Origin of the sequence: Pseudomonas sp. FP198, from assembly GCF_030687895.1 — a bacterium.
Taxonomy (GTDB): domain Bacteria; phylum Pseudomonadota; class Gammaproteobacteria; order Pseudomonadales; family Pseudomonadaceae; genus Aquipseudomonas.
This window is the reverse complement of record NZ_CP117452.1, coordinates 5301858-5528107: the sequence shown is the minus strand read 5'-3', so window position 1 is coordinate 5528107 and position 226250 is coordinate 5301858. Positions and strand designations below refer to the sequence as shown.

Below are 226250 nucleotides of genomic sequence, written 5' to 3'. Positions count from 1 at the left end.
CTCACCACTGGCGAGTTCGCCGTGCTCAAGGCCCTGGTGATGAACGCCCGCCAGCCGCTGACCCGGGACAAGCTGATGAACCTGGCCCGTGGCCGCGAGTGGGATGCGCTGGAGCGCTCCATCGACGTGCAGATTTCCCGTCTGCGCCGGATGATCGAACCCGATCCTTCCAAGCCGCGTTATATCCAGACGGTCTGGGGCGTTGGCTACGTGTTCGTGCCGGATGGCGCTGCCGGCAAGTGATCGGCGATTTGTAGGAGCGCGCAGCCTGGCGGGTGAAAATCTTTCCAGGCGACTCGCGGTCCGTCATTGTGCGAGCATCGCTCGCTCCTGCAAGTATGTAGCGGTTACTCATGAAGACCCCCGTCTGGTTCCCCCAGAGCTTTTTCTCCCGCACCCTCTGGCTGGTGCTGATCGTCGTGCTGTTTTCCAAGGCGCTGACGCTGGTTTACCTGCTGATGAACGAAGACGTGCTGGTGGACCGCCAATACAGTCACGGCGTTGCCTTGACCCTGCGCGCCTATTGGGCAGCGGACGAAACCAATCGAGTCAAAATCGCCGAGGCGGCGACTTTGATCCGGGTGGTCGGCGCAGGTGTGCCTGAAGGTGAGCAGCATTGGCCATACAGCGAGATCTACCAGCGGCAGATGCAGGCCGAACTGGGCGCCGACACCGAAGTGCGGCTGCGCATGCATTCGCCGCCGGCCTTGTGGGTGCGTGCCCCGAGCCTTGGCGATGGGTGGCTGAAGGTTCCGCTGTACCCCCATCCGCTGCGGGGCCAGAAAATCTGGAACGTGCTGGGCTGGTTTCTGGCGATCGGCCTTTTGTCGACGGCTTCGGCGTGGATTTTCGTCAGCCAGCTCAACCAGCCACTCAAGCGCCTGGTCTATGCGGCCCGGCAACTGGGCCAGGGCCGCAGCGTGCGGTTGCCCATCAGCGATACGCCCAGCGAGATGACTGAGGTGTACCGCGCCTTCAACCAGATGGCCGAGGATGTCGAACAGGCCGGACGCGAACGTGAGCTGATGCTCGCCGGCGTCTCCCATGACTTGCGCACGCCGCTGACGCGGTTGCGGCTGTCGCTGGAACTGATGGGCGAGCACACCGACCTGACCGACGAAATGGTCCGCGATATCGAAGACATGGACGCGATTCTCGATCAGTTCCTGGCGTTCATTCGCGACGGTCGTGACGAATCGGTAGAGGAGGTGGACCTCAGCGAGCTGGTACGGGAGGTGGCTGCGCCCTATAACCAGAACGAAGAGAAGGTCCACTTGCGCCTGGAGCCCATCCAGCCGTTTCCGCTGCGCCGCGTGTCGATGAAGCGCCTGTTGAACAACCTGATCGGTAACGCCCTCAACCATGCCGGCACGGGCGTTGAAGTCGCCGCCTATGTTTCCGGCGACACCAGCGCGCCTTATGTCGTCCTGAGCGTCATGGACCGCGGCGCCGGCATCGACCCAGCGGAGCTGGAAGCCATTTTCAACCCGTTCACCCGCGGTGATCGGGCTCGGGGAGGGAAGGGCACCGGGCTGGGCCTGGCCATCGTCAAGCGCATCGCCTCGATGCATGGCGGCAACGTCGAATTGCGCAATCGGGCTGGCGGCGGGCTGGAGGCACGGGTGCGATTGCCGTTGGGCTTGATGCTGCCGCGGGATGCGGTGTAGCAATCTCTCCAGGTAAAACTGAGTACCTGTGGGAGCGAGCCTGCTCGCGATTGCGGTCAGTCAGCCGAGTTGATGCTGACTGATACACCGCATCGCGAGCAAGCTCGCTCCCACAGGGCTTTGTGTCGATTCAACCCTTGCCCTTGGTCCGGGTCATGTTCGGCCCGCCATTTTTTTCCAGGTGCTCGATGATGATCCCGGCCACGTTCTTGCTGGTGGTGGTCTCGATTCCTTCCAGGCCTGGCGAAGAATTGACCTCCATCACCAGCGGTCCGTGATTGGAGCGCAGGATATCCACGCCAGCCACCGCCAATCCCATGACCTTGGCCGCGCGCAGGGCAGTCATGCGTTCTTCCGGGGTGATCTTGATCAGGCTCGCGCTGCCACCGCGATGCAGGTTGGAGCGAAACTCACCGGGTTTGGCCTGGCGTTTCATCGAGGCGATCACTTTATCGCCGACCACGAAGCAACGAATGTCCGCGCCACCGGCTTCCTTGATGTATTCCTGGACCATGATGTTCTGCTTGAGGCCCATGAACGCCTCGATCACCGATTCCGCCGCGGTTGCGGTCTCGCACAGCACGACACCGATCCCCTGGGTGCCCTCTAGCACCTTGATCACCAGCGGCGCGCCGTTGACCATCGCGATCAGGTCGGGGATGTCATCGGGAGAGTGGGCGAAACCGGTTACCGGCAAGCCGATGCCGCGTCGGGAGAGCAATTGCAATGAGCGCAGCTTGTCTCGGGAGCGAGCGATAGCGACAGACTCATTGAGCGGGAACACCCCCATCATTTCGAACTGGCGCAGCACTGCGCAGCCATAAAAAGTCACCGATGCGCCGATACGCGGGATCACCGCATCAAAGCCTTCCAGCGGTTTGCCGCGGTAGTGGATCTGCGGCTTGTGGCTGGCGATGTTCATGTAGGCGCGCAGGGTATCGATCACCACCATTTCATGGCCACGTTCGGTCCCTGCTTCAACCAGGCGACGAGTGGAATACAGGCGCGGATTGCGCGACAGCACAGCGATCTTCATGCAACACCTGTGGCAGAGGTAGTGGACACCGGAAATACCGGTTTGTCTTGAACGTATTTGATGCCTGGATTGACGACCAACTGGCCGTCGATCAAGGCTTTTGAACCCAACAACAGGCGATACCGCATGGATTTACGACAGGCCAGGGTGAACTCCACCCGCCAGAACCGATCACCCAGCGCCAGCGTGGTGCTGATCACGTAGCGGACCTGGGCGTGGCCGTTGGAGCTCTTGATGGTCTTGCGCGCCACCAGCGGGGCTTCGCAGCGGCGGTGGCGCAGTTGCACCACCGTTCCCAGGTGAGCGGTGAAACGCACCCACTTCTCGCCGTCGCGCTCGAATGGCTCGATATCGGTGGCGTGCAGGCTGGAGGTGCTGGCGCCGGTGTCGATTTTTGCCCGCAGGCCTGCGACTCCCAGATCCGGGAGCGCCACCCATTCGCGCAGACCGACGACGGTCAGATGGTCAAAAGTCTTCAATAAAAACAACCTGAAATTGGCGCATCGGATAGCGGACTCCGCAATCGCGGTATTCACGCAGAATAATCACAAAATGGCGACAGTTATCTACGTACTTGTTTACAGGTGTAACCGATACCGGCGCATGCCAATGCAAGCGAGCGGTTCGGCGGGCATTCTATCCGTCGGAGCGGATTCGTGCGCCCGACAAAAACGGTAGTACAGTTCTGGCTATTGGTTGAAAAGAGGAATTGCAGTGGCACAAAAAAGCGAAGAGGACGACAAGGTCCGTCTCGATAAATGGTTGTGGGCGGCGCGATTCTATAAGACCCGTGCCCTGGCCAAGGCCGCCATCGAAAGCGGCAAGGTTCACCATCGCGGTGAACGTTGCAAGCCTGGCAAAGAGCCACGTATTGGCGACGAATACGTCATTCGCGCCGGGTTCGATGAAAAAACCGTGGTGGTCGAAGCCCTGTCGATTGTGCGGCGCGGCGCGCCAGAAGCGCAGACACTCTATCGCGAGACCGACGCCAGCATCGCCAAGCGCGAAGCCGCGGCCGCACAACGCAAGGCCGGGGCCCTGGGCGTCAGCACCGATGGCAAGCCGAGCAAGAAGCAGCGTCGCGACCTGTTCAGGTTTCATGGCAGCAATAGCGAATAAAACATCGGCGCACCGGTAACCCGTGGCGAGGGAGCAAGCTCCCTCGCCACGATGTGCCAGGCCTGCAAATCCAGATGAGCCCTTCCGGTCAGGCAAACCCTCACCTTGCTTGGAACCCACCCGGAATGCCCATAAAATGCCCGTCATCATTTGTCATCACCGCAGATACCAGACCCTATGACTGATTTACCGGATACCGACTTCACCCAGCGTTTCATCTTCGATGACAGCGACGCCCGTGGCGAGCTGGTGGCGTTGGAGCGTAGCTATGCCGAAGTCCTTGCCAAGCACCCCTATCCGGAGCCGGTCGCGCAACTGCTTGGCGAACTGATGGCGGCGGCAGCATTGCTGGTGGGCACCTTGAAGTTCGATGGCTTGCTGATTCTCCAGGCGCGCTCCGAAGGTCCAATCCCCTTGCTGATGATCGAATGCTCCAGCGAGCGCGAGATTCGTGGCCTGGCCCGGTACCACGCCGAGCAGATCGGCGCCGACGCGACACTGGCCGACATGATGCCCAACGGCGTGCTGGCCCTGACGGTCGATCCGAGTCATGGCAAGCGTTATCAGGGCATTGTCGATCTTGACGGCGCGACGCTGGCCGAATGCTTCACCAATTACTTCGTCATGTCCCAGCAGACCAACACCCGCTTCTGGCTGTACGCCGACGGGCGGCGCGCCCGTGGCCTGCTGTTGCAGCAATTGCCCGCCGATCGCATTCGCGATTCGGAAGAGCGTGACGCCAGCTGGCAGCACGTCACCGCTCTGGCCAGCACCTTGAGCGCCGACGAGTTGCTGGGCCTGGACAACGAAACCATCTTGCATCGCCTCTATCACGAAGAGCAGGTGCGCCTGTTCGAGGGTCAGCCGTTGCGCTTCCAATGCAGTTGCTCCCGTGAACGATCCGGCAATGCGCTGGTCAGTCTGGGTCTGGAAGATGCGCAGCAACTGGTGATCGAGCATGGCGGCGCCATCGAGATCGATTGCCAGTTTTGCAATGAGCGCTACCTGTTCGACGCGGCGGACATCGCACAATTGTTCGCCGGTGCGGGTGTCGACACACCGTCAGATACTCGTCACTAAAACGGTTCAGCGCAGGTAAATCTCCTGGCAAACGCCGGATTTACGCCGTACTGACGGGAGGGCCCTACTCTTTTTGGGCTTTTCTGGCATAATCCGGCCCACTTTTTTCGGGTAGTAGTGCGCGACTTCCTACTACAAAACGTTTGGAGCACTCGGCCACGGGCCGACGGGGAATCTCATGACGCAAGCCAATAACGCCGTGTATACCGATCTGAGTGTCGATGATCTGGTCAAAGAAGCCCTGAATCGCGGTGAAGGCGAGCTTGCCGATACTGGCGCGCTGGTTGTTCGTACCGGTCATCGTACCGGTCGCTCGCCAGTCGACCGTTTCATCGTGGAAGAGCCGACTACCCAGGACGCCATCGCCTGGGGCCCGATCAACCGCAAGTTCCCGGCCGACAAGTTCGATGCCCTGTGGAACCGCGTCGAGGCCTACCTGGGTGAGCGCGAGCGTTTTGTTTCCCACGTGCATGTAGGTTCCGATCCTGCGCACTACCTGCCGGTCAAGATGACCACCGAGACGGCCTGGCACAACCTGTTCGGTCGTTGCCTGTTCATCAATCCCGAGCAGTACAACGCCGGCGGCAAGGACGAGTGGCAGATCCTCAACGCGCCGAACTTCGTCTGCGAGCCTGAGCGCGACGGCACCAATTCCGACGGCACCGTGATCATCAACTTTGCGGCCAAGAAAGTGCTGATCGCTGGCATGCGCTACGCCGGCGAAATGAAAAAAGCCCTGTTCTCCGTACAGAACTTCTTGCTCCCAGCGGTCGACGTGCTGCCGATGCACTGCGCCGCCAACATGGGCGAAGAAGGCGACGTGACCTTGTTCTTCGGTCTGTCGGGCACTGGCAAGACCACCCTGTCCGCCGACGAAAGCCGTTACCTGATCGGTGACGACGAGCACGGCTGGGGCGTGGGTGTGGTCTTCAACATCGAAGGCGGCTGCTACGCCAAGTGCATCGACCTGTCCGAGAAGAACGAGCCGGTCATCTGGAAAGCCATCCAGCACGGCGCCGTCCTGGAAAACGTGGTCCTGGACCCGGTCACCAAGAAAGCCGACTACGCCGACGACAGCCTGACCCAGAACAGCCGCGCTGCCTATCCGCGTGAGCTGATCGAAAAACGCGCGCCGAAAAACCTCGGGGGCGAGCCAAACGCCGTGATCTTCCTGACCTGCGACCTGACTGGCGTGCTGCCACCGGTGTCGATCCTCAGCGAAGAGCAAGCCGCCTACCACTTCCTGTCCGGCTACACCGCACTGGTGGGTTCGACTGAAATGGGCTCGGGCAGCGGCATCAAGTCGACCTTCTCCACCTGCTTCGGCGCGCCGTTCTTCCCACGTCCGGCCGGTGAATATGCAGAGCTGCTGATCAAGCGTATCCGTGGTTTCGGCTCCAAGGTCTACCTGGTCAACACCGGCTGGACCGGCGGCGGCTACGGCGTCGGCAAGCGCTTCAACATCCCGACCACCCGTGCGGTGATCGCGGCCATCCAGAGCGGCGCGCTGATAGGTGCTGAAACCGAACACCTGGATATCATCAACCTGGACGTGCCGCTGGCTGTCCCAGGCGTCGAGACCGGCCTGCTGAACCCGCGCAACACCTGGGCCGACAAGGCTGCCTACGACGAAGCCGCCAAGGCATTGGCCGGTCTGTTCACCGAGAACTTCAAGAAGTTCGACGTGAGCGATGCGATCAAGGCGGCGGGTCCGCAGCTGTAAGGCTTGGTGATTGAATGAGAAAGCCGCCCTTTGAGGGTGGCTTTTTTGTGGGCGACTATTTTTCCTCCAACTCCCGCGTGTCCCATCGTTGCGCCTTGATCGCCTTGTAGAGCATGCCGATCGTCAGCGGCAGCTTGTTTCCCCGGCCCTTGGCCCTGCGCTTTTGAAATACATCAAAGCCTTCCGGTTGGAAGTAGCGATAGGCGTCGTAGTCGACAAAGTCGATGACGAACCGCTCCTCCAACGCTTCCATCAGGTGCCTGGCATCCGCGCCATCGCAGCCAAGATCGAAATTGACCGCAGTGTCCAGGCGAATGGTCTTGCGTTCCGGCAGGCCGAGTTCTTCGTGGAGCAATTCCATGAGCTGGCGCATGGCGAGATCGTCGGGAAAGTCTGGGGCGAGATGCATGTTGGAGAGTCCGAGGGACAGGTGAGCAGGGCGTGTCAGACCCGGAAAGTTTAGTGCATTAAAAAAGGGAAAGATCCCACTGCGGTTTCGGAAACGTCCTGTACGCGCTGCTTTTTGCTGCCGGGTAAGGTTCGTCGCGCCCTGTCAGTGAGGCAGCGGCGCCCGACAAGGACGAAGCATGACGAAAGGAAAAGCCGGTATCCCGCAGGTCTGGGAGCTTCGCGGTGGCGACAGAGGCTACAGGGTCCTGCGGGACATGACCTCTGCCGAACTGGCGAAAAGAGACGCCGACCTCAAGGCTTACAAAGACATGCTCGCCCGGCAGGAAGCGTATATGAGCCAGCGCCAGGCCCAGGTACGTGAAAGGAAGGTACCGGACATCAAGGGCTGCGTGTTTGCCAAGTCCTGCGATCTGCGCTGCGATCATCGACTACCACAATCCAACCGGCTACATCCCGACGGAAATGCTGAGCGCCTATGGCGCATTTACATTGTTGGGCGGTCGGGAGGGGCTGGGGTTTCGCCAATCTACGTCGTACTTAGTGTTTCTAGAGACCACAAGTATCATAAAGCTCCGGAGGTGATTGCTTTTCCAGATGCCGTACGCACTGATCGTAAAACTCGGGTCAAGGGTGGAGGCGCCCTGAGGAAACGCTGGAAACCCTTAAAGGAGTTATTTTTGAATGGGACTCTCAACACGGAACAGTCGAGATGTATAACAAACGTGGGCAACATCTTGGCGAATACAGCCCGACCACCGGAGAGCAAACTAAACCCGCAGACAAAACCAGGAGCGTCGAGCCATGATTTACATGATTGAAGTCTTTGATAAGGAAACCGGCTTTCTGAAATTTGAGGAAAAAATACCAGAAGGTCAGGCAGAACGTACCAAGCTAATTATGGGGTGGACTAACGAGCAGGAGGGCTGGGAGGGCTATAACCTTACGAGGTCGCAGCTAACCGAGTTCGAAGAAATATTGGGAAAGGAGATTTACCATCCTAGCTGCATTTATCAAATTACATGTAATGACTATTGATACAGCTCCATAGGGAATGCTTGAAGGCTCTTCGTTGGGGCACGACCCTGGATACTTGGTGTCGTCTCGTGAAAAGCCAGAACGCTCTTACGCTGCATGAATTTATGTGAGGGTTCATGGGGTTACAAATACGACTCAGGTGGTTTGATAAAACATCTCAACTATTGATTGGGAAAGAATATTCAAAGGATTTTGCGGATGATTCATCGGTTATGGATGATCTTGATATCCCTTTGGAAAAAAATATCAACAACGGAAACTTTGATGTGAATGCCGACTGGGTTGAAGTCCTCCAACCACATTTTCGACATGCCTTGGATCTGTCGAAGCATGACTATCAGATATCTTTTGATTATCAGAACGCTTGATGGCCTCTGACCAAACAGGTGGATAAAACGAGGGAGGCAGAATCATGAGTTTTGCTGTGTTGGGATTTTATCCGGACAAGGACGAATTGGTAATTGAGCAGAGCATCAGCCTGTCGGTAGAGGACTTGGCGCCCGTGATGGAATGGAAGAGCAGCATCGATCATATCGGCGCGGATTTCAGGCTTTCAGCGAAACAAATTCTTGAAATCCAGCGCTTGGCGTCGCTGGCCTTACGTGAAGATCTTGATCTGTACCTGACATCAGACGAATAACCCGTACCCTGTGAGCTGCATCCATCCGCTGAATGCCCTTCATCACACGAATAAATTTCAAAAATATCCGCCGGCTGACTAAGGTGAACGCTGTCTTTGGGTCACCAACAAGAGAGCAGACATGAGCCAGACATCCTTTGATATCCAGCGCGCCGCGGTGGTCGGGGCGGGCACCATGGGGCGAGGCATCGTGATGTGCCTGGCCAATGCCGGCGTTACGGTGCAGTGGGTCGACAATAATCCGCAAATGCTTGAGCAGGCGCTGGCGGCGGTGGCCGACACCTATGCCCATAACGTGCGCCAGGGACGTATTGACCAAGGCGAAGCCGATGCGCGCATCGCCCGAATAGCTCGGGCGGACGACTACGCGGCAATCCGCAACGCGGATCTGGTCATCGAAGCGGTCTACGAGAACCTGGAACTCAAGCAGAAGATCTTTCGCGAGCTGGACGGCATGCTCAAGCCCGAGGCAATCCTGGCAAGCAACACCTCGGCGCTGGACATCGATGCGATTGCCGCCGCCACGCGCAGGCCGACCCAGGTGCTGGGCCTGCATTTCTTCAGCCCGGCGCACATCATGAAACTGCTCGAAATCGTTCGTGGCGCGCAAACCTCCAGGCCGGCGCTGGATGCCGCCCTGGCGCTGGGCAAGCGCATGGGCAAGGTGAGCGTGGTTTCGGGCAATTGCCACGGGTTTATCGGCAACCGGATGCTTCATCCCTATGTGCTGGAGGCGCGCAAGATGCTGCTGGAGGGAGCGTTTCCCCATCAGGTCGATGCCGCGCTGCAAGGTTTCGGCTTTGCCATGGGGCCGTTCCGCATGTATGACGTGGTTGGGATCGACCTGGAATGGCGCGCGCGCGAGTTGGCGGGTAAAGGTCAGGATGCGCCCGAAGTACAAGTGGACAACCGCCTGTGCGAGATGGGGCGGTTCGGCCAGAAGAGTGGTAACGGGTACTACCACTATGAGCCGGGCAGCCGCCAGGCCGAGCAGGATGTGGAGGTCGATGCGCTGGTGCTGCGGGTCAGTGAGGAGCTGGGTTTTCAGCGCCGCGAAATAGCTGCCGAGGAGATTCTGGAGCGCTGCTTGCTCGCATTGGTCAACGAAGGTGCGAAGATCCTCCAGGAGGGCATTGCCGAGTCTTCCCGCGACATCGACCTGGTTTATCTCAATGGCTATGGCTTTCCGGCGGACAAGGGCGGCCCGATGGCCTGGGCGGATCAGCAGGGCCTCGAAGACATCCACGCACGGTTGCTGGAGCTCGAGACGAAGCAGGGGGACCAATGGAAGCCTGCCCGTCTGATTGGCGAGCTGGCTGCGCAAGGCAAGAGCTTCTCGCAGCGGTAGTATCTGCACCCTGCACAACGCCTCAGATAGCCAGACCAAGGACAAGTGATGCCCCAACGCGCCGAGTATCCGCATTTCCAGCCAGTGACTACACGCTGGCATGACAACGATGTGTACGGTCACGTCAATAACGTCACCTACTACAGCTTTTTCGATACAGCGGTGAATACCTATCTGATCGAGACCGGTGGCCTGGATATCCATGACGGGGAGGTGGTGGGCTTCGTCGTGAGTTCAGCCTGCGATTATTTTGCCTCGATCGCTTTCCCGGACCGGATCGAAATCGGTCTGCGAGTCGGGAAGCTGGGCAACAGTTCGGTGCAATATGAGCTGGCGGTGTTCAAGGCGGGCGAGGACGAGGCCTGTGCGGCGGGGCGTTTCGTGCATGTGTTCGTAGATCGCACGTCGAATCGGCCAGTGACGATTCCGGCTCAGCTACGCGGGGCGTTGGAGCGGTTGGTGGCCTGAAAACGAAAATCGCAGCCTTCGGTCAGTCTCTGCGAGAAGGGCCGAAGGCTGCGATCATTCAACGGTCTGGATCAAGCCAGCCGTCAATCATCGTGATAGCGATGTTTGTGCTTATGCTTGCGATGGCCGTAGGCATGGCCGCGACCCGGATGGCCGTCACGGTAGTAGCGGCGATCACCACGGCGACCTTCATAACGGTCGTCATCGTCGTCCTTGCCCATGTAGTTACCCAGTGCGCCACCGGCGCCACCGCCCGCTGCGGCACCGATCAGGCTACCCGTGCTGCCGCCCACGCTGCGGCCAACCACGTTGCCGCCGGCTGCGCCCAGTGCGCCGCCGATAGCCGCTTCGCCGCGGCTGCGTTTATCGGCACCGACCGCACTGCCACCTGCGCCGCCCAGGGCCGCGCCGATAGTGGAACCGGTGTTGCCGCCCAGGGACTGGCCGACGACCGAACCCAAAACCCCGCCCAATGCGCCGCCTACACCTGCTTCGGCGGTACCGCCGGCAGATGCGACGCCACTGATCAGGCCAAGGGACAACAAGAGAATGGAGGAGAACTTCATAGAGGAGCCTCAAAGGGATGACGGCGCGATCCTGAGGCTGGCTTCGCTTGGTTACAATCGAAATCCGACGAGTAACACGACTTGTGCACAATTCTCTAAGTTGCTGTTTTTTGGGCGGAACTTAACGTTATTTCGCCGGTCTTTAGCTACTTCGGACAGGCCGTTTTTTTTGAAAAACGGCCTTTTTTGTGCCCGTTGGAAAAGTGCCCGAGGGGCCAGAAGCGCCCCTCGGAATTGCTTCAGGCCGACTTGGCCATGATCAACCCGTTCTCGCTTGCGGCTTCCAGGCGGATAGCCACGAACTTCGAGGTCGGGGTGTGGCTGCCGTCGCCGGTACTTTCCAGCGGCACCAGCGGGTTCACTTCAGGGTAGTAGGCGGCAGCCTGTCCGGCCGGGATATCAAAGGCCAGCAGGGTAAAGCCCTTGACCCGGCGCTCGCGGCCATCATCCCAGAGCGAGACGATGTCTGCCTTCTGCCCTGGCTTGAAGCCCAGGCGGATGATGTCCGCTTCGTTGACGAACAACACGTCACGTTGGCCCTTCACGCCACGATAGCGATCATCGAGGCCATAGATCGTGGTGTTGTACTGGTCATGCGAGCGCATGGATTGCAGGATCAGGTCCGGCAACTGGCCTGTAGCCCGGGTGCGTTCGTGGATCAGGTCGGTCGGCAACAGGTTGGGCTTGAAGTTGGCGCGGCCTGAAGGCGTATTCCAGCGACGTGCCCCTGCGCTGTTACCCAGGTAGAAGCCGCCGGGGTTCTTGAGTTTTTCGTTGAAATCCTTGAAGCCTGGGATGGTCTCGGCGATCAGGTCGCGGATGCGGCTGTAATCGGCCACCAGCCAGTTCCAATCCACCGGGCGGCTGCCCAGGGTGGCGGCGGCGATGCCGGCAATGATCCACGGCTCGGAGCGCATCTGGTCAGACAGTGGCTGCAATTGGCCGTTCGAGGCGTGGACCATGCTGAAGGAGTCTTCCACCGTCACCGCCTGCGGGCCATCGGCTTGCAGGTCAATGTCAGTCCGGCCCAGGCATGGCAGGATCAACGCTTCCTTGCCATGGGCCAGGTGGCTGCGGTTGAGCTTGGTGCTGATCTGTACCGTCAGGTCGCAATTGCCCAGGGCCTCGAAGGTCCGGTGGCTGTCTGGCGTAGCCTGGGCGAAGTTGCCGCCCAGAGCGATGAACACCTTGGCCCGACCCTCGGCCATGGCGTGGATCGCCTCGACCACGTTGTGGCCGTTTTCACGCGGCACCTTGAACTGAAAACGCCGTTCCAGAGCGTCGAGGAATGCAACGGGCGGGCGCTCGTTGATTCCCATGGTCCGGTCGCCCTGCACGTTGCTGTGGCCGCGCACCGGGCACAGGCCTGCGCCTGGCTTGCCAATGTTGCCGCGCAGCATCATCAGGTTGGCGATTTCCTGGATCGTCGCCACCGAATGACGGTGTTGGGTGATACCCATCGCCCAGCACATGATCACGTTCTTGGCCTTGGCGTACATGCGCGCCGCTTGTTCGATTTCGGCGAGCGTCAACCCGGATTGCTCGGCGATCTGTTCCCACGGGGTGTCGTCGACCACCGCCAGGTAATCCAGGACGTTGGCGCTGTGCTCGTTGAGGAACGCGTGATCGAATACCGCAGGGGCGCCGTTGTTCTGTGCGTCACGTTCCCATTGCAGCAGGAACTTCGCCATGCCCCGCAGCACGGCCATGTCGCCGCCCAGGGCTGGGCGGAAATACGCGGTGTTGGTGGGTTTGTCGCCGTTGGTGAGCATTTCCAGCGGGTGTTGCGGATGCTGGAAGCGCTCCAGGCCACGCTCTTTCAGCGGGTTGATACACACCACCTGGGCGCCGCGCTTCACGGCTTCGCGCAGCGGTTCGAGCATCCGCGGATGGTTGGTGCCGGGGTTCTGGCCCCAGACGAAAATCGCGTCGGCATGCTCGAAGTCGTCAAAGGTTACCGTGCCTTTGCCCACCCCGACACTTTGGGACAGGGCCACGCCGCTGGCCTCATGGCACATGTTCGAGCAGTCGGGGAAATTGTTGGTGCCATAGGCGCGCACGAACAGCTGGTACAAATAAGCCGCTTCATTGCTCGCGCGGCCCGAGGTGTAGAACTCGGCCTGGCTCGGGCTGGAAAGCCCTTGCAGGTGCTTGCCGATCATCGCGAACGCGGCTTCCCAACTGATGGGCTTGTAGCGGTCGGTTTGCGCGTCGTAGCTCATCGGCTCCGTCAGGCGGCCCTGGTATTCGAGCCAGTAGTCGCTCTGCTCCAGCAACGAGGTCACGCTGTGCTTGGCGAAGAAAGCCGCGTCGACACGACGCTTGGTCGCTTCCCAGTTCACCGCCTTGGCGCCGTTCTCGCAGAACTTGACCATGCCGCTTTCCGGCGAGTCACCCCAGGCGCAGCCAGGGCAGTCGAAACCGCCGTTCTGGTTGGTCTTGAGCATCATGCGGATGTTTTTCAGCGCGTTATCGCTGGTCAGCCAGGCCTGGGCGACGCTGATCAGCGCGCCCCAACCACCGGCCGGGCCCTTGTAAGGCTTGTAGCGCGGTGTGGGTTTCTGGTTGGCTTGTTGATGATTGCTCACGCTTGATTCTCCATCGCAGGGCTGTAGACCCGCGGCGCACTTTTTTGCGGCAGGTGGATGAGGTTGAGGTTGTGTTGGCGAGCCCACTGCACGGCGAGGCCCGTAGGCGACGACAGGCTGACCAGCGTCTGGATGCCCGCACGCAATACTTTTTGAATCAATTCGAGGCTGCAACGGCTGGTGACGATCGCCAGGCCTCCGGCTATCGGGATCTGCTGCCGGATCAGCGCACCGATCAATTTGTCGAGGGCGTTGTGGCGACCAATGTCTTCGCGGCCCAGCAGCAGTTCACCCTGGTCATTCATGAACAGCGCCGCGTGTACCGCGCCGCAGTGCTGGCCCAGGGGTTGGAACTGGCCGATGCGCTGGCGCAGGCCGTCGAGCCATTGCGCCGGTGGCAGCGGTGCGCCCGGCAGCATCTTGAGGTTGGGCAGCGCCTGTTCCACCGCCTCCACCCCGCACAGCCCGCAACCGCTGGTGCCGGCCAGTTGCCGACGTTGTTGCTTGAGGTTCCAGAAGGCGCGGTTGGCAATGGTGACCTGGGCATATTGCGCGGAACCGGCCCCGCTCAGTTGCAGGTCATAGATATCCGCCGGGTCTTCGATGATGCCGCTGCCGAGGCTGAAGCCGACGATAAAATCTTCCAGGTCAGTGGGCGTGACCAACATTACCGCTTGGCTGATGCCGTTATAGGCAATCGCCAACGCCACTTCCTCGGCCAGCGCGGCGCTGTCCGATTGCGAGTGGTCCAGGTTGCAGTAGCGATAGCTCTGGCTGGCGGCTGGCTTGGAGGCTTCCAAGGCAGGCGCAGGACAGACCGGAGGCTTGTCGTTCATGGGCATCACTGAGAGTAGGAATAGTCCTAAGACTAAATGCGGCAATCTGCCACGTCTAATCGCTATTACTGATCCTTCAATAGATGACGTCGATCAAGGAATGGTTACTGATTGCTGATAAAGGGCAAAACAGGCCTCTGCCAATGCCGAGCGTGGGGCACCGCGCCGCATGATCAGCCCCAGCGGGACCAGCGTCTGGGCGCTGTCGATGGGCTGGATTCGCAGGTCTTCGGTGAGCTTCAGCCCGCTTTCCAGCGGTACCACGGCGCAACACAGTCCGCCGTGCACAGCTTGTAACAATTGGTGCACCGCGTCGGTTTGCAGCAGCGGTTGGGGGGTCAGCCCCCGACTGTGGAAGTGATGATCGATGGATTGGCGAAAATGCATGCCGCTGGTGAGCATGCCCAGGGGTAGCTCCACCAGCGCTTCCCAGCTCAGCGGTTCTTCGCCAAAAAAGAAAAAACGTTGGTCGTATAGCAGGCCCATGCGGGTATGGGCGAAGGGCAGGGCTTCGAAACGCTCGTTGTCCAGACGTTCCAGGTAGGAAATGCCCAGGTCGATCCGGTTGTTTGCCAATTGTTCGAGAATGCGTTCAGAGCTCAGGGATGACAATTCGAAACGCAGGCTGGGATGGTCGGTGTGCAGGCGCTGCATCATCGCCAGCGGGTCGAAATCCGACAGTGGAACCACGCCCAGGCGCAGCGTGCCCACCAGGTTGCCACGACAGGCCGCCGCTTCGGCCTGTAGTCCATCGTAGGCCGCCAACACCGTGCGCGCCCAGGCCAGCACTCGCTCACCCGGTGCGGTAAAACCCTCGAAGCGCTGGCCGCGATTGACCAGTGGCAAACCCAGCTCCTCCTCCAGGCTGCGCAGGCGCATCGACAAGGTGGGCTGGGTGATGTGACAGCGGGCGGCAGCCTGGCCGAAGTGGCGGGTTTCTTCGAGCGCGATAAGAAATTTCAGCTGCTTGATGTCCATCTTCGCTCCTGGGCGCGGGAAGATTCGGATTCTAGCGCCTTGACGGTGGCGAGGTCATTGGTCGGCTGGGAAACGGGGTCGGTTGGCTTGGTCTAGTCTTTTGCGTCTGGACACCTGAACCCATGGAGTGAATACGATGAGCCTTTTCAGTTTCTTGAAAGATGCCGGTGAAAAAATCCTCGATGCGCTGACGCCCGACAAGGCCGAAGCCAACAGCGAAGCGTTGACCAAGCATGTACAGGAGGCCCTGACAGGGATCGATACTTCAAAAATTCAGGTCAAGGTCGAAGGTGAGAAAGTCATCGCCACGGGTGAAGCCGCAACTCAGGAAGAGAAGGAAAAGATTCTCCTGGCGCTGGGCAACGTGGCCGGTATCAGCGGTGTCGATGACCAGATCACCGTGACCGGCCCGGTCGCGACGCAGGCCAAATTCGTCACCGTGGAAGAAGGCGACACCTTGAGCGCCATTTCCAAGCGGGTTTATGGCGACCCGAACAAGTACAACAAGATTTTCGAAGCCAACAAACCGATGCTCAAGCACCCGGACAAGATCTACCCAGGGCAGTCACTGCGTATCCCTGAATAGGATTTGAGCCCGGCGGTGTCTTTATCGCGAGCAGGCTCGCTCCCACAGAGATTACCGGTTCGCCGCGAGCCAAGGTGGGAGCGAGCCTGCTCGCGATGAGGACTGTGCGGTTCAAAGCCCGGCAATCAAATCCCGATAATCTCTGACGGCATCGAACTCCCCCGTATCCTTCGGCCCCTTGCGACTGTCCGGCTCGCTGACCGCCAGTAAATGTGCGATGCCAAAATCCCGGGCGCTGCGCAATACCGGCAGGGTATCGTCGATGAACAGGCTGCGGGCCGGGTCGAAGTCCAGGTCGGCTTGCAGGGCGTCCCAGAATTGCGGGCTTTCCTTGGGAAAACCGTAGTCGTGGGAGCTGATCAAACGCTCGAAATACGGAGCCAGTTCGATGCGTTCCAGCTTCAGGGACAACGAGTCGCGGTGGGCGTTGGTGATCATCACGACCCGTTTGCCGGCTTGCTGGATGGCTGCCAGAAACGTATCGGCGTCCGGGCGCAGGGCGATCAGGTGGGCGGTTTCCAGCTTCAGTTCGCGCACCGGCAGCTTCAGCTCGGCACTCCAGAAATCCAGGCAGTACCACTGCAACTGGCCGGCGTTGCGCTCGAACAGCGGCTGCAGTTCCATCTCCGCCATGGCCCGGCTGACGCCATGCAGTTCGGCATAGCGCTGGGGCAGGTGCTCCAGCCAGAAGTGATTGTCGTAATGCAGGTCCAGCAGGGTGCCGTCCATGTCCAGCAGAACCGTATCGATCTCGTGCCAGGGCAACAACGCCATAAAAACTTCTCCAGCGGTAATCAGATATCCGACGCAAACAATCAGGATAGGCCGGGTATAGTAGCCTGCTATCGCCCAGGGAGCCGTTTATGCGCCAGACACCCACCATACTCGACCGACGGATCGTCGCCACCAGCCGCCTGTTTTGCGTGGAAGAACTGAAACTGCGTTTTTCCAACGGTGTGGAACGCACCTACGAACGCCTGGCGGGCAAGGGCGCAGGTTACGGTGCGGTGATGATCGTGGCGATGCTCGACGCCGACCATGCGGTGCTGGTGGAAGAGTATTGCGGCGGTACCGAGGCCTACGAATGGTCCCTGCCCAAGGGCCTGATCGAGCCGGGTGAAGATGTGCTGGCGGCGGCCGAGCGCGAGCTCAAGGAGGAAGCCGGTTTTGGCGCCCGTCAACTGGAACACCTGACCGAGTTGTCATTGTCTCCCGGCTACATGAGTCAGAAGATCCAGGTGGTGCTTGCGACCGATCTGTACGAAGAGCGTCTGGAAGGCGACGAGCCCGAGCCGATGCGTGTGGACAAGGTCAACCTGGGCGAGCTGTCGGCCCTGGCGCAGAACCCTCAATTCACCGAGGGCCGGGCGTTGGCGGCGCTGTACCTGGCCCGCGATCTGCTGACTCAGCGCGGAGCCTACCTGCCATGAATTTTCCGCATCCCCTGATGGCCCCGGTTATCGAGCTCGCGCTCACGGCTGGCGACGCGATCCTGCCCTTCTGGCGGGCCGATGTGGAGGTCGTGCGCAAGGCCGACGAATCGCCGGTGACGGCCGCGGACATGGCAGCTCACCATGTGATCGTGGCCGGGCTCAAAGCCCTGGCGCCGGATATCCCGATCCTTTCCGAAGAGGATGCCGATATTGCGCAAAGCGTCCGCGCCGGCTGGCAGCGCTGGTGGCTGGTGGATCCGCTGGACGGCACCAAGGAATTCATTTCCGGCAGTGAGGAATTTACCGTCAATATCGCCCTGATCGAGGACGGACGAGTGGTGTTTGGTGTGGTGTCGATGCCCACCAACGGTCGTTATTATGCCGGCGGTGCGGGCCTGGGTGCCTGGCGCGGCGACAGGGATGCCGAGCCTGCGGCCATCGCGGTGCGTAACGTGCTGGCGCCCGGTGAAACCTTTACGGTGGTCGCGAGCCGCCGTCATACCAGCCCGGAGCAGGAACGCCTGTTGGCCGGTTTGAGCGAAAGCCTGGGGGCGCTGCAATTGACCAGTATCGGCAGTTCGCTGAAGTTCTGCCTGGTGGCCGAAGGTGCGGCGGATTGCTACCCGCGTCTGGCGCCGACGTCGCAGTGGGACACCGCCGCTGCCCAGGGCGTGCTGGAGGGCGCGGGTGGCGAGGTACTCGACCTGCAGGGCCAGCCGTTCTGCTATCCGGCACGGGAGTCGTTGTTGAATACGTCTTTCCTGGCGCTTCCGGCGAAAGCGCCGTGGCGTGGGAAGTTGCTGGAGCTGGCTCGTTCTTAAAATCTGATCTTTTAGCCAGGAGCTTTTGTGGCGAGGGAGCTTGCTCCCGCTGGGCCGGTCCGACGCTTCGGGCGAAGCGGCCCCAAAGCGTCTGCTGCGCAGCCGAGCGGGAGCAAGCTCCCTCGCCACGGGTCTATGCGCCAATCAGCGATGCAGCACGTACTGCCCTTCAAACTGCACCGCCACGTCCTCGTTGTCCACATTCACCACGTGCGTCTGCAAGGCCAGCCTTGCCCGTCCGTAGCGACGATAAGTGGCCAGGAAACGCGTCCAGGTCTTTTCATCGGGCGCCTCACAGATGACGGTCGCGTCGCGGGTAACCGGTAGCGGATAACTGATCTGCCCTTCCTGGATCACGATGTGCCCGTCTTCTATGCCTTCCTCGCGCAGCGCCAGGTGCAGCCAGCCCCAGCCACCGAGCACGGCGCCGCAATACAGGCTGCCGCCGAACATGGTGCTCTTGTGGTTGACGTTGGCTGCGATCGGCAGGAATAAGCGTAGCTGCCGGGCTTGCCAGCCGAGCACCTTCAGGCCCATGTCCTGCGTCAGCGGGATATCCCGGTGCAGGATCGTTTCCAGGTAGCGGCTGTCGCGGTTCATGCAGACCCTCTTGGCTGAAAGTGAAAGGGTGGAGCTCAATCCGACTCTTCGGTCGGGCCATGGCTGCTGTCGCCGAAGTTCAGCCCGTGTTTGCGCAACTTGTCGTGCAGCGTCTTGCGCGGAATGCCCAAGGCTTCGGCGAGGCTGCGTACGGAGCTGTGGGAGCGGGCCAGTTCGGCAGCGATCAGGGCTTTTTCAAAGTTCTCCACCTGCTCGCTCAGGCCGCCGCTGACCACATCCACCGCAGCGAGGCCGCTGTCCGGCGCGCTGTTGTCCAGCGCCAGTTCCAGGCCCAGGGCAAAACGTTCGGCGGCGTTCTGCAATTCGCGCACGTTACCCGGCCAGCTGTGGCGCAACAGCAGCGCCCGATGGGGCGGCTGTAGTTCGTGCGGCGGCAGGCCATGGCGGGTGCTGGCTTCGTTGGCAAAGTGCTGGAACAGCATCAGCACATCTTCGCCGCGTTCGCGCAACGGCGGAATACGCAGCGGCGCGACGTTCAGGCGGTAATACAGGTCGGCGCGAAAACGGCCCTGATCGGCGGCCTGGCGCAGGTCTTCCTTGGTGGCGGCGATGACGCGGATATCCAGCGGGATCTGTTGGTTGCCCCCCAGCCGTTCCACTACGCGCTCTTGCAGCAGGCGCAGCAGTTTGACCTGGACGTCCAGGCTCATGCTTTCGATTTCATCGAGGAACAATGTGCCCCCATTGGCGAATTCGAACTTGCCGATACGGCGTTTTTGCGCGCCGGTGAAGGCGCCGGGCTCGTGGCCGAACAGTTCGCTTTCCACCACTGACTCAGCCAGGGCGCCGGCGTTGATCGCCACGAACGGCCCGTTGCGCCGGCTTGAGAGGTCGTGCAGTGCGCGAGCGACCACTTCCTTGCCGGCCCCGGTTTCACCGAGGATCAACACGTCCGCGCGGGTCGCCGCCAAGGCGCCGATCTGCTCGCGCAAGCGCAGCATGGGCGTCGATTGGCCAACCAGGCGGGCGCTGAGTTCATGCCGGTCACTAAGGGCCAGGCGCAGGCTGCGGTTGTCCAGAACCAGGCGACGCAAGGCCAGGGCTCGGCGAACGCTGTCGAGCAGATGATCGCTGGCGAAGGGCTTCTCCAGAAAGTCATAGGCCCCGGCGCGCATTGCCTGGACCGCCAGCGGAACATCGCCGTGGCCGGTGATCAACAGGACCGGCAGCTCCGGATCCTGGGCGTGCAGCTGGTTCAGCAGTTCAAGGCCGTCCATGCCGGGCATGCGAATGTCGCTGACAACCACGCCGGGCCAGTCTCGCGGCAATTGCCCCGCCAGGCCATTGGCCTCGCCCAGGGGCAGGATCTTCAGGCCGGCCAGGTCGAGGGTCTGGCTCAAGGCCTGACGCAGGTGGGGATCGTCGTCGATCAGCACCACCTCAATCTGGTTATCGATGGTCATACACTACGGTCCTCGGACGGTTGCAGGCTCACCCCGGGCGCGCCCGCGCGCAGCTTCAGGGTAATCAGGGCGCCACCTTCCTTGTGATTGGCGAACAACAGCTCGCCGCCGAAGGCGCGCATCAGGGTGTCGCAAATCGCCAGCCCCAGGCCAAGGCCCTGGGTGCGGGTCTTGGTGGTATAAAAAGGCTCGCCGGCCCGGCCCAGGGCTTCCATGCAGAACCCCGGGCCGTTATCGCGTATGTACAGGTTGACGCCGGTTTCCGTTGCCTGGGCACTGAGCCAGAGTCTGCGCGGCGGGCCCTTTTCGGTCAGGGCATCAAGAGCGTTTGCCAGCAGGTTGCCCAGCACCTGGCGCAAGCGTGTTTCGCCGGCCTCGACCCACAAGGTGGCGGCCGGCAGGTCACGGATCAGTTCCACTTCCATGCTGCGCCGACGTTTGGCGAGCAGCGCCAAGGCATCGTCCAGCGCCGGTTGCAGGGCGACGCTTTCCGGCGCGTGACGGTCGCGGCGGGCAAAAGCGCGCAAATGGGCGATGATCGAGGCCATGCGCCCGGTCAGTTCGCTGATCAGCTTGAGATTGCCCCGGGCGTCGTCGGTGCGCTGATGGTCGAGCAGGATTCCGGCGTTTTCCGCGTAGCTTCGAATGGCCGCCAGCGGCTGGTTGAGTTCATGGCTGATGCTCGCCGACATGGTGCCAAGGGCCGACAGCTTGCCGGCCTGCACCAGGTCGTCCTGGGCGCGGACCAGCTCCTGCTGGGCCTGCTCGCGCTCCAGCACTTCCTGGCGCAGGCGCCGGTTGAGGCCTTCCAGGTCACTGGTGCGTTCCGCCACCCGACCTTCCAGCTCATGCCGGGCCTTGGCTTCGAAGGCGATCCGTTCCAGGTAATGGCGCCGGCGCTGCATCATCAACCCGAGCAGCAACATCAAGACCAGCAACGCCGCGCCACCAATGACCACCACCGTGCGCACCGGACGATCGATCAGCGTTCGCGGGGCCAGGATGCTCACGTTCCAGCCAGTCTCTTCGATGACCTGGGTCTGGGGCAGCCAGGCATTGGCGTCCAGATGAAGCGGCTTCGGATCGCGGGTCGGGTAGGGTTGGACCGCACTGATTGCCTTGCTCTCTTCGGCGCTCAAAGGGCGGGTTGCGCGAAACCGCCATTCCTGGCGTGAAGTCAGAATGACCACGCCATTATGGTCGGTCACCAGCAATTGCTCAGGGGTCTTGCCCCACAGGCTTTCGGTGTGGTCCAGGTCGACCTTGACCACCAGTACGCCAATGACTTTTTCGCGATCACGTACGGCGGCGGCGAAGAAATAACCGCGCTTGCCCGACGTGGTGCCCAGGCCGAAGAAGCGGCCAAGACGCCCGGCCATGGCTTCGATGTAGTACGGGCGGAAAGCAAAATTGCGCCCGACGAAACTGTCGTGCTTGTCCCAGTTCGATGCCGCCAGGGTCTTGCCAGTGGCGTCCATCAAGTACATGACTTCAGCACCAGTCTGAGCGCTGATGTTCTTCAGCAATCGATTGGCATTGCCCTGGGTAACGCCATCATCTGGCGCCGACAGGACTGCGCGCAGGGGCGGCAGCTCGCCAAGAATCTGCGGCAGCACTTCATAGCGGTGCAGGGTGCCCAACAGGTTGGCGACGTAGAGATCGAGCGTCTGGCGATTCTGCCCGGCCAGCTCGCTGCGGTAGTAACGCTCCGCCAGGTGCTCCAGCGGCCACAGCAAAGGCGCCAGGCACAGGGCCAGCAGTGCCAGGCTGCGCCAACGGGGTCTGCGGGGGAGAGTGGAATTCATGAGCATGATGCGCCTGTGGGGACAGGCGCATTATGCCTAGGACGCACGCCAGCGTCTTCGATCAGGCGAAGACGTCGGCATGCTCCAGGGTCGAAGCCGCCAGGTCCTTGCCGGACAGTTGCGGCTGGATATCCCCCAACTGCCAGTCGATGTCTAGCGCAGGGTCGTTCCACAGCAGGCTGCGTTCGGATGTCGGGTCGTAGTAGTTGGTGGTCTTGTAGAGGAATTCCGCGAATTCACTCAGGACCACAAAGCCGTGGGCGAACCCTGGTGGCACCCAGAGTTGACGGTGATTGTCGGCGCTGAGGCGTACCGCAACCCATTTGCCGAAATTCGGCGAACTGCGGCGGATGTCCACGGCCACATCGAGCACTTCACCGGCGGTGACACGTACGAGTTTGCCCTGGGTGTTCTGCAATTGATAATGCAGGCCACGCAATACGCCTTTCTGCGAGCGGGAATGATTGTCCTGCACGAATTGAGTGTCGATGCCGGTCGCGTCCCTGAATGCCTTGGCGTTGAAGCTTTCATAAAAAAAACCGCGCTCGTCACCAAATACCTTGGGTTCGATGATCAGGACACCGGGCAGGTCGGTGGCGATTACATTCATTGGGTGTCTCCATGAGATGGCAGAAGCAAGGATGCCCATTCTTGCCCAAAGCAGCGAGCTGCGCGAGCCCCGAGTCGAAGAGGGGGTTGCTTATCCATCGACTCGGTGGCGAGATAGGCATCCAGACAAAACCACCTCAGGGGTCGTTGTATGCCACTCGCCACGTTGGTTCACCGTGCCAGTTTGCCAAGCCCACAGATCAGCGCCGAACAGGCACTGGTACTGCTGCGCTCGAATTACGGACTCAGCGGTGACCTGCGACCCCTTGGCAGTCATCAGGACCTCAACTACCGCGTCGACAGCGAACGCGGGCGGTTCGTGCTGAAAATCTGCCACGGCGACTACGCCGTCCAGGAACTCCAGGCCCAACATGCCGCCCTCAAGCAGTTGGCCGGGCATGGAGCGGTGAAGGTGCCACGGGTGATCGAGGCCGCCAATGGCCAGGATCTGCTGACCCTTGAAGTCGACGGCCAAGCGATACACATGCGCCTGCTGGAATACATCGACGGCCAGTCCCTCACTCAGCTCAAGCACCTCACGCCTGACCTGGTGACTGGGCTGGGCCGCCTGTGCGCCGACATGGACCTGGCCCTGGCCACGTTCGACCACCCGGGCCTGGAGCGAACCCTGCAATGGGACGCGCGCCACGCGCCAGCCTTGATCGAACACCTGTTGCCTGTCATCGACGATGACCAACGGCGCCAGTTGATCGCCGAGGTCGCACAGCAGGCCGAACAGCGCTTGCAGCCGCTCAAGGCGAGCCTGCCGATGCAGGCGATCCACATGGACATCACCGATGACAACGTGGTCTGGCAACGCGATGCGCAGCGCCAATGGCAACTGCAGGGCGTCATCGATTTCGGCGACCTGATTCGCACCTGGCGTGTCACCGATCTGTCGGTCACCTGCGCGGCGCTGTTGCATCATGCCGATGCAGATCCGTTTTTCATCCTGCCGGCGATCAAGGCCTATCACGCGGTCAATCCATTGCAGCGCGAAGAGCTCCAGGCGCTTTGGCCGTTGATCGTGGCCCGCGCCGCTGTGCTGGTACTCAGCGGTGAGCAACAAGTCGCTGTCGATCCGGATAATCAATATGCCCGCGACAACCTCAAGCATGAATGGGAAATCTTCGACGTCGCCCATTCCGTGCCGCTTGAGTTGATGGAAGCGGCGATCCTGGCCGCCGTGGGCCATAGCCTGCCGCCCCTTGCCAACGAGGGTTTCGCGCCGCTGTTGCCGACTTTGGTGGGGCGTGACTTCGCCCTTATCGACCTGGGTGTGCTCAGCCCGCATTTCGAGGCGGGCAATTGGGAGCAGCCGGGGATCGATCAGCGCCTGCTGAGCGAAGCCGCCGCCGTGCATGGATTGGCGGCCAGCCGTTACGGGCAGTATCGGTTGTCCCGCACCCGGCCGGACAGTGCCGAAGAGCCCGATACTTATCCGCTCCATGTCGAACTGCACATTCCTCACGGTACGCCGCTGGAGTCACCCTTCGCCGGGGTGTTGCACAGCGATGCTGACGGCTTGCTGCGGCTCGATGGCCCGAAACTGAGCGTGCGTTTGTGGGGCGTTTCCTCGTCGCTGCAACCCGGGGCCGCGCTGGCAAAGGGGCAGGTAGTGGGCGAGGTGGCTGGGCCATTGCTGGTCCAGCTGTGCCGGGGCGCGCATCTGGCCCCGCCATTGTTCTGCACACCGTCCCGGGCGCAGGCCTGGCAAGCGCTCTGCCCATCACCTGCGGTGCTGTTGGGGCTGGCTTGCGATGCCGAGCCGGAAATCGATCCGCAGGCGCTGCTGGCCCGTCGCGATGCCAGTTTTGCCCGCTCGCAGAAGCACTACTACGTCGACCCGCCGCGCATCGAGCGTGGCTGGCGCAACCACCTGATCGACATGCAGGGCCGCTCGTACCTCGACATGCTCAACAATGTCGCAGTGCTGGGCCATGGTCATCCGCGCATGGCGGCGGTCGCGGCCAGGCAGTGGTCGCTGCTTAATACCAACTCGCGTTTCCACTACGCGGCGATCGCCGAATTTTCCGAACGCCTGCTGGCGCTGGCGCCGTCGAACATGGACCGGGTGTTCCTGGTCAACAGCGGCACCGAAGCCAACGACCTGGCGATCCGCCTGGCCTGGGCCTACAGCGGCGGGCGCGACATGCTCAGCGTGCTGGAGGCCTATCACGGCTGGTCGGTGGCGGCCGATGCGGTCTCGACGTCCATCGCCGACAATCCCCAGGCCCTCAGCAGCCGTCCGGACTGGGTGCACCCGGTGACGGCGCCGAACACCTATCGTGGTGAATTCCGCGGTGTCGAAAGTGCGCCGGACTACGTGCGCAGCGTCGAGCACAACCTGGCAAAAATCGCCGAACAGAAACGTCAGCTCGCCGGCTTCATCTGCGAGCCGGTATATGGCAATGCCGGCGGCATCGCGCTGCCACCGGGGTACCTGAAACAGGTCTACGCCTTGGTGCGCGAGCGCGGTGGTGTCTGTATCGCCGACGAGGTGCAAGTCGGCTACGGGCGCATGGGCGAGTTTTTCTGGGGCTTCGAGGAGCAAGGCGTGGTGCCGGACATCATCACCATGGCCAAGGGCATGGGCAACGGCCAGCCGCTGGGAGCCGTCATCACCCGCCGGGAAATCGCCGAGGCGCTGGAAGCCGAGGGATATTTTTTCTCTTCCGCCGGCGGCAGTCCGGTCAGTTGCCAGATCGGCATGGCCGTGCTGGACGTCATGGAGGAAGAAAACCTGTGGGAAAACGCCCGGGTCGTTGGCGGCCATTTCAAGGCCCGCCTGGAAGCGCTGATCGACCAGTATCCATTGGTCGGCGCGGTGCATGGCTCCGGGTTCTACCTGGGCGTGGAGCTGATCCGCAATCGCGACACCCTCGAACCGGCCACCGAGGAAACCACCGCGCTGTGCAATCGCTTGCGGGAATTGGGCATCTTCATGCAGCCGACTGGTGATTACTTGAACATCCTCAAGATCAAGCCACCGATGGTCACCAGTCGCCAGAGCGTGGACTTCTTCGTCGACATGCTGGCGAAAGCGCTGGAGGAGGGGTTGTAGTCTCCCTGGCATGCCTAACGGTGTCCCCCTGTGGGAGCGAGCCTGCTCGCGAAAGCGGTGGATCAATCAACATCAATGTTGAATGTTCCGGCCCTTTCGCGAGCAGGCTCGCTCCCACAGGTTTATTGGAGGTTAATTCGATTTTTGTCGATGTTTTAACGGCTGATTAACAGATTTATGGGTTTTCATGCTTCAAATACCGATTTTTATCGGCTATAAAGGCGCTACTGTCCATCGCCCAGGAGATGATTCATGAGCCGTATCGTTACCGTAGCCGCCACGCAAATGGCCTGTTCCTGGGATCTCGAAGCGAACATCGAGACCGCTGAAAAGCTGGTCCGCCAGGCCGCTGCACAAGGCGCGCAGGTCATCCTCATCCAGGAATTGTTCGAGACGCCGTACTTCTGCCAGAAGCCGAACCCGGATTATTTACAGTTGGCGACTCCGGTTGACGAAAACGTGGCCATCAAGCACTTCCAGAAAATTGCCGAAGAACTGCAGGTCGTGCTGCCGATCAGTTTTTTTGAACGGGCCGGGCGTGCGCGTTTCAACAGCATTGCGATCATCGACGCCGACGGTCGCAACCTGGGCATCTACCGCAAGAGCCACATCCCGGACGGTCCCGGCTACCATGAAAAGTATTATTTCAACCCTGGCGATACCGGCTTCAAGGTGTGGAACACCCGCTATGCGAAAATCGGCGTAGGCATCTGCTGGGACCAGTGGTTTCCGGAGTGCGCCCGTAGCATGGCGTTGCAAGGTGCGGAAATTCTGTTTTACCCGACCGCCATCGGCAGCGAACCGCACGACAAGACCATTTCATCGCGCGGTCATTGGCAGCGTGTACAACAGGGCCATGCCGGCGCCAACCTGATGCCGCTGGTCGCCAGCAATCGCATCGGCAACGAAGAGCAGGATGGCTATGACATCACGTTCTACGGCTCCTCGTTCATCGCCAATCAGTTCGGTGAAAAAGTCCAGGAATTGAACGGGACCGAAGAAGGCGTGCTGGTACACAGCTTCGACCTCGACGAACTGGAACACATTCGCAGTGCCTGGGGCACTTTCCGTGATCGGCGCCCGAACCTGTACGGCGCGATCAAAACCCTCGACGGCTCACTGGAGTCCTGAATCATGACAACTTTGTACAGCACTCCGCGCGCGGACGGTTTTTACATGCCTGCCGAGTGGGCACCCCAGACCCAGGTCTGGATGATCTGGCCCGAGCGCCCGGATAACTGGCGCCTTGGCGGCAAGCCCGCACAGGCCGCCCACGTGGCGGTAGCCAAGGCCATCGCCCGTTTCGAGCCGGTCACCGTGGCGGTGTCCGCCGCCCAATACGAAAACGCCCGGGCGCGACTCGACGTGCCGAATATCCGCTTGGTGGAAATGTCCAGCGACGACGCCTGGGTCCGGGACACAGGCCCGACGTTCGTGATCAACGACAACGGCGAAGTGCGCGGTGTCGATTGGGACTTCAATTCCTGGGGCGGCTTCGAGGGTGGGCTGTATTCCCCATGGAACCGGGATTCGCTGGTGGCCGGCAAGATTCTCGAAATCGAGCGCAGCCCGCGCTACCGCACCGAGGGCTTCGTCCTCGAAGGTGGTTCGATTCATGTCGATGGCGAAGGCACTTTGATCACCACCGAGGAATGCCTGCTCAACCACAATCGCAACCCGCACCTGAACCGCCAGGAAATCGAGGCGGTGCTCAGTGCCCAATTGGCGGTGGACAAGATCATCTGGCTGCCCGATGGCCTGTTCAATGACGAAACCGACGGCCATGTGGATAACTTCTGCTGCTACGTACGCCCTGGTGAAGTGCTGCTGGCCTGGACCGACGACCCGCAGGACCCGAACTATGCCCGCTGCCACGCGGCGATGGATGTGCTGCAAAACAGCACCGACGCCAAGGGCCGCTCGTTCACGGTGCATAAAATGCCGATTCCCGGGCCGCTGTATGCCACCGAAGAAGAATGCGCCGGCGTGGACGTGGTGCAAGGTTCACAGGAGCGCAAACCTGGCGAGCGTCTGGCCGGCTCTTATGTGAACTTCCTGATCGTCAATGGCGGCATCATCGCCCCGAGTTTCGACGATCCGCTGGACAGCACGGCCAGGCAAATCCTGCAGGACCTGTTTCCCCAGCATGAAGTCGTCATGGTGCCTGGGCGAGAGCTGTTACTGGGGGGCGGAAATATCCATTGCCTTACCCAACAGCAACCTGCCGCGCACACAAAATGAGTGGGGATGTAACAGCCCGGTGACATCAATCGCAGCGGCTCTACACCGGTGCTTTTGGATCCATCCTGGCAAGCCCGCGTCCCCATTGGGGCGCGGGCTTTTTTGTGCGCGGTTCGTCGGCGAGCCGATTACCTTGGCATAGCTCTTGTATCGGCATCCTTGCAGTCTCGGGGAGTGGAGCTGCGTTGTTTTGTCATAAACCTTGGATAAATTGGCCGCTCATCAACCAGGAGAGGGCGCTGGAATGAATATGATAAGCGAGCGCACATGCCATCCCTTGGCCGTAAATGGTGAGTCGCTTCAAGCGTTGGCGCAGTGGTTGAAGTCCAATGGAACGCGTCAGATCAGAGAACCTGATCCGCGCCGGATGATCATCGAGCGCTACCCCGTTGGCCTGTTCAGCGAGGCGGAGCTGGAAGCGTTGTGGGATGTCATGCAGGGATAGAATTCGAAGGATTGATAAAAAGCGCTGGCCGAAAGGCTGGCGCTTTTTTATGGGGGTCTGCCGAAGCACGCCCTGATTCAGCAGCAGTTGTGGCCTGGATGGCTTTTAGTACTGTGGTGTTCTTATAGCTTTTTCGCCTGATTACCGAAGATTCACGAAATTGACACGGACTTCAGGGCGCGACTAGGATTCGCCCACGCCTGTGGCCAACAGCCATGACTCTTAAATAATAAAAAGGCCCGACACGCTCATTCCGTGGCCGGGCCTTTTCATTATTTCCAGGAGCAAGAGTCTGAAAAAGAGCGCAAAAAGCGCCATTTCGGTTGCCGGTTACGGTGCGTATCAACCCGTACAAGGAAAATAATCATGTTGAACAAACGCTTTACTTTGCTAGCACTGGGGATTTTGAGCACAACCCACGCCATGGCCAGCGATCAGTCCGAGTCCAAGGGGTTCGTCGAAGACAGCAGCCTGAAAGTCCTGTTGCGCAACGCCTACATCAACCGCGACTACAAGGACGGCAACAAGGACAAGGCCGAATGGGGCCAGGCCGCCATCGGTACATTCTCGTCCGGCTTCACCCAAGGCACCGTGGGCGTAGGCGTGGATGCGTTCGGCTTGTATGCACTGCGTCTGGACGGCGGCAAGGGGCGCACCGGTGCACAAGGCATCGATTTCTTCAAGAAAGGCGACAGCGGCAACGCGGCCGATGACCTCTCCAAATTCGGCGCCGCGGTGAAATTCCGTGTCTCCAACACGGTGCTGGCCTACGGCGACCAGATGCCGGCCCTGCCGGTGTTGAACTACGACAATTCGCGCCTGCTGCCAGAAAGCTACACCGGCACGCTGATCACCTCCAAAGAGATCAAAGGGCTCGAACTGAACGCCGGCCGTTTCACCGCCGAGTCCCGTAAAAGCGCTGAAGGCCGTGACAGTGGTGGCTTGAAATCGATCAACGTATTGGGCGGTAGCTACCAGTTCACCGAGCAATTCAAGGCTTCGCTCTACGCATCCGATGTCGAAGACGTATTGAAGAAGCAATACGTGAACGCCAACTACGTGTTCCCGTTGGCCAAGGACCAGTCCCTGACCCTGGACTTCAACGGCTATCGCACCAAGCTGGACGACAGCTATGTTCGCGAAAACGGCGTCACTGGTGACGACAACAAAATCTGGAGCCTGGCGGCAACTTTCGCCACCGGCCCGCACAGCTTCACGCTCGCCCACCAGCGCAGCACCGGCGACAGCAACCTGGGCTACGCCTACGGCGGCTATCAACGTGATCAGAATCGTGTCGGCGACGGTGGCAACACCATCTATCTGGCGAACTCCTACTGGTCCGACTTCAACGCCGAAGACGAACGCAGTTGGCAGCTGGGCTACGGCCTGGACTTCACCACCTTCGGTGTACCGGGCCTGACCTACAACGTGGCCTATGTGCGGGGCGACAACATCACCACCTCCACCAGCGAAGGCGGCACCGAACGCGAGATCTTCAACCAGTTCAAATACGTGGTCCAGAGCGGCCCGGCCAAGGACCTGAGCGTACGCTTGCGCAGTTCGGTCCTGCGCGTGTCGCAGAAATCCAGTGAGTACAACGTCAGCGGTAATGAGCTGCGGGTGTTTGTGGATTATCCGATCAACGTTTTTTGATGATTCACGCTGTTTGAAACGCGTCTCGACCGGGTTCGGGACGCGCCTCGCCTGATGAAGAATGCCGTTGTCTCCCGGCGAGAGGACGGCTTTCTTCCCATACCCTTTCGACAGCATCAGCCTTGTTCCAGGATAAGGTCCTCGAGCAGCGCATCGCGCAGGTTTTCCGAAAGACCCACCCGGCTGACGAAACGGGAAATTTTCTGCTTCAGATTGTTTTCTGACCAAGCGGCGTGGACACCTGGATGCTCTTCTTCCAGCCATTGCAGCAGACGGTCGACGTGCATGGACCGGTTCTCGTCCGGCAACATGTCGAGCACCTCCTGCGGTATGTCCCACCATGGCCAGTCCCTGACAGCCGGAACTCTTCTTGGACCGATCTGTAAGGCCTTGCCGTTCATCAGGTATCGATCGAACGTCGGCAACACCTGCCCGGCCGCCGCGCCGAGCTTTTCAAGCAACGGATAAATGAACCGCCCATCCCAGAACCGAAAGAACACCGGGTTTCCGTCCGGCATCCGCACTTGGGTCAAGCTGCGCAGATGCGCCAGTACCTCGCCGGGTTCGCAGTGGGACACGGCCAGCCAGCCCCAATCGAGGGCATCGTTCCCAGCGATCCATGTCAGGAACGCTGAGTCGGGCTCAAGCTTGGTGACATAGGGCATCACCGTTTGCCAGGCGGCGTAGGGGGTGTCGCTCCAGATGGGCAGCAATGGATGAGCGGGAACTGAAGTGCGAAGGGCTTGCAACGCATCGGCTTCGCTCGCCGCGCTGATGATCAGGTACAGGTGTTCGTTTTCCTGCAACGGCTGTTGCGCCAGCCATGTCCTGGGATCGAGGGGCGTGAACGCCGATGGCGTCATGAGGCTCTCCTTGCCGAAAGGTAGTGTCGGAACCGGGATTTGTCCCGGGGCCGCACGTCTATCAAGGAATGAGCCAGATAGCTGGGAACGCCTGCGAACCGGCGGGTCCAGAGATTTCCAGGAATGCTTCAGACGGGCTGGGCGGGGTTTTTCACAGAAAAATGCCTAACAGATGGCGTTGTGCTGCGTCGGTTTTTGCGCATTCAGGGCAGCGGCAATGTTTTCACCAGCGCTCGCTTTAAAAACGACCTCTCGAACGTGATCTTCATGGCAAAAAGTCGCACTAATGAAATTTTTTGCACCGTTTCAAGCGCGGCTTGAAATGCCTCAAATACTTTCTCATGGACGGAAATCCTGCACCTAATAGATTAGTCCGCTCATTGCAGTGGAGACCTGATAAAAATGATCGTTCTGAACAGGGAAGTGGGCGAAGCGCTAAGGCGTGACAAATACGTCAACGTCCGCGGTGGTGACTTCAATCTCTACGGTCATTTCGGCGACTTTGTCCGGCTGACCAAAAGCTGGGAAAACATGGAGCCCGACAGTTATTACGGTCAGGCCGAGTCTGGCATGCGTTTTCGTCGTTACAGCGATTTCGAATACAACCCCGCAACCCGTGAGCTCAAGCAACTCGAGCACCGGGCCTACGTCCAGTCCAAGGCCAACAACAGCTATGTCGGCGGGCTGGAGCGGCACTTCCAGGATTTCTCCAACGAAGTGATCAATTCGCCGGTCATGCGCAGCCTGATCGACACGGACTTCGAGGTGTACAAGAACGTCCTCCCGCAGGAATTGCACGATGAGATCTGGCAGTGCCAGATCCACCAGATCCGCATCGAGATCAAGCCGGGCAAGCAACTGGAAATCACCCCCGAGGGCATCCATTGCGATGGGTATCCGTTCAGCGGCGTGCACTTCTGGGGCCGCAACAATGTGGCGGGCGCTGAAAGCCGTCTCTACAGTCCCCAGGAAGAGCAACTGGCGGCGACCACCTACGAGGACATCCTCGACACGACGTTCTTCCTTGATCGCGACATGCGCCATTACGTGACCCCTGCCCGCAACACCCATAGCCACGAAATGGCCTTCAGGCAGATTCTGGCGATTTCTTTCTCGCGGCCCGGGACCGCTTTCGACATTGTTCGCTGAACAGCTCGAACCCATGGATGAGTCGGCGCAGCAGGTCCTGCTGCGCCGGGCCATGGTCAGGGACGCCGAACGACTGGAGCAGTTTTTTCGCGGTTTTGCCGAAGTGTCGTTCTGCGAATGGCAGGATGCCCGGTTCCTGCGCGGGGTGTTGCTGCAGGAAACCACCACTGCCTACCTGGCCTTCGATGCGACGGGTGACGTCGTCGGCGCGGTCATCGGCGGTATGCTTGGCACTCGCGGCACCATCAATCACCTGGCCGTCAGCCCAAGGCATCGCACTCAAGGCCTGGGCCAGCGGCTGGTGGAGGCGGCATCGGCCGACATGAAGCGGGTTGGCGTGCTGCGCATGTTCCTGTTCGTCGACGATGCCAATCTGGCCGGCAAGCGTTTCTGGGCGGCCCAGGGGTTCTGCGAACCCCGGGGTGAAATCACTTTCGAGAGGGATTTATGAACAAGACTTCCAGCCAGCCGCTGGCGGTCGAACCACAAGCCTCGCGAACCTTTGCTGAAGCCAGTCCGGTGGTAGCGGGTTATTTCACGGTTTCGTTTGTGTTCGGTCTGATGGCGGTCAACGCCGGCTTGCCCTTGTGGCTGCCAGTTGCGATGTGCCTGTTCGTGTACGCGGGAGCTTCACAATTCGCCGCGCTGGCGTTGATTTCCAGCGGGGCCTCCTTGACCACCATCGTGCTGACGACATTCCTGATCAATGCCCGTCACATGCTGATGTCTGTCTATATGGCCAAGGCTTTGCGAGCATTGGGGCTTAGCCGCTTCGAGCGCTGGTGCTACGCGTCGGGGCTCACCGACGAGTCGTTCGCTTTCCACAGCGTCAAGCTCGGCAGCGGGGCGCCGGTAAGCGTGCGCTACCTGATCGGTTTCAACCTCTTCTGCCACACGTCCTGGGTGCTGGGCGGTTTGCTGGGTGCTGTCTGTGCGCAATACGCCGCGCACCTGATCAAGTATCAGCTCGATTACGCCCTGACCGCGATGATGCTCTATGTTCTGGTTTCGCTGTGCAACACGCGTAACAAACTGATCGCGGCTCTGGCGGCCGTAGCCTGCATGGGCGCGCTGAGCCTGCTGGGCAGCTCGCCGTTCAACGTATTCATTGCCACGTTTTTTGGCTGCGGGGTGGGCGTATGCCTGACCAAACGTTCCTGATCCTGGTTGTGGTCCTGATGATGGCCGTGACCTTCCTGCCCCGGGCCTTGCCGCTGCAGGTCAACACCGAAAACTGGCCACCCTTCGTTGCCCGTGCACTGGAATACCTGCCGGTGGCGATCGTCGCTGCGATCACCCTGACGCCGTTACTGATCAAGGACCAGCAGATACAGCTCGACCGTCCAGAGTTCTACGCCGCGATTCCGACCCTGCTATGTGCGTATTTCAGCCGCAACCTGTTTCTCAGTGTGGCGGTGGGCACGGCGGCGTATATCGCGCTCGGTTCGTTCCTGTAGCGTCAGGTCCACCACATCATGCAACGCCTGGTCCGAAAGCTCAGGGTTGTTTACCGCCAGGCGTACCTCCAGGAAGTCCTCGAAATCCGGGAAGATAGCCAGGCCGTTGCGCAGCGCCGCGTCCCGGGAGACAAGGCCCAAACCGTCGAGCTGGGTAATCAACGACAGCGTCAGGGTTTCGCTGCAGGAATAGACCATTCGCTGGCTCGGCCCGTATTCACCGAGACCGGCGTCGAGGAAGCGCAGGAAACTGCGCGAATAAGGACATTCCTCTGCCGGACGCACCTGGAACCGGTCACCCAGCAGGCCAAGGGAATCATCTTCCTCGCCACAATGAGCGCCGACCACGCGTACCTGGACATCCGGCATCGCGATGCTGGTAAATCCGCTCGGCTGTCCGACCAGGATCGCCAGGTCAAAATGCTCGTTCTTGAGCTTGCTCAGGTTCTCCATCGATTCGGCGTAGCTGAACTCCAACTGATACTGGGGAAAAACGGCGATCAGGCGTTCGATCATCCGTCGATTGAATTCCGCCGGCAGCGTCGTGTTGAGCGCTACCTTGAGGGTACGTCGCCGGGGCGTCTTGAGCGCCGCGACTTTTTCCTCCAGTTGCCGGGTGGCCGCCAGGACCTGATCCATGAAGGGCGTCAGTTCCGAGCCTTGGCTGGTCAATGCGAGGCCTTTGTTCGAGCGGCGGAACAACCGAAACCCGAATTGTTCCTCGACCTTGTTCAATTGTGCCGCCAATGCCTGCACCGTCAGGCACGACTGCTCCGCCGCAGCCGACAACGAGCCGGTCTGCACGATGCGCATGAGGTTGCGTAAGGTTCTGCTATCCATGAGGTAATGCCCTCTGCTTAAGTGGGCTCGCTGTTATTTGGCACCTGGCCAGGGTCTGGCGGTGCGATGCTGGCTATCATCAAGCACCTTGCCACGGTTGTCGCGGTTTTGTGGCGAAAAGCTCCGGCAGGCGATGATTGGAGCTTATGCGCGATTCTGATTTTTTGCTGGTGCTGTTTATAGGTCGAAACATTTGCGGGTAAATCCAGACTTCCTGGTTCTCAATCTATTCGCTTGCGAATTAAAACTTAATTTTTATCCGTTTATGTATTATTCTTTACGCAACAGTCCGTAATACAGGAGCCCAAACCTCATGGCGACTTCCTCCATCACGCTCAACGCACAGCAACAATTGGATTCCCCGGACGCGGGTCGAATCGCGTTGAAGTTCTTCTTCAATCTCATGGAGTTGTGGGGCTGCAGCGTCGAGCAGCAGCGCACGCTGTTGGGCAAGGTAGGGAACACGACTTTCTACAAGTACAAACAATTACCCGACAACGTAAGGCTGCCGCGCGATACCCTCGAGCGAATCTCCTACCTTATGGGTATTCATAAAGCCCTGAGCATCATCTTCAGCAACAGCCGGGACCGCGTGTATCAATGGGTCAGCAGTCCCAATAACGCGGCGCCATTCAACGGCCAGTCGGCGCTTTCCTACATGCTGAACGGGCGAGTGGTGGACATCGCCGATGTGCGGCGATACCTCGACGGAGTGCGCGGCTGATGATGCCACCACTGGCGGACCCGCAATGGAAACGGGCCTATCGGATCGTCAACAGCAGCTTTCCGCCGATCACGCTGTTCGAAGACGTGCTTGATCCCGAAGACTTGCCCACCGCCTACGCCCTCGAAGCGCTGACCAATGACCGGCTCATGGAAGAGGCCGGCGTGCTGTCCCGGGTACGCCCCGAAGACCGGGTTTCCGGCCCGGGCTCGTCGCCGGTGATGGCGGCATTCACCCACATCGGCAAGCGCAGCCGCTTCAGCGACGGCACGTTCGGCGTCTACTACGCTGCCAGCAGCCAGGAAGCCGCGATTGCCGAGACCTGCTACCACCAGGCACGCTTCCTTGGCGCGACCAACGAGCCGGACCTGGAGTTGACCATGCGCACCTACGTCAACAAGATCGTCAAACCCCTGCACGACATCCGCCACGATTATCCCCATCTGCATAACCCGGACCCTGACGCCTACGGCCCGTCCCAGGTATTTGCCCGGGAGCTGCGTGAAACCTTGTCGTGGGGATTGCTGTACAACAGCGTCCGCTTGCCCGGCCATGAATGCGTGGCCGCGTTTCGTCCGCCGGCGGTGTCGATTCCGGTGCAGGGCAAGCACATTCGTTACGTGTGGAGTGCGCAGAAACGGGAGATTTCGTTTGTGTTTGAGGTCAGCCAGGTGTGAACAAGGAGCTGCCGTGCGCCAGCGGGCAAGCTCCTTTACTCCAATTACATGTGGACGTGGTTGATCAAATCTTGAACTGCTGCACCGAAGCCTGCATCGAGCCCGCGGCATCGTTCAGATGGTCAGCCGTTTTTGTCAGATCGTGAATCGAGCGGGTGTTTTCCCGAGACTGCTCGGCTATTGCTTCTACCCGCTGAGCCATTTCATCACTGGCTTTTGATTGTTCGGCGATGGTCTGGGAGATTTCCTCCACCACTTCGGCAGCATGCCGTGCGCCCGTGCGGATCTCGCTGATCGAGACGCCGGCCTGCTGGGCCAGGTTGACGCCTTCGTCCACGCGACTGACGCAGGCCTGCATGTTCGCCACCGCATCCCGGGCGCTGGACTGGATGCGCTCGATCATCGCGGTGATTTCCTGGGTGGACTGAGTGGTGCGCGCTGCCAGGTTGCGCACCTCATCGGCCACCACCGCAAAACCGCGGCCCGCCTCGCCGGCTCGAGCAGCTTCGATAGCGGCGTTAAGGGCCAGCAGATTGGTCTGTTCGGCAATGCTCTTGATCACCTGGATGATCGAATGGATATCCTCGGAGGACGCGTCCAGGGCGGTGATCTTGCTGGACGATTGGTTGACCACCTCGGCAATCCGGTTCATGCCTTCCACCACCCCCAGGATCACCTGCCCACCGCTGCTCGCCAGTTGTTCGGATTGCGCCGAAATCGTCCGCGCGCTGTCGGCGTGCTGATGGATCTGGCTGATGTTCGCCATCATCTGCTCCATACTCGCCGCCATGCTGGTAGCGCTCTGGGCCTGCTGGTCGGCGCTGGACACAATCTGCCGCGCCGTATCGCCCAGATTGCGTGACGTGCCGTGCAGCTCATCGCTCTGGCCACGGATCGTCGCGATCATCTGCCGCAAGTTGGCCTGCATCTGTTCGATCACGGCTTGCAACTGACCCAATTCATCATCGCCATGAGGGCCCATCGAGCGCTGCAAATCGCCTTGGGAAATTGCCTGGGTATTGATGATGATCTTGTTCAGCGGCGTGAGCACTGCCTTGAGCAGGCTCCACGACAGCAATGCAAGCGCCACGCAGGTGGCCAGCAACGTGATGATCAACCAGCGCTCCGAGGTATGGATGCTGTGGTCCTGATGCTCGCGAGAAACTTGCGCCTGGCTTTCGATCAATTCGCTGACCGCTTCGTTACGCTCTTCCAGCGCCGAAAACGCTTTATCGAACTCGGTACGCAACGCCCGGCCATCCTGAGCCCCACCCAACGCCTTGCCAATCACTTGCTTCGCCGAGGCGATATAGGCCTCGGCCTGAGGCTTCAGCTCGGCAATGGTTTGTGAAATCGTACCCGGCAACTGAGCCTCGGCGTTCTCCGCGATAACCTTGCGCATCCGCTGCGAATGCTCATCGAACGCCTCGGTCACCTCCTTCGCACCCTCGGCATCCCCCGGTGCAACCAGCAAGGCAGCCAACACATCGCCACGAATGGCGTCGTGCATCATGTCCGCCTCCATGTGCTTGCGCATCGCCGAGATACTGGTCTCGTTCTGCGCCAGGGCCTCGGTCATGGCGTGGTAACCCCACAGCCCGATACCGCCCAGCAACAGCGCAAAAAACAGGCTGACCAACCCCGAACCTACAACCTTGGTGCGGATTTTCATCGCTTATTGCTCCTGGAGCGGGGGATTTCGGGCAAGTGTAGATGAGCGCTCGCCGAGCCTTGGAAAGGCATGCTCTTAATTGAGGCTATCGGCGGCGAAAATAAATAGATGAATGCTCCATTCACCCGTGGCGAGGGAGCTTGCTCCCGCTGGGCTGCGAAGCGGCCCCTCTTTGCTACCGACGAAACCCAATGCTGCCCCCGCACAAGGAGCAGCATCGCGTCACTGCGCCCTAAGCAGGATTACTCCCCGGCGCCTCCAGCACCTTCACCACGTCATCGATGACGGCTTTGCTCATCTCCTGCAAATAACACGACGCCCAGGCATAACGATCCGTACCCCGAACCATCGCCGCATCATCGGCCAGACGCATGGCGATGTGGAGAAGATCGGAGGCGTGAGAGAGGGCTTCGCCGATGGGGATGCCGCTGTTGACGCGGAACAGGGGGCGGTCGGAGTGGTAGGAGAAGGGGGTTAGGCCTGGGGTTTTGAGGTCTCGCGGGTTTGGCATGGTCTGGCTCCTTGACTATGAGAGCCGCCTACCGTCCTTTCCTACGGGATGGGGTGGCGGCCGTGCACGGGGTAGGAAAACCGGGAATCAAGGCACCCGGCACACCCGAAGGTGTCCCGCGCACAGCCGCCATAACGCGTATCGCAGACACAAAAAAAGCGCCTGCAATAGTAAGCGGGGCGCAGCTGATGCGCCTTGATTATTTCGGGTTTCCTACGCCCGGTCGCTGAATTGGCAGCGACGATCAGAGAGTATTGGGTGATTGGAAAGCACGCAATCGTGGCGCGATGGTGGCGAGTGATGCTTAGTGTGTCTCCAGCAAACGCAGCAAAGCGGATGAGCCTGAGCACAAAAAATCGTGAACCTTCTCGCGACGGGTTATCAATTCAAGCCAGCGCCAGGCGGTTTAAGATGCCAAAAACTCGCTCGTCATCGAGGCTGTCATGACCGGGATACACGTTGGCGGTGTGTAAGCCGTTGCTTTAGCAGTTCCAATTGCTGTTCTACGCTGAGGGTCGGTTTGTCGTAGGGCCTCATGTAGTTTTTTCCAGGCAAAAAAAACCGCACGATTTGAGCTTGCTGACTGGGTCAACCTAGGCTTGGCGGGTGTGTTGGAGTGCATTATAGGTAGGTGTAAGAGGCCGTCAACGTTGGGCTGACGTGAAATTGCACCGAGTAGGCGAGTGGGCAAGGCTTGGTCTCTCGATGCCGGTAAGGTCGTGCGGGCCCTTATCCAGCTTTAAAAGGTTTAAGCCTTCCAGAAACAACAAAGCCCTCGCATTTCTGCGAGGGCTTTGTTTTGTATGGTGCCGGCACCAGACGAGCGGTATGTTTCTGCGGGGCTAGGTTTTTCGGGCGTCTGGAGTTCGCTGGAAAATTCGGCGTACCCCAACTAGTAACTATAAATAAATCAGCTGGTTATGGCGCTCGATGGAATCGAACTCGGGATTTTTTCGATGTGAGCACATTGTCGGCCTGTAAGTAATTCAGAGCCGCATACGAATGGTAACCCCCCCTGAATTTGAACGTTGTCGATCATCTCTTTCGTAGAGAATAGGAAGGAATCCGCCAAAGCTGCCGTGGCGACAGGCAGCAGACGGCCAGAGGCGGACACTCAAAGATGTCTACGAAACTAGAGCGCTTAACAACTCACGACCGTTGGCAGGGAGTCGGCGGGGCCACACTCAGCTCAGGGCGAGCAACGGGCCATTAGCGCGGTTCCAAGCCGGTCTACCAGGTCTGCAAACTTAAGCGCAGCACTTTCTTTGATGAGTAGCCGTTGTCCGACCTCGTAGGTTGTATCGCCACTACGTGTAACATAGTCGTTATCAACGATACCCTGCTGGTGTGCCAGAAGATGGCGTTGCTGATAGTAGACACGCAGTTGTGTCATAGCAGCGGCCTCCAGTAGCTGAGCGTATGAAACTCCGAGTTCTGTTTCCCACAATGCAGAGCCTGCATCAAGATTCTGGAAGGCATTACGCCGCGGCTCTTTGCCGGTTCGAGCTTCATATAGCTGCTCAGCAAGCCGCTGGAAAGAAGTAACTGTATCTAAAATGGCCTTCTCCAGAAGAGTTCGTGTCATCACCTCGGCCTCGTCGGGCTCGAGCACTCCGCGCAGCGTTCCACCTAGTGCAGCCGACGTTCGGATAGTCGCTAACGTTTGCAGAAAGGTGTGGCTCGCCGAGTTTTTCCCGCAACTCGGACAGAAGTAGGCCGCGCCAACGTAGGAATATCTGCACGCGCAATCATCGCACCTTGTACGTAGGCGCATCGGTTCCGCTGCGGCTATCGGCAAAAGAACAGCATCCTTTCCGCCTTTGACGTCTAAAGTAATGCTGAGGAAAGCGCCCGGTTTTTGCCGTCGTTTAGAGGCTTGGGCGTCTGCTCGCATTGCGCCGTTTAGACCGTTGATCACAGTGCCCAAAGCGTACTCCTTCGCCCCTTCGATCTGTGCGGTTGTGAACCATGATTTGGCTGGAGCAGCGTGCCGGCAGGATGGGCAAAAAACCTCATCGTCCCGCACGATATTTGTCCAATCATCACCGTAGATCTTGAATTGGAACAGGCATGCCTCAGCGGGACATTCCTTGTCGATGTAACCCTCCGCATCACTTTCAATGGGCACAGACACCTGCTGAGTCGCAGCTAGTCGGCGAAGCTCTTTCTGCAAATTATCAAACATGCAACACCGTCCTGTTCATTTCGGCGATGGCAAGTAGATACCATGAGAGGCAGTTTACAGCTAGCTCCGTGAACCTGAGTGGCCGAAAGCAGTTGGTCGGGAACATCCGCTTTCCGACCCGAAGCAGCCCTTCGCTCATAGCTGCTGGTGGCTAAATCTGCCATTCGTACAATCGAAGTATCTCGATTTGAGTCTGAAGAAGCGGTACCTGTCTCATGTAAAACTATTTAAATCGCACTCGAAAGGTTGAGCAATGCGGTTTCAACGTCACGCCAAGATTTTATCCATCCTGGCCTCACACCTAAGTGAAGAAGTGATAGCAAATAGACCTGTTTCATCTGAGGGGCTGCCGGCTCGGGCTTAATCCAAACGTGGTGAGGATTCGGTATTTCTTCGTAGCCAAAAAGCTGCAAGTCACGAGATTTTTCAATATTGATACCATTCATCCACTTTCGTATATTGGAGTCCGCCATCGATAACCCAAGGAAGACCATCTTTGTGGAGTGGGCGTGAAAAAGAAATTGCGACTCTCCCCAAGATGCTCGGCTACTAGCCATATCAAGATATTCTTGCTCTAGAAAGATAAGCCGATCTCTTGAGTCTCTGTGGCGGTGCATCCCTGTGTCTTTGGGAGCAATAGCGCCATGGCAGTGAATGATTGGAATGTTATTTCCTGACTTTATGACAGGTCTCGTGACTTGTACAAAGGGAAATTCTGGATGCCCATATGGGCCAGGGCCAAGGTAGTGCGTCCTGCGAAGATTGAGATTTATATATGTTTCTAACAAAGTATCTGCATTAAATGTCAAAACAGCTTTAGGTGCCGTGCCGCTTTTTTCACACTGGATCAGCGCTCTTCCAGTCTGAAATAACGAGCTGCCAGAGAAAGTGTTTTCCAAGAAATCACAGATCTCAATGACACGATCACGGGGAGCGCTATGTGGATCACTTAAAACTTGAATTAAATAACGACTCAACCCCATGCCGGTGGCTTTCGAACGAATTATAGAATAAATTTGTGACTCGATGAGGCTTTTAAAGTCAGCAGATTCTCTGCCGTCAGCCTGAAATTTGTTCGCGGCAGCTTGAATCCATGAGTCTAATGACCAGCCGGTCTCCGAAACGATCTTTTGAAATTCATCGTCATTAAGGCTTAAATTATATGCACTATTTACAACATGGTGTGCAAGGTTGTGCCAGTCAGGGACGATTCCCTTGGATATTCCAGCTCCTACACAAAGAGTCCATGACTTGGGGGCAAGGTACCCTTTAAATTTTACCGAGTCGCAGTAGACAGCTCGCCATTTTTCTTTTTCTGTCTTCTTTTTTTCTAATGTTTTATTCTGAGCCATCGAAAACTCCATAATTATATCTTCCATGTTGTGCATGGCGTGTGAATTCTACCGGTAAATATCTGTTGGCGCTATAGATTTTCTAAGTTGTCAAGTGGTGGACGCACCGCATGCGGGCTCTAGGGCAATTATTATTTGAAGAAACATTTTCCATTGGTGGATCACCCTCCTGTGTTGGACGCGATGGTGAAGGTGACCATTGGCTCAGATTGCTTGCGCAGCGAAAAGCGACTTCATCTTGGCAGCTTTAGAGCGGGCGGGCGATACTTCGTTGAATTAGAGCCGCCAGTCAAATGGTGTTAGAAACTGCAGGTGTAAGGTGCGCTGATCTCGGTTTCTTGCAGCCAGCGCAACGTAAGGAATTATCCACGAAGCGATCTAGCTATCGCCATGACGCAGCCTTGAGGTAAGGCCCCGGATATGGCAGTTTACTGTCAGCTGCGACAGGCAGAAATCGACCCAAAGCAGATGAATAAGGCCATGCTTGCCCCAGTCATCAATACCTAGACCCTAGGCTGAGGCCGATGTCATTGACCTTCTACCGCTCAGAATTCAGCATAAGTCATCTCACCTTTATCATTGTAGGGAACTGCTGCTTCATTAATCGTATGCGACGGACCCATTAAGTATTGCAAATCATTCATCCGGAGTCCCCTAAATTTAAGATTTTGTAAATCTGTCCCAAGCTCCTCTGTGAAGCAGCTTTCATACGTTCCTGCGTCATATCCTTTAAAAGAATAACCGAGCGCTTTCAATCGTATTAGCGTGCTACTTACTGCGGAAATAAAAACTGGCATCAGATCCAAGTAGACTTGGTGATTTGGGTAACGCTCAGAGTCTGCTTGTGCCCATATCTTCTCAAACGACAGACCCTCCTCGATAAAACGGAATTGGCTTTGAACTTTCTTCATTCTATCAAGCTCGGGAGCATTCCGGCGCGGATCAAGTCGAGAGTAGATATCTTCGAGCTTGATGAAATGATGCATACGTGATGGACCACCTCCTTTAGGAGGGTGATTTGCGAGCAGATATGCGGCTCCAGCCAGTCGCTCTGGCTCATCACACAACCACAAAGTTGAATTTAAACTTTGGAAGAGGGAGTGATTACGGTGATGCAACGCGTTGCGTAAAAATATCAGAAAAGCCGTATCCGGACGATCAAAATAATCGATCTCACCCTGGGTGACATCATATAGCGTATGGAAGGCCTCTAGCTTTGCCTCCCAGGCTCTATCCATATTATTGATAGCCTCTTCTTTATCGATAGCTACCAGTCCCTTATATCGCAGGAAGGTTTCTATATAGATCCGCATCGTATTAGCCAAGCGGCTCATCGCACCTTCGACCGTATCCTTGTTCATAAACACTCCTATTGCTGTGAAGTGGCATTATGCCCTCATCCTTCTATAGCGTCACTCCAAGACCTCCAGGCCTACATATGCAGAAAAAATCGATATCGATGGGCTGCGCATTTACTGCTGCTTAACCCGGGTGCGATTACAACAATGGAGAAATCTGGAGCTGCAGGGCGGTCCGCTTTTGGCCGTCTATCGACATGCAGCGGGCGTACTGAGATGATCGCTGGGTGAGGGATTGTCGGTGCGCTGAGCCCGGCTAACAGAGGTCGTCGGCCGGGGAAAGGACATGTCTGAAGTAACACTGGAGCATTTTCTGCGTGCGGCAGCTGATATCGGAGCGCACGGTGACAACGACACGCTACCTTTCGATGTCGACACGAATTTCGTTTCAGCTAAGCAAAATGAGCTAGCAGAGGTCGCTTTCGGTTTTTCGGAGGAGCTTCGCAAAGACAGTGTGTCCAACAGCAAGAACAAAATCGCAGCATTAACCGTATTCAGCGAGCGCCTTTTGGTCGCAACCGGTGCATCAGGATTCAGGGTGACTACAAAACTCCACCCGTTTTGGAGCATTTATTTCAACGGACTCGGCGTAGCTATTGCCGATCAGTTAGAACCAATACGTGATCAGCGAACCTTCTCATATAGGTTCCAGGCGGAGGGTGGGTCTGAGCTATTCGACCGGGGCTCATCCTGGAGAGTGTTCAGAGAGGCTACGTCGAAAGAGGCTGCGCTCGCTCCCAAGGGGACAGTAGTCGTCCAAACCGACATTTCAAGCTTTTACGAACACATCTCGCATCATTACTTAGAAAACCTCATCGATGACCTGTTCCCGGATGGCAGGGTAGGTAACCAAATCACCGCACTGTTATCAAAATTTTTCAGCGGGGCGTTCCTTCGGATTACCTGTCGGCGGACAGTGCTCGCGGATTCTGGCGGAGCTGTTTTTGAACTCTGTCGACCATCGAATGACGCATGACGGCTTACGTTGGTACCGATATGTTGACGACTATGTGCTCATTGCAGATTCGAATTCCGCCGCTTACGCAGGGCTAGCATTTTTATCACACGCTCTCGCGGACTATGGGATCACGCTGAATAAATCGAAAACTATAATGATGACGGCTAAACATTATGAGGACGTTACCACTCAGCTTGGTGGTGACGATACCAACGCCGGAATCTTGAGACATATCGACCTACATTATGATCCTTACTCTGATAACCCCGAGGGGGATTATGAGTCGCTGAAAATGACTGTCGAAAATCTAGACGTCCAGAAATTGCTCGGCAACGAATTGCAAAAGTCGCTCCCGGATAATTTCTTGATAACCCAGATAGGTAGGACCCTGAAGTTCCATAGCCCAATCGTAGCCCTGCAACTTGCGTCGACGCTACTGGAGCCGAATAACTTGCATGCCTTTCGCGCTTCGTGGTCAACCATAATGCGAGGTGTGGCCAATCTCAGAGCGGGCGCGGGATATGAAGAAATCCACTCCGATCTGGATGCTGTGATAGATAGAGTGGCTGTCCACTCTGCTCATTTGTTGCAAGCTGAAGCCAGCTTGCTGCACTACCTTCGAGTCTTGAAGTTTGCGCAAACGCCAGCTAGAGCTGCTTTTGTCCAAAGTACTTATAAATACAACTCGTCCCACACAGTCAAAAGGGCGTGCATAGACTGCTGGCGTCTATGGAAAGACAGGTCCGGTTTCAGCTCTATCTCAAGCCGATGGAGTGAAATCAACGCTGAATGTCAGCGATTGACATGGCTCGCAGCCGAGTCCTTTGGAGACCAAGGGGATGGTCTACGCCGTCAGATTGGGCCAAGCTTGGAGCAGTCATGGAGGCTAGGAATAGAGCGTCAGGATCGCCCGAACTTCGCCGGTCTCTATCGGAGCTGGTGTGATGATAACTAAAGCTGGCCGTGACCCTAGAACGATTGCTCGAAATATTCCCGGCATATTGAATGCTATTTTCCCAGGGCTAACGCCTGGCATCGTGTCCTTTTATAACAAACTGGCTATCGATTGTGCGGTGATCGTCGTGCCGGCAGAAGCGATTCAGGCAAGTGAACTACAAAAATCTCTGCTATTCGAACTGGCCTTTGCCGTAGGTGAGCAGCTCGTCCTTGGTAACAATCCAACGTGGGGAGAATGCGTTGCTACCGCAACAGACAGGCAAAGCGGGTTCTTCGATGCAATCAGCCCATCGGAAATTTCTGAGAATGATCAACGTATCGCCCTGCGCGTAGCGGACAACCTGGTGACTATGGTCAAGCAGGTAGCTACTGATTGTAACTCGGCTTATGGCGCGGCGCCGGTGATCCCCGGCTTTCGCTGGATCGCCTCAGGAACCGGCGATTTTTTTGCCGGGTCGTCGCTAATCGAAGTGAAATGCATAGCCGGTAATTTCTCCGCTGCCGATTATAGGCAAGTCGCAATGTACTGGCTGTTGAGCTATGCGGCGGCTGTAGAGACGGGCAATTATGAGTGGAGATCGTGCGTCTTAATGAATCCGAGAACGGGCAGGCTCGTGAACATCGATTTTGATGAGTTCATCCACCTCACCGGCGGCGGCCGAAGCAAGGTGGAGATTCTCCAGGCGTTTGCTGCAACCCTCACTGATATCCAGAAATTCTAGTTCTATCGGCCCTTCACTTACCTCCGGCGACACACAACGCCGCCCCGCTGGTTTATATTCCCGCGCGAGCCGGGAGCTGTTTACAATCCGGCAAGCAGTCGGTTCAGTTTGCAGTAGGATGATTGACGCGCTGAGTCTTTAGACAGGCGCTGCCTTACCTATCTACGAAGCAAGACTGTTGGTCATCCCAGCGAGTGGACGTTCAGGGAGTACTTGGCATACGGCCAAATACTCACAAAGGTCGCGAACGGACCTACCACTCCACACTTTTGCCTTGATCGAAAGATACGCAGGGACAGTAGGAGTGGTTAAAGGCGAACGTCCGTATGGCCGATTCTGTTGAAAAAGTCGGTCCTTCTAAGCTACTCGCGTACTGACTGCTGAAAACGCCTTTTTTGCGCGCAGCTACGCGAAATCCGAGCCCGGAATCCTCTGCTAAAAGAAAAGATTCAATCTCAAGCGCGTACTTTTCTGCCGTGGAAACCATGGCCGACTGTTTTCAACAGAACCGACCGTTTTCTGACCTTCGTCTAGCGGTTGAACTGCCAGGTTTTTCCTAAGCTATGAGTGAGTAATTGCATGGTCAGCAAATAGTAATAGCGCGTCGATTCAGTGTGCTGGTTTAGGTGGCGATTCAAAAACCACGCAAGGTGTTTTCTCTGCCAAGTCCATGGATTGTCGCGTTGCCAGCGATCAGCGATTGCTGCTTGGATAGTCTTTGCCTGACGAAGGTGGCGTTGGCGTGTGGTATGCGACCCGGTCAGGACGCCTGACAGGAACAGCTCCATATCGAATGCCATGTTCATGCTCTACCACCAATGTAAGCCGAAACCACGTCGATACGGCCGTGCCCCAGCTCATAGCTGACTTGCGCTCGGGCCTCCTGATCAAGGCGTCGGTCGAGCTGGTAGCAGTTGCCGCCGTAGATGGGCGCAAGATGTCGAGTGATTTGCTCATAGCGTTCGCACGCGTAGGCTGCCCGCAATTCGTGGAAGCCTTTGAAGTTGTGCTGATGGAGGATGTCCCGTGCGGGGCGGACGATTCCCTGCAAGAAATCGAGGTAGCGTTCGTTCTGTGCAAGCAGGTTGCGGCTATCGTCGGGCAAGATCTTTTCGGCAAACCTCAGTGCGTCACGAATATGATCATCTACCGTAATCCAACGAGGTGCTGACTCGCCTGAACGGCCACCTTTGGTGCCGTCCTGGATGTTGATCTTTCCGAATTGCTTGGCTTCACGTTTTAGACGGGGAAGGTTGGCCAAAATCGCCTCGCGCAAGCGCATACCGGTGGCTCGCGCTAACTGAGCGATGGCCGCGACGCGCGGCTGCTGGTTTTCGCAAAGTACCTCTACGATCCGCTTCACCTGTTCGCGGTCTTGGCCTTGCGGCACTGAACGACGAACAGTGGTGCGCCGCATTCCCAACGCCTTACTCGGGCTCGGCACTTTCACATACGGATCACCGCGAAGCGCGGCCATGGTCCGATTCACACTGGATAACCGGTTTTGCGCAGTGGCGATGGCCAGCTCACCTTGTTCAACTTGTTGGCGCAGATGCCCGGCGTAGTCCAGCAAGGTCTGCCGATCAATCTGCCGCGCATCGTTAAACCCAGGTCCATCCTCCGACCGACACCAGCGTACAAACGCCTGCCAGCGATCACTGTGCGCCTTGACCGTCCCGTAATGACCGCTGCCAAACAGATCTTTCAATGCCTGTGGTCCGGCATAGCTCAGTTGCCGGCCATAGCCAAAATTGCGCCCGCCACGTTTACCTACCAGCGCCACGATCGAACTCCTCTGAAGCCAAACCTTTGAAACTTTCCCCACGTCATCCCGCCAAGAAATGCTGAGTGTTATCAGGGATCAAGGCCCCTGCGACCTGTGAGGGTTGTCCACTAACGCGGAACTGACGACTCCTTACGACCGGGAGCTTGGGCATCTCATGATCTGGCCTCCTGAACACTTCCAAAGACGTGGGCGGGTGGAGGCCGCACTGGCTGACGAGACCAGCGCCGCGAGATCCTGAGTCGGGTGAAGGCAGTGAGGCGATGACCGGGGCGTGCCTGACTGTCACTCAGGTGCAGTCCATTCCTTGGACTGCGGCACCATCATCTGCATCGCTGTTGCTGGTGACTTCGATGTTTGTCACGCCGATTGTCACGAGGGGAAATGCCGCAATGCCTTGTACGAGGTGGGCTGCAGCAGTGGTAGGAGCGCCCGTCTCTTTCCGGAAGAAAGAGACGGGCGCAGATTGGCGCAGTGAAATGGCCAAGCGGATAGGTTGCTGCAGGGCAGCTAGGTAGGGGGATGTATTTGCCGCAATGGCAATGATCTGAAGTAGGCATCCATCACTCGGTGAGTGACCGTGCGAGCCACCGGACGCTAGTCGCACTTTGGGAGAACCACCACGGTGTGGCGTAGCCTTAAAGGTTCTGGCTACTTGGGTTGCTGTCAACGACAGCACTTGCCCGATCTTTTCTACGCCTGTGGATAATTTGGGTCAAGGCTCGAATTTTCGGAAGTTCTGCGGCTGTGGATGAAATTATCCACCCGGTGGAAATCAGTGGTTTTCCACAGACAGTTGCGTGGGCTTTAGATTTTTTAAGTGAGGTCCATCCAAGCAGGGCGGCTTTGCAGCCCCGCTTGGATGGACCCGCGTGGAAGGGCGGACTGCGGTGATCTCATTGGCTTACCCGCGTTTGGATGCGCCACGGCTATTTTGTAGGGCGGTGATGTTGTTGCCGACTGGGTGAGCGAATTCGTGGGGTGTCACATGCTCATGGCGGTTGGCGTCGATGTAGTTGCTCCACCACGCCATGATCAGCCTGCGCTGTTCAAGGAATTCGGCCTTGTGGATATAAGCGGCGCGCACGCGGTTGCGTTCCTTGTGGCTCATTTGTCTTTCGATGGCTGCGTCGGTCCATAACCCGGACTCAAGCAGGGCGCTACAGGCCATGGTCCTGAAGCCGTGGCCGCACACGTCCTTGCTGGTGTCATAGCCGACGTTGCGGAGCATGGTGTTCACCGTATTCTCGGACATGGGCTTCCAGTACTTGTGGTCGCCCGGTAGCACCAACTCTGAAAAGCGACTGAGGCTGCGCAGGCGCTCCAGTATTTCGATGACCTGCGGCGATAGCGGAACCATTTGAATGTCGCCGTTCATTTTGGTCCCGCGTGTGGAGTTGCGTACCCCTTCAATCGGTGCGCGCGTATCTGGGATTTCCCACATGGCGCGTTGAAGGTCGAACTCACTCCATCGAGCGAAGCGTAGTTCGCTGGAGCGGACGAATACATGCAACGTCAACAGGACGGCAAGGCGCGTCAGCTCGCGACCTTTGTAGTTGTCGATGCGTTGTAGCAGTTCGGGTAGGCGGTTGAGGGATAGGGCGGGGCGATGGACTGTGCGCGGCGCGTGAATCGAGCCTGCCAGATCCAGTGCAGGATTCATGGTGATCTGCCGAGCCCTTTTGGCCCCGCGCATGATCGTGGATAAGTAGTTCTGTACCCTTAACGCCACATCCATGGTGCCGCGTTCCTTGATGCGCTGAGTGATCTCTAGCAGGTCGTGGGTATCGAGTTCAGCGATGGGGCGTTGGCCGATCAGCGGGAAGACGTGGGTGCGCAGTCGGCTCATTACGGTTTTTGCATGGCCTTCGGTCCAGCGGCGGGACATATCGGCGTGCCACTCCAGGGCAACGGTTTCGAAAAGCAGTGCCGCCCGCTGGGCTACGATCTTGGCCTTCTTCTTTTCTTCCATTGGGTCGAGGTTGTCTAGCAGCAACGCCTTGGCTTCGTCTCGCTTACGTCGTGCGACGGAAAGGGTAACGATGGGGTAATTGCCGATGATGAGCGTGCCTTCCTTGCCGCTGGGCTTGGTGTACTTCAAGCGCCAGGTCTTCACGCCATTGGGTTTGACGAAAAGGTACATGCCGCCGCCATCGAACAGTTTGTAGGCGCGTTCGCGGGTTTTGGCCGTGCGGCATTGCAGGTCGCTGAGGGGGATCGCTAGACGTGGCATAGGGGTACGCGCTCCTGACCGGGAAATCGCAGTACCCCTAACATACCCTCGGGGAAGGGGGATTTTGTTGGATTCCGACAGAGGGTGCTGGAACGAAAAAACCCGCCAAAGGGCGGGTTTTCGGGGCTTCCAGAGCATTCAGTGGAATGCAATGGAGCCTAATGTGGTGCCGGCACCAGGAGTCGAACCCGGGACCTACTGATTACAAGTCAGTTGCTCTACCAACTGAGCTATACCGGCGTGTGGGCGACGATTATAGCGATTGGGCGGGTTCTGTAAACCCCTGAATTCTGACTATTTTTACGCAAGCCGTGGCTCGGCGGGGCGGCGGAGCTTGCGTGCGGGCATCAATCGACGCACGGCCAGCGAAAATGCTGCCCTGAAGGCGTTAAAACCAACCGTTATGTCGGTTTGTTTTGGCGCTTATGCACAATGGGAAGGAAGCGCCGAACGGAATCTTTCCTTTTTGTGACACTTTTCTCGTTTGATCGCAAATCCCTGTTTTCATGGTTTTTTATCCATGTGAACAAAAAATGACCAGCTTACAAATACTCAAAAAATCAGGACCTACTTAGATCCAGGCTTATTTCATCAACAGACTTATCCACAGGCTGTACGGCGGGGACGACGCTCTGCCAAGAGCAACAGATTTCGTGGCGTAAGAGGTGCTTCGCAGAAGATACCGAGGCGTACGTGATAACCGCTCTGGCAGAGGAAAAGTGCCCGGTCCAGCGCCAGCCAAAGCTCCAACGGCCGTCGGAAAAGGCCTCGCACCAGTTCCAGGTTGCGCACCTCGGCCAGGCGTTTATAACCCGCAGCCTCCAATTGCTCCCAATCGGGGGAACCGACTATGGGTAAATTCTTCAGGGCCGCCAGCTCGGTGCAGTATTGGGCGAACGGTTTTTCCAGCCAGGCGCTGGGTAATGACGGTGTGGGCAGGTAGTCGTCGCTGTGGCGGATTTGCCTTTGCAGCAGGTCGAAGGCCAGGCGCCGGGCCATGGATTTGTCCCGTTGCCGTCGGACGCGCGCGCCGGCGGTGACGGTTTCGCTCAGTGGCAGGCCAAGGTCGTCCAGCGACAGTTGCAGGCGGGATTGGCTGGCCGCATCGGACAGCGGTTGATACTGCGCCGTGCTGATGCGGTTGTAGCAGCACGGCGCGATAGCCATTTGTGCGCAGCCGGCGATACTCGCCAGGTGCATGAGCCGCACATGCAGGTCGCCGCAGGCGTGGAGGGCTACCGGGGTGTGTTTCGGTTGGACCGCCTGGGCCGCGTCCGTCGCCATCACGTCTTGCTGCAGGTGCACGGCGGGCAGGTTGTGGCGCTGGCTCAGTTGCTGGCCGGCGGCGACCAGCATGGGGTCGTATTCCAGGCAGGTCAGGTGCTGATCGTCGTGCAATAACCGTCGACCCAGGTGGCCTTTCCCGGCGCACCAGTCGAGCCAGTGGGTCGGTTTGGTGGTGAAGTTCAGGCGGCTGGCGAAGGCCTCGATCTGCTGCCATTTGCGCCCGGGTACGTCGACGTTGAGGCGATGAGTTGACGCTCTCAGCGGGCTGGCGGGCAGCTCGGCGACAGCGCTCAATGCGCGGGCGGTAGCGGCCCATTGCGCAAACGGCGCGGGCGCGTCTTCAATCAACCACGGCTGGTGATGGTCGTTTTCCGCCGCTTGCAGCGAACGCTGGCGTAGCCATTGGGCCAATTCGGGGTGGGAAGTTTCCCAAGGTAGCTGCAGATGAGTGAAGGGGCGGGGCTTCCATAGTGCCTGGTGCTCTGTGAGAAAAGCATCCAGGGCCATGAAACGGGCGAGCAATGCTTCGCCCGTCAGCACCTCGCTCTCAGCGCCCTTGGCAGGCATCGACGCGCAACCAGCGTTCCAGTTGCTTGAAGCCTTGTACCAGGACGAAGGACATCACCAGGTAGAACATGCCGGCCGCGAAGAAGATTTCTACCGGCAGGTAGGTCCGGGCAATGATCGTTCGGGCCATGCCGGTGAGTTCCAGCAGGGTCACGGTGCTCGCCAGGGCGCTGGCCTTGAGCATCAGGATCACTTCGTTGCTGTAGGCCGGCAGGCCGATGCGCGCGGCGCGGGGCAGCATGATGTAAAGCAGCGCCTTGGGGCGAGACATGCCCAGGGCCCGCGCGGCTTCAATCTCGCCACGGGGGATGGCCTGGATCGCGCCGCGCAGGATCTCGGCGATGTAGGCGGCGGTGTGCAGGGTCATGGTGACCGTGGCACACCAGAACGGGTCCCGCAGATAGGGCCACAAGGCGCTGCTGCGCACGGCATCGAACTGCGCCAGGCCGTAATAGACCAGGAACAGCTGAACCAGCAACGGCGTACCGCGGAAAAAGAAGATGTAGGCGTAGGGCAACGCCCGCACGTACCACAGACGCGATGAGCGGGCGATGCCCAGCGGTATTGCCAGCAACAGGCCGGCAATCACAGCGATAGCCACCAGCTCCAGGGTCAACGTCGCGCCCTGGGCCAGTTTCGGCAGCCACTTGATGATGACTTCCCAGTTCATTGGGTGCTCCTGGCAAAGCCACGGGCCGCGCGTCGTTCAAGCAGGTGCATGCCGATCATGGCGAGTACTGTCAGCCCCAGGTACATCAGCGCGGCGACCATATAGAAGGTGAACGGCTGTTTGGAAACGGTTACGCCGATTTGCGCGTGTCGCATGATTTCTTCCAGGCCGATCACCGAGACCAGCGCGGTGTCCTTCATCAGGATCATGAACAGGTTGCCCAGGCCGGGCAGCGCGATGCGCCACATTTGCGGCAGGATCAACCTGATGAAGATCCGCCATTTCGACAGGCCCAAAGCGACGCCGGCTTCACGGTGGCCCTTGGGAATCGCCAGGATCGCGCCGCGAAACACTTCAGTAGCGTAGGCGCCAAAGCACAAGCCGAGTGCGATGACGCCGGCGGCGAAGGCGTTGAGGGCAAGGTCGGGATTGCCGAAATATTCACCCAAGGCGCGCATCAGGTTGACGGTGCCGAAGTAGATCAGCAGCACCCAGAGCAATTCCGGGATGCCGCGCACCAGTGTCGAATAGGTGCCGCCCAGCCATTGCAGCGGCTTGTGCGGCGAGGTCTTGGCCAAGGCGCCGAGCAGGCCGAGCACCAGACCCAGGCACAGGGCACAGAGCGCCAGCTTGACGGTCATCAGCGCGCCGGCGGCAAGCGCCGGGCCGAATCCGTAGAGATCGATCATCATGGGTATGTGTTCATATCGCGGCAGGCTTTGCTAAGGACCGGCGCCGTACAACAGCGGCGCCGGTCAGGCACGTCAGGATCAATAGATGCTGAACGGGAAGTACTTGTCGTTGATCTTTTTATAGGTGCCGTCGGCAACGATCTCTTTTAATGCGGCGTTCAGCTTGTTGCGCAATTCATCGTCACCCTTGCGCACGGCGATAGCGATTTTGTCGCCGTCTACCACCGGGTCACCTTTGAATTCGTAAGCCCGGCCAGCTTCGGTTTTCAGCCAGTCGTAGTTCGCGTATTTGTCTGCCAGGATTCCGTCGAGACGACCGGAGGTGAGGTCCAGATAGGCGTTGTCTTGAGTGTCATACAGTTTCAGCTCGACACCTTCCATGTTGTCTTCCATCCAGGTACCGGCGAGCGTGGAGCGCTGTGTCCCGATGACCTTACCCTGAAGAGACTCTTTATCGATTTTGAAATCGACGTTTTTTGGTGCGATGAATTGCAGTTTGTTGGTGTAGTACGGGTCGGTGAAATCCACCGATTGCTTGCGCTCTTCATTGATCGAAAGCGAAGAAATCAGGAAATCGAACTTCTTGGCCATCAAGGCCGGAATGATCCCGTCCCAGTCTGAAGTGACCACTTCGCACTCGACTTTCATCTTGGCGCACAGCGCGTCGCCGATGTCCTTGTCGAAACCCACGACCTGGCCGCTGGCGTCCTTGTTGTTGAACGGAGGGTAGGCTGCTTCGATGCCCATTTTCAGTTTGCCGTCCGCCATGGCGTTGGCCGAAAGGACCAGGCTGGCCGCAGCGGCCAAGAGAATTTTCCTGTAGGTCTGCATAGGTACTGCTCCGTTAGCGGTTGCTGGACATGAATTGTTTGCAGCGCGCCGAAAGCGGGCTTTCGAAAACCTGCTGTGGCGTTCCTTGTTCTTCGACCAGGCCCTGATGAAGAAATACCACTTCGCTGGAAACCTGGCGGGCAAACCCCATTTCGTGGGTAACCAGCAGCATGGTACGGCCTTCTTCGGCCAGGGCGCGGATCACACTAAGTACTTCCTGGACCATTTCCGGGTCAAGGGCGGAGGTGGGTTCGTCGAACAGAATCACCTTGGGCTGCATCGCCAGCGTGCGGGCAATTGCAGCACGTTGCTGTTGGCCGCCGGACAGTTCGGCCGGGTAGGCGTGGCGCTTGTCGGCGATACCGACCTTGGCCAGCAAGGCTTCGGCGACTTCGACGGCTTCGGCCTTGCTCTGGCCAAGCACCCGGCGCGGGGCCTCGACGATGTTGTCGAGCACGCTCATGTGCGGCCAGAGGTTGAAGTTCTGAAAGACAAAACCGATCTCGCTGCGTATGCGGTTGATCTGTTTGCCGTCGGCCGCTACCAGTTCACCGTTTTTCGCCGCCTTGAGCTTAAGCTCTTCGCCAGCCACCAGGATCTGGCCTTGGTTGGGGTTCTCCAGCAGGTTGATACAACGCAGGAACGTAGACTTGCCGGATCCGGAAGAGCCGAGGATCGAGATCACGTCGCCGTCGCGGGCGGTCAGCGAGACGCCTTTGAGCACCTCCAGCTGGCCGTAGCGTTTGTGCAGGTTGCGGATTTCAAGCGCGGGCGTGGCCTGGGCCATGTGCGTTCCTCATGATATGTGCTCCCTTGCTGTCGGCAGCCTTCCTGGCGAGGCGGCCAAGCTAGCATGCGTCCTGATGGCCGCCAACAGCGCTACGCGCGGTAAACCGGCGACTTGCGACAGGTTGTCGCATCGGCACAGCAGACTGTCGCGCCGTCAACAACCGAACGGCTGTTTGAACCTGCCTGTCAGCGAATTGGCTGGGGAGTCGCGTAAAAAAAGGCGCGATGGTGCCAGCTTTGGGCGGGGGTGGGAAGGGTTTACCGGATGAGCGTTGATGGATTAAAAATCTATTGGGTCATTCGAGGCCGGGCTCGATATGTCCCGATATTCAGAGAGCCTTGAGGCAGACTCGTTTCACGGCTGTGGAGCCAGGGTAGCCCAATCCTCGATGCGTAGCCCGGGGACTCTTTCGAATTCTTTCAGATTGTTAGTGACTACGATCAGGCCGAGGGAACGGGCATGGCCGGCAATCATCTGGTCGTAAGGCCCGATTGGCCTGCCTATTTTTGCCAGCTCCGCCCGGATCATTCCGGTATGTGCTGCTGCTTCAAAACCAAAAGGTAAAACCTCGAGTCGGGCACAAAACCCTTCGATGACCCCAAGATTTTTTTCTGGGGCAGATGATTTTTCCGCGCCGTAGATCAGCTCCATCAGTGTGACGGCGCTAACGCAGAGCTGTCCGTGGTGAAGATTGAATGCTTCTCTAACTGCCTGGGGCTTGTTCTTGATGGTGAAAATACAGATGTTGGTATCGAGCATGAATTTGATCATCAGAACGACTCGCGCTCCTGATCGGCAGGTTGCTCACGCTCTGTCATAAAGTCAGCTGTCGCGCTATCGCCATCGAACCAGCTATCCCACGCTTCGCCGGCCGGCGTGATGATGCGGGCTCTGCCTACCGCAATCACATCCACGCGCTTTACATCGCTTGGCATCGCCACTGCTTTAGGTAGTCGAACTGCTTGGCTGCGGTTGCTCATGAAGAGGGTAGTTTGTTCCACGTAGGGTCCTCCGCTGGATTCAGTTGAAAGAATAGGATAACGACGGGATATGTCAAAGGGATATACGCGGCGCGAAATTATTCCCGTCTTTAATCGATAGTTCCAATCGTTCTAAACCCAAACGCTTGGTCGTGCTCCAAAAGGAAGCGTGCAAGTTGTTTCAGAACCTGGAGTTCTCGCCATGAAGCTTATTCGCTATCTTCTATTGCCCTTCACCGCCTTCGGCGTCCTGCTATTCCCCATCGCCCTCAACGCCACCAACCTCGCGCCCATCGACAACACAGGCGTCCAGATCCAACCCATGCAGCAGAACGGCATTACTTATCTGTCCGGCGGCATCGGCGAAGACGAAGCCCGGGCCATCGGGCAGGCCCAGGGTTACAACTTGCACATGACTTTTGCGATCGGCCCGGAGAACAAATACGTTCCGGATGTGGACGTGAATGTGCTGAACGCATCAGGACAAACATTACTGACGCTCAGCGATGCGGGCCCGCTGGTGTATGTGCAACTGCCGCCGGGCAAGTACAGCGTGGTGGCGACGCGCAATGGGGAGGAGCGCCGCGACACCGCCGACCTAGGCAGCGGAGCCGCGCGCAAGCTGGTATTCCATTGGAACAGCAGCGAGTAGCCAGCCCGCTTATTCGCCGGCGGGCTCTTCCATCGTCTGACGATAACGGTCCAGCGCCTCGCTGAAGTCCTTGATGAACTCCGGCGTGCTGAGCCAGCGCTGGGCCGCCTCGCGGTCCATGTCATCGACCCACATGCGGTAGTCCACCAGCATGTCGGCCGCCAGGTTGGTGGCGGCCATGCTCTCGTTTTCGGCGTTCTTCAGATCCAGCAGGCCCGGACGCTCGATGATCATTTCGCTGACGTTTGCCAGCAATGTGTCGAGCATTTCGCTGCGGCTGACAGCCTCGGCGTCGCGCAGCTTGACGAACAACTCCTGCACGTAGACCGGTGGCTGGGCGGTGGCATGGGCCGGATCGCCATACATCGGGATGGATTTTCGCCCGGTCATGCGGATCTGCTTGGCTTTGTCTTTGGCACGCTTGGCGCGTTTCTGCTGTTTGTTCAGTGAGGCCATTGGGCTTCGGTTTCCAATTCGTTAGGGGGCGGTGCCCGGCTCAGTCGATTTTCGGCACGGTAAAGCGAAATTCGCTGCCCTGGCCTGGCTGGCTTTCGGCGTGCAGTTTACCGCCATGAGCCTGGACAATCCCTTTGGATATATACAGCCCAAGTCCGGTGCCATTCGGGTTGCCTTCCTTGGTCGTCCAGTAGCGGTCAAAAACATGCGGCAACTGTTCGGGGGCAATGCCTTCACCGGTATCGCGGACGCTGAACACGATCTCATCGCCCACCGACATCGCGCTGATGCCGACGGTCCCTTGCTGCGGCGTGAATTTGATGGCATTGCCGATCAGGTTGGACAGCACCTGGAACAGCCGCTCGGGATCTGCATTGATCTTGAGGTTGGGCTCGGCATGGAAAGAAATATCGATTGCCTTGGCGGAGGCCAGCGGCGTGAGCAGCGAACACGCGTCTTCGAATATCTGGCTAACGTCCATCGGCTGAGGGTTGATGGTGTAGCGCCCGGCGTCGATGCGCGAGGTGTCGAGCAGGTCTTCCAGCAGTGCATTCATCCGACTGGCGGCTTGTTGCATGGTGTCGATGGCCGAGGCAATTCGCTTCGAGCTGTGTGAGCCGTCGGAGCTGAAGGCCTTTTGCATCATGCCGCAGAGCATGGAAATGACCGTCATCGGGTTGCGCAAATCATGGGACACGACCGCCACCAGTTCATCGCGTGCTTGCACCGCCTGGCGCTCCTTGCGCACCTGGCGGGCCAGATCATTTTCCAGGGCCGAGCGGCGCAGGTCGTTGGCGGCGAACAAGTCGCCATAGCTCCACTTGGCGCTGATACCGTCCATCTCGACTTTCCAGATTTCAAACGAGGTGCGCGGCCGCAGGCGTAATCCGGCCTCGCTGTCTTCCAGGTCGAGGGGTTTTTGCGGGTCGCCGCTCCAATTGATGGTTTGCTTCACTTCGGGACGGAACCACAGCACGCCGTTTTCCACAGGCTTGGGCAGATGAATCGCCAGCACCCCGCTCGCTACATCCTGAAAAACCTTGGCTGGGGCGAAAACGCTGCCCAGGTTATGGTGAGAAAAAACCGGCTGACCTGTTGCCAATATCCACTTGTGCAATTCACGGATTTGCTCCGGTTCGGGGCACTGACCGTGGCGATGCAGTTTGTTGTCCTCGAAGATCGCAACGCCACTGGCCCCGGTGAGCTCCATCAGACGTTGTGGCTCGCGGCACAGGCCATCGAAGACGTTCTCGCTGGATTCGGCCATGGCGGCGACAAGCGCCTGTAGATCCTCCAGCTTGGCGTCCCGTTGCCGAGTCAGTTCAAGGGTTTCCATGGCGCTGATCTGCAGTGACAGGATCTGGCCGATGGTCTGGCAGGCCATGCGCATTTCGTGGGGCACGAGCAGCGGCTGGCGATTGCCGCAACTGATCAAGCCCCACAGCTGCTCGCCTTTCATCAACGAGATGCTCATCGACGACAGCACGCCCATGTTCTTCATGTATTGACGGTGGATCGGCGAGACGCTGCGCAGCGTCGAAAAGCTCAGGTCCAGCGGCGCCTGGGTATCGGGACGCAGCTCGGGCACCAGGGGTATCGGCGTGTAGTCGGCGTTGGGAATGATGCGCAACCAGTTGGTGCGATACAGTTCACGGGCCTGTTCGGGAATATCCGAGGCAGGAAAAAACAGTCCCTTGTAGAGCTCCATGGATGGCGCGCTGGCTTCGGCGATGACCTGCCCGTGGCCTTCTTCCTCAAAACGATAGATCAGCACGCGGTCGTAGCCGGTCATGGCCTGGATTTCCCGCACGCTGATTTCGTACAGCGTTTGAAGGTCTTTTGCGCTTTGCAGGCGCTGGAGCATGCGGCCTAGGTTGGCCTCGCCGCTGACGCCTTCGGGGCGATAGTCGCTCAGGTGTTGTTCCAGCTCGATGATCAGGGCGCCCTGATGACGATGCACCAAGGCGTCAAAACGCTGCTGGTTCACGACAATGGCTACGGGCGCGTTGTCGCTTCCCGGGGCTGCATGACAGGCAATGAGGATGGCTTGCGCCTGCTCCAGTCCCACCAGTGCATCAAGCGTCTGGTCCAGCAATCTGTTGGGATCTTGTCCCATAAGCTGCAATACGTTGGCGCTGACCTGACGGATCAGGAAGTCGGGCTCGGACAGCATCAGCAGCACGCCATGAGGCTGGATGGCGCCGGGGAAGCGAATCGGTTCGTCTGCGCAATTAGCCAGCAGTTCTTCGAAGGCTTCCTGGTTTTCCGGGTTCATAGCAGTACCTTTTGGCTGTCCAGCCAGTGTTCAAAATGAGTAAACGTCGCCTTGGCGGCGCGTGTGACTTCGAGCGTCTGGGGTTCGCCAAGGTTCCTGTCGTCCAGGTATTGGAGGAAATCCTTCCAGCGGCGGCCGGTGAGTTCACCGTACACGTTGAGAAAGGCAGCGCCACTGGAGGCATCCAGGCCAAGCTGCTCCGCCACCCTGCGTCGCAGAATCTGTCCGCCGAGGGTCGCTCCTTCCAGCACGTAGGAAACCCCGAGGGCGGCCGCGCGGGAGTCGATCTGCGGCAGTTGCTGGCAAACGGGCAGCGCCTCGATAGCGGCTGCATCCATGCCCAGCGCCACGAGATCGGCCCGCAATACCGGAAGCTTGATGCGCAGGGATTGGTCCAGCCCGGACGGAATCAGCGCCAAAACCTGCAGCCGTTGTTCCAATGGCTGGTAAAAACCGTAATAGGCCGCCATCAGGCGCCGGTACAAAGCCAGGTCCAGCCGTTCCGAGAAAAATGGCAGGCGTTTTTCCAAGGCGACATGCAACTCGGCGGTTTCAGTCCGCAATGCCTGGATCAAAGAGGGGTGGGTTGCGGCCGGTGACATGCAGAATGAAGCTCGTTGACTGGAGCGTTGCTGAAAAAAAACGCATCAATGTTACATGGGTTTATTGCTTATGCGCTCCTGGATGTCGGCTTTCATTTCTTCAAGTCGCTGCGTTCGAGGGGCGACTCCTCAAGTCGCGCCCGTTCGCAATCCAGCGCCTTGCGCTTGCTTCCTGCTCTACCGCAGGTCGATCGCGGCTTGCCAGGAGGCGTTCGTAATAGAACGTGCCGATCTGGCGCTCCAAGGCGCGGGTGGACCAATTCTGGGTGGCGGCTTCGTTCATGTACCAATGTCGAGTGTTGTCGTGTCCTACCCGCAGAAGCGTGCGGTAATGGGTCCAGCTCAATTCGGTACGCACTGCGTTCCAAATCGAAAACTTCAGATAAAAATCCCGCATATGCCGCAGGTTACGTTCATCAAACCCTTTCCCAAACCGCGCCGTCAGCACCTTCGCCAACGAGGCTAGCAACCTTGCGCCATAAGCCGCGCGTTCGGCGCCTCCTTGCTCGAACTCGATGATGTGCCGGCCGATCTGCCAGCAGGTCTGTACCTGGAGAGTGTCAACGGCACGCAACACTTTCTGGCGTGCCTGGCGAATCAGCTCGCCCAGTTCATTGATCAAGGGCGCGAGCTGTGGATCGTCTTGGGGCAGTATCGGCTTCATCGAAGTGTCCAGCCATTGGAAGGGGCGGACCAGAAGAATGCGCCAATGAAAGCTTCGTTGATGTCAGACGGAGCTGATTGCCCTGGAGGAAAAATAGCTGATTGATGCAGGACGGGTATGACACCGCCCATGCCGGTGGACCTTGGTCTGTAGGAGCCGTCCCACCAGCGTATGATCCATCGCCAGTCGCTGATTAAATCAGCCTTGGCCTTGCGTCAGCGCCTGGGATGCGGCCACATAGTCAGCCTGGAACTGCTTGCTTTCCACCCAATCCAGGGCAGTCTGCTCATCGACGCCCGTGGTCAGGCGACGGTATTCGATCAAGGCGGTGATGATGAAGTCGGTCGCTTCTTCCTCGCCTTCCTGCTCCAGCACGAGCGCCAGCAATGGATGGCCCAGGAACGCTTCGCACATGGCTTTCTGACTGACCTTCTCGGCGGCGCTCATGATGCGGAACAGGTCCGACAGATCCACGGTTTCCAGGTCGATGCGCTCGTCGTTCGGGTCCAGGAAGTCGTTCGGCGCAGCGGCACGCTGAATGCGATTCTTCTTGGCTTTTTCCTTGGCGCGCTGGCTGCGTTTTTGCTGTTTGTTCGCCGATGACATGGTCGGATTCCTGATGAATAAGGCCATCTATCCTACAGCTTCGACGCGAACGCTTCGAATCTCAATCCACCACGAACAGCGTCGCCCCGGATGGAGTGGAGGAGCGATGAGGCTCGGCCTGGTCGGCCACCTGATAGCTCATGCCGGGCTTGAGCAGGAATTGCCGGCCGTCCTCGAGCTCGGTGTTCAGCTCGCCTTTGAGACAGAGCAGGATATGGCCCTTGGTGCACCAATGGTCGGCCAGGTAGCCGGCCGTGTATTCCACCATCCGTACCCGAACGGTGCCGAAATGCTGCGTGCGCCAGTAAGCGGTTCCGGTAATGCCTTTGTGTTCGGTGGGTTCGATGGTGGACCAGTCAGTGGTGCCGAAGGGGATGCCGGTGATATCCATGTCGACTCGCATGCAGGAGGAGGGAGGCGGACGAATGTAACTGAGTCGACAGGGCACAGGAAGAAATCCCGGCCAATAAAAAACCCCGATCAATTTCTTGATCGAGGTTTTCGGTATTTGGTGCCCAGAGACGGAATCGAACCGCCGACACGGGGATTTTCAATCCCCTGCTCTACCGACTGAGCTATCTGGGCAACGGGGCGCATTAAACGGGTTTTTCAGGGGGGCGTCAAGCAAGTTATCAAAAAATATTTAACTATTACCGTCGCTTACGATTCGCCCCCGCTCCGGGCAGCTTATTCGGAGGGCGGCACGTAGCCCTCGGCCTTGGCGTATTCTTCGCCAGAAAAGAACTTGTCCATCTCCCCTTGAAGATATTTGCGATCTTCGGCATTCATCATGTTCAGGCGTTTTTCGTTGATCAGCAGGGTCTGGTGTTTTTGCCAGTCGGCCCAGGCCTTGGCCGAGACATTGTCGTAGATATCCTGGCCCTTGGCGCCGGGAAACGGTGCGCGCTCCAGGCCTTCCAATTCTTCTTTGTACTTGCGGCACATGATGGTGCGGGTCATTGCAACTCTCCTGCGTTCAATACGGCGGCCGCACGTTCGAGCAACGTCTTGACCGGGGCGGCGAGGCCCAGGCGCGGCGGGGTGGCGAGGTTATACCAGAGCCAGTCGGCCTCGGCCACGTGATGGCCGGTTTCCCGGACCCGGACCAGCCAGGGTTCGATGGCCAGCTGGAAGTGGCTGAATGTGTGTACCAGGCTTGGCATTGCCTGCTGCTGGCCCAGTTCCAGCGAATGTTGCAGGGCCAGGTGTTGCAGGTCATCGAGGTCGTCGAGTTCCGGCAGGCTCCACAGACCGCCCCACAAACCGGTGGATGGGCGGCGGTAAAGCAAGATGGCGCCTTCGCGGTTAGCCAGCATCGGCATCAAGGTGCGTTTCTTGGGCACTTCCTTGCGCGGCTTGGGAATCGGATAACGGGTTTCCAGGCCCAGCATGTGGGCTTCGCAGCCTTTTTCCAGCGGGCAGAGCAGGCAACTGGGTCTGCTGCGGGTACAGAGCGTGGCGCCCAGGTCCATCATCGCCTGGGTGTAGGCGTTGACCCGATCCTGAGGGGTAAAGCGTTCGGCGGTGGCCCAGAGCTGTTTCGCAACCTTGGGCTCGCCCGGGTAGCCTTCCTGGGCAGTAAAGCGCGCCAGCACCCGCTTGACGTTGCCATCGAGAATCGGCGCCCGCAGGCCCATGCTGATGCTGGCAATCGCGCCAGCGGTGGATAGGCCGATTCCCGGCAGTTCGGTGAGCTTTTCCACATCCTGGGGAAACTCGCCGCCGTATTGCTCGACGACGATTTTCGCGGTTTTCTGCAGATTGCGGGCGCGGGTGTAATAGCCCAGCCCGGTCCACAGATGCAGCACTTCATCCTCCGGCGCGGCGGCAAGGGCCTGGACGGAAGGCAGGGCGGCCATGAACCGGTCGAAGTAATTGAGCACGGTGCTGACCTGGGTCTGCTGGAGCATGATCTCCGAGACCCACACCCGATACGGGTTTATGTCTTGCTGCCAGGGCAGGTCATGGCGCCCGTGGCGGTCGAACCAATCCAATACGGCGCTGGAAAACTGCTCGGATGTCATCGCTTGAACAGCCCCTTGAGCGCGTCTTTGAGCTCGGGGCTGACCTTGTCGCCGAGCTTCTCGTCGATCTTGTCGCCGAGGCGGTCGCCGGCCAGCTTCGCCGCGACCTTGCCCAGCCCGTCGTTGTCCAGGCGGCAGGCTTTCGCGCCCAGCTCCAGCGGGCCTCGGCAGCGTAACGGCCACTCGACATCGACATAACGCTCGTTGACCTGGCAGGCCGGGTCGGGCATGTCGCTCTTGTCGCCTTCAACGATGACGCCGACGCGGTAGTCCATGCCCAATACGCGCAGGTCGATGTCACCGTTGCCATTGACCGTCATGCCGGGGATGCGCACTTTCAGGTCCGGGTTGCTGGCCACGCCATTGTGGAAAGTGAGGTTGCCGTCGAGTTGCTGGAACGGCGTGTCCTTGCCGCGCGGTTCACCGTTAAGACTCTTGCGGTTCAGCGTGGCGATGCCTTTGCACAGCTGCTGTTCGAGGTTGGCATTGAGCAGCACGCCGTCGTTGATGACGAACCCGGCATTGCCGTTCAGGCTGTCAATCAGGGCCTTCTGGCTGTTGCCGCTGGCGGTGATGGCGCTGTTGAGCGTCACCAGGCCTTTGACGGGCGGATTTTTGCCCTGGCTTTCGATGATCTTGTCAGCCGGTACCCGGTTGATGCGGGTTTGCAGGCTCAACTGCGGCGTGGGCTGGCGCACGTCCAGCGTGCCCTTGGCTTCGAAGTTGCCGTTATACAAATCGCCCCGCAGGTTTTCCAGCGTCAACAGGCCGCCGAGCCCGGTGGCCTTCAGCGCGGCATTCTGGATGGGCAGCTTGTCGAGGGTCAGCTGGCCGAAGCTCAGGTCGGCATCGACATCGAGCTTGCTCAGGCGCTCCACCGGGAACAATCGATCGTTGCTCCAAGCGCCCTGGGTCGGGGCGCTTGGTAGCGGTGTGCTGCCGGCACCGGCCATGGCGCTGGCCTCGGTGTTGCTGACTTCGGCCTCGCGGGCAGCCTTGGCGCTGTTGGCTTCGGCGGACTTTGGCGGCAGGTAGCGATCAACGTTGAAGGTGTTGGCCTTGAGCTGGGCACGCAGCGACTGCTTGGCGATATCTTCCACGGCGATGCGACCACTGAAATTGCTCTCATCGATTTTCAGGTTGATGTCGTTGAGCTCGACGCTGGTCGGTGTGGCTGCAATGCGGCTCGCCAGCTCGACCTTGCTCAGGCTGCCATCGGCCATCGCCGGCAGTTTCTGGCCGATGCTGTCGATGAAGCTGGCCAGGTCGAATGAAGCAATCGACACGCCGCCATTCAGCTGCGGCGTTTTGTCGAGATCGTTGACCTTCAGCTCGCCGAGGGCGCGAAGCTGGTTCAAGGAAAGCTTGATACCGGTCCATTCGGCAACGTTGGCTGCCTTGTCGAGGAACAGTTGCCCTTGCGCCGCAAAGCTCACGGTCTTGCCTTGCAACGGATCGCCGGTGGCTTCACCGGACAGCTTCAGGTCTTCGAATTTGTAGCGTTGCAGTGCGCGTTCGAAGCGCAGCTCACCAGTCACCTCGGTGCGCACCCGAACAGCCGGCTGGTTGCTGGACAGGAAAGCCGTGAGGGTAACCGGGATATTGGTGGAATCGTGGATCGGGCCGGTGCTCAACTGGATACTTTCAGCGGTAAACAGCTTGCCGGTCTGCTCGTCGCTGTACTCGACCCGGGCGTTGTTCACGGTCAGGCTGTCGATGTCCAGGCGAGTGGGTTGGGCCGGTTTCTCTGTCGGAGCGTTGGCCGGCGGGGCGGACTGTTCGGTTGGCGCCGGCGCCTTCGTTGCGGTCGTGGAGGCGGGCGCCTTGCCGATGTCTTCCCAGTTGCCATGACCGTTCTTGTCGCGGTTGAGCCGCAGGTTCAGGCCTTCGACCCGTACGTCGCTCATCTGCACTTCACGGCGCAACAGCGGCATCACCCGGACTGAAAGCCCAAGCATCTGCAAGTCGGCAAAGGGTTGGGTCGGATTGGCCAGGGTCGCAACGCTGGCTTCGTGCAATTCAAGACCCAGCCATGGAAACAGGCTCCAGCCGATATCGCCATTGAGGGTCAGCTCGATGTGGGCCTTGTCGCGGGCTATCTGGCGGATCTCTTCCTTATAGTCGTTGGGATCGAAGAGGTGGGTCAGGGCAAAGCCCAGGGCCACAATGATCAGCAACAGCCCGAGAAGTACCAGACCCAGGATTTTGCCGAACGCTTTCATGGGCGAATCCTTGTAGGTTGAGTTCAAATTTTACCGGAGAGTATAACGTCCCGGGTTGGTGGAGCGTTGGGTGATCTGTCTTACCGCAGACCTGCCGGACATAGACCTGTGGCGAGGGGATTTATCCCCGTCGGGTTGCGCAGCAACCCTGATGCAAGCAATGCAGATCAGTCGGTAAACCTCGGCGTTTGGTTTTAGGGGCGCTTCGCACCCCAACGGGGATAAATCCCCTCGCCACAAAGGTCAGCAAATATCGAGAGACAACTTCAGCTTCGCCGCCAAGGCCTGCACCTCCAGATGCCCGGCCGGTGCCTCGAGCCGAAGCCCGGCGTCATCATCTCGAGCCATCCTCCTTGCCTCGCTCACCAGGCGCTCGGCTACACCACGGCGGCGGGTAACCTTTCTTACGCACAGGTGAGACAAGTACCAAGCGTCCTGGTGCCGTTGCAGGCGTGCGGCGCCGAGCAGTCGGTCGTTGAACCGTGCCGCAATCAGCGTACCTTCCGTCAGGCAACTGTTGATCAACTGCCCGGCATCGCTGAACGGCTCGAACAGCCAGGCCGGGGCGTCCTGGTAGATTTTCTGCAGGTCCTGATGATCCTGATGAGTGGCTTCATTCAGACGCTCGACGACGATGGGCATGGAGATTCCTGAAAAATAAACGAATAACGCCCTACAGAAAGTGGGAAGAGGCGCGATAAGACGAATGACAGAAAAAAGGTGATAGCACTTTGGTTATTCTGTCACGAGCAAATGGTAACCTTTGTCAGTTCGCCCGTCCCTGTGCGACGTGATGCCGCACCAAAATGGAGCTTCACCGCAAAATACAGTCATGCCTGCGTGCAAATGAAGACTGAGGGTGATGCGTGGCTGGCGAACCTATTCCAATAACTGGGGGATACACAATGAGCACGAGCATTACGGCGGACGGCGTTGCCGACCAGCCTGCGTTCCTCTCCAAGGAACGCATTATCGCCAAGCCTGGCTTCAACCGCTGGCTGGTGCCACCGGCCGCGCTGGCCATTCACCTGTGCATCGGCATGGCCTACGGCTTTTCGGTGTTCTGGTTGCCGCTGTCCAAGGCCTTGGGCATCACCAAGCCGGTAGCCTGCGCGCCGGACATGAGCTTCATCTCGCAAGTCTTTTCGTCCCAATGTGACTGGCCGATCTCGATGCTCGGCTGGATCTACACCCTGTTCTTCATTTTCCTGGGTTGCTCGGCAGCCATCTGGGGCGGCTGGCTGGAACATGCCGGTCCGCGCAAGGCTGGCGTGGTATCGGCCCTGTGCTGGTGTGGTGGCCTGCTGATTTCGGCGCTGGGTATCTATACCCATCAGATCTGGCTGATGTGGGTCGGCTCCGGTGTCATCGGTGGTATCGGCCTGGGCCTGGGCTACATCTCCCCGGTGTCGACGCTGATCAAGTGGTTCCCGGACAAGCGCGGCATGGCGACCGGCATGGCGATCATGGGCTTCGGCGGTGGCGCGATGGTGGGTGCTCCACTGGCAGCAGCGCTGATGAGCCATTTCGCTACGCCAACCGACGTGGGCGTATGGCAGAGCTTCCTGGTGATGGCCGCGATCTACTTCGTGTTCATGATCGGTGGCGCCTTGTCTTATCGCGTTCCGCCGACCGGCTGGAAGCCTGAGGGCTGGAATCCTGCACCGAAAAAAGCCGCGAACGCGATGATCACCCATCGCCACGTTCACGTGAACGTTGCCTGGAAAACCCCGCAGTTCCGTTTGGTCTGGCTGGTGCTGTGCCTGAACGTATCCGCGGGTATCGGCATCCTGGGCATGGCTTCGCCACTGCTGCAGGAGGTGTTCGGCGGCAAACTGCTCGGCAACGACCTGCCGTTCGGTCAGCTGGACGCCGCGCAACTGGGCCAGATCGCTGCCATTGCAGCCGGTTTCACCGGTCTGCTGAGCCTGTTCAACATCGGTGGCCGGTTCTTCTGGGCCTCCTTCTCGGACTACCTGGGTCGCAAAAACACCTACTTCGTGTTCTTTGCCCTGGGTGTGGCCTTGTATGCGCTGATCCCGAGCCTGGGCCACCTGGGCAGCGTCGCGCTGTTCGTGGCGGCGTTCTGCATCATCCTGTCGATGTACGGCGGCGGTTTCGCCACCGTGCCGGCCTACCTGGCGGACCTGTTCGGTACGCAAATGGTCGGTGCGATCCACGGTCGCCTGTTGACCGCCTGGGCGGCAGCCGGCGTACTGGGTCCGGTACTGGTGAACTACCTGCGTGAATATCAACTGAGCATCGGCGTAGAACGCGCCGCGGCCTATGACATCACCCTGTACATCCTCGCCGGCCTGCTGGTGCTGGGCTTCCTGTGCAACCTGCTGGTTCGCCCGGTCGCCGACAAGTACTTCATGACCGACGCCGAACTGGCCGCAGAGCAAGCGCTGGGCCACGACAAGGGCGCCGACAGCACCACTTCGCTGGAATGGAAAGCCGCACCGGGCACCAAGCCCCTGGCGATCGCCGCCTGGCTGGTGGTGGGCATTCCGCTGGCGTGGGGTGTGTGGGTGACCCTGCAGAAGACGGCGGTGTTGTTCCGCTAAGCGACACTCCAAAATAGGCCCGAATCCATTGGAAACGGGCCAACCCTGTGGGAGCGAGCCTGCTCGCGAATGGGGCGTGTCAGTCGACAACAATGTCTTCTGATGCACCGCTTTCGCGAGCAGGCTCGCTCCCACATTTGTTTTCATGAGTCCTGGAAGACTTGTATGGACATGTCTAACGCCGCCGCATCGGTTTCAGCCCGTCAGCGGTGTCACCTCTTTTGTTTCTGTTTGGCGCTCGCGCCCCTATAATGGCTGCCTTTTTCGCCCAATGATTTTGCGGAGCTGGTGATGGCCGAACGTAAGGCGTCTGTCGAGCGCGACACTCTGGAAACCCAGATCAAAGCCTCGATCAACCTGGATGGCACCGGAAAGGCCCGGTTTGATATCGGCGTGCCTTTTCTTGAGCACATGCTCGACCAGATCGCCCGTCACGGGCTGATCGACCTGGACATCGTCAGCAAGGGCGACCTGCATATCGACGATCACCACACCGTGGAGGATGTCGGTATCACGCTGGGCCAGGCTTTCACCAGAGCCATCGGCGACAAGAAGGGTATCCGTCGCTACGGCCATGCCTACGTGCCGCTCGATGAAGCGCTGTCGCGCGTGGTCATCGACTTCTCCGGGCGCCCTGGCCTGCAGATGCATGTGCCGTACACCCGCGCCACCGTCGGCGGCTTCGACGTCGACCTGTTCCAGGAATTCTTCCAGGGCTTCGTCAACCACGCCAACGTGACCCTGCACATCGACAACCTGCGCGGGCACAACACCCACCACCAGATCGAAACCGTGTTCAAGGCGTTCGGCCGCGCGCTGCGCATGGCTGTCGAGCTCGATGACCGCATGGCCGGCCAGATGCCTTCCACCAAAGGCGTCCTGTAATGCAGACGGTTGCGGTTATCGATTACGGCATGGGCAACCTGCACTCGGTGGCCAAGGCCCTCGAGCATGTAGGCGCCGGCAAGGTGCTGATCACGAGCGATGCCGACGTGATTCGCGAAGCCGACCGGGTAGTGTTCCCCGGTGTCGGCGCGATTCGTGATTGCATGGCCGAGATTCGGCGCCTGGGCTTCGACAAGCTGGTGCACGAAGTCAGCCAGGATCGCCCGTTCCTCGGCATCTGCGTGGGCATGCAGGCTTTGCTCGATCGCAGTGAAGAGAACGACGGGGTCGATTGCATCTCGCTGTTCCCGGGCCAGGTGAAATTCTTTGGCAAGGGCCTGCATGAAGACGGCGAGCACTTGAAAGTGCCGCACATGGGCTGGAACGAAGTGCGGCAAACGGTGGACCATCCGCTGTGGCACGATATTCCGGACCTCGCGCGTTTCTACTTCGTGCACAGCTACTACATCGCCGCCGGCAATGCCCGGCAGGTGGTGGGCAGCGGTCACTATGGTGTCGATTTCGCCGCGGCCCTGGCCGATGGCTCGCGCTTCGCCGTGCAGTTTCACCCGGAGAAGAGCCATACCCATGGCCTGCAACTGCTGCAGAACTTCGCGGCGTGGGACGGGCGCTGGTAATGGCCCGCAAGAAACCGCCGATCCTCACTCTCACGCCTGAGCAGGAAAGTGAGGCGAACCGCAAGATCCAGCGGTTCATGGAGGAGCGTTTCGAGCTGGACCTTGGCTCGTTCGAAGCGGCGGAAATTCTTGATCTGTTTACCCGCGAAATTGCTCCGCACTATTACAACAGGGCGATTTTCGATGTGCAGGCGCACCTTAAGGAAAGGTTCGAAAGCATCGAAAGCGACTTGTGGGCGCTCGAGAAAAACTGATTTTCGAGCCAAGCTGAATTTTCGTATTTGAAGGTTTGCCAGATGCTGATTATCCCCGCTATCGATCTCAAGGACGGCGCTTGCGTCCGTCTGCGCCAGGGCCGCATGGAAGACTCCACGGTGTTTTCCGATGACCCGGTGAGCATGGCCGCCAAGTGGGTGGAGGGCGGTTGCCGTCGTCTGCATCTGGTTGACCTGAACGGTGCCTTCGAAGGCCAGCCGGTCAACGGTGAAGTGGTCACGGCCATCGCCAAACGGTACCCGAACCTGCCGATCCAGATCGGTGGCGGCATTCGTTCGCTGGAGACCATCGAGCACTACGTCAAGGCCGGCGTCAGCTACGTGATCATCGGCACCAAGGCCGTCAAGGAACCCGAGTTCGTCGCCGAAGCCTGCCGTGCCTTCCCGGGCAAGGTCATCGTTGGCCTCGACGCCAAGGACGGGTTTGTCGCCACCGACGGCTGGGCTGAAGTGAGTACCGTGCAAGTGATCGACCTGGCCAAGCGTTTCGAAGCCGACGGCGTGTCCGCCATCGTCTACACCGACATTGCCAAGGACGGCATGATGCAGGGCTGCAACGTTCCGTTCACCGCTGCCCTGGCCGCCGCCACGAAGATCCCGGTGATCGCCTCCGGCGGCATCCACAACCTGGGCGACATCAAGGCACTGCTCGACGCCAGGGCGCCGGGCATCATCGGTGCGATCACCGGTCGCGCGATCTATGAAGGTACCCTGGACGTCGCCGAGGCCCAGGCCTTCTGCGATTCCTATAAAGGCTGAGGACTCATCATGGCGCTGGCCAAACGCATCATCCCTTGCCTGGACGTGGATAACGGCCGGGTGGTCAAGGGCGTGAAGTTCGAGAACATCCGTGACGCTGGCGACCCGGTGGAAATCGCCCGTCGTTATGACGAGCAGGGTGCGGACGAGATTACTTTCCTGGATATCACGGCCAGCGTCGACGGCCGTGATACCACGCTGCACACCGTCGAGCGCATGGCCAGCCAGGTGTTCATCCCGCTGACCGTGGGCGGTGGCGTGCGCAGCGTGCAGGACATCCGCAACCTGCTCAATGCCGGCGCGGACAAGGTGTCCATCAACACCGCGGCGGTCTTCAACCCGGAATTCGTCGGCGAGGCGGCCGAGCATTTCGGCTCGCAGTGCATCGTCGTGGCGATCGACGCGAAGAAGGTCTCCGGTCCGGGCGAAACCCCGCGCTGGGAAATCTTCACCCATGGCGGGCGCAAGCCAACCGGGCTGGACGCCGTCGAATGGGCGAAGAAGATGGAGGGCCTGGGCGCCGGAGAAATCCTGCTGACCAGCATGGACCAGGACGGTATGAAGAACGGCTTCGATCTCGGCGTCACCCGTGCTATCAGCGATGCCCTGGGCATCCCGGTCATCGCTTCCGGCGGTGTCGGTAACCTGCAGCACCTGGCCGATGGCATTCTGGAAGGCCATGCCAGTGCAGTGTTGGCAGCGAGCATTTTCCACTTTGGCGAATATACCGTGCCGGAAGCCAAGGCCTACATGGCCCAGCGCGGTATCTGCGTCAGATAAGCCGAGAATCCGGCAGGCGAGCCGAGGGCGAATCAGGGCGAGTGCTGGACGTCCCTGAGCGGGGTAGGGTTCAGGATGTCCATCCTTGGCTCGGATGCTTGTTTGGATATGTCATAGGCAATGGTGCAGAGCTTTCCAGGCAAGTGTGAATTTTCAAGCCACGCATATATATCTTCGCTGGTGTCGTAATCGGATTTGTCTGAGCAGTCTGTCTCCCCTGTCGGGCCGAACTTGTAAGCGTAGGTTCGATGCGGCTGCTCATTCTTCGTTGTCGACACTTGCACGCCAGTAGTGAACATCAGTTCAGGCTGAGCTGTCGGGGCGTTTTCCAGAATTTCGACCGGAAGGGACAACGCATTGTTGGTCAGCCCTTCTTCTGGGCGTTGGTCTGCGGAACCCACGCCCAGGATGCATAAGAAGTACAAACCGGGCTGATCCCCTATTGCAGTGTTTATAAAGGCATTCTTGGCACTTATTGTTTGGCTATAGCCTGGGCCTTGTTGGCAGTCCTTCGCGGTTTGAACGGTTTTATGACGGTAGAAAGGCGTGTCGATGGAGAACTTGTAATTCCAGTTCGGAATATCTGCGCTACCGTTGGCCTTTTTTCCCGCTCTTCTGTACCTTTGCGGGCTGTCCGCTGGGGCACTGACGGAAAAGACCGGATAGAGCGGACAGAAAGAAGTCGCGCCTTGAACGAGGCGGCCCTGTACAAAACAGCCGCTGAGATAGTTCGTCGCATTACCGTATATATTGCCCAGTATGGCCTTGTAGTGTCCGCCGTCGGGCGTGCATGGAGCGTGCTGTTCGCAGGGGTAGGCTTGGGCGGTCAGGTTGCCCGTGCCTATCACGCCGATGATCTGGTTGGTATGGCGATCAAGTAGCGGGCTGCCAGAGCCGCCACCTTTTATATCCTTGCAGCGGGTCATCAGCGTGTTACGCCAGACCCACCGGCCTTCCACAATCTCCTGGGCAGGTTGCAGTGTGCAGGCGGCCAATCGCAGCGTGTCCTGCTCGTGGACTGGTGCGCCTACGATCAGGACATCCGTCCCGTCGACGGGGCGCTCAGTGGCCAGGCCCAGTGGCCGTATCCCTTCCTTGAGCAAAGTTTGCAGGCTGACGTCCAGTTCAATGACTGCAATGTCTACGCCTTGAACGCTCCTCCAGGCAATTTTTTTCAATGGATAAGTAAGATAGGGTGCGGTATCGGCGAAATAGTTGAACTGCATGAAGCCTTGTATTGGCTTGTTGGTAACGATGTTCGCGTTGGTCAACTCGGTGCAATGCCCCGCGGTAAGCACGTAGGCGGGCGTGGGCGGTGACCCCGTAACGTCTTGGGTATCGAGAAGCGCCGCGGTACAACGCCCGTTCATTGTGTACAAGCGTCCGATACCCTGCCAATGGTCATGTGAGCCGTCCTTGTTGTTCAGGATTTTTGAGTCGGTGAAGTTCTGAACCCCTTCGCCATAATCTTTGCCGTGTGCAACGCTCAGTGCGCCAGACAGGCAAAGCAAACCGCCCAGTAACAAGTAGATCGTTTTCATTGAGTCATGCCTTTGATTAATTGGGGCCGGTCTTGGCCGGCTTCGCTAATTAATCAGCCTCGGCGTGATGGAAGGTGGTAACTAATTACCTCCGCCAAGGTTGCGTTTGCGCGCATCCTGTTTGGTTGGGTGTTTGTCGTGAAAAACGACAGTAGACATGCCGGCAGGCCCAAGGCACTCTGGAATACGCCATGGACCCGGACAATCAGATATGTTCAAACGCGCTCTTGTTGTATTTACCAGCACTTTCCTGCTGTTCATGAGCGGGGCGCAGGCCGGGGACGGCCGCGATGCTGGCCTGGTATTGCTGACGGAGAACTTTCCGCCCTACAACATGGCGAAGAACGGCAAGAACTTCGCCCAGGACGAAAACATTCATGGCATTGCGGTGGACATCGTCCGCGAGATATTCAAGCGAGCTGACATTTCCTACAGCCTGACGCTGCGTTTCCCCTGGGAACGAATCTACAAGCTTGCCTTGGAAAAACCCGGTTATGGGGTGTTTGTAACGGCTCGGCTGCCTGAGCGCGAAAAGCTCTTCAAATGGGTTGGCCCCATCGGCCCGGACGATTGGATCATGCTCGCCAAGGCCGACAGCAAGATTGCCCTCGACTCGTTGGAGCAGGCGCGTCAGTACCGGATTGGTGCCTACAAGGGCGATGCAATTGCCGAAACATTGGCCAAACAGGGGCTCAGGCCAATTGTCGTGTTGCGCGATCAGGACAACGCCAGGAAACTCGTCAACGGCCAGATAGACCTATGGGCCACCGGCGACCCGGCAGGGCGTTATCTGGCGCGTCAGGAGGGGGTGAGCGATCTCAAGACCGTACTGCGATTCAACAGTGCCGAGCTCTACCTGGCCTTGAACAAGGACGTGCCGGACGAGGTGGTGAGCCGCCTGCAAAAGGCCCTGGATGAGCTGCGCAAGGAAGGCGAAGTGGACGCGATCATGGCGCGCTATCTCTGAGACGCCAAGCCTAACGATAAACCCCATCCTTCCCATGCCCGGCCATCGCTCGGTTGCTGCGCAGGCTGATCATCGACTTGATGTCGATCCACTCGATGCCCTGGGCCTTGAGCTTGGGCAGTTCGCGCTCGAGTACGGCGAGGGTTTGTGGATAGGGATGGCCGATCATCACGGCCGAGCCCTGCCGCCGAGCCAGTTCGATGGCGACCTGAAGCTGGCCGGCGATAGCCGCTTCGGTGCGTTCGTCATCCAGAAATACATCCCGCGACACGCTGGCGAGGCCGATCTTTTGTGCTTCGGCAGCGGCGACGGTCTGCGCGCTGGTGCGGCTGTCGACGAAAAACTTGTGACGCTGTTGCAGGTTCGCCATCAGCCATGCCATCGCCTGGGGTTGCGCGGTCATGCGGCTGCCCATGTGGTTGTTGATACCGCTGGTGTAGGGCACCGCGGCAAACGCGGCGTCCAGGCGCTTGCCCAATTCTTCGATGGATAATTCCGGGTGCCAGGCGAACGGCCCGGTGGCCGGGTCCATGGGCATGTGCAGCATGACGAGTTTGCCGGCGCGATGAGCCTCGCGGGCGATTTCGGCGGCGTGGGGCGTGTCGGGCATGATTGCCGCGGTGACCGGACCGGACAGGGCCAGGACACGGCGATCCCGGGGCAGATTCTGTCCCAGGTCATCGATGATCAGGCTCAGGTAAGCCTTCTGCGGCGGGGACGCTGTGGCGGGAGCCGCGTCAACGGCTCCCGCCAGCAGGCACAACAGGACGAAGATGAAACGCAGGCCCATCTCAGCGGCCGGACGTAATGTTCAACCCTTTGAGCAGGCTCAAGGCCTGGGCCAACTGATAGTCGTCATCCTGCGGCATCGGCTTGGCCTTGGCGCCGGAGCCGGTCGGTTTGTCCGCGCCGCCGTTGCCGTTGCCCAAGTGACCTTGCAGGTCGGCTTCCTTGAAGTACTCGCTGTCCGCCTCGCTGGTGATCTTGGCCTTGCGTACCTCGATGTCCGGGACAATGCCCTGGGCCTGGATGGAGCGGCCGTTGGGCGTGAAGTACAGCGCGGTGGTGATCTTCAGGGCGCGGTCGTTGTTCAGCGGCAACACGGTTTGCACCGAGCCCTTGCCGAAACTGGTGGTGCCCATGACGACGCCACGCTTCTGGTCTTGCAGAGCACCGGCGACGATCTCCGACGCCGACGCGCTGCCGCCATTGATCAGCACGACCAGTGGCACGGCTTCGCTGAGGTCGTTGCCGGTGGCCGAGAAGCGCAGCTCGGAATTGGCGATGCGGCCCTTGGTGTAGACGATCAGGCCCTTGGTGATGAAATGGTCCACCACTTCCACGGCCGATTGCAGGACGCCGCCGGGGTTGTTGCGCAAGTCCAGGACCAGGCCGTTGAGCTTCTTGCCGTTGTCCTTGCGCATCTTGGCCAGGGCCTTGGCGACTTCCTCGCCGGTCTTGACCTGGAATTGGGTGATGCGGATGTAGCCGTAGCCGGACTCCAGCAGTTGGCTCTTCACGCTCTTGACCTGGATGACCGCCCGGGTCAGGGTCACGTCGAATGGCGTGCCACCGTCGCGCACCAGGGTCAGGGTGATCTTTTCTCCGATCTTGCCGCGCATCTTGTCCACGGCTTCGGTCATGCTCTGGCCACGGGTCGGTTGGCCGTTGATCTTGACGATGAAGTCGCCAGCCTGGATGCCAGCCTTGGAGGCGGGCGTATCGTCGATCGGCGAGACCACCTTGACGAAACCGTCTTCGCTGCCGACTTCGATGCCCAGGCCGCCGAATTCGCCGCTGGTGCTTTCCTGCAGCTCGGCAAAATCCTCAGGGCCGAGGTAGGCCGAATGCGGGTCAAGGTTGCTGAGCATGCCCTTGATGGCATTCTCCAGCAGCATCTTGTCGTCCACCGGTTCCACGTACGCGGCTTTGATCCGGTCCATGACTTCGGCAAAGGTGCGCAATTCATCCAACGGCAGCGGGGCCTTGGTGGTGGCGGCCGTAGCGGCGGTCGTCGCCGGCGCGGGTTGCGCAGCGAAAGCCAGGGGCGCGCCGATCACGAGGGCGATCGTCAGGGCCAGCGAGGTGAGGCGGGACAAATGCAGCATGTCGAACGAACTCCTGAGTTGGATGGGCGCGCTTATCCTTGCGCACGACACCATTGTGCCGGGTCACTGGGGCGACCCTGCTGGCGAATAGCAAAATACAGTGCTGGCGTGTCCTGCCCGCCACTGTTGCCGACCGTGGAGATGGACTCGCCGGCCTTGACCACATCCCCCGCCGATTTGAGCAGCGTCTGGTTGTGGCCGTAAAGGCTCAGGTATCCGTTGCCGTGATCGAGGATCACCAGCAGGCCGGCACCGCGCAGCCAGTCGGCAAACACCACGCGCCCGCCATGTACGGCGTGCACCTGGCTACCGGCGGAAGCGCTGATCATCACGCCGTCCCACTTGGTGCGGGTATCGTCGCCACGGGTTTCACCGAAGCGTGCAAGTAATCGACCATTGACCGGCCATGGAAGTTTGCCCCGGGCTGAAGCAAAAGCACCGCCGAAGGTTTCGCCATCGCTGGAAACCACTGCGCCGGGGCTGGATTTAGCCGGCTTGCGCGGGGCTTCGCCGGCATCGGCGTCGGCCTGGGCTTCACGCAAACGCTTTTTTTCGGCTTCCTGCTGGGCGATCAGCGCTTTCTGCCGCGCTTCTTCCGCCTCCCGAGCCTGGCGAGCCAGGGTTTCCTCGATGGTTTTCAAGACATTTGCCAGTTCGGCCTGGTCCTGTTCGCGGGCCTTGAGCTTGCTGTCGCGAGCCTTCACGTCGTCATTGAGCTTGGCCAGGGCCACCTGGCGCTCCTTGCGAACCTTCTCGAGTTCTTCGCGCTGGGTGTCGAGGCTGCTTTTCTGCACGAGCAACTGGGCTTGCTGCAGCTCGATGTCTTTCTCGACATTGGCCAGCTGGCGCAGGGTTTCATTGAAGCTCTTGAGCTGCTCCAGGCGGGCCTGGCTCAGGTAGTCGTAATAGGTGAGGGTGCGGGCGAATTTCTCGGGATTCTGCTGATTGAGCAGCAGCTTGAGGTATTCCTGGCGACCGTTCTGGTAGGCCGCCCGAGCCTGGATGGCGATCAGCTTTTGCTGTTCAGTGCGCGCGCTCTGGAGTTTTTTTTTCTCTCCATCGAGGCGCTGCAACTCGGATTCGCTTTTCTTCAGCTCTTTCTGCAGGGCGTCGACCTGCTTCTCCAGCTTGCCCATCTCGGTTTCGGTGCCGCGCAGGTCTTTCTGCACGCTGGATTTTTCTTCCTGCAACTTGTTCAGCAGCTTCTTCAGCTCGGCGATGTCCTGGCGCGTGGCTTCCAACTGTTGTTGGGTTTGCGCGCGCTCGTCCGCGAAGGCCGGTTGGAGCAGGCAGGTCAGAGCAAGGGCTATCAGGACGCGGAGCATAGAGGCGGGTGGCACCAGGGAAAGGGACGGCCTAGTATGCCCGCCCCACGCTGCAAAAAAAACGCCCATTTGGGGCTGTGTGATAACTGGCCGAAAAAACACCAGAAACCATTGTGGGAGCGAGCTTGCTGTGGCGAGGGAGCTTGCTCCCGCTGGGCTGCGAAGCAGCCCCTCGACAATAGATCAAGCCAGAAGGCTCTGCGATGGCTGCGCCATCGAACGGGAGCAAGCTCCCTCGCCACACAAACCCCTGCTCAATGCTGCGACGTCAGACCAGGATCGAAGTCCCGGTCATCTCCGCCGGCTGTTCCATGCCCAGAAGCATCAGCATGGTCGGCGCCACGTCGGCCAGCACGCCGCCGTCGCGGACCTTGAAGTCACGCTTGCCGACATAGATGAATGGCACCGGCTCAGTGGTGTGGGCCGTGTGGGCCTGGCCAGTGGACTCGTCGGACATCTGCTCGACGTTACCGTGGTCGGCGGTAATCAGCGCTTCGCCGCCGACTTTTTCCAGCGCCTCGACGATGCGGCCGACGCAGGTGTCCAGGCATTCCACGGCCTTGACCGCTGCGTCGAACACGCCGCTGTGGCCGACCATGTCACCGTTGGCGTAGTTGACCACGATCACGTCATAACGCTGGTTCTCGATGGCGTCGACGATGCGGTCGGTCACTTCCGGCGCGCTCATTTCCGGTTGCAGGTCGTAGGTGGCGACTTTCGGCGACGGGATCAGGATGCGCTCTTCGCCCGGGAAGGGCTCTTCGCGGCCGCCGGAGAAGAAGAACGTCACGTGGGCGTACTTCTCGGTTTCCGCGATGCGCAGTTGGGTCTTGCCGTTTTTCGCCAGGTAATCGCCCAGCACGTTTTCCAGGCTACCGGCAGCGAAGGCCGATGGCGCGGGAATGCTGGCGGCGTATTGAGTCAGCATCACGAAACCGGCCAGTTTCGGCTGGCGGGCGCGCTCGAATTCCTTGAAATCATCTTCGACGAATACGCGAGTCAGTTCGCGGGCACGGTCGGCGCGGAAGTTCATGAACACCACGGCGTCGCCGTCTTCGACTTTTACCGGCTCGCCGAGGGTGGTGGCCTTGACGAACTCGTCGCTTTCACCACGCTCATAGGCAGCTTGCAGGCCTTCTTGCGCGGTGGCGGCGTGGAATTCGGCATTGCCGTCGACGATCAGGTTGTAGGCCTGGGCGACGCGGTCCCAGCGGTTGTCACGGTCCATGGCGAAGTAACGGCCGATCAGGCTGGCGATTCGGCCCTTGCCGAGGGTCTTGAACGTGTCGTCGAGCAATTTGATCGACGATTCGGCGCTCTTCGGCGGCGTGTCGCGGCCATCCAGGAAGGCGTGAAGATAGATGTTGGTAGCACCGCGCCTGGCGGCCAGCTCGGCCATGGCGATCAGGTGGTCCTGATGGCTGTGCACGCCACCGTCGGACAGCAGGCCCATGAAGTGCACGGCCTTGCCGGCAGCTACGGCTTTATCCACGGCGGCGCAGATGGTCGGGTTTTCAAAAAATTCGCCGTCGCGGATCGATTTGGTCACGCGGGTGAAATCCTGATACACCACGCGGCCGGCGCCGAGGTTCATGTGGCCGACTTCGGAGTTGCCCATCTGCCCGTCGGGCAGGCCGACGTCCATGCCGCTGCCGGAGATCAAGCCGTTCGGCACGGTGGCCCACAGGCGATCCAGCACAGGCTTCCTGGCCGCGTAGACGGCGTTGGATTCGTGGCTGTCACTGTGACCGAAGCCGTCCAGAATCATCAGGACCAAAGGTTTAGGCGTGGTAGTCATGGAATCCACTCGTGGCTGGTTAAAAGAAGACGATGGAAAAGGGACGGGCAGTTTAAAGGTAAGTTCCGGTGCCGTCACCGCCGGGCGGGGTTTGGCCGGCCTTGCGTGCTGTGTATACTGGCCGACATTTTAACGCCCTGGAACCTCCTTCGATGGTTGCTCACCTGATTGAATTTGCCACTAACCACTACATTCTCGTCGGTATCTTCGTCGTACTGCTGGCGTTGCTGGTTGCCCACACGATGCAGGGCGGCGGTCGCAGCCTGAGCACCGGCGAGCTGACCGCGCTGGTCAACAAGGACGCCGGCGTAGTGGTCGACATCCGCCCGACCAAGGATTACGCCGCCGGTCACATCGTCGGCGCGCTGAACATTCCTCAGGACAAACTGATCGCTCGTGTGGCCGAACTGGAAAAACACAAGGCCAAGACGCTGATCCTGGTCGACGCCCAAGGCCAGCAGGCCGGTACCCTTGCCCGCGAACTGATGAAGTCCGGCTTCACCGCCGCCAAACTGTCTGGTGGCGTTGCGAGCTGGAAAGCCGACAATCTGCCCCTGGTGAAGTGACATGCCCCACGTAGTTGTCTATTCCAGCGATTACTGCCCCTATTGCTCCCGAGCCAAGATGCTGCTCAAGAACAAGGGCGTAGCCTTCGAAGAGATCAAGGTCGACGGCAAGCCGCAACTGCGCGCCGAAATGACCCAGAAGGCCCGGCGTACCTCCGTGCCGCAGATCTGGATCGGCGACACCCACGTGGGCGGTTGCGACGACCTGTTCGCCTTGGAGCGCGCCGGCAAGCTCGACGCGCTGCTCAAGGCTTGAATTCCCAATTAATAGAACCTGAAAGTAAGAAGGATCTGCGATGACTGACCAACAGAACACAGCTGCCACTGAAGAAGAAGCCGCACCGCAATTCTCCTTGCAGCGTATTTACGTTCGCGACCTGTCCTTCGAAGCCCCGAAAAGCCCGGCGATCTTTCGCCAGCAGTGGGAGCCGAGCGTGGCCCTGGACCTGAATACCCGCCAGAAAGCCCTGGAAGAAGACTTCCACGAAGTGGTGCTGACCCTGTCGGTGACCGTGAAGAATGGCGACGAAGTCGCGTTCATCGCCGAAGTCCAGCAGGCCGGTATCTTCCTGATCAAGAATCTGGATGCCGCTTCGATGAGCCACACGCTGGGCGCGTTCTGCCCGAACATCCTGTTCCCGTACGCCCGCGAAACACTGGACAGCCTGGTGACCCGCGGTTCGTTCCCGGCCCTGATGCTGGCCCCGGTGAACTTCGATGCCCTGTACGCGCAAGAGCTGCAGCGCATGCAACAAGAAGGCGGCGCGACCGTCCAGTAAGCGGCGCTGTCGGCCGAGTATCACACCTGTGGGAGCGAGCCTGCTCGCGAAAGCGCTATATCAGTCAATCAAGTACCGACTGAGCTGACGCTTTCGCGAGCAGGCTCGCTCCCACATTTGTTATGCGATGCTATTGAAAGCCGTTCTGCCGCCACGCCTCATAAACCGCCACCGCCACGGTGTTTGACAGGTTCAGGCTGCGGCAGCCTTCACGCATCGGCAAGCGCAAGCGTTGGTCCGCCGGTAGTGCGTCCAGCACTTCGGCCGGCAGGCCACGGCTTTCCGGGCCGAACAGGAATGCATCGCCGGCGACGAAGCTGGCGTCATGAAACGGCCGCGAGCCCTTGGTGGTGAAGGCGAACAGGCGCGGATGCCCCAGGCTTTCCAGGCAGCTGGCCAAGTCGGCGTGCCGCTGCAAGGTGGCATACTCGTGGTAGTCGAGGCCGGCGCGGCGCAGGCGCTTGTCGTCCATTTCGAAGCCCAGCGGTTCGATCAGGTGCAGGTGGCAGCCGCTGTTGGCGCACAGCCTGATGACGTTGCCGGTATTGGGTGGTATTTCCGGTTGAAAAAGGATGACGTGAAACATGCACGGCTCCGCAGATAAAGATGAGCGGCATTCTACGCCGCAAACCGATCGGCGTTCGAAGCTATTGCCTCGGGTGATGGGCTCTCTGGCGATCGTCGGCATGATGGTCGGGCTGATGATCGGCCGCCTGACGACGCCCGATCCGAGCGAGTTGCAACAGGTCGAGGTCACCCAGGGAGGGCTGGTGGCCTGGTTCAACAACGAACCGGAGCTCCATGGGGAAATCATCGACGGCTCCGTGGCGCTGTTATTTCAGGCGCAAGGTCGGCCGCAGAAAGGCCAGCTCAAGCTCAACGGCAAGGACGTGAACTGGCGGGTGCGGTTGAGTGACAAGGGGCTGTTGCTGACTTTGGTGGCGGCGCGTCCGTTGCGAGGGGAGTGGACCGGCAGCGAGGTCGATGACCGCTGGCGGCTGGAGATCCGTCTCCAGGAGCAATAAAAGAGGGAATCCCCGGCCTGCCTGTACCAAAGGTCCCCAAAACGGGAGGGCTTGCCGTGAAGGCGCAGCCCGGATGTAAAGAAGGGAAACCTTGACCTGCCTGTATCAAGGCCCCCAAAACAGTGGGCTCGATGAGCCCGGTGTAAAAGAGGGGAATCCCCGGCCTGCCTGTACCAAGGTCCCCGAAACTGGGTAGTGATTGGGTTATTGCAGGGGGCGTGCCAGTTTTAAATGGCTTGTCACAAAAAACTGCTGAAGATGCGAAAAAGCCCCGTATTCCGGGGCTTTTGCTTAGGTGTTGAGCGGTTTTTTGAAGCTAGGGCGATCGGTTCTGGCTCGTCGTACATGAGCAATTGCGGTTCGCAGTGCATTGAAGCGGTGCACGAATCTTCTGAAGCTTCGCGAGCAGGCTCGCTCCCACATTGGATGGTATTGGCCTTTGTGGGAGCGAGCTTGCTCGCGATAGGGCCCTCAAATTCAGCGAAGGGTCAAAGGCTGATCAGCCCTCATCCCCCTCATCATCATCCCCTCCATCAACCTTCATCCCCAATTCCTTGATCTTGCGAGTCAAGGTATTGCGGCCCCAGCCCAGCAGCACGGCGGCGTCGCGGCGGCGGCCGGCGGTGTGCTTGAGGGCCGTTTCGATCATGATGCGTTCGAAGGCCGGGACGGCGCTGTCGAGCAGGCTCGATTGACCGCGGGCCAGGGCCTGGTCGGCCCATTGGCGCAGGGCCTGTTCCCAGTTGGTCACCGGCGCCGAATCCTGTGGCAGGCTCAACAGTTCCGGTGGCAAGTCGCTGATGTGCACTTCGCGACCCGACGCCATCACAGTGATCCAGCGGCAGGTGTTCTCCAGTTGGCGCACGTTGCCGGGCCATGGCAGGTTCTTGAGGTATTCCTCGGTCTCGCTCTTGAGCAGCTTGGGCTCCACCGCCAGCTCCTGGGCCGCACGGCCGAGGAAGTGCCGGGCCAGGGTCGGGATGTCCTCGCGACGGTCCGCCAGGCGCGGGATGTGGATGCGGATCACGTTCAGGCGATGGAACAGGTCTTCGCGGAACTTGCCGGCGTGGACCAGGGTTTCCAGGTTCTGGTGGGTCGCGGCGATGATCCGGACATCGACCTTGACCGGCGTATGCCCGCCGACTCGATAGAACTCGCCGTCAGCCAGTACCCGCAGCAGCCGGGTCTGGGTATCGGCCGGCATGTCGCCGATTTCATCCAGGAACAACGTACCGCCATCGGCTTGTTCGAAGCGGCCCCGGCGCAGGTTGGCCGCGCCGGTGAACGCGCCTTTTTCATGGCCGAACAGCTCGGACTCCATCAGGTCCTTGGGAATCGCCGCCATGTTCAGCGCAATGAATGGCGACGCCGCTCGTGGGCTGTGGCGGTGCAGGGCGTGGGCTACCAATTCCTTGCCGGTGCCCGACTCACCGTTGATCAGCACGGTGATGTTGGAATGGCTCAGTCGACCGATGGCGCGAAACACTTCCTGCATCGCCGGCGCTTCGCCGATGATTTCCGGGGTGCGGGCCAGGGCCGGGACTTCTTCCAGGCCTTGTTGTTCCTGGGCGTGCTGGTTGGCGCGCTTGACCAGGGACACGGCTTCGTCGACGTCGAACGGCTTGGGCAGGTATTCGAACGCACCGCCCTGGTAAGACGCCACGGCGCTGTCCAGGTCGGAGTGAGCGGTCATGATGATCACTGGCAGCCGCGGATGTTGCTCGCGAATCCGCGCCAGCAAGTCCAGGCCACTGGCGCCGGGCATGCGGATGTCGGAAATGATGACGTCCGGCTGCTGACGGGCCAGGCGGCTCATCACCCCGTCGGCGCTGTCGAAGCTCTGGGTGGTCATGCCTTCCTGTTGCAAGGCTTTTTCCAGGACCCAGCGGATAGAACGGTCGTCATCGACGATCCACACGGTTTCACTACGGCTCATGTCGATGTGGCTCCTTGTTCCAGTGGCAGGAAGATCGAGAAAGTGGTGTGGCCGGGGTGGCTCTCACATTCGATCAAGCCCTGATGCTGACTGATGATGTTCTGGGTGATGGACAGGCCCAGCCCGGTACCGTCCGGACGGCCGCTGACCATGGGAAAGAAGATGGTTTCCTGCAGTTCCGCAGGGATGCCCGGGCCGTTGTCGATGATTTCGATCTTGGTCACCAGGCGATGGCGCACATGGCCGATGGTGAACTGGCGCATGGCGCGGGTGCGCAGGCTGATGCGACCCATGCGCAGCTCGCTCTGGCTGCTGATGGCCTGCATGGCGTTGCGCACGATGTTCAGCACCGCCTGGATCATCTGCTCGCGGTCGATCAGGACGTCGGGAATGCTCGGGTCGTAGTCGCGCACCAAGCTGATGCAGCCCTGGCTCTCTGCCTCCACCAGGCTGCTGACGCGCTCCAGTACTTCATGAACGTTACACAGCGCCAGCGAGGGCAGCTTGTTCGAGCCGAGCATGCGGTCCACCAGGTTTCGCAGGCGGTCGGCTTCTTCGATGATGACGTTGGTGTAGTCCTTGAGGCTTTCTTCCGGCAGTTCCCGGGCGAGCAACTGCGCCGCGCCACGAATGCCACCCAGCGGATTCTTGATCTCATGGGCCAGGCCGCGCACCAGCATCTTGCTGGTTTCCTGCTTGGACAATTGCGCCTCCTCCTTGGTGATGCGCAGCAGGCGATCACGGGGATGGACTTCCAGAAGCAGGAGGGTGGCATTGTTGTTGAGGATCGGCGTTACCGCGTAGTCGACCGTCAGGGTCTGGCCGGTCAGGGCGGTGAGCATCGCTTCGCGCTTGGTGAACGGGTGGGCCTGTTCGACGGCCTGGCGCAGGGAATTCAGCGCTTCGGCGGATTCGGTAAACAGTTCGCTGATGAACTGCCCATGGCTGCGCTGGCCGCTGACGGCCAGGAGCATCTCTGCCGCCGGGTTCATGTACTCCAGACGCAGTTCGGCGTCGAGCAGGATGGTCGCGGTGGTGAGATTGTCGAGCAGCAAACGGTGTAGTGCGTCGCTAATGGTCATCAGGACCTCTTTTAAAGCGTAGCGATCAAGGGCAAGCCCCCAAATCGCGCGCGCGATTCATGCGCTGATACCAGCAAAATGCAAAAACCAAACCAAGGCTCCGAAAAGAAGCGTTTCAGGCGTCAAATAGCCTTTTCCCGCCCATCTGTGTGGCGTTCTGCCAGTTATCGCGGGTAGTTTCGAACCAAAATGGGTTGGAATCTGGGTAGAGGTGCAGAGCTGTGCACCGACATGGTGCGCCATCCTGGATGGCATTAGAAGAAGGGCAGGATGCTGCTTTTTTCCTCCTCGGGCTTGTCCGCCAGGGGGCATTCGGGGCGTTGGCCGTAGTCGGCGATAGCACAGGGTTTGACGCGGCGCTTTTGCGCCAGGGACATGCGCTGCATGTGGAAGGGCTGGTTGGCGGTGCGTTCGACGATTCGCGCTTGCTCGTCGAGGATCTCCACCGCCAGGTGATGGGTGCCGCGATCAATGTTCTTCAGCGCAAACACTGGGCTGGGTCCCGGTTCGCCAGTCGGCTTGCCGTCCAGCAGCAGGCGGTAGCGATGGCCTTTCTGCAAACCGGGCTCACTGGTGGCGGTGACGATCAGTTCCCCGGCGGTACTGCGTATCGTCGCATCTGGCTCGGGGATCAGCAGCCGGAGCATCTCGTATCGGAACAAGGGCTCGGCGGGTGGCTTTCCGGCGGTCGCCGTCGGCGTAGTACCGGAGGGCGTGGCCGGCATCCGGTTGCCTGGCGGTAGCGGCACTTTCTTCGCGTTGCCGGGGCGTGGCTGGTCGGTGAAGACGCGATTGCCCTGAGCGTCGATGTAGGTGTAGACCTGCGCCAGGCTCGGTAGCGCCACCAGCAGCAGGCCGAGGGCGAGCAGCCAGCGGATCATGGAAGGTGAATCCGCTGGACGGTGAAGGTAACGGTTTCGCTTTGTTGCACGAGGCGTTCCCCGTTGAGGACCTGGACTGCCAGGCTGTGTTCGCCGCGATCGATGTTCACCAGTTGCAGGCGCGGCACGTTACTCGGCTGCCCGTACGGCTGGCCGTCCAGCAATAGCCTGAACAGATGCGGGCTTTGCAGGCGTGGCTGGGCCCGGACGCCAACGGTGAAGGTGCCGTTATTGGCGCGCAGGGCTTCTTCGGTGGGGATGTCGGTCAGTTCCAGGATGTCATAGGCGTTACGCGGCGCGTCGCTGCCTTGCGCGGCCGCAGGTGCTTCGCGGCTGGCCGGTGTCTGGGATTCCACGCTGTTGAGCGGCGGCAATTCCACGGCCTGGGCCGGTACGCCGTCGGGTGGCTGATTGCTGTAGGCGGTGTTGCCGTCGGCGTCGGTGTATTTGTAGATCTGCGCGGTAGCAGGCAATGCCAACAGCGATAAGAGGATGATTGAGTAAACCCGACCCATGGAAAAATCGACCGAAAACGAAAGGTGATGGGTGCAGCATAGGTCAGCGCGGCTGGTTGGCCCAGTTGCTGTGTTGCACGTATTTCCTGTGGGAGCGAGCCTGCTCGCGAAGGCGGCGTGTCAGGCGCTGAAGTGCTGAATGTGCGGGCCTCTTCGCGAGCAGGCTCGCTCCCACAGTGGGAGTTTTGGTGTGTCAGGATTTTGCGGACACGCACAGCCCGGCAGTTGCCCGGATCAAGGCGAGCCTGTGTATTGGGTGTTGTTTGTTGTGGTGGGTGGCGCGGGCCAGCCATTGCGGGCACTGCGGGTCGGTGCGGTAGGGGGCGAAGTCGGCCAGCTGCTGCAACAGGCGTTTTTGCAATCGATCGAGTTTGGGGCGGATCTCGCCCACCAGGTCCGGGCGTGGCAGGTCCGGGGCCTTGCCGTCGAGGGCCCAGTCGGACAGGTTGATGTATTGCACCAGTTTGTTGGCTTCAATCTGGGCGGCGAAAAACGCTTCCACGGTTTCGCCGGTCAGTTTGTAGGCCGGCGCCTGGGCGACGGCGGCGGCAATGACTTCACGCTCACGCTGGCGATCCTCCACCGGTTTGCCGCTGTCCCATTTGCTCAACGCTACCTGATCGGCGATGGCCAGGCGTTCGCCAATGGCGTTCAGCAGCGGAGTGAGGGCTTCGGGGGCGTTGCCCGCTTCGGCGCTGGTGGCCAGCAGTGCGGCGGACAGGGCAAGGCAGAGTTTGAGGCGCGAAGTCATGGGCAGTCTCGTCTTTATCAAGGAGCGACGAGGCATCATGCCTGTAACCGGCGCCCATGAAAAAGGCCTCCCGAAGGAGGCCTCTTTTATTTCACGCCGTGCGTGACCGGCGCTACCGGATCAGCAGCTGTAGTACAGCTCATATTCCAGTGGGTGTACGAAGGTGCGAACCTTGATTTCTTCTTCGCTTTTCAGCGCGATGTAAGCGTCGATGAAGTCATCGCTGAATACGCCGCCCTTGGTCAGGAACGCACGGCCCTTGTCCAGTTCTTCCAGGGCTTCTTTCAGGCTACCGCAAACCTGTGGGATTTCCTTGGCCTCTTCAGGCGGCAGGTCATACAGGTTCTTGTCGGCGGCATCGCCAGGGTGGATCTTGTTCTGGATACCGTCCAGGCCGGCCATCATCAGTGCTGCGAAGGCCAGGTACGGGTTGGCAGCCGGATCCGGGAAGCGCGCTTCAATACGACGAGCCTTAGGGCTGTTCACGTAAGGAATACGGATCGAGGCGGAACGGTTGCGAGCCGAGTAGGCCAGCATGACCGGTGCTTCGAAGCCTGGGACCAGACGCTTGTAGGAGTTGGTCGACGGGTTGGTGAAGCCGTTCAGGGCCTTACCGTGCTTGATGATGCCGCCGATGAAGTACAGGGCGGTGTCCGACAGACCGGCATAACCTTCGCCGGCGAAGGTGTTCTTGCCGTCCTTGGAGATCGACATGTGCACGTGCATGCCCGAACCGTTGTCGCCGTACAGAGGCTTCGGCATGAAGGTCGCGGTGCGGCCGTAGGCGTCGGCAACGTTGTGTACGCAGTACTTCAGGGTCTGGACTTCGTCAGCCTTCTTGACCAGCGTGTTGAACTTCACGCCGATTTCGTTCTGGCCGGCAGTCGCCACTTCGTGGTGGTGAACTTCGACGGTCTGGCCCATTTCTTCCAGCGCGTTGCACATGGAAGTACGGATTTCGTGGTCGAAGTCGAACGGTGGAACCGGGAAGTAGCCGCCTTTGACGCCTGGACGGTGGCCTTTGTTGCCGCCTTCCACGTCCTGGTCGGACATCCACGAACCCTGTTCGGAGAAGATCTTGAACATGGAGCCGGAGATGTCGGATTTGAACTTGACCGAGTCGAAGATGAAGAACTCAGGCTCAGGACCGAAGAAAGCGGTGTCGCCGATACCGGTGGACTTCAGGTATTCCTCGGCGCGGTGGGCGATGGCGCGTGGGTCGCGGTCATAGCCTTGCATGGTCGAAGGTTCGATGATGTCGCAAACCAGGATCAGGGTCGGCTCTTCGGTGAACGGATCGAGGACCGCGGTTTCGTCGTCCGGCATCAGGATCATGTCGGAGGCTTCGATGCCTTTCCAGCCGGAGATGGAGGAACCGTCGAACATCTTGCCGATTTCAAAGAATTCGTCGTCCAGCGCATCACGGGCCGGCATGGTCACGTGATGTTGAGTGCCCTTGGTGTCAGTGAAGCGCAGATCAATCCACTTGACGTCATGATCTTTGATGAGTTGAACCGACTTCGACATATGTCCTCCGGGTGGCTTCGGGCGGTAATGGTGTGCCCTTAGATATGGGTGATGCCGGCGCGAATACTCTGCCAAGGCAACCTGCCTCACAAGGGAGCAATTTGCATGCCAGTGCCCCAGCATGGGTTTTTTGCACCAAATCCTCGCTTTTGAAAGGGCCTGGGCGCGGATTGTCGGACAATTGCGCACCGCAATGTGGCGCCATTTGTGGATTGTGACCTGTTTTGGTGCGCTGAAAACCAAGTGCAGATTAACTGGTTAAACCTTGAGCAATTTCCGCTATAATCCGCGCCCCCCTTTTTCGGCTGGCCGTTCGCGCGCTGTTTTCATGAAACTAATCGTAAAAGTCTTCCCCGAGATCACCATCAAGAGCCGCCCGGTACGGATGCGTTTCATCCGCCAGTTGGCCAAGAACATCCGTGCCGTGCTCCGTGACCTGGACCCGGCCGTGGTGGTGAATGGCGTGTGGGACAACCTCGAACTGGAAACCCGCGTCAGCGAACCCAAGGCCTTGAAGGAAATGACCGAGCGCCTGAGCTGCATGCCAGGCATCGCGCATTTCCTCCAGGTCGACGAATATCCGCTGGGGGACTTCGACGATATCCTCGCCAAGTGCATGCTCCATTATGGTGATGCCCTGGCCGGCAAGATCTTCTCGGTACGCTGCAAGCGCGCCGGCAAGCACCCGTTCAGCTCGATGGACGTCGAACGTTATGTCGGCAGCCAGTTGCGCCGGCAGTGCGGCGCGGCCGGTATCTCCCTGAAAGACCCTGAAGTTGAAGTGCGCATCGAGATTCGCGACCAACGGTTGTTCGTGATCCACAGCCAGCACGACAGCATCGGCGGTTATCCGCTGGGTTCGCTGGAACAGACGCTGGTATTGATGTCCGGTGGTTTCGACTCCACCGTCGCCGCCTACCAGATCATGCGTCGCGGCTTGATGAGCCATTTCTGCTTCTTCAACCTCGGCGGGCGCGCCCACGAACTGGGCGTCATGGAAGTGGCGCACTTCATCTGGAAGAAGTACGGCAGCTCCCAGCGCGTGTTATTTGTGAGCGTGCCGTTCGAGGAAGTCCTGGGCGAGATTCTCGGCAAAGTCGATAACAGTCATATGGGCGTCATTTTGAAGCGTATGATGTTGCGTGCCGCGACGAGCATCGCCGACCGCCTGCACATCGACGCGCTGGTCACCGGCGAGGCGATTTCCCAGGTGTCGAGCCAGACGCTGCCGAACCTGTCGGTGATCGACTGCGTAACCGAGAAACTCGTGCTGCGGCCACTGATCGCCAGCCACAAGCAGGACATCATCGACACGGCCACGGAAATCGGCACCGCCGATTTTGCCCGGCACATGCCGGAGTACTGCGGGGTCATCTCGGTCAATCCGAAGACGGCGGCCAAGCGCGGGCGCGTGGAGCACGAAGAGAAAGAATTCGACATGGCGGTACTCGAACGCGCAATCGAGAACGCCAGGCTGGTGCCGATCGATCGGGTCATCGACGAATTGGGCCAGGACATCCAGATTGAAGAAGTCGGCGAAGCGCTGGCCGGTCAGATCATCATCGACATCCGTCATCCGGACGATGCTGAAGACGACCCGCTGAGCGTTGCCGGCGTCGAGGTACAAACGATGCCGTTCTATGCAGTGAACGCGCGTTTCAAGGAACTGGACCCTACTCGCCAGTACCTGCTGTATTGCGACAAAGGCGTGATGAGTCGCCTGCATGCCCATCATTTGCTCAGTGAGGGGCATGCCAATGTGCGCGTTTATCGACCGAGCTAAGTGCCCGGGGCTGTTTGCCTGTGGCCTGCGTCACCGGCCCCCCGACGCCGCCGACACGCTGTAACTGTCGGACTCTACTGTAAATCGCTGCCACGACCTGTCAGCACACCGAATCCTCTGATCGAGATACACAAGTGATCGAAAATCTACGCAACATCGCCATCATTGCTCACGTTGACCATGGTAAGACCACCCTGGTAGACAAACTCTTGCGTCAATCCGGCACCCTGGAGCGCAACGAGCTCAACGACGAGCGCGTGATGGACTCCAACGACCAGGAAAAAGAGCGCGGTATTACCATCCTGGCGAAAAACACCGCCATCAACTGGAACGGCTACCACATCAACATCGTGGACACCCCGGGCCACGCCGACTTCGGTGGTGAAGTCGAGCGCGTGATGTCGATGGTCGACTCCGTGCTGCTGCTGGTCGACGCCCAGGACGGCCCTATGCCGCAAACCCGTTTCGTGACCAAGAAGGCCTTCGAAGCCGGCCTGCGTCCGATCGTGTGCATCAACAAGGTTGACCGTCCAGGCGCGCGTCCGGACTGGGTTCTGGACCAGATCTTCGACCTGTTCGACAACCTGGGCGCCACCGAAGAACAGCTGGACTTCAAAGTCGTCTACGCCTCGGCCCTGAACGGTATTGCCGGTCTGGACCACACCGAAATGGCTGACGACATGACCCCGCTGTACCAGTCGATCGTCGACAACGTACCCGCGCCGAAAGTCGACCGTGACGGCCCGTTCCAGATGCAGATCTCGGCACTGGACTACAACAGCTTCCTGGGTGTGATCGGTGTTGGCCGTATCGCCCGTGGCCGCGTCAAGCCGAACACCCCGGTCGTGGCTATCGGTGCCGACGGCAAGAAGCGCAACGGTCGTATCCTCAAGCTGATGGGTCACCACGGTCTGCACCGTGTAGACGTTGAAGAAGCAGCTGCCGGCGACATCGTCTGCATCAGCGGCATGGACTCGCTGTTCATCTCCGACACCCTGTGCCACCCGGACACCGTTGAAGCGATGAAGCCGTTGACCGTCGACGAGCCAACCGTTTCCATGACCTTCCAGGTAAACGACTCGCCATTCTGCGGTAAAGAAGGCAAGTTCGTGACTTCCCGTAACATCAAGGAACGTCTGGACAAAGAGCTGCTGTACAACGTTGCACTGCGCGTTGAAGAAGGCGACTCGGCTGACAAGTTCAAGGTCTCGGGCCGTGGCGAACTGCACCTCTCGGTTCTGATCGAAACCATGCGTCGCGAAGGCTTCGAAATGGCTGTAGGCCGTCCGGAAGTGATCATCCGCCTGGTTGACGGCGTGAAGCACGAACCGTTCGAAAACGTCACCATCGACCTGCCGGAAGAATCCCAAGGCAAGGTGATGGAAGAGATGGGCCTGCGTAAGGGCGACCTGACCAACATGGTGCCGGATGGCAAGGGCCGTGTACGTCTGGAATACAACATCCCTGCTCGTGGTCTGATCGGTTTCCGTAACCAGTTCCTGACCCTGACCAACGGCGCTGGCATCCTGACTTCGATCTTCGACCGTTACGACGTGATGAAGTCCGGCGACATGTCCGGCCGTCAGAATGGCGTTCTGGTTTCGGTTGAAACCGGCAAGGCACTGACCTACTCCCTGGAAACCCTCCAGGCGCGTGGCAAGCTGTTCGTTGAACACGGCCAGGAAATCTACGGCGGCCAGATCGTTGGTCTGAACAGCCGTGACAACGACCTGGGCGTGAACCCTACCAAGGGCAAGAAGCTCGACAACATGCGTGCTTCGGGTAAAGACGAAACCATCGCCCTGGTTCCACCTGTTCGCTTCACCCTGGAACAGGCTCTGGAATTCATCCAGGACGACGAGCTGTGTGAAGTGACGCCTAAGTCGATCCGCCTGCGCAAGAAGATCCTGGACGAAAGCGAGCGTACCCGCGCCGCCAAGAAAGCCAAGAACTGATTTAGCCAAGGCTGAATGAAAAACGCCCCCGGTTGTGAAACCGGGGGCGTTTTTTTGTGCCTGGGATTTATGTGGCGCCTGTGAGGGCCTCGCTCCCACAGTGGTTACTTGTCGGACGCAAGATTGTGAACGACATAATGCCCCTGTGGGAGCGAGCCTGCTCGCGAAGACGGTATTGCAGGCGCCGCTAAACCATCAGTTGTTCAAAATCTGTCCAACGTCCGCGGATTACGCTCGCGCTCCACTTCCTTGGGCTTGTAGGCGCAATATCCCGGCCGTGGCCCGACCCGTGGATGATTGCGGCAGGTGTCCGGGCGCTTTTCATAAATGGTGCACAGCCGGCTCTTGCGATCCAGATACAGGCAATCGTTGTTGCTCATGCGCTGGAGCGTGAAGATTTCCGATTTCTGGTTGTAGCGCTCGACGATCCCTTCCTTTTGCAGGCGCTTGGCGATGTTTTTCGGCGGGTCGCCCAGCTCGAATTCATCGACGATGCCGATGCGGATCAGGTCCTTGATCTTGACCTCCACCGGCAGCGTGCAGCAGCTCGACACGCAGGAACCGCACATCGGGGCGGAATACTTGGCCCAGGTATCGAGTCGGTCGATCTCCGCGGCGGCGATCAGGTTGGGCTTCATCATCACGGTTTACCAGCATGCATCAGGGCGCGCGATCATACCGGGACTGGTGAAATTTTTAACGACCATCTGCCGGTTTTTTTTAGCTCGCGGCAAAACCCCGCCTGGACCGGCACGGCCCCTGCATTCACTCGCCTATCTGGCAATTCTCTGGCGGCGATTCTCCGACACCGGGGAAAAACCACCGAACCAAGAGCCCGTACCGTCTGTCAGACCGTCTAGGCTCAGACATTTCCATGCTCGTTCGAGGTCTCATCAATGACTCAAGAACCACTTGTTCGCGAAGCCGAGGTTGCGGCTTTTCGCGACGCCGTGTTGACCAAACTCACTTATGCCGTCGGCAAGGACCCCGATCATGCGTTTGATCACGATTGGTTCGAAGCCATCGCCCTCGCTGCCCGCGACCACATGGTCGAACACTGGATGGACCATACGCGGCAGATCTACCGAAAGGGCCAGAAGCGCGTCTACTACCTCTCCCTGGAGTTTCTCATCGGCCGGCTGCTGTACGACAGCCTGAGCAACCTCGGCTTGCTCGACACCGCCCGCGAAGCCTTGACCGAGCTGGGCGTGGACCTTGAGCGCATCCGTCTGCTGGAGCCTGACGCGGCCTTGGGCAACGGCGGTCTCGGCCGTCTGGCGGCGTGCTTCATGGAAAGCATGTCGACCCTCGGTATCGCCGGCCATGGTTATGGCATTCGTTACGAGCACGGCCTGTTCCGCCAGGCGATTGTCGACGGCTGGCAACAGGAGCAGACCGAGCACTGGCTGGATTTCGGCAACCCGTGGGAATTCGAGCGTCCGGAGGTGGTCTACCCGATCGGCTTCGGCGGCAGCGTCGAGACTGTCACCGATGAAACCGGCAAGACCCGGCAGGTATGGTCCCCGGCCGAGACCGTGCGGGCGATTGCCTATGACACGCCGGTCGTCGGCTGGCGTGGTGCCAGCGTCAATACCCTGCGCCTGTGGCGCGCCCGAGCCGTGGAAGACCTGCACCTGGAGCGCTTCAACGCTGGCGACCACCTCGGCGCCGTAGCGGAAGTGGCCCGGGCCGAGAGTATTTCCCGCGTGTTGTACCCGGCCGACAGCACCGAAGCCGGCCAGGAACTGCGCCTGCGCCAGGAATATTTCTTCGTCGCTGCTTCGCTGCAGGATTTGCTGCGCCGCCATCGCAACATGCACACCTCGGTACTGACCCTGGGCGATCACGCGGCGATCCAGCTCAACGACACCCACCCGTCGATTGCCGTGGCCGAGCTGATGCGCCAATTGGTGGACGTCTACGACGTGGCGTGGGACGCGGCCTGGCAGATCACCCAGGACACGCTCTCCTACACCAACCACACGCTGCTGCCTGAAGCATTGGAAACCTGGCCGGTAGGGCTGATGGAGCGCATGTTGCCGCGGCACATGCAGATCATCTACCTGATCAACGCCCAGCATATCGATTCGCTGCGGGCCAAGGGCGTGCACGATTTCGACGTGTTGCGCTCGGTGTCGCTGATCGAAGAAGACAACGGTCGCCGGGTGCGCATGGGTAACCTCGCGTTCCTCGGTTCCCACAGCGTCAACGGCGTGTCCGGGCTGCACACGCAGTTGATGCGCAGCACCGTATTTTCTGAGCTGCACAAGCTTTATCCGGACCGGATCAACAACAAGACCAACGGCATCACTTTCCGCCGCTGGCTGTTCCAGGCCAACGCCGAACTGACCTCGATGATGGTCGACGCCCTCGGCCCGAGCGTGCTCGACAATCCCGAGGAGCGGCTGATCGAACTGGAGCCGTTCGCCGACAAGCCGGCGTTCCGCAAGCAATTCGCCGAACAGCGCCTGCACAGCAAGAAAGCCTTGGCCTACCTGATCCACGAGCGGCTGGGCATTGCCGTCAACCCGGCGGCGATGTTCGACGTGCAGGTCAAGCGGATCCACGAGTACAAGCGCCAGTTGCTCAACCTGATGCACACCGTGGCGCTGTACCAGGCGATCCGCGCCGAGCCGGAGGTGGATTGGGTGCCGCGGGTGAAGATCTTCGCCGGCAAGGCCGCTGCCAGTTATCACCAGGCCAAGCTGATCATCAAGCTGACCAACGACATCGCGCGGGTGGTCAACAACGACCCGACCGTGCGCGGCTTGCTCAAAGTGGTGTTCCTGCCCAACTACAACGTCAGCCTGGCCGAAAGCATCATCCCCGCGGCGGACCTCTCGGAGCAGATTTCCACGGCCGGTTTCGAAGCCTCGGGTACCAGCAACATGAAGTTCGGTCTCAACGGCGCGCTGACCATCGGCACCATGGACGGCGCCAACGTGGAGATGCATGACCGCGTCGGTGGCGAGCACATGTTCATCTTCGGCCTTACAGCCGAGCAGGTGGAGGCACGCAAGCGCAACGGCGAATTCAGTGCCGCGCCGGACATCGCCGCGTCCCATCGCCTCAATGATGTGCTGCAAGCGATTCGTGGCGGGGTGTTCTCGCCGGACGATCCGATGCGCTACACCGGGCTGGTGGACTCGCTGGTGGATTACGACCGCTTCCTGGTGTGTGCCGATTTCGACGCCTACTGGAACGCCCAGGCCAAAGTCGAGGAGAGGTGGCACGATCCCAAGCAGTGGTGGCGCTCGGCGGTGCTCAACACCGCGCGCATGGGCTGGTTCTCCTCGGACCGGACCATTCGCGAATACGCCACCGACATCTGGAAGGCCCTGGACTGACTGTTGCAAGAAATGTGAGCGAAGCCCAACGGCGGTTGGGCTTCGTCGATATACTAGGCGTCAGTTTCGCCGGGCTGCGTGGCCGGATCAGTACTGGAAGTGCCAGGAATCCAATGTGGGAGCGAGCTTGCTCGCGATAGCGGTGTATCAGGCGACATTCATATTGCCCGATACGCAGCCATCGCGAGCAAGCTCGCTCCCACAGGGTTTCAGGGTTTTCCACTAGACTGAGCCAGACCCCACATCACCCCGGTCATGCCCGCAACGGGCCGCTTAGGGATATCGACCATATGCAATGGATTTTGACACTGTTGGGCCTGGCACTCGGCTGGGTGGTGGAAGAGTCGTTTGCCGACGCGCTGATCGGTGCGCTGGTGGGGCTAGGCATCGCCCAGTCGTTTCGACTGGGACGCCTGGGTATCCAGGCGGCCAAGCAACAGATCCTGCTGCAAGATGCCCAACGCAGCCTGCTCACGTTGGAAGCGCGTCTGGCGGTGCTCGAACGCGGCAACGTGGCCGAGGCGAGTGAACCGGCACCGGCACCGGAAATCGTTGTTGCCCAAGCGGCGAAGCCCGAGGCGCGCACCGAGCCGGAGCTCATCTGGCAGCTGCCACCAGAACTCGAACCGGTCCCCGCGATGGCCACCCAGGCCAGCCAGCCGTTGCCCGATGACGTTTGGACGCCTGCGCCCGAAACATCCAGTCGGCGCGCAACCCGCGACTTTGAACCTCTGCCCCTGGAACCGAGGACTACCGAGCCGGCGGCGCCTCGTGGTCCGAACCTGATCGATCGTGCCTGGACGGGCGCGCGCAACTGGCTGTTCGGCGGCAACACCGTACTGCGGGTCGGCGTGGTGCTGTTGTTCCTCGGCCTGGCCTTCCTGCTGCGCTACGCCACTGAAGGCATGGTAGTGCCGATCGAGTTGCGTTACGCCGGCGTCGCGGCCAGCGCCTTGGGCCTGTTGGGCCTGGGCTGGTGGTTGCGCCACCGCAACAGCAACTATGCGTTGATGTTGCAGGGGACGGGGATTGCGGTGTTGTACCTGACCGTGTTCGCCGCCATGCGCCTGCACCCGCTGCTCGATTCCAAGGCTGCCCTGGGCTTGTTGGTGGCGGTCACGGTGTTTTCCGCGATCCTGGCCGTTACCCAGAATGCCCTGGGGCTGGCGGCAGCTGCCGCACTGGGCGGCTTCGCCGCGCCGATCCTGACCTCCACCGGCAGCGGCAACCATGTCGCGCTGTTCAGCTATTTCATCCTGCTCAATACCGGCATCTTCGCGATTGCCTGGTTCCGCGCCTGGCGCCTGCTCAACCTGATCGGCTTCGTCGGCACCTTCGGCATCGGTTTCGCCTGGGGCCTGCGTTCCTATACACCGGAACTGCTCTGGAGCACTGAGCCGTTCCTCATCGTGTTCTTCCTGATGTACCTGGCGATCGGCTTGTTGTTCACCCGGCGCAAGCTACTGGAAATGAGCGATGCGCCTGAAGATGAAAGTCGTCAAGCGCTGCTGCGCTGGTCGGCGCGCAAGGGCGATTACGTGGACGGCAGCATGCTGTTCGGTCCGCCGCTGGTGGGCTTCGGCTTGCAGTTCGCGTTGGTGCAGCATCTGGAATTCGCCGCCGCCTTCAGCGCCCTGGCCCTGGGCATGATCTACATGGGGCTGGCCCGCGTATTGATGGGCGGGCGCGCTGTATTGCTGGCCGAAACCTGCCTGGCCCTGGGCGTGATTTTCACCAGCCTGGCGATTCCCCTTGGCCTCGACGCCCGTTGGACTGCCGCCGCGTGGGCGGTGGAAGGCGCCGGGATCTTCTGGCTCGGCCTGCGTCAGCAGCGACCTTTTGCGCGCATCTTTGCCCTGTTGCTGCAATTGGGGTCGGCGCTGGCCTTCGTCAGCGAACTGCATAGCGGCGAAGGTAGCCTGCTGGAAGGTTCGTGGCTGGGCGCGTTGATGCTCGGTGGTGCCTTGCTGTTCAGCTTCTACCAACTGCGCAAGGCCGAGCCCGGGCACGCCGCAAGCTGGGAGCTTCGCGGGCAGCCCGTGCTGGCAGTGCTGGGGCTGAGCTTCCTCTACCTGCTGGCTCCATTGTTTTTGTTTACGCATGGCACTGCCATCGCATGGGCGTTGGCCGGGCTGGCGACGCTGGTCGTCGGCCTGCGCCTGCAGTCACGCAGCTTCCTGTTTACCGCGTTTGCCGTGCAACTGCTCGGCGGAGCGCTGTTCCTGTTGCGCCTGCAAGGCGCCGAAGGCGATTCAGCCGCGGTGTTCAATGCTGGTTGGAGCGGTCTGCTCAGCGCCTCGCTGATCGGCCTGGCATTGATCGGCGGCATGTTGCTGGCGGCGCGCGACGACATGGTGCGCAACGATGTGCGCTTGTTGCGCGGCTTGTCGGTGGTGTTGCTGGCCGGATTGGTGCTGATCAATCTCGCGGTACTGTTCGTGCTGCCCTGGCAAACGGCGAGCGGCGTGTGGGCGGCCAGCGGTCTGTTGATCATCTGGCTGAGCCTGTACCTGAAACAGCGCGTGAGCTTTGTCTTTGGCCTGCTGCTGCAAGTGATTGGCGGTGCGGCTTTCCTCATGGCAGGGCCGGCGCTGCTGGGCTCGCTTGATACCGAGGACCTGCGTCCCTTGGCCCACAGCGGATTCTGGACACCGCTGGTGCTGGGGCTGGCTGCGCTGGTGGGCGCATGGCGTCTGCAAAAGGCGCACGCGGCGCGGGAACTCGATGCCTTGAGTTTGCAGCGCCTGTCCGAGCTGCTGCTGATCTGGGGCGCCGGTTGGTGGGCGCTGGCGTGGGTCAGCGAAGTGCTACGCTTTGCCCCGCAAAACCTGCAAGGCAGTTTTTTGTTGATTGTCGCGGCCGCCAGCGTGGCGGTGTGGAGCGTGTTGTCGCTGCGCTTGAAATGGCCGGCGTTGGGGCTGCTGTGCACCTTGTTGATTCCAGCAGCAGGCTGTGTGCTGGTGGCGGTCGGGCACAGCCGTTATCACCCGGCGGCGGATTTCGGCTGGCTGGCCTGGCTGGCGGTATTTGCCGTGCATTTCCTGTCGCTCAAGCGCCTGGCTACGACGCTGCCGGCCCAGGCGCGCAGCACGGCCCATGTGCTCGGTTGCTGGTTGTTGATGGCGGTGCTGATGCTGGAATTGCGTTACGGCCTGCTGTTGCTGTCCGAGCAGTACAATGCCTGGCGGTGGCTGGCCTGGGCGATCCTGCCAGGCCTCTACCTGGTGCTGATGGCGACGCCGCGTGCCTTGCCGTGGCCGGTGTCGGCCCAACCGCGCGAATACCGCGTCTACGCGGCGGCGCCCATGGCACTGTTGATGCTCGGTTGGTTCTGGCTGACCAACACGTTCAGTGATGGCAACTCGGAGCCGCTGCCTTATGTGCCGTTGCTCAATCCGTTGGAACTGGGTCTGCTGTTCGCCTTGTTCGGTATCTATGTGTGGGCCCGCAACGCCGTGGAGCAAACGACGAACCGCTGGAGTCGGATCGGACAGGTCGCTCAGTTGATCGCCGGCGTGTCGCTGTTCGCGTTCTTCACCGCCTTGGTGATGCGCACTGCGCACCAGTGGATGGATGTGCCGTTCGAGCTGGACGCGTTGCTTGAATCCATGTTCGTGCAGGCCGGATTGTCCATTGTCTGGACCCTGATCGCCCTGGGCCTGATGATTGGCGGACACCTGCGGCATCGTCGTGAGGTGTGGCTGATCGGCGCGGCGTTGATTGCAGTGGTGGTGGCCAAGCTGTTCTTTGTCGAATTGAGTAACCGTGGTGGTCTGGCGCGGATCGTGTCGTTTATCGGCGTGGGCGTGTTGCTGCTGGTGGTCGGCTACTTTGCGCCGCTGCCGCCCAAACGCCCGGAGCCGGTCGTGGATGCCGAGCCGCCGATGCCTGTCAGTGAGGGAGTGTCATCTTGAGTCGCAAGTTGAGTCGCAAGTTGAGTCGAATCGGGCTGGGCGTGGTGGGGTTGTGGGTGGCCATGTCTGCCGCGGCACAGGAACAACCGCAAGACTTCGCCCATCAGGTGCCGTTGGCCTTGAGCGGCGAGGGGCCGTGGTATCGCCTGGCGTTGCCGCTGGACGTGCAGTTGCAGGCGCGCCAGACCGACCTGAGCGACTTGCGGGTCTTCAACTCGGCGGGCCAGGCCCAGGCCTACGCATTGGTTCGCGAATCGGCGCAGAGCCGGGAAAGTCGCACGCTCACCGATGTGAAATGGTTCCCGCTATACAACGCCGCCGATGACAGCGAGCGTGCGCCCAGCGTGCGTGTGCAATCGAACGCCAACGGCACGCTGGTGGAAGTCCAGCCGTCCAGTCGGCTCGAGGCGGGCGAGGAAGAGTTGCGCGGCTGGTTGCTGGACGCCAGCGCGATCAAGGCGCCGTTGCAGCAACTGATCCTCGACTGGACCAGCGAGCGCGATGGCTTCCAGCGTTTCACCATCGAAGCCAGCGACGACTTGCAGCACTGGCAGTCGTGGGGCGAAGGCCAGATCGCGCGGCTGACGTTTGCCGATGAGCGGGTCGAGCAGCATGAGGTGAGCTTGCCGGGACAATCGGCGCGCTACTTGCGACTGCTGTGGGATTCGCCGTCCTCGGCGCCGGTGCTGACCTCGGCCCAGCTGCAAAGCGCCAGCCGCGAGAGCCTGCCGCTGCCGTTGGTCTGGTCGCAGCCTCTGGCCGGTGGCACGACCAAGGCCGGCGAATACACCTGGCAGTTACCCATGGGGTTGAACGTCGAACAGGTGCAGATCGAGTTGAGCCAAGCCAACACCCTGGCGCCGGCGACCCTGGCCGGTCGTCGCGAAAGCAGCCAACCCTGGCAGCCGATGGGCAGCGGTCTGCTCTATCGCCTGACCCAGAATGGCCAGGACGTGTTGCAAAACCAGCTGCAACTGTCCGGCCAGACCGTTCAACAACTGAAGCTGACGGTGGACGAGCGCGGCGGTGGCCTGGGCGCCGAGGCCCCGGCCCTGCGCTTTGCCGTGCGCCCGACCCAGGTGGTGTTCCTGGCGCGCGGCGAGGGCCCCTGGCGCCTGGCGCTGGGCAGCTCGACAGTCAAGGCGGCCAGTTTGCCATTGACCACGCTGGTGCCCGACTACAAACCTTCACGGCTGGCGACGTTGGGTACGGCAACGGTGAACGGCACGGCCACGTCGACCCCAAGAGTCGAAACCACGCCTGCGCCCGTCGAGACCAATTGGAAAAAAATCGGCTTGTGGGCGGTCTTGCTGCTGAGTGTGCTGTTCCTCGCGGCGATGGCGTTCAGCCTGTTGCGCAAGCCACCGGTCAAGAACTGAGGTGTGTTCATCGCGAGCAAGCTCGCTCTCACTGGATTGGCGAGCGCTGAAGATCCAATGTGGGAGCGAGCCTGCTCGCGATGACGTCCTGCCAATCAACAGAAATACCCAAGCGAACCGCCACCCCGTGAACTCAATCCTCCATATCCCGTCTCATAGGAGGAATTAACTCCCGACTCGCGCTAAACTGCGCGGGTTTTCCGCCCCCTATTCTCCGGAGCCGTCCATGTCCCGCGTTACCTTGAGTCGCTATTTGATTGAGCAGACCCGCAGCAACAATACCCCTGCCGATCTGCGCTTTTTGATCGAAGTGGTGGCGCGTGCGTGCAAGGAAATCAGCCACGCCGTCTCCAAGGGCGCGCTGGGTGGTGTCCTTGGCAGCATGGGCACCGAGAACGTGCAGGGCGAAGTGCAGAAGAAGCTCGACGTACTGTCCAACGAAATCCTGCTCGAAGCCAACGAGTGGGGCGGTCACCTGGCCGGCATGGCGTCCGAGGAAATGGACAATGCCTACCAGATCCCGGGCAAATACCCCAAGGGTGCCTACCTGCTGGTGTTCGACCCGTTGGACGGCTCGTCGAACATCGACATCAACGCGCCGGTCGGCACCATCTTCTCGGTACTGCGTTGCCCGAACGAGTACCTGAGCCAGAACGAAGCGCTGAACGAGAAGGCCTTCCTGCAGCCAGGCACCGAACAGGTCGCCGCCGGTTATGCCATCTACGGGCCTCAGACCATGCTGGTGCTGACCTTGGGCGACGGCGTGAAAGGCTTCACCCTGGATCGCGAGATGGGCAGTTTTGTCCTGACCCACGAAGACATCACCATTCCTGAGACCACCCAGGAATTTGCCATCAACATGTCCAACCAGCGTCACTGGGAAGCCCCGGTACAACGCTACGTCAGCGAGTTGCTGGCCGGCGAAGAAGGCCCGCTGAAAAAGAACTACAACATGCGCTGGGTCGCCGCGATGGTTGCCGATGTGCACCGCATCCTGACCCGTGGCGGCTTGTTCATGTACCCGCGCGACAGCCGCGAGCCGTCCAAGCCGGGCAAGCTGCGCCTGATGTACGAAGCCAACCCGATGTCGTTCCTGGTAGAACAGGCGGGCGGCGCATCCACCGACGGTCACCAGCGCATTCTCGACATCAAGCCTGAAGGCCTGCACCAGCGCGTGGCCGTGTTCCTCGGCTCGAAAGAAGAAGTGGCCCGCGCCACGGCCTACCACAAGGAATAAATCATGGCCGAGCCCTGGCAGCCGTTGCTCGATTGGTGGTTCGGTTCAGCCGAATCACCCGATGACATCGCGGCTGACAAGGGCAAGCTGTGGTTCGGCAAAGGCCATGATCGCCAGGCGCAAGAGCGCTTCGGCGATCGGGTCGAGCAGGCGCTGGCCGGCGGATTGACCGAATGGGCGCAACGCCCGGAAGGTTGGCTGGCCCTGGTGCTGTTACTCGATCAACTTCCGCGGATGATCTTTCGCGACACCCCCAAAAGCTTTTCCGGCGACCTGCGTGCCCAAGCGCTGGTAGCACAGGGACTGGCGGCGGGTTTCGACCGGCAACTCAAGCCTATCCAGCGCGTATTCATTTATCTGGTACTCGAACACTGCGAAAACCTCGCGGTACAGAACGAAGCCGTGTCGCGGTTCATCGACCTGGTCCGGGAGCAACCGCAGGCGCAGCGGGCGGTGTTTGAAGACAACTTGGATTATGCCGAACGGCATCAGAAGATCATTGCCCGGTTTGGACGCTTCCCTCATCGCAATGCGGTGTTGGGGCGTGAGTCCACGGCTGAGGAACTGGAATTCCTGAAGAGGCCTGGGTCCAGGTTCTGATGTTTCTGTGAGGCTGATGCCTTCTTCGCGAGCAGGCTCGCTCCCACACTGGTTTCGGTTGAGCAGCAAAAGGTGCGTCTGTGGAAGATCAACTGTGGGAGCGAGCCTGCTCGCGAAGGGGCCAGATGCTTCAACCGCGATGCTTGCTGCTCAAGAGCGGGGCAAGTCTGTAAGCTCGCCATGTGCGTTCATTGAAGATCCAACTCATCCAATTCGGCGAATACTTCTTCAATATTCCGATGCTGTGCTTCTTCGATTTGCTGGTTGCCAATCGCCAACAGCGATATCAGCGCCGTTGTATCTTCTGATTTCTTGGTCCCGTTCGCATCCATGGTTATTACCTAAGCTTCGGCGTCTTGCTTGATGATGGAAATTATGGAAACGAGCTATCTTAGCCGGTAGTGCTAGATGTGCCACCGTCTTCGCGAACAAGCCCGCTCCCACAGTAGATCACTGTCTGAGCGGGCTTGAGAGCGCTAGATCCTGAAACTGCCCACCAATTGCTTCAACCGCGCCGCTTGCTGCTCCAGGTCGGAGCAGGCCCGCAACGTGGCTTGCAGGTTTTCCACGCCTTCCTGGTTTAGCGTGTTGATCTCGTTGATGTCGACGTTGATCGATTCCACCACGGCGGTCTGTTCTTCGGTGGCGGTCGCCACGGACTGGTTCATGCCGTCGATTTCGCCGATGCGCTGGGTCACGCTGCCCAGGCGCTCGCCCGCCTGGTTGGCGATGCCGACGCTGCTTTCGCTCTGGCGCTGGCTGTCGGTCATGGTCAGCACCGCTTCCCGCGCGCCGACCTGCAACTCTTCGATCATCTTCTGCACTTGTTGCGCCGAATCCTGGGTACGGTGGGCCAGGTTGCGCACTTCATCGGCGACCACCGCGAAGCCACGACCGGCTTCACCGGCGCGGGCGGCTTCGATGGCGGCGTTGAGGGCGAGCAGGTTGGTCTGCTGGGAAATGCTGGTGATCACTTCCAGGATCTGGCCGATGTTCACCGTGTTGCTGTTCAGGGTTTCGATGTTGCCGCACGAATCGCTGATCTTGGCCGACAGCTGCTGCATGGCGGTGATGGTTTTATCCACCACTTGCTGACCGTCTTCGGCCAGGTTGCGGGCTTCACTGGAATGCTGCGAGGCGAGGGCGGCGTTCTGGGCGATCTCCTGGGCGGCGGCGCCGAGCTGGTTGATGGCCGCGGCCACGCTGCTGGTCCGCGAGGCCTGCTGATCGGAGTTGTACATCGACGAGTTGGACGCGCTGACCACCCGCAGGGCGACTTCGTTGACCTGGCCGGTCGCCGAAGCCACTTCGCGGATCGAAGTATGGATACGCTCGACGAAGCGGTTGAACGAGGTACCCAGCGCACCGAATTCGTCCTGGCCATGAATGGTCAGGCGGCGGGTCAGGTCGCCTTCGCCTTCGGCGATATCGTGCATCGCGCGGCCCATGGTCAGCAGCGGTTGCATCAGCACGCGGATCAGCATGCCCAAGAGGGCGATGATGAACACCACGGCGATGATCATGGCGATCAGCGCCGAGGTGCGAAATTCGCTGAGCATCGCCAGGGCGGTGTCTTTATCGAGTACCAGCGCCACGTACCAGTTGGCTCCGGGCACGCCATTGACCTGGGTAAAGGAGATGAATTGAGTCTTGCCGTCGAGTTCGACTTCCTTCAGGCCCGGGCCGATTTGCGGCGCGCCGTTGGGGTAGGCCTCGGCGAGCGTCTTGAGGACGCGCTTGCTGTCGGGGTGGATCAGGATCTTGCCATCGGCGCTGACGATGAACGCATGGCCATGGCCGCCGAAGTTCAGCGAGTTGATGATGGCGCTGACGCTCGACAGATCGATATCTGCGCCGGCCACGCCGATCATCTGGTTCTGCCGCTGTACCGGCGTGGCAACGGTGATCACCAACTTGCCCGACGAGGCCGCGATGTAGGGCTCGGTGACGATGGTCTGCTGGGCGCTATTGGCGGCCTTGTACCAGCCACGGGCGCGCGGGTCGTAGTCGGCGGCACGATTACCGGCCGGTATCGAGAACATCACGCCGTCGGTACCGCCGAAATAGCTGAGCTGGAAATTACCGGTGTAGGCGGGCAGGCCCACGGCGCGTTTCAGGCTCTCGGCACTGCTTCCGTCAATGGCGATTTGCTGGGCCAGCGATTGCAGCAATTGGATCCGGCCTTCGACCCACGTCTGGATATTGCGGCTGGTCAGGTTGCCGAGTTCCTGCATGGACGTCTCGGTGCTGGTGTTGAGACTTTGTCGTTGACGATAGTCGTTGAACAGGATGAAACAGGCGAATGCGACGGCTACCACAAGGGCGGCAGCCAGCAGGATTTTGTGGCTAAATTTCATGTTTCTGGTCATTAAGAACGCTACCGCGTAGGGACGGGTCAGGAAGGGATGCCAATTTGCCATAGTGCAAGAATTTGCGCTGTTACTTTTTATCGGCGCAGAAGCCCGTCCCATCAGGCGTCAAGGGACCGATCCCGACGAAAGGCACGACCGTGTCACAAACCGGCTGATTTCCGATGAAACACCTCCGCATGGCCAATAAATACTGGGGGGATCAGGGAACCAGATAGGGGTTTTCTCTTCTAAGGATCAGGTTGGCACCCTGCCACCTCCCTTCCGCTCCAGGAGTTACTCATGTCGCTGCGATCCATCGCCCTGCTGTTTGTGTGCGTCGTCTTGACCGCATGCAGCAAGGTCAACCAGGAAAACTATTCGAAGCTGTCGGCTGGCATGCCCAAGGCCGAAGTCGAAACGTTACTGGGGAAACCGACTGATTGTTCGGGCGCGCTCGGCATGTCCAGCTGCACCTGGGGCGACCAGAAAAGCTTTATCAGCGTGCAGTATGCCGGTGACAAAGTGCTGATGTTTTCCGGCCAAGGCCTGAAGTAACCTGAAGTAAACCGGGGCCAAGCGCCCACGGGAGAAAAAAATAATGATGCGGTTAGTTTTTGTGCTTCTGGCTGGCCTTGTATTGGCCGGCTGTGCCTCTTCTGGCGTAGACCCGTTGGCGCCCAAGACAGTCAACAGCGTCAATCTCAAGCGGTACCAAGGGACCTGGTACGAACTGGCCCGCCTGCCGATGTACTTCCAGCGCAACTGCGCGCAATCCGAAGCGCATTACACCCTCAGGCCTGACGGCAACATGGACGTGTTCAACCGCTGCCTGACTTCCGACTGGAAATGGGAAGAGGCCAAGGGCACGGCTTACCCGCAAGTGCCGGGCAAGACCGACAAGCTCTGGGTTGAATTCGATACCTGGTTCTCGCGGATCCTGCCCGGCGTGGCAAAAGGGGAATATTGGGTGTTGTACGTCAGCGATGACTACAAGACCGCCATCGTCGGCGACCCGAGCCGGCGCTACATGTGGTTGCTGTCCCGCACGCCGACGGTGAAGGTGGATGTACGTGAAGAACTGCTGAGCAAGGCCCGCCAGCAAGGCTATGACACGACGCGGTTGGTCTGGCGCGCATCGGACCGGCAGATGGCGAAGACTTCGGACTGACTCCATAACATCTGTGGGAGCGAGCCTGCTCGCGAAGAGGGCTTCATATTCAACACATAAGTTGATTGATGGTCCGCCTTCGCGAGCAGGCTCGCTCCCACATTGTTGTTATGAGGATCAGCCCAGCAGCTCGCGCAACACCTGGGTGAATGCCCGTGCGCTTTCCTCTTCGCCGGCATGGCGCCTATCGCGCACCACCCACTTGCCGCCCACCATCACATCCCGCACCTGGCGATCGCCACCGGCGAACAGCCACCGATTGAGAATACCGTCGCCGTTGGCCGTGGCCAGGTACGGATCGTTGCCATCAAGCACCAGCCAATCGGCGCGTTTGCCGACTGCGAAAGCGCCGATGGGTTGCCCCAGCGCCTGGGCGCCACCGTCCAGCGCGGCGTCATACAGCGTGCGTCCGACCATCGGTTGATCCGTTCGATACAACCGGTTGCGCCGCTGGTCTCGCAAACGCTGGCCGTATTCCAGCCAACGCAACTCTTCCACCACGCTCAACGACACATGGCTGTCGGAGCCGATGCCCATCCGCCCACCTTGGGCGAGGAAGTCCACGGCCGGGAAAATCCCGTCGCCGAGATTGGCTTCAGTGGTCAGGCACAACCCGGCAATCGCCCGGCTCCTGGCCATGAGGCTGACTTCCTGGGGGGTGGCGTGGGTGGCGTGGACCAGGCACCAGCGCTGGTCGACTTCGGTATTTTCGTACAGCCATTGCAGCGGCCGGGCGCCACTCCAGCTCAGGCAATCGTCGACTTCCTTTTGCTGTTCGGCGATGTGGATATGCACCGGGCAATGCGGATCGCTGGCGGCGAGTACGTCCTTGATCTGTCCCGGCGTCACGGCGCGCAAGGAGTGGAAACACAAGCCCAGCGCCTGATTGGCTTGCCCGGCCAGGACGGGTTGCAAGCGCTCCTGAAGCTTCAGGTAGTTTTCGCTGCTGTTGATGAATCGGCGCTGCCCCTCGTTGGGCGCCTGGCCGCCAAAGCCGGAATGGCTGTAGAGCACGGGCAGCAACGTCAGGCCGATGCCGGCGGCGCTGGCGGCGTGGCTGATGCGCAGCGCCAGTTCGGCCGGGTCAGCGTAGGGCGCGCCGTCGACGTCATGGTGCACGTAATGGAATTCGGCGACCGAGGTGTAGCCGGCCTTGAGCATTTCGATGTACAGCTGGCGGGCGATGATGCCGAGTTGCCCGGGGCTGATTTTCCCGACGAGGCGGTACATCAGGTCACGCCATGTCCAGAAGCTGTCGTTGGGGTTGCCGGCCACCTCAGCCAGTCCGGCCATGGCCCGCTGGAAAGCATGGGAATGCAGGTTCGGCATGCCTGGCAAGAGCGGGCCGTCCAGTCGTTCGGCGCCGTCTGCGTGGGCGTCGGCCTGGATGTGGGTCAGGATGCCGTTGGCATCGACCTCAAGACGTACATCATTGGCCCATCCACTAGGCAGCAGCGCGCGCTCGGCAAAGAAGGCGGACATGGTTGACCCTCATCTGTGAAATTTGTATATACATATACAGACGTTTGCCTGGCCGGTAAACTCCGGCAAGCTAGCCACCTAATTTGCAGAACAGGGAACCGCCGTGCCGACTCCGCCTGCCAAACCGCCGCTGGCCGCAACCATGGGTGACAGTCCGGCGCCCTTGTACGCCCGCGTCAAACAGATGATCACCCAGCAGATCGACAGTGGAAACTGGCCGCCGCACTATCGCGTGCCGTCGGAAAGCGAACTGGTCAGCCAGCTGGGCTTCAGCCGCATGACCATCAACCGTGCGCTGCGGGAAATGACCGCCGATGGCCTGTTGGTGCGCATGCAAGGTGTCGGCACGTTCGTCGCCGAGCCGAAGAGCCAGTCGGCGCTGTTCGAAGTGCATAACATCGCCGATGAAATCGCCTCCCGGGGTCATCGCCATACCTGCAAGGTCATTACCCTGGAAGAGGAGGCCGCCGGCTCCGAGCGGGCCCTGGCCCTGGACATGCGCGAAGGCCAGAAGGTCTTTCATTCGCTGATCGTGCATTTCGAGAACGATATCCCCGTGCAGATCGAGGACCGTTTCGTCAATGCGCTGGTGGCGCCCGACTACCTCAAGCAGGACTTCACCCAGCAAACCCCTTACGCCTACCTGAACCAGGTCGCGCCGCTGACCGAGGGGGAGCATGTGGTCGAAGCGATCCTGGCCGAGCCGAGCGAATGCAAGCTGTTGCAGATCGAGCGGGGCGAGCCGTGCCTGCTGATTCGCCGTCGCACCTGGTCCGGGCGCCAGCCGGTGACCGCCGCGCGCCTGATTCATCCGGGCTCCCGTCATAGCCTGGAAGGGCGCTTTCACAAATGAGCCAGCTGAAGGTTTTACGCGCCGCCGACTACCCCCGCATGCCGTGGAAGAACGGCGGAGGCAGCACCGAAGAAATCACCCGCGATGCAGGCACCGGCCTGGAAGGTTTCGGTTGGCGCCTGTCGATCGCCGATATCGCTGAGTCGGGCGGTTTTTCCACCTTCGCCGGTTACGAGCGGGTCATCAGTGTCTTGCAGGGTGACGGCATGACGCTGAATGTCGATGGCCAGGCCACGCGGGCATTGCATCCACTGGACCCGTTTGCGTTCAGCGGCGAAAGCCATGTGCACTGCACCTTGCTGGGCGGGCCGATCCGCGATTTCAACCTGATCTATGCGCCGCAGCGTTACCGCGCGCGGTTGCAGTGGATGGGTGGGCAGCAGCGTTTTCTCAGCGAGGCGGGGACGGTGTTGGTGTTCAGCGCGGCGCCGACGCTGAGGGTCAATATTGACGAGGCGGTCCAGACGCTGGGGCTTTATGACTGCCTGCAACTGAGCGGCAACACCGGACTGCTGGAGATCGCCACCCACGGCCAATGCTGCGTGATCGAGCTGACGGCCCACTAAACTCGGCTACACTCATCTTGTGGCGAGGGGATTTATCCCCGCTGGGTCGCGAAGCGACCCCCTGCGTTTTTCCTGATGTATCGAGTTGTCTGGATCTAGGGCTGCTCCGCAGCCCAGCGGGGATAAATCCCCTCACCACAGCGTGCTCGTTGTTCCTTCTGTGCGCACCAACTTGTTACCGAACGCCCCAGCGTGGCGCAATACCACGCTTTTATGCCCCTTCGCCTGCCCCCTGAAAAATCCTCTACAAAAATTTCATGCAACTCGGCAGCCCTTCAACCACAGGGCTTTCAGCCAATTCATCAGTCGATCCTGAAGACCGCCCTGAACAAGTTGGCCGCCTGATTGCATATGCTTGTACATACAAGTAAAGACGTATGCGTATGAGTCGCCTGCATTCAACGCAACGTTCGCTGAATCACTGCCCACTGCCCGGGCTGGTCTGGATTGATCGCTGAGGAGTTTTTGCTGTGACCGACGCTACCCGCAAACCTGAAAAATACCGTGACGTTGAAATCCGCGCCCCTCGCGGTAACACGCTGACCGCCAAGAGCTGGCTGACTGAAGCGCCGCTGCGGATGTTGATGAACAACCTCGACCCGGAAGTAGCCGAGAACCCGAAGGAGTTGGTGGTCTACGGTGGCATCGGTCGCGCGGCGCGCAACTGGAAGTGCTACGACAAGATCGTCGAAAGCCTCACCAATCTGAATGATGACGAAACCCTGCTGGTGCAATCCGGCAAGCCGGTGGGCGTATTCAAGACCCACAGCAACGCTCCTCGCGTACTGATCGCCAACTCCAACCTGGTGCCGCACTGGGCCAGTTGGGAGCATTTCAACGAACTCGACGCCAAGGGCTTGGCCATGTACGGCCAGATGACCGCCGGCAGCTGGATCTACATCGGCAGCCAGGGCATCGTGCAAGGCACTTATGAAACTTTCGTCGAGGCTGGTCGCCAGCATTACGATTCCAACCTCAAGGGCCGTTGGGTCCTGACCGCCGGCCTGGGTGGCATGGGCGGCGCGCAACCCTTGGCCGCGACCCTGGCCGGTGCGTGCTCGCTGAACATCGAGTGCCAGCAGGTGAGCATCGATTTCCGTCTGAAAACCCGCTACGTCGACGAGCAAGCCAAAGACCTCGACGACGCTCTGGCGCGCATCGAGAAATACACCGCCGAAGGCAAGGCGATTTCCATCGCACTGTGCGGGAACGCCGCCGAAATCCTCCCGGAAATGGTCCGTCGCGGTGTGCGCCCGGACATGGTCACCGACCAGACCAGCGCCCACGACCCGCTCAACGGTTACCTGCCGGCCGGCTGGACCTGGGACGAATACCGCGCCCGCGCCAAGACCGAACCTGCCGCCGTGGTGAAGGCCGCCAAGCAATCGATGGCCGTGCATGTCAAAGCCATGCTGGCCTTTCAGAAAATGGGCGTACCGACCTTCGACTACGGCAACAACATCCGCCAGATGGCCCAGGAAGAGGGCGTCGAGAATGCCTTCGACTTCCCAGGTTTCGTCCCCGCCTATATCCGCCCGCTGTTCTGCCGCGGCATCGGCCCGTTCCGCTGGGCTGCGCTGTCGGGCGACCCGCAGGACATCTACAAGACCGACGCCAAGGTCAAGGAATTGATCCCTGACGACGCTCACCTGCACAACTGGCTGGACATGGCCCGCGAACGCATCAGCTTCCAGGGTTTGCCGGCACGAATCTGCTGGGTTGGCCTGGGCCAGCGCGCCAAGTTGGGCCTGGCCTTCAATGAGATGGTGCGCAGCGGCGAGTTGTCGGCGCCGATCGTGATCGGCCGCGACCACCTGGACTCCGGTTCCGTGGCCAGCCCGAACCGTGAAACCGAATCCATGCAGGACGGCTCCGACGCCGTTTCCGACTGGCCGCTGCTCAATGCCTTGCTCAACACCGCCAGCGGCGCGACCTGGGTGTCGCTGCACCATGGTGGTGGCGTCGGCATGGGTTTCTCCCAGCATTCGGGCATGGTGATCGTCTGCGACGGCACCGACGAAGCGGCCGAACGTATCGCCCGCGTACTGCACAACGATCCGGGCACTGGCGTCATGCGTCATGCCGACGCCGGTTACCAGATCGCCATTGATTGCGCGAAGGAGCAGGGGCTGAACCTGCCGATGATTACCGGTAAGTAATCCCGTGCCCCTGTGGGAGCGAGCTTGCTCGCGATGAGGCCGGCACATTCAGCACATGTGTTGGCTGATAGGCCGCCATCGCGAGCAAGCTCGCTCCCACAGGAACGCGGCGCAAATGAATCCGAGAACAATCCACAGAGGTTGAACCATGGCTGTCACCAGCACACGCGATAGCAGCAAGCCGTTGATCGAGAAACGATCGATCGACTACATTCCGGAAGCGGAGAGACACGGTCGGTTGTTGAGCCAGTTCACCCTCTGGATGGGGGCCAACCTGCAGATCACGGCGATTGTCACCGGCGCGTTGGCGGTGGTGCTTGGCGGTGATGTGTTCTGGTCGTTGATCGGTCTGCTGATCGGCCAGGTGCTCGGCGGTGGCGTCATGGCCTTGCATGCCGCGCAAGGGCCCAAGCTGGGGCTGCCGCAGATGATCTCGAGCCGGGTGCAGTTCGGTGTGTATGGCGCGGCCATCCCGATCGTGCTGGTGTGCCTGATGTACCTGGGTTTCACCGCCACGGGAACCGTGCTTTCCGGTCAGGCGCTGGGCCAGTTGTTTGGTGTCAGCGACAGTCTCGGCATTCTCATTTTCGCCAGCGTCATCGTGCTGGTGACGGTGCTGGGTTACCGGGTGATCCACTTCATTGGCCGGGTCGCCAGCGTCATTGGTGTGATTGCCTTTGTCTACCTGTTCGCTCGGCTGATCAGCCAGACGGACGTTGGCGCACTCCTGCAAATCCGCCATTTCAGCTGGAGCAGCTTCCTGCTGGCGGTGTCGCTCGCGGCCTCCTGGCAGATCGCCTTCGGCCCCTACGTGGCTGACTACTCGCGGTACCTGCCGAGCAAGACGTCCTCGGTGAAAACCTTTTTCGCCGCCGGCGCGGGGTCCGTCATCGGCGCGCAGGTAGCAATGATCCTCGGCGTGTTTGCCGCCGCTTCGGCCAACGGGCAGTTCGCCGGTCACGAAGTGGCCTACATCGTAGGCCTGGGGGGTACCGGCGCCACCGCTGCGCTGCTGTACTTCAGCATCGCCTTCGGCAAGGTCACCATCTCCACGCTGAACTCCTACGGCAGCTTCATGTGCATCGCGACGATCATCAGCGGTTTCCGCGGGCACCTGAACGTAACGCGCTTGCAGCGTCTGGTTTTCGTGCTGGTCATCGTTGGCGCCGCAACCCTGATCGCGCTGCTCGGCCAACACTCGTTCCTCGGCGCGTTCAAGTCTTTCATCCTGTTCTTGCTCGCGTTCTTCACGCCGTGGAGCGCGATCAACCTGGTGGACTACTACTGCATCACGCGCGAGCGCTATGACGTGCCGGCACTGAACGACCCGAACGGTCGCTACGGTCGCTGGAACGCCCTGGGCATCAGCGTCTATGTCTTCGGTGTACTGGTTCAGTTGCCGTTCATCGCCACCAAGTTCTATACCGGCCCGTTGGTGAAAGCCATGGGTGGTGTGGATATCTCGTGGATCATCGGCCTGGTGGTCCCGGCGGCGCTGTATTACCTCATCGCTAGAAAGTGGCACAGCGCAGTACCCGATCAATTGATCCTGCCGGTCGAGCAGGACGCGGTTGACGCACAACCGAGCAGGGCGGGCCGCATCCAAGCGGTCTGATGGGACGTTGACAGGGCTGGAAGCCTCTTGACTGCCGTAAGCCAATCCAACTGATTAGGAGCGTCACATAATGAAGTCGAACAAGACCCTGCTGACCACATTGCTGTCCCTGGGCCTGCTGGCCAGCGCCGGTGCCACGCAAGCGGCCGGCTGGTGCGAGTCGGGCAAACCGGTGAAGTTCGCCGGTCTGAACTGGGAAAGCGGCATGCTGCTGACCGACGTGATGCAAGTGGTGCTGGAAAAAGGCTACGGCTGCAAGACCGACAGCCTGCCGGGCAACTCCATCACCATGGAGAACGCTCTGAGCAGCAACGACATCCAGGTGTTCGCCGAAGAGTGGGTCGGCCGCAGTGAGGTGTGGAACAAGGCCGAGAAGGCCGGCAAGGTGGTGGGCGTCGGTGCACCGGTGGTCGGCGCGATCGAAGGTTGGTACGTGCCGCGCTACGTGATCGAAGGCGATGCCAAGCGCAAGCTCGAAGCCAAGGCCCCGGGCCTGAAGAATATCGCCGACCTGGGCCAGTACGCCGCCGTGTTCAAGGATCAGGAAGAGCCATCCAAGGGCCGCTTCTACAACTGCCCGGCCGGTTGGACCTGCGAGCTGGACAACAGCGAAATGCTGAAAAGCTACGGCCTGGAAAAAACCTACACCAACTTCCGTCCAGGCACCGGTCCGGCGCTGGATGCGGCAGTGCTGTCGAGCTACAAGCGTGGCGAGCCGATCCTGTTCTACTACTGGTCGCCAACGCCGCTGATGGGTCAGGTGGACCTGGTGAAACTCGAAGAGAAACCGGGCGTCGACAAGAGTGTGAGCATCAAGGTCGGCCTGTCCAAGACCTTCCACGACGAGGCTCCGGAACTGGTGGCGGTGCTGGAAAAGGTCAACCTGCCGATCGACATCCTGAACCAGAACCTCGGGCGCATGGCCAAAGAGCGGATCGAGTCGCCGAAACTGGCGAAGATCTTCCTGAAGGAACATCCTGAAGTCTGGCATGCCTGGGTCAGCGAAGACGCTGCCAGGAAAATCGACGCGGCTCTGTAGGTCGAATATTTCCCGGCCAACCGTGGGGCTGGCCGGGACGTTCACCGCATCCACCTGATCGAGAGTCTCTTATGTTTCCCGAAAGCTTTACCTTCTCCATCGCCGACTGGGTCAACGGTTGGGTCGACTCCCTGGTGACCAACTATGGCGATGTGTTCCGGCATATCTCCGACACGTTGCTGTGGGCCATCGTCAACCTTGAAGGTCTGCTGCGCATGGCCCCCTGGTGGCTGATGCTGGCGATCGTCGGCGGTGTCGCCTGGCATGCCACCCGCAAGGTCGTGGCGACAGCGGTAATCGTTGTCCTGCTGTTCCTGGTGGGCGCGGTGGGCCTGTGGGACAAACTGATGCAGACCCTCGCGCTGATGCTGGTAGCGACGCTGATTTCGGTGCTGATCGGGATTCCGCTGGGCATTCTCTCGGCGCGCAGCAATCGCCTGCGTTCGGTGCTGATGCCCCTGCTGGACATCATGCAGACCATGCCAAGCTTCGTGTACCTGATTCCGGTGTTGATGCTGTTCGGCCTGGGCAAGGTCCCGGCGATCTTCGCCACGGTGATCTACGCCGCGCCGCCCTTGATCCGCCTGACCGACCTGGGCATCCGCCAGGTTGACGGCGAAGTCATGGAAGCCATCAACGCCTTTGGCGCCAACCGCTGGCAGCAGCTGTTCGGCGTGCAACTGCCCCTGGCCCTGCCGAGCATCATGGCCGGGATCAACCAGACCACCATGATGGCCCTGTCGATGGTGGTCATCGCCTCGATGATCGGCGCCCGTGGCCTGGGTGAAGACGTACTGGTGGGCATCCAGACCCTCAACGTCGGGCGCGGCCTCGAAGCCGGGCTCGCCATCGTGATTCTCGCCGTGGTCATCGACCGCATTACCCAGGCCTATGGTCGTCCTCGGCATGAGGTGAGCAAATGAGCAACGCAGCCGTCAGCAAGATCGAAGTCAGGAACGTCTTCAAGATTTTCGGTAACCGGTCCAAGGAGGCCCTGGAGCTGATCCGCCAGAACCGGACCAAGGACCAGGTGCTGGCCGAAACCGGCTGCGTGGTCGGCGTGAACGACCTGTCGCTGAGCATCGGCACCGGTGAGATTTTCGTGATCATGGGCCTGTCCGGTTCCGGCAAGTCCACTTTGGTTCGCCACTTCAACCGGTTGATCGACCCTACCAGCGGCGCGATCCTGGTGGACGGCGAGGACATCCTGCAGCTGGACATGGATGCCTTGCGTGAGTTTCGTCGACGCAAGATCAGCATGGTGTTCCAGAGCTTCGGCCTGCTGCCCCACAAGAGCGTGCTGGACAACGTCGCCTACGGCTTGAAAGTGCGCGGCGAAAGCAAACAGGTCTGCGCCGAACGGGCGTTGCACTGGATCAGCACCGTGGGCCTGAAGGGCTACGAGAACAAATACCCGCACCAGCTCTCCGGCGGCATGCGCCAGCGCGTCGGCCTGGCCCGGGCATTGGCGGCGGATACCGACATCATCCTGATGGACGAGGCGTTCAGCGCCCTCGATCCGCTGATCCGCGCGGAAATGCAGGATCAGTTGCTGGAACTGCAAAAGACCCTGCACAAGACCATTGTCTTCATCACCCACGACCTCGACGAGGCCGTGCGCATCGGCAACCGCATCGCGATCCTCAAGGACGGCAAGCTGATCCAGGTCGGCACGCCGCGGGAGATCCTGCACTCGCCGGCTGATGAGTATGTTGACCGGTTTGTGCAGCGCAGGGCGGCGGTGGTTTGAGGTTTATGTGGTGGCTGGCGTGCTTTTGTGGCGAGGGAGCTTGCTCCCGCTCGAGTGCGTAGCGCTCGCAAGATTTTGGGGCCGCTGCGCGGCCCAGCGGGAGCAAGCTCCCTCGCCACAGAGGCTGTGCCTTTAGCCAGGTGTGTTGCTGAAAAGAATTTCCCATGAGGTTGAAGATGTCCCAGGCTGAAAAAATCATCATCACCGACGCCCCGCTGCGCTGGCAGGACGTGGTCGCCGTCGCCCGCTTCGGCGCTGTGCTGGAACTGTCGGCCCAGGCCTGGGCGCGCATCGACAATGCCCAGGCCATCGTCCAGCGCATCGTCGCCAGCGGTGAACGGGCCTATGGCGTCAACACCGGCCTGGGCGCCTTGTGCAATGTCTCGCTCAAGGACGAACAGCTCAGCCAATTGTCGCGCAACACCTTGCTCAGCCATGCCTGTGGCGTCGGCCCGGCGCTATCCGATGAGCAGACCCGGGCGATCCTCTGCGCGGCCATTCTCAACTACAGCCAAGGCAAATCCGGCATCCATCGCCGGGTGGTCGAGGCGTTGCTGGCGCTGCTCAATCGCGGCATCACGCCGCAAGTGCCGTCCCAGGGTTCGGTGGGCTACCTGACCCACATGGCTCACATCAGCATCACGCTGCTGGGCGTCGGCGAGGTCAGCTATCGCGGGCAGGTCGTCCCGGCGCAGCAGGCGCTGGCCGCCGAAGGCCTGCAACCGGTGCAACTGGGGGCCAAGGACGGTCTGTGCCTGGTCAACGGCACGCCGTGCATGACCGGCCTCAGTTGCCTGGCCCTGGCCGATGCGACGCGCCTGGTGCAGTGGGCCGACGTGATCGGTGCCATGAGCTTCGAGGCCCAGCGCGGGCAGATCGCCGCGTTCGATGCCGAGATCATTGCGCTCAAGCCGCACCCCGGCATGCAGCAGGTGGGCAGTAACTTGCGGGCGCTGCTCGATGGCAGCGAAGTCATCGCTTCGAGCCTGGGCATTCGCACCCAGGACGCCTTGAGCATTCGTTCGATTCCGCAAGTGCATGGCGCCGCTCGCGATCAGTTGGAGCATGCCCGGCAACAGATCGAAACCGAACTCAATGCCGCTACCGACAATCCTCTGCTGCTGGGTACGCCGGACAATTTCCGGGTCGTGTCCCAGGCCAACCCTCATGGCCAGTCGGTGGCGCTGGCGGCGGACCTGTTGGCGATCGCCATGGCGGAAATCGGCTCGATCGCCGAGCGTCGCCTCGACCGTTTGATCAACCCGCACGTCAGCGGCCTGCCGGCCTTCCTGGTGGCCAATCCCGGGGTGAATTCGGGGATGATGATCGTGCAATACGTCGCCGCGTCGCTGTGCGCGGAGAACAAGCAACTGGCGCAACCGGCGGTGCTCGACAATTTCGTCACCTCCGGGTTGCAGGAAGACCATTTGAGCATGGGCACCAACGCGGCCCTGAAGCTGCACCGGGCGCTGGAAAACTGTACGCAGATCCTTGCCATCGAATACCTGCTCGCGGCCCAGGCCTTTGAGTTTCTCAAGGCGCAGCGTTTCGGCGCTGGCACCGGCACCGCCTGGAAGCTGCTGCGCGAGCGCGTCCCGGCCTACGACCAGGATCGCTGGCTGGCGCCGGACATCGCCAGCGCCGCCGGGCTGCTCAGGGATCCGAACGTGCTGCACCATGTTCTACCGAATTTGAATTGATCAAAAAAACGCCAGCGTGCCAAGGCACCTCTAGCCCACAAGGCATCGCCCAAAAGGCGAAGGTGACGGATAACGGAACATTCCGGAGCGACTGGCGAGTGAAAACAAAACTCTCAAAAGGAGCAATACATGACTGCCTTGAACCTGATTCCCGGCCAATTGAGCCTGGCTCAATTGCGTGACATCTATCAGCAACCGGTGACGCTCAGCCTCGACGCCAGCGCATCGGCGCAGATCGAAGCCAGTGTCGCCTGCGTGGAGCAGATCCTCGCCGAGAATCGCACCGCCTACGGCATCAACACCGGTTTCGGCCTGTTGGCCTCGACCCGCATCGCCAGCGAAGACCTGGAAAACCTGCAGCGCTCTTTGGTGCTGTCCCATGCCGCCGGGGTCGGCGAGCCGATCAGCGATGCGCTGGTGCGGTTGATCATGGTGCTCAAGGTCAACAGCCTGAGCCGGGGTTTCTCCGGCATTCGCCGGCAGGTGATCGATGCGCTGATCGCACTGATCAACGCCGAGGTCTACCCGCACATTCCGCTGAAAGGTTCGGTGGGCGCATCCGGTGACCTCGCGCCTCTGGCCCACATGTCCCTGGTGCTGCTGGGCGAGGGCAAGGCCCGCTACAAAGGCGAATGGCTGCCGGCTGTCGAGGCCCTGAAAGTCGCTGGCCTCGCGCCGCTGACCCTGGCGGCCAAGGAAGGTCTGGCATTGCTCAATGGCACCCAGGTGTCCACCGCGTTTGCCTTGCGCGGCCTGTTCGAAGGCGAAGACCTGTTTGCCGCTGCCCTGGCCCTGGGCAGCCTCACCGTGGAAGCGGTGCTTGGCTCGCGCTCGCCATTCGATGCACGCATCCATGCCGCTCGCGGCCAGAAAGGCCAGATCGATGCCGCCGCGGCCTATCGCGACCTGTTGGGCGAGCGCAGCGAAGTCTCCGATTCGCACCAGAACTGCGACAAGGTCCAGGACCCGTACTCGCTGCGTTGCCAGCCGCAAGTGATGGGCGCCTGCCTGACCCAGTTCCGCCAGGCCGCCGAGGTGCTGGTGATCGAGGCCAACGCGGTGTCGGATAACCCGCTGGTGTTCGCCGCCGAGGGCGACGTGATTTCCGGCGGTAACTTTCACGCCGAACCGGTGGCGATGGCCGCCGATAACATGGCCCTGGCGATCGCCGAGATCGGCTCCCTGAGCGAGCGGCGCATTTCGTTGATGATGGACAAGCACATGTCGCAACTGCCGCCATTCCTGGTTGCCAATGGCGGGGTCAACTCCGGCTTCATGATCGCCCAGGTTACCGCTGCGGCCCTGGCCAGTGAAAACAAGGCGCTGTCCCATCCTCATTCGGTGGACAGCCTGCCGACCTCGGCGAACCAGGAAGACCACGTCTCCATGGCCCCGGCCGCCGGCAAGCGCTTGTGGGAAATGGCCGAGAACACCCGCGGGATTCTCGCGGTGGAATGGCTGGCGGCGTGCCAGGGGCTGGATTTGCGCGGTGGTTTGAAAACCTCGGCCAAACTGGAACAGGCCCGGGCGTTGCTGCGTGCAGAAGTACCGTTTTACGAGAAGGATCGCTTCTTTGCGCCGGACATCAACGCGGCCAGTGAGCTGTTGGCGAGTCGGTGTCTGAACGAGTTGGTCACGGCGCAGTTGTTGCCGAGCCTTTGATGGCCCCTTCGCGAGCAGGCTCGCTCCCACATGGATGGCGCTCCCTCAGATTCTGCGCGGTTTCTGTGGGAGCGAGCCTGCTCGCGAATCGATTTTGAATGCGACGAGGAAACCGGGATGAAAACCCTCTGGCAAAACTGCCACGCCGCCACCATGGCCCAGGGCGTCTACTCGATCATCGAAGACGCTGCCATTGTCACCCAGGGCGAGCACATTCAATGGATCGGCCCCCGTGCCGAATTGCCGCTGGGCGACTACCCGGCAGTCAACGACCTGAAGGGCGCCTGGGTCACCCCGGGCCTGATCGATTGCCACACCCACGCCGTGTTCGGCGGCAACCGCAGCGGTGAGTTCGAGCAGCGCCTGCAAGGCGTCAGCTACGCCGACATCGCCGCCGCTGGCGGCGGCATCGCCAGCACCGTGCGCGCCACCCGCGCCGCCAGCGAGGACGAGCTGTTCGCCAGCGCCGCAAAACGCCTGAAAAGCCTGATGCGCGACGGCGTGACCACGGTGGAAATCAAATCCGGCTACGGCCTCGACCTGCCCAGCGAACGCAAGATGCTACGGGTCATCCGCCGCCTCGGCGGCGAACTGCCGGTCAGTGTGCGCAGCACCTGCCTGGCGGCCCACGCCTTGCCGCCGGAATACAAGGACCGCGCCGACGACTACATCGAACACATCTGCGCCGAAATGCTCCCGGCGTTGGCCGCCGAGGGGCTGGTGGACGCGGTGGATGCGTTCTGCGAGTACCTGGCGTTTTCTCCCGAGCAGGTCGAACGGGTGTTCTTGACCGCGCAGCGATTGGGCCTGCCGGTGAAGCTGCACGCCGAGCAACTGTCGTCGTTGCATGGTTCCAGCCTGGCGGCGCGGTATCAGGCGCTGTCGGCCGATCACCTGGAATTCATGACCGAGGATGACGCCATGGCCATGGCCGAGTCCGGCACCGTTGCGGTGCTGCTGCCGGGGGCATTTTATTTCCTGCGTGAAACCCGGTTGCCGCCCATGGATGCCCTGCGCAAGCACGGCGTGAAAATCGCCGTCGCCAGTGACCTCAACCCCGGCACCTCGCCGGCGCTGTCGTTGCGCCTGATGCTGAACATGGCCTGCACCTGCCTGCGCCTGACCCCGGAAGAAGCACTGGCGGGAGCAACCATCCATGCCGCCCAGGCCCTGGGCATGGCCCAGACCCACGGCTCGCTGGAAGCCGGCAAGGTGGCGGACTTTGTCGCCTGGCACATCGATCGCCCGGCCGATCTGTCGTACTGGCTCGGCGGTGATCTGGAAAAACGCGTCGTGCGCCACGGCGTGGAAATCGATTGAGGAGAACGGTTGTGGAGAAGGTCCTGAATTTCAAGCAAGGGCGCGTGCCGCTGTTGATCAGCATGCCTCACGCCGGCCTGCGCCTGACGCCGGCGGTAGAGGCCGGGTTGATCCCCGAGGCCCAGAGCCTGCCGGACACCGATTGGCATATTCCCCGGCTGTATGATTTCGCCGATGAGCTGGGCGCCAGCACCCTGGCGGCCGAGTACTCGCGGTTCGTCGTCGACCTGAACCGTCCTTCTGATGACAAACCGATGTACGTCGGCGCCACCACCGGCCTGTACCCGGCAACGCTGTTCGAAGGCGTGCCGTTATTTCGCGAAGGCCTGGTGCCGTCCGCCGAGGAGCGGGCGACGTACCTGCAGCAGATCTGGATGCCCTACCATCGGGCCCTGCAACAGGAACTGGCGCGACTCAAGGCTGAGTTCGGCTATGCCTTGCTGTTCGATGCCCACTCGATCCGTTCGGTGATCCCGCACCTGTTCGACGGCAAGCTGCCGGACTTCAATCTAGGCACGTTCAACGGCGCCAGTTGCGACCCGGCCCTGGCGAGCCAGCTCGAAGCCATCTGCGCCCGCCACGGCCAGTTCACCCATGTGCTCAACGGACGCTTCAAGGGCGGACACATCACCCGGCACTACGGCAACCCGGCCCAGGACATCCACGCGGTGCAACTGGAACTGTGCCAGAGCACCTATATGGAAGAGGTCGAGCCGTTCAACTATCGCCCGGACCTGGCGGCGCCGACCCAGGTGGTGCTCAGGGAGTTGCTGGAGGGTTTCCTGGCGTGGGGGCGGCAGGCTTACCAGAAATAGACCTACCCAGTACACGTGGCGAGGGGATTTATCCCCGCTGGGTCGCGAAGCGACCCCAAAATAGATGATCCACACGGATTCAGAATTTTGGGACTGCTACGCAGTCCAGCGGGAATAAATCCCCTCGCCACAAGTGTATGTGCTCTGATTCGCTGGAATGAGAACTGTCGCCACCGTGCAGAACCGCGTCGCCACAGTTCATCTTCAACCCCTCGACGCTGCGTAATGTTCCAGGCACGGTGCACCAAGACACCGACCTACAACAATCCACTGCCGCACGAGACCCTCGCGATGAAAAGACCGTTCAAACGCTGTCTGTCGATCCTCTGCGGTACCGTCCTGTTGAGCTCCGGCGCGATGGCCGCCGAGGCAACGTCCTGCCAGACCGTGCGCATGGGCGTGGTCAACTGGACCGACGTGATCGCCACCAGTGGCATGGCTGACGTGCTGCTCACCGGCCTGGGCTACGAAAGCAAGCAGACCAGCGCCGTGCAGCAGATCATCTTCGCCGGCATCCGCGACAGGCGGCTCGATATTTTCCTGGGTTACTGGAAACCGGCGATGGACAAGAACATCGCCCCGTTCCTGGCGGCCAATCAAGTGAAAGTACTGGACAAACCAAGCCTGGCCGACGCCCAGGCGACCCTGGCAGTTCCCGACTACGTGGCGGCGGCGGGGCTCAAGACCTTCGCCGACATCGCCCGGTTCAAGGACCCGTTGGGGGCGAAAATCTACGGCATCGAGCCGGGCAGCGGCGCCAATACCACCATCAAGACCATGATCGAGACCAACCACTTCGGTCTCAAGGATTTCAAGCTGATCGAGTCCGGCGAGGCCGGGATGCTGGCGGCGGTACAGCGGGCGGTCAATCGCAAGGAATTCGTGGTCTTCGTCGGCTGGACCCCGCACCCGATGAACATCAACATGAACATCACTTACCTGACCGGCAGCGAAGACGTCTATGGCCCGAACGAAGGCGCCGCGACGGTCTCCATCGTCACCGCGCCGGACTACGCCCAGCGGTGTCCGAACGTGCAGCGGCTGCTGGAGAACCTCACGTTTACCGCTGCCCAGGAAAGCCAGTTGATGGTGCCGATCATGGAGCGCAAGACGCCCCAGGACGTCGCGCGACAATGGTTGCGCGAGCACCCCGAGGACCTGCAGCGCTGGCTCGCCGGCGTGACCAGCTTCGATGGCAAGGATGGCATCGCGGCGGTGCAGGCCAGTCTCAAGAACTGACCCGATCTCGCGGGCACTGATAACCCCCGTGGCGAGGGAGCTTGCTCCCGTTCGGTTGCGCAGCAGCCGCCAGGAAGCGAGGACTGCTGCGCAGCCCAGCGGGAGCAAGCTCCCTCGCCACAAAAGCCTCCTGCCACGTCTTAGTGATCCACGGCGAACCACAATGACCTACCCACTCTCCCAGGCAATGTCCGCCTTCATCGACAAGACCCTGAGCTTCACCAGCCCGGATGACAGCCTCGCCGGTTCGCGCCAGGCCTACGGCCAGATGTGCCGGGCATTCACGCTGCCGTGTCCGCCAACGCTGGCGGTCGAGGATCTGCAACTGGTCGGCGTGGCTGTCCGGGCCTATCACCCGCGTACTTCGCCGCCGCTCGCCGGGTGGCCGTGCATCCTTTACCTGCACGGCGGCGGTTGGGTGGTCGGGGACCTGGATTCCCATGATTTCATTTGCATGGAGCTGGCCGCGGCCCTCGGCGTGCTGGTGGTGGCGGTGAATTACCGGCTCGCCCCCGAGCATCCGTTTCCCGCTGGGTTCGAAGATTGCCTCACCGTGTGGCGCCACCTGGGGGACCTGCCGTTTGCCATCAACCCCCGGCGCCGGGCTGTGGTGGGCGACAGCGCCGGCGGCAACCTCGCTGCTGCGGTGTGCCTGGCCTTGCGCGATGCAGGGCAGCCTCTGCCTCGGTCCCAGGTGCTGATCTACCCGGCGCTTGGTGGTCCCGAGCACTTACCGTCGCGCACCGAATGTTTCGACGCGCCGCTCTTGAGCAGCAGTGACCTGCAACGCTATGACGCGTTGTACCTGCGTGGCACCCAGCCCTCAGCCTACGCCGCGCCATTGCTCGCCGATGATTTCAGCGGCCTGCCCGCGACGCTGGTTGTCGTGGCGCAATGGGATCCGCTGCGCGACGACGGCGTCCTCTATAACGAGCGCCTGAGCGCCGCAGGGGTAGCCTCTGTGTTGTACAGCGGCGAGGGGCTGGTCCACGGTTGCCTGCGCGCGCGGGGCCAGGTGCCGGAGGTCGATCAGCTATACCGCAGGCTACTGGCCTACCTGGCCGACACGCTTTGACTGCCGCGGGGCATGCTCATTAAGGTAATTCGGGTTTATGATGCCGGACGGCAGACTAAATAGAAGTCCCCCACACGGATGACTCGACCCCTTACGGAGCGCGCAATGCAGACTTTGTACCCGCAGATCAAACCCCATGCCCGGCACGATCTGGCTGTCGATGACACCCACACGCTCTATGTCGATGAAAGCGGCTCGCCGGAAGGCCTGCCTGTCGTGTTCATCCACGGTGGCCCGGGGGCGGGTTGCGATGCGCAAAGCCGTCGCTATTTCGATCCGAACCTGTACCGCATCGTTACGTTCGACCAGCGCGGCTGCGGCCGTTCCACGCCTCACGCCAGCCTGGAAAACAACACCACCTGGGACCTCGTCGAAGACCTGGAGCGCATCCGCAAGCACCTGGGCATCGAAAAGTGGGTGCTGTTCGGCGGCTCCTGGGGCTCGACCTTGGCCCTGGCCTACGCCCAGACTCATCCGGAGCGGGTACATGGCCTGATCTTGCGTGGGATCTTTCTCTGCCGTCCGCAGGAAATCGAATGGTTCTACCAGGCCGGGGCCAGTCGCCTGTTTCCCGATTACTGGCAGGACTACATCGCACCGATCCCCCTGGATGAACGCGATGACCTGCTCAGCGCGTTCCACAAACGCCTGACCGGCAACGACCAGATCGCCCAGATGCACGCGGCCAAGGCCTGGTCCACCTGGGAGGGTCGCACCGCAACCCTGCGCCCGAACCCGCTGGTGGTCGATCGTTTCTCCGAGCCGCAGCGAGCGCTGTCGATCGCCCGGATCGAGTGTCACTATTTTCACCAACAATGCCTTTCTCGAACCCAACCAGTTGATTCGCGACATGGGCAAGATCGCCCATTTGCCGGGCGTCATCGTGCATGGTCGCTACGATGTGATCTGCCCGTTGGACAATGCCTGGGAGCTGCACCAGAACTGGCCCAACAGCGAACTGCAGGTGATCCGTGACGCCGGCCATGCCGCTTCGGAGCCAGGGATTACCGACGCGTTGGTCCGCGCCCGCGCAAATGGCCCGCCGCCTGCTCGACCTGCCACCCGAAGAAGCATGAAGGGGTTGCTGCAGCGGGTTCGCGGCGCCCGGGTCGAAGTCGCGGGCGAGATTGTCGGGGCGGTGGACCATGGCTTGCTGGTGCTGGTCGCCGTCGAGCCTGGGGATACCCGGGCCAGTGCCGACAAACTCCTGCACAAGCTGCTTAACTATCGGGTGTTCAGCGATGCCGATGGCAAGATGAACCTGTCCCTGGCGGACGTCGCGGGTGGTTTGCTGCTGGTCTCGCAGTTCACCCTGGCGGCGGACACCAAAAGCGGTCTGCGCCCGAGCTTTTCAACCGCCGCGCCGCCCGCCCTTGGCGAAGAATTGTTCAACTATCTGCTGGCCCAGGCGAAACAGGTGCATGGCACCGTGGCATCAGGTAGATTCGGCGCCGACATGCAAGTGCATCTGGTCAATGATGGCCCGGTAACCTTTCTGTTACAGGCCTGAAAGCGTTTGAAACATCTTTTCGGTCCGGTTTCGAGTCAAAACAGGGAGTTTTCTCGATAAATACTTTGCTAGCCCTGATGCGTTGTCACGCGGCCTACTAGATAATCGCGCGCTACGGGGGATCGGCGTGCGCCGGTCCATTTGACTTAGGTAGAGACTTGTCCTGAACCGTTTGGGGAATCATTTTGTCCCATCGGAGTCGGAACAATGCTCGCCAACTTGGCAAGAGTGGTCCGCAGGAGCGGTTTTTCAGCGCCGTTACCGTGCAGATACTTTATCTGGCCGTTGGTTTTTTGATCTGTTTTCGGCGAGGGTTGCTCGTGATTGTTAGTCCCTGTAATGCACCAAAAATGACTGCCAAACGGTTTAGAAACGCTCTGGTAGCGGGCTCGGCCCTGCTGTGCCTGTTTGGCGCGGGCCAACTGTGGGCATTCAGCCTGGATGATGTATCGGCGAAGGCACAAGAACTGGCCGGGCAGAAATTCGAAGCCCCGCGCAGCAACTTGCCGAACGAATTCCGCGAAATGAAATTCGCCGATTATCAGAAAATCCGCTTCCGCACCGAAAAAGCTGAATGGGCCGACCAGAAGACCCCGTTCCGGCTGTCCTTCTATCACCAGGGCATGCATTTCGACACACCGGTGAAGATCAACGAAATCACCGCGACCACCGTCGAAGAGATCAAATACGACCCGACACGCTTCGATTTCGGTGATGTGAAGTTCGATCCGAAGGCCACCGAACAGTTAGGCTACGCGGGTTTCCGCGTGTTGTACCCGATCAACAAGGCCGACAAGCAAGACGAAATCATGACCATGCTCGGCGCCAGCTACTTCCGCGTCATCGGCAAGGGCCAGGTTTATGGCTTGTCCGCTCGCGGCATGGCGATCGATACCGCATTGCCATCGGGTGAAGAGTTCCCGCGTTTTCGGGAGTTCTGGATCCAGCGTCCGAAGCCGACCGACAAGCACCTGGTGATCTTCGCCTTGCTCGATTCGCCACGAGCCACCGGCGCTTATCGCCTGACCGTGCGCCCGGGCACCGATACCGTCGTTGACGTCAAGTCGCGTGTTTTCCTGCGTGATCGCGTCAACAAGCTGGGCATCGCCCCGTTGACCAGCATGTTCCTGTTCGGCGCGAATCAGCCGTCCAAGGTCCTGAACTACCGTCGCGAACTCCACGACTCCAGCGGCCTGTCCATCCATGCCGGCAACGGCGAGTGGATCTGGCGTCCGCTGAACAACCCGAAACACCTGGCCGTGAGCAACTTCTCGGTAGAAAACCCGCGTGGTTTCGGCCTGCTGCAACGTGGTCGTGACTTCAGCCACTACGAAGACCTGGACGACCGCTACGAAAAACGTCCAAGTGCCTGGATCGAACCGAAAGGCGACTGGGGCAAGGGTACCGTCGACCTCGTCGAGATCCCGACCGCCGATGAAACCAACGACAACATCGTTGCATTCTGGAGCCCGGAAAAACTGCCTGAGCCAGGCCAGCCACTGGACTTCGCCTATCGCCTGCATTGGACACTTGATGAAGCCAGCCTGCACTCGCCAGACAGCGCCTGGGTCAAGCAGACCCTGCGTTCCACGGGTGACGTGAAGCAGTCCAACCTGATTCGCCAGCCGGATGGCAGCGTGGCCTACCTGGTCGATTTCGAAGGCCCGTCCCTGCAAGCCCTGCCTGAAGACGCCGAGGTGCGGAGCCAGGTGAGCGTGGGCGACAACGGCGAGATCGTCGAGAACAGCGTGCGCTACAACCCTGAAACCAAGGGCTGGCGCCTGACGTTGCGCCTGAAGATCAAGGACCCGGGCAAGGCGACCGAGATGCGTGCCGCGTTGGTCCGGCCACTGGTTCCTGTCGAGCTGCCGGCCACCTCGCACTCCGTGACCACGTTGGCCAAGGCCGACAAGGTCGCCAAGCAGCAGAGCGAAAAAGACAAAGCCAACGAGCAAGCCGGCGAGCAACAGGAAGCCAAGGCCGTCAAGGCGTCCACCGCCGCCGCCGAGCCGACCCCAACCCCGCAGGAACCGGAGCAGACTGAACAAGTCCTGACCGAGACCTGGAGCTATCAGTTGCCTGCCGATGAGTAATACTTCCGTACAGCCAGTGTCTCTGAGCGAGTATCTGGCCCATTTGCCGATGACCGACGAGCAACGCGCCGAACTGGCGGGCTGCAAGTCCTTCAGCGAATTGCATGAACGCCTGGCTTCGTCGACGTTCGATGCGCCCGACGAGGCTGCCCAAGCCTCGGTGGGCCGTCGCCTGGCGCTCAGCACTGCCGAGGAACTCGAGGACGCCGAAATGCTGGCCCTCGATTCCAGTGGCCGTGTATGCCTGAAGGCTACTCCGCCGATTCGCCGGACCAAGGTCGTGCCGGAGCCATGGCGCACCAACATCCTGGTACGCGCCTGGCGCCGCCTGACCGGCCGCACCAACCCACCGAAGCCGCCCAAGGACGAGCGCGTCTTGCCGCATGCGCGCTGGCGTACCGTGGGTTCGATCCGTCGCTACATCCTGTTGATCCTGATGCTCGGCCAGACCATCGTGGCCGGCTGGTACATGAAAGGCATCATGCCGTACCAGGGCTGGTCGCTGGTGGACCTGGATGAAGTGCTGCATCAGCCGCTGCTGCAGACGGCTACGCAAGTACTGCCATACGCGCTGCAAACCAGCATCCTGATCCTCTTCGGGATCCTGTTCTGCTGGGTCTCGGCCGGTTTCTGGACCGCGCTGATGGGTTTCCTCGAACTGCTCACCGGGCATGACAAGTACCGTATTTCCGGTGCCAGTGCCGGTAACGAGCCAATTCCCAAGGATGCCCGCACCGCCCTGGTGATGCCGATCTGTAACGAGGACGTGCCACGGGTATTCGCCGGTCTGCGCGCCACGTTCGAGTCGGTCGCGGCCACGGGTGACCTGGACCGCTTCGACTTCTTCGTGCTCAGCGACAGTAACGAAACCGATATCTGCGTCGCCGAGCAGCAGGCCTGGCTGGATGTTTGCCGTGAAACCGGGGGCTTCGGCAAGATCTTCTATCGCCGCCGCCGTCGCCGCGTGAAACGCAAGAGCGGCAACCTCGACGACTTCTGCCGTCGCTGGGGCAGCGACTACAAGTACATGGTCGTGCTCGACGCCGACAGCGTCATGAGCGGCGAATGCCTGACCAGCCTGGTGCGGCTGATGGAAGCCACGCCGGACGCCGGCATCATCCAGACCGCGCCGCGTGCCTCGGGCATGGACACGCTGTATGCACGCATGCAGCAGTTCGCCACACGGGTCTACGGTCCGCTGTTCACCGCCGGCCTGCACTTCTGGCAGCTGGGCGAGTCGCACTACTGGGGCCACAACGCGATCATCCGCATGAAGCCGTTTATCGACCACTGCGCCCTGGCGCCGTTGCCGGGTAAAGGTGCCTTCTCCGGTGCGATCCTCTCCCACGACTTTGTCGAAGCCGCGCTGATGCGCCGTGCCGGCTGGGGCGTGTGGATTGCCTATGACCTGCCGGGCAGCTACGAAGAGCTGCCACCGAACCTGCTGGACGAACTCAAGCGTGACCGTCGCTGGTGCCACGGCAACCTGATGAACTTCCGGCTGTTCCTGGTCAAGGGCATGCACCCGGTGCACCGCGCGGTGTTCCTGACCGGCGTGATGTCCTACCTGTCGGCGCCGCTGTGGTTCTTCTTCCTGGTGCTGTCCACCGCGTTGCTGGCGGTGAACACGCTGATGGAGCCGCAGTACTTCCTCGAGCCGCGGCAGCTGTATCCGCTATGGCCACAATGGCATCCGGAAAAAGCCATCGCGCTGTTCTCGACCACCATCGTGCTGCTGTTCCTGCCCAAGCTCTTGAGCATCGTGCTGATCTGGGCGAAAGGCGCGAAGGAGTTCGGCGGCAAGTTCAAGGTGACGATGTCGATGCTGCTGGAGATGCTGTTCTCCATGCTGCTGGCGCCGGTGCGCATGATCTTCCACACCCGTTTCGTGCTGGCCGCGTTCCTGGGCTGGGCCGCGACCTGGAACTCGCCAAAGCGTGACGATGACTCCACGCCTTGGAGCGAAGCCATCAAGCGCCACGGCCCGCAGACCCTGCTGGGCTTCTTCTGGGCCTTGCTGGTGATCTGGCTGAACCCGAGCTTCCTGTGGTGGCTCGTGCCGATTGTCGGCTCGCTGATGTTGTCGATCCCGGTTTCGGTGATCTCCAGCCGCGTGGGCCTGGGCTTGAAATCCCGTGATGAAAGCCTGTTCCTGATTCCCGAGGAATACGCGCCGCCGCAGGAACCTGCTGTCGACTGACCAGTACACCCATGAAAACCGTTGGCACGCGCTGAACGACGGCTTCATCCGGGCAGTGGTCGATCCGCGACAGAACGCCCTGGCGTACGCATTGGCTACCTCCCGTCACGGCAAGGCCGAGCCGATCGAATGGCTGCGTGTCGAGCGCGTCCGTCATGCCTTGAAGGTAGGCCCGGCCGGGCTCAACAACGCCGAACGATTGGCGCTGCTGAGCGATCCGGTGGCCCTGTCCCGTCTGCATGAGCAGGTCTGGAGCGAGGCGCATCCCGAGTGGCTGGCGGCGTGGCGTGAATCGGTCAAGGCCGATCCACATGCACCGTTGCTGCCGCTTCAACCAGTGGGCGCGCAGCCTCAACTGGCCTGATCCACAAAAAGCCCCGCTTCTGAAAAGAGGCGGGGCTTTTTGTTGGGGCGCATTTTATTGGCGATTCGCTCTTGTGGCGAGGGACCTTGCTCCCGCTGGGGCGGTCCGACGTTTCGGGCACAGCCGGCTCATGTTTTATGGTGAGGTCAGTGCTGCGGATTGACGGTGTCCAACACTCGATTCGCCAACAAACCGCTCAGTTCGATCAGTTGCTGAATGCCAAGGGCAATGTGTCGTCGCGAGCCTTCCAAGTCGAATGCAAGGTCGTTGATCATGGCGTCGGCCGAGGCCAGGGTTTCGCTGAGGTTGGCGAGCAGGCTTTCGGTGTCGATGCCGTCCACGACGGTGAAGAGCTGGCTCGATGGATGGTCGTTGGGGTGGGTTTCTGGTTCTGGTGGGTTCGGTGTGGCTTTGTACATCGTGAGCTCCTTGATTGATGGAGCCGCCAGACATCGCTGCTAAACGAAAAGGGTGGCGGCAGTACGCGGGTTAGCAGACCAGGAATCAAGGAACCCGGCGCACCGAAGTGCCCCACGCACAGCCGCCATAAAACGGACCTGCGTGCCTTGATATTATGCCGAGCTGCTAAACCCGATCGCTGAGCTGTCAGCGACCTGCAAACGTTAGAGCCCAGGGCCAAGGCGCACAAGCCGGCGGATTCTGGCGTAGTTGTAGGCAAAGGCGCAAGACGTCGTAGCCTTGGGATGACGGACTGTGGGAGTTGGGGGTTTTGTGTGTATATCCGTTATTTAGGTAACGGCTGCTTAGGGTTTCGCCCTTACGGCGACTCACTTTTTTTCAGACGCCAAAAAAAGTAAGCAAAAAAGGCTTTGCCCCACCACTCGGCACCTCGCCCAGGCTCGGTGTGCCCTCACTCCGGCATTGCTCCGTGGGCCCGCCGCGAAGGGCCGTCCCTGGCCCAGCGCGGCTATCCCGGCATCCATGCCGGGATGCCCACTCCACAATGCCTGCGTTCGGCCAGCGTGGTTAACGGGGCGCCTCAGATCAAGATCAAGATCAAGGTCTAAAGCGAGGCGGCCTGGCAGCCGACCTTATTCTTGCGGCGGTACGCTGATTCCAATGTGGGAGCGAGCTTGCTCGCGATGGCGGCCTTGCAGCCGGCCAGGGGTTTGTTGGCCGGGTACATATTCTTTGCTGCGGTAACGGCTGCTTAGGGTTTCGCCCCTTACGAGCGGGTCACCTTTTTCAGACGCTAAAAAAGTAACCAGAAGGCTTTGCGGGTATGACTCACCCACATAGGTTACAAATCAGTTCACGCACATAGGTAACAGTTTTTAACTGGCAGGGTCGGTTTTCGGATCTGAGCATGCCATGCCGAGGCGGCCTTATAGCCGACCTGTCTCTTTGGCTTTATTCCAATCCCATTGTGGGAGCGAGCCTGCTCGCGAAGAGGTCAGCGCATTCGGCATCTTCATCAACTGTGGCACCGCCATCGCGAGCAAGCTCGCTCCCACAGGTGTTTTGTGTCGCCTACAGAATAGTGGTTGAACGCAGAGGCATTGTGGGAGCGAGCTTGCTCGCGAAGAGGTCGGCACATTCCATCCCTTCATCGGCTGTGACATTGCTTTCGCGAGCAGGCTCGCTCCCACATGAGAAACGCGGTCCCATCAAGAACCAGGCCGGCTATAAGGCCGCCTCGCGGTGGAGGTTGATTTCGGCGCCCCGTTAACCACGATGGCCGAACGCAGGCATTGCGCAGTGGGCACCTCGGCATGGATGCCGAGGTAGCCGCGCTGGGCCAGGGACGGCCCTTCGCGGCGGGCCCACGGAGCAATGCCGGAGTGAGGGCATGCCGAGCCTAGGCGAGGCACCAAGTGGTGGGGCAAAGGCGCTTTGGTTACTTTCGCGCCTTTCGAAAGTGACTCGCCGTAAGGGCGAAACCATAAGAAGCCGTTAACGAAGAAACGGATATTCATACAACCCTAATACCAACGCTCCAATCAAACCCTGAACCGCCCCACCAACGTCTGCAAATGAACCCCCAGTCGCGCCAGTTCGGCACTGGAGGCGGCAGTCTCTTCACTGGACGACGCCGTCTGCTCTGACACATCCCGCACATTCAGCACGCTACGGTTGATCTCCTCGGCCACCGCACTCTGCTGCTCTGCCGCCGCGGCGATCTGCTGGTTCATCGACTGGATCGCCGACACCGTGCGAGTGATGTTTTCCAGCGAGCCACCGGCGCGGCGGGTCAGTTCGACGCTGCTGTCGGTCAGGCTGCGGCTGTTGTCCATGATGGTCGCGACCTGTTCGGTACCCGCTTGCAGGCCGACGATCAGTTCTTCGATTTCCTCGGTGGACTTCTGGGTGCGCTGGGCCAGGCTGCGGACCTCATCGGCCACCACGGCGAAGCCGCGCCCGGCTTCACCGGCTCGGGCTGCCTCGATGGCCGCGTTGAGGGCCAGCAGGTTGGTTTGCTGGGCCACCGACTTGATCACGTCCAGGACGCTGCCGATCTTGTCGCTTTCGCGCTTCAGGTCGCCCATGGCAGCGGTAGAGTTGCCCACTTCCCGCGCCAAGCGCTCGATCTGGGCGATGGCTTCGCCGACGACCTTGTCGCCTTCGCGGGCCTGTTGGTCGGCGGCGACGGCGGCCTCGGAGGCTTCCTCGGCGTTGCGCGCCACTTCCTGCACGGTGGCGGTCATTTCATGCATGGCGGTGGCGACCTGGTCGGTCTCGATTTTTTGGCTATTGACCCCGGCGCTGGTCTGCTCGGTCACGGCCGAGAGCTGTTCGGCAGCGCTGGCGATCTGGGTAACGCCTTCACCGATGCCGCCGATCAACTGCCGCAAGCCAACGGTCATGCGTTGCATGGCGCGTTGCAATTGACCGAGTTCGTCGCGGCGTTCGGACGTCAGGTTGTGGGTAAGATCGCCCGCGGCGACGCGTTCTGCCACCTTCAGGGTCTCATCCAGCGGGCCGACGATCTGCCGGGTGATGAGCCAGGCGGCGATCACGCCGAACAGCAGCGCCAGTGCGGCGGCTGCGATCAGGACGGTCTTGGCCTGGGCGGTGTCGTGGTCGCGCACGGCCGTCTGGGACGCGGTGAGCTTCTGGCTGGAGTCGATCAGGACTTGGCCTTGCTCGCTCATACGCTGCAGAGCGGCACCGTTATCAAGCTGGGAGTCACGGAACTGGCTGACCGCCGCCCGGTAGATGTTCATCGAGTCGCTGGCCTGCTGGAGCCTGTCGGCGTGTTCCTCAGGCAACTGGGCTGGCAAGCGTGCGAGCAGTTTCAGGACATCGGTAATTGCATCGATGGCCGGCTGTTGGGCCTCGCTTTTGCCGCTGTAGGTGTAACCGCGAACCTGATAGCGTGCCTGTTGGATCGCCTTGCTCAACGTCACCACGCTGTTGAACTGGGTGATGTCGCCGCCCTGCAGCAGCGCTTTCTCCACTTCGGCGACGCGGGCCACGGTGTTATCGGCACTGGCGCCCAGCTTGCTGCGGGCATCTTCGCGGCTGACGGTGGCGCTGGTCATCTGGGCGAAGGCGCTTTTGTATTCGGCAACGGCGGCCAGTTGCTTGTCGATCAGCGCCACGTCGTCAGGCTGTTCGATCATCTCGCGAGCCGTCTTCAACCCGGCTTCGAGCTTGCCGAGCAGGTCGTTGACCTGTTGCGGGCCTTTTTCGCCGCGCGTGGTGTTGTAGTCGATGCTGGCGAGGTCCAGGTCCTTGCTCAGGTCGTTCAGGCTGGCAATGAACCCCAGCTTGTCGCCCCGGCTGATGACATTGCCCAGGCCGGACCAACCGGTGAACGCGATCATCAGGGTGAGGAACAGCACCAGGCCGAAGCCGAAGCCAAGTTTGCGATTAACGCTTACGTTTCCCAGACCCTGGGCAAGCCACCGGAACATGCTGATACTCCCTTGGAGCGTTGAATTGGTTTTATGGGGACTGTATCGGCGGCTTTGGCGGGAGCTGTAGAAAATAGACGCGACGGATCTTTTTCGTGGCGAGGGAGCTTGCTCCCGCTTGGTCGCGAAGCGGCCACCTGCGGCCAGGAATTTACGACTGCTTCGCAGCCGAGCGGGAGCAAGCTCCCTCGCCACGGGAAAGTAACCAGCTCGTCAGAACAACCGCGCAAGCAGGGCCGTGACGGCGGTCTCGACCCGTAGGATCCGTTCGCCGAGCTGCACCGGTTGCAGGCCGGCCTTGCCCAGCAGGTCGATTTCGTAGGGGATCCAGCCGCCTTCCGGGCCGATGGCCAAGGTCACCGGTTCAGTCAGCGCGCGCGGGCAGGGCGGGTGATTGCCAGGGTGGCCGACCAGCCCGAGGGTGCCTTCGACGATGGCGGGCAGGCGATCTTCGACGAAGGGCTTGAAGCGTTTTTCAATGATGATTTCCGGCAGCACGCTGTCCCGGGCCTGCTCCAGACCCAGGATCAGTTGCTCGCGAATCGCCTCGGGCTCCAGGAAGGGCGTCTGCCAGAAGCTTTTTTCCACACGATAACTGTTCACCAGCACCACGCGCGGCACGCCCATGGTGGCGACGGTCTGGAACACCCGCCGGAGCATTTTCGGACGCGGCAATGCCAGCACCAGGGTCAGCGGCAATTTGGCCGGCGGCGGCTGGTCGAGGCTCACTTGCAGTTCGGCTTCGCGAGCTTCCAGGCGCAACACCTGGGCCGTGCCCATCAGGCCGCCGATGCGGCCGACCCGCAGGCTGTCGCCGACGGCGCTGCGGTGGACTTCCTGCATGTGCGTCAGGCGCCGATCGCTCAGGATGACGCGGTCCGGCTCGATGAAATCGGCCTCTTCAAGCAGCAGCAGGTTCACGCTTGGGTCGCTGGCGGCTGGTCGTTGTGGTCGTCGACCGGCTGGTCCTCGGGTTCTTCTTCGCGGCGTTTGCGCACCAGGCCGCCAAACAGGATGCCGATCTCGAACAACAGCCACATCGGCACGGCCAGCAAGGTCTGGGAGAAAATATCCGGCGGCGTGAGGATCATGCCGACCACGAAGCAACCGATGATCACGTACGGGCGGATCTTCTTCAGGTAGGCGACGTCGACCACGCCGATCCACACCAGCAATACCACCGCTACGGGAATCTCGAACGCCACGCCAAAGGCGAAGAACAGCGTCATGACGAAATCCAGGTAGCTGGTAATGTCGGTCATCATTTCCACGCCTGCCGGGGTGGCGGCGGCGAAGAACTTGAAGATCAGCGGGAATACGAAGAAGTAGGCGAAGGCCATGCCGGTGTAGAACAGCAGGATGCTCGACACCAGCAGCGGCACGGCGATGCGTTTTTCATGCTTGTACAGGCCCGGGGCGATGAAGCCCCAGATCTGATGCAGGATCACCGGGATCGCCAGGAACAGCGAGACCATCATCGTCAGTTTCAGCGGCGTCAGGAACGGCGACGACACATCGGTGGCGATCATTGTCGCGCCTACCGGCAGGTACTCGCGCAGCGGCGTGGAGACGAAGGTGTAGATCTGCTGGGTGAAGGCAAACAGCCCGGCAAAGATGATGAACACCGCCGCGACGCAGCGCAGCAGGCGGGTGCGCAACTCGGTGAGGTGCGATACCAGCGGCATCGGCTGGTCGTTTTCAGGGATATCGCTCATGGGGCTCGCGGCGGCAGAGTGGAGTCGTTGGGAATCGGGGGCGTCGCGGTCACCAGATCAACCGGTTTGGCCGGTTCAACCACCACTGGCGCAGCTTCGACCGCCGGGACCTGGGGAGCAATCGTCGGCTCGGCCACGGGCTGGACCGGCGTCGGCTCCTGCTGGGCCGGCGAGAAGATCTTCCGTGCTTCCTGTTCCAGGGACAGGATGTGTTCGTTGTGCAGTTGCCGACGAATGTCGTCGGCACCGATTTCACGTTCAACTTCCTGTTTGATCGCATTGAAGCTGCGCTTCAGGCGCCCGATCCACAGACCGGCGGTGCGCGCAGCGCCCGGCAGGCGTTCGGGCCCCAGTACCAGCAGGGCGACGAGGCCGACGAGCAGCAGTTCAGTGAAGCTGATCCCAAACATTAGTCAGTGCTCACGAGTCTTTGCGGGTTGGCTCTTCGACTTTCTGCGCCTGCACGTCGATGGTGTTCGGCGCATTCACCGGCTGAGTGGCCTGTGGGTGTACCGGTTGGGCCGGTTGTACCGGTTGCGACGGAGTGACCTGTGGGTCGGCCGGTTTCTCGTCATCGTTCATGGCCTTGCGAAAGCCCTTGATCGACTCACCGACATCGGTGCCGAGGTTTTTCAGTTTCTTGGTGCCGAACACCAGCACCACGACCACCAGAATGACGACCCAGTGTTTCCAGTCAAAAATACCCATGTGGCTATTCCTCTCAAAAGTTGATCAGGCGGACGGGCGCGAGGCTTTCTCGACGTGCCCGGACAGACCGAAGCGACGGTCCAGTTCATCCAGTACGGCCTGCGGATGCTGCCCCAGTTGGGCGAGCATCACGAGGCTGTGGAACCACAGGTCAGCGGTCTCGTAGATCACGTCGCTGCAGTCGCCGCTGATGGCGGCGTCCTTGGCGGCAATGATGGTTTCGACCGACTCTTCGCCGACCTTTTCCAGAATCTTGTTCAAACCCTTGTGGTACAGGCTGGCGACATAGGAGCTGTCGGCCGCGGCGCCCTTGCGCTCTTCCAGCACCTGGGCCAGGCGGGTCAGGGTGTCACTCATGGTTGTGTCCTGAATAGATGGCGTGCGGGTCCTTGAGTACCGGGTCGACGGTTTTCCAGTCGCCGTTCTCGAAGACACGATAGAAGCAGCTTTGACGGCCGGTATGGCAGGCGATTTCACCGACCTGTTCGACCATCAGGATAATGACGTCGCCGTCGCAATCCAGGCGCATCTCGTGCAGGTGTTGCACGTGCCCGGACTCTTCACCCTTGCGCCACAGCTTGCCACGGGAACGTGACCAATAGATGGCGCGATTCTCGGCGGCGGTCAGGGCCAGCGCCTCGCGGTTCATCCAGGCCATCATCAGCACACGCCCGGTCTTGTGATCCTGGGCGATCGCCGGCACCAGGCCGTCGGCGTCCCATTTGATCTCGTCCTGCCAGTTTTTCATCTTCGACTCCGACCATGGGCCGCGCACTTCCAGTCGGCGGGCCCAGCGTTGAAACAGTGTGCCAGCGTGAACCGGTGCTGGCTATCGACGAACGACCAGATACAAACCGACGGCCACCATGATCCCGGCGGGCCAATGGCCCAGTTCGCTCAACGGGCCACCGGCGGCCAGCACGGCGCCGCCACCCAGGTGAGCCGCGCCAAGCAGGCGCAGGAACCAATCGTCGCGCCGCTGTTTCCAGGGTGGAGCAGGGTCATGGGCATGGGGCTGGGACATCCGCTCGAGCAGGTCGCGGGTCATGTTGGCCAGGTGCGGAATCTGCTCAAACTGGCTCTGGACGTTGCCCAGCAAGGCTTTGGGGCTGACGCGCTCGCGCATCCAGCGTTCGAGGAAGGGCTGGGCGGTGTTCCACAAGTCTAGGTCCGGGTACAGCTGGCGACCGAGGCCCTCGATGTTCAACAGGGTTTTTTGCAGCAACACCAACTGCGGCTGGACCTCCATGTTGAAGCGGCGCGCAGTCTGGAACAGGCGCATCAGCACCTGGCCGAATGAAATATCTTTTAACGGTTTTTCGAAGATCGGTTCGCACACGGTGCGGATCGCCGCTTCGAATTCGTTGAGCTTGGTCTCGGCCGGCACCCAGCCCGAATCGATGTGCAACTGCGCGACGCGGCGGTAGTCACGCTTGAAGAAGGCGAACAGGTTGCGGGCCAGGTAATCCTGGTCCTCGGGGGTGAGGCTGCCGACGATGCCGCAGTCGATGGCGATGTACTGCGGGCTCCACGGTTGCACGGTGCTGACGAAGATGTTGCCCGGGTGCATGTCGGCGTGGAAGAAACTGTCGCGAAACACCTGGGTGAAGAAAATCTCCACGCCGCGCTCGGCAAGCAGTTTCATGTCGGTGCGCTGGTCGGCAAGGGTTGCCAGGTCGGTCACCTGAATGCCGTAGATGCGCTCCATCACCAGCACTTTCGGCCGGCACCAGTCCCAATAGACTTGCGGCACGTACAGCAGTGGCGAGCCCTCGAAATTGCGTCGCAGCTGGCTGGCGTTGGCGGCCTCGCGCAGCAGGTCGAGCTCATCGAAGATGGTTTTTTCATAGTCCTGGACCACATCCACCGGGTGTAGCAGGCGTGCATCGGCTGACACCCGCTCGGCGGCGCGGGCAAGGATGAACAGCCAGGCCAGGTCTTGGGCAATGATCGGCTTGAGGCCCGGGCGGATCACCTTGACCACCACTTCTTCACCCGTCTTGAGCTGGGCGGCGTGGACCTGGGCGACCGACGCCGAAGCCAGCGGCTCGACGTCGAAACGGCTGAAGACTTCGCTGATCTTCTTGCCCAACTGCGCCTCGATCAGCGCTACCGACAGTTTCGAGTCGAAGGGCGGCACGCGATCCTGCAGCAGCATCAGTTCGTCGGCGATGTCTTCGGGCAATAGGTCGCGACGGGTCGAGAGGATCTGCCCGAACTTGATGAAGATCGGCCCCAGGTCCTGCAAGGCCAGGCGCAGGCGTGCGCCGCGGCTCAAGTCCAGGGTTCGACGGGGGAACCAGCGCCACGGCAGCACAAAGCGCAGTGCCAGGAGAAACCAGGGCAGCGGCAGGGCGAACAGCAGGTCATCGAGGCGGTAGCGGATCACGACGCGCTGGATGCGCAACAGACGGCGGACGGCAAGCAGCTTCATGCGTTATCGCTTGGGTTCAAGGGATCGGGAAAGGCGCTCGAAACGCGCCTCGAGTCGTTCCAGATCGAGCTTGATCTGGTCCAGTTCGGCAAAACGGGCCTGGGCTTCGCGTTGGCCTACGAGCGTACGCGATTCCTCGGCCAGGTATTCACTCAGATTCTGTCCGAGGCTGGCGAAGCCCTGGCGGTACCAGCGGCTGCGACTGCGCAGATGGCCACTGAGCAATTGGGTGGCGACCGGACCGATCCAACGGGACACTTCGTATTCCCAGTCCAGTTCCAGGTCCTGGAGAATCGCCGCCAGCTCCAGCAGCACGCCGCTGTCGCCGTCGAGCTCGACGTCGGGGCTGTGCAGCACCGCGGTCTTGTTCTTGCTCAGCGCTAACTCCAGCAGGCTCGATGCCGGGGCGCGCAGCGTGCAGTCGGCCTCGGCCTCCCAGTGGGTGGCAAGCATCAGGCCTTCGTCGCTGGGCAGGATGAACAGCTGCAACGCCGGGCTGCGGCAGTCGACGGCAATCACCTTGCCGCTCAAATGCGCCAGGCGCATCGGCGCCGTGCTGTCCAGGCGCAGGACCCGGTTGATACCGAGTTCAACACTGGCGAGCAGCCCGGTGAGCAGCATCAGGGCTTGATACCGCGGTGCAGGGCGACGATGCCGGAAGTCATGTTGTGGTAGGTCACCCGATCGAAACCGGCTTCGACCATCATCGACTTCAGCGTTTCCTGGTCGGGGTGCATGCGGATCGATTCGGCCAGGTAGCGATAACTTTCCGCGTCGTTGGTGATCAGCTTGCCCATCAACGGCATGAAGGCAAACGAGTAGGCGTCATAGGCCTTGGACATCAACGCGTTGGTCGGCTTGGAAAACTCCAGTACTAACAGCCGGCCACCGGGCTTGAGCACGCGCAGCATCGAGCGCAGGGCGTCTTCCTTGTGGGTGACGTTACGCAGGCCGAAGGCGATGGTCACGCAATCGAAATGGTTGTCGGGGAACGGCAGCTTCTCGGCGTCGGCCTGGACGAACTCGACGTTGCCGGCCACGCCCAGGTCGAGCAGGCGGTCACGGCCGACCTTGAGCATGGATTCGTTGATGTCGGCGAGCACCACATGGCCGGTGGGGCCGACGATGTGGGAGAACTTTTTAGTCAGGTCACCCGTGCCGCCGGCAATGTCCAGCACGCGGTTGCCGCTGCGCACGCCCGACAGCTCGATCGCGAAACGCTTCCAGAGGCGATGCATGCCGCCCGAGAGCAGGTCGTTCATCAAGTCGTACTTGGCGGCCACCGAGTGGAAAACCTCGGCGACTTTCTCCGCTTTCTGGCTTTCCGGCACGTTCTTGAAGCCGAAGTGTGTGGTGGGTTCGGCATCGCTGCCTTTGCGCTGATCAGTCATATCGCGGTCACCAAAAAAGAATGCGGGACATTCTAATCCCGGTGGAGGGCTTTGTCTTGGCAAGGCTGCAGGTAAGATGAGCCACCGCCCGGACGTTTTGACGCAGGCAGGGTCGCAAACGTTCAGGCAAGTCTCGATCAAGCAGGAGTTAACAGATGGCCCGTATTACTGTTGAGCGTGCCCATGACCTGGGCAAGGAAGCGGCCCGCGAAAAGGCCGACAAGCTGGCCCAGAAACTGTCCGACAGCTATGGCCTGGAACCCAAGTGGGAAGGCGACACGCTGAAGCTCAAGCGTTCCGGGGTCAAGGGTGAAGTGCATGTGGGCGAGGATTCGATCCGCGTCGATGTGGAACTGGGCATGTTGATGTCGGCCATGAGCGGGACAATCAAGACGGAAATCGAAAAGGCGCTGGACAAGGCGTTGGCTTGATTCAAGTGCAGAGGACTGAAGTCCAGCGCCTATCTATCAACTGTGGGAGCGAGCCTGCTCGCGAATGCGATGAATCAGCAACATTGATGTTGAATGACATACCGCTTTCGCGAGCAGGCTCGCTCCCACAGGGAATCATCGCGCCAGGTTTTATGTCAGTTGTTAGGGTGCCCTTTCTAATTATTCTCACTACTTTGTGCCTGAGCCCGACCGTGTGCGGGCAGTTGCTCAAACCTGTCTTCGAGTGAGGTGCACCATGGCCAAAGTTATTCTGAAGAAAAAAACCGACGTTGAATCTTCCACGCTGGGCGACGTGAAAACGTACGCGCGCAAGATCTGGCTGGCGGGCCTGGGCGCTTATATCAAGGTCGGTCAGGAGGGCGGCGAATACTTCAAGGAGCTGGTCAAGGCCGGTGAAGTTATTGAAACCAAAGGCAAAAAGAACATTGCCGGGAAACTTGAAGCGGCGAACAGCGAACTGATCGAAGCCAAGACCGACGTCAATACTTTCAAGGCCCGCGTCGAAGTTCAACTCGACAAAGTCGAGAAGGTATTCGATGCGCGTGTTGCAAGTGCCTTGAATCGTATCGGCATTCCGTCTAAACATGACGTTGAGACACTCTCTGCTAAGCTCGATGAGCTGACGGCATTGCTCGAACGTGTCGCGCGTAAACATTAAGGAGAACGGGATGGCTGGCAAGAAAATCACCGAAAAAGAAGGCAGCTCGTGGGCCGGGAAGATTGAAAAGTACTCCCGCAAAATCTGGCTTGCTGGTTTAGGCGTGTACTCGAAGATCGACACTGACGGCAGCAAACTCTTCGAGTCCCTGGTTAAGGACGGCGAGAAGGCCGAAAAACTCACCAAGACGGCGGTCGGCAAACAAGTCGATGCCGCCAAGGATTCTGCCGAGTCCACCAAGTCGCGCATGGGCGGCGTGAAGGATCGTGCACTGGGCAAGTGGGATGAGCTGGAAGGGGCTTTCGACAAGCGTCTGAACAGTGCAATTTCCCGCCTGGGCGTGCCGAGCCGCAATGAAGTCAAGGAACTGCACAGCAAGGTCGACACCCTGACCAGGCAGATCGAAAAACTCACCGGGGCCAAGGTCACGCCGGTCGCGACCAAGCCCGCTGCAACCAAGACCGCGGCGGCCAAGCCTGCAGCGAAGACGGCGGCCAAGCCACTGGTCAAGGCTGCGGCAAAAACCGTCGCCAAGCCTGCGGCCAAAGCAGCGGCCAAGCCAGTAGCCAAAACCGCAGCGGCCAAGCCTGCAGCCAAGGCGGCGGCCAAACCCGTCGCGGCAAAAACTGCAGCCAAACCTGCCGCCAAGCCAGCTGCCAAGACGGCGGCGGCTAAACCAGCTGCGGCCAAACCGGCTGCCAAGCCAGCGGCAAAAGCCGCAGCCAAACCGGCCGCGGCGAAAAAGCCCGCAGTGAAAAAAGCGGCCGCGCCAAAAGCAGCCGCACCCAAGGCGCCGACTGCGACCGCCAAACCGGCCACCCCGACGAGCACGGCAAACTCCGCCTCGGCTCCAACCCCGGTAGCCACTCAGACTCCCGCGCCGGCTCCGTCGACGCCTACCAGTCAGTCCTGATTTTCCGGGACATGCAAAAACGCCCGGCCTGTGAAGGTCGGGCGTTTTCATGTGCGCTATAGACTAAAACTGTGGGAGTTAATGGGGCTGCCACAGCCGCTGCTATTCATGCTCCTCCAGATACCGCAACGCCATCTGCTCGGTTGCAACCTTGACCGTCGGCGGCAAGTGCGGCGCCACCAGCATCATGACCTGATAGACCACCAGGCGAACCTCGCCCTCGCGATCGAGGATCCGCTGATAGTCCAGCGAGAACAGCAACGTCAGGGTGATCTGCTCCACCAGTTGCCCGAGTGCCTGGGTGTCGCTCACCAGCAGGCCCTGGGCCTTGAGCTGCGCCAGCAATGAGGCCAGGGTCCGTTTCAACGCGTTGAGCAACTGGCGGATCCCCTTGGCCAGTTTCGGCAGGCGCCCCGCCAGGTTCGACAGGTCCTGGAACAGGAACCGGTATTGGGCCAGGCGCTCGACGATCAAATGCAGGAACAGCCAGTAGTCCTCCGGCGCCAGTTGCGCATCGGCGGGCGGATCCAGCAGCGGTGCGAGCTCGGCCTGGAATCGCTCGAACAATCCGAGTATCAGCGGTTCCTTGCCGTGGAAGTGGTAGTAGAGGTTGCCGGGGCTGATGCCCATCTCGTTGGCGACTTCGAGGGTGGAAACATTCGGCTCGCCCTTCTCGTTGAACAATTGCAGGGCACATTCGAGGATTCGGTCGCGGGTTTTCATCCGGTCTTCTTGGTCGGTGAGGTGCATCCACGGCCCGCAGTGCGACCGTGGGATCAGGCGTTCAGCGTACCCGTACGTAATTTCCGGGGGCCGCTTCCAGGGCCGGGTATTTCGCGTTGCCCAGCGTCATCTGCGTTTCGTGCTGGGCGCCGGAGCGCTCCTGGATCCAGCCCAGCCATTGGGTCCACCAACTGCCCTCGATGTGCTTGGCGTCGTAGTACCAGGCTCGGGGGTCGCTGCTCAGTTTCGGATTCTCGATGTAGTTGGCCTTGGGGTTGCCTGGCGGGTTGAGGATGCTCTGGACGTGTCCGCTGTTGGACAGCACGAAACGTCGTTCGCCGCCCAGCAGCAACGTCGAGCGGTACACCGCGTCCCACGGCGTGATGTGGTCGTTGATACCGGCCACGCTGAAGCTGTCCACGGTGACTTTCTGCAAGTCGATAGGCGTGCCGCACACTTCCAGGGCGCCCGGCCGTGTCAGCGGGTTGTGCTTGAAAAAATCCAGCAGGTCGCCGTGATAGGCCGCCGGAAGCCGCGTGCAGTCGTTGTTCCAGTAGAGAATATCGAACGCCGGCGGCTCCTTGCCCAGCAGGTAGTTGTTGACGAAGTAGGTCCAGATCAAATCGTTGGGCCGCATCCAGGCGAAGACCCGGGCCATGTCGCGGCCATCGAGAATGCCTTTCTGGTAGGAGCGGCGCTTGGCGGCTTCGAGGGTCTGTTCGTCGATGAACAGCGTGGCCGGGCTCTCGATCTCGCTGTCCAGCAAGCTCACCAGGTAGGTGGCGCTGGCCACCCGGCGCAGTTGGCGCTTGGCTTGCAGATGGCCCTGCAGGGCGGCGATGGTCATGCCGCCGGCGCAGGCGCCCATGAGGTTGACCTCGCGGGCGCCGGTGATCGCCCGGCAGACGTTCATGGCCTCTTCCGTCGCCTCGACATAACTGGACAGGCCCCATTCCCGATGGCGCACGTCCGGGTTTCGCCAACTGATGATGAACACCTGCAAGCCGTTTTTCAGGGCGTACTGGACGAAGCTGTTGGAAGGGCTCAGGTCGAAGATGTAGAACTTGTTGATCTGCGGCGGCACGATCAGCAGCGGCGTGGCGTATTGTTTTTCGCTCATCGGCTTGTACTGGATCAGTTCCAGCAGCTCGTTGCGAAACACCACTGCGCCGGGTGTGGTCGCCAGAGTCTTGCCGACTTCAAAGGCTTGTGGCGTGACTTGCCGGGGCAAGCCGTCGTTGTGCAGCAAGTCGTCGACCAGATGGCTGATCCCGCGAATCAGGCTGCTGCCTCCGGAATTGAACAGCTCCTTGATCGCCAGCGGATTGAGCAGGGTATTGGACGGCGATACCGCGTCGTTGAGCAGGGAGAAGGCGAAATGCGCACGGGCCTGATCATCCGGGCTCATGCCGCCCTCATCGATCCACTGGCGGACTTCTTTCTGCCAGCTCAGGTAGGCCTGCAGGCTGCGGCGGTAGAACGGGTTGAGCTGCCAGGTGGGGTCGGCGAAGCGTTTGTCGTCGGGGTTGGTCGGGTGCAGGGTGTCCCCCAGCAGGACGCGCCCCAGCTGGCCGCCGAGCCTCAACGCATGTCGGGCACTGTGGACCGGGTTGCGCAGGCCATGGGCGGCAACGTTGCGCAGGGTCGACAGCAGGTCCCTGCCGCGCAGGCCGGTGACCGCACTCTGTGCGTTGATGAAGCTGGCAGGGGCGGGCATGGAACCCTTCGCCGGTTTGTCGCGCATGAGTCAACTCCTTCATCATCAGGCTGAAAACAAACACACCGAACCAGACAACATAGTCGCTGTTTCGGGTAGTTGCGCGATCCGGCGTCCTGCCAGGCGCACTTGGGCGGTGTCAGCCGCCACCCAGCGGCGCGGGATGCGGGTGCATCACCGCGCGCTGCCGTTCTTCCTCGAGGAACTTCATGATGATCGGCGCCACGGCCTCGGCCCGGGTGATCAGGAACAGATGGCCGTCATCAATGATGTGCAACTGCGAATTGGGGATGCGCCAGGCCAGCATGCGCATGTTGATCAGGGGGATCAGCGGGTCGTCATCCCCGGCCAGGATCAAGGTCGGCTGGTGGATCTTGTGCAGCCAATGGATGCTGGTCCAGCCGAGGCCCGCGAACAGTTGCCAGTAATAACCGAGCTTGCCCGCCGAACGCACCTTGGCCGCGTGACGAGCCGCCAGGCTTGGGTCGCGGCGGAACGAGCCGCCGTAGATCAGCGGCGCGATGCGCATCACATGGGACGGCTGCACGTAGCGTCGGGGACTGGCCATCATCCACAGCACCTTCGGCTTGCCCGGCACCATCACCGCGCCAGCGGCCGTGGCGGCGAGCACCAGCTTCTTGCAGCGCTCCGGATAATCATGGGCGAACTGCTGGGCCAGGGCACCGCCCCAGGACACACCGATCACGTTGACCTGCCCATAGTCGAGGTAATCGAGCATCCGCGCGGTAAGCTTGGCCAGGCCCGGAAAACGATACGGCCGGCTCGGCGTCGACGAACCGCCGACCCCGGGCACATCGAAGGCGATCACTTCCAGGTCCGGGTCCAGGGCCTCGATGAACGGGAAGACCAGCTCCAGGTTGGCGCCGATGCCGTTGAAAATCAGCAGCGGCGTCAAGTGAGGCTTGCCGGGACGTACCGCGGTGCGCAAGGTCTGGCCATCCAGGTCGACGGTACGGAAAATGTACGGTTGCGGCATGCTTCAAGCCCTGTGGGTTGGGTCGCGGTCTTTCATTTTTCCCCCGATCCCTTGTGGGAGCGAGCTTGCTCGCGATTGCGGTCTGTCAGCACAGACAAACTTTGACTGTGCCGCCGCCATCGCGAGCAAGCTCGCTCCCACATTGGATCTGCTGTGAACCTAAGTCTGTGTTCACCAACGCTGTGGGCCTTGCATTCAGTGTCGGCTGCCGGGGGGCATTCGTGAGCAAACCCAGTCCTGCAGCGGACGAACAGCATTCTTTACCGCTCATGCACATAAGTGCCCGGCGCCGCTTCCCCGGCCACATACGTCTTGTTGCCCAGCACGGTGGGGGCCTTCTTCAGCTTGCCCGAGCGCTCGGCCTGCCAGGCTTGCCAGTGCAGCCACCAGGAGTCGGTGTGCTTGGTGGAATTCTCCATCCAGTCCTCGGCCTTGGCCGGCATGTCTTCACTGGTCATGTAGCGTGACTTGGGATTGCCCGGCGGGTTGAGAATGCTCTGGATGTGACCGCTGCTCGACAGCACGAATTCAACCTTGCCGCCGAACAGCTGCGCCGATTTGTAGCAGGACTTCCACGGGGTGATGTGGTCGTTGGTGCCGGCCAGGGAAAAGATATCGGCGCTGACCTGCTTGAGGTCGATCGGCGTGCCGCACACTTCCAGTGCGTTGGGGCGGATCAGCGGGTTGTTCTTGAACATCTCGATGAGGTCGCCATGGAACGCCGCCGGGAGTCGCGTGGTGTCGTTGTTCCAGAACAGGATGTCGAACACCGGCGGCTCGTTGCCCAGCAGGTAATTGTTCACCCAGTAGTTCCAGATCAGATCATTGGGCCGCATCCAGGCGAAGACCTTGGCCATGTCGCGGCCTTCCAGCACGCCGGCCTGGTAGGAATGGCGCTTGGCCGTTTCCAGGGTCTGCTCGTCGACGAACAGCGCCACGTCGGTGTCCAGGGTGGTGTCCAACACGCTCACCAGCAGGGTCAGGGCGTTGACCTTTTTCTCCCCCAGCGCGGCGTAATGGCCGAGCAGCGCGGTGCAGGTGATGCCGCCCGAGCAGGCGCCCAGCATGTTCACGTCCTTGCTGCCGGTGATGGCCGTGACCACGTCCACCGCTTCCTTGAGCGCTTCGATGTAGGTCGACAGGCCCCATTCGCGCTGCGCCTTGGTGGGGTTGCGCCAGCTGATGATAAAAGTCTGCACGTTGCTGCGCAGGCAGAAGCGCGCCAGGCTCTTGTCCGGGCTGAGGTCGAAGACATAGAACTTGTTGATTTGCGGCGGCACCACCAGCAACGGTCGCTCATGGACCTGCTCGGTGATGGGGCGGTACTGGATCAGCTCCAGCACGTCATTGCGAAAGACTACCGAACCTTCGGTCACGCCCAGGCTCTTGCCGACTTCGAATGCACCCATGTCCACCTGGCTCGGCATCCCGCCGTTGTGCACCAGGTCCTTGGCCAGGTGGGACAGGCCATCGAGCAGGCTCTTGCCGCCGGTTTCGAAGAAACGCTTGACCGCCGCCGGGTTGGCCGCCGAATTGGTCGGGGCCATGGCTTCGGTCATCAGGTTGATCACGAAGTGCCCGCGGCTGATGTCCTGGGGCGAGAGGCTGCTGTCGTCGATCCAGGCGTGCAGCTCCTTGCGCCACGCCAGATAGGTTTGCAGATAACGTCTGTAGAGCGGGTTCTGGCTCCACGCCGGGTCGTTGAAACGACGGTCATCACTGGCGGGTTGCAACTCGGATTTGCCGAACAGGACTTTCCTCAGTTCCGCGCCGAAATGGGCGACGTGCTTGACGCTGTGCAGCGGTTGTTTGATGGTCTGGGTCAGCACCATCCGGGCAGAGGCCAGCAGGTCTTTCCTGCGCAAGCCGACAACGGGATTCAAGCCCAGGGTATTTTCCGAAGCTTGGTACTTCAACTCATCGTTGTTCTTGTTGCTCATCTACGACGCTCCATTGTCCTTCAGACGAGTACCGGGACCGTGCCAGAAGCCGCAAGGCCAATACCAGGTACGCTGCTCGGGGTGACCATTAATTCCGCATCGAGGGCAATGAGGAAACGTGTGCCAGGAACTCGCCGGTTCCTTTGCAGGGAACTTGCCAGCTCCATTGGTTACCCGAGTTTAATTTTTTTCGCAAGCAGGCCAGTCATTGACGTTGCCGCGCAGGCATTCAAGCAGATGAGTCTAGAAAATTCGCCCTAATGCGCCAGCCCTTGAGCTAGAGCATCAGCTTGACGACGGACGCATTCGGGTCGCGGGTTTTTCCGGCCGCCTTGAGTTCGGCGAGATAATCGTTCCACAGGTCTTCCTGGCGCACCGCCAACTGGTACAGGTAGTCCCAGGTGAACAATCCGCTGTCGTGGCCGTCGTCGAAGGTCAGTTTCAGTGCGTATTGGCCGGCCGGTTCGACCTTGGTCAGGCCGACGCCGAGCTTGCCGTATTGCAGGATGGGTTTGCCGTGGCCCTGGACCTCGGCGGAAGGCGAGTGCACCCGCAGGAATTCCGCGGGCAGGTGATACTCCTCGTCCGGCGCGTACTTGAGCGTCAGGGTCCTGGAGGCTTTGTGCAGGTTGATGGCGGTGGGGAGTTTGGTCATAAAGGCAGCTTACAAGCTACGAGCTACAAGCTACAAGCTACAAGCTGGAGGTGACCCGCTTGCAGCTTGCAGCTAGAAGCTTGCAACTTTAAAGGATATACCGCGACAGGTCTTCGTTCTGCGCCAGCTCGCCCAGGTGGCTGTTGACGTACTCGGCGTCGATGATGATCGGCGCTTCGTTGTGGGCGCTGGCCAGGTCGCCGGCGCTGAACGAGACTTCCTCGAGCAGGCGTTCAAGCAGCGTGTGCAGGCGCCGGGCACCGATGTTCTCGGTCTTCTCGTTGACCTGCCAGGCGATCTGCGCCAGGCGCTTGATGCCTTCCGGCGCGAATTCGATGTTCAGGCCTTCGGTCTTGAGCAGCGCGCAATATTGCTCGGTCAGCGACGCATGGGGCTCGCTCAGGATGCGCTCGAAATCTTCCGGCGACAGCGCCTTGAGTTCGACCCGGATCGGCAAGCGGCCTTGCAGCTCAGGCACCAGGTCGCTCGGCTTGCTCAAGTGGAACGCACCGGAGGCGATGAACAGGATGTGGTCGGTCTTGACCATGCCCAGCTTGGTATTCACCGTGCAGCCTTCGATCAACGGCAGCAGGTCGCGTTGCACGCCTTCACGAGAAACATCGGCGCCGCCGACATTGCCGCGCTTGGCGACCTTGTCGATTTCGTCGATGAACACGATGCCGTGCTGCTCGACCGCTTCCAGGGCCTTGGCCTTCAGTTCCTCTTCGTTGACCAGGCGACTGGCTTCTTCATCGCGCACCAGCTTCAGCGCTTCCTTGACCTTGAGCTTGCGGCTTTTCTTCTTGCCCTTGCCCATGTTGGCGAACAGGCTCTGCAACTGGTTGGTCATTTCTTCCATGCCTGGCGGCGCGGAAATGTCGACACCGGCCATTTCGGCCACCTCGATCTCGATCTCCTTGTCGTCCAGCTGGCCTTCGCGCAGGCGTTTGCGGAACAGCTGGCGGGTGTTGGAATCCTGGGTCGTGGCGGCGTCGGCGTTGAAGCCCATGCGCGCCGGTGGCAGCAGGGCATCGAGGATGCGCTCCTCCGCGGCGTCTTCGGCGCGATGGCGAACCTTGGTGATTTCCTGTTCGCGCAGCAGCTTGATCGCGGCATCGGCCAGGTCACGAATGATCGACTCGACGTCGCGGCCCACGTAGCCGACTTCGGTGAACTTGGTGGCTTCGACCTTGATGAATGGCGCGTTGGCGAGCTTGGCCAGGCGGCGGGCGATCTCGGTCTTGCCGACACCGGTCGGGCCGATCATCAGGATGTTCTTGGGGGTCACTTCGACGCGCAGTTCTTCCGGCAGTTGCATCCGGCGCCAGCGGTTACGCAGGGCGATGGCGACGGCGCGCTTGGCATCGTCCTGGCCGATGATGTGACGATTGAGTTCGTGGACGATTTCGCGGGGAGTCATGGACATAATAATTGGCGGTCCTCAAGCGGGAGTCTGGGCCTGAAAGGGCTTATTCCGCGAGGTCCTGCTCCTCAATGGTCTGGGTGTGGTTGGTGAAAACGCAGATGTCGCCGGCGATGCCCAGGGCAGTCTCGACGATCTCGCGGGCCGACAGGTCGGTCTTTTTCAGCAGGGCGCTGGCGGCGGCCTGGGCGTAGGCGCCACCGGAACCCATGGCGATCAGGCCGTCTTCCGGTTCAACCACGTCGCCGTTGCCGGTAATGATCAAGGAAGCATCCTTGTTGGCCACCGCAAGCATGGCTTCGAGGCGGCTCAGGGAACGGTCGGTGCGCCATTCCTTGGCCAGCTCGACGGCCGCGCGGACCAGGTGACCCTGGTGTTTTTCAAGTTGCCCTTCGAAACGCTCGAACAGGGTGAAGGCGTCGGCGGTGGCCCCGGCGAAACCGGCGATGACCTGGCCGTGATACAGGCGGCGGACTTTCTTCGCGTTGCCTTTCATCACGGTGTTGCCCAATGAAACCTGGCCGTCGCCGCCCATGACGACTTTGCCGTGACGGCGGACTGAAACGATGGTGGTCAAGGGAAGAGTCTCCACGCAGCGGGGCGAAAATGCCCGGATGGAACAGATATGGGGGTGGCGTGGTTTTTTTCAACTGCGGGGCGGGGGAGGGGATGAGTGGTGTGTTGTGAATGTTCCACGATCCTGTGGCGAGGGGATTTATCCCCGCTGGGGCGCGAAGCGGCCCTAAAAGCCTGCCGCTTCGGTGCGTCTGAGTTGACTCCCTCAAGCTTTTGGGGCCGCTTCGCAGCCCAGCGGGGATAAATCCCCTCGCCACGGGGTTTGTGTCAGTGTGCCTAGCGGCTTTGACGTTGTTGTAACAACAGGTTGCTGAAACCGCTGCCAGCCAGTTGTTTCTGGGCCTTGGTCAGCTCCTCGCGATTGCTGAACGGTCCCACTAATACCCGATACCAGGTTTCGTCCTTCACGGTTCCGGACTCCACCGACACCGACTGGCCCAGCAGAATGATCTGCGCCCGGACCTTGTCGGCGTCGGCTTCCTTGCGGAACGAGCCGGCCTGCAGGAAGAATTTGGTCACCGGCGCGGCCTTCTGCACCGGCGGGGCCGGTGGCGGCGTAATGCCGGCCAGGGCGGCTTGGGCGCGGGCGGTGTCGATCTTCGCCGCTTCGGCCGGGGTCACTGGCGTGGTCGGCACCTGCGGCGTCGGCAGGGTCTTCTCCGGCACCGCGTCGGGCGGCACGATGACCTCCGATTCCGGCAGCAAGGTGTAGAAGTCGTATTTCGGCTTCACCGGTTGTGTCGGGCTCGGCGGGGTCTTGTTGGCCTCGGCGATCCGCGTGGCTTTCTGCTGCTCTTGCCGAACACGCTTGACGTCATCGCCCTGGCCCGGTTCGAGCTTCATCAGGAAGACGATGAAGGCGCCGACAGTCAGGCCGATCGCCATCCACAACCAGCCCGGAATCGGCTGTTTGGCCGGGGGCTGGTAACGACTGGCGCCGCGTTTGGGTGCAGGTTTTTTCTTGGCGGCCAAGTTACATGCGCTCCAGCGTTTCCAGGCCCAGCAGCTCCAGGCCTTGCTTGAGCGTGCGCCCGGTCAGCGCGGCGAGGCGCAGGCGGCTCTGCATTTGTGCCGGGGTCTCGGCGTTGAGGATCGGGCAGTTCTCGTAGAAGCTGGAAAACAGCCCGGCGACGTCGTACAGGTAGGCGCACAAGGTGTGCGGCGTGCCCTTGTCGGCGACGTTGTTGAGGACTTCACCGAACTGCGCCAGCCTGGCCGCCAGCTCCTGCTCGTGGGCGGCTTCGAGGACGATCTGGCCCTCGATTTCGTCGAAGCCCTTGCCGAGTTTGCGGAACACGCCCGCCACGCGGGTGTAGGCGTACAGCAGGTACGGTGCGGTGTTGCCTTCGAAGTTGAGCATCAGGTCGAAGTTGAAGCTGTAGTCGCTGGTGCGGTGCTTCGACAGGTCGGCGTATTTCACCGCGTCGATGCCGACCACCTTGGCGATCTTGCGCAGTTCGTCTTCGGCCAGCTCCGGGTTCTTGCCCTTGACCAGGGTGTACGCACGGTCCTGGGCTTCGGTGAGCAGGTCGATCAGCTTCACCGTGCCGCCATCGCGGGTCTTGAACGGGCGGCCATCGGCGCCGTTCATGGTGCCGAACCCCATGTGTTCCATTTCCATCGGGTGGGTCACGAAACCGGCCAGGCGGGCTACTTCGAACACCTGCTGGAAGTGCAGGGCCTGGCGCTGGTCGACGAAATACAGGACCCGGTCGGCCTTCAGCACGCCGTTGCGATAACGCACGGCCGCCAGGTCGGTGGTGGCGTAGAGGTAGCCACCGTCAGCCTTGACGATGATCACCGGCAGCGGCTCGCCATCGGCGGTCTTGAACTGGTCGAGGAACACGCACTGGGCGCCGTTGCTTTCCACCAGCATGCCCTTGGCCCGGAGGTCGTTGACCACGTTGATCAGGTCGTCGTTGTAGGCGCTTTCGCCCATCACGTCGGCCATGCTCAGCTTGACGTTCAGCAGCTCGTAGATCTTCTGGCAGTGGGACAGCGAGATGTCCTTGAACTTTGTCCACAGCGCCAGGCACTCGGCATCGCCGGCCTGCAGCTTGACCACCAGGCCACGGGCGCGGTCGGCGAATTCGGGCGACTCGTCGAAGCGTTGCTTCGCGGCGCGGTAGAAGTTTTCCAGGTCCGACAGCTCGTCGCTGGTGATCGGGTTTTCCTGCAGGTAGGCCATCAGCATGCCGAACTGGGTGCCCCAGTCGCCGACGTGGTTCTGGCGGATCACCGTGTCACCGAGAAACTCCAGGACGCGCGCCACGCCATCGCCAATAATGGTCGAGCGCAGGTGGCCGACGTGCATTTCCTTGGCGAGGTTGGGGGCCGACAGGTCAACCACGGTGCGCTGCAACGGGCCGGCCTTGCGTACGCCGAGGCGCTCGTCGGCCAGGGCCGCGTCCAGCCGCGAGGCCAGCGCCTGGGTGTTCTGGAAGAAGTTGATGAACCCGGGGCCGGCGATTTCGGCCTTGGTGACGTTTTCGTCGGCCGGCAATGCGGCGATGATCTTTTCCGCCAGGTCGCGGGGTTTCATGCCGGCCGGTTTGGCGAGCATCATCGCGATGTTGCTGGCAAAGTCACCGTGGGTCTTGTCGCGGGTGTTCTCGACCTGAATCGCCGGCGACAGGCCTTCTGGCAGCACACCTTCAGTGACGAGTTGGGTGATGGCTTGCTGGATAAGCTGGCGAATGGTGTCTTTCATGGTCTTCTCTTTCAACCGCAGGCGCGGCGGCGCTTCGATGCGCTGGTGGAAAAACTGGGCATTATCCGTGGCGCGGGCGAGCTTGCCAACTGTAGCGGGTCGGGCGGGTATGTGTGGTGACCTTTCGGGCCTCTTCGCGAGCGGGCTCGCTCCCACACTGGAACGCGGTTCCCAGTGGGAGCGAGCCCGCTCGCGAAGGCGGCGCCTCGGTCAATACAAATCCACCGGATCCACATCCAGCGACCAGCGCACCGCCCGCCCGCTGGGCAATTGTTCCAGTATCAGCAACCAGGCGCTCAGCAACCGATGCAGCGGTGCGCGGGCATTGGCCTGTAATAAAAGCTGTGCGCGATAACGTCCCGCCCGCCGTTCCATCGGAGCCGGCACCGGGCCCAATAGTTCGATCCCGCTGAGGCTCTGTTCCGCCAGCAGGCGCTCGGCCTCGCTGCACGCTTCGTCCAGGAAGCCTTCGGCCTGTCCTGGCTTGTGGGCCTCGGCCCGCAGCAACGCCAGATGGGCGAACGGCGGCAGCCCGGCGGCGCGACGTTCGCTCAAGGCCTGCTCGGCGAAGGCGAAGTAGCCCTGCTCGGTCAGCTGGATCAGCAGCGGATGGTCGGCCAGGTGGGTCTGGATAATCACTTTGCCCGGTTCCTCGGCCCGCCCGGCGCGACCCGCGACCTGGACGATCAACTGCGCCATGCGCTCGCTCGCGCGGAAGTCACCGGAAAACAGCCCGCCGTCGGCATCCAGGATCGACACCAGTGTTACCCGCGGGAAATGGTGCCCCTTGGCGAGCATCTGCGTGCCCACCAGGATGCACGGCTGGCCTTTCTGGATCGTGGCGAACAGCTGATTCATCGCATCCTTGCGCGAGGTGCTGTCGCGATCCACCCGCAGTACCGGGTAATCGGGAAACAGGATGCCCAGACGTTCTTCGGCGCGCTCGGTGCCGGCGCCTACCGGGCGCAGGTCCACTTTCCCGCACTGCGGGCAGTGCCTCGGCACCCGCTCGGAGTGCCCGCAATGGTGGCAGCGCAGTTCGCCGTAGCGCTGATGCACGGTCATCCGCGCGTCGCAGCGCTCGCAGCCGGACATCCAGCCGCAGTCATGGCACAACAGGGTCGGGGCGAACCCCCGGCGGTTGAGAAACACCAGCACCTGCTGCCCAGCGGCCAGGGTCTGGCCGATGGCTTGCTGCATCGGTCCGGAAATGCCGCTGTCCAGCGGGCGGCTTTTCACATCCAGGCGCAGGAAGCGCGGCTGCTTGGCGCCGCCGGCCCGCTCGTTGAGGCGCAGCAGGCCGTAGCGACCGGTGTAGGCGTTGTGCAGGCTTTCCAGGGAGGGCGTGGCCGAGCCGAGCACGATCGGGATGTTTTCCTGGCGCGCCCGCACCAGCGCCAGGTCGCGGGCGTGGTAGCGCAGGCCTTCCTGCTGTTTATAGGAGCCGTCGTGTTCTTCATCGATGATGATCAGACCGGGATTTTTCATCGGCGTGAACAGCGCCGAGCGGGTGCCGATGATGATGTCGGCCTCGCCGTCGCGCGCGGCGAGCCAGGCTTCCAGGCGCTCGCGGTCGTTGACCGCCGAATGCACCAGGGCGATGCGCGCGTTGAAGCGCTGTTCGAAGCGCGCCAGGGTCTGTGGGCCCAGGTTGATTTCCGGAATCAGCACCAGGGCCTGCTTGCCGGCTTCAAGGGTCTGGCGGATCAGTTGCAGGTAGACCTCGGTCTTGCCGCTGCCGGTGACGCCCGCCAGCAGAAAGGCGTGATAGCTGTCGAAACCCGCGCGAATCGCCTCGCAAGCGGTCCGCTGTTCGGCATTGAGCGGCAGTTCCGGCTGGGCCAGCCAGTGTTCGTGGCGCGCGTCGGGGGCGTGCCGGCGGACTTCTACCTGGACGAGATTCTTGGCCAGCAGCAGGTCAAGGCTATCCTTGCTGAGCATCAATTTGCTCAACAACTGGTGCGCTACCCCATGGGGATGCTGGGCCAGGGTCGCCAGGGCCTCGCGTTGGCGCGGTGCGCGGGCGATGCGCGGGTCATCCAGCGAAGCGCCCGGCGTCACCGACCAGAATCGCTCCTGGCGTGCCTCGGCCGGTTCGCCCTGGCGCAACAGCACCGGTAGCGCCCAGCTCAGGGTGTCGCCCAGGCTGTGCTGATAATACTGGGCGGTCCACAAGCACAGCTTGAACAGCGCCGCGGGTAGCGGTGGCGTGGCGTCGAGCAGCGCCAGGGCGGGTTTGAGCTTGTCGACCGGCACTTCGCTGTGATCGGTGACTTCCACCAGGATCCCGATCATTTCTCTCCGACCGAACGGCACCCGCAGGCGCATGCCCGGCTGCAACTGGGCGCGTGTTACTCCGGCCGGGGCACGGTAGTCGAACAGACGGCGCAGGGGCGATGGCAGGGCGAGGCGCAGGATGGCGTCGGGCACGCGGGAGGGTCTCGATAGACAAGGAAATTCAGAAAACCTGGCGCGATCCTCGTGGGAGCGAGCCTGCTCGCGAAAGCGGAGTGTCAAGCAATACTCATGCGACGGGTCCACCGCCTTCGCGAGCAGGCTCGCTCCCACAGAGGAGCTTGCGCATGAGGGCGCGAGCCTAGCAGACGGTTGGTACAAGTTGTAGCTTGCGTGATTAATGTTGTCTGGTAGAATCCGCGGCCTAATTACGTGCGGTATTCAACAATAGTGTTGGGTGGCGGCACGCTAGCCTGAGGAAAACACCATGAAAACCGATATCCATCCAGACTATCCAGTTGTGGCCGTAACCTGCAGCTGCGGCAACAAGTTCGAAACGCGTTCGACCTACGGCAAAGCCCTGGCGATCGACGTTTGCAACGAATGCCACCCGTTCTACACCGGTAAGCAAAAGACTCTGGATACCGGCGGCCGCGTTCAGAAGTTCGCCGATCGTTTCGGTGCTTTCGGCAAAGTTACTCCAAAAGCCTGAGGCTGATCGTCTTGGAAAGTCGTTCCGGCTATTCCAGGCTGATGAAAAAGGCGTCCCTAGCGGGCGCCTTTTTTGTGTCTGCGATTTGGCTCTGTGGTGCCCAGGCGGCGTGTCCGTCTCCGGGTGGACTGCCCGAAGTGGCCGTGCAACGGGTGGTGGATGGCGACACCTTGTACCTCAGCGATGGTCGTCGCATCCGCATGATCGGCCTCAACAGTCCTGAACTGGGAAAGCGCGGGCGTGCCGACGAGCCGTTTGCCGTGGCGGCGCGCCAGCGGCTCGAGGCGCTGGTGGCTAGCAGCGCCGGTCGGGTCAGGGTGTTGCCCGGCAAGGACGACCGGGACGACTACGGGCGTACGCTGGCTCATGTCTATGACCAGCAGGGTCGGAACCTGGAAGAGCAATTGATTGCCGAGGGGCTGGGTTACCTGGTCGCGGTTGCGCCGAATGTCGACCTGGTCGAATGCCAGCAGGCGGCGGAGCGCAAGGCGCGGCAAGCCGGCCTGGGGATATGGAAGAAGTCACCCGTGGTGCGCGCGGAGCAGATCAAGGCGCCCGGTTTTGCGCTGGTCAGTGGCCGCGTAGACAGTGTGCAACGCAATCGCGGCGGGATCTGGATCGAGCTGCAAGGCTCGGTTGTCCTGCATATTGCGGCCAATTTGCAGCGAAGCTTTGACGCTTCGATGCTCAAGGGCCTGGAAGGCCGGACCATCGAGGCCCGTGGTTGGGTTGTCGATCGCTCTCGGCGCGGTGCGGCCAAGCCCGGGCAGGCGCGGTGGATGTTGCCTCTGACTGATCCGGCAATGTTGGAGGCAGTGCTCAGGCAGAAATAATTGTAGACATTTCTTGTTGTTATTGTATCCATGAAGCCCTTGTGTTTACTGGCTCTTGGCCCAAAGTCGTAGGGCAGGGCGCTTGACAGGAGTGACTGGTCAGTCTTGTAGGGACTTTGCGAGGCGCGTATCCTCGGCGGTCCGTCTGTCCAACACAGTAAAAAGCGGAATGCCCACATGTCTGATCTGAAAACTGCCGCTCTCGAATATCACGCTAATCCTCGTCCAGGAAAGCTGAGTGTCGAGCTCACCAAGGCCACCGCCACTGCCCGCGACCTGTCGCTGGCCTACAGCCCCGGCGTAGCCGAGCCAGTACGCGAAATCGCTCGCGACCCTGAGCTGGCCTACAAATACACCGGCAAGGGCAACCTGGTTGCAGTCATTTCCGATGGCACCGCGATTCTCGGCCTGGGTAACCTCGGCCCACTGGCCTCCAAGCCGGTCATGGAAGGCAAGGGCGTGCTGTTCAAGCGCTTCGCCGGTATCGACGTGTTCGACATCGAAGTCGATTCCGAAAGCCCGCAAGCCTTCATCGACACCGTCAAACGCATCTCCATCACCTTCGGCGGCATCAACCTGGAAGACATCAAGGCACCTGAGTGCTTCGAGATCGAGCGCGCCCTGATCGAACAGTGCGACATTCCGGTTTTCCACGATGACCAGCACGGCACCGCGATCGTGACCGCAGCCGGCATGATCAACGCCTTGGAAATCGCCGGCAAGACTTTGCCGGAAGCCAAGATCGTCTGCCTGGGCGCGGGCGCCGCGGCCATCTCCTGCATGAAGTTGCTGGTGAGCATGGGCGCCAGGATCGAAAACATTTTCATGGTCGACCGTACCGGCGTGATCCACTCCGGCCGTGATGATCTGAACCAGTACAAGGCCGTGTTCGCCCACGCGACCGACAAGCGCTCCCTGGCGGACGCACTGGACGGCGCCGATGTCTTCGTCGGCCTGTCGGGTCCGAACCTGCTGAGCCCGGAAAACCTGTTGCGCATGGCGCCGAACCCGATCGTGTTCGCCTGCTCGAACCCGGACCCGGAAATCTCCCCGGAACTGGCTCACGCCACCCGCAGCGACGTGATCATGGCTACCGGCCGTTCGGACTATCCGAACCAGGTCAACAACGTACTGGGCTTCCCGTTCATCTTCCGTGGTGCCCTGGACGTTCGCGCCAAGCGCATCAACGAAGAAATGAAAGTCGCCGCCGCCAACGCCCTGCGCGAACTGGCCAAGCTGCCGGTGCCTCAGGAAGTGTGTGACGCCTACGGCGGTATCAAGTTGGAATTCGGTCGTGAGTACATCATTCCCAAGCCAATGGACGTCCGCCTGATCACCCTGATCTCCGACGCCGTGGCCAAGGCCGCGATCGAGACTGGCGTGGCCACCCTGCCGTATCCGAAGAACTACCCGCTCAAGAGCGTGGATGACGTGTTCAACGGCTAAGCCGCGTTGTAGCGTTTCAACAAAAAGCCCCGGCTCGTGTGAGCCGGGGCTTTTTTTTGTCAGTTTGGTTTGGTGTGGGATTCGAGGGCCTCTTCGCGAGCAGGCTCGCTCCCACAGGGATTGCATTCCAATGTGGGAGCGAGCCTGCTCGCGAAGGCGGACGTGCAGTCGATTCAATGTTTCAGAATACCTGATACATCAAAAAGCCCCGCGCTTCTCTCGAAGGCGGGGCTTTTCGGTGGCGTCCGGTCAGAACAGATCGATCGGCGCTGCCTCATCCGCCGGCAGCGGGCTGCCCGGCGCTACGCCGTTGCCCAGCTCATTGACCGACGGCGGCGTGTCTTCGCTCTTGAACAGCTCGAAATACGCGCCAGGCGTGCCTGGAGTGGCGGCGCGACCGCTGACCGGGTCGACCCGCAGGCTGAGAATGCCTTCCGGTTCCGGTTGGGTGTGGGGTGGCCGGTCCTTGAGGGCGGCGCCCATGTAGGTCATCCAGATCGGCAGCGCCACGGTGCCGCCGAATTCACGACGACCCAGGCTCTCGGGCTGGTCGAAACCGGTCCAGACGGTGGTCACGTAATCGCCGTTGTAGCCCGAGAACCATGCATCCTTCGATTCGTTGGTGGTACCGGTCTTGCCGGCCAGGTCGGTGCGACCCAGCGCCAGGGCGCGCCGGCCGGTGCCGAGCTTGATCACATCCTGCAGCATGCTGTTGAGGATGTAGGTGGTACGGCCGTCAACGATGCGTTCGGCGATTGCCGGCGCTTGCGGTACGCCAGGGGCGGTGGTGGCTTCGCCGCCAGTTGCGTTGACCGTGAAGGTCTCGGCGGCGGGGGCGGCGACGCCGTCGCTGGCCTGCTCGCCTGTCGGAACTCGTGGCGGGTTGGCGACAAACAGCGTTTCGCCGTTGCGGCTTTCGATCCTGTCGATGATGTACGGAGTGATCTTGTAGCCGCCGTTGGCAAAGGTGCTCCAGCCGGTGGCGATTTCCATCGGCGTCAGCGTCGCGGTGCCCAGGGCCAGGGACAGGTTGCGCGGCAGGTCCTGCTTGTTGAAGCCGAACTTGCTGATGTAATCGATGGTGCGGTCCACGCCCAGCGCTTGCAACAGGCGGATCGAGACCAGGTTGCGGGACTTGTACAGCGCCTCGCGCAGGCGAATCGGGCCGAGGAAGGTGTTGGTGTCGTTCTTCGGTCGCCAGACCTTGTCGAGGTACTCGTCGACAAACACGATCGGCGCATCGTTGACCAGGCTGGCGGCGGTATAGCCGTTATCCAGCGCGGCGCTGTAGACAAACGGCTTGAAGCTCGAGCCCGGTTGACGCTTGGCCTGCAAGGCGCGGTTGTAATTGCTCTGCTCGAAGGCGAAGCCACCCACCAGCGAGCGGATCGCGCCATTCTGCGGGTCCAGCGATACCAGTGCGCCTTGGGCGGCGGGGATCTGACTGAACTTGAGGGAGTTGTCCGGCTGGCGCTGTACGCGGATCAGGTCGCCGACCTGAGCGACGTCCGATGGCTGCCGCGGGTTGGCGCCCATGCTGTTGGTATTGAGGAACGGACGGGCCCATTTCATGGTGTCCCAGGCCACGTGCTCTTCGGACTCGCCATTGCGGGTCAGGACCTTGATGCCGTCCTTGTCCACCTGAGTGACGATCGCCGGCTCCAGGCTGCTGATGGTGCGCTGCTTGGTCAGCTCCAGGGCCCAGGCTTCCTTGGTCTTGCCTGGCAGGCGCGATTCCGGCCCACGGTAGCCGTGGCGCTGGTCGTAGGTCATCAGGCCTTCGTGGAGCGCGGTATTGGCCATTTCCTGCAGGTTGCTCGGCACCGTGGTGGTGACCCGGAAACCTTCGGTGTAGGCGTCGCTGCCATAGCGCCCGACCATCTCGGCCCGGGCCATTTCGGCGATGTACGGGGCGTTCACTTCCGGAGTCGGTACGTGATAACTGGCGTTGAGCGGCTCATTGATCGCGGCGGTGTACTCGGCTTCGCTGATCTTGCCGAGCTTGTACATGCGTCCCAGGATCCAGTCGCGACGCTCCTTGCTGCGTGCCGGGTTGGCCAACGGGTTGAAGCGCGACGGTGCCTTGGGCAGGCCGGCGATCATCGCCATCTGCGCCAGGCTCACATCGCGGATCGACTTGCCGTAATACACCTGCGCCGCCGCTTCGATGCCGTAGGCGCGGTTGCCCAGGTAAATCTTGTTCACGTACAGCTCGAGGATTTCATCCTTGGTCAGTTGCCGCTCGATCTGCAGTGCCAGGAGGATCTCGGTGGTCTTGCGCGAGAAGCTGCGCTCACTGGTCAGGAAGAAGTTCTTGGCGACCTGCATGGTGATGGTGCTGCCGCCGGACTGGATGTGGCCGCTCTTGACCAATTGGCTGGCGGCGCGCATCAGGCTGCCCGGATCGACGCCATAGTGATTGGCGAAGTTGTCGTCTTCAGCACTTAGTAACGCATTGATGAAATTGGGCGGAATGTCGGCGAAACGGATGGGCGTGCGGCGCATTTCGCCAAATTCGGCGATCAATTTATTGTCGCTGCTGTAGACCCGCAGAGGAATCTGCAACTGAATACTTCTCAGCGCCTCCACGGACGGCAATCCCGGACTAAGGTAAAGAAAGGCACCACTCAGACCCAGGAGCAGTCCGCAGAAAACCGCGACGATGGACCATCCGAAAAATTTCAGCAGACGAATCAAGGCTTTTGGATATCCAGGCAAAGAATGAAAAAGGCGCCAGGTACAGGGAAGGACCCATGCCAGCAACAAAGCGAAAAAAAACGCTGGGCATTATAAGCATTTTTTTTCGTCGGGAACGCCATCCGGACGTCCGTCGGACCGGGGGGATTGAACGCAATTCATATTAGAGAGTCCGTAACTCACGGATAGTCATAGGGAATTGGTAGTGCTACGACTCTTCAATAAAAAAGCCCATGCGCTTCTGGGGATCGACATCAGCTCGACGTCGGTGAAGCTGCTCGAATTGAGCCGTCAGGGTGATCGTCTGCGTGTCGAGTCCTACGCTGTCGAGCCGTTGCCAGCCAATGCCGTGGTGGAAAAGAACATTGCCGAGCTGGAAGGGGTGGGCCAGGCGCTTTCACGAGTGCTGGCCAAGGCCAGGACACCCTTGCGCAACGTGGCGGTGGCCGTGGCGGGGTCGGCGGTCATCACCAAGACCATCGAGATGGACGCCGGGCTGTCCGATGACGATATGGAGAACCAGCTCAAGATCGAGGCCGACCAGTACATTCCTTATCCACTGGACGAAGTGGCGATCGATTTCGAGGTGGTCGGCGTATCGTCTCGCAGCGCCGAGCGCGTCGAGGTGCTGTTGGCGGCGTGTCGCAAAGAGAATGTCGAGGTGCGCGAGGCGGCGCTGGCGCTTGCCGGGCTGACGGCCCGGGTGGTCGATGTGGAAGCGTACGCGCTGGAGCGCGCGTTTGGCCTGCTCGCCACTCAGCTGGCGGCATCCCAGGAGCGCCTGACCGTGGCGGTGATCGACATCGGAGCCACGATGACTACGCTCAGCGTGTTGCACAACGGGCGCATCATCTACACCCGCGAGCAGCTGTTCGGTGGGCGCCAGCTTACCGAGGAAATCCAGCGCCGTTATGGCCTGACGCCGGAGCAGGCCGGCCTGGCAAAAAAGCAGGGCGGCCTGCCGGACGACTATCTCGGCGAAGTGCTGCAACCGTTTCGCGAAGCGCTGGTGCAGCAAGTGTCGCGTTCCCTGCAGTTTTTCTTCGCTTCAGGTCAGTACAGCGCAGTGGACCACATCCTGCTGGCGGGAGGCACGGCCTCGGTCGCGGGCCTCGACCGTTTGATCGAGCAGCGCCTGGGCACACCTACCCAGGTGGCCAACCCGTTTACGAACATGGCCTTGAGCAGCAAGGTCAATGCCGGTGCCCTGGCCAGTGATGCGCCAGCCCTGATGATTGCCTGCGGGCTGGCCCTCAGGAGTTTCGACTGATGGCGCGGATCAACCTGCTTCCCTGGCGCGAAGAACTGCGCGAAGAGCGGCGCAAGCGCTTCTTGCTGGCATTGGTGGGGGCGCTGGTCGGCGCGGTGGGGCTGACGCTGCTGGCGGCACAGTACCTGAGCAACGAGATCGACTTCCAAATGGCGCGCAACGCCCATCTGACCGGGGAAATCGCCGTGCTGGACGAGCGCATCAAGCAGATCAGCGAGCTGAAGGCCCGGCGCCAGCAACTGTTGGAGCGCATGCGGATCATCCAGGACTTGCAAGGCAACCGGCCGGTCAGTGCGCGCATTTTCGATCAGCTGGCGCGGACCCTGCCGGACGGGGTGTATTTCACTGAAGTGAAAATGGAAGAGGGCACGCTCTCCATCAAAGGGGCCGCGGCGTCAAACAACCGGGTCTCGGACCTGATGCGCAACCTCGACTCGTCGGAGCTGTTCGATGCGCCCAGCCTGACGGAGGTCAAGGCCACCACGGCGGGCCAGCTCGACCAGGCCAATGTCTTCCAGCTGACGGTTCGCCAGACCCGTCCGGCCGATGCGGAGGACGCCCAATGAAGCCGGGAGAGTGGTTCGACGCGCTGCGCAAGATCGATCTCAGTGACCTGGACACCAACAACGTCGGTTCATGGCCGACGCCGGTGAAGTGGCTGGCCGGCATCATGCTGGTGATCCTGGTGCTCGGCCTGGGCTACAACTTTGCCCTCAGTGACCTGGAAACCCAGCTGCAGCAGGTCCGTGAAGAGGAGAACACCCTCAAGGCGCAATTTGCCGGCAAGGCGCACATGGCGGCGAACCTGGAGCGCTACACCGAGCAGATGAAGCAGATGGAAACTTCTTTTGGCGTGCTGTTGCGGCAATTGCCCAGTGACACCGAAGTGCCGGGCCTGCTGGAGGACATCACGCGCACCGGCCTGGGCAGCGGCCTGGAGTTCGAGGAGATCAAGTTGCTGCCGGAGGTCACCCAGCCGTTCTACATCGAGTTGCCGATCCAGATCACCGTGACCGGCGGCTACCATGACCTGGCGACCTTCGTCAGTGGCGTAGCCGGGTTGCCCCGGATCGTCACCTTGCACGATTTCGAGATCGCGCCGATGGAGCCGGAGGCGGGGACGAAGCTGCGCATGAACATCCAGGCCAAGACCTACCGGTACAACGAGCAGGAGGCGCAGCCATGACGCCGGTCTGCCGCCTGGGTCTGCTGGTCGGGCTGGTTGCGCTGGCCGGGTGCAACAACGACAACGGTTTCAGTGACCTGGATGCCTACATGAACGAGATGCGCCTGCGCCCGCCCGGCAAGATCGAACCCATGCCGACGTTCAGGCCTCACGAAACCTTTACCTACAGCGCGGCCAACCTGCGCAGCCCTTTTTCCCGGCAGGTTCCAGTCGATCAGGCGGGTCGACAGCAGGGCTCGCGCAACGTCCGCCCCGACCCGAACCGAGTCAAGCAATACCTGGAAGGCTTCAACATCGAGCAATTCGAGATGGTCGGTACGATCTCCAATGCCAGTGGCTCTTTTGCGCTGTTACGTGGCGCGGGTGGGGTACACCGGCTGAAGGTCGGAGATTACCTGGGGCGTAACGACGGGCGGATCATCGCTATCAGCGCCACCCAGGTTGAAGTGGTCGAAATCGTTCCCGATGGCCAGGGCGCCTGGCTGGAGCGGCCGCGGACCATTCCCTTGAAAGAGCACACAATAGTGGAACCCCAACAATGAACAGGTTTTTTTCAGCCCTCGGTATTTCGCTATGGATAGCGTTGTTGTCGCCGGTGGTTCATGGCGCCAGCCTGAAAGCGCTGGATGTGGCGGCGTTACCGGGGGACCGGGTCGAGTTGAAGTTGACCTTCGACGGGCCGCCGCCCAAGCCCCGTGGTTATACCACCGAGCAACCGGCCCGGATTGCGCTTGATCTGCAGGGGGTGACCAGCCAACTGGCCAGCAAGAGCCGTGACCTGGGCAGCGGCAATGCCCGCAGCGCCACCGTGGTCGAGGCGGGGGATCGGACCCGGTTGATCATCGGCCTTACGCAACTGGCGCCCTATGACACGCGCGTAGAGGGCAACAACCTGTTTGTGGTGGTTGGCAAGGGCGCGACCCCGAGGAGCCCAACCCAACCCGCTCGCCCGGCAGCCCCCGTCCCTGCGCCTGCCAGGGCTCGCGCCCCGGCGGGCAAAGCCATTCGCGGGGTGGATTTCCAGCGCGGGACCCAGGGCGAAGGCAATGTGGTGATCGATTTGTCCGATCCGTCGATCGCCCCGGACATCCAGGAGCGCGAAGGCAAGATCATCCTCGATTTCGCCAGGACCCAGTTGCCCGAGCCGCTGAGGGTGCGCCTGGACGTCAAGGATTTCGCCACCCCGGTGCAGTTCATCAATGCCAGCGCCGGCTCCGATCGCGCCACCATCAGCATCGAACCCAGCGGAACCTTTGATTACTCGACCTACCAGACCGACAACAAGCTGACCGTCAGTGTCCGGCCGATGACCGTCGAGGACCTGCAAAAACGCGATACCGATCGAGCCGCCTATAGCGGCGAAAAATTGTCCCTGAACTTCCAGGACATCGAGGTGCGTTCGGTACTGCAGCTGATTGCCGATTTCACCAATCTCAACCTGGTGGCCAGCGATACGGTGCAGGGCGGTATCACCTTGCGGTTGCAGAACGTGCCGTGGGATCAGGCGCTGGACCTTGTGCTCAAGACCAAGGGGCTCGACAAGCGCAAAGTGGGTAACGTGCTGCTGGTGGCGCCGGCCGACGAGATCGCCGCCCGCGAACGCCAGGAGCTGGAATCGCAGAAGCAGATTGCCGACCTCGCCCCGTTGCGCCGCGAACTGCTGCAGGTCAACTACGCGAAGGCGGCGGACATCGCCAAGCTCTTCCAGTCGGTGACCAGTGCCGAGGCCAAGGCCGATGAGCGCGGCACGATCACGGTCGATGAGCGGACCAACAACATCATCGCCTACCAGACCCAGGACCGGCTCGACGAACTGCGGCGGATCGTGGCGCAGCTGGATATCCCGGTGCGCCAGGTGATGATCGAAGCGCGGATCGTCGAGGCCAACGTCGACTACGACAAAAGCCTGGGCGTGCGCTGGGGGGGCTCGATACAGAACAAGGGCAACTGGAACTCTTCCGGGGTGACCACCGGTGATTCCACCACCATTGGTACGCCAGGCAGCACCAGCACCAACCAGCCATTCGTCGACCTCGGCGCCTCTGGCAATACGTCGGGGATCGGTATCGCGTTCATCACCGACAACGTCCTGCTCGACCTTGAGCTGACGGCCATGGAGAAAACCGGCAACGGTGAAATCGTCTCACAGCCCAAGGTGGTGACCTCCGACAAGGAGACGGCAAAAATCCTCAAGGGCACGGAGATTCCCTACCAGGAGGCCAGCTCCAGCGGCGCCACCTCGGTGTCGTTCAAGGAGGCCTCGTTGTCGCTTGAGGTCACGCCGCAGATAACCCCGGACAACCGCATCATCATGGAGGTCAAGGTCACCAAGGATGAGCCGGACTACCTGAACAAGGTCCAGGATGTACCGCCGATCAAGAAAAACGAGGTCAACGCCAAGGTGCTGGTCAATGACGGCGAGACCATTGTGATTGGGGGCGTTTTCTCAAATACTCAGAGCAAGGTTGTAGATAAGGTGCCATTTCTTGGCGATGTGCCGTATCTTGGCCGCCTTTTCCGGCGTGATGTGGTTTCGGAGAAAAAATCCGAGCTGCTGGTATTTCTCACTCCGCGTATCATGAACAACCAGGCGATTGCTGTGAGTCGTTGATTCTGTGCGAAATTTGATTCTTGTTGGACCGATGGGGGCTGGAAAAAGCACCATCGGTCGTTTGCTGGCCAAAGAGCTGCGCCTGCCATTCAAAGATTCCGACAAGGAAATTGAATTGCGCACGGGCGCCAATATCCCATGGATCTTCGATAAGGAAGGCGAACCGGGCTTTCGCGACCGCGAGCAGGCGATGATTGCCGAGCTGTGCGGTTTCGAAGGCGTGGTGCTGGCGACCGGTGGCGGCGCGGTCATGCGCGAGGCCAATCGTCGGGCGCTGCATGCCGGCGGACGGGTGGTCTACCTGCACGCCTCAGTCGAACAGCAGGTGGGTCGCACCGCCCGTGATCGCAACCGGCCGCTGTTGCGCACCGCCGACCCGGCCAAGACGCTACGTGATCTGCTGGAATTGCGTGATCCGCTGTATCGGGAAATCGCCGACCTGGTCATCGAAACCGATGAACGGCCGCCACGGATGGTGGTGCTGGAAATTCTCGATCGCCTTCAGCAACTGCCACCCCGTTAATGCGCCGAGCGAAATGCGCTATCCTCGACGTCCCGTTTTGGCTCGACTGGGTTGTGGCGGATGGCCATTAACTGAGACACCGTGGACTTCGTTAATTGCAGGTAGGGATGCCTGATTTCATCTTCACTGTGGGGACACATGCAGACACTTAAGGTCGACCTGGGCGAGCGCAGCTACCCGATTCATATTGGCGAAGGCTTGCTCGACCAGCCCGAACTGCTGGCGCCGCATATCGCCGGACGGCAAGTCGCGATCATCACCAACGAAACCGTCGCTCCTTTATACCTGGAACGCTTGACTCGCAGCCTGTCAGCTTTTTCCGTCATTTCCGTCGTGTTGCCCGACGGTGAAGCGTTCAAGAACTGGGAAACCCTGCAATTGATCTTCGACGGCCTGCTGACTGCGCGTCATGATCGTCGCACCACCGTAGTCGCCTTGGGCGGCGGCGTGATCGGCGACATGGCCGGGTTCGCTGCGGCGTGCTATCAGCGCGGTGTGGATTTCATCCAGATTCCTACCACGCTGCTATCGCAGGTCGATTCGTCCGTGGGCGGAAAGACCGGCATCAATCATCCGCTGGGCAAGAACATGGTGGGCGCGTTCTATCAGCCCAACGTGGTGCTCATCGACACCGCCTCCCTCAAGACGTTGCCGGCCCGTGAACTGTCCGCAGGCCTGGCTGAAGTGATCAAGTACGGGCTGATCTGCGACGAGCCGTTCCTCGGCTGGCTCGAAGAAAACGTCGACCGCCTGCGTGCGCTGGATCAGCAGGCCCTGACTTACGCGATCGAGCGCTCTTGCGCAGCCAAGGCTGCCGTGGTCGGCGCCGATGAACGCGAATCGGGTGTGCGGGCCACGCTCAACCTCGGCCATACCTTCGGTCATGCCATCGAAACCCATATGGGCTATGGCGTCTGGCTGCACGGTGAGGCCGTTGCCGCAGGGACGGTCATGGCCCTGGAAATGTCCGCGCGCCTGGGTTGGATCAGCCAGCAGGAACGCGATCGTGGTATTCGCCTGTTTCAACGTGCCGGGTTGCCGGTGGTTCCGCCGGAAGAAATGACCGAGGCGGATTTTCTTGAACACATGGCAATCGACAAAAAAGTGATCGACGGTCGTCTGCGTCTGGTGCTGCTGCGCCGCATGGGCGAAGCGGTAGTGACCGACGATTATCCGAAAGAGGTTCTACAGGCCACGCTGGGAGCGGATTACCGCGCCCTGGCTCAGCTTAAAGGTTAATAAGATTCCGATGACTAGTCTGCATGCCGACGAGGCGTTCCTCGGCCATTTCCAATTGAGTCATGACCCTTTCGCTCCGCGGGTCCCGGGCTTCAAGTTTTTCCCTGCCCAACGCAAGCCAGTGCTGGGCCAGTTGCACCATCTGGCCCGCTACAGCCAATTGCTGCTGGTGGTCACCGGCCCCCAGGGCAGTGGCAAGACCTTGCTGCGCCAGGCCCTGGTGGCCAGTACCAACAAGCAGTCGGTGCAAAGCGTGGTGGTATCGGCCCGTGGTGCGGGTGATGCTGCGGGTGTGCTGCGCCAGGTGGCCCAGGCTCTGAATGTCGCCCAGGCGGAAATTGGCGCGATTCTCGATCAGATCGTACAGCTGGCGCTCACCGGGCAGGAAGTCTACCTGTTGGTGGACGATGCCGAACAACTCGACGAATCGGCCCTGGAAGCGCTGCTGGCCCTGGCTGCCGGCGCGCCGGAAGGCCGTCCCCATGTGTTCCTGTTCGGTGAGTCGTCACTGATCGCCGAGCTGGACCAGTTGGAGCTCGAGGAAGAGCGTTTCCACGTTATCGAACTCGCGCCCTACACCGAGGAAGAAACCCGTGAATACCTGGCCCAGCGCCTGGAGGGGGCTGGCCGGGGTATCGAACTTTTCACCGCGGATCAGATCTCTGAGATTCACGAAAGCTCCGACGGCTGGCCTGGCAATATCAACCAGGTGGCCCGAGATGCTCTGATCGAAATCATGATCGCCAGCCGCTCAGCGGTGAAGCGTCCAAGTATGGGGTTCAACATGCCGAAGAAACACGTATTGGCGATTTCCGCCGTTGTCGTGGTTGCGGTGGCCGCCGCCTGGCTGATGCCAGGTCGCAACAAGGCACCGACCACCGGCGCACCTGCCAACGAACAGGCACAGCTGCCTCTCGGCCAGGGCACTCCGCAAGCCAACGGTGGTGCGCCGGCGGTGGAATTTGCCGGCAATACCCAGCCTATGCCGCTGCCGCTGGTCGGCCAATCGCAACCGGTCATGCGCGGTCCCTTGGCAGAAGCCGCGGGAGGCATCACCGAAGGCGACGACGGCGCGCCGCCGCCGATCGATGACAGCAGCGACGTGCCGCCAACCGTGACCACCACCGCGCCACCTGCGGGCGTGCCGGCCGGTCCGGCACCGACGCCGACACCTGCCCCGGCCGCCAAACCGACGCCTGCGCCAACCCAGGTCGCCACCGCCAAGCCGGCCCCGACCCCGGCCGCCCCAGCGGCCAAGCCAGCACCGGCGCCTGCGGCCAAGCCTGCCGCCACCCCGGCCAAAGCCGCGGGCGGTAGCTGGTACGCAGGTCAGGCACCGGGCAACTACGTGGTGCAGATCCTCGGCACCAGCTCCGAAGCCACTGCGCAGAACTTCGTCAAGGAGCAGGGCGGCGAGTACCGTTATTTCAAGAAAGTGCTCAACGGCAAGCCGCTGTATGTCATCACCTACGGCAGCTTTGCCAATCGTGACGCAGCCGTTTCCGCCATCAAGGCCTTGCCAGCGAAGGTTCAGGCTGGTAAACCTTGGCCTCGCACTGTCGCCAGCGTCCAACAGGAACTGGCAGCAACTCGCTGATGATTCGGCGGCCTTACCCTGGCCGCCTCTCCCGGCAACCTCAAAATTTCCGCAAGGGCGGGCGACCTTTCAGGCCGCGCGCCTTGTGGTGTCTGCGTCACAGTAGCGTTTGAGTCGTAGCGGTCGAACCCAAAAAAGTTTTGACTAGCACAGCATATAGCTTTAAACCTTTCACAAATGCGACATGGATTTGCGACAGTTCGTCGTCAAATTTGTGAGCCTCTGTGTCGGTGTGTACAATGACCTCCCTTTTGCCCCCGCAAAGCTGGCGTACGTTCGGCGCGGCACGCAACTGGCTGAATTGAAAAGAAATTTGCCTCGACAAGAGGCAGCCTGGTGAGAAAGTGTCTATGAAAGCAGGTCTGTACCAACCAGATGAATTCAAGGATAACTGCGGTTTCGGCCTGATAGCCCATATGCAGGGCGAGCCCAGTCATACCCTTTTGCAAACGGCCATTGAGGCCCTGACCTGCATGACCCACCGTGGTGGGATCAACGCCGACGGCAAGACCGGCGACGGCTGTGGCTTGCTGATTCAAAAGCCTGACGAGTTCCTGCGGGCCATCGCCCAGGAAACGTTTGGCGTGACCCTGCCCAAGCAGTACGCCGTGGGCATGGTGTTTTTCAACCAGGACCCGGTAAAGGCACAAGCCGCTCGCGAGAACATGAACCGCGAGATCCTCGCCGCCGGCCTGCAACTGGTCGGCTGGCGCAAAGTGCCGATCGACACCAGCGTCCTCGGCCGTCTGGCCCTTGAGCGCCTGCCGTTGATCGAGCAAGTGTTCATTGCCGGCGAAGGTTTGAGCGACCAGGAAATGTCGATCAAGCTGTTCAGCTCCCGTCGTCGTTCGTCCGTGGCCAACGCCGCTGACACCGACCACTACATCTGCAGCTTTTCCCACAAGACCATCATTTACAAAGGCCTGATGATGCCGGCGGACCTCACCGCCTTCTATCCGGACCTGAGCGATGAGCGCCTGAAAACCGCGATCTGCGTATTCCACCAGCGCTTCTCCACCAACACCCTGCCGAAATGGCCGCTGGCCCAGCCCTTCCGTTTCCTCGCCCACAACGGCGAGATCAACACCATCACCGGCAACCGCAACTGGGCCGTGGCCCGTCGCACCAAGTTCGCCAATGACCTGATGCCGGACCTCGAAGAGCTCGGCCCGCTGGTCAACCGCGTGGGCTCTGACTCCTCGAGCATGGACAACATGCTCGAACTGATGGTGACCGGCGGCATCGACCTGTTCCGTGGCGTGCGCATGCTTGTTCCGCCAGCCTGGCAGAACGTCGAAACCATGGACCCGGACTTGCGCGCCTTCTACGAATACAACTCCATGCACATGGAGCCGTGGGACGGCCCGGCCGGTATCGTCATGACCGACGGTCGCTACGCGGTGTGCCTGCTCGACCGTAACGGTCTGCGTCCGGCGCGCTGGGTCACCACCACCAATGGTTTCATCACCCTGGCGTCGGAAATCGGCGTGTGGAACTACCAGCCCGAAGACGTTATCGCCAAAGGCCGCGTGGGCCCTGGGCAGATTTTCGCCGTGGACACCGAGACCGGGCAGATCCTCGACACCGACGCGATCGACAACCGTCTCAAGTCCCGTCATCCGTACAAGCAATGGCTGCGCAAGAATGCCCTGCGCATCCAGGCGACCATGGAAGACAACGACCATGGCTCGGCTTTCTACGACGTCGACCAGCTCAAGCAGTACATGAAGATGTACCAGGTGACGTTCGAAGAACGTGACCAGGTGTTGCGTCCGCTGGGCGAGCAGGGCTACGAAGCGGTCGGCTCCATGGGCGACGACACGCCGATGGCCGTGCTGTCCCAGCGCGTACGCACGCCGTATGACTATTTCCGCCAGCAGTTCGCCCAGGTGACGAACCCACCGATCGACCCGCTGCGCGAAGCTATCGTGATGTCCCTGGAAATCTGCCTCGGTGCCGAGCGCAACATTTTCCAGGAGTCGCCGGAACACGCCTCGCGGGTGATCCTCAGCTCGCCGGTCATCTCTCCGGCCAAGTGGCGTTCGCTGACCAACCTCGATCGCCCCGGCTTCGAACGTCAGGTCATCGACCTGAACTACGACGAAAGCGTCGGTCTGGAAGCGGCGATCCGCAACGTCGCCGATCAGGCTGAAGAGGCCGCGCGTGCCGGTCGCACCCAGATCGTCCTGACCGACCGTCATATCGCGCCCGGCAAGCTGCCGATCCACGCCTCGCTGGCCACCGGTGCGGTGCACCATCGTCTGACCGAAAAGGGCCTGCGCTGCGATTCCAACATCCTCGTCGAAACCGCCACGGCTCGCGATCCGCATCACTTTGCGGTGCTGATCGGCTTTGGCGCCTCGGCGGTGTACCCGTTCCTGGCCTACGAAGTGCTGGGCGACCTGATCCGTACCGGTGAAGTCCTGGGCGACCTCTACGAGGTGTTCAAGAACTACCGCAAAGGCATCACCAAGGGCCTGCTCAAGATCCTTTCGAAGATGGGTATCTCGACTATCGCCTCGTACCGCGGCGCGCAGTTGTTCGAGGCCATCGGCCTGTCCGAAGAAGTCTGCGAGCTGAGCTTCCGTGGTGTCCCGAGTCGCATCAAGGGCGCGCGTTTCGTCGACATCGAAGCCGAGCAGAAAGCCCTGGCCGCCGAAGCCTGGAGCCCGCGCAAGCCGATCCAGCAGGGCGGCCTGCTGAAGTTCGTCCACGGTGGCGAATACCACGCCTACAACCCGGACGTGGTCAACACCCTGCAAGCCGCCGTGCAACAGGGCGACTACGGCAAGTTCAAGGAATACACGGCGCTGGTGGATAACCGCCCGGTGTCGATGATCCGCGACCTGCTCAAGGTCAAGACCCTCGACACGCCGCTGGATATCAGCGAAGTGGAGCCGCTGGAGTCGGTCCTCAAGCGTTTCGACTCCGCCGGCATCTCCTTGGGCGCCTTGTCCCCGGAAGCCCACGAAGCCCTGGCCGAAGCCATGAACCGCCTCGGTGCGCGTTCGAACTCCGGCGAAGGCGGCGAAGACCCGGCGCGCTACGGCACTATCAAGAGTTCGAAAATCAAGCAGGTGGCCACCGGCCGCTTCGGTGTGACCCCGGAATACCTGGTCAACGCTGAAGTACTGCAGATCAAGGTTGCCCAGGGTGCCAAGCCCGGCGAAGGCGGCCAGTTGCCTGGCGGCAAGGTCAACGGCCTGATCGCCAAGCTGCGCTACGCGGTGCCCGGCGTGACGCTGATTTCGCCGCCGCCGCACCACGACATCTACTCGATCGAAGACTTGTCGCAACTGATCTTCGACCTCAAGCAGGTGAACCCGAAGGCCCTGGTCTCGGTGAAGCTGGTGGCGGAAGCCGGCGTCGGCACGATTGCCGCCGGCGTGGCGAAAGCCTATGCCGACCTGATCACCATCTCCGGCTACGACGGCGGCACCGGTGCCTCGCCGCTGACCTCGATCAAGTACGCTGGCGCGCCGTGGGAACTGGGCCTGGCCGAAACCCACCAGACCTTGCGCGGCAACGACCTGCGCGGCAAGGTCCGGGTGCAGACCGACGGGGGCCTGAAGACCGGTCTCGACGTGATCAAGGCTGCTATTCTCGGTGCCGAGAGCTTCGGCTTCGGTACCGCGCCGATGATTGCCCTGGGCTGCAAATACCTGCGCATCTGCCATCTGAACAATTGCGCCACCGGTGTGGCGACCCAGAACGAGAAGTTGCGCAAGGATCACTACATCGGCACCGTCGACATGGTGGTGAACTTCTTCACCTACGTGGCCGAAGAGACCCGTGAGTGGCTGGCCAAGCTGGGCGTGCGCTCGCTGGAAGAGCTGATCGGCCGCACCGATCTGCTCGAAGTGCTTGAAGGCCAGACCGCCAAGCAGCATCACCTGGACCTGACCCCGTTGCTGGGCAGCGACCTGATCCCGGCGGACAAGCCACAATTCTGCCAGGTCGATCGCAACCCGCCGTTCGACAAGGGCGAGCTGGCCGAGAAGATGGTCGACATGGCCGCTGCGGCGATCAATGACCTGAGCGGTGCTCAGTTCGAGCTGAATATCTGCAACTGCGACCGCTCCATCGGCGCGCGGATTTCCGGCGAGATCGCCCGCAAGCACGGCAACCAGGGCATGGCTCACGCGCCGATCACGTTCCGCTTCAAGGGCACGGCCGGGCAAAGCTTCGGCGTCTGGAACGCCGGCGGCCTGAACATGTACCTGGAAGGTGACGCGAACGACTACGTGGGCAAGGGCATGACCGGTGGCAAACTGGTCATCGTTCCGCCCAAGGGCAGTGTCTACCGGACCCAGGACAGTGCGATCATCGGCAACACCTGCCTCTACGGCGCCACCGGCGGCAAACTGTTCGCCGCCGGCACCGCGGGTGAGCGCTTCGCCGTGCGTAACTCCGGCGCCCACACCGTGGTGGAAGGCACCGGCGATCACTGCTGCGAGTACATGACTGGTGGTTTCGTCTGCGTACTTGGCAAGACCGGTTACAACTTCGGCTCTGGCATGACCGGCGGTTTCGCCTATGTGCTCGACCAGGACAACAGCTTCGTCGACCGGGTCAACCACGAACTGGTGGAAATCCAGCGGATCAGCGGCGAGGCGATGGAAGCCTACCGCAGCCACCTGCAACGCGTGCTGAACGAATACGTCGAGGAAACCGACAGTGAGTGGGGTCGTGAACTCGCCGAGAACCTCGATGACTACGTGCGTCGTTTCTGGCTGGTCAAGCCGAAAGCGGCCAACCTGAAGTCGTTGCTTTCCAGCACCCGTGCCAACCCGCAGTGATATGCGCCTGAAGAGTTTGATGAGGTTTTAACAATGGCTGAACGTCTGAATAACGACTTCCAGTTCATCGATGTCGGGCGCAAGGATCCGAAGAAGAAACTGTTGCGTCAACGCAAGAAAGAGTTCGTGGAAATCTACGAGCCCTTCAAACCCCAGCAGTCGGCCGACCAGGCCCACCGCTGCCTGGGTTGCGGTAACCCGTACTGCGAATGGAAGTGCCCGGTGCACAACTTCATTCCCAACTGGCTGAAGCTGGTGGCCGAGGGCAATATTCTCCAGGCCGCCGAACTGTCCCACCAGACCAACACCTTGCCGGAAGTCTGCGGCCGGGTGTGCCCGCAGGATCGCCTGTGCGAGGGTGCCTGCACCCTCAACGACGGTTTTGGCGCGGTGACCATCGGTTCGGTGGAAAAGTACATCACCGACACCGCATTCGCGATGGGCTGGCGCCCGGACATGTCCAAGGTCAAGCCGACCGGCAAGCGTGTCGCGATCATCGGCGCCGGTCCGGCGGGCCTGGGCTGTGCCGACGTATTGGTACGCGGTGGCGTGACCCCGGTGGTGTTCGACAAGAACCCGGAAATCGGTGGCCTGCTGACCTTCGGCATTCCCGAGTTCAAGCTGGAAAAGAGCGTGTTGAGCAATCGTCGCGAAGTCTTCACCGGCATGGGCATCGAGTTCCGCCTGAACACCGAGGTGGGCAAGGACGTCACCATGGAGCAACTGCTCGAAGAATACGACGCGGTCTTCATGGGCATGGGCACCTACACCTACATGAAGGGCGGCTTTGCCGGCGAGGACCTGCCGGGCGTCTACGACGCGCTGGACTTCCTGATCGCCAACGTCAACCGCAACCTGGGCTTTGAAAAGTCGCCGGAAGATTTCGTCGACATGAAAGGCAAGAAAGTCGTGGTACTCGGTGGTGGCGACACGGCGATGGACTGCAACCGCACCTCGATTCGCCAGGGCGCCAAGTCGGTGACCTGCGCCTATCGTCGTGACGAAGCAAACATGCCGGGCTCGCGCAAAGAGGTGAAGAACGCCAAGGAAGAGGGCGTGAAATTCCTCTACAACCGCCAGCCGATTGCGATTGTCGGGGAAGACAAGGTCGAAGGCGTGAAGGTGGTCGAGACCCGTCTTGGCGAACCGGATGCCCGTGGCCGGCGCAGCCCCGAGCCGATCCCCGGTTCCGAAGAGATCATCCCGGCCGACGCCGTGGTCATCGCCTTCGGTTTCCGTCCAAGCCCGGCGCCATGGTTCGAGCAGTTCAGCATCCAGACCGACAGCCAGGGCCGCGTCGTTGCCCCGGAACAAGGCCAGTACAAGCACCAGACCAGCAATCCGAAGATCTTCGCCGGTGGCGACATGGTCCGCGGTTCGGATCTGGTGGTGACGGCGATCTTCGAAGGCCGCAATGCGGCGGAAGGGATCCTGGATTACTTGCAGGTCTGATCACTTTCTATAGCTGGAATGCGATCAAAATGTGGGAGCGAGCTTGCTCGCGATAGCGGTGGATCAGTCGACGGACATGTTGAATGTGCCGCCCTCATCGCGAGCAAGCTCGCTCCCACAGGTGTTTTGTGGTGTTGCGAAAATTGCGTGGCACCGCGACAAATTGCCCCGATAGATAAAAGGCACGGCTCTTGCCGTGCCTTTTGCGTCGCGCTCTGAGAAAATGCCCGCACTTTTTTTCCGGATGCCGACATGACTGCCCTGAAGAACGACCGTTTCCTTCGCGCCCTGCTCAAGCAACCTGTAGACGTCACCCCGGTGTGGATGATGCGCCAGGCCGGTCGCTATCTGCCGGAGTACCGCGCCAGTCGCGCCAAGGCCGGCGACTTCATGAGCCTGTGCATGAACCCGCAGTTCGCCTGTGAAGTCACGATGCAGCCGCTGGACCGCTACCCGCAGCTGGACGCGGCGATCCTGTTCTCCGACATCCTCACCATCCCTGACGCCATGGGCCAGGGCTTGTACTTCGAGACTGGCGAAGGCCCGCGCTTCAGGAAAGTCGTCAGCAGCCTGGCCGACATCGAGGCGTTGCCGATTCCCGATCCGCAGAAAGACCTCGGCTATGTCATGGACGGCGTCAGCACCATCCGTCGCGAACTCAATGGCCGCGTCCCGCTGATCGGTTTCTCCGGCAGCCCGTGGACGCTGGCGACCTACATGGTCGAAGGCGGCTCGTCGAAAGACTTCCGCAAGACCAAGGCGATGCTCTACGACAATCCCCAGGCCATGCATTTGCTGCTGGACAAGCTGGCGCAGTCGGTCACGTCCTACCTCAACGGCCAGATCCTGGCCGGTGCGCAAGCAGTGCAGATATTCGACACCTGGGGCGGCAACCTGTCGGCGGCGGCGTACCAGGAGTTTTCCCTGGCTTATATGCGCAAGATCGTCAGCGGCCTGATTCGTGAACACGAAGGTCGCAAAGTCCCGGTGATCCTGTTCACCAAGAACGGCGGGCTGTGGCTGGAAAGCATCGCCGATGCCGGCGCCGACGCCCTGGGCCTGGACTGGACCTGTGACATCGGCAACGCTCGCGAGCGCGTCGGTAGCAGAGTCGCACTGCAAGGCAACATGGATCCGACCGTGCTGTATGCCAAGCCAGAAGCCATCCGTGCCGAAGTCGGACGCATCCTCGCCAGTTATGGCAAGGGCAGCGGGCACGTGTTCAACCTCGGTCACGGGATCACCCCGGAAGTCGACCCGGAGCACGCCGGGGCTTTCCTGCGGGCGGTGCATGAGTTGTCGGCGCAATATCACGTGTAAGTGTCGCGGCGCCCTGAAACCTGCCCGGACTTATGCCGGGCAGGTTTTTTTATGCCAGTTGCGTCTAAGTTTCATCACAACTTTTTTAAGGTTTAAGAGTTTCTATTTTTAACTAAGAAGTTCAAACAAAGAAAAATCCCTTAGCCAGTGCAGATTTTTCCTACAGAGAATACGTCAACGTCTCTGTAAGGTTTCGCCTCCCGTGATAGGACGCGTAGAACAATCTACGCGACTCCAAGAGCGACTTGATTGTCGTTCTTCTTGACGAGTGGTCTGAAACTTTATGAAAACCAGAACTTTAAAGGGAAGCACGATCGCAGGATTTGATTCTTCGTTGCCCTTGTTTCCCGAATGCCTGCAGGAAAGCCCTCCGAGCTATTCCAAACCGCGGGTACTGCTGCACTGGATATCGGCCTTCATTATTCTGTGGACGCTGGCATCCGGTTTTTATGTGGCCTATGTCCCGGTGCCCGTCTTTATCAAACAATGGATTGGATCGCTCAATGTCTCACTGACAACGGTATTGATTCCGTTGTTTGCCTGGCGACTCTGGTTGTTTTTCTCCAACCTTGAGATCCGGACTGCGGCATCGTCCATGAATAAAAGCCTGGCGCTGGCGGTACATGCGGTGATCTACCTGGTCACCAGCGTCGTGCTGGCCTCCGGCGTGCTGATGATGACAACACCCATCAGCCTGTTCGGGCTCGTTCAGATTCCCCAGCCGCTGGATGACGTACAACTGAACGACTTGGCGTTGACCTTCCACATCCTGTCCTGCATGACGCTTGCGTTGCTCGTCGCATTGCATATTTGCGCAGTGGTCTGGCATGAGTCTTCCGGCCGCAGGGTGCTACGGCGGATGACATTCAGGAAATCTGTAGGCGTGCTCATTCAGTGAGCGCAGGTGGTATTGCGTCAGTGAAGCTAGCCTTGGGCGTTGCCGGGGAGCGGCGGCAGCTTCGCCAGTTTCATGGCTACCAGCAATGCCACCAAGAGCAACGCGCCGATGAACAGCCCGGTTCCGTTCCATCCCCCCAGGTGCCACGCGACCCCGCCCGCCGTACCGGCAATACTCGAGCCGGCGTAATAGCTGAACAAATACAACGATGAAGCCTGGCCCTTGGCCTTCAGGGCGCGGCGGCCGATCCAGCTGCTGGCCACCGAGTGCGCGCCGAAGAAACCGAAGGTGAACACCAGCATGCCGATGATCACCAGCCAGAGCGGCGTGAGCAGCGTCAGCAGCAGGCCCGCCAGCATCAACGCAATGGTCGCCCAGAGCATTTTCCGCCGGCCGAGCTTGTCAGCCATGGCCCCGACCTTGGCCGAACTGTAGATGCCGGACAGGTACACGACCGACAGCAACCCGACGAATGCCTGGTCCATATGGTAAGGCGCGGCCAGCAGGCGGTAGCCGATGTAGTTGAACAGCGTGACGAACGCGCCCATCAGTACGAAGGCTTCAAGAAACAGCAGGGGTAGCCCGGCGTCGCGAAAGTGCAGGGTGAAACCGTCCAGCAGGCTGCGTGGATGCAGCGAGCGTGGGCGGAAGTTGCGCGATTCGGGAAGGATCCGCCAGAACACCGCCGCCGCAACCAGGGCCAGGCCACCGATCACCAGCATCGCGGTATGCCAGCTGACAAAGTCGATCAATACGCCGGTGATCAGCCGCCCGCACATGCCGCCGATGGCGTTGCCGGCGATGTACAGCCCCATAGCCAGGCCGATGTGCCTGGGATGGATTTCTTCGCTCAGGTAGGTCATCGCCACCGCCGCCAATCCGCTTAACGACAACCCCACCAGGGCGCGCAGGACCAGCACGCCTTGCCAGGTGGGCATCATCGCACTGGCGATCGTGCACAGCGCCGCTGCGAACAGCGCGGCGACCATCACTGATTTGCGGCCGATGCGGTCGGAAATCGGACCGGTGACCAACAGGCCGACGGCAAGCAGGCCGGTTGCCACCGACAGGATCAAGCTGCTCTGGGCGGCGTTGATGGAAAACTCCGCCGACAGCAGCGGCATCATCGGTTGCACGCAATACAACAGCGCGAAAGTTGCAAAACCGCCGCAAAACAACGCCAGCACCGTACGCATGAACAACGGCGTGCCTTTTTCGATATAGATATCCTCCAGCGCGGCAGCGGCATCATCCTGGGGGCGCGGCGGGATTTCATGGGCCAGTGGAGCGGCAGCGGTTTTCACGATGGACCTCGGAGGGGAGCACGGCCTGGCAGGCAATGAAAAAAGCATATAGCCGGCTAATGTTTCTATCCAATATATTGTTCGACCTGTTTAAGACGTTTTGCGACTTGCTGGGAAGGGCACATGGAACTGCGTCACTTGCGTTACTTCATCGCGGTCGCCGAAGAGCTGCACTTCGGCCGCGCCGCCCTGGCGCTTGGAATCTCCCAGCCGCCACTGAGCCAACAGATCCAGGCACTGGAGCAAGAGATTGGTGCACGCCTGTTCGAACGCACCAACCGTCGCGTCGAACTGAGCGAGGCCGGACGGCTGTTTCTCGAAGAGGCGCGCCGGGTCCTGGCCCAGGTCGACAAGGCTGCCGACGTAGCCCGCCGCGCCCAGTTGGGGGAATTGGGCGAGCTGAAAATCGGCTTCACCTCCTCAGCGCCGTTCAATTCCACCATTCCCCAGGCGATTTTCACCTTTCGCCAGCGCTTTCCCGCAGTCCACCTGAACCTGCGGGAAATGAGCAGCACCCAAGTGGCCGATGCGTTGCTCGACGAGGCCATCGACGTGGGCATCATGCGTCCACTGCCGCTTCCCGACGCCTTGAGCGAAATCGAACTCAGCCGCGAACCCTTGGTGGCGGTGCTCAGCTCCAAGCACCCGTTAGCCCAGGGCAGTGACAAAGGCCTGTTTCTCGCTTCGCTGGCCGAGGAGCCGTTCGTGTTTTTCCCCCGCAGCTACGGCAGCGGTCTCTACGCCCAGCTCCTGACGCTGGCCCGCGACGCTGGTTTCAGCCCGCACTTCGCCCAGGAAGCGGGCGAAGCCATGACCATCATCGGGCTGGTGGCGGCGGGGCTGGGCGTCTCGGTCCTGCCGGCGTCTTACCAGCGCATGCGTATCGACGGCGTGGTCTACCGGTCGTTGCTGGATCCGGCGGCGGTCTCGGCGGTGTGGCTGGTCCAGCGCAAGGACCAGCGTTCGCCGATGGCCAGGGCGTTTGTGGCGTTGTTGACTGGCGTTCCGGAGTAATCAGGCGCTCAAGCTCAGGGCAAAAGCGGACTGTGGGTAAAGGGCCACCCCTTAATTGATCGAGCCATCAGCCTTTCGCGGAGCGCTGCTATCACAGAAGCCACAATCTGCCTCGGAATCGCCTCCCGTAAAAATGCAGTTGGTAACAGACGTAGAAGCAGAACGTAGCCATGAAGGCTCCAGCTGTCAGTAGATGGTGTGGACTGCTCCAGTAGATAATGTGACCAATTAAAAGCGCTGTCGTAATGGCGGTGGAAGCCAGGATGACGAGAGCCGCCATGATCGCTTGAAAAGCGCCAATCAGCTTTTTTGTTCGATAATGCCGTTGAATAAACAGGAGCAATAACGAGGCTGTGCAGGTGGCCGTTATAGTGAGAAAAGGGATGGCAATGATGTCTTGGTCGATTGGATAGATTTCATCTTTAAAGTTTGAGTATAAGTTTATTCCGCTCATGATTGGAGTAGTGGATAGGGAAACGATGTAGATAATTAATAAATGGATCGTTTTCATTGGGGGCCTGGTTGCTATAGCGACGAAAGGCGACTTCGTCGCTATAGGCTTTTTGTTAAAAATTTGAGGGTTGAAAACCTTTGCCTATCAAATGTATGTTGTGCTCGCCTGAAATGTCTATTGCAAACGCTTTTCCTGGTAGCGCTCGACCCGCTGTCGTCAGTTGTTCAAGTGGAAGGGGTCTATCGCTTTTATTGAAGTCATAGAGGTCGTGGTAGGCCTTTACTTTTCCTACGAATTGCCAAGAGCTGTCCTCGTTGCGGATGAAGTCACCCTCAACCCGAAGGGTAACTCTTCCCAAATACGCTCCTGTAACTGCGCTGTCCTGGCCTGTATCGTAACCGATCTTAGGGTCAACAAGATGGTAAGTGCCGGGGGACTTGCTATGTTCAATGCTTTGCTTTAGCAGAGGAAGACGGCTCTCTGTTATGCGTAAACCTATGGAATTAATATCTACTTCCAATTTTTGACCTTTACCCCATAAATAGTGCCCTAAGGCTTTAACAGGGCTAAACGTACCGCCCGATAATTTAGGCGTTTCAAGCTTGAATGTGGTGCTGCGAGCGTATTTTGAGTTGCTTATTGCAATGATTGCTTCTCGAGATGTGAAGCCACTTCGCATGAGCGCGTCTGCTAAGCTGAAGGTTACAATCTTGCTTTTGAATAGAGCGTCATTGATGCGCCAATGCGGCGCTACCCAGCCACGCTCTCTTTCGACAATTTCCCATATATCCTTTATGGCGCCGTATGCATTGTTTTGATTGATGGCTTTGTCAAGGATTTTCAAGTTGAAACTAAAGTCGTCCAGCCCGGTTTGAGTTTTAATCAGGTCGGAGATGTAAAAATCATCGTCTTCCGTCAAGGTGTCCGGTTGCGGAGGAGGGAATATATATGTTCCATCTATTATTATCCCGTCCGTAGACCAGTAACCTCCTAAAGAGCCTGACCATGTTCCGGTCACGCTGGTGGCAGGTAAATCAATTCCGTTTTTGCTCATGTTTCAATTCCGTTTGTGGTTGTTTTGTTGAGTTGACTTAGCTACTCGGGCGAGTAGTTACTCAAGCATGAGTAAGGGGGCAGGCTCAATGGCGCAGAAATGGTTTGGGAAAAGGATTACAAGAAATAAGGAAAGTTATGACTTCGTTAAATCGTAGGGCATAGGATGGCCGTGAGCCTCCCAGATCCAGGCGGGCGGAGGAATGCCGCTCGGGCACTACGCAGCTCTGGCAGGGGTAGGCGAGTATGGCGCTGGCCCTGTCAGCTTACGTCGAGTGATCAGGACGCTGGTTTGTCAGCGCGTGCGCTGATTTGCGCCGACTCGGACTTTATGGAACTGTCCCAACTGCATAAGACGGAGTTCGAAGGGCTTCAGGGCTGCTGCGCAGCCCAGCGGGAGCAAGCTCCCTCGCCACGGGAAAGCACTGAGGTCAATTGCGCGGATGGCGTTGGCGACGACGGCTTCAACGCCAGCGCCGAAAAATCAGCGAGGTGTTGACCCCGCCGAAGGCGAAGTTGTTGTTCATCACATATTCGTTGCTCATGCTGCGAAACTCGTTGCGCAGGTAATTGAGATGGCCGCATTCAGGGTCGACTTCGTCGAGGTTGAAGGTGTGCACGTAGCGGTCGCGGTTCAGCATTTCGATGCTGAACCAGGATTCCAGGGCTCCGCAGGCGCCCAGGGTGTGGCCGAGGAAGCTTTTCTGCGAGCTGATGGGCATGTGTTCGCCAAACAGGCTGCTGGTAGCGAGGGTTTCGGCGATGTCGCCCTGTTCGGTGGCGGTGCCGTGGCCGTTGACGTAGCCAATGGCGGAAGGTTCGAGGCCGGCGTCTTCCAGGGCCAGTTCCATGGCGCGGCGCATGGTGCTCAATTCGGGACGGGTGGCGTGCTGGCCGTCGGCATTGCTGCCGAAGCCGACGATCTCGGCGTGGATCCGCGCGCCACGGGCCAGGGCGTGTTCGAGTTCTTCGAGCACCAGCATGCCGGCGCCTTCGCCGATCACCAGGCCATCGCGGCCCTTGTCGTAGGGTCGCGGGCTGGTTTGTGGGGCATCGTTTTTCAGGCTGGTGGCGTAGAGCGCATCGAAGACCATTGCTTCGGTCGGGCACAGTTCCTCGGCGCCGCCGGCGAGCATCAACGGCAGGCGGCCGAACTTGATCGCCTCGTAGGCATAGCCGATGCCATGGCTGCCGCTGGTGCAGGCGCTGGACGTGGGAATCAGGCGCCCGGTCAGCCCGAAGAAGATGCTGATATTGGCCGCCGTGGTGTGCGGCATCATCCGCACGTAGGAGTTGGCGTTCAAACCTTCGGCGACGCTGTTGAGCAGCATGTTGCCGAAGGCCTTGATCTCGTCGGTGCTTCCCGTGGAGGAGCCGCACGACACACCCATGCGTCCATCCTTGATCGACGGGTCGTCCAACAGCCCGGCGTCGGCCAGGGCTTGTTCCGCCGAGCCCACCGCCAGGCGGGAAACCCGGCCCATGCTGCGCAGTTGCTTGCGGGTCCAGTGGGCCGGGACCTGAAAGTCGTCCACGGGCCCGGCCAGGCGGGTGTTCAATTCACTGAAGCGGTCCCACTCGTGCATGCGCCGGATGCCGCTGCGGTTGGCGGCGAAGTTGGCCGCGATGGTCTCCCAATCGCTGCCCAGGGAGGTAATGCCGGCCATGCCGGTGACGACGACGCGCTTCATCAGCACAGGCCTCCATTGACGGCCAGGACTTGCCGGGTGATGTAGCCGGCTTCGGCGGACATCAGGAAATTCACCGCGCTGGCCACTTCTTCAGGCGTGCCCATGCGCTGGGCGGGGATCATTTTCATCAGTTCTTCCACGGGGACGTTTTCATCGAGCATGGCGGTGTCGATCAACCCCGGCGCGACGCAGTTGACGGTGATCTTGCGCTTGCCCAGCTCGATTGCCAACGCCTTGGCCGCACCGATCAGGCCCGCCTTCGAGGCGCTGTAGTTGACCTGGCCACGGTTGCCGATCAGCCCGGACACCGATGTGATGCAAACGATTCGTCCGGCGGCGCGGCGACGAATCATCGGCATCATCACCGGGTGGAGCACGTTGTAGAAACCGTCGAGGTTGGTGCGCATCACGCTGTCCCAGTCGTCCTCGCTCAGGGCGGGAAACGCGCCGTCGCGGGTCAGGCCGGCGTTGAGCACCACGCCGTAATAGGCCCCGTGGGTTTCCACGTCGGCCTCAAGGATGGCCTTGCAGGCGGCGCGATCGGAGACGTCGAATTGCAGCACCCGGGCCTTGCGGCCCAAGGCCTGGATCTGCGCCTGGACGGCTTCGGCCTCGGCGCGACCGCTGCGGCAGTGCAAGACGATGTCGTGGCCGGCCTGGGCCAGGCGCAGGGCGATGGCGCGGCCGATGCCACGGCTGGAGCCGGTGACCAGTACGGATTCAGTCATGGCTGGTTTCCTGTTGCGGGCGGTTCATTGAGGTACTGGGCGGCATGGGGCGGGCGGAACACATTCAACCGTGCGCTGGCATGGATACCGGGCGCGTGGATGTGGCATTCGAACACACCCATGCCGTTATCGTCTTCCAGGGATCGGATGCCGTGCAAGGTCAGCTCGGTGCCGAGGGGGAAATATTCGACGTTGCATTCGAACTTGCGGGTTCCGAGCAAAAAGCCCAGCTCCACCGCATCGCCGCGTTGGCGTGCGTGGCAACCGGCAAACGCCGCAACGCTCTGGGCCATCAGCTCGATGCCGACCCAGGCCGGTAGCGCGCCGTCGTCGCGGTTGAACAGACCGCCGGGCCTGACGGTGGCGAGGGTGTGGATCTGCTCGTCATCAAAGGACAGGATCCGGTCGATGAGAATCATGTCGCCGGCGTGGGGCAGCAATTCGGCGAGCGGCCAGTCAATCATTGCGCGTCTCCGATAATCAGGCTGACGTTGTTGCCGCCGAAAGCAAACGAGTTGCTCATCAGGCGACGGGGCAGGTTCGGGGGCAAGCGAGTGTCGGACGTTACCCAGTCCAATGCCGGCAACTCGGGGTCGGCCTGGCCGTCCCAGACGTGCGGCGGCAGGGCCTGTGCGGTATTTTCACCAGACAGGGCCAACCAGCAGAACGCAGCCTCCAATGCGCCCGCCGCGCCGAGGGTGTGGCCGGTCAGCGGCTTGGTCGACGAGCAGGGCACGCCGGCCGGGAACAGGCCCGCCACTGCGTGGCTTTCCATGGCGTCGTTATGTTGCGTGGCGGTGCCATGCAGGTTCAGGTAGTCGATCTGGCTGGCGTCCAGGCCGGCGCCGCGCAAGGCTTTTTCCATGGCCTGGCGGGCACCCCGGCCGCTGGGTTCCGGCGCAGAGATGTGGTGCGCATCGGAACTGGCGCCGTCGCCGAGCAGGGCAATCGAGTGCCCATCCGACGGGGTCTTGCTCATGAGAAACAGCACCGCCGCTTCGCCGATGTTGATGCCGCTGCGGTTCACCGAGAACGGATTGCAGCGCTCGCCGGAGACCGCTTCCAATGCTGAAAAGCCGTTGAGGGTCAGCTTGCACAAGCTGTCCACACCACCGCAAAGCACCGCGTCGCACAGCCCCAGGTCGAGCAGACGGCGAGCGCTCATCAGGGCCCGCGCGCTGGAGGTGCAAGCGGTCGAGATCACGTAGGACGGGCCGCTCAGGCCAAGCCAGTCGGAGAGAAAGTTGGCTGGCGCGCTGAGCTCCTGCTGCTGGTAGTCGTAACCTTCGGGGAACCGCTGCTCGCGCAGATAGTGGGCAATGCCCTGGCTGGCCTCGTCGATGCCCGAAGTGCTGGTCCCCAGCACGATGCCGATGCGCGCACGACCGTAAGCCTGGATGGCCTGATCGATCTCGGGACGAATCTGCAACCCTGCTTCGAGCAGCAGCTGATTGTTGCGGCTGCGTTGCGCCGCCATGGATTCAGGGATAACGGCGAGCTCTCCGGTTACGCAAGCCACCGGCAATGCCCGTTCGGCCACCCAGCCGGCTTCGACGCGCACGCCTGAGCAGTCGCCGGCAAACAGGTTGCGGGCCACGTTTTGTTTGCCTCGGCCCAGGGCGCAAATCACGCCCAAGGCGTTCAAATAAGCGGTCATCGTGCGCTCTCGCTCAACGGTGTAATGCGGTAATGCGGCCCCTGCGGCAGGCTCAATTGAAAGTCCAGCGGTTGCGTGTAGCGCACCTGCCAGCGGGTATCGAGCGTTCGTCGAGCGTCTTGCTGCCGGGCGGCCGGGTAACGGCCGGCCAGTTCCGCCTCGGGGGTCAGGGCAAACAGCAGGGCGGCGAACAATTCCCGGGCTTCGGCATTGGGCGGCAGCAGGCCGTCGGCTTGCCATTGGCTGTCGACCAGGCGCTGGCGAGCGACGGGAATGCCCAGCGGATCCATCATCGACCAGCGGATGCCGGCGCTTTCGCGCTGGATCACCAGCAGCCAGTCCTGGCGCTGGCCGTCCAGTTGCCGTTCGATGTGCAATTGCAGCGGCAGCGCCAGGGTCGGCATGCGCTCGGGCAGTGGTGCCTGGCTGGCGCAGGCGCTGAGCAGCAAGAGTAAACCTGCAAGCAGACCACGGATCATCCGGCGCCCCCTTCGAGCGGCTTGCGGGCCACCACATTGACCAGGGTTTCCTCGCGCTCGCCAAACGGCCTGGGCCGGCGCAGGCCCCAGCGTTCCAGCAGCCCGAAGTCCCTGGCGCGGCTCCACCACAGGTACGGATAGGAGACGTTGCAGTCTTCGAAGCGGAACCCTTGATTGGCGATCATCGCCAGGTATTGCGCGGCGCTTTTCTGCACCTGCATCGGGTGGCGGAACAGCCAGCGGATCACCCAGGTATCGATGTAGGCCTTGGTGGATTCGGCGAACAGCAGGTAGCCGCCGGGCTTGAGCACGCGATAGAACTCGGCGAGGGCCTTTTCCTGTTCCACCAAGTGATGGAAGGTCTGGTGGCAGAACAGCAAATCGACGCTGGCATCGGGCACCGCCAACGTCGCGCAGTCGCTGCCGATCAGCTCCACGGCCATGCCCTGGCGAGCCGCTTCCGCGGCGCTGAGGTTCAGGCTGTGAGGGTCCGCGTCGACGCCAATCAGGCGTTGCGGCGCGAACACCTGGCGCAGATACCGGAACGATTTGCCCTGGCCGCAACCGGCATCCAGCAGCACCGGATTGGCCGGCGGCGAGGAGCTGAACAGGCTGCGCAGATCTTCGATGGCCACGCGCAGCACATGGTGCTGCCAGGTGTGGCTGCGCAGGAACCAGAAACCGAAGCGGGTTTCTTCGACGTAGTTGTCGCTCAGGTAGCTCATGGTTGCTTGCTCATGGCGTCGGGCTCGCGCAGATTTCCGAAAGCATGCGCAAGCGCCGCTTGGGTTCGCTGACGAACGGGTTGCGCTGATCCCAGGCATAGCCGGCGAGGATCGCGCTGATCATGCGGCGAATATCGGCGGAGCCTTCGCTGTAGAAAATCACGTCCTGGAAAGTGCCGGCGTACCAGCCCTCGACGTAGCAGCGGAAGGTATCGACGCCGCGCTTGAGCGGTTCGGCGAACTCGCTCTGCCAATCCACCTGTTCACCTTGCAGCTGACGATGCAGCACGCCGGCGGCCATGCTTGCCGAGCGCATGGCGATGGTCACGCCGGAAGAAAACACCGGGTCGAGGAATTCCGCGGCGTTGCCCAGCAGGGCGAAACCAGGGCCGTGGAGAGCCTTGACGTTGGCCGAGTAGCCGCCGATGGTCCGTGCCGGCGTGTCCCACACGGCATTGCCCAGTACGCTGGCCAGGCTTGGGGTTTCGTTGATGAAACCGCGCAGGCAGGCATCGAGGTCGTCGGTGCGGCCTTCGAAATGCTCCGCCGCGGCGACCACGCCGACCGAGCAACGACCGCCGCTGAACGGAATGGTCCAGAACCACACGTCACGCTGGGTCGGATGCGTGGTGATGAGGATTTTCTCCCGATCGAATGCCGGGCTGTCGATGCGGTCTTCGATGTGGGTGAACACCGCCTGGCGCGGCGGGAAGTTCGACGGCGCTTCAAGGTCCAGCAGGCGCGGCAGGACCCGGCCGTAGCCGCTGGCGTCAAGGACGAAGTCGGCCTCGACGCGGTACTCGCTGCCGTCTTCGCGCTGCACCCCCAGTTGCGGTTTGACCAGGCTGAAATCGGCGCTGGCGATGGCTTGGCCGTAGCGGATTTCCACGCCTTGCAGCGCCGCCTGATCAGCCAGCAACTTGTCGAAGTCGGCGCGCTGGACCTGGAACGTGGTCGGCTTGCCTTCGCTGAAGGTGTCGCCGAAATCGAAGGCGCTGTAGCGCTCGCCCCAGGCGAATGCCGCGCCATTCTTGCGCTGGAACCCGGCGGCGTTGACCGCCTCGAGCATGCCGGCTTCCTCGACGAAATCCAGGCAATGGGACAGCAGGCTTTCGCCAATGGAGAACCGTGGGAAATGCTGGCGCTCGATGACCAGCACATCGTGGCCCTTGCGCTTGAGCAGTGCGGCGGCGATGGCGCCGGAAGGGCCTGCGCCGATGATGACGACCTGTCGACGTTCCATTTCAACTGTTGGCACTGGGGCTCCTCGCCGGGACGGCAATCGAGGGAATACGGTGAAAGCCGGCCAGGGCCGGCAGCAATGTGGCGAACAACCCCATCAGCATCAGCGCGAAATACAGCGCGGGGCTGATGAGTTGTTGTTGCAGCAGCAGATTGAGAAAGACGATTTCACTCAAGCCGCGAATATTCAGCAGGATGCTTTCCCGAAAGCGGCTGGCACCGGCGAACGAGGCACCGGCCCAACCCAGACCCAGCCAGTTGCCCAGCAGTTTGCTGGCAATCGGCAACAGCAGCAACGCCGCCAGCTGGACCCAGCCGAGGCTGTCCAGGGCGCTGTGCACATTGATCTGGACAATGCCGAACGTCAGGATCAAGGGGATGGCCAGGTAAGTCTGCAACCTGTGCAGCCACTCGGCGCCGAGCGGCAATACCAGCGGCACTTTGAGCGCCGCCATGCACAGCAGGTAGCCGATGCCGGTGATCAGCGCGTTGAGTCGGTAATGTTCGGCCACCACCAGCAGGGCAAAGAACAGGCCACTGTGCAGCAAGGGTTGGCGCAGGCCCGCCAGGCGCAGCAGCAACGGCACGCCGGCGGCGGCCAGCGGCAGCAGCAGGCTGGCCAGGTGCAGGATGCCCTGGGCGAGGGCGAACAGGCTCCAGCAGATCAGGTCGATCAGGATCGCGGTCTGCACCAGGCGGCGGGTCGCGGCGGGCGGGTAGGCGATGTGGCGCAGATACAGATACAGCACGGGTATCGCCGTGATCGCAAAGAGCAGCCCCACCGCCAGCGAGCTGATCCACGGTTGCGGCGGCAGCAGCCAGAACGCGGTCGCCAGGCCGCAGGCAAACGGTACGCCAAAGCTCGGCAGGGCGATCTTCACGCTCTGGCGGTCCAGGCGCGGGTCGATCACATCGCTGAGGATATGCCCGAGCAAGAGGGCGAACGCCAGGCTGTAGAGGTTCTTCAACCACATCGGCGAGACCAGTTGCGCACCGCTGAGGTGCCAGCCCGGCTCGATCCAGAAATACATCAGCAAGGGCAGGCCGAACGTCGCCAGCAACAACTGGCTGACAATCGGGATCAGTCCGCAGCGCCGCCCGACAATCGTCGCCACCGCAAACAGCGCCATCGCCATCAACCAGAACAGCAAGGTCATCATTGCGCCGGCTCCGTAGCGGCATTCGCATGGGCCTGCTGCCCGGCCCACGGCGCCAGCATGAAGCTGAACGCCAGCCCCAGGCTCACCGCGAGACCGAAGTTGCTCACGGCCGGTGTGCTGGACAACGCCAGCAGGCCGAACGACAGCCAGGTGGTGGTCGCCGCCAGCAGCGTGCCGAGCAGGCTCACGGCGGCCCCGCCGATCTGTTCACGCATGAGGATGGCGTAGTCGACCCCGATGGCCGTCACCAGCAACAGGCCGAACAGGCTGAACAGCGTCAACGGCTGCCCCAGCCAGCCGAGGCTCGCCAGGCTGCACAGCGCGGCCAACAGCGGCAGGGCGACGACGCGCAAGGCCCCGCCGACGCCGAACGGCCAGATCAGCACCAGGACGATCAGCACGCAGGACGCCAGCTTCAGTTCGGCGGCGCTGACCTGCGTGGCGGCGAAGACGCGGTTGAGGTCGCCGAGGCGATCCACCAATTGCACGCCGGGCAGATCCACCGCCTGCACGCGGAGCAGCGCGGCATCGTTCAAGCCTTGCAGGCTGACCACCGCCGCCACGCCTTGGCCTGTCGGGCCGAGCCAGAGCATGCGGTAGGGTTCGGCCAGCGGCCCGCTCAGTGCGGCATCGATGTCGGCGGTTGGCAAGGCTTGCAACTGCTTCAACTCTGCTTGCAGCGCGGCGAGCGGCACGCCGAGGTCGAGCAGCGGTTGCCAGAACGCCGGCAACCGCGCCAGGGCCGCGCGGAGTTTTTCCTGGTCGGCGGGTGGGCTGACCAGTTGATTGAGGGACAGGTAGCCCTGGAGTTTTTCCAGGCTGATCAACTGGTCGAGCCGCTCGTTGAGGGCGGTCTGGCGTTCGAGCAACTGTGCTTGATCATCGGCGCGGATCAGGAAGAACTGGCTGGTCGGCTGGAAACCAGTGATGCGCGCGACATCGCGGGCTTCGTCGGTCAGGTGCTGGGGCGTGCCGATCCACTGGCGGATGTCGTTCTTGCTGGTCAGTTGCCAGAGTCCGCCACCACAGAAGGCCAGCAGCAAGGCCAGCAGAATCGGCGTGCGCACCCGGGCCAGCAATGTTTCGCGGCACCTGAGCAGGTTATCGCAGAGGCGTAGCGGCCATTGCGCTGGGCGCAGGTCGGCGTGCTTGAGCAGGGCCGGCAACAGGCAGACCGCTGACAGATAAGCGCCGACCAGGCCGGCGGCAGAGAAGATAGCAATCTGGGTCAGGGCCGGGAAGGGCGTCCAGGCCAGCGCCAGGTAGCCGATGCAAGTGGTTGCCAGGCTCAGGCTCAGGCCCGGCAGGGTCAGGCGCAGGGCCGGCCAGCTGCGCCACGGCTTGAGGCTCCAGCTTTTGGACAGGTAGTGCAGCGGGTAATCCACCGCCACGCCGATCAGGCTCGAACCCAGGACCAAGGTCATCACATGCATGCGCCCGAACAGCGCCACGCACGCCACCGCGCCGAACAATATGCCGACCAGCACCGGCACGAACGCCAGCCACACGGCAAAGCGTCGGAACGCCAGCAACAGCAGCACGAGGATGCCGACCGTCGCGCCCCCGCCGACCCAGGTGATCTCGCGCGAAGCCTGTCGCTGGCCACTGGCGGCATACAACAGGCCGCTGGCCGCCAGCAATTGGCCCTGAGCCTGGCTGGCGTGATCACGGCTGCGTTGCAGCAGATCGGCGACTTGCAGCGGCAGGTGCATGTCGAAGGCATTGCCCTGGGTACGCGCTCGCAGCATTACCCAATGCTTGCCATCGGCTTCGGCGATCAGCGCGCCGCTGCCCACGTCCAGTTGTATCGCGCCGCGTTGTGGCTGGCTGTTCTGGATACGCCCGGTCAGGCCGAGCCAGTCGTCCTGGCTGGGCACCAGGCTGAAGCCGCTGAACGGGTCGAACAGAGCCTGTACCCGCTGCTGGATAAACGCCTGGGGCTGCTCGATCAACTGTTGCCGGTCGACGGCCGAGAGCATCGCCAAGCGGCCATCCAGCAACTGCGAACGAAGCGCCGGCAAGTCGGCCTGGAGCGTCCATTGGACCTTGTCGAACAGCCCGCTGGCCTGCCATTGCTCGCCGAGGGTTTGCGCCAGGGCGATGGCCTGCTGGCGATCGGCGTGGCCGACCAGCACCAGAACCTCGCGATTGAGCGGTTCCTGCATGCGCTGTTCAGCGACAAGTTCCAAGGCGTCCGGGGACGTGCCCGGGACCAGTTCCATGAGATTGGCCGACAGCGGCGCACCGTTGCGCCATTGCCAACCGGCGAGTGCGAGCACCGCCAGCAGCAGGACCAGGAACAGCCGTGGCAGCCTGCGTTCACTCGGCAAAGTCATGTTGCTCCGCTTCGCTCAAGGGTTGCGCGCCGGTAGCGTCCTGCATTCGCAGTACAGTGCTATCACCCTGGGTTTCCAGCAGTTCGATGCGCTGGACCAGTTCGCCGCCGTCGATATTGATCTGCTTGAAGACTTGTTTAAGCAATACCGAGCGTGGGGTCAGGGTGAGTTTCCACTGCTGTGGCTGGCCCGACAGGCTCAGCTCGAAATCCCGCTGCAAGCCGCTGCTGTCGCCCTGCAATACCGCCAGGAACAGGCGGTTCTGCTCGGCGCCGGCGCTCTTGTTCGGCAGCATCTGCCAGGCGTTGCCATCGCGCCGGGCGATACCTTTGGCCGTGATGCGGTAGTCCTGTTGCAGCGGGGTTTGCAGCAGCCACAGCAGGCCGAGGTTTTTCGCCAGCACGAAGCGGCCCTTGCTGATCAGCGGCTGGGGCAGGGCGCGCAGATGTTTTTCCTGGATGAACTGGCCGTGGATCACCTCCAGGCGGGCCAGTTGCTCGCTCAACTGCTGCAGGTCGAACGCCTGGGCCAGCGGCGCCAAGCCACACAGCAGCAGCCAGATGAACAGGCGTTTCATGACAGTTTCCTCTCGACGGCTTCGACAAATACCCGAGGCGAGGCCAGCAGCATTTCACGGCTGGCCATGTCCACGGCCACCTGCACCGAACTCGCCCGGGTCAGGCGTTCGCCGGTGGCGGCGTCGCTGATCAGGTAGTTGATCTTCAGCCGGTTCTCCCACTCCACCAGGCTGGCGCGTACGGTCAGGGCCTGGCCGAACACCGCGCTGCGCACATAGCGCAACTGCAAGTCGATGATCGGCCAGGCATGGCCGGACTCGAGCATATCGTTGTAGTTGTGGCCGATCAGGTCGAGCAAGGCGCAGCGGGCCACTTCGAGGTATTTGATGTAGTGGCCGTGCCAGACCACGTTCATCGAGTCGACGTCAAAAAACGGCACCACGATCCGGGTGTCAACGTGCAGAACGCCCTGGCTACGCATGCAGCCTCCAGTGTTGCTCGGCGATGCGTTGCAGGCACAGGCGCAATTCGCCTTCCAGGGCGCGATCTTCGATGACCGGCGGGAAGTCTGCGGCCAGTTGCCGGTGCATGGCGGCCAGCGCTGGCGGCAACGGTCGCGCATCGTCGGCGCGACTGCGCAGCCACACGCCTTGGTTAGCCGCCAGCAAGGTCGCGGCGGCCACCTGTTCGGTCAGCTCCAGCACACGGATCGCGTCCCGGGCGGCGATGGTGCCCATGCTGACCTTGTCCTGGTTGTGGCATTCGGTGGAGCGCGAGAACACGCTGGCCGGCATGGTGTTCTTCAAGGCTTCGGCGGTCCAGGCGCTGGTGCCGATCTGCACGGCCTTGAAGCCATGGTTGAGCATCGCCCGCTCGGCGCTGGCACCGGACAGGTTGCTCGGCAGGCCATGGTTGTAGCGCTCGTCCACCAACAGTGCGAGCTGGCGGTCGAGCAGGTCGGCGACGTTGGCCACCAGGTTTTTCAGACTGTCCATGGCAAAGGCGATGTGCCCGCCGTAGAAATGCCCGCCATGCAGCACGCGCTCGGCTTCGGCATCGATGATCGGGTTGTCGTTGGCGCTGTTGAGCTCGGTTTCGATGAACGAACGCAGCCAGCCCAGGCTGTCCGCCAACACCCCTAGTACGTGGGGGGCGCAGCGCAGGGAGTAGCGATCCTGCAGGCGATGCAGCGGCGCGGTCGGCGCGTCGATGGCCAGATCCTTGCGCAGCCACGCGGCGACCTGCATCTGGCCCGGGTGGGGCTTGGCGGCGAACAGGCGTTCGTCGAAATGCTCCGGGTTGCCTTGCAGGGCGACGACATTCAGCGCGGTGATCCGGGTCGCCAGTTGCAACAGGTAATCGGCGCGGGCGAAGGCCAGGCAGGCGAGGCCGGTCATCACCGCGGTGCCGTTCATCAGCGCCAGGGCTTCCTTGGGTCGCAGCACCAGCGGCGTCCAGCCCAGTTCGCGGTGCACGTCGGCGGCCAGCCGGCGCTCGCCACGGAACAGCACTTCGCGCTCGCCGGACAGCGTGGCGGCGACATAGGACAGCGGCGTCAGGTCGCCACTGGCGCCCACCGAGCCTTCTTCCGGAATCAACGGCAGGATGTCGTGTTCGAGGAAGGCCTGGAGCCGTTCCAGCAGTTCCACTCGCACTCCTGACACGCCGTGGCACAGCGACTGCAGCCGCGCGGCCAGCACGGCGCGGGTAGCCTGGGCATCGAGCAGCTTGCCCAGCCCGCAGCCGTGGAAGGTGTACAAGTGCCGCGGCAAGGCTTCGACATGGTGCAACGGCACGGCCACCACGCAAGAGTCGCCGTAGCCGGTAGTCACGCCATAGATGACGCCTTCCTTGTCCAGCAACGAGTCGAGGAATTGCGCACCCTTGGCGATGCGCTGGCGGAACGCCGGGTCAGCCTGCAATTGCGTCGGCGCCTGGCGGTTGGCCAGGGCCCGCACGTCTTCGATGCGTAAGGCGTGTTCGCCGAAGGTTACCGGCTCAGGAATGGGCTTGGTCATCGGTCTTCCAGAAAGGGTAGAAGTTGAACCACTGTTGTGGCGCCTGGAGGCAATATTGCGCCAGACGGGCGGCGTACAGGCCGGCCCAATGGGCGATCACCTGTTCGCGCTCGTTGCGTTTCCACACCACGGCATCGGCGAACGGTTCGAGGGTGACGCGATAACGTCCCTCGTGCTTGAGGCACATCAGCAGGTTGACCGGGCATTTCAACAGGCCGGCCAGCAGCCAGGGGCCTTGCGGGAAGGCGGCCGGGTGCCCCATGAAATCCACCGTCACGCTGCGCCCGCCATGCAGCGGCACGCGGTCGCCGGCGATCGCCAGCCATTCGCCGCGCTCCAGGCGTTCGCTCAGTTGCAGCATGATCAGCGGGTCCAGCTCGCTGACCTGGATCAACCGCAGGTGCGTGGCGCCGGCTTCGCCGAGCAAGCGATTGAACTGCTCGGCGTGCTTGGTGTGCACCAGCACGTTCATGGTGACTTTCTCGCCCAGTTCGGCCAGGGCCCGGCACATTTCCAGATTGCCCAGATGCGCGCCCACCAGCATTTGCCCACGGCTGTCGCGCAGGTGATTGCGCAGCAGCGCCGGGTCGACGATTTCGATCTGCTCGATGCTCAGCTTGCCGTTCCAGACGTCGAGTTTGTCCAGCAGCGAATCGGCAAAGGCCATGAACTGTCCGAACACTCGGCGGTGCGTCGGGCGCAGCTCGGGCTGACGGCTCCAGTCGGCGAGCCGCTGCTGGTACTGCCACGCCGCTTGCCGGGCGCTGCGCCCGAAAACGAAGAAATACAGGACGATGCCGTACAGCACCGGCGTGAGCAGCCTTCGGCCAAGGACCTTCGCAGCCAACGCGGTGAGTTTCATCAACCAGAAACTGCCGCGTTCCTGGCGGTCTGCCCAGTGCTGTTTGTCTGTGCTCATGCTCGCCACCGCCGCCAGAGAATCACCGGCAAGCGCACCAGCATGCCGAAGAACAACCGAGTGTGCATGCGTGAAATCAGCACGTTGTCGTGGAACAGGCGAAAGTGCGAAACCCCGTCCAAAGGGTAATGCACGCGGGTGCGCAACCAGCGCATCGGCTGGTTGCGCCAGGACAGGCGCACCAGGATGTCCGAATCGAAGTCCATGCGCTTGCCGATGTTCGCCGAGTCGATCAGTGCCAGGGTGGGGGCCAGGGGATAGACCCGGAAGCCGCACATCGAATCGCGGATCTGCAGGGACAGGCTGTTGATCCAGACCATCACGTGAGTCAGGTAGCGTGCGTACAGGCGCCCCTTCGGCACGCTGGCGTCGTACAGCGGATAGCCGCAGATCAGCGCGTCCGGGTGGGCGCGGGATTGCTCGATGAAGGTGCGCACGTCACCAAGGTCGTGTTGCCCATCCGCGTCGACCTGCAAGGCGTGGCTGAAGCCCAGCCGCGAAGCCTCCCGCAGGCCGGTCATCACTGCACCACCCTTGCCCTGGTTGACCGCCAGCCGGACCAGGTGAACCCGCTCGTGCCCGGCCAGTTGCTCCAGCACCGCCGCGCAGGCCGGGCTGCTGGCGTCGTCCACCAGCACGCAGGGCAAACCGTTGCCGAGCAACGTCTGCACCACCGTCGCGATGGCGGTTTCGTGGTTATAGACCGGGATGACGGCGCAGGGGTTATGCATGCGGTATGTCTCGGCGGCTGAGAAGCCTTTTGTGGCGAGGGAGCTTGCTCCCGCTCGGTTGCGTAGCAACCGCCAAAAAAGCTAGGGCGGCTGCGCCACCCAGCGGGAGCAAGCTCCCTCGCCACAAGGGCACTGCTGTGCAATCAATCATTGGTTGGCCCCAACACAACCCGCCCACTGGAGCACGCCGCGGTGTCATTGCGATAGGTGAAATACAACTTGCCGCGCTCGCGATCGAAGCGCAGGTGCAGCTGGATTTCATCGCCGGGGCGCACCAGTTGCTGGAATTTCAGCACTTCCATGCCGACGAACCGCGGCGGCAACTCCATCAGTTGGCGGCCCAGGTTCAAGGCCCAGTCCACCTGCACCACGCCAGGCAGGACCGGCGCGGTGGGAAAGTGACCGCTGAAGTAGGCCAAGTCTGGCGGCACGGCCAGGCGCAGGTTCCATTCGCCGTCGGTCTCGCCTTGGTCGAGCACTTCAGGCGCCTTTGGACGTGGCGCCATCAGCAAAGCTTCGACCTCGGCCTGGGCCAGTTTGCCCTGGGCGTTGAACGGCAGTTGCCGCAGCCAGCGCCAGCGTCGTGGCAGGGCCAGGGTTTCGCAATGTCCGCTCAGGTGCTGGCGCAGGGCCTCGGTCATGGCTCGTCGGCCCAGGTTGCGCAAGGCACGCAGGCCGGTTTCGCTGAGCACCAGCAGTGCGCCGAGAGAAGCACGATTTTCCTGGACCACCCCTAGCCGTGCTTCGCTGACCCAGTCGTGGGCCGTCAGCGCCTGCTCCAGCATTGGCAACGAGATACGTTTTTCTTCAAGCTTGACGATGCGATCCAGGCGGCCGAGCAATTCGAAGCGCCCATCCTCAGTGATACGCACCGCGTCGGCGCTGTGCTCGACGTGGCCGCTTGGGAGATAAGGCGAAGCAATCAGCAGGGCACCGTCACTGTCCTGGCCCAGTTCGACGCCGGCAAAGGGTCGCCAGAGGTCGCCGCCCTGACGCCAGGCGATACCGCCGGTTTCCGAGCTGCCGAACACTTCCGTTGGCCATTGTCCCAGGCGTTGTTGAAGGCTGCGGGCTGCTTCGGCCGGCAGTGCGCCGCCGGAGGAGAACACCCGGCGCACGCTGCTCAAGGCCGGCCAATCGAGGTTGTCGCCCATGCGCTTGAGCAGCGCCGGGCTGGCGACCCAGGCAAATGCCGGATGCTCGCGACTGGCGCGCTGAAGGTCTTCCGGGAAAGCCAACTGCCGGCGCACGAAGGTGCGTCCGGCGCATAACGGCCACAGCACCCGGAACAGCAGACCGTAGATATGCTGGGTGGCGACGCTGCCGATCATGCAGGCCTGCGGACCGAGGTCGGTGCCCCACAATTGCTCCAGCGCCTGGACTTCATTGCTCAGCTGGCGCAGGGTTTTCTCGATGCGCTTGGGCTCGCCACTGGAGCCGGAGGTGCACAGGGTCAACCAGCACTGATCGAGGTCCAGTTCGGCGGCCTCCAGCGGCGCCTGGCGGATCTCGTCGGGCCGGGCGTCTACGGGCAGGTCGGTCAGCCACAAGTCGACATCGGCCGACCAACGCTGGCGGGTTTGCGCTTGCAGGTCGGCGGGCAGCAGCACATGCGCCCCGGCGCGCCAGGCGCCGAGCAGCGCCACCGCGAGGTCGGCGGCATCTTCGAAGTGCACGGCCACGCGCCGGATGCCTCGGGCCTGCAGGCTTGCGGCCAGGCACAGCGCGTTGTCGCGCAGTTGCGAGTGATTCAACGCCGGGGCGACTGCAACAACGCGGTCCGGCTGGGCCTCGAGCAGCATCTGCTCAAGCGATATCCAATTCATGGGCGGCCTCTTACCCGTTGTCGTATGAGCCATTCAATGGCAAACATCAGGCCCATCAATCCGTAGGAAATCAGGCCGGTGTACAACATCCACCAGCTCAGCGGCGCCCAAAGCGTCAGGACCGCAGCGAGCACACCGTTACACAGGAAAAACACACTCCAGGCCACTGTCACCTGGCGGGTGTAGATCACCGCGCTGGCGGGCAACTGCGGTTCGCGCAGGCGGGCCAGGCGTTCAACCATCGGCGGGCCATATTTCAGGCTCAGGGTGAACAGCCCGAGCATGAACGCGCTGATCAGCACCGGATACCAGCGCAGCAGGAGCGGGCTGTCGAACACCGCGAGCAATACACAAAAGGTAATCGCCGAGGCCGCCATCCAACGATTGCCGGGGTTGCCTTTGCCGAGCAACGCCCGGGCCAGCCACAGGCCACCCAATAACAGCCCGAACTGCCATGGAGCAAAGTGCTCCATGCCGAAATACACCGCGAAGGGGTACAGCAGGCCCGCCAGCAGCAGGCCGAGGCCAATCAGCCGGCTCATGCGGCCGGTTGGACCAGTCGATAGACCGCCTCGACCACGTCGTTGACGGTGCGCACCGACTTGAATTCTTCGGCGGCAATCTTCTTGCCGGTCTGGCGCTTGATGTGGTCGATCAGGTCGACCGCATCGATGCTGTCGATTTCCAGATCCTGGTACAGGTTGGCTTCCAGCGTCACGCGATCGGGCTCCAGCTCGAAGAGCTCAACCAAGGCATCACGCAGAATGTTGAAAATGTCGTCACGAGTTTGCATGGTCCGGTCTCAGGCGCTTTTTGCAGTGACGAAGGCCGCAAGGCTCGCCACGTTGCTGAAATGGTTACGGGTGTCCTTGGCGTCGGCGTCGATCTTGATGCCGTACTGCTTCTGGATCGCCAGGCCGAGCTCCAGGGCATCCACCGAATCCAGGCCCAGGCCTTCGCCGAACAGGGTCTGGTCGTCGCCGATGTCGTCGACGGTGATGTCTTCCAGGCCAAGGGCGTCGATGATCAGCTGTTTGATGTCACGGTGCAGATCGCTCATCTTCGGCGAGCTCCTTGATGTAATAGTGATGCAGAAAATCGTTGAGCCGGCGCGAAGCCTGCGGCGGGGGGCCAAGCGCGGTGAAGGCTTGTGGGTCTATATCGGCCCCTACGCGAAAACTGAAGTGAACGCGCCGCTGGGGGATGCGATACCAGGGTTCGGCCTTGGTCAGGGTGGTGGGGCTGACCTTGATCGTCACGGGTGTGAGGATCTTCGCGCCCCGCAGGGCGATGGCCGCGGCCCCGCGATGAAAGGCCGGCGCCTGGCCTGGCTGGGTGCGCGTACCTTCGGGAAAGACGATCAGGCATTGGCCGTCCTGCAGCGCGTCGCTGGCGGCATCGAGCATGTCCATGCTGCCATCGTTGCTGATGTACTGCGTCGAGCGCAGCGGGCCACGGGTGAAGGGATTGGTCCAGAGACTCTGCTTGACCACGCAGTTGGCATCGCGCACCAGCCCGATCAGGAACACCACGTCGATCAGCGAGGGGTGGTTGGCGATGATCATCTGCCCGGGCCGGCCGAGTTTTTCCGCGCCGTCGATTCGATAGGTGAGCACGCCGGTACGGGCCATGAACCGGATGAAGAACCAGAACAGACGTCCAACCGTGCGGCGGGCCCGTTGCCGATGGACCGTGGGATCGCCGGGTAACGCACTGAGCAACGGGAACACCACCAATCGCAGGCACAGCCCGCCCAGCCCGAAGAGGGCGAAGCTTGCAGCAGTTGCGAGCAGGCGCCAGTAGTAGGCGTCGCGATGTTTACCGGTCACCGGTTGCGTTGCCAGGTCCATAGACGATTCTTCCAGGCATGTTGGCAGGTGGTGTCGTTTTCCAGCAGCTTACGCAGCAGATCCAGGGCATGGGGCCAGTCGCTGCCGGGCATCGGTGTCGGCGGGCTGGATAATTCAAGTTGCCAGTCGTCGCCCGAAGTCAGCAGGAGCCCCAGCGCGTAGGGAAACGGCACATCGTTGACCCACGGCGCGTACACCTGCGGTGGCTGCTCTTCGGTAATTACCAGCAACACCGCCGGCGCACCCTCGTTCAGCAGCGCGGCGGCCTCCAGCATGCCGTGCTCCAGGCCGTCGCCGGTGGCGGCGAGGGCGGTCATCTCGCTGGTTTCGCCACGCATGATCGACCACAGGCCAATGACGGCGTTATGCACCGACAGGCTGAACTGTGTCGGCGATAAAGGCTGGTCGGCTGCCAGGTCCTTGAGAATCTCAAAAGTGCGCGGGGTTTCGCCGTGACGGGAAATAAAGACCAACGGCAGGTCCGGTCGACCTTCGGCCAGTGGCCAGGCGACGCTGAACGCCATGCGCGCCAGGCGGCTGAGTCGGCGGCGCTGCATGGCGGGCAGGAAGGACACGTCGGGGGCCGCATCGCTGATGGGCGGCACGGCCGGTTGTCGACTCCATGCCTGCCAATCGTCCACGCTTTCGAGCCCAGGGGCCCATGCGCGCCATTGGGCGATGTTGAAATTGATCACAGACTCATCCCACCCCTGCGGGCTTTTTCTTGTCACGGTTCAGTGGCTTGACCCGCGCCCAACCCTGCATGGCCTTGCGGCCCAAGTGACGCGCATTATCCCGGTGCGGTTGGCTTGTAGCAAATGCTGGTTACATTTTGTCCAGAGAAATCCGTCGGCTGGTCAGCCCCGGCTCGGGCATGGCCATTATTGCGGTTGTGTCGAGGTTGTCTGTCGGACGCTTCTGTCACTTTGTAGGGGTATTGACGCTCGGTTGTCCGAAAAAGCCACCGACACTGTAATCCGTCCATGACCGAGGTAGCGAAGCGGCGCCTTGGCCTACTACACTCGGGAATCTTTGATACACGGAGGTTTTGTCATGCGGCGTGTGGTGTTCAATCAGAAAGGTGGCGTGGGCAAGTCCAGCATCGCCTGCAATCTGGCGGCGGTCAGCGCCAGCGAGGGTTATCGCACGCTGCTGGTGGACCTGGATGCCCAGGCCAACTCCACTCAATACCTGACTGGCCTGACCGGCGATGACATTCCCATGGGAATCGCCGACTTCTTCAAGCAGACCCTGTCTTCCGGGCCCTTCTCGAAAAAGAACAAGGTCGATATCTACGAGACGCCCTTCGACAACCTGCATGTCATCACTGCCACGGCAGAACTGACGGATCTGCAGCCCAAGCTTGAGGCGAAACACAAGATCAACAAGCTGCGCAAGCTGCTCGAAGAGCTCGACGAGGACTACGACCGGATCTACCTGGATACACCGCCAGCCCTCAACTTCTATGCGGTTTCGGCGTTGATCGCGGCTGATCGGGTGCTGATTCCTTTCGATTGCGACAGCTTCTCACGTCAGGCGCTGTATGGCCTGATGGCGGAAATCGAAGAGCTGAAGGACGACCATAACGAAGGCCTGGAAGTCGAAGGCATCGTCGTCAACCAGTTCCAGGCCCGCGCCAGCCTGCCGCAGCAGATCCTTGATGAATTGATTGCCGAAGGCTTGCCGGTACTGCCGGTGTACCTGAGCAGTTCGGTGCGCATGCGTGAGTCGCACCAGGCGAGCCTGCCGCTGATCCACCTGGACCCGCGGCATAAGCTGACCCAGCAGTTCGTGGAGTTGCATAATCTGCTGGAAAACGCCGACTGACTGGCTTGCACAAGTCCACAGTGCTGAGGTCAAATCCCCTGGCCGCGCAACCAACTCATCAACTGCGGCAACGGAAACGCCCCGCTCTGCCGGGCAACCTCCCGACCATCCTTGAACAGAATCAGGCTGGGAATCGAGCGAATCCCCAGCTGGGCCGACAGTTGTTGGTTGGCCTCGCTGTCGAGCTTGGCCAGTCGGCATTTACCCGCCAGCTGCGCGGCGGCCTGTTCGAACACCGGCGCGAAGGACTTGCACGGACCGCACCAGTCCGCCCAGACATCCACCAACAGCGGCAGGTCGCCCTTGATCTGGCTGGCGTAGTCGCCTTGCTTGAGTTCGAACGGTTCGCTCAATAACACCTGGGCCTTGCAACGTCCGCACTTGGGCTGGTCGCCCAGGCGTTCGGCGGGGATGCGATTGAGGCCGTTGCAATGAGGGCAGGGGATCAGCATCGGGTCAGTCTCCTGTAAGTCGTTGGCACAACACTATACGCAAACCACAAAAAAACCTGTGGGAGCGAGCCTGCTCGCGAAGGCGGAGGATCAGTCAGAAAATGATCGACTGTCGGACCGCTTTCGCGAGCAGGCTCGCTCCCACAGGGCATATCGGTGTGGCCGTTACTTCGCGCTGGTCAGCGTGTTGTAGCTGGTCATCAGGTTGCGATAGTCCGGGATGTGGTTAGAGAACAGGGTCGCCAGACCTTCCACATCGTTGCGCCAGTCGCGGTGCAGTTCGCAGGCCAGGCCGAACCACGTCATCAATTGCGCGCCCGAGGAGGACATGCGGTCCCACGCCGATTGGCGGGTCAGTTCGTTGAACGTACCGGACGCATCGGTCACCACGAACACCTCGAAACCTTCGGCCAGGGCCGACAGGGCCGGGAAGGCTACGCAGACCTCAGTCACGACACCGGCGATGATCAATTGCTTCTTGCCGGTGGCCTTGATCGCCTTGACGAAATCTTCATTGTCCCAGGCGTTGATCTGGCCAGGACGAGCAATGTAGGGAGCGTCCGGGAACAGCGTCTTGAGTTCTGGCATCAGCGGGCCGTTGGGGCCGGTTTCGAAGCTGGTGGTGAGGATGGTCGGCAGTTGGAAGTACTTGGCCAGGTCAGCCAGGGCCAGCACGTTGTTCTTGAAACGGTCCGGGTCGATGTCGCGCACCAGCGACAGCAGGCCAGCCTGGTGGTCCACCAGCAGAACGGCGGCGTTATCTTTGTCGAGACGGTTGTAGGAAGTAGTCATGGCGTAGTCCTCTAAGTTTGGCTGCCGATCGTTCGGCGTGGGTAAGGGGTTTTGATATCGGTAAGTCAGTGATCCATCTGGCCGAAGCGCCGGCTTCAATCCGTGTTGCGTTTCGATGGGTAAAGATTAAAACCGACACCTTTGTCGCGCCAGACTGCAAAAATCAGCCTTAGCGTTCTATTTGGAGAACGATGCGATTTGCCATTCATCAGATGAGCCGCACGCCCAGCCCGCCAGAAACTCAAAAACACCACAACGTACATTTGCGAACCCGGAGGTCCCATGAGCAATCCTCAAGACCCAACCCTTTCCCAGGCGCTGGACAACCCAAACGACGACGGCTTCGTGCTTGGCACCGCCGGCCGCGACGAAGACCCGAACGCCGCCACGGCCTATGCGACCGATGACCGCCACGATCGTGATGAGCTGACCCCGGAAGACGCCCGCGGGATGCCGGGGTATCCCGACGAAAAAAAGCCGGCGGAACCGGCGGCGGAAGAAGCGGAATCGGGAATCGAGACGCCTGAGCAGGGGAACGATAAGGCGGGGTGAGCAGGGCTCATATCTGCTGACATTTACTCCTCATACCTGAAGCTTTTGGCGACTAGGCTGGAAATCGGCAGTAGTTGACCGTCTGTCTAACTGGCGCATCGCAATTTGCGATACGCCAGTTTCGTGTTTAACTTCCCTCATAGCAAAGTGCGATAAGGATGTTGCGTGCATGTGATTACTGAGAAGCGCATCTGGGAGGCCAAGGAAAAATGGCCACATTCAGCGAGCGCGTTGGATCAATGGTATCGGTTAATCAAACGCAACCATCCGACGGATTTTGCGGCGCTGAAAAAGCTGTTTCCGGCAACCGATAAGGTCGGTCCGCTGCACGTATTTGACATCGGTGGAAACAAGCTGCGGCTGATTGGGGTGATTCATTACCGTCACCAGCGCCTCTACATCAAATGCGTGCTTGACCACCGAGAATACGACAGAGGCAAGTGGAAGGAGGAAAGGGAATGAGTGCACTGATAGAACAGGCGGCTGCCCATTGGGAGTTCGTATCGCCTCTGCTTCGAAAGCCCAAGAGCGAGGTAGATTACGATCGTCTGGCTGGCGCTCTTGATGAGCTATTGGAGCGGGTTGGAGAAGACGAAGCACACCCGCTCATGAGTCTGGTCGAGATCATCAGTGAATGGATTGAAGCCTGGGACCATCAACAGCGGCCAATGCTCGAGGCAAGTGGTGTCGAGGCGCTTCGTTATCTGATGCGCGAACATGGCTTGAACCAAAGCGACTTGTCAGGTGTAGGCGCCCAATCGGTGGTCTCGGAGATACTGAGCGGCAGGCGTCAGCTCAACTTGCGGCAAATCCGCTGGCTGGCAGAGCGCTTCGGTGTCTCGGTTGAAACTTTCATCTGATGGACTCCCAGGTGGCTTACGACGAGCAGCTGATCTCCAGGTGCTTGCCCCATTCCGGCGGCCTTTCGGCGTAGCTGTCCATGCCCGGTTGTTCCTCGAACGGACGGGACAGTACGCCGTGCAGGCGGCGGACTTCTTCGTAGTCGCCTGATTCGGCGGCGTCGATGGCTTTCTGTGCCAGATAGTTGCGCAATACATACAACGGATTGACCGCGTGCATGCGGGCTCTGCGCTGGGCTTGATCGACAGCGCCCTCGCGATTGACCCGAGCGACGTAAAGCTCGCCCCAGGCATCGAAACCGTTGAGATCGACAAAGTCATCGCGCAAGCGGGCGACGGCTTGTTCGGGCGCGTGTTCGCCCAGGCGACGGAAAAACAGGCTGTAGTCGACGCCGCTGTTCTGCATCAGTTGCAGCAGGCGCTCCACCAGTTTCTGGTCATCGTCCTCGGCGCGGGTCAGGCCGAGGCGGCGGCGCATCAGGTCCAGGTAATGGGCCTGGTACAGCGGCAGATACAGGCCGAGGGTTTCGCGCAGGGCGTCGACGCTGATGAAGGGGGTCAGGGCCTGGGCCAGGGCGCTGAGGTTCCACTGGCCGATGGGCACCTGGTTGCTGAATGAATAGCGGCCCTGGTCGTCGGAGTGGTTGCAGATGAAGTTGGCGTCGAAGTCGTCGAGGAAGGCGAAGGGGCCGAAGTCGAAGGTGATGCCCAATATCGACATGTTGTCGGTATTCATCACCCCGTGACAGAAGCCGTAGGCCTGCCATTTGGCGATCAGCTCGGCGTTGCGTTCGACAATCTCCCGATACATCGCCAGGTACGGTTCCGGCTGCTCCCGGCATTCGGGGAAATGCAGGTTCAGCACGTGCTCGGCCAGGGCTGCGTGCAACTCCGGTTTCTTGGTGTAGTAGAAATATTCGAAATGCCCGAAGCGCACATGGCTCGGCGCCAGGCGCAGCACCATGGCGGCGCGCTCCTGCTTTTCGCGCCATACCGGGGTGTCGGAGCCGATCACACACAGCGCGCGCGTGGTCGGGATGCCCAACGCATGCAAGGCTTCGGAGGCGAGGAATTCGCGGATCGAGGAGCGCAGTACCGCCCGGCCGTCGCCCATCCGTGAAAACGGCGTCTGGCCGGCGCCTTTGAGGTGCAAGTCCCAATGCTCGCCGGCCTCGTTGTACACCTCGCCCAGCAGCAACCCGCGGCCATCGCCCAGTTGCGGGTTGTAGTGGCCGAACTGATGCCCGGAATACACCATGGCCCGAGGCTCGGTTTCGGCCCAGAGTTTGTGGCCGCCGAAAATTTCGGCAAACAGTGGCGTCTGTGCTTCGGCCGGATCCAGGTCAAGCAGCGCCATAGCGGCCGGGCTGGCAACCACCAGGCGCGGATTGTCGATGGGCTCCGGCAGCACGTGGGCCGAGAAACCGTCACCGAGGCGGGCGAAACGGTTATCGAAAGTCAGCGTTTCCAGTGTTTTCATGGCCATCTCCGACGGGGCGCCCGCAGGCATCCCGCGATCAGTCGAGTGTCTGTTGCGGTGGCTCCGGAACGGGCTTGATGCTGGCTACGGTCGAGGGCACAGGCCCGAGGGTCTTGTGGTCGGGTTCGGCGGGCACCAGTTTGTATTCCTGGCCTTGCAGGTTCTTCAGATAGATCTCCATCTGACGGAACGAGATGTTAATATGTTCCTTCTTGAATTCCCGGTTGATGAACCGGTTGATCTCGTCCAGCACCGGGTTGCGGTCGCCGAGGTCGCGTACGTGCATGCGCAACTCGTGGTCCAGGGTGCTTTCACCGAAGTTCAGGAAGTACACGATCGGCTCAGGCTCCTTCAGCACGCGCGGGTTATCGCGGGCAGCCTTGAGCAGCAGTTCGCGAACCCGATCCAGGTCCGAGCCGTAGTCCACGCCGAGTTTCAGGGTTACCCGGGTCACGGTGTCGGTCAGCGACCAGTTGATCAATTGCCCGGTGATGAAGGTCTTGTTCGGGACGATGATGTCCTTGCGATCGAAATCGGTGATGGTGGTCGCGCGAATGCGGATCTTGCTGACCGTGCCCGACAGGTTGCCGATGGTGATGGTGTCGCCGATCCGTACCGGGCGCTCGAACAGGATCATGATGCCGGAGATGAAGTTGGCGAAGATCTCCTGCATGCCGAAGCCCAGGCCCACCGACAGCGCGGCCACCAGCCATTGCAGCTTGTCCCAGCTCACGCCGAGTGTGGACAACGTCGTGACAAAGCCGACGCCGGCGATGACATAGGACAGCAGCGTGGTAGTGGCGTAGGCGCTGCCCTGGGCCAGGTTCAGCTTCGACAGCACGAACACTTCCAGCAGGCCCGGCAGGTTGCGCGCCAGGGCGAAGGTGATACCGATGATGATCAGCGCGCCGAGCATGTCGCCGATGCTGATGGGCACCATGCTCATGTTCACGCCGGTGCCGCTGGTGTATTCGTAGAGGGTGATGTTGTCCAGGTAGGAGAACACGCTGATCAGGTCTGACCAGACCCAGTACAGCGCGGCCATGAAACCGCCCAGCAGGGCCAGGCGGATCAGGCGTAGTGACTGTTCGTTGACCTTCTCGATGTCCAGGGTCGGCTCCTCGACCACCGTTTCACCGTCGCCGACCTCCTTGGCCGCCTGGCGCTTGGCCAGGGCGCGCTGGTAGGCCAGTCGCCGGGCCGCGACTGACAGGCCGCGCACGAAGGTGGCTTCGATCACCAGCCAGAACATCAGCAGGTACAAGGTATTGATCAAGCGATCGCTGAGTTTCAGCGCGGTGTAGTAGTAGCCGAAGCAGACAGCGACGAACAATGCGATCGGCAGCGCGGTGAACAGCACGCCGACGGCCTTGCGAAACAGCGAGGCGTTGGTGTGCGTCGGGCTGCTGAGCAGCAGTCGGCTGAGCAGCCAGGCCATCGAGGCGTAGCAGGTCAACACCACCGGCATGCCGAGTACGTCATCGGCCAGGGCCGACGGCTGCAACTCTGCCACGGCAACCACCGCCACCAGGGCCAGCACCACCAGGCCAAGTCGACGGATCCAGGCCTGGAGGAATTCCACCTGGGGTTTTTCCCAGCGGAAATGCAGCTCTGCGACGCCGCCGGGAGAGAGGATGCGATAGGCGGTATAGAACACCAGCCAGGCTTGGCCGATCTGCAACAGCGCGGCCCCAAGGTTGGTGTTCTGCCCACGGGCGTCGATCTGCAAGGCATAGCCGCACAGCGCCAGCGCCAGCGCAACCGGCATCGCCAGCAGGATGTTGATCAGGATCGCCTGGGGCGTGTGCCACTGGCTGTCGCGCTTGAAGTGTCCGACATCCTGGTGAACCTTGTTCAAGCGCGCATAAAGATTCTTGCGTCGCCACAGCAGCGCACCGATCAGCAGTGCCAGGGGCAGGAACAGCAGCGGCCGCTGGGTCAGGCCGTCGGCCAGCTCACTGAGGCTCGACGCCCAGGGCAGCGAGTCGACCTGCTTCTCCAGGCGGGCCGGCACGCCACGCATCCATTCGAAATCCAGCGGTTTGTTGCTGGGAATCCAGAACATCTGTTCTTCGAGCGTTGCGCGCAGGTTCTGGGCGGTACTGAGCAGCTGCTTCTGGTTGAGCTGCAAGGTGATGGATTCGTTGAGCACCGCGCTCAACTCACGGTTCAGCCGCTCCAACAGGTCGACGCGGGTCAGGGCCAGCTCCAGCAGCGTCTTGCGCAGTTGCGGCGTGACCTGCTCCGAAGGCTGGGACGCCAGCAGGCTGTCGACATAAGCGCTTGGATTGTTCAGCAGCTCGCGTTGCTGACTGACCTCGAACTGGTACAGGCGGATGTCGGCGATCTGGTCGGCGAGGTTCTGGTCCAGTTTCAGGTGTGGCAGGGTCTGGCGCTGCTTGTAGAGAATCTTGGAGAGCAGCAGGCTGCCCTTGAGCACGCTGATCTGCTCATCCAGGGCGGCGTCGGTCTGGGTGACGCTATCGAGCAACTGCTTGGTCTGCAGGTTCTGCTGGGTGACCTCGTTGAGCCGGTCGGTGCTCTTGAGCAGGTAATCGGAGAGCTTCAGGTTGGCCGAACTTTCGGTTGCCAGCAGGCTGCTGCCGCCGGCCTTCTGCGCTTCGATGGATTGCTGGGTCACCGTTTCCTGGGACTGGGCCAGGCGCTTCTGGTTGATCAGGTTCTGCAGGTCCTGGATCTCTCGCTCCATGCGGTCGATCTTTTCCGACAGCAAGTCATGCTGGCTGTTGCCCAGGTCTTGCAGTTGGCTGTTGCCGGCCAGCTCCTGGCGACGCAATGGAATCAGCGCGTTGAGGGCCGCCAGTTCAGCATTGAGCTGGTCGCGCTGTTCGGCGCTGAGGGCCTTGCCGGCGTCCCGGCCGGCCTTGAGGAGGGTGTTGATCTGCTGGATGCGGGTCTGGCTGGCGGAAATTTCCGCCTGGGCGCGCTCGGGGCGGGTCTGGGCGGTGATCACCAGGCTGTTGGCGTCGGCCAGGGCCTTTTGCAGGTCGCTCTGTTGGGTGGAGCGCTCCGTCAGCATCTGCTCAAGTTGAGGAATCGGCAGGTTGGCGTAGCGCTGCGCCACCGGCACCACATTGGTTCCCTTGAGCCGCGCCAGCTCGCGCTGGTTCTCGATGTTCTGCTTGGGGGCGTTGGCCAGTTGCTGCTTGAGGGCTTGCAGCTTCTGTTCGTAGTCGGCCTTGTTGCTGAGCTGGGTCAGGGTGTTCTGCAACACGGCCTGCAAGGCTTTCTGGTCGGCCTCCGGCAGTTTGCGGTCGGCGATCTTGTCCAGGCTGGCCTGGACCGAGGCGCTGGTAGGCGGTTCGGCGGCGTGCACCGTGCAGATGGAAAGACTCAGGCCGAGCAGGGCGATGGCAAAAAAGGAGCGCAGGGTAGGCATAGAGACCGGTCAAGCAAGTGAGAGTGGGAGCAGTTTAGAGGAACAAGCCGGGGCCCGGGCGACTTCCTTCGGGGAATCTGACGCCCACTTTGCCGATCTTGTTCCCGTCCATGGCCGCGACGGTCCACAGGGTACTGTTCCACTCCACCTGGTCGCCGACCACCGGAGCCCCCCCGACTTTCTGGGCGATGAAGCGGCCCAGGGACATGTCCGGATCGATGCCGTCGAGTTGCAGCCCGTACAGCGCCGCGACCGCGGCCAGCTGGGCGTCTCCTTCGAGTACGAAGTCGCCGAAAAAGCGTAGATCGAGGCCCCGTTGCGGTGCTTGGCTGAACAGTTTTCCCAGGGCCGGCAAGTCGTGTTCATGGCCGATTACACACAGCAGATCACCGACTTCCAGGACCGTACTACCCGACGGATGGAGCAGTTGCTGGCCACGGAACAGGGCCGCAATACGGGTTCCGTCAGGCATTTTCAGATCCCGAAGCGGCGAACCGATGCACCACTTTTCCGCACCGAGGCGATAGATGAACAGCTCCCACTCGCTGGTGACGTGAACCTCCAGCGCTGCGCGGGAAATCGGCAAAGGCTCCGGCGGGACGGTCACGTGCAGAAGCTTGGCGACCCACGGCAGGCTTGTGCCCTGCACCAGCAGCGACACCAGCACGATAAAGAACGCCAGGTTGAAATAGAGCTGCGCGTGAGGCAAACCGGCCATCAGCGGGAACACCGCGAGGATGATCGGTACCGCGCCGCGCAGGCCGACCCAGGAAATGAACACCTTCTCGCGACCGTGGAAAGCCTTGAACGGCAACAGCCCGACCATGACCGACAGCGGGCGCGCGAAGAGGATCATCCACAGGGCCAGGCCCAGGGCGGGCAGGGCGATCGGCAGCAGGTCATGGGGCGTGACCAGCAGGCCCAACACCAGGAACATGCCGATCTGCGCCAGCCAGGCCATGCCATCGAGCATATGGAGGATGCCGTGGCGACTGCGTATCGGGCGGTTGCCGATCACCAGGCCGCACAGGTACACGGCCAGGAAGCCGCTGCCGTGCAGGGCGTTGGTCAGGGCAAACACGGCCAGGCCGCCGCTGATCACCAGGATCGGGTAGAGGCCGTTGGCAAGGTTGATGCGGTTGACCAGTTGCAGCATCAGCCAGCCGCCACCCAGGCCGATCACGGCGCCGATACCGAACTCGCGCACCAGATGCCCCAACAGGCTCCACTGCAGGCCGGTTTCACCGCTGGCGAGCATGCCGATCAGGGTAACGGTGAGGAACACCGCCATCGGGTCGTTGCTGCCGGACTCGATTTCCAGGGTGGCGCTGACCCGTTCGTTGAGGCCTTTGCCACCCAACAGCGAAAACACCGCCGCAGCGTCGGTGGAGCCGACGATCGCCCCGATCAGCAGGCCCTGGATCAGGTTCAGGTCGAATAGCCACGCCGCCGCCAGGCCGGTCAGCCCGGTGGTGATCAGCACGCCGACGGTGGCCAGCGACAACGCCGGCCACAATGCCACGCGAAAGCTTGAGACCCGCGTGCGCAGGCCGCCATCGAGCAGGATCACCGCCAGAGCGAGGTTGCCGACCAGGTAGGCCGTGGCGTAGTTGTCAAAAAGAATACCGGCACCGTCCACGCCGGCGACCATGCCCACGGCGAGGATGATCACCAGGATCGGGATGCCCAGGCGCGACGAAAGAGAACTGACCAGGATGCTCGCACTCACCAGCAACGCGCCGATCAAGAACAGGCTGTTGATGGTCGTCGCAGTCAAAGGCAGTACTCCGGAATCTTGAGGGGGCAGGCGCAAACTGACCATGCAGTCTGCGTGCCAGCGATTCTAACCTGTTGAAATGTGATGCTGTCAAAAAAGGTTGGGATCGGCGTATGTGCACCGGATCCAGAGAGGGAAACACCGTGGCGAGGGAGCTTGCTCCCGCTCGGCTGCGAAGCAGTCGTCGCTTTTAAAGACAGGGCCGCTGCGCAGCCCAGCGGGAGCAAGCTCCCTCGCCACAAAAGCGTGGGTCGCTCACAGCTTGTGAGCGACCCACGGCGGTCAGAGGCTGAACCGCCCGACCATGCTGTTCAGGTCCACGGCCAGGCGCGACAGTTCGGCGCTGGCGGCGGTGGTCTGGTTGGCGCCGGTGGCCGACTGCACCGACAGGTCGCGGATGTTCACCAGGTTGCGGTCGACTTCACGGGCCACTTGGGCCTGTTCCTCGGCGGCACTGGCGATCACCAGGTTGCGTTCGTTGATCTCGACGATGGCGGTGTTGATGGTGTCCAGGGACATCCCGGCGCCGCGGGCGATGTTCAATGTCGACTCGGCGCGTTCGGTGCTGTTGCGCATCGAATCCACGGCCTGTTCGGTGCCGCTCTGGATGCTGCCGATCATGCGCTCGATCTCGCTGGTCGACTGCTGGGTGCGATGGGCGAGGGCGCGTACTTCATCGGCTACCACCGCAAAACCACGACCGGCTTCACCGGCGCGGGCCGCTTCAATCGCGGCGTTCAGTGCCAGCAGGTTGGTCTGGTCGGCCAAGCCACGGATCACATCGAGCACTTTGCCGATATCGCGGGACTCATCGGCCAGGTTGCCGATCAGCGTGGCGGTGCTCTGTACGTCGGCGCTCATGCGTTCGATGGCGCTGACGGTTTCCTGCACCAGGTCACGACCGTCACCCGCCGAAGTGGTGGCGTTCTTCGACGCTTCGGAAGTGCTCACGGCGTTGCGGGCGACTTCTTCCACGGCGCTGGTCATTTCGTTGACCGCTGTGGCGGCCTGCTCGATTTCGTTGTTCTGCTGGGTCAGGCCCCCGGGCACTTTCGTCGGTGACGCTGTTGAGCTCTTCGGCGGCGGAGGCCAGTTGGGTGGCCGAGCCGGAGATCCGCTGCAGAGTGTCGCGCAATTTCTCCTGCATGGTCGCCATTGCCCGCAACAGGCGGCCGGCTTCGTCGCTGCCATCAACTACGATCGGCCGGGTCAGGTTGCCCTTGGCGATTTCTTCGGCAGCATCCAGGGCGTTGGCGATCGGCCTGGTGATGCTGTTGGTCAGCAGCCAGGCGAACAGCAGGGTCAGGCCGGTGGCGACGATCAGCAAGGTGACGACCCAGGTGAAAGCCGTCGAGTACTGTTGGGCGGCACCCTGGTTGAGCATTTCGGCCTGGCGATTGTTGATTTCCATCAAGCGGGTGACCGCCGCGTTGATCGCGTCGGAGTTGCTCAGCAATTCAGTGTTGAGCAGCGCTTGCAATTGATCGAGCTGGTTGTTGCGCGACAGGGTTTTCATCCGCTCTTCGAGCTGACGGTACTGATTCAGCAACTGTACGTATTGCTCATAAGCGGCGCGTTCGTCCGGGGCGCTGATGAGTTTTTCGTACTCGGTCTGCGCCTCGCGGATCTGCTGGTTGCGTTGCTCGAACAGCTCATAGGTTTTCTGCTGGACGTCCGGTTCCCGGTTGGTCAGCAGGCGATAGGACAAGACGCGAAGGCGCAGGGTGAGCTGGGTGAACTCATCCAGGGCCTTGATGCTCGGGACGCTGTTCTGGACGATGGTTTCGCCCGAAGCGCGGATCTTGCTCATCTGGCTCAGGGCAAATACACCCAGGGCCAGCATCAGGGCGCCGATCAGGGCAAACCCCAGGAACGCCCGCGGCGCGATGTTCATATTACGTAGGGACATGGAAGTTACCGTGAAAAAGCGCGTCCGTGCGGGGCTGTGACTGGTTTCCTGACTTATCGGTCTGGCGACTGAAGTCTTGAGGGCGCTGCGTGCTTTTGTCGCACGCCATCGGGGTTGGCGCGACGAAGGGTCGGAACCAGATTTCGCCATCACAGTCTTTACAGCTCGCGAGCGGAATACCGCTGCCTTCTGAGTCGTGGCGCCGACGGTGACTTTTCTTTATCGTACGCGCCCCCTTGAAAAGCCTGGAATTCAATATGTTGGAAACATCCCTCAGCCAGCTGGAGCAACTGGTCAACGACCTGGTGCAACAGAACCGCCACCTGACCGGCCTGAATGAAAGCCTGAGCGCCGAACTGGCCAAGGCCAAGGATGAAAACGAAAGCCTGCAGCTGAACCTGATGGAACAGGAAGAATTGCACGGCACCACCGCCGCACGGATCCAGGCCCTGATCGAGCGCGCCAGCACCGCAACGGTCGGCGCATGAAGCAGGGTGCCGATGGGGTGACGGTCGTCTCGATTCTCGGAGAGGAATACTCGATCAAGGCGCCGGCCGGACAGGAGCAGGCGCTGCTGGACGCCGCTTCGATGCTCAAGGCGGCCCTGGCCGATACCAAGCGTAAATTCCCGACGTTGATCGGCGACCGCCTGCTGGTGCTGGCGGCCATGAATCTGTGTTCGCAACAGATCGAAATGCAAAAGCAGCATCGCGCGGAGCTCGACCGCTACGAGGAGCAGGTTAGCGCCACGGTCGAGGTTATCGCCAAGACGATCCAGCAGGCTTGAAGCCTATGAATACCTGATACAGAAGGTGGTCCGGATTGTGGGAGCGAGCCTGCTCGCGAAAGCGTCGGATCAGGCAATTCAGCTTTAACTGACAGACCGCTTTCGCGAGCAGGCTCGCTCCCACAGTAGATCTATGATGAACGCAGATGTTGTGTTCCCATTTGAGACCCCCTGTAGGAGCGAGCCTGCTCGCGAATGGATTTCAGCCGCGCCGCAAGCTCCGGCTCAAAACCACTCATCCCGCATCCCCAGGCACGTATCATCCCGTGCCTCGAGAATCGCCAGCTCATGCTGGCAGCCTGGAACCTCCCAGGTCAGGAAGTAGCGCGCCGCTTGCAGCTTGCCCCTGTAGAAATCCACATCCGCCGCATTGCCCCTGGCCAGCCCTTCCTCGGCGCGAATCGCCTGTTCCAGCCAGCGCCAGCCAATCACCATATGACCAAACACCTTCAGGTACAGCGCCGAATTGGCCAGGCTGCTGTTGACCTTGCCCTGGGCGAGGTCCGTCAGCAGCCCGAGGGTGACCGATTGCAGGCGCGCCACCAGGGCTTCCAGCGGCTGGCGCAGGGGCGTCAACGAATCGTATGCCTGGGCGCGTTCGCCGGTATCGGCCACCAGGCGGATCAGTTGCTTGAGACCGGCCCCGCCGTTCTGCGCCAGTTTGCGTCCGAGCAGATCCAGCGACTGGATGCCATGGGTGCCTTCATGGATCGGGTTCAGGCGGTTGTCGCGGTAATACTGCTCCACCGGATATTCGCGGGTGTAGCCATGGCCGCCGAGAATCTGGATCGCCAGTTCGTTGGCCTTCAGACAGAACTCCGATGGCCACGACTTGACGATGGGCGTCAGCAGGTCCAGCAACTCATGGGCGCGGCGGCGCTCGGCCTCGCTCTCAAGCGTAGTGGTGTCGTCGAACAGCCGCGCCGCGTACAAGCCCAGGTCGAACGAACCTTCCACGTAGGCTTTCTGGGTCAACAGCATGCGGCGGACGTCGGCGTGCTGGATGATCGGCACCGGCGCGGTGCCTGGATCCTTGCTGTCGGGCACTCGTCCCTGCGGGCGCTCGCGGGCGTATTCAAGGGAATACAGGTAACCGGCGTAGCCCAGCATGACGGCGCCCATGCCGACGCCGATCCGCGCCTCGTTCATCATCTGGAACATGTAGCTCAGACCGTGGTGCGGTTTGCCGACGAGGTAACCGACACACTCACCGTTATCACCGAAGTTCAGCGCCGTGGACGTAGTCCCGCGCCAGCCCATCTTGTGGAACAGTCCGGCCAGCAGCACGTCGTTGTGCTTGCCCAGGCTGCCATCTTCGTTGACCAGGAACTTGGGCACGATAAACAGCGAAATGCCCTTCACGCCCGGCGGCGCGTCCGGCAGTTTGGCCAGAACCATGTGCACGATGTTTTCCGACAGCGGATGGTCGCCACCGGAAATGAAGATCTTGTTGCCCTTGAGTCGATAAGTGCCGTCAGACGCCGGTTCCGCGCGCGTACGAATATCCGCCAGCGAAGAACCCGCGTGAGGTTCGGTCAGGGCCATGGTGCCGAAGAAACGGCCGTCGATCATCGGTTGCAGGAAGCGCTGCTTCTGCTCATCGCTGCCGAAGCTCTCGATCAGGTTCGCCGCGCCCATGGTCAGGAACGGGTAGGAAGTCGAAGCGGCGTTGGCCGACTGGAAGTGCGCGAAGCACGCCTGGGACAGCAGCGTAGGCAGTTGCATGCCGCCGGCGTCGAAGCTGCGGGCGGCGTTGAGAAAGCCCGCCTCCAGAAACGCATCCACCGCCGGTTTCACTTCCGGGATCAGGATGGCCTGGCCATCTTCATAGCGCGGTTCGTTTTCGTCGTTCTTGCGGTTGTGCGGCGCGAAATATTTTTCGGCGATGCTGCGGGCCGTACCGATGGCCGCGTCGAAGGTTTCACGATTGTGCTCGGCGAACCGTTCGCGCTGGGTCAGGCCTTCGGCATCAAGGACTTCATACAGCTCGAAAGCCAGATTGCGGGAACTGAGCAGCGTCTCGGACATGGCGGCCTACCTTTTCTTGGAATGGGCCGAGTCTAGGTGTGAGGCGGGAGGGTGAACAGCAAGATTGATTTGGGTGATGGAGTGGCAGAACGCAGGGGGTGATCTGACGCGGATAAAATGTGGGAGCGAGCTTGCTCGCGATAGCTATCTCACATACAACAAAGATGTTGGCTGTCAGGTCGCTATCGCGAGCAAGCTCGCTCCCACAGGTTCGGTGGGCTGAGCATCTATTGCCGATGCTCAGCGAACGTCGCTTAACCGATCGTCATCAGGCTGGCGTTACCACCCGCCGCGGCGGTGTTGACGCTCAGCGCGCGTTCGATCACCAGGCGTTCCAGGGCGATATTGGTTTCGCCCTGGGACAAGCCATGCACGCCGACGATCGCCCCGGCGCGCTTGGCCACTTGCTGGCATACGCCGCGCAACTGGTCCGAGTCGCCGTGGTGCAGGACTGCGTCGAACAACACGTCGTCCTTGGTCCAATCGGCAACCCGCTGGATACGCGCCTGAATGTCCTTCGGCAAGCGTGCGAACAACGCCTTGCTGGTGTCGGTTTCCGACCACACGGCCGAGCCGCCTACGGCCAATACGGCCGCCAGCTGCGTCAGCAGGTCGCCTTCCACGTCCGCCAGGCACAACACGTGCTCGCGGGGCAGGATGGCGTAGCTGTTGCGTTCGCCGGTCGGGCCGGTCAGCTGGCGGGTGATGCCGCTTTGCGACTGGGCCGCGAACTGCACGCACAGGGCGCTCAGTTCGGCGAGCTTGTGGCTGTCGGCCCAGGCTTGCAGGGCGGTCAGCGGTTTGCTCATGGCGTCGCGCAAGCGCAGGTCCGGTGCCGACAGGGCATCGCCCCGTACAAAGGACTGCTGGATCGCATCGGTAGGACGAGTCGACAACAAGCGGTACAGGTACAGCGGGCCGCCGGCTTTCGGACCGGTGCCCGACAGGCCTTCGCCGCCGAACGGCTGCACGCCGACCACGGCACCGACGATGTTGCGGTTTACATAGACGTTACCGGCATGGACGTTGTCGATCACCTTGGCGATGGTTTCGTCGATGCGCGTGTGCACGCCCAGGGTAAGGCCGTAGCCGGAAGCGTTGATCTGACCGATCAACTGGTCCAGCTCCTTGCGCTTGTAGCGCACCACGTGCAGCACCGGGCCGAAGATCTCGCGTTGCAGCTCGTCGAAGCTTTCCAGCTCGATCAGGGTCGGCACCACGAAGGTGCCGCGCTTGCACTCGTCGCTGTCGGCGATTGCCATCTGATACACGGTGCGACCTTTGTCGCGCATGGCCTGGATGTGTTTCTCGATGCCGGCCTTGGCTTCGGCGTCGATCACCGGGCCGATGTCCACCGACAGGCGCTCGGGGTTGCCGAGGCGCGATTCGGCCATGGCGCCCTTGAGCATTTCGATGACGCGGTCGGCGGAATCTTCCTGCAGACACAGAACACGCAGGGCCGAGCAACGCTGGCCGGCGCTGTCGAAAGCCGAGGACACCACGTCGATGACCACTTGTTCAGTCAGGGCCGAGGAGTCGACGATCATCGCGTTCTGGCCGCCGGTTTCGGCGATCAGCGGGATCGGCCGGCCCTGGTTGTCCAGGCGTCCGGCGATATTGCGTTGCAGCAGGCGCGCGACTTCGGTCGAGCCGGTGAACATCACGCCTTTGACCCGATCGTCACCCACCAGGCGGGCACCAACGGTTTCGCCACGGCCCGGCAGCAATTGCAGGACACCTTCCGGAATGCCGGCTTCAAGCATCAGGCGCACTGCCTGGGCAGCCACCAGAGGCGTCTGCTCGGCGGGCTTGGCCAGTACCGGGTTGCCGGCGGCCAGTGCGGCGGCGACCTGGCCGCTGAAAATCGCCAGCGGGAAGTTCCACGGACTGATGCAGACCACCGGGCCCAATGGACGGTGGGCATCGTTGGTGAAATCGTTGCGCGCCTGCACCGCGTAGTAGCGCAGGAAGTCCACGGCCTCGCGCACCTCGGCGATGGCGTTGGCGAAGGTCTTGCCGGCTTCGCGGGCCAGCAGGCCCATCAGCGGCTGGATCTCGCCTTCCATCAGGTCGGCGGCGCGCTCCAGGATCGCGGCGCGTTCGGCCGGTGGCGTGGCTTGCCAGATCGGCGCGGCGTTGAGGGCGCACTGGATGGCGTTGTCGACATCAGCGACGGTAGCCTCCTGCACGTGGCCCACCACGTCACGGTGATCGGCCGGGTTCAGCACCGGTGCCGGGGTTTCTTCACTGGCGGCGCAGCCGAGCATCGGCGCAGCTTTCCAGTCGTTGTGGGCGGTGGCCAGCAAAGCGCAGGACAACGAGGCCAGGCGATGTTCGTTGGCCAGGTCGATGCCGCTGGAGTTGGCGCGTTCGCTGCCGTACAAATCGCGTGGCAACGGAATACGCGGGTGCGGCAGGCCGAAACCGCCTTCCCGCGTCGCCATCTGCTCAATGCTTGCCACTGGATCGGCCACCAGTTCCTGGATGGAAATCGACTGGTCGGCGATGCGGTTGACGAATGAAGTGTTCGCGCCGTTTTCCAGCAAGCGACGCACCAGGTAGGCCAGCAGCGTTTCGTGGGTGCCGACAGGCGCGTACACACGGCATGGTCGGTTCAGCTTGCCTTCGGAAACCTTGCCTACAACCTGTTCGTACAGCGGTTCGCCCATGCCATGCAGGCATTGGAACTCATACTGCCCCGGGTAATAGTTCTGACCGGCGATGTGGTAAATCGCCGACAGAGTGTGGGCGTTGTGCGTGGCGAATTGTGGATAGATGACTTCCGGCACCGACAGCAGCTTGCGGGCGCAGGCGATGTAGGAAACGTCGGTGTACACCTTGCGGGTGTAGACCGGATAGCCTTCCAGGCCTTCGACCTGGGCGCGCTTGATCTCGCTGTCCCAGTAGGCGCCTTTCACCAGGCGGATCATCAGGCGGTGACGGCTGCGACGAGCCAGGTCGATCACATAGTCGATGACATACGGGCAACGCTTCTGGTAGGCCTGGATCACGAAGCCGATGCCGTTCCAGCCGGTCAGCTTCGGCTCGAAGCACAGGCGCTCGAGCAGGTCCAAGGACAGTTCGAGGCGGTCGGCCTCTTCGGCGTCGATGTTCAGGCCGATGTCGTATTGCTTGGCGAGCAGGGTCAGCGACAACAGGCGCGGGTACAGTTCGTCCATGACGCGTTCGTACTGGGCGCGGCTGTAGCGCGGGTGCAGGGCCGAAAGCTTGATGGAAATGCCCGGGCCTTCGTAAATCCCACGACCGTGAGAGGCTTTGCCGATCGAATGGATGGCTTGTTCGTACGAGGCCAGGTACTTCTGGGCGTCATGTTCAGTGAGCGCGGCTTCACCGAGCATGTCGTAGGAATAACGGAAACCCTTGGCTTCGAACTTGCTGGCGTTGGCCAGGGCTTCGGCGATGGTTTCGCCGGTGACGAACTGCTCGCCCATCAGGCGCATGGCCATGTCGACGCCCTTGCGGATCATCGGCTCGCCGCTCTTGCCAATGATGCGGCTCAGCGACGAAGTCAGGCCGGCTTCATTATGAGTGGCGACCAACTTGCCGGTCAGCAGCAGGCCCCAGGTGGCGGCGTTGACGAACAGCGACGGGCTGTTGCCCAGGTGCGGCTGCCAGTTGCCGGTGCTGATCTTGTCGCGAATCAGTGCGTCGCGGGTGCCTTTGTCCGGGATGCGCAGCAGTGCTTCGGCGAGACACATCAGCGCCACGCCTTCCTGGGACGACAGGGAAAATTCCTGCAGCAAGCCTTGGACAATACCGGCCCGCCCGCCCGCGCTCTTCTGGTTGCGCAGTTTTTCCGCGATCGACGCCGCGAGCTTGTTGGTGGCCTCGGCCATTTCGGCCGGCAGTCGGGCCTGCTCGATCAGCATCGGCACCACTTCCGGCTCAGGACGGCGGTAGGCGGCGGTAATGGAGGCGCGCAGGACCGATTGCGGCAGAATGCTTTCGGCGAACTCCAGGAAGCACTGGTGAGCGTGGTCGGGCTGGACTTCACCGGCATCATCGCTATCGGCGCGGGTCGAACCGTTCAGCTCGGTCAGGGTTGCACCACCCTCGAGTTTTTCCAGGTAATTGAAAATTGCCTGCTTGATCAGCCAGTGCGGCGTGCGATCAATCGAGGTTGCGGCCGCCTTCAGGCGTTCGCGGGTCGGGTCGTCGAGTTTGACCCCAAGGGTGGTGGTAGCCATATTTTTATCCTCATGTTTACCACGTATGGCGTGGCATCAGCTGGCGGCAAGATTAGCTGCGAGCCGATAGAGGTGCAACCGGGTGCAACCTGTTTTTTGTCGAAATATTGAGCAGCTCATCAGGTCGCATTGGATCGTAAACAGGCTTTGCACTTTGTTGGTGCGCCAGCCAGTCGAAAAGCGACCTTGTTTGCACCAATAACGTGCGGAAAATCGCCTTGCGTACGAATATTCCGACTAGGTGCAACTTATTTGAACGAAATTGGTTGCACCTTATTTGAATTGTTGAATAGCATTCGCGGCCAAGGTGCAACCGGGCTTCACGCCGAGCTGCATCGGCTGGTGGCTTTCCTGGGGAAACATCAGTCATAAATTCGCGGGTCCACAAAACGTCGGTACAGCGTCTGCGTTGTCCGGGTTTTCAACTGCCACCGCACCATAAAAACAAAGCCAGGGCGTACTCATGAGTTTCAGCAATCCTACCCTGATCACTTTCGTGATCTACATCGCAGCCATGGTCCTGATCGGCCTGATGGCTTATCGCTCCACCAACAACCTTTCCGATTACATCCTGGGCGGTCGCAGCCTGGGCAGTGTCGTGACGGCGCTCTCTGCCGGTGCCTCCGACATGAGCGGCTGGCTGTTGATGGGTTTGCCCGGCGCCATCTATATGTCCGGCCTGTCGGAAAGCTGGATCGCCATCGGCCTGATCATCGGTGCCTACCTGAACTGGCTGTTCGTGGCCGGTCGCCTGCGGGTGCAGACCGAGCACAACGGTGACGCGCTGACGCTGCCGGACTACTTCTCCAGCCGCTTCGAAGACAAGAGCGGTTTGCTGCGGATCATTTCCGCGGTCGTGATCCTGGTGTTCTTCACCATCTACTGCGCTTCCGGCATTGTTGCCGGTGCCCGTCTGTTCGAAAGCACTTTCGGCATGTCCTACGAAACCGCGCTGTGGGCCGGTGCCGCCGCGACCATTGCCTACACCTTCATCGGTGGTTTCCTGGCCGTAAGCTGGACCGACACCGTACAAGCGACCCTGATGATCTTCGCGTTGATCCTCACGCCGATCATCGTGCTGCTGGCCACCGGCGGCGTCGATACCACTTTCCTGGCTATCGAGGCGAAAGACCCTACGTCGTTCGACATGCTGAAAAACACCACCTTCATCGGCATCATCTCGCTGATGGGCTGGGGCCTGGGCTACTTCGGCCAGCCGCATATCCTGGCGCGCTTCATGGCGGCGGATTCGGTCAAGTCGATTGCCAAGGCGCGTCGCATCTCCATGGCCTGGATGATCCTGTGCCTGGGCGGCACCGTTGCCGTCGGTTTCTTCGGTATCGCCTACTTCTCGGCGCACCCGGAAGTGGCCGGTCCGGTGACCGAAAACCCTGAGCGTGTGTTCATCGAGCTGGCGAAACTGCTGTTCAATCCATGGGTTGCCGGTGTCCTGCTGTCGGCCATCCTGGCGGCGGTCATGAGCACCTTGAGCTGCCAATTGCTGGTGTGCTCCAGTTCCCTGACCGAAGATTTCTACAAGACGTTCCTGCGCAAGAGCGCTTCCCAGCTGGAACTGGTCTGGGTAGGTCGTTTCATGGTGCTGCTGATAGCGGTCATCGCCATCGCCCTGGCCGCCAACCCGGAAAACCGTGTACTGGGCCTGGTGAGCTACGCCTGGGCCGGTTTCGGTGCGGCCTTCGGTCCTGTGGTGCTGATTTCGGTGATCTGGAAAGACATGACCCGTAACGGCGCGCTGGCCGGGATCCTGGTGGGTGCGATCACCGTAATCGTCTGGAAGCATTTCGAGCTGCTGGGCCTGTACGAAATCATTCCTGGCTTCATCTTTGCCAGCCTGGCGATCTATGTGGTCAGCAAGATGGGTTCGCCAACCGCCGGCATGCTGCAGCGCTTCGAAGCGGCCGAGAAGGATTTCCGCTTGAATCAATAAGCCACTCGGCGAGGCCGTCATGGCTCGTCTGAAGGTTTGAAAAACGGCTCGTCTCTCATGGAGGCGGGCCGTTTTTTTTGCCGGCGCCCCGGCCCGATTGTTGGAGAAACTCTGCCGTTACCTCACTTTGCCTGACAGGCTCTGCCAAACCGCGATGTCAGGCGATACGTTTGTTTGGTGCAACTTTTGCCCCGTCGTCTGTAAGGCAAATCTGTTTTTTCCGCTGATCGGTCCAATCCGTCATGGCTCATGCAGAATCGCTCGCCTTCCTTTCGCAGAGGCACATCGGATGTTCGCGCCTGCCAACTCGCCACGTTTTACGCTGACATTCGACAGCGGCCCGAATGAATTGCAGGTCCTTGAGTTCAAGGGCACGGAAGCCGTCAGCCAGCCCTATCGCTTTGATCTGGAGCTGGTCAGCGAGCGGCCCGACCTGGTGCTTGAAGATTTATTGCATCGTCAGGCTTATCTGCGCTTCGATCACCAAGGTGGCGGCATCCACGGCCAGGTCTATAGTGTGGCCCAGGGCGATTCGGGCGAGCGGCTGAGCCGTTATCAGGTCAGCCTGGTGCCTCGCCTGGCTTACTTGCGCCATCGCATCAACCAACGGATTTTCCAGCACCTGAGCGTGCCGGACATCATCGCCCGCGTGTTGAAGGACCACGGTATTCTCGCCGATGCTTGCCAGTTCAGTCTTGGCGGGCAATACCCCGAGCGTGAATACTGCGTGCAGTACCACGAAAGCGATCTGGTTTTTATCGAACGGATTTGCGCCGAAGTCGGCATCCATTATCACTTCCGACACAGCCCTGACGGCCACCTGCTGATATTTGGCGACAACCAGACGGTGTTCCCGCGCCTGCCCGAGTCCACTTTGTATCTGCCCGGCAGCGGCATGGCTGCCGCCGAGCCGGCTATCAAGCGCCTGGCCGTGCGGCTGCAGACCCACACCAACGCCGTGATGTTGCGCGACTACGATTTTCGCAAGCCGGGCCTCTCGTTACAGGCGGACATCGGCAATCAGCAACTTCCCGTTCTGGAGAGTTATCACTACCCCGGCCAGTTCACCGACCGCGACGATGGCCAGCGTCTGGCCCAGCATGCTCTCCAACGGCAGGCGGGCGATGGGTGCCTGGCGGAGGGTGGCAGCGATGACAGCGCTTTTGCCAGCGGACATTTCATGCGTATCAAGGAGCATCCCCGGGCGCAATGGAATGATCTCTGGTTGCTGACGCAGGTTGACCACCATGGCCATCAGCCGCAGGTGCTGGAAGAAACCGCCGCTGTCGGCGCGGATGAGTTCCAGGGCTACCGCAATAGCTTCCTCGCGACGCCGTGGGAAGTGTTCTTTCGTCCGCCGTTGCAGCACGGCAAACCGTCCGTCAACGGCTACCAGCCCGCGGTGGTGACCGGCCCGGCGGACAGCGAGATCCATTGCGACGCGTTCGGGCGGGTCAAGGTGCAACTGGTCTGGGATCGCGACGGTAAGCGTGACGAGCATTCCAGTTGCTGGCTGAGAGTGGCGAGCGGCTGGGCACACGATCACTACGGCGGCGTGATGATTCCCCGGGTCGGCATGGAAGTGCTGGTGGGGTTCATGGAGGGCGACGTGGACAAGCCGCTGGTGGTGGGCTGTCTGCCGAACGGCGCCAACCCGGTGCCGCTGGACCTGCCTGCGGACCAGACCCGCAGCATATTGCGCAGCCAGAGCAGCCCCGGTGGCGGTGGCTACAACGAGTTGCGCATCGAAGACCGCAAGGGCGCCGAGGAAATCTACCTGAGGGCCCAGCGCAACTGGACCCAGCACGTGTTGCACGACCAGCGCGTGCAGGTCGACCACGAGCGCAGCATCGTGGTCGCCGGCTTGTCGCGGCATGAACTGCAGGATGACGAGCAGCGCATCACCGCCGGTCGGCGTCAGGTCGAGGTCCGCCAGGACGATCACCTGCTGGTCACGGGCGATCGGCATATCCGCGTGGCCAACCAGGCCATCAGCGCCGTGGGAGGCTTTCATGTCAGTGCCGGCCGGCAGATCGTGCTTGAGGGGGACGCCAGCGCGACCATCCAGGCCGGTGGACACTGGATCAACATCGGTCCGGGCGGAATCTTCAGCAGCGTGCCGATCCAGGTCGGTGGTGCGCCGATGGCAACCATGGGCGCCGAAGCCATTGCGCCCGGCGCGGCGGAAAAACTCGCCGCCGCGCCGGCCTCGGCCCTTAGCCATGCGCAGATCCTCAGCCTGAAAAGCCCCGCGCCGTTCTGCGAGGAATGCGAGCGCTGCAAGGCGGGCGCCTGCGATCTGTTGGCGTGTTGAGGCCCGTTGTAAGGGGGCCGCTGCGCAGCCCAGCGGGAGCAAGCTCCCTCGCCACAGGGGTGATGGCTGTCGTCCGCTCGGCTGCGAACCCCTGACGTTCGGCACGCTTCAAGGTAAACTCCTCGGCCTTCGCAGGAGCCGCCATGAATTATCGTCACGCCTTCCACGCCGGCAATCACGCCGATGTGTTCAAACACCTGACCTTGACCCGCCTCATTGCCCTGATGTCGCGCAAGGAGCAGCCCTTTGCCTACCTCGATACCCACGCGGGCATCGGGCTGTACGACTTGCAGGGCGACCAGGCCAATCGCACCGGCGAATACCTGGAAGGCATCGCGCGGTTGTGGGGCCAGGATGACCTGCCGCCGTTGACCGCCGAGTACATGAAGGTGCTGCACGAGATGAACCCGGACGGCCAGTTGCGTTATTACCCGGGCTCACCGGAACTGGCGCGGCGCCTGACCCGGGCGCAGGACCGGGTGCTGCTCAACGAGAAACATCCCGAAGACGGCGTACTGCTCAAGGACAACATGAAGGGTGACCGTCGCGTGGCGGTGCACCTGGGCGAAGGCTGGCATGTGCCGCGGGCTCTGCTGCCGGTGAGCGAGAAGCGCGGGCTGATGCTAATCGATCCTCCCTTTGAGCAGCTCGACGAGATGCAGCGCTGCGCCGCTTCGCTCAAGGAGGCCATCGGCCGGATGCGCCAGACGGTCGCGGCGATCTGGTACCCGGTGAAGGACCAGCGCATGTTGCGGCGCTTCTACCAGGACCTGGCCGGCACCGGCGCGCCGAAGCTGTTGCGGGTGGAATTGCTGGTGCATCCGCTGGCCACGCCGAACAGCCTGAACGGCTCCGGCCTGGCCATTGCCAATCCGCCCTGGGGGCTTGAGGAAGAATTGCGGGAATTGCTGCCATGGTTGTCCAAGAAGCTCGGGCAAACCCAGGGTGGGTGGCAGATGGATTGGTTGATTGCTGAAGCTTGAGGTGTTGGTGGTGTCTGTAAGGACGCCATCGCGAGCAAGCTCGCTCCCACAATGAAACCGGGGTACCCCCGCGAGAATCAGGGCGCCTTGCTTTTGATCTTGATCTTGATCTTGATCTTGATCTGAGGCGCCCCGTTAACCACGCTGGCCGAACGCAGGCATTGTGGAGTGGGCATCCCGGCATGGATGCCGGGGTAGCCGCGCTGGGCCAGGGATGGCCCTTCGCGGCGGGCCCACGGAGCAATGCCGGAGTGAGGGCATGCCGAGCCTTAGCGAGGCACCGAGTGGTGGGGCTAAAGCGCTTTGGTTACTTTCACGCTTTTTGAAAGTGACCCGCCGTAAGGGCGGAACCATAAGCCGCCGTTACCGCAACAACGGATATGTACCCAGTCAACAACCCCCCTGGCCGACTGTCAGGACGCCATCGCGAGCGAGCTCGCTCCCACAGGGCTTGGGGTGTACTCACCCTATAGGTTCGACCCCGGCCATTGTGGGAGCGAGCCTGCTCGCAATACTTTCAGAATGGTCAGATCGGGCAAGTCACGCCCGTACCGCCAATGCCGCAATAACCTTCAGGGTTCTTCGCCAGGTATTGCTGGTGATACGCCTCGGCAAAGTAGAAGGTCGGCGCTTCGTCGATTTCGGTGGTGATTTCGCCTTTACCGGCCTTGTTCAGCTCAGCCTGGAACACGTCCTTGCTGTTCTTCGCCGCTTCCAGTTGCTCGGGCGTGGTGCAATAGATCACCGAGCGATACTGGGTGCCAATGTCATTTCCCTGGCGCATGCCCTGGGTCGGGTTGTGCAGTTCCCAGAACATCTTCAGAAGCTGCTCGTAGCTGACCTTCGCCGGCTCGTAGACCACCAGCACCACTTCGCTGTGGCCGGTCAGGCCCGAACAGACCTCTTCGTAAGTCGGGTTTGGCGTAAAGCCACCCGCGTAACCTACCGCGGTGCTGACCACGCCTTCACGTTGCCAGAACTTACGCTCCGCACCCCAGAAGCAACCCAGGCCGAAGATCGCGAAGTCCACGTCCATGGCAAACGGGCCCAGCAGCGGCGCGTCATGGACGAAGTGTTTTTCCGGCACGGTCATTGGGGTTTCACGGCCAGGCAGAGATTGTTCTTGAGTAGGAAGCACGTTTTTGTTCACCAGGATTTCCGAGCGCAAGACCATCATCAGTCCTCTCAGTCAGATTGAATTGAGCGAAATAGACCGTCAGTGTGCCTCAGAAAAGCCGCTGCTCGCTATAAGCGGCTGTCAGACAAGAGGGCCGCGCGGGTAGCGCTTGAGCTTCTCGACAAGCTCTGCGCCGGGAATCGGCCGGTCGAACAGGTAGCCCTGGCCGACGTCGCAGCGGTGGCGCCGCAGGAACGCCAGCTGCTGGGCGGTCTCGATGCCTTCGGCGACGACCTTGAGTTTGAGGTTGTGGGCCATGGCGATCACGGCGGAGGTGATTTCCATGTCGTCCTGGTTATCCGGGATCTCATGGATGAAGCTGCGATCGATCTTGATGATGTCGATCGGGAATTTCTTCAGATAGCTCAGGGATGAATAACCGGTACCGAAATCGTCCATGGCCAGGGTCAGGCCCAGGCGCTTGAGCTGGTCGAGTTGCAGGTGCGTGTCTTCGGTGGCTTCGAGCAGCAGACCTTCGGTCAGCTCCAGTTCCAGCAAGCGGGCGGGCAGTTGCTCTTCCTTGAGGATGCTGGCGATCGAGGCCACCAGGTCGGGGTCGGAGAACTGCTTGGGCGACAGGTTGATCGCCACCTGCAGGTTGCCCAGGCCGGCAGCGGTCAATTGCTTGCTCATGCGGCAAGCCTGGCGGGCGATCCATTTGCCGATGGGGATGATCAGGCCGGTTTCCTCGGCCACGCTGATGAACTGGTCCGGACGGATCATGCCTTTTTCCGGGTGGTTCCAGCGCAGCAGAGCCTCCATGCCCAGCAGGCGACCGCTGCGCAGGCACAGCTTGGGCTGGTAGAAAACGTCCAGTTCATTCTGGGTCAGGGCGCGGCGCAGGTTGTTTTCCACGAACAGCTTGTAGCTGGCCTCGGCGTTCAGCGCCTCGGTGAACACTTGGACCTGATGCTTGCCGTTGGCCTTGGCCTTGTGCAGGGCGAGGCCGGCGTTGCGCATCAGCGTCTGCGGGTCACGCCCATGCAACGGTGCGCAGGCCAGGCCGACCGAACCGGTCACGCTGATCAACTGGTTGTCGACGAACATCGGTTTGTCGAGCGTCATCAGCAATTGGCTGGCGATCTGCTGGCCGGCTTCCAGGCCGGTGTCATCCAGCAGCACGGCGAACTCGTTACTGGCGAACCGCGCCAGGCTGCCGCTTGGGCTCAGGCTGTTGCGCAGGCGTCGGGCCAGGCTGATCAGCAGCTTGTCGCCGGTCTGGTGGCCGAGGCTGTCGTTGATGCGCTTGAAGTTGTCGATGTCGACCAGCAGCAGGCTGATGGGCGAGTCGCTGTCCCGGGCGAAGCGCTCATCGAGATTGCGGATGAACGCCGGGCGGTTGCCCAGGTTGGTCAGGTTGTCGGTGTAGGCCAGGCGTTCGATGCGCTGCTGGGCCAGTTTGGTCTGGGTGATGTCTTCGTAGATGCCGATGTAGTGGGTCAGTTCGCGGTTGTCACCATAGACCTTGGAAATCGACAGCTGGCCCCAGTAGGGCTCGAGATTTTTGCGCCGGCTCTTGAATTCGCC

202 protein-coding genes, 2 tRNA genes and 5 pseudogenes (2 of these 209 cut by a window edge) are annotated in these 226250 nt (G+C 61.0%); 97 read left to right on the top strand and 112 right to left on the bottom strand.

What is annotated here, in order from left to right:
• Together ompR and PSH78_RS25135 are read left to right on the top strand one after the other, a co-directional pair.
• On the top strand, nt 1–243 hold the final stretch of the coding sequence (gene ompR, locus PSH78_RS25140; RefSeq protein WP_039592639.1) for a two-component system response regulator OmpR. It extends 498 nt beyond the left edge of the window; only the last 243 of its 741 coding nucleotides appear in the window; the start codon falls outside the window, past its left edge; its stop codon occupies nt 241–243.
• A gap of 110 nt (nt 244–353) precedes the next feature.
• Nucleotides 354–1667: an ATP-binding protein gene (locus PSH78_RS25135; protein WP_305497530.1), complete on the top strand. Its 1314-nt coding sequence runs from the start codon at nt 354–356 to the stop codon at nt 1665–1667.
• A 130-nt stretch (nt 1668–1797) separates the two neighbouring features.
• On the opposite strand, the gene rimK is transcribed toward PSH78_RS25135, so the two are convergent.
• Both rimK and PSH78_RS25125 read right to left on the bottom strand, forming a co-directional pair.
• On the bottom strand, nt 1798–2703 hold the full coding sequence (rimK, locus tag PSH78_RS25130) for a 30S ribosomal protein S6--L-glutamate ligase (protein WP_003196697.1): 906 nt from the start codon (nt 2701–2703) through the stop codon (nt 1798–1800).
• Nucleotides 2700–3122: an ATP-dependent zinc protease gene (locus PSH78_RS25125; protein ID WP_305501394.1), complete on the bottom strand. Its 423-nt coding sequence runs from the start codon at nt 3120–3122 to the stop codon at nt 2700–2702. Before PSH78_RS25125 ends, rimK begins: the two co-directional genes overlap by 4 nt.
• Before the next feature lie 295 nt (nt 3123–3417).
• On the opposite strand from PSH78_RS25125, the gene PSH78_RS25120 reads away from it, so the two are divergent.
• The 3 genes from PSH78_RS25120 (at nt 3418) to PSH78_RS25110 (ending at nt 6625) form a co-directional block, all read left to right on the top strand.
• Nucleotides 3418–3822, top strand: a complete 405-nt coding sequence (locus tag PSH78_RS25120; protein ID WP_305497529.1) for an RNA-binding S4 domain-containing protein — start codon at nt 3418–3420, stop codon at nt 3820–3822.
• A 177-nt stretch (nt 3823–3999) separates the two neighbouring features.
• A complete protein-coding gene (gene hslO, locus PSH78_RS25115; RefSeq protein ID WP_305497528.1) occupies nt 4000–4902 on the top strand; it encodes an Hsp33 family molecular chaperone HslO in 903 nt (300 codons plus the stop codon).
• A 178-nt stretch (nt 4903–5080) separates the two neighbouring features.
• Nucleotides 5081–6625 (top strand): phosphoenolpyruvate carboxykinase, encoded by a 1545-nt coding sequence (locus PSH78_RS25110; protein WP_060739668.1) that lies wholly within the window; start codon nt 5081–5083, stop codon nt 6623–6625.
• Nucleotides 6626–6680: 55 nt separating this feature from the next.
• Here the strand turns inward: PSH78_RS25110 and PSH78_RS25105 are convergent, their stop codons facing one another.
• Nucleotides 6681–7034 (bottom strand): DUF1493 family protein, encoded by a 354-nt coding sequence (locus PSH78_RS25105; RefSeq protein WP_305497527.1) that lies wholly within the window; start codon nt 7032–7034, stop codon nt 6681–6683.
• Between the two features lie 178 nt (nt 7035–7212).
• On the opposite strand from PSH78_RS25105, the pseudogene PSH78_RS25100 reads away from it, so the two are divergent.
• The 7 genes and pseudogenes from PSH78_RS25100 to PSH78_RS25075 form a co-directional block, all read left to right on the top strand.
• Nucleotides 7213–7656: pseudogene (locus PSH78_RS25100) on the top strand (hypothetical protein); the annotation flags it as partial.
• An 89-nt stretch (nt 7657–7745) separates the two neighbouring features.
• Entirely contained in the window at nt 7746–7841 is a 96-nt protein-coding gene (locus tag PSH78_RS26785) for a colicin E3/pyocin S6 family cytotoxin (RefSeq protein WP_370871143.1), read from the top strand.
• The gene (locus PSH78_RS25095; protein ID WP_305497526.1) at nt 7838–8071 is read left to right on the top strand and encodes a hypothetical protein; all 234 of its coding nucleotides are present in this window, start codon (nt 7838–7840) and stop codon (nt 8069–8071) included. The genes PSH78_RS26785 and PSH78_RS25095 overlap by 4 nt, the downstream gene beginning before the upstream one ends.
• A gap of 116 nt (nt 8072–8187) precedes the next feature.
• The gene (locus PSH78_RS25090) at nt 8188–8439 is read left to right on the top strand and encodes a colicin E3-like toxin immunity protein (RefSeq protein WP_305497525.1); all 252 of its coding nucleotides are present in this window, start codon (nt 8188–8190) and stop codon (nt 8437–8439) included.
• Between the two features lie 44 nt (nt 8440–8483).
• Entirely contained in the window at nt 8484–8711 is a 228-nt protein-coding gene (locus tag PSH78_RS25085) for a hypothetical protein (RefSeq protein ID WP_305497524.1), read from the top strand.
• A gap of 121 nt (nt 8712–8832) precedes the next feature.
• A complete protein-coding gene (locus tag PSH78_RS25080; RefSeq protein WP_305497523.1) occupies nt 8833–10059 on the top strand; it encodes a 3-hydroxyacyl-CoA dehydrogenase in 1227 nt (408 codons plus the stop codon).
• Nucleotides 10060–10107: 48 nt separating this feature from the next.
• Nucleotides 10108–10527, top strand: a complete 420-nt coding sequence (locus PSH78_RS25075) for a thioesterase family protein (RefSeq protein WP_305497522.1) — start codon at nt 10108–10110, stop codon at nt 10525–10527.
• Nucleotides 10528–10610: 83 nt separating this feature from the next.
• On the opposite strand, the gene PSH78_RS25070 is transcribed toward PSH78_RS25075, so the two are convergent.
• The 4 genes from PSH78_RS25070 to PSH78_RS25055 form a co-directional block, all read right to left on the bottom strand.
• Nucleotides 10611–11093: a glycine zipper domain-containing protein gene (locus PSH78_RS25070; RefSeq protein ID WP_305497521.1), complete on the bottom strand. Its 483-nt coding sequence runs from the start codon at nt 11091–11093 to the stop codon at nt 10611–10613.
• A gap of 239 nt (nt 11094–11332) precedes the next feature.
• The gene (locus PSH78_RS25065) at nt 11333–13681 is read right to left on the bottom strand and encodes an FdhF/YdeP family oxidoreductase (RefSeq protein WP_305497520.1); all 2349 of its coding nucleotides are present in this window, start codon (nt 13679–13681) and stop codon (nt 11333–11335) included.
• The gene (fdhD, locus tag PSH78_RS25060) at nt 13678–14517 is read right to left on the bottom strand and encodes a formate dehydrogenase accessory sulfurtransferase FdhD (RefSeq protein WP_305497519.1); all 840 of its coding nucleotides are present in this window, start codon (nt 14515–14517) and stop codon (nt 13678–13680) included. The genes PSH78_RS25065 and fdhD overlap by 4 nt, the downstream gene beginning before the upstream one ends.
• Before the next feature lie 93 nt (nt 14518–14610).
• Nucleotides 14611–15495, bottom strand: coding sequence for a LysR family transcriptional regulator (locus tag PSH78_RS25055; protein WP_305497518.1), 885 nt, complete (start codon nt 15493–15495; stop codon nt 14611–14613).
• A gap of 136 nt (nt 15496–15631) precedes the next feature.
• Here PSH78_RS25055 and lysM point away from each other — a divergent pair, with 136 nt between their 5' ends.
• A complete protein-coding gene (lysM, locus tag PSH78_RS25050) occupies nt 15632–16081 on the top strand; it encodes a peptidoglycan-binding protein LysM (protein WP_305497517.1) in 450 nt (149 codons plus the stop codon).
• 111 nt (nt 16082–16192) lie between these two features.
• Here lysM and yrfG read toward each other — a convergent pair whose 3' ends face one another.
• Nucleotides 16193–16855: a GMP/IMP nucleotidase gene (gene yrfG / locus PSH78_RS25045; RefSeq protein ID WP_305497516.1), complete on the bottom strand. Its 663-nt coding sequence runs from the start codon at nt 16853–16855 to the stop codon at nt 16193–16195.
• An 89-nt stretch (nt 16856–16944) separates the two neighbouring features.
• Here yrfG and nudE point away from each other — a divergent pair, with 89 nt between their 5' ends.
• The gene (nudE, locus tag PSH78_RS25040; protein ID WP_305497515.1) at nt 16945–17511 is read left to right on the top strand and encodes an ADP compounds hydrolase NudE; all 567 of its coding nucleotides are present in this window, start codon (nt 16945–16947) and stop codon (nt 17509–17511) included.
• The gene (gene cysQ / locus PSH78_RS25035) at nt 17508–18335 is read left to right on the top strand and encodes a 3'(2'),5'-bisphosphate nucleotidase CysQ (RefSeq protein WP_305497514.1); all 828 of its coding nucleotides are present in this window, start codon (nt 17508–17510) and stop codon (nt 18333–18335) included. The genes nudE and cysQ overlap by 4 nt, the downstream gene beginning before the upstream one ends.
• 144 nt (nt 18336–18479) lie before the next feature.
• On the opposite strand, the gene PSH78_RS25030 is transcribed toward cysQ, so the two are convergent.
• The 4 genes from PSH78_RS25030 to rfbC form a co-directional block, all read right to left on the bottom strand.
• On the bottom strand, nt 18480–18935 hold the full coding sequence (locus PSH78_RS25030) for a YiiD C-terminal domain-containing protein (RefSeq protein ID WP_305497513.1): 456 nt from the start codon (nt 18933–18935) through the stop codon (nt 18480–18482).
• Between the two features lie 35 nt (nt 18936–18970).
• Nucleotides 18971–20359, bottom strand: coding sequence for a sigma-54 dependent transcriptional regulator (locus tag PSH78_RS25025; protein ID WP_305497512.1), 1389 nt, complete (start codon nt 20357–20359; stop codon nt 18971–18973).
• Nucleotides 20356–22164: an ATP-binding protein gene (locus PSH78_RS25020; RefSeq protein WP_305497511.1), complete on the bottom strand. Its 1809-nt coding sequence runs from the start codon at nt 22162–22164 to the stop codon at nt 20356–20358. The genes PSH78_RS25025 and PSH78_RS25020 overlap by 4 nt, the downstream gene beginning before the upstream one ends.
• A 61-nt stretch (nt 22165–22225) precedes the next feature.
• A complete protein-coding gene (rfbC, locus tag PSH78_RS25015) occupies nt 22226–22774 on the bottom strand; it encodes a dTDP-4-dehydrorhamnose 3,5-epimerase (RefSeq protein ID WP_305497510.1) in 549 nt (182 codons plus the stop codon).
• Between the two features lie 150 nt (nt 22775–22924).
• On the opposite strand from rfbC, the gene PSH78_RS25010 reads away from it, so the two are divergent.
• The 5 genes from PSH78_RS25010 to PSH78_RS24990 all read left to right on the top strand — a co-directional run bounded on the left by PSH78_RS25010 (nt 22925) and on the right by PSH78_RS24990 (nt 30176).
• Entirely contained in the window at nt 22925–25837 is a 2913-nt protein-coding gene (locus tag PSH78_RS25010; RefSeq protein ID WP_305497509.1) for an aminotransferase, read from the top strand.
• A 252-nt stretch (nt 25838–26089) separates the two neighbouring features.
• On the top strand, nt 26090–26968 hold the full coding sequence (gene aguB / locus PSH78_RS25005) for an N-carbamoylputrescine amidase (protein ID WP_305497508.1): 879 nt from the start codon (nt 26090–26092) through the stop codon (nt 26966–26968).
• Between the two features lie 3 nt (nt 26969–26971).
• A complete protein-coding gene (gene aguA / locus PSH78_RS25000) occupies nt 26972–28078 on the top strand; it encodes an agmatine deiminase (RefSeq protein WP_305497507.1) in 1107 nt (368 codons plus the stop codon).
• A gap of 244 nt (nt 28079–28322) precedes the next feature.
• Nucleotides 28323–28523, top strand: a complete 201-nt coding sequence (locus PSH78_RS24995) for a hypothetical protein (RefSeq protein ID WP_305497506.1) — start codon at nt 28323–28325, stop codon at nt 28521–28523.
• Between the two features lie 366 nt (nt 28524–28889).
• Entirely contained in the window at nt 28890–30176 is a 1287-nt protein-coding gene (locus PSH78_RS24990) for an OprD family porin (protein ID WP_305497505.1), read from the top strand.
• Between the two features lie 116 nt (nt 30177–30292).
• On the opposite strand, the gene PSH78_RS24985 is transcribed toward PSH78_RS24990, so the two are convergent.
• The gene (locus tag PSH78_RS24985; RefSeq protein WP_305497504.1) at nt 30293–31039 is read right to left on the bottom strand and encodes a DUF4123 domain-containing protein; all 747 of its coding nucleotides are present in this window, start codon (nt 31037–31039) and stop codon (nt 30293–30295) included.
• 123 nt (nt 31040–31162) lie between these two features.
• Between PSH78_RS24985 and PSH78_RS24980 the strand changes: the two genes are divergently transcribed.
• The 5 genes from PSH78_RS24980 to PSH78_RS24960 all read left to right on the top strand — a co-directional run bounded on the left by PSH78_RS24980 (nt 31163) and on the right by PSH78_RS24960 (nt 33645).
• Complete coding sequence (locus PSH78_RS24980) at nt 31163–31360, top strand: hypothetical protein (protein ID WP_305497503.1); 198 nt, start codon at nt 31163–31165, stop codon at nt 31358–31360.
• Between the two features lie 81 nt (nt 31361–31441).
• Entirely contained in the window at nt 31442–32188 is a 747-nt protein-coding gene (locus tag PSH78_RS24975) for a 2OG-Fe dioxygenase family protein (protein WP_305497502.1), read from the top strand.
• Between the two features lie 13 nt (nt 32189–32201).
• A complete protein-coding gene (locus PSH78_RS24970) occupies nt 32202–32639 on the top strand; it encodes a GNAT family N-acetyltransferase (RefSeq protein ID WP_305501392.1) in 438 nt (145 codons plus the stop codon).
• Nucleotides 32636–33349: an AzlC family ABC transporter permease gene (locus PSH78_RS24965; protein ID WP_305497501.1), complete on the top strand. Its 714-nt coding sequence runs from the start codon at nt 32636–32638 to the stop codon at nt 33347–33349. The genes PSH78_RS24970 and PSH78_RS24965 overlap by 4 nt, the downstream gene beginning before the upstream one ends.
• On the top strand, nt 33328–33645 hold the full coding sequence (locus tag PSH78_RS24960; RefSeq protein ID WP_305497500.1) for an AzlD domain-containing protein: 318 nt from the start codon (nt 33328–33330) through the stop codon (nt 33643–33645). Before PSH78_RS24965 ends, PSH78_RS24960 begins: the two co-directional genes overlap by 22 nt.
• On the opposite strand, the gene PSH78_RS24955 is transcribed toward PSH78_RS24960, so the two are convergent.
• Nucleotides 33562–34485 (bottom strand): LysR family transcriptional regulator, encoded by a 924-nt coding sequence (locus PSH78_RS24955; protein WP_305497499.1) that lies wholly within the window; start codon nt 34483–34485, stop codon nt 33562–33564. The two genes, PSH78_RS24960 and PSH78_RS24955, sit on opposite strands and share 84 nt — an antisense overlap.
• 313 nt (nt 34486–34798) lie before the next feature.
• Here PSH78_RS24955 and PSH78_RS24950 point away from each other — a divergent pair, with 313 nt between their 5' ends.
• Nucleotides 34799–35209 carry an MbcA/ParS/Xre antitoxin family protein gene (locus tag PSH78_RS24950; protein ID WP_305497498.1) on the top strand — a complete coding sequence of 137 codons (411 nt, stop codon included), beginning with the start codon at nt 34799–34801 and terminating at the stop codon, nt 35207–35209.
• A complete protein-coding gene (locus PSH78_RS24945; protein WP_305497497.1) occupies nt 35209–35886 on the top strand; it encodes an RES family NAD+ phosphorylase in 678 nt (225 codons plus the stop codon). Before PSH78_RS24950 ends, PSH78_RS24945 begins: the two co-directional genes overlap by 1 nt.
• A gap of 64 nt (nt 35887–35950) precedes the next feature.
• On the opposite strand, the gene PSH78_RS24940 is transcribed toward PSH78_RS24945, so the two are convergent.
• The 5 genes from PSH78_RS24940 to PSH78_RS24920 form a co-directional block, all read right to left on the bottom strand.
• Nucleotides 35951–37558 carry a methyl-accepting chemotaxis protein gene (locus PSH78_RS24940; RefSeq protein ID WP_305497496.1) on the bottom strand — a complete coding sequence of 536 codons (1608 nt, stop codon included), beginning with the start codon at nt 37556–37558 and terminating at the stop codon, nt 35951–35953.
• 232 nt (nt 37559–37790) lie between these two features.
• Complete coding sequence (locus tag PSH78_RS24935) at nt 37791–38069, bottom strand: DUF3077 domain-containing protein (RefSeq protein WP_305497495.1); 279 nt, start codon at nt 38067–38069, stop codon at nt 37791–37793.
• 1189 nt (nt 38070–39258) lie between these two features.
• Nucleotides 39259–40254 carry a hypothetical protein gene (locus PSH78_RS24930; RefSeq protein WP_305497494.1) on the bottom strand — a complete coding sequence of 332 codons (996 nt, stop codon included), beginning with the start codon at nt 40252–40254 and terminating at the stop codon, nt 39259–39261.
• Nucleotides 40255–40481: 227 nt separating this feature from the next.
• On the bottom strand, nt 40482–41606 hold the full coding sequence (locus tag PSH78_RS24925; RefSeq protein WP_305497492.1) for an SIR2 family protein: 1125 nt from the start codon (nt 41604–41606) through the stop codon (nt 40482–40484).
• Nucleotides 41607–42151: 545 nt separating this feature from the next.
• On the bottom strand, nt 42152–42967 hold the full coding sequence (locus tag PSH78_RS24920) for a hypothetical protein (protein WP_305497490.1): 816 nt from the start codon (nt 42965–42967) through the stop codon (nt 42152–42154).
• Between the two features lie 283 nt (nt 42968–43250).
• On the opposite strand from PSH78_RS24920, the gene PSH78_RS24915 reads away from it, so the two are divergent.
• Genes PSH78_RS24915 through PSH78_RS24905 form a run of 3 tightly spaced genes read left to right on the top strand, consistent with a single transcriptional unit; the run spans nt 43251 to nt 45601 of the window.
• Complete coding sequence (locus tag PSH78_RS24915; protein WP_305497487.1) at nt 43251–43940, top strand: hypothetical protein; 690 nt, start codon at nt 43251–43253, stop codon at nt 43938–43940.
• Entirely contained in the window at nt 43909–44877 is a 969-nt protein-coding gene (locus PSH78_RS24910) for a reverse transcriptase domain-containing protein (RefSeq protein ID WP_305497485.1), read from the top strand. The genes PSH78_RS24915 and PSH78_RS24910 overlap by 32 nt, the downstream gene beginning before the upstream one ends.
• Nucleotides 44867–45601 (top strand): hypothetical protein, encoded by a 735-nt coding sequence (locus PSH78_RS24905; RefSeq protein WP_305497483.1) that lies wholly within the window; start codon nt 44867–44869, stop codon nt 45599–45601. The genes PSH78_RS24910 and PSH78_RS24905 overlap by 11 nt, the downstream gene beginning before the upstream one ends.
• Nucleotides 45602–46131: 530 nt before the next feature.
• On the opposite strand, the gene PSH78_RS24900 is transcribed toward PSH78_RS24905, so the two are convergent.
• The 11 genes from PSH78_RS24900 to vapB all read right to left on the bottom strand — a co-directional run bounded on the left by PSH78_RS24900 (nt 46132) and on the right by vapB (nt 55434).
• Nucleotides 46132–46407 (bottom strand): hypothetical protein, encoded by a 276-nt coding sequence (locus PSH78_RS24900; protein ID WP_305497481.1) that lies wholly within the window; start codon nt 46405–46407, stop codon nt 46132–46134.
• A complete protein-coding gene (locus PSH78_RS24895) occupies nt 46404–47384 on the bottom strand; it encodes an integrase domain-containing protein (protein ID WP_305497479.1) in 981 nt (326 codons plus the stop codon). The genes PSH78_RS24900 and PSH78_RS24895 overlap by 4 nt, the downstream gene beginning before the upstream one ends.
• A 904-nt stretch (nt 47385–48288) precedes the next feature.
• Complete coding sequence (locus PSH78_RS24890; protein ID WP_305497477.1) at nt 48289–49617, bottom strand: integrase arm-type DNA-binding domain-containing protein; 1329 nt, start codon at nt 49615–49617, stop codon at nt 48289–48291.
• Between the two features lie 164 nt (nt 49618–49781).
• A tRNA-Thr gene (locus PSH78_RS24885) sits at nt 49782–49857 on the bottom strand.
• Between the two features lie 360 nt (nt 49858–50217).
• Nucleotides 50218–51471, bottom strand: a complete 1254-nt coding sequence (locus tag PSH78_RS24880; protein WP_305497475.1) for a methyltransferase — start codon at nt 51469–51471, stop codon at nt 50218–50220.
• Nucleotides 51452–52141 (bottom strand): ABC transporter permease, encoded by a 690-nt coding sequence (locus tag PSH78_RS24875; protein ID WP_305497473.1) that lies wholly within the window; start codon nt 52139–52141, stop codon nt 51452–51454. Before PSH78_RS24875 ends, PSH78_RS24880 begins: the two co-directional genes overlap by 20 nt.
• Nucleotides 52138–52833: an ABC transporter permease gene (locus PSH78_RS24870; RefSeq protein WP_305497471.1), complete on the bottom strand. Its 696-nt coding sequence runs from the start codon at nt 52831–52833 to the stop codon at nt 52138–52140. Before PSH78_RS24870 ends, PSH78_RS24875 begins: the two co-directional genes overlap by 4 nt.
• Before the next feature lie 78 nt (nt 52834–52911).
• Nucleotides 52912–53664 carry an ABC transporter substrate-binding protein gene (locus tag PSH78_RS24865; RefSeq protein ID WP_305497469.1) on the bottom strand — a complete coding sequence of 251 codons (753 nt, stop codon included), beginning with the start codon at nt 53662–53664 and terminating at the stop codon, nt 52912–52914.
• A 13-nt stretch (nt 53665–53677) separates the two neighbouring features.
• Complete coding sequence (locus tag PSH78_RS24860) at nt 53678–54451, bottom strand: ABC transporter ATP-binding protein (RefSeq protein WP_305497467.1); 774 nt, start codon at nt 54449–54451, stop codon at nt 53678–53680.
• Nucleotides 54452–54808: 357 nt separating this feature from the next.
• A complete protein-coding gene (gene vapC, locus PSH78_RS24855; RefSeq protein ID WP_305497465.1) occupies nt 54809–55225 on the bottom strand; it encodes a tRNA(fMet)-specific endonuclease VapC in 417 nt (138 codons plus the stop codon).
• Nucleotides 55225–55434, bottom strand: a complete 210-nt coding sequence (vapB, locus tag PSH78_RS24850) for a type II toxin-antitoxin system VapB family antitoxin (RefSeq protein WP_305501390.1) — start codon at nt 55432–55434, stop codon at nt 55225–55227. The genes vapC and vapB overlap by 1 nt, the downstream gene beginning before the upstream one ends.
• Nucleotides 55435–55636: 202 nt before the next feature.
• Between vapB and PSH78_RS24845 the strand changes: the two genes are divergently transcribed.
• Nucleotides 55637–56086, top strand: coding sequence for a carboxypeptidase regulatory-like domain-containing protein (locus PSH78_RS24845; RefSeq protein ID WP_305497463.1), 450 nt, complete (start codon nt 55637–55639; stop codon nt 56084–56086).
• A gap of 9 nt (nt 56087–56095) precedes the next feature.
• On the opposite strand, the gene PSH78_RS24840 is transcribed toward PSH78_RS24845, so the two are convergent.
• The 11 genes and pseudogenes from PSH78_RS24840 to panM form a co-directional block, all read right to left on the bottom strand.
• Entirely contained in the window at nt 56096–56542 is a 447-nt protein-coding gene (locus PSH78_RS24840) for a hypothetical protein (RefSeq protein WP_305497461.1), read from the bottom strand.
• Nucleotides 56543–56582: 40 nt separating this feature from the next.
• On the bottom strand, nt 56583–58817 hold the full coding sequence (locus tag PSH78_RS24835) for an ATP-binding protein (RefSeq protein WP_305497459.1): 2235 nt from the start codon (nt 58815–58817) through the stop codon (nt 56583–56585).
• Entirely contained in the window at nt 58814–59419 is a 606-nt protein-coding gene (locus PSH78_RS24830) for a biliverdin-producing heme oxygenase (RefSeq protein ID WP_305497457.1), read from the bottom strand. The genes PSH78_RS24835 and PSH78_RS24830 overlap by 4 nt, the downstream gene beginning before the upstream one ends.
• Before the next feature lie 163 nt (nt 59420–59582).
• Nucleotides 59583–60083 (bottom strand): annotated as a pseudogene (locus PSH78_RS24825) (DUF1016 N-terminal domain-containing protein); the annotation flags it as partial.
• A gap of 198 nt (nt 60084–60281) precedes the next feature.
• Nucleotides 60282–60689 carry a hypothetical protein gene (locus PSH78_RS24820; RefSeq protein ID WP_305497455.1) on the bottom strand — a complete coding sequence of 136 codons (408 nt, stop codon included), beginning with the start codon at nt 60687–60689 and terminating at the stop codon, nt 60282–60284.
• A gap of 61 nt (nt 60690–60750) precedes the next feature.
• Nucleotides 60751–61080: a DHCW motif cupin fold protein gene (locus tag PSH78_RS24815; protein WP_305497453.1), complete on the bottom strand. Its 330-nt coding sequence runs from the start codon at nt 61078–61080 to the stop codon at nt 60751–60753.
• A gap of 118 nt (nt 61081–61198) precedes the next feature.
• Nucleotides 61199–61274: transfer RNA gene (locus PSH78_RS24810), tRNA-Phe, on the bottom strand.
• 102 nt (nt 61275–61376) lie between these two features.
• Nucleotides 61377–61649 carry an oxidative damage protection protein gene (locus PSH78_RS24805; protein ID WP_305497451.1) on the bottom strand — a complete coding sequence of 91 codons (273 nt, stop codon included), beginning with the start codon at nt 61647–61649 and terminating at the stop codon, nt 61377–61379.
• Nucleotides 61646–62713, bottom strand: coding sequence for an A/G-specific adenine glycosylase (gene mutY / locus PSH78_RS24800; protein WP_305497449.1), 1068 nt, complete (start codon nt 62711–62713; stop codon nt 61646–61648). The genes PSH78_RS24805 and mutY overlap by 4 nt, the downstream gene beginning before the upstream one ends.
• Complete coding sequence (locus PSH78_RS24795) at nt 62710–64935, bottom strand: AsmA family protein (protein WP_305497447.1); 2226 nt, start codon at nt 64933–64935, stop codon at nt 62710–62712. The genes mutY and PSH78_RS24795 overlap by 4 nt, the downstream gene beginning before the upstream one ends.
• Nucleotides 64936–65178: 243 nt before the next feature.
• The gene (gene panM / locus PSH78_RS24790; protein ID WP_305497445.1) at nt 65179–65577 is read right to left on the bottom strand and encodes an aspartate 1-decarboxylase autocleavage activator PanM; all 399 of its coding nucleotides are present in this window, start codon (nt 65575–65577) and stop codon (nt 65179–65181) included.
• Nucleotides 65578–65840: 263 nt separating this feature from the next.
• Here panM and PSH78_RS24785 point away from each other — a divergent pair, with 263 nt between their 5' ends.
• The 6 genes from PSH78_RS24785 to hisF all read left to right on the top strand — a co-directional run bounded on the left by PSH78_RS24785 (nt 65841) and on the right by hisF (nt 70839).
• The gene (locus tag PSH78_RS24785; protein ID WP_305497444.1) at nt 65841–67502 is read left to right on the top strand and encodes an OFA family MFS transporter; all 1662 of its coding nucleotides are present in this window, start codon (nt 65841–65843) and stop codon (nt 67500–67502) included.
• Nucleotides 67503–67793: 291 nt separating this feature from the next.
• Complete coding sequence (gene hisB, locus PSH78_RS24780; protein ID WP_305497443.1) at nt 67794–68387, top strand: imidazoleglycerol-phosphate dehydratase HisB; 594 nt, start codon at nt 67794–67796, stop codon at nt 68385–68387.
• A complete protein-coding gene (gene hisH / locus PSH78_RS24775) occupies nt 68387–69025 on the top strand; it encodes an imidazole glycerol phosphate synthase subunit HisH (RefSeq protein WP_305497442.1) in 639 nt (212 codons plus the stop codon). Before hisB ends, hisH begins: the two co-directional genes overlap by 1 nt.
• Nucleotides 69025–69279 carry a DUF2164 domain-containing protein gene (locus tag PSH78_RS24770; RefSeq protein ID WP_030141479.1) on the top strand — a complete coding sequence of 85 codons (255 nt, stop codon included), beginning with the start codon at nt 69025–69027 and terminating at the stop codon, nt 69277–69279. Before hisH ends, PSH78_RS24770 begins: the two co-directional genes overlap by 1 nt.
• Before the next feature lie 42 nt (nt 69280–69321).
• Nucleotides 69322–70059, top strand: a complete 738-nt coding sequence (hisA, locus tag PSH78_RS24765; protein ID WP_305497441.1) for a 1-(5-phosphoribosyl)-5-[(5-phosphoribosylamino)methylideneamino]imidazole-4-carboxamide isomerase — start codon at nt 69322–69324, stop codon at nt 70057–70059.
• A gap of 9 nt (nt 70060–70068) precedes the next feature.
• The gene (gene hisF, locus PSH78_RS24760; RefSeq protein WP_305497440.1) at nt 70069–70839 is read left to right on the top strand and encodes an imidazole glycerol phosphate synthase subunit HisF; all 771 of its coding nucleotides are present in this window, start codon (nt 70069–70071) and stop codon (nt 70837–70839) included.
• Between the two features lie 32 nt (nt 70840–70871).
• On the opposite strand, the gene PSH78_RS24755 is transcribed toward hisF, so the two are convergent.
• A complete protein-coding gene (locus PSH78_RS24755) occupies nt 70872–72380 on the bottom strand; it encodes a serine protease (RefSeq protein WP_305497438.1) in 1509 nt (502 codons plus the stop codon).
• A gap of 211 nt (nt 72381–72591) precedes the next feature.
• Between PSH78_RS24755 and PSH78_RS24750 the strand changes: the two genes are divergently transcribed.
• Entirely contained in the window at nt 72592–73347 is a 756-nt protein-coding gene (locus PSH78_RS24750) for an ABC transporter substrate-binding protein (RefSeq protein WP_305497437.1), read from the top strand.
• A gap of 10 nt (nt 73348–73357) precedes the next feature.
• On the opposite strand, the gene PSH78_RS24745 is transcribed toward PSH78_RS24750, so the two are convergent.
• The 4 genes from PSH78_RS24745 to gpmI form a co-directional block, all read right to left on the bottom strand.
• The gene (locus tag PSH78_RS24745) at nt 73358–74137 is read right to left on the bottom strand and encodes a divergent polysaccharide deacetylase family protein (protein WP_305497436.1); all 780 of its coding nucleotides are present in this window, start codon (nt 74135–74137) and stop codon (nt 73358–73360) included.
• Between the two features lies 1 nt (nt 74138).
• Nucleotides 74139–75455, bottom strand: a complete 1317-nt coding sequence (locus PSH78_RS24740) for a S41 family peptidase (protein WP_305497434.1) — start codon at nt 75453–75455, stop codon at nt 74139–74141.
• Nucleotides 75456–75487: 32 nt separating this feature from the next.
• Nucleotides 75488–76780: a murein hydrolase activator EnvC gene (locus tag PSH78_RS24735; protein ID WP_305497433.1), complete on the bottom strand. Its 1293-nt coding sequence runs from the start codon at nt 76778–76780 to the stop codon at nt 75488–75490.
• 268 nt (nt 76781–77048) lie between these two features.
• Nucleotides 77049–78578 (bottom strand): 2,3-bisphosphoglycerate-independent phosphoglycerate mutase, encoded by a 1530-nt coding sequence (gene gpmI / locus PSH78_RS24730; protein ID WP_305497432.1) that lies wholly within the window; start codon nt 78576–78578, stop codon nt 77049–77051.
• Nucleotides 78579–78730: 152 nt separating this feature from the next.
• Here gpmI and PSH78_RS24725 point away from each other — a divergent pair, with 152 nt between their 5' ends.
• From PSH78_RS24725 to secB, 3 genes are read left to right on the top strand one after another with little or no spacing between them, the layout of a single operon-like run.
• Nucleotides 78731–79144, top strand: coding sequence for a rhodanese-like domain-containing protein (locus tag PSH78_RS24725; RefSeq protein ID WP_305497431.1), 414 nt, complete (start codon nt 78731–78733; stop codon nt 79142–79144).
• Between the two features lies 1 nt (nt 79145).
• Nucleotides 79146–79400, top strand: coding sequence for a glutaredoxin 3 (gene grxC / locus PSH78_RS24720; protein WP_305497430.1), 255 nt, complete (start codon nt 79146–79148; stop codon nt 79398–79400).
• A 40-nt stretch (nt 79401–79440) separates the two neighbouring features.
• On the top strand, nt 79441–79923 hold the full coding sequence (gene secB, locus PSH78_RS24715; RefSeq protein ID WP_305497429.1) for a protein-export chaperone SecB: 483 nt from the start codon (nt 79441–79443) through the stop codon (nt 79921–79923).
• Nucleotides 79924–80053: 130 nt separating this feature from the next.
• Here the strand turns inward: secB and trmL are convergent, their stop codons facing one another.
• Nucleotides 80054–80509, bottom strand: coding sequence for a tRNA (uridine(34)/cytosine(34)/5-carboxymethylaminomethyluridine(34)-2'-O)-methyltransferase TrmL (gene trmL, locus PSH78_RS24710; protein ID WP_092401422.1), 456 nt, complete (start codon nt 80507–80509; stop codon nt 80054–80056).
• Between trmL and PSH78_RS24705 the strand changes: the two genes are divergently transcribed.
• Nucleotides 80508–80948: a hypothetical protein gene (locus PSH78_RS24705; RefSeq protein WP_305497427.1), complete on the top strand. Its 441-nt coding sequence runs from the start codon at nt 80508–80510 to the stop codon at nt 80946–80948. The genes trmL and PSH78_RS24705 overlap by 2 nt on opposite strands.
• A 499-nt stretch (nt 80949–81447) precedes the next feature.
• Here the strand turns inward: PSH78_RS24705 and ntrC are convergent, their stop codons facing one another.
• The 6 genes from ntrC to glnA form a co-directional block, all read right to left on the bottom strand.
• Nucleotides 81448–82884 carry a nitrogen regulation protein NR(I) gene (ntrC, locus tag PSH78_RS24700; RefSeq protein ID WP_186613250.1) on the bottom strand — a complete coding sequence of 479 codons (1437 nt, stop codon included), beginning with the start codon at nt 82882–82884 and terminating at the stop codon, nt 81448–81450.
• A complete protein-coding gene (gene glnL / locus PSH78_RS24695; RefSeq protein WP_305497426.1) occupies nt 82881–83966 on the bottom strand; it encodes a nitrogen regulation protein NR(II) in 1086 nt (361 codons plus the stop codon). The genes ntrC and glnL overlap by 4 nt, the downstream gene beginning before the upstream one ends.
• Nucleotides 83967–84220: 254 nt before the next feature.
• Nucleotides 84221–84847, bottom strand: a complete 627-nt coding sequence (locus tag PSH78_RS24690; RefSeq protein ID WP_305497425.1) for a DUF4124 domain-containing protein — start codon at nt 84845–84847, stop codon at nt 84221–84223.
• Nucleotides 84844–85362 carry a DUF4124 domain-containing protein gene (locus tag PSH78_RS24685; protein WP_305497424.1) on the bottom strand — a complete coding sequence of 173 codons (519 nt, stop codon included), beginning with the start codon at nt 85360–85362 and terminating at the stop codon, nt 84844–84846. Before PSH78_RS24685 ends, PSH78_RS24690 begins: the two co-directional genes overlap by 4 nt.
• A gap of 193 nt (nt 85363–85555) precedes the next feature.
• On the bottom strand, nt 85556–86113 hold the full coding sequence (locus PSH78_RS24680; protein ID WP_305497423.1) for a chorismate mutase: 558 nt from the start codon (nt 86111–86113) through the stop codon (nt 85556–85558).
• Nucleotides 86114–86233: 120 nt separating this feature from the next.
• A complete protein-coding gene (gene glnA, locus PSH78_RS24675) occupies nt 86234–87640 on the bottom strand; it encodes a type I glutamate--ammonia ligase (protein WP_186638815.1) in 1407 nt (468 codons plus the stop codon).
• 328 nt (nt 87641–87968) lie between these two features.
• Between glnA and thiI the strand changes: the two genes are divergently transcribed.
• Complete coding sequence (gene thiI, locus PSH78_RS24670) at nt 87969–89423, top strand: tRNA uracil 4-sulfurtransferase ThiI (protein ID WP_305497422.1); 1455 nt, start codon at nt 87969–87971, stop codon at nt 89421–89423.
• Between the two features lie 134 nt (nt 89424–89557).
• Entirely contained in the window at nt 89558–91378 is a 1821-nt protein-coding gene (gene typA / locus PSH78_RS24665; RefSeq protein WP_305497421.1) for a translational GTPase TypA, read from the top strand.
• Between the two features lie 203 nt (nt 91379–91581).
• Here the strand turns inward: typA and PSH78_RS24660 are convergent, their stop codons facing one another.
• The gene (locus PSH78_RS24660) at nt 91582–92019 is read right to left on the bottom strand and encodes a YkgJ family cysteine cluster protein (protein ID WP_024778075.1); all 438 of its coding nucleotides are present in this window, start codon (nt 92017–92019) and stop codon (nt 91582–91584) included.
• Between the two features lie 255 nt (nt 92020–92274).
• Between PSH78_RS24660 and PSH78_RS24655 the strand changes: the two genes are divergently transcribed.
• The 5 genes from PSH78_RS24655 (at nt 92275) to PSH78_RS24635 (ending at nt 101855) form a co-directional block, all read left to right on the top strand.
• Nucleotides 92275–94725, top strand: a complete 2451-nt coding sequence (locus PSH78_RS24655; protein ID WP_305497418.1) for a glycogen/starch/alpha-glucan phosphorylase — start codon at nt 92275–92277, stop codon at nt 94723–94725.
• A gap of 290 nt (nt 94726–95015) precedes the next feature.
• Nucleotides 95016–98639: a DUF2339 domain-containing protein gene (locus tag PSH78_RS24650; protein ID WP_305497416.1), complete on the top strand. Its 3624-nt coding sequence runs from the start codon at nt 95016–95018 to the stop codon at nt 98637–98639.
• Nucleotides 98640–98701: 62 nt separating this feature from the next.
• On the top strand, nt 98702–100018 hold the full coding sequence (locus tag PSH78_RS24645; protein WP_370871142.1) for a DUF3999 domain-containing protein: 1317 nt from the start codon (nt 98702–98704) through the stop codon (nt 100016–100018).
• Between the two features lie 226 nt (nt 100019–100244).
• Entirely contained in the window at nt 100245–101255 is a 1011-nt protein-coding gene (locus PSH78_RS24640) for a class 1 fructose-bisphosphatase (RefSeq protein WP_030141457.1), read from the top strand.
• A gap of 3 nt (nt 101256–101258) precedes the next feature.
• Complete coding sequence (locus tag PSH78_RS24635) at nt 101259–101855, top strand: DUF924 family protein (protein ID WP_305497415.1); 597 nt, start codon at nt 101259–101261, stop codon at nt 101853–101855.
• 188 nt (nt 101856–102043) lie between these two features.
• Here the strand turns inward: PSH78_RS24635 and PSH78_RS24630 are convergent, their stop codons facing one another.
• Nucleotides 102044–102187 (bottom strand): hypothetical protein, encoded by a 144-nt coding sequence (locus PSH78_RS24630; RefSeq protein WP_305497413.1) that lies wholly within the window; start codon nt 102185–102187, stop codon nt 102044–102046.
• Between the two features lie 144 nt (nt 102188–102331).
• On the bottom strand, nt 102332–104224 hold the full coding sequence (locus PSH78_RS24625) for a methyl-accepting chemotaxis protein (protein WP_305497412.1): 1893 nt from the start codon (nt 104222–104224) through the stop codon (nt 102332–102334).
• Nucleotides 104225–104506: 282 nt separating this feature from the next.
• Here PSH78_RS24625 and PSH78_RS24620 point away from each other — a divergent pair, with 282 nt between their 5' ends.
• Together PSH78_RS24620 and PSH78_RS24615 are read left to right on the top strand one after the other, a co-directional pair.
• Nucleotides 104507–104761 carry a hypothetical protein gene (locus tag PSH78_RS24620; protein WP_092328762.1) on the top strand — a complete coding sequence of 85 codons (255 nt, stop codon included), beginning with the start codon at nt 104507–104509 and terminating at the stop codon, nt 104759–104761.
• Between the two features lie 43 nt (nt 104762–104804).
• Entirely contained in the window at nt 104805–105374 is a 570-nt protein-coding gene (locus PSH78_RS24615; RefSeq protein ID WP_305497409.1) for a lipocalin family protein, read from the top strand.
• 117 nt (nt 105375–105491) lie between these two features.
• Here the strand turns inward: PSH78_RS24615 and PSH78_RS24610 are convergent, their stop codons facing one another.
• Nucleotides 105492–106856 carry a formimidoylglutamate deiminase gene (locus PSH78_RS24610; protein ID WP_305497407.1) on the bottom strand — a complete coding sequence of 455 codons (1365 nt, stop codon included), beginning with the start codon at nt 106854–106856 and terminating at the stop codon, nt 105492–105494.
• Nucleotides 106857–106998: 142 nt separating this feature from the next.
• Here PSH78_RS24610 and hutC point away from each other — a divergent pair, with 142 nt between their 5' ends.
• The 17 genes and pseudogenes from hutC to mdoH all read left to right on the top strand — a co-directional run bounded on the left by hutC (nt 106999) and on the right by mdoH (nt 128816).
• Entirely contained in the window at nt 106999–107709 is a 711-nt protein-coding gene (gene hutC / locus PSH78_RS24605; RefSeq protein ID WP_305501386.1) for a histidine utilization repressor, read from the top strand.
• The gene (locus PSH78_RS24600; RefSeq protein WP_305497406.1) at nt 107706–108275 is read left to right on the top strand and encodes a HutD family protein; all 570 of its coding nucleotides are present in this window, start codon (nt 107706–107708) and stop codon (nt 108273–108275) included. Before hutC ends, PSH78_RS24600 begins: the two co-directional genes overlap by 4 nt.
• Nucleotides 108276–108745: 470 nt before the next feature.
• Entirely contained in the window at nt 108746–110434 is a 1689-nt protein-coding gene (gene hutU / locus PSH78_RS24595; protein ID WP_305497404.1) for a urocanate hydratase, read from the top strand.
• Between the two features lie 148 nt (nt 110435–110582).
• On the top strand, nt 110583–112049 hold the full coding sequence (locus tag PSH78_RS24590) for a cytosine permease (protein ID WP_305497402.1): 1467 nt from the start codon (nt 110583–110585) through the stop codon (nt 112047–112049).
• A gap of 70 nt (nt 112050–112119) precedes the next feature.
• Nucleotides 112120–113088 carry an ABC transporter substrate-binding protein gene (locus tag PSH78_RS24585; RefSeq protein ID WP_305497400.1) on the top strand — a complete coding sequence of 323 codons (969 nt, stop codon included), beginning with the start codon at nt 112120–112122 and terminating at the stop codon, nt 113086–113088.
• A gap of 71 nt (nt 113089–113159) precedes the next feature.
• A complete protein-coding gene (locus PSH78_RS24580; RefSeq protein ID WP_305497398.1) occupies nt 113160–114011 on the top strand; it encodes a proline/glycine betaine ABC transporter permease in 852 nt (283 codons plus the stop codon).
• Nucleotides 114008–114838 (top strand): glycine betaine/L-proline ABC transporter ATP-binding protein, encoded by an 831-nt coding sequence (locus tag PSH78_RS24575; protein WP_305497396.1) that lies wholly within the window; start codon nt 114008–114010, stop codon nt 114836–114838. Before PSH78_RS24580 ends, PSH78_RS24575 begins: the two co-directional genes overlap by 4 nt.
• A 176-nt stretch (nt 114839–115014) precedes the next feature.
• The gene (gene hutH / locus PSH78_RS24570; protein WP_305501384.1) at nt 115015–116538 is read left to right on the top strand and encodes a histidine ammonia-lyase; all 1524 of its coding nucleotides are present in this window, start codon (nt 115015–115017) and stop codon (nt 116536–116538) included.
• A gap of 129 nt (nt 116539–116667) precedes the next feature.
• Complete coding sequence (gene hutH / locus PSH78_RS24565) at nt 116668–118200, top strand: histidine ammonia-lyase (RefSeq protein ID WP_305497394.1); 1533 nt, start codon at nt 116668–116670, stop codon at nt 118198–118200.
• Between the two features lie 117 nt (nt 118201–118317).
• On the top strand, nt 118318–119520 hold the full coding sequence (gene hutI, locus PSH78_RS24560) for an imidazolonepropionase (protein ID WP_305497392.1): 1203 nt from the start codon (nt 118318–118320) through the stop codon (nt 119518–119520).
• Between the two features lie 11 nt (nt 119521–119531).
• Nucleotides 119532–120335: an N-formylglutamate deformylase gene (hutG, locus tag PSH78_RS24555; RefSeq protein ID WP_305497390.1), complete on the top strand. Its 804-nt coding sequence runs from the start codon at nt 119532–119534 to the stop codon at nt 120333–120335.
• A 291-nt stretch (nt 120336–120626) separates the two neighbouring features.
• Nucleotides 120627–121574 carry a choline ABC transporter substrate-binding protein gene (locus PSH78_RS24550; RefSeq protein WP_305497388.1) on the top strand — a complete coding sequence of 316 codons (948 nt, stop codon included), beginning with the start codon at nt 120627–120629 and terminating at the stop codon, nt 121572–121574.
• Between the two features lie 163 nt (nt 121575–121737).
• The gene (locus tag PSH78_RS24545) at nt 121738–122649 is read left to right on the top strand and encodes an alpha/beta hydrolase (protein WP_305497386.1); all 912 of its coding nucleotides are present in this window, start codon (nt 121738–121740) and stop codon (nt 122647–122649) included.
• Between the two features lie 105 nt (nt 122650–122754).
• Nucleotides 122755–123725 (top strand): annotated as a pseudogene (gene pip, locus PSH78_RS24540) (prolyl aminopeptidase).
• Complete coding sequence (gene dtd / locus PSH78_RS24535) at nt 123722–124159, top strand: D-aminoacyl-tRNA deacylase (protein ID WP_305497384.1); 438 nt, start codon at nt 123722–123724, stop codon at nt 124157–124159. Before pip ends, dtd begins: the two are co-directional and overlap by 4 nt.
• 350 nt (nt 124160–124509) lie before the next feature.
• Nucleotides 124510–126252, top strand: a complete 1743-nt coding sequence (locus PSH78_RS24530; RefSeq protein WP_305497382.1) for a glucan biosynthesis protein G — start codon at nt 124510–124512, stop codon at nt 126250–126252.
• Nucleotides 126245–128816 (top strand): annotated as a pseudogene (gene mdoH, locus PSH78_RS24525) (glucans biosynthesis glucosyltransferase MdoH). The gene PSH78_RS24530 and the pseudogene mdoH overlap by 8 nt, the downstream one beginning before the upstream one ends.
• A 146-nt stretch (nt 128817–128962) precedes the next feature.
• Here the strand turns inward: mdoH and PSH78_RS24515 are convergent.
• Nucleotides 128963–129235: a DUF6124 family protein gene (locus tag PSH78_RS24515; RefSeq protein ID WP_305497380.1), complete on the bottom strand. Its 273-nt coding sequence runs from the start codon at nt 129233–129235 to the stop codon at nt 128963–128965.
• Between the two features lie 411 nt (nt 129236–129646).
• Here PSH78_RS24515 and PSH78_RS24510 point away from each other — a divergent pair, with 411 nt between their 5' ends.
• The gene (locus PSH78_RS24510) at nt 129647–129844 is read left to right on the top strand and encodes a nucleoid-structuring protein H-NS (RefSeq protein ID WP_305501439.1); all 198 of its coding nucleotides are present in this window, start codon (nt 129647–129649) and stop codon (nt 129842–129844) included.
• Nucleotides 129845–130777: 933 nt separating this feature from the next.
• Here PSH78_RS24510 and PSH78_RS24505 read toward each other — a convergent pair.
• The 10 genes and pseudogenes from PSH78_RS24505 to ubiE form a co-directional block, all read right to left on the bottom strand.
• A complete protein-coding gene (locus PSH78_RS24505; RefSeq protein WP_305497378.1) occupies nt 130778–132694 on the bottom strand; it encodes a methyl-accepting chemotaxis protein in 1917 nt (638 codons plus the stop codon).
• 213 nt (nt 132695–132907) lie between these two features.
• Nucleotides 132908–133615, bottom strand: a complete 708-nt coding sequence (locus PSH78_RS24500) for a 16S rRNA (uracil(1498)-N(3))-methyltransferase (RefSeq protein WP_305497376.1) — start codon at nt 133613–133615, stop codon at nt 132908–132910.
• Complete coding sequence (gene tatC / locus PSH78_RS24495; RefSeq protein WP_305497375.1) at nt 133612–134409, bottom strand: twin-arginine translocase subunit TatC; 798 nt, start codon at nt 134407–134409, stop codon at nt 133612–133614. Before tatC ends, PSH78_RS24500 begins: the two co-directional genes overlap by 4 nt.
• Nucleotides 134406–134819 carry a Sec-independent protein translocase protein TatB gene (gene tatB / locus PSH78_RS24490; RefSeq protein WP_305497374.1) on the bottom strand — a complete coding sequence of 138 codons (414 nt, stop codon included), beginning with the start codon at nt 134817–134819 and terminating at the stop codon, nt 134406–134408. The genes tatC and tatB overlap by 4 nt, the downstream gene beginning before the upstream one ends.
• Nucleotides 134820–134829: 10 nt before the next feature.
• Nucleotides 134830–135117 carry a twin-arginine translocase TatA/TatE family subunit gene (locus PSH78_RS24485; protein ID WP_305497373.1) on the bottom strand — a complete coding sequence of 96 codons (288 nt, stop codon included), beginning with the start codon at nt 135115–135117 and terminating at the stop codon, nt 134830–134832.
• A gap of 24 nt (nt 135118–135141) precedes the next feature.
• Complete coding sequence (locus tag PSH78_RS24480) at nt 135142–135474, bottom strand: phosphoribosyl-ATP diphosphatase (RefSeq protein ID WP_003186671.1); 333 nt, start codon at nt 135472–135474, stop codon at nt 135142–135144.
• The gene (gene hisI, locus PSH78_RS24475) at nt 135467–135865 is read right to left on the bottom strand and encodes a phosphoribosyl-AMP cyclohydrolase (RefSeq protein WP_305497371.1); all 399 of its coding nucleotides are present in this window, start codon (nt 135863–135865) and stop codon (nt 135467–135469) included. Before hisI ends, PSH78_RS24480 begins: the two co-directional genes overlap by 8 nt.
• Nucleotides 135866–135946: 81 nt before the next feature.
• Nucleotides 135947–137551, bottom strand: coding sequence for a ubiquinone biosynthesis regulatory protein kinase UbiB (gene ubiB, locus PSH78_RS24470; RefSeq protein WP_305497369.1), 1605 nt, complete (start codon nt 137549–137551; stop codon nt 135947–135949).
• A pseudogene (locus PSH78_RS24465) lies at nt 137548–138172 on the bottom strand (SCP2 domain-containing protein). The gene ubiB and the pseudogene PSH78_RS24465 overlap by 4 nt, the downstream one beginning before the upstream one ends.
• Nucleotides 138172–138942 carry a bifunctional demethylmenaquinone methyltransferase/2-methoxy-6-polyprenyl-1,4-benzoquinol methylase UbiE gene (gene ubiE, locus PSH78_RS24460; RefSeq protein ID WP_024779926.1) on the bottom strand — a complete coding sequence of 257 codons (771 nt, stop codon included), beginning with the start codon at nt 138940–138942 and terminating at the stop codon, nt 138172–138174. The pseudogene PSH78_RS24465 and the gene ubiE overlap by 1 nt, the downstream one beginning before the upstream one ends.
• A gap of 155 nt (nt 138943–139097) precedes the next feature.
• Here ubiE and PSH78_RS24455 point away from each other — a divergent pair, with 155 nt between their 5' ends.
• The 3 genes from PSH78_RS24455 (at nt 139098) to PSH78_RS24445 (ending at nt 140965) form a co-directional block, all read left to right on the top strand.
• Nucleotides 139098–139373, top strand: coding sequence for a polyhydroxyalkanoic acid system family protein (locus PSH78_RS24455; RefSeq protein WP_305497367.1), 276 nt, complete (start codon nt 139098–139100; stop codon nt 139371–139373).
• 256 nt (nt 139374–139629) lie between these two features.
• The gene (locus tag PSH78_RS24450; RefSeq protein ID WP_305497366.1) at nt 139630–140052 is read left to right on the top strand and encodes a phasin family protein; all 423 of its coding nucleotides are present in this window, start codon (nt 139630–139632) and stop codon (nt 140050–140052) included.
• A 10-nt stretch (nt 140053–140062) separates the two neighbouring features.
• A complete protein-coding gene (locus PSH78_RS24445; protein WP_305497365.1) occupies nt 140063–140965 on the top strand; it encodes a phasin family protein in 903 nt (300 codons plus the stop codon).
• 102 nt (nt 140966–141067) lie between these two features.
• Here PSH78_RS24445 and PSH78_RS24440 read toward each other — a convergent pair whose 3' ends face one another.
• From PSH78_RS24440 to PSH78_RS24395, 10 genes are all read right to left on the bottom strand, one after another.
• Nucleotides 141068–141688, bottom strand: a complete 621-nt coding sequence (locus PSH78_RS24440; RefSeq protein WP_305497364.1) for a TetR/AcrR family transcriptional regulator — start codon at nt 141686–141688, stop codon at nt 141068–141070.
• A 61-nt stretch (nt 141689–141749) separates the two neighbouring features.
• Nucleotides 141750–143432, bottom strand: coding sequence for a class II poly(R)-hydroxyalkanoic acid synthase (gene phaC / locus PSH78_RS24435; protein WP_305497363.1), 1683 nt, complete (start codon nt 143430–143432; stop codon nt 141750–141752).
• A gap of 112 nt (nt 143433–143544) precedes the next feature.
• Nucleotides 143545–144402 (bottom strand): poly(3-hydroxyalkanoate) depolymerase, encoded by an 858-nt coding sequence (gene phaZ, locus PSH78_RS24430; RefSeq protein ID WP_039592414.1) that lies wholly within the window; start codon nt 144400–144402, stop codon nt 143545–143547.
• Between the two features lie 260 nt (nt 144403–144662).
• Nucleotides 144663–146342: a class II poly(R)-hydroxyalkanoic acid synthase gene (gene phaC, locus PSH78_RS24425; protein WP_305497362.1), complete on the bottom strand. Its 1680-nt coding sequence runs from the start codon at nt 146340–146342 to the stop codon at nt 144663–144665.
• A gap of 277 nt (nt 146343–146619) precedes the next feature.
• Entirely contained in the window at nt 146620–146997 is a 378-nt protein-coding gene (locus tag PSH78_RS24420) for a DUF971 domain-containing protein (RefSeq protein ID WP_305497361.1), read from the bottom strand.
• Nucleotides 146998–147085: 88 nt separating this feature from the next.
• A complete protein-coding gene (hslU, locus tag PSH78_RS24415; protein WP_305497360.1) occupies nt 147086–148423 on the bottom strand; it encodes an ATP-dependent protease ATPase subunit HslU in 1338 nt (445 codons plus the stop codon).
• Between the two features lie 43 nt (nt 148424–148466).
• Entirely contained in the window at nt 148467–148997 is a 531-nt protein-coding gene (hslV, locus tag PSH78_RS24410; RefSeq protein ID WP_003186641.1) for an ATP-dependent protease subunit HslV, read from the bottom strand.
• Between the two features lie 275 nt (nt 148998–149272).
• The gene (locus PSH78_RS24405; RefSeq protein ID WP_186639635.1) at nt 149273–149968 is read right to left on the bottom strand and encodes an SPOR domain-containing protein; all 696 of its coding nucleotides are present in this window, start codon (nt 149966–149968) and stop codon (nt 149273–149275) included.
• Nucleotide 149969: 1 nt separating this feature from the next.
• Nucleotides 149970–151706, bottom strand: coding sequence for an arginine--tRNA ligase (gene argS, locus PSH78_RS24400; RefSeq protein WP_305497358.1), 1737 nt, complete (start codon nt 151704–151706; stop codon nt 149970–149972).
• Nucleotides 151707–151916: 210 nt separating this feature from the next.
• Nucleotides 151917–154136, bottom strand: a complete 2220-nt coding sequence (locus tag PSH78_RS24395; protein WP_305497357.1) for a primosomal protein N' — start codon at nt 154134–154136, stop codon at nt 151917–151919.
• A gap of 292 nt (nt 154137–154428) precedes the next feature.
• On the opposite strand from PSH78_RS24395, the gene rpmE reads away from it, so the two are divergent.
• The 3 genes from rpmE to PSH78_RS24380 all read left to right on the top strand — a co-directional run bounded on the left by rpmE (nt 154429) and on the right by PSH78_RS24380 (nt 156932).
• On the top strand, nt 154429–154653 hold the full coding sequence (rpmE, locus tag PSH78_RS24390) for a 50S ribosomal protein L31 (RefSeq protein ID WP_305497356.1): 225 nt from the start codon (nt 154429–154431) through the stop codon (nt 154651–154653).
• Between the two features lie 41 nt (nt 154654–154694).
• Nucleotides 154695–155486 (top strand): thermonuclease family protein, encoded by a 792-nt coding sequence (locus PSH78_RS24385; protein WP_305501383.1) that lies wholly within the window; start codon nt 154695–154697, stop codon nt 155484–155486.
• 177 nt (nt 155487–155663) lie between these two features.
• Entirely contained in the window at nt 155664–156932 is a 1269-nt protein-coding gene (locus PSH78_RS24380; RefSeq protein WP_305497355.1) for a malic enzyme-like NAD(P)-binding protein, read from the top strand.
• 249 nt (nt 156933–157181) lie between these two features.
• On the opposite strand, the gene PSH78_RS24375 is transcribed toward PSH78_RS24380, so the two are convergent.
• Nucleotides 157182–159626: a penicillin-binding protein 1A gene (locus PSH78_RS24375; RefSeq protein WP_305501381.1), complete on the bottom strand. Its 2445-nt coding sequence runs from the start codon at nt 159624–159626 to the stop codon at nt 157182–157184.
• A 208-nt stretch (nt 159627–159834) separates the two neighbouring features.
• Between PSH78_RS24375 and PSH78_RS24370 the strand changes: the two genes are divergently transcribed.
• The 12 genes from PSH78_RS24370 to PSH78_RS24315 all read left to right on the top strand — a co-directional run bounded on the left by PSH78_RS24370 (nt 159835) and on the right by PSH78_RS24315 (nt 176524).
• A complete protein-coding gene (locus PSH78_RS24370) occupies nt 159835–160899 on the top strand; it encodes a pilus assembly protein PilM (RefSeq protein ID WP_305497354.1) in 1065 nt (354 codons plus the stop codon).
• Nucleotides 160899–161465, top strand: coding sequence for a PilN domain-containing protein (locus PSH78_RS24365; RefSeq protein ID WP_305497353.1), 567 nt, complete (start codon nt 160899–160901; stop codon nt 161463–161465). The genes PSH78_RS24370 and PSH78_RS24365 overlap by 1 nt, the downstream gene beginning before the upstream one ends.
• Nucleotides 161462–162085 (top strand): type 4a pilus biogenesis protein PilO, encoded by a 624-nt coding sequence (pilO, locus tag PSH78_RS24360; protein WP_305497352.1) that lies wholly within the window; start codon nt 161462–161464, stop codon nt 162083–162085. The genes PSH78_RS24365 and pilO overlap by 4 nt, the downstream gene beginning before the upstream one ends.
• Nucleotides 162082–162627, top strand: a complete 546-nt coding sequence (locus tag PSH78_RS24355; protein ID WP_305497351.1) for a pilus assembly protein PilP — start codon at nt 162082–162084, stop codon at nt 162625–162627. Before pilO ends, PSH78_RS24355 begins: the two co-directional genes overlap by 4 nt.
• Nucleotides 162624–164696: a type IV pilus secretin PilQ gene (gene pilQ / locus PSH78_RS24350; protein WP_305497350.1), complete on the top strand. Its 2073-nt coding sequence runs from the start codon at nt 162624–162626 to the stop codon at nt 164694–164696. The genes PSH78_RS24355 and pilQ overlap by 4 nt, the downstream gene beginning before the upstream one ends.
• A gap of 4 nt (nt 164697–164700) precedes the next feature.
• Nucleotides 164701–165219: a shikimate kinase AroK gene (aroK, locus tag PSH78_RS24345; protein WP_181290818.1), complete on the top strand. Its 519-nt coding sequence runs from the start codon at nt 164701–164703 to the stop codon at nt 165217–165219.
• Between the two features lie 138 nt (nt 165220–165357).
• Nucleotides 165358–166458: a 3-dehydroquinate synthase gene (gene aroB, locus PSH78_RS24340; RefSeq protein ID WP_305497349.1), complete on the top strand. Its 1101-nt coding sequence runs from the start codon at nt 165358–165360 to the stop codon at nt 166456–166458.
• Nucleotides 166459–166468: 10 nt separating this feature from the next.
• Nucleotides 166469–168055, top strand: a complete 1587-nt coding sequence (locus tag PSH78_RS24335; protein WP_305497348.1) for an AAA family ATPase — start codon at nt 166469–166471, stop codon at nt 168053–168055.
• Nucleotides 168056–168405: 350 nt separating this feature from the next.
• The gene (gene gltB, locus PSH78_RS24330; protein ID WP_305497347.1) at nt 168406–172854 is read left to right on the top strand and encodes a glutamate synthase large subunit; all 4449 of its coding nucleotides are present in this window, start codon (nt 168406–168408) and stop codon (nt 172852–172854) included.
• 33 nt (nt 172855–172887) lie between these two features.
• Entirely contained in the window at nt 172888–174306 is a 1419-nt protein-coding gene (locus PSH78_RS24325) for an FAD-dependent oxidoreductase (protein WP_305497346.1), read from the top strand.
• A gap of 252 nt (nt 174307–174558) precedes the next feature.
• On the top strand, nt 174559–175626 hold the full coding sequence (gene hemE / locus PSH78_RS24320; RefSeq protein WP_305497345.1) for a uroporphyrinogen decarboxylase: 1068 nt from the start codon (nt 174559–174561) through the stop codon (nt 175624–175626).
• A gap of 283 nt (nt 175627–175909) precedes the next feature.
• Complete coding sequence (locus tag PSH78_RS24315; protein ID WP_305497343.1) at nt 175910–176524, top strand: cytochrome b; 615 nt, start codon at nt 175910–175912, stop codon at nt 176522–176524.
• A 26-nt stretch (nt 176525–176550) separates the two neighbouring features.
• Here the strand turns inward: PSH78_RS24315 and PSH78_RS24310 are convergent, their stop codons facing one another.
• On the bottom strand, nt 176551–177828 hold the full coding sequence (locus PSH78_RS24310; RefSeq protein WP_305497341.1) for an MFS transporter: 1278 nt from the start codon (nt 177826–177828) through the stop codon (nt 176551–176553).
• 123 nt (nt 177829–177951) lie between these two features.
• On the opposite strand from PSH78_RS24310, the gene PSH78_RS24305 reads away from it, so the two are divergent.
• Nucleotides 177952–178842, top strand: coding sequence for a LysR family transcriptional regulator (locus tag PSH78_RS24305; RefSeq protein WP_305497340.1), 891 nt, complete (start codon nt 177952–177954; stop codon nt 178840–178842).
• A gap of 566 nt (nt 178843–179408) precedes the next feature.
• Here the strand turns inward: PSH78_RS24305 and PSH78_RS24300 are convergent.
• The 21 genes from PSH78_RS24300 to PSH78_RS24200 form a co-directional block, all read right to left on the bottom strand.
• Nucleotides 179409–180350, bottom strand: a complete 942-nt coding sequence (locus tag PSH78_RS24300) for a lipid II-degrading bacteriocin (protein WP_305497339.1) — start codon at nt 180348–180350, stop codon at nt 179409–179411.
• Between the two features lie 463 nt (nt 180351–180813).
• Nucleotides 180814–182040, bottom strand: coding sequence for a beta-ketoacyl-ACP synthase (locus tag PSH78_RS24295; protein ID WP_305497338.1), 1227 nt, complete (start codon nt 182038–182040; stop codon nt 180814–180816).
• Complete coding sequence (gene fabG, locus PSH78_RS24290) at nt 182040–182768, bottom strand: 3-oxoacyl-ACP reductase FabG (RefSeq protein WP_305497337.1); 729 nt, start codon at nt 182766–182768, stop codon at nt 182040–182042. The genes PSH78_RS24295 and fabG overlap by 1 nt, the downstream gene beginning before the upstream one ends.
• A complete protein-coding gene (locus PSH78_RS24285; protein WP_305497335.1) occupies nt 182765–183232 on the bottom strand; it encodes a hotdog family protein in 468 nt (155 codons plus the stop codon). Before PSH78_RS24285 ends, fabG begins: the two co-directional genes overlap by 4 nt.
• Nucleotides 183229–184425, bottom strand: a complete 1197-nt coding sequence (locus tag PSH78_RS24280) for a beta-ketoacyl-[acyl-carrier-protein] synthase family protein (protein WP_305497334.1) — start codon at nt 184423–184425, stop codon at nt 183229–183231. Before PSH78_RS24280 ends, PSH78_RS24285 begins: the two co-directional genes overlap by 4 nt.
• A complete protein-coding gene (locus PSH78_RS24275; protein WP_305497333.1) occupies nt 184422–184904 on the bottom strand; it encodes a DUF3261 domain-containing protein in 483 nt (160 codons plus the stop codon). The genes PSH78_RS24280 and PSH78_RS24275 overlap by 4 nt, the downstream gene beginning before the upstream one ends.
• Nucleotides 184901–185629, bottom strand: coding sequence for a class I SAM-dependent methyltransferase (locus PSH78_RS24270; protein ID WP_305497332.1), 729 nt, complete (start codon nt 185627–185629; stop codon nt 184901–184903). Before PSH78_RS24270 ends, PSH78_RS24275 begins: the two co-directional genes overlap by 4 nt.
• A gap of 10 nt (nt 185630–185639) precedes the next feature.
• A complete protein-coding gene (locus PSH78_RS24265; protein WP_305497331.1) occupies nt 185640–186887 on the bottom strand; it encodes an NAD(P)/FAD-dependent oxidoreductase in 1248 nt (415 codons plus the stop codon).
• Entirely contained in the window at nt 186874–188031 is a 1158-nt protein-coding gene (locus PSH78_RS24260; RefSeq protein WP_305497330.1) for a sodium:proton antiporter, read from the bottom strand. The genes PSH78_RS24265 and PSH78_RS24260 overlap by 14 nt, the downstream gene beginning before the upstream one ends.
• Entirely contained in the window at nt 188028–190367 is a 2340-nt protein-coding gene (locus tag PSH78_RS24255) for an MMPL family transporter (RefSeq protein WP_305497329.1), read from the bottom strand. Before PSH78_RS24255 ends, PSH78_RS24260 begins: the two co-directional genes overlap by 4 nt.
• Nucleotides 190351–190944, bottom strand: a complete 594-nt coding sequence (locus PSH78_RS24250; protein WP_305497327.1) for an outer membrane lipoprotein carrier protein LolA — start codon at nt 190942–190944, stop codon at nt 190351–190353. The genes PSH78_RS24255 and PSH78_RS24250 overlap by 17 nt, the downstream gene beginning before the upstream one ends.
• Complete coding sequence (locus tag PSH78_RS24245; RefSeq protein WP_305497325.1) at nt 190941–191366, bottom strand: thioesterase family protein; 426 nt, start codon at nt 191364–191366, stop codon at nt 190941–190943. Before PSH78_RS24245 ends, PSH78_RS24250 begins: the two co-directional genes overlap by 4 nt.
• A complete protein-coding gene (gene hutH / locus PSH78_RS24240; RefSeq protein ID WP_305497323.1) occupies nt 191359–192903 on the bottom strand; it encodes a histidine ammonia-lyase in 1545 nt (514 codons plus the stop codon). Before hutH (PSH78_RS24240) ends, PSH78_RS24245 begins: the two co-directional genes overlap by 8 nt.
• Complete coding sequence (locus PSH78_RS24235; protein ID WP_305497321.1) at nt 192884–193822, bottom strand: glycosyl transferase; 939 nt, start codon at nt 193820–193822, stop codon at nt 192884–192886. Before PSH78_RS24235 ends, hutH (PSH78_RS24240) begins: the two co-directional genes overlap by 20 nt.
• Entirely contained in the window at nt 193819–194553 is a 735-nt protein-coding gene (locus PSH78_RS24230) for a glycosyltransferase family 2 protein (protein WP_305497319.1), read from the bottom strand. Before PSH78_RS24230 ends, PSH78_RS24235 begins: the two co-directional genes overlap by 4 nt.
• A 143-nt stretch (nt 194554–194696) precedes the next feature.
• The gene (locus tag PSH78_RS24225) at nt 194697–196379 is read right to left on the bottom strand and encodes an AMP-binding protein (protein WP_305497317.1); all 1683 of its coding nucleotides are present in this window, start codon (nt 196377–196379) and stop codon (nt 194697–194699) included.
• A complete protein-coding gene (locus tag PSH78_RS24220; RefSeq protein ID WP_305497316.1) occupies nt 196376–196921 on the bottom strand; it encodes a hypothetical protein in 546 nt (181 codons plus the stop codon). Before PSH78_RS24220 ends, PSH78_RS24225 begins: the two co-directional genes overlap by 4 nt.
• Nucleotides 196918–197172, bottom strand: coding sequence for an acyl carrier protein (locus tag PSH78_RS24215; RefSeq protein ID WP_305497314.1), 255 nt, complete (start codon nt 197170–197172; stop codon nt 196918–196920). Before PSH78_RS24215 ends, PSH78_RS24220 begins: the two co-directional genes overlap by 4 nt.
• Before the next feature lie 9 nt (nt 197173–197181).
• On the bottom strand, nt 197182–197439 hold the full coding sequence (locus tag PSH78_RS24210) for a phosphopantetheine-binding protein (protein ID WP_305497312.1): 258 nt from the start codon (nt 197437–197439) through the stop codon (nt 197182–197184).
• Nucleotides 197420–198229 (bottom strand): 1-acyl-sn-glycerol-3-phosphate acyltransferase, encoded by an 810-nt coding sequence (locus PSH78_RS24205; RefSeq protein ID WP_305497310.1) that lies wholly within the window; start codon nt 198227–198229, stop codon nt 197420–197422. The genes PSH78_RS24210 and PSH78_RS24205 overlap by 20 nt, the downstream gene beginning before the upstream one ends.
• On the bottom strand, nt 198205–198924 hold the full coding sequence (locus PSH78_RS24200; protein WP_305497308.1) for a beta-ketoacyl synthase chain length factor: 720 nt from the start codon (nt 198922–198924) through the stop codon (nt 198205–198207). Before PSH78_RS24200 ends, PSH78_RS24205 begins: the two co-directional genes overlap by 25 nt.
• A gap of 358 nt (nt 198925–199282) precedes the next feature.
• Here PSH78_RS24200 and PSH78_RS24195 point away from each other — a divergent pair, with 358 nt between their 5' ends.
• Nucleotides 199283–200056 (top strand): ParA family protein, encoded by a 774-nt coding sequence (locus PSH78_RS24195; RefSeq protein WP_305497306.1) that lies wholly within the window; start codon nt 199283–199285, stop codon nt 200054–200056.
• 29 nt (nt 200057–200085) lie between these two features.
• Here the strand turns inward: PSH78_RS24195 and trxC are convergent, their stop codons facing one another.
• Nucleotides 200086–200508 (bottom strand): thioredoxin TrxC, encoded by a 423-nt coding sequence (gene trxC, locus PSH78_RS24190; RefSeq protein ID WP_305497305.1) that lies wholly within the window; start codon nt 200506–200508, stop codon nt 200086–200088.
• A gap of 165 nt (nt 200509–200673) precedes the next feature.
• On the bottom strand, nt 200674–201300 hold the full coding sequence (gene ycaC / locus PSH78_RS24185) for an isochorismate family cysteine hydrolase YcaC (protein WP_123345256.1): 627 nt from the start codon (nt 201298–201300) through the stop codon (nt 200674–200676).
• A gap of 282 nt (nt 201301–201582) precedes the next feature.
• On the opposite strand from ycaC, the gene PSH78_RS24180 reads away from it, so the two are divergent.
• From PSH78_RS24180 to PSH78_RS24170, 3 genes are all read left to right on the top strand, one after another.
• Nucleotides 201583–201852: a hypothetical protein gene (locus PSH78_RS24180; RefSeq protein ID WP_305497301.1), complete on the top strand. Its 270-nt coding sequence runs from the start codon at nt 201583–201585 to the stop codon at nt 201850–201852.
• A gap of 165 nt (nt 201853–202017) precedes the next feature.
• A complete protein-coding gene (locus PSH78_RS24175; protein ID WP_305497300.1) occupies nt 202018–202314 on the top strand; it encodes a type II toxin-antitoxin system HigB family toxin in 297 nt (98 codons plus the stop codon).
• Entirely contained in the window at nt 202311–202712 is a 402-nt protein-coding gene (locus tag PSH78_RS24170) for a type II toxin-antitoxin system HigA family antitoxin (RefSeq protein WP_305497299.1), read from the top strand. The genes PSH78_RS24175 and PSH78_RS24170 overlap by 4 nt, the downstream gene beginning before the upstream one ends.
• A gap of 16 nt (nt 202713–202728) precedes the next feature.
• Here PSH78_RS24170 and selO read toward each other — a convergent pair whose 3' ends face one another.
• The 5 genes from selO to PSH78_RS26775 all read right to left on the bottom strand — a co-directional run bounded on the left by selO (nt 202729) and on the right by PSH78_RS26775 (nt 211278).
• On the bottom strand, nt 202729–204192 hold the full coding sequence (gene selO, locus PSH78_RS24165) for a protein adenylyltransferase SelO (RefSeq protein ID WP_305497298.1): 1464 nt from the start codon (nt 204190–204192) through the stop codon (nt 202729–202731).
• Between the two features lie 37 nt (nt 204193–204229).
• A complete protein-coding gene (mscK, locus tag PSH78_RS24160; protein ID WP_305497297.1) occupies nt 204230–207592 on the bottom strand; it encodes a mechanosensitive channel MscK in 3363 nt (1120 codons plus the stop codon).
• Between the two features lie 34 nt (nt 207593–207626).
• Nucleotides 207627–209369 carry a potassium/proton antiporter gene (locus PSH78_RS24155; RefSeq protein WP_305497295.1) on the bottom strand — a complete coding sequence of 581 codons (1743 nt, stop codon included), beginning with the start codon at nt 209367–209369 and terminating at the stop codon, nt 207627–207629.
• A 282-nt stretch (nt 209370–209651) separates the two neighbouring features.
• On the bottom strand, nt 209652–210356 hold the full coding sequence (locus tag PSH78_RS26780) for a methyl-accepting chemotaxis protein (RefSeq protein ID WP_370871026.1): 705 nt from the start codon (nt 210354–210356) through the stop codon (nt 209652–209654).
• Complete coding sequence (locus PSH78_RS26775; RefSeq protein ID WP_370871025.1) at nt 210274–211278, bottom strand: MCP four helix bundle domain-containing protein; 1005 nt, start codon at nt 211276–211278, stop codon at nt 210274–210276. Before PSH78_RS26775 ends, PSH78_RS26780 begins: the two co-directional genes overlap by 83 nt.
• A 257-nt stretch (nt 211279–211535) precedes the next feature.
• Here PSH78_RS26775 and PSH78_RS24145 point away from each other — a divergent pair, with 257 nt between their 5' ends.
• Both PSH78_RS24145 and PSH78_RS24140 read left to right on the top strand, forming a co-directional pair.
• The gene (locus PSH78_RS24145; protein WP_305497293.1) at nt 211536–211766 is read left to right on the top strand and encodes a hypothetical protein; all 231 of its coding nucleotides are present in this window, start codon (nt 211536–211538) and stop codon (nt 211764–211766) included.
• Complete coding sequence (locus PSH78_RS24140) at nt 211763–212065, top strand: cell division protein ZapA (protein WP_305497292.1); 303 nt, start codon at nt 211763–211765, stop codon at nt 212063–212065. The genes PSH78_RS24145 and PSH78_RS24140 overlap by 4 nt, the downstream gene beginning before the upstream one ends.
• A gap of 225 nt (nt 212066–212290) precedes the next feature.
• Here PSH78_RS24140 and PSH78_RS24135 read toward each other — a convergent pair whose 3' ends face one another.
• Complete coding sequence (locus tag PSH78_RS24135; protein ID WP_305497291.1) at nt 212291–214093, bottom strand: acyl-CoA dehydrogenase; 1803 nt, start codon at nt 214091–214093, stop codon at nt 212291–212293.
• A 254-nt stretch (nt 214094–214347) separates the two neighbouring features.
• Nucleotides 214348–218301 (bottom strand): trifunctional transcriptional regulator/proline dehydrogenase/L-glutamate gamma-semialdehyde dehydrogenase, encoded by a 3954-nt coding sequence (gene putA, locus PSH78_RS24130; RefSeq protein ID WP_305497290.1) that lies wholly within the window; start codon nt 218299–218301, stop codon nt 214348–214350.
• A 463-nt stretch (nt 218302–218764) separates the two neighbouring features.
• Here putA and putP point away from each other — a divergent pair, with 463 nt between their 5' ends.
• The 3 genes from putP to PSH78_RS24115 all read left to right on the top strand — a co-directional run bounded on the left by putP (nt 218765) and on the right by PSH78_RS24115 (nt 223546).
• Nucleotides 218765–220249, top strand: a complete 1485-nt coding sequence (gene putP / locus PSH78_RS24125; RefSeq protein ID WP_305497289.1) for a sodium/proline symporter PutP — start codon at nt 218765–218767, stop codon at nt 220247–220249.
• A gap of 289 nt (nt 220250–220538) precedes the next feature.
• Entirely contained in the window at nt 220539–222563 is a 2025-nt protein-coding gene (locus PSH78_RS24120; protein ID WP_305497288.1) for a type VI secretion system tip protein VgrG, read from the top strand.
• A gap of 143 nt (nt 222564–222706) precedes the next feature.
• The gene (locus PSH78_RS24115; RefSeq protein WP_305497287.1) at nt 222707–223546 is read left to right on the top strand and encodes a 23S rRNA (adenine(2030)-N(6))-methyltransferase RlmJ; all 840 of its coding nucleotides are present in this window, start codon (nt 222707–222709) and stop codon (nt 223544–223546) included.
• Nucleotides 223547–224072: 526 nt separating this feature from the next.
• On the opposite strand, the gene msrA is transcribed toward PSH78_RS24115, so the two are convergent.
• Together msrA and PSH78_RS24105 are read right to left on the bottom strand one after the other, a co-directional pair.
• Complete coding sequence (gene msrA, locus PSH78_RS24110) at nt 224073–224720, bottom strand: peptide-methionine (S)-S-oxide reductase MsrA (protein WP_305501380.1); 648 nt, start codon at nt 224718–224720, stop codon at nt 224073–224075.
• A gap of 84 nt (nt 224721–224804) precedes the next feature.
• Nucleotides 224805–226250: the 3' portion of a bifunctional diguanylate cyclase/phosphodiesterase gene (locus PSH78_RS24105; protein WP_305497286.1), read on the bottom strand. The gene runs 1248 nt beyond the window's last position; only the last 1446 of its 2694 coding nucleotides appear in the window; the start codon falls outside the window, past its right edge; it ends in the stop codon at nt 224805–224807.

What these genes read in the sequence shown, in the direction of transcription:
- PSH78_RS24980 (WP_305497503.1), top strand. Translation starts at nt 31,163, where the DNA reads ATGCTTCAGACGGGCTGGGCGGGGTTTTTCACAGAAAAATGCCTAACA.
- rimK (WP_003196697.1), bottom strand. Translation starts at nt 2,703, where the DNA reads ATGAAGATCGCTGTGCTGTCGCGCAATCCGCGCCTGTATTCCACTCGT.
- tatB (WP_305497374.1), bottom strand. Translation starts at nt 134,819, where the DNA reads ATGTTTGGGATCAGCTTCACTGAACTGCTGCTCGTCGGCCTCGTCGCC.
- thiI (WP_305497422.1), top strand. Translation starts at nt 87,969, where the DNA reads ATGAAACTAATCGTAAAAGTCTTCCCCGAGATCACCATCAAGAGCCGC.
- PSH78_RS24705 (WP_305497427.1), top strand. Translation starts at nt 80,508, where the DNA reads ATGCACGGCTCCGCAGATAAAGATGAGCGGCATTCTACGCCGCAAACC.
- glnL (WP_305497426.1), bottom strand. Translation starts at nt 83,966, where the DNA reads ATGACCATTAGCGACGCACTACACCGTTTGCTGCTCGACAATCTCACC.
- PSH78_RS24585 (WP_305497400.1), top strand. Translation starts at nt 112,120, where the DNA reads ATGAAGTCGAACAAGACCCTGCTGACCACATTGCTGTCCCTGGGCCTG.
- hemE (WP_305497345.1), top strand. Translation starts at nt 174,559, where the DNA reads ATGACTGCCCTGAAGAACGACCGTTTCCTTCGCGCCCTGCTCAAGCAA.
- PSH78_RS24860 (WP_305497467.1), bottom strand. Translation starts at nt 54,451, where the DNA reads ATGGCCCAGGCCACGCCCGCGCTTGAAATCCGCAACCTGCACAAACGC.
- gpmI (WP_305497432.1), bottom strand. Translation starts at nt 78,578, where the DNA reads ATGACTACCACGCCTAAACCTTTGGTCCTGATGATTCTGGACGGCTTC.
- hslO (WP_305497528.1), top strand. Translation starts at nt 4,000, where the DNA reads ATGACTGATTTACCGGATACCGACTTCACCCAGCGTTTCATCTTCGAT.
- vapB (WP_305501390.1), bottom strand. Translation starts at nt 55,434, where the DNA reads ATGAGCAACCGCAGCCAAGCAGTTCGACTACCTAAAGCAGTGGCGATG.
- PSH78_RS24270 (WP_305497332.1), bottom strand. Translation starts at nt 185,629, where the DNA reads ATGAGCTACCTGAGCGACAACTACGTCGAAGAAACCCGCTTCGGTTTC.
- PSH78_RS24225 (WP_305497317.1), bottom strand. Translation starts at nt 196,379, where the DNA reads ATGAATTGGATATCGCTTGAGCAGATGCTGCTCGAGGCCCAGCCGGAC.
- PSH78_RS25080 (WP_305497523.1), top strand. Translation starts at nt 8,833, where the DNA reads ATGAGCCAGACATCCTTTGATATCCAGCGCGCCGCGGTGGTCGGGGCG.
- PSH78_RS24235 (WP_305497321.1), bottom strand. Translation starts at nt 193,822, where the DNA reads ATGAGCACAGACAAACAGCACTGGGCAGACCGCCAGGAACGCGGCAGT.
- PSH78_RS24750 (WP_305497437.1), top strand. Translation starts at nt 72,592, where the DNA reads ATGTTCAAACGCGCTCTTGTTGTATTTACCAGCACTTTCCTGCTGTTC.
- PSH78_RS24455 (WP_305497367.1), top strand. Translation starts at nt 139,098, where the DNA reads ATGGCCCGTATTACTGTTGAGCGTGCCCATGACCTGGGCAAGGAAGCG.
- hutH (WP_305497394.1), top strand. Translation starts at nt 116,668, where the DNA reads ATGACTGCCTTGAACCTGATTCCCGGCCAATTGAGCCTGGCTCAATTG.
- PSH78_RS24645 (WP_370871142.1), top strand. Translation starts at nt 98,702, where the DNA reads ATGTCTGCCGCGGCACAGGAACAACCGCAAGACTTCGCCCATCAGGTG.
- PSH78_RS24685 (WP_305497424.1), bottom strand. Translation starts at nt 85,362, where the DNA reads ATGGGTCGGGTTTACTCAATCATCCTCTTATCGCTGTTGGCATTGCCT.
- PSH78_RS24785 (WP_305497444.1), top strand. Translation starts at nt 65,841, where the DNA reads ATGAGCACGAGCATTACGGCGGACGGCGTTGCCGACCAGCCTGCGTTC.
- PSH78_RS24995 (WP_305497506.1), top strand. Translation starts at nt 28,323, where the DNA reads ATGAATATGATAAGCGAGCGCACATGCCATCCCTTGGCCGTAAATGGT.
- PSH78_RS24170 (WP_305497299.1), top strand. Translation starts at nt 202,311, where the DNA reads ATGAGTGCACTGATAGAACAGGCGGCTGCCCATTGGGAGTTCGTATCG.
- hisB (WP_305497443.1), top strand. Translation starts at nt 67,794, where the DNA reads ATGGCCGAACGTAAGGCGTCTGTCGAGCGCGACACTCTGGAAACCCAG.
- PSH78_RS25025 (WP_305497512.1), bottom strand. Translation starts at nt 20,359, where the DNA reads ATGACCATCGATAACCAGATTGAGGTGGTGCTGATCGACGACGATCCC.
- PSH78_RS24965 (WP_305497501.1), top strand. Translation starts at nt 32,636, where the DNA reads ATGAACAAGACTTCCAGCCAGCCGCTGGCGGTCGAACCACAAGCCTCG.
- PSH78_RS24420 (WP_305497361.1), bottom strand. Translation starts at nt 146,997, where the DNA reads ATGACCAAACTCCCCACCGCCATCAACCTGCACAAAGCCTCCAGGACC.
- PSH78_RS24955 (WP_305497499.1), bottom strand. Translation starts at nt 34,485, where the DNA reads ATGGATAGCAGAACCTTACGCAACCTCATGCGCATCGTGCAGACCGGC.
- PSH78_RS24580 (WP_305497398.1), top strand. Translation starts at nt 113,160, where the DNA reads ATGTTTCCCGAAAGCTTTACCTTCTCCATCGCCGACTGGGTCAACGGT.
- PSH78_RS24195 (WP_305497306.1), top strand. Translation starts at nt 199,283, where the DNA reads ATGCGGCGTGTGGTGTTCAATCAGAAAGGTGGCGTGGGCAAGTCCAGC.
- PSH78_RS24630 (WP_305497413.1), bottom strand. Translation starts at nt 102,187, where the DNA reads ATGGATGCGAACGGGACCAAGAAATCAGAAGATACAACGGCGCTGATA.
- PSH78_RS25010 (WP_305497509.1), top strand. Translation starts at nt 22,925, where the DNA reads ATGCCACTCGCCACGTTGGTTCACCGTGCCAGTTTGCCAAGCCCACAG.
- trxC (WP_305497305.1), bottom strand. Translation starts at nt 200,508, where the DNA reads ATGCTGATCCCCTGCCCTCATTGCAACGGCCTCAATCGCATCCCCGCC.
- PSH78_RS24680 (WP_305497423.1), bottom strand. Translation starts at nt 86,113, where the DNA reads ATGACTTCGCGCCTCAAACTCTGCCTTGCCCTGTCCGCCGCACTGCTG.
- trmL (WP_092401422.1), bottom strand. Translation starts at nt 80,509, where the DNA reads ATGTTTCACGTCATCCTTTTTCAACCGGAAATACCACCCAATACCGGC.
- PSH78_RS25090 (WP_305497525.1), top strand. Translation starts at nt 8,188, where the DNA reads ATGGGGTTACAAATACGACTCAGGTGGTTTGATAAAACATCTCAACTA.
- PSH78_RS25055 (WP_305497518.1), bottom strand. Translation starts at nt 15,495, where the DNA reads ATGGACATCAAGCAGCTGAAATTTCTTATCGCGCTCGAAGAAACCCGC.
- PSH78_RS24485 (WP_305497373.1), bottom strand. Translation starts at nt 135,117, where the DNA reads ATGGGTATTTTTGACTGGAAACACTGGGTCGTCATTCTGGTGGTCGTG.
- panM (WP_305497445.1), bottom strand. Translation starts at nt 65,577, where the DNA reads ATGCCCATCGTCGTCGAGCGTCTGAATGAAGCCACTCATCAGGATCAT.
- PSH78_RS25020 (WP_305497511.1), bottom strand. Translation starts at nt 22,164, where the DNA reads ATGAATTCCACTCTCCCCCGCAGACCCCGTTGGCGCAGCCTGGCACTG.
- PSH78_RS24640 (WP_030141457.1), top strand. Translation starts at nt 100,245, where the DNA reads ATGTCCCGCGTTACCTTGAGTCGCTATTTGATTGAGCAGACCCGCAGC.
- PSH78_RS24655 (WP_305497418.1), top strand. Translation starts at nt 92,275, where the DNA reads ATGACTCAAGAACCACTTGTTCGCGAAGCCGAGGTTGCGGCTTTTCGC.
- hutH (WP_305497323.1), bottom strand. Translation starts at nt 192,903, where the DNA reads ATGACCAAGCCCATTCCTGAGCCGGTAACCTTCGGCGAACACGCCTTA.
- PSH78_RS24935 (WP_305497495.1), bottom strand. Translation starts at nt 38,069, where the DNA reads ATGCCAAACCCGCGAGACCTCAAAACCCCAGGCCTAACCCCCTTCTCC.
- PSH78_RS24805 (WP_305497451.1), bottom strand. Translation starts at nt 61,649, where the DNA reads ATGACCCGCACCATCATGTGCCGCAAGTACAAAGAAGAATTGGAAGGC.
- putA (WP_305497290.1), bottom strand. Translation starts at nt 218,301, where the DNA reads ATGGCTACCACCACCCTTGGGGTCAAACTCGACGACCCGACCCGCGAA.
- hutC (WP_305501386.1), top strand. Translation starts at nt 106,999, where the DNA reads ATGGGTGACAGTCCGGCGCCCTTGTACGCCCGCGTCAAACAGATGATC.
- yrfG (WP_305497516.1), bottom strand. Translation starts at nt 16,855, where the DNA reads ATGGCGTTGTTGCCCTGGCACGAGATCGATACGGTTCTGCTGGACATG.
- PSH78_RS24835 (WP_305497459.1), bottom strand. Translation starts at nt 58,817, where the DNA reads ATGAACCCGGAAAACCAGGAAGCCTTCGAAGAACTGCTGGCTAATTGC.
- PSH78_RS24215 (WP_305497314.1), bottom strand. Translation starts at nt 197,172, where the DNA reads ATGCAAACTCGTGACGACATTTTCAACATTCTGCGTGATGCCTTGGTT.
- PSH78_RS24945 (WP_305497497.1), top strand. Translation starts at nt 35,209, where the DNA reads ATGATGCCACCACTGGCGGACCCGCAATGGAAACGGGCCTATCGGATC.
- PSH78_RS25070 (WP_305497521.1), bottom strand. Translation starts at nt 11,093, where the DNA reads ATGAAGTTCTCCTCCATTCTCTTGTTGTCCCTTGGCCTGATCAGTGGC.
- PSH78_RS24210 (WP_305497312.1), bottom strand. Translation starts at nt 197,439, where the DNA reads ATGAGCGATCTGCACCGTGACATCAAACAGCTGATCATCGACGCCCTT.
- PSH78_RS24505 (WP_305497378.1), bottom strand. Translation starts at nt 132,694, where the DNA reads ATGTTCCGGTGGCTTGCCCAGGGTCTGGGAAACGTAAGCGTTAATCGC.
- PSH78_RS24735 (WP_305497433.1), bottom strand. Translation starts at nt 76,780, where the DNA reads ATGCTCCGCGTCCTGATAGCCCTTGCTCTGACCTGCCTGCTCCAACCG.
- PSH78_RS25075 (WP_305497522.1), top strand. Translation starts at nt 10,108, where the DNA reads ATGCCCCAACGCGCCGAGTATCCGCATTTCCAGCCAGTGACTACACGC.
- tatC (WP_305497375.1), bottom strand. Translation starts at nt 134,409, where the DNA reads ATGAGCGATATCCCTGAAAACGACCAGCCGATGCCGCTGGTATCGCAC.
- PSH78_RS24575 (WP_305497396.1), top strand. Translation starts at nt 114,008, where the DNA reads ATGAGCAACGCAGCCGTCAGCAAGATCGAAGTCAGGAACGTCTTCAAG.
- PSH78_RS24725 (WP_305497431.1), top strand. Translation starts at nt 78,731, where the DNA reads ATGGTTGCTCACCTGATTGAATTTGCCACTAACCACTACATTCTCGTC.
- PSH78_RS24610 (WP_305497407.1), bottom strand. Translation starts at nt 106,856, where the DNA reads ATGTCCGCCTTCTTTGCCGAGCGCGCGCTGCTGCCTAGTGGATGGGCC.
- hisI (WP_305497371.1), bottom strand. Translation starts at nt 135,865, where the DNA reads ATGAAAAACTGGCAGGACGAGATCAAATGGGACGCCGACGGCCTGGTG.
- hutH (WP_305501384.1), top strand. Translation starts at nt 115,015, where the DNA reads ATGTCCCAGGCTGAAAAAATCATCATCACCGACGCCCCGCTGCGCTGG.
- ycaC (WP_123345256.1), bottom strand. Translation starts at nt 201,300, where the DNA reads ATGACTACTTCCTACAACCGTCTCGACAAAGATAACGCCGCCGTTCTG.
- PSH78_RS24335 (WP_305497348.1), top strand. Translation starts at nt 166,469, where the DNA reads ATGACTAGTCTGCATGCCGACGAGGCGTTCCTCGGCCATTTCCAATTG.
- fabG (WP_305497337.1), bottom strand. Translation starts at nt 182,768, where the DNA reads ATGACTGAATCCGTACTGGTCACCGGCTCCAGCCGTGGCATCGGCCGC.
- PSH78_RS24275 (WP_305497333.1), bottom strand. Translation starts at nt 184,904, where the DNA reads ATGATCCGTGGTCTGCTTGCAGGTTTACTCTTGCTGCTCAGCGCCTGC.
- PSH78_RS24315 (WP_305497343.1), top strand. Translation starts at nt 175,910, where the DNA reads ATGAAAACCAGAACTTTAAAGGGAAGCACGATCGCAGGATTTGATTCT.
- PSH78_RS24115 (WP_305497287.1), top strand. Translation starts at nt 222,707, where the DNA reads ATGAATTATCGTCACGCCTTCCACGCCGGCAATCACGCCGATGTGTTC.
- dtd (WP_305497384.1), top strand. Translation starts at nt 123,722, where the DNA reads ATGAAGGGGTTGCTGCAGCGGGTTCGCGGCGCCCGGGTCGAAGTCGCG.
- glnA (WP_186638815.1), bottom strand. Translation starts at nt 87,640, where the DNA reads ATGTCGAAGTCGGTTCAACTCATCAAAGATCATGACGTCAAGTGGATT.
- PSH78_RS24890 (WP_305497477.1), bottom strand. Translation starts at nt 49,617, where the DNA reads ATGCCACGTCTAGCGATCCCCCTCAGCGACCTGCAATGCCGCACGGCC.
- PSH78_RS24755 (WP_305497438.1), bottom strand. Translation starts at nt 72,380, where the DNA reads ATGAAAACGATCTACTTGTTACTGGGCGGTTTGCTTTGCCTGTCTGGC.
- putP (WP_305497289.1), top strand. Translation starts at nt 218,765, where the DNA reads ATGAGTTTCAGCAATCCTACCCTGATCACTTTCGTGATCTACATCGCA.
- PSH78_RS24880 (WP_305497475.1), bottom strand. Translation starts at nt 51,471, where the DNA reads ATGCCTGCCAAGGGCGCTGAGAGCGAGGTGCTGACGGGCGAAGCATTG.
- PSH78_RS24550 (WP_305497388.1), top strand. Translation starts at nt 120,627, where the DNA reads ATGAAAAGACCGTTCAAACGCTGTCTGTCGATCCTCTGCGGTACCGTC.
- PSH78_RS24740 (WP_305497434.1), bottom strand. Translation starts at nt 75,455, where the DNA reads ATGCTGCATTTGTCCCGCCTCACCTCGCTGGCCCTGACGATCGCCCTC.
- PSH78_RS24260 (WP_305497330.1), bottom strand. Translation starts at nt 188,031, where the DNA reads ATGATGACCTTGCTGTTCTGGTTGATGGCGATGGCGCTGTTTGCGGTG.
- PSH78_RS24300 (WP_305497339.1), bottom strand. Translation starts at nt 180,350, where the DNA reads ATGAGCAAAAACGGAATTGATTTACCTGCCACCAGCGTGACCGGAACA.
- PSH78_RS24450 (WP_305497366.1), top strand. Translation starts at nt 139,630, where the DNA reads ATGGCCAAAGTTATTCTGAAGAAAAAAACCGACGTTGAATCTTCCACG.
- PSH78_RS24845 (WP_305497463.1), top strand. Translation starts at nt 55,637, where the DNA reads ATGAAGCTTATTCGCTATCTTCTATTGCCCTTCACCGCCTTCGGCGTC.
- PSH78_RS24660 (WP_024778075.1), bottom strand. Translation starts at nt 92,019, where the DNA reads ATGATGAAGCCCAACCTGATCGCCGCCGCGGAGATCGACCGACTCGAT.
- PSH78_RS24940 (WP_305497496.1), bottom strand. Translation starts at nt 37,558, where the DNA reads ATGAAAATCCGCACCAAGGTTGTAGGTTCGGGGTTGGTCAGCCTGTTT.
- PSH78_RS26785 (WP_370871143.1), top strand. Translation starts at nt 7,746, where the DNA reads ATGTATAACAAACGTGGGCAACATCTTGGCGAATACAGCCCGACCACC.
- PSH78_RS24205 (WP_305497310.1), bottom strand. Translation starts at nt 198,229, where the DNA reads ATGGACCTGGCAACGCAACCGGTGACCGGTAAACATCGCGACGCCTAC.
- hisF (WP_305497440.1), top strand. Translation starts at nt 70,069, where the DNA reads ATGGCGCTGGCCAAACGCATCATCCCTTGCCTGGACGTGGATAACGGC.
- PSH78_RS24445 (WP_305497365.1), top strand. Translation starts at nt 140,063, where the DNA reads ATGGCTGGCAAGAAAATCACCGAAAAAGAAGGCAGCTCGTGGGCCGGG.
- PSH78_RS24865 (WP_305497469.1), bottom strand. Translation starts at nt 53,664, where the DNA reads ATGCAGACCTACAGGAAAATTCTCTTGGCCGCTGCGGCCAGCCTGGTC.
- lysM (WP_305497517.1), top strand. Translation starts at nt 15,632, where the DNA reads ATGAGCCTTTTCAGTTTCTTGAAAGATGCCGGTGAAAAAATCCTCGAT.
- ntrC (WP_186613250.1), bottom strand. Translation starts at nt 82,884, where the DNA reads ATGAGCCGTAGTGAAACCGTGTGGATCGTCGATGACGACCGTTCTATC.
- PSH78_RS24930 (WP_305497494.1), bottom strand. Translation starts at nt 40,254, where the DNA reads ATGTTTGATAATTTGCAGAAAGAGCTTCGCCGACTAGCTGCGACTCAG.
- PSH78_RS25030 (WP_305497513.1), bottom strand. Translation starts at nt 18,935, where the DNA reads ATGAACCGCGACAGCCGCTACCTGGAAACGATCCTGCACCGGGATATC.
- PSH78_RS26775 (WP_370871025.1), bottom strand. Translation starts at nt 211,278, where the DNA reads ATGTCCCTACGTAATATGAACATCGCGCCGCGGGCGTTCCTGGGGTTT.
- PSH78_RS24365 (WP_305497353.1), top strand. Translation starts at nt 160,899, where the DNA reads ATGGCGCGGATCAACCTGCTTCCCTGGCGCGAAGAACTGCGCGAAGAG.
- aroB (WP_305497349.1), top strand. Translation starts at nt 165,358, where the DNA reads ATGCAGACACTTAAGGTCGACCTGGGCGAGCGCAGCTACCCGATTCAT.
- PSH78_RS24795 (WP_305497447.1), bottom strand. Translation starts at nt 64,935, where the DNA reads ATGAAAGCGTTCGGCAAAATCCTGGGTCTGGTACTTCTCGGGCTGTTG.
- PSH78_RS24305 (WP_305497340.1), top strand. Translation starts at nt 177,952, where the DNA reads ATGGAACTGCGTCACTTGCGTTACTTCATCGCGGTCGCCGAAGAGCTG.
- PSH78_RS24385 (WP_305501383.1), top strand. Translation starts at nt 154,695, where the DNA reads ATGAAAAAGGCGTCCCTAGCGGGCGCCTTTTTTGTGTCTGCGATTTGG.
- mutY (WP_305497449.1), bottom strand. Translation starts at nt 62,713, where the DNA reads ATGACATCCGAGCAGTTTTCCAGCGCCGTATTGGATTGGTTCGACCGC.
- secB (WP_305497429.1), top strand. Translation starts at nt 79,441, where the DNA reads ATGACTGACCAACAGAACACAGCTGCCACTGAAGAAGAAGCCGCACCG.
- hisA (WP_305497441.1), top strand. Translation starts at nt 69,322, where the DNA reads ATGCTGATTATCCCCGCTATCGATCTCAAGGACGGCGCTTGCGTCCGT.
- PSH78_RS24355 (WP_305497351.1), top strand. Translation starts at nt 162,082, where the DNA reads ATGACGCCGGTCTGCCGCCTGGGTCTGCTGGTCGGGCTGGTTGCGCTG.
- PSH78_RS24380 (WP_305497355.1), top strand. Translation starts at nt 155,664, where the DNA reads ATGTCTGATCTGAAAACTGCCGCTCTCGAATATCACGCTAATCCTCGT.
- PSH78_RS25095 (WP_305497526.1), top strand. Translation starts at nt 7,838, where the DNA reads ATGATTTACATGATTGAAGTCTTTGATAAGGAAACCGGCTTTCTGAAA.
- PSH78_RS24545 (WP_305497386.1), top strand. Translation starts at nt 121,738, where the DNA reads ATGACCTACCCACTCTCCCAGGCAATGTCCGCCTTCATCGACAAGACC.
- PSH78_RS24325 (WP_305497346.1), top strand. Translation starts at nt 172,888, where the DNA reads ATGGCTGAACGTCTGAATAACGACTTCCAGTTCATCGATGTCGGGCGC.
- PSH78_RS24440 (WP_305497364.1), bottom strand. Translation starts at nt 141,688, where the DNA reads ATGAAAACCCGCGACCGAATCCTCGAATGTGCCCTGCAATTGTTCAAC.
- PSH78_RS24900 (WP_305497481.1), bottom strand. Translation starts at nt 46,407, where the DNA reads ATGAACATGGCATTCGATATGGAGCTGTTCCTGTCAGGCGTCCTGACC.
- grxC (WP_305497430.1), top strand. Translation starts at nt 79,146, where the DNA reads ATGCCCCACGTAGTTGTCTATTCCAGCGATTACTGCCCCTATTGCTCC.
- hslU (WP_305497360.1), bottom strand. Translation starts at nt 148,423, where the DNA reads ATGTCCATGACTCCCCGCGAAATCGTCCACGAACTCAATCGTCACATC.
- ubiE (WP_024779926.1), bottom strand. Translation starts at nt 138,942, where the DNA reads ATGACTGATCAGCGCAAAGGCAGCGATGCCGAACCCACCACACACTTC.
- PSH78_RS24255 (WP_305497329.1), bottom strand. Translation starts at nt 190,367, where the DNA reads ATGACTTTGCCGAGTGAACGCAGGCTGCCACGGCTGTTCCTGGTCCTG.
- PSH78_RS25105 (WP_305497527.1), bottom strand. Translation starts at nt 7,034, where the DNA reads ATGCATCTCGCCCCAGACTTTCCCGACGATCTCGCCATGCGCCAGCTC.
- PSH78_RS24830 (WP_305497457.1), bottom strand. Translation starts at nt 59,419, where the DNA reads ATGTCACCGGCCGCAACCCACCCCTCTTTGATCCAGGCATTGCGGACT.
- PSH78_RS24515 (WP_305497380.1), bottom strand. Translation starts at nt 129,235, where the DNA reads ATGTACAAAGCCACACCGAACCCACCAGAACCAGAAACCCACCCCAAC.
- PSH78_RS24770 (WP_030141479.1), top strand. Translation starts at nt 69,025, where the DNA reads ATGGCCCGCAAGAAACCGCCGATCCTCACTCTCACGCCTGAGCAGGAA.
- rpmE (WP_305497356.1), top strand. Translation starts at nt 154,429, where the DNA reads ATGAAAACCGATATCCATCCAGACTATCCAGTTGTGGCCGTAACCTGC.
- PSH78_RS25110 (WP_060739668.1), top strand. Translation starts at nt 5,081, where the DNA reads ATGACGCAAGCCAATAACGCCGTGTATACCGATCTGAGTGTCGATGAT.
- fdhD (WP_305497519.1), bottom strand. Translation starts at nt 14,517, where the DNA reads ATGAACGACAAGCCTCCGGTCTGTCCTGCGCCTGCCTTGGAAGCCTCC.
- PSH78_RS25135 (WP_305497530.1), top strand. Translation starts at nt 354, where the DNA reads ATGAAGACCCCCGTCTGGTTCCCCCAGAGCTTTTTCTCCCGCACCCTC.
- PSH78_RS24915 (WP_305497487.1), top strand. Translation starts at nt 43,251, where the DNA reads ATGTCTGAAGTAACACTGGAGCATTTTCTGCGTGCGGCAGCTGATATC.
- hisH (WP_305497442.1), top strand. Translation starts at nt 68,387, where the DNA reads ATGCAGACGGTTGCGGTTATCGATTACGGCATGGGCAACCTGCACTCG.
- PSH78_RS24135 (WP_305497291.1), bottom strand. Translation starts at nt 214,093, where the DNA reads ATGTCCGAGACGCTGCTCAGTTCCCGCAATCTGGCTTTCGAGCTGTAT.
- PSH78_RS24905 (WP_305497483.1), top strand. Translation starts at nt 44,867, where the DNA reads ATGATAACTAAAGCTGGCCGTGACCCTAGAACGATTGCTCGAAATATT.
- PSH78_RS24960 (WP_305497500.1), top strand. Translation starts at nt 33,328, where the DNA reads ATGCCTGACCAAACGTTCCTGATCCTGGTTGTGGTCCTGATGATGGCC.
- PSH78_RS25085 (WP_305497524.1), top strand. Translation starts at nt 8,484, where the DNA reads ATGAGTTTTGCTGTGTTGGGATTTTATCCGGACAAGGACGAATTGGTA.
- rfbC (WP_305497510.1), bottom strand. Translation starts at nt 22,774, where the DNA reads ATGAATGTAATCGCCACCGACCTGCCCGGTGTCCTGATCATCGAACCC.
- PSH78_RS24230 (WP_305497319.1), bottom strand. Translation starts at nt 194,553, where the DNA reads ATGCATAACCCCTGCGCCGTCATCCCGGTCTATAACCACGAAACCGCC.
- PSH78_RS24975 (WP_305497502.1), top strand. Translation starts at nt 31,442, where the DNA reads ATGATCGTTCTGAACAGGGAAGTGGGCGAAGCGCTAAGGCGTGACAAA.
- PSH78_RS24120 (WP_305497288.1), top strand. Translation starts at nt 220,539, where the DNA reads ATGTTCGCGCCTGCCAACTCGCCACGTTTTACGCTGACATTCGACAGC.
- argS (WP_305497358.1), bottom strand. Translation starts at nt 151,706, where the DNA reads ATGAAAGACACCATTCGCCAGCTTATCCAGCAAGCCATCACCCAACTC.
- PSH78_RS24280 (WP_305497334.1), bottom strand. Translation starts at nt 184,425, where the DNA reads ATGACCGCTTATTTGAACGCCTTGGGCGTGATTTGCGCCCTGGGCCGA.
- PSH78_RS24820 (WP_305497455.1), bottom strand. Translation starts at nt 60,689, where the DNA reads ATGTCATCGGCGAACAAACAGCAAAAACGCAGCCAGCGCGCCAAGGAA.
- PSH78_RS24625 (WP_305497412.1), bottom strand. Translation starts at nt 104,224, where the DNA reads ATGACCAGAAACATGAAATTTAGCCACAAAATCCTGCTGGCTGCCGCC.
- phaZ (WP_039592414.1), bottom strand. Translation starts at nt 144,402, where the DNA reads ATGCCGCAACCGTACATTTTCCGTACCGTCGACCTGGATGGCCAGACC.
- PSH78_RS24925 (WP_305497492.1), bottom strand. Translation starts at nt 41,606, where the DNA reads ATGGCTCAGAATAAAACATTAGAAAAAAAGAAGACAGAAAAAGAAAAA.
- PSH78_RS24815 (WP_305497453.1), bottom strand. Translation starts at nt 61,080, where the DNA reads ATGGATATCACCGGCATCCCCTTCGGCACCACTGACTGGTCCACCATC.
- PSH78_RS24875 (WP_305497473.1), bottom strand. Translation starts at nt 52,141, where the DNA reads ATGAACTGGGAAGTCATCATCAAGTGGCTGCCGAAACTGGCCCAGGGC.
- phaC (WP_305497363.1), bottom strand. Translation starts at nt 143,432, where the DNA reads ATGCGCGACAAACCGGCGAAGGGTTCCATGCCCGCCCCTGCCAGCTTC.
- PSH78_RS24140 (WP_305497292.1), top strand. Translation starts at nt 211,763, where the DNA reads ATGAAGCAGGGTGCCGATGGGGTGACGGTCGTCTCGATTCTCGGAGAG.
- PSH78_RS24840 (WP_305497461.1), bottom strand. Translation starts at nt 56,542, where the DNA reads ATGGCCTCACTGAACAAACAGCAGAAACGCGCCAAGCGTGCCAAAGAC.
- PSH78_RS24295 (WP_305497338.1), bottom strand. Translation starts at nt 182,040, where the DNA reads ATGAAGCGCGTCGTCGTCACCGGCATGGCCGGCATTACCTCCCTGGGC.
- PSH78_RS24920 (WP_305497490.1), bottom strand. Translation starts at nt 42,967, where the DNA reads ATGAACAAGGATACGGTCGAAGGTGCGATGAGCCGCTTGGCTAATACG.
- gltB (WP_305497347.1), top strand. Translation starts at nt 168,406, where the DNA reads ATGAAAGCAGGTCTGTACCAACCAGATGAATTCAAGGATAACTGCGGT.
- PSH78_RS26780 (WP_370871026.1), bottom strand. Translation starts at nt 210,356, where the DNA reads ATGACCAGCGCCGTGGAAGAAGTCGCCCGCAACGCCGTGAGCACTTCC.
- nudE (WP_305497515.1), top strand. Translation starts at nt 16,945, where the DNA reads ATGCGCCAGACACCCACCATACTCGACCGACGGATCGTCGCCACCAGC.
- PSH78_RS24615 (WP_305497409.1), top strand. Translation starts at nt 104,805, where the DNA reads ATGATGCGGTTAGTTTTTGTGCTTCTGGCTGGCCTTGTATTGGCCGGC.
- PSH78_RS24620 (WP_092328762.1), top strand. Translation starts at nt 104,507, where the DNA reads ATGTCGCTGCGATCCATCGCCCTGCTGTTTGTGTGCGTCGTCTTGACC.
- PSH78_RS24635 (WP_305497415.1), top strand. Translation starts at nt 101,259, where the DNA reads ATGGCCGAGCCCTGGCAGCCGTTGCTCGATTGGTGGTTCGGTTCAGCC.
- phaC (WP_305497362.1), bottom strand. Translation starts at nt 146,342, where the DNA reads ATGAGCAACAAGAACAACGATGAGTTGAAGTACCAAGCTTCGGAAAAT.
- PSH78_RS24950 (WP_305497498.1), top strand. Translation starts at nt 34,799, where the DNA reads ATGGCGACTTCCTCCATCACGCTCAACGCACAGCAACAATTGGATTCC.
- hutI (WP_305497392.1), top strand. Translation starts at nt 118,318, where the DNA reads ATGAAAACCCTCTGGCAAAACTGCCACGCCGCCACCATGGCCCAGGGC.
- ubiB (WP_305497369.1), bottom strand. Translation starts at nt 137,551, where the DNA reads ATGAAGCTGCTTGCCGTCCGCCGTCTGTTGCGCATCCAGCGCGTCGTG.
- PSH78_RS24250 (WP_305497327.1), bottom strand. Translation starts at nt 190,944, where the DNA reads ATGAAACGCCTGTTCATCTGGCTGCTGCTGTGTGGCTTGGCGCCGCTG.
- aguB (WP_305497508.1), top strand. Translation starts at nt 26,090, where the DNA reads ATGAGCCGTATCGTTACCGTAGCCGCCACGCAAATGGCCTGTTCCTGG.
- vapC (WP_305497465.1), bottom strand. Translation starts at nt 55,225, where the DNA reads ATGATCAAATTCATGCTCGATACCAACATCTGTATTTTCACCATCAAG.
- aguA (WP_305497507.1), top strand. Translation starts at nt 26,972, where the DNA reads ATGACAACTTTGTACAGCACTCCGCGCGCGGACGGTTTTTACATGCCT.
- pilQ (WP_305497350.1), top strand. Translation starts at nt 162,624, where the DNA reads ATGAACAGGTTTTTTTCAGCCCTCGGTATTTCGCTATGGATAGCGTTG.
- selO (WP_305497298.1), bottom strand. Translation starts at nt 204,192, where the DNA reads ATGAAAACACTGGAAACGCTGACTTTCGATAACCGTTTCGCCCGCCTC.
- PSH78_RS24220 (WP_305497316.1), bottom strand. Translation starts at nt 196,921, where the DNA reads ATGAGCCGGCTGATTGGCCTCGGCCTGCTGCTGGCGGGCCTGCTGTAC.
- msrA (WP_305501380.1), bottom strand. Translation starts at nt 224,720, where the DNA reads ATGGTCTTGCGCTCGGAAATCCTGGTGAACAAAAACGTGCTTCCTACT.
- PSH78_RS24145 (WP_305497293.1), top strand. Translation starts at nt 211,536, where the DNA reads ATGTTGGAAACATCCCTCAGCCAGCTGGAGCAACTGGTCAACGACCTG.
- PSH78_RS24985 (WP_305497504.1), bottom strand. Translation starts at nt 31,039, where the DNA reads ATGACGCCATCGGCGTTCACGCCCCTCGATCCCAGGACATGGCTGGCG.
- PSH78_RS24285 (WP_305497335.1), bottom strand. Translation starts at nt 183,232, where the DNA reads ATGATTGACTGGCCGCTCGCCGAATTGCTGCCCCACGCCGGCGACATG.
- PSH78_RS24590 (WP_305497402.1), top strand. Translation starts at nt 110,583, where the DNA reads ATGGCTGTCACCAGCACACGCGATAGCAGCAAGCCGTTGATCGAGAAA.
- PSH78_RS24990 (WP_305497505.1), top strand. Translation starts at nt 28,890, where the DNA reads ATGTTGAACAAACGCTTTACTTTGCTAGCACTGGGGATTTTGAGCACA.
- PSH78_RS24745 (WP_305497436.1), bottom strand. Translation starts at nt 74,137, where the DNA reads ATGGGCCTGCGTTTCATCTTCGTCCTGTTGTGCCTGCTGGCGGGAGCC.
- PSH78_RS24180 (WP_305497301.1), top strand. Translation starts at nt 201,583, where the DNA reads ATGAGCAATCCTCAAGACCCAACCCTTTCCCAGGCGCTGGACAACCCA.
- PSH78_RS24870 (WP_305497471.1), bottom strand. Translation starts at nt 52,833, where the DNA reads ATGATGATCGATCTCTACGGATTCGGCCCGGCGCTTGCCGCCGGCGCG.
- PSH78_RS24600 (WP_305497406.1), top strand. Translation starts at nt 107,706, where the DNA reads ATGAGCCAGCTGAAGGTTTTACGCGCCGCCGACTACCCCCGCATGCCG.
- PSH78_RS24245 (WP_305497325.1), bottom strand. Translation starts at nt 191,366, where the DNA reads ATGCGTAGCCAGGGCGTTCTGCACGTTGACACCCGGATCGTGGTGCCG.
- PSH78_RS24480 (WP_003186671.1), bottom strand. Translation starts at nt 135,474, where the DNA reads ATGAGTGACACCCTGACCCGCCTGGCCCAGGTGCTGGAAGAGCGCAAG.
- PSH78_RS24690 (WP_305497425.1), bottom strand. Translation starts at nt 84,847, where the DNA reads ATGATCCGCTGGCTGCTCGCCCTCGGCCTGCTGCTGGTGGCGCTACCG.
- PSH78_RS24650 (WP_305497416.1), top strand. Translation starts at nt 95,016, where the DNA reads ATGCAATGGATTTTGACACTGTTGGGCCTGGCACTCGGCTGGGTGGTG.
- pilO (WP_305497352.1), top strand. Translation starts at nt 161,462, where the DNA reads ATGAAGCCGGGAGAGTGGTTCGACGCGCTGCGCAAGATCGATCTCAGT.
- PSH78_RS24530 (WP_305497382.1), top strand. Translation starts at nt 124,510, where the DNA reads ATGACTGCCAAACGGTTTAGAAACGCTCTGGTAGCGGGCTCGGCCCTG.
- cysQ (WP_305497514.1), top strand. Translation starts at nt 17,508, where the DNA reads ATGAATTTTCCGCATCCCCTGATGGCCCCGGTTATCGAGCTCGCGCTC.
- PSH78_RS24970 (WP_305501392.1), top strand. Translation starts at nt 32,202, where the DNA reads ATGGATGAGTCGGCGCAGCAGGTCCTGCTGCGCCGGGCCATGGTCAGG.
- mscK (WP_305497297.1), bottom strand. Translation starts at nt 207,592, where the DNA reads ATGCCTACCCTGCGCTCCTTTTTTGCCATCGCCCTGCTCGGCCTGAGT.